General features: G+C 66.1%; 209 protein-coding genes and 4 pseudogenes (2 of these 213 running past the window's edge). 106 read left to right on the forward strand and 107 right to left on the reverse strand.

The annotated features are described in order from the left end of the window. From WHX56_RS21460 to WHX56_RS21495, 8 genes are all read left to right on the forward strand, one after another. A protein-coding gene (locus WHX56_RS21460) for a GntR family transcriptional regulator (RefSeq protein ID WP_129244870.1) crosses the window boundary here: on the forward strand, positions 1–35 show its final stretch. Its footprint begins 715 nt before the window's first position; 35 of the gene's 750 nt are visible here — the last part of the coding sequence; its start codon lies beyond the left edge, outside the window; it ends in the stop codon at positions 33–35. A gap of 87 nt (positions 36–122) precedes the next feature. Beyond that, on the forward strand, positions 123–1,694 hold the full coding sequence (locus WHX56_RS21465) for an ABC transporter substrate-binding protein (RefSeq protein ID WP_129244872.1): 1,572 nt from the start codon (positions 123–125) through the stop codon (positions 1,692–1,694). Positions 1,695–1,757: 63 nt separating this feature from the next. Next, positions 1,758–2,675: an ABC transporter permease gene (locus WHX56_RS21470; RefSeq protein ID WP_129244873.1), complete on the forward strand. Its 918-nt coding sequence runs from the start codon at positions 1,758–1,760 to the stop codon at positions 2,673–2,675. A gap of 1 nt (position 2,676) precedes the next feature. Continuing rightward, on the forward strand, positions 2,677–3,594 hold the full coding sequence (locus tag WHX56_RS21475; protein ID WP_287752615.1) for an ABC transporter permease: 918 nt from the start codon (positions 2,677–2,679) through the stop codon (positions 3,592–3,594). Positions 3,595–3,596: 2 nt separating this feature from the next. Then, positions 3,597–4,586, forward strand: a complete 990-nt coding sequence (locus tag WHX56_RS21480) for an ABC transporter ATP-binding protein (RefSeq protein WP_338878929.1) — start codon at positions 3,597–3,599, stop codon at positions 4,584–4,586. Beyond that, positions 4,583–5,569: an oligopeptide/dipeptide ABC transporter ATP-binding protein gene (locus WHX56_RS21485; RefSeq protein ID WP_338878930.1), complete on the forward strand. Its 987-nt coding sequence runs from the start codon at positions 4,583–4,585 to the stop codon at positions 5,567–5,569. The genes WHX56_RS21480 and WHX56_RS21485 overlap by 4 nt, the downstream gene beginning before the upstream one ends. Beyond that, positions 5,566–6,960: a M20 family metallopeptidase gene (locus WHX56_RS21490; protein ID WP_287752612.1), complete on the forward strand. Its 1,395-nt coding sequence runs from the start codon at positions 5,566–5,568 to the stop codon at positions 6,958–6,960. The genes WHX56_RS21485 and WHX56_RS21490 overlap by 4 nt, the downstream gene beginning before the upstream one ends. A gap of 173 nt (positions 6,961–7,133) precedes the next feature. Continuing rightward, on the forward strand, positions 7,134–8,108 hold the full coding sequence (locus tag WHX56_RS21495; protein WP_338878931.1) for a tripartite tricarboxylate transporter substrate-binding protein: 975 nt from the start codon (positions 7,134–7,136) through the stop codon (positions 8,106–8,108). Positions 8,109–8,145: 37 nt separating this feature from the next. On the opposite strand, the gene WHX56_RS21500 is transcribed toward WHX56_RS21495, so the two are convergent. Further along, positions 8,146–8,787: a TetR/AcrR family transcriptional regulator gene (locus tag WHX56_RS21500; RefSeq protein ID WP_338878932.1), complete on the reverse strand. Its 642-nt coding sequence runs from the start codon at positions 8,785–8,787 to the stop codon at positions 8,146–8,148. Between the two features lie 150 nt (positions 8,788–8,937). Here WHX56_RS21500 and WHX56_RS21505 point away from each other — a divergent pair, with 150 nt between their 5' ends. From WHX56_RS21505 to WHX56_RS21515, 3 genes are all read left to right on the forward strand, one after another. After that, on the forward strand, positions 8,938–9,132 hold the full coding sequence (locus WHX56_RS21505) for a hypothetical protein (RefSeq protein WP_338878933.1): 195 nt from the start codon (positions 8,938–8,940) through the stop codon (positions 9,130–9,132). Positions 9,133–9,239: 107 nt separating this feature from the next. After that, entirely contained in the window at positions 9,240–9,767 is a 528-nt protein-coding gene (locus WHX56_RS21510; protein ID WP_129244889.1) for a hypothetical protein, read from the forward strand. 241 nt (positions 9,768–10,008) lie between these two features. Next, positions 10,009–10,980 (forward strand): Bug family tripartite tricarboxylate transporter substrate binding protein, encoded by a 972-nt coding sequence (locus tag WHX56_RS21515; protein ID WP_129244891.1) that lies wholly within the window; start codon positions 10,009–10,011, stop codon positions 10,978–10,980. Between the two features lie 24 nt (positions 10,981–11,004). Here the strand turns inward: WHX56_RS21515 and WHX56_RS21520 are convergent, their stop codons facing one another. The 3 genes from WHX56_RS21520 to WHX56_RS21530 all read right to left on the reverse strand — a co-directional run bounded on the left by WHX56_RS21520 (position 11,005) and on the right by WHX56_RS21530 (position 12,165). Next, positions 11,005–11,319: a hypothetical protein gene (locus WHX56_RS21520; protein WP_338878934.1), complete on the reverse strand. Its 315-nt coding sequence runs from the start codon at positions 11,317–11,319 to the stop codon at positions 11,005–11,007. Further along, positions 11,309–11,815: a DUF523 domain-containing protein gene (locus WHX56_RS21525; RefSeq protein ID WP_338878935.1), complete on the reverse strand. Its 507-nt coding sequence runs from the start codon at positions 11,813–11,815 to the stop codon at positions 11,309–11,311. The genes WHX56_RS21520 and WHX56_RS21525 overlap by 11 nt, the downstream gene beginning before the upstream one ends. 83 nt (positions 11,816–11,898) lie before the next feature. Next, complete coding sequence (locus WHX56_RS21530) at positions 11,899–12,165, reverse strand: hypothetical protein (RefSeq protein WP_129244897.1); 267 nt, start codon at positions 12,163–12,165, stop codon at positions 11,899–11,901. Positions 12,166–12,259: 94 nt separating this feature from the next. Between WHX56_RS21530 and WHX56_RS21535 the strand changes: the two genes are divergently transcribed. Next, positions 12,260–13,063 (forward strand): helix-turn-helix transcriptional regulator, encoded by an 804-nt coding sequence (locus WHX56_RS21535; RefSeq protein ID WP_338878936.1) that lies wholly within the window; start codon positions 12,260–12,262, stop codon positions 13,061–13,063. A gap of 8 nt (positions 13,064–13,071) precedes the next feature. Here WHX56_RS21535 and WHX56_RS21540 read toward each other — a convergent pair whose 3' ends face one another. Next, positions 13,072–14,697: an NYN domain-containing protein gene (locus WHX56_RS21540; RefSeq protein WP_338878937.1), complete on the reverse strand. Its 1,626-nt coding sequence runs from the start codon at positions 14,695–14,697 to the stop codon at positions 13,072–13,074. 105 nt (positions 14,698–14,802) lie between these two features. Between WHX56_RS21540 and WHX56_RS21545 the strand changes: the two genes are divergently transcribed. The 3 genes from WHX56_RS21545 to WHX56_RS21555 all read left to right on the forward strand — a co-directional run bounded on the left by WHX56_RS21545 (position 14,803) and on the right by WHX56_RS21555 (position 17,388). Then, complete coding sequence (locus WHX56_RS21545) at positions 14,803–15,381, forward strand: GNAT family N-acetyltransferase (protein ID WP_338878938.1); 579 nt, start codon at positions 14,803–14,805, stop codon at positions 15,379–15,381. 160 nt (positions 15,382–15,541) lie between these two features. Then, positions 15,542–16,417, forward strand: coding sequence for a motility protein A (locus tag WHX56_RS21550; RefSeq protein ID WP_287753709.1), 876 nt, complete (start codon positions 15,542–15,544; stop codon positions 16,415–16,417). Next, entirely contained in the window at positions 16,414–17,388 is a 975-nt protein-coding gene (locus WHX56_RS21555) for an OmpA/MotB family protein (RefSeq protein ID WP_129246317.1), read from the forward strand. The genes WHX56_RS21550 and WHX56_RS21555 overlap by 4 nt, the downstream gene beginning before the upstream one ends. Positions 17,389–17,427: 39 nt before the next feature. Here the strand turns inward: WHX56_RS21555 and WHX56_RS21560 are convergent, their stop codons facing one another. After that, entirely contained in the window at positions 17,428–17,961 is a 534-nt protein-coding gene (locus WHX56_RS21560) for a DUF1697 domain-containing protein (RefSeq protein ID WP_338878939.1), read from the reverse strand. 169 nt (positions 17,962–18,130) lie between these two features. On the opposite strand from WHX56_RS21560, the gene WHX56_RS21565 reads away from it, so the two are divergent. Further along, positions 18,131–18,673: a helix-turn-helix domain-containing protein gene (locus WHX56_RS21565; RefSeq protein ID WP_287753707.1), complete on the forward strand. Its 543-nt coding sequence runs from the start codon at positions 18,131–18,133 to the stop codon at positions 18,671–18,673. Continuing rightward, positions 18,670–19,086: a VOC family protein gene (locus WHX56_RS21570; RefSeq protein ID WP_338878940.1), complete on the forward strand. Its 417-nt coding sequence runs from the start codon at positions 18,670–18,672 to the stop codon at positions 19,084–19,086. Before WHX56_RS21565 ends, WHX56_RS21570 begins: the two co-directional genes overlap by 4 nt. Before the next feature lie 20 nt (positions 19,087–19,106). Here WHX56_RS21570 and WHX56_RS21575 read toward each other — a convergent pair whose 3' ends face one another. The 6 genes from WHX56_RS21575 to WHX56_RS21600 all read right to left on the reverse strand — a co-directional run bounded on the left by WHX56_RS21575 (position 19,107) and on the right by WHX56_RS21600 (position 23,802). Continuing rightward, positions 19,107–19,991 carry a DMT family transporter gene (locus WHX56_RS21575; protein ID WP_338878941.1) on the reverse strand — a complete coding sequence of 295 codons (885 nt, stop codon included), beginning with the start codon at positions 19,989–19,991 and terminating at the stop codon, positions 19,107–19,109. Between the two features lie 16 nt (positions 19,992–20,007). Beyond that, entirely contained in the window at positions 20,008–20,934 is a 927-nt protein-coding gene (locus WHX56_RS21580) for a helix-turn-helix domain-containing GNAT family N-acetyltransferase (RefSeq protein WP_338878942.1), read from the reverse strand. 69 nt (positions 20,935–21,003) lie between these two features. After that, positions 21,004–21,453 (reverse strand): bleomycin resistance protein, encoded by a 450-nt coding sequence (locus WHX56_RS21585; protein ID WP_129246305.1) that lies wholly within the window; start codon positions 21,451–21,453, stop codon positions 21,004–21,006. Between the two features lie 69 nt (positions 21,454–21,522). Beyond that, a complete protein-coding gene (locus tag WHX56_RS21590) occupies positions 21,523–22,185 on the reverse strand; it encodes a glycosyltransferase (protein WP_129246303.1) in 663 nt (220 codons plus the stop codon). Next, the gene (locus WHX56_RS21595) at positions 22,157–22,786 is read right to left on the reverse strand and encodes a class I SAM-dependent methyltransferase (RefSeq protein WP_338878943.1); all 630 of its coding nucleotides are present in this window, start codon (positions 22,784–22,786) and stop codon (positions 22,157–22,159) included. The genes WHX56_RS21590 and WHX56_RS21595 overlap by 29 nt, the downstream gene beginning before the upstream one ends. Continuing rightward, the gene (locus WHX56_RS21600) at positions 22,774–23,802 is read right to left on the reverse strand and encodes an acyl-CoA dehydrogenase (RefSeq protein WP_338878944.1); all 1,029 of its coding nucleotides are present in this window, start codon (positions 23,800–23,802) and stop codon (positions 22,774–22,776) included. Before WHX56_RS21600 ends, WHX56_RS21595 begins: the two co-directional genes overlap by 13 nt. A gap of 238 nt (positions 23,803–24,040) precedes the next feature. Here WHX56_RS21600 and WHX56_RS21605 point away from each other — a divergent pair, with 238 nt between their 5' ends. From WHX56_RS21605 to WHX56_RS21625, 5 genes are all read left to right on the forward strand, one after another. Beyond that, entirely contained in the window at positions 24,041–24,310 is a 270-nt protein-coding gene (locus WHX56_RS21605) for a hypothetical protein (protein WP_338878945.1), read from the forward strand. Between the two features lie 103 nt (positions 24,311–24,413). Continuing rightward, positions 24,414–24,767, forward strand: coding sequence for a YciI family protein (locus WHX56_RS21610; RefSeq protein WP_338878946.1), 354 nt, complete (start codon positions 24,414–24,416; stop codon positions 24,765–24,767). Positions 24,768–24,911: 144 nt separating this feature from the next. Next, on the forward strand, positions 24,912–25,325 hold the full coding sequence (locus WHX56_RS21615) for a YciI family protein (RefSeq protein WP_129246293.1): 414 nt from the start codon (positions 24,912–24,914) through the stop codon (positions 25,323–25,325). Between the two features lie 60 nt (positions 25,326–25,385). Continuing rightward, the gene (locus tag WHX56_RS21620) at positions 25,386–25,793 is read left to right on the forward strand and encodes a VOC family protein (RefSeq protein WP_129246291.1); all 408 of its coding nucleotides are present in this window, start codon (positions 25,386–25,388) and stop codon (positions 25,791–25,793) included. Beyond that, positions 25,790–27,073 carry an RNA polymerase sigma factor gene (locus WHX56_RS21625; RefSeq protein ID WP_338878947.1) on the forward strand — a complete coding sequence of 428 codons (1,284 nt, stop codon included), beginning with the start codon at positions 25,790–25,792 and terminating at the stop codon, positions 27,071–27,073. The genes WHX56_RS21620 and WHX56_RS21625 overlap by 4 nt, the downstream gene beginning before the upstream one ends. 13 nt (positions 27,074–27,086) lie before the next feature. Here the strand turns inward: WHX56_RS21625 and WHX56_RS21630 are convergent, their stop codons facing one another. Beyond that, a complete protein-coding gene (locus WHX56_RS21630) occupies positions 27,087–27,671 on the reverse strand; it encodes a cysteine hydrolase family protein (RefSeq protein WP_338878948.1) in 585 nt (194 codons plus the stop codon). Between the two features lie 158 nt (positions 27,672–27,829). Between WHX56_RS21630 and WHX56_RS21635 the strand changes: the two genes are divergently transcribed. Together WHX56_RS21635 and WHX56_RS21640 are read left to right on the forward strand one after the other, a co-directional pair. Continuing rightward, on the forward strand, positions 27,830–28,654 hold the full coding sequence (locus tag WHX56_RS21635) for an AraC family transcriptional regulator (RefSeq protein ID WP_338881815.1): 825 nt from the start codon (positions 27,830–27,832) through the stop codon (positions 28,652–28,654). Positions 28,655–28,733: 79 nt separating this feature from the next. Continuing rightward, positions 28,734–29,693, forward strand: a complete 960-nt coding sequence (locus WHX56_RS21640) for a DMT family transporter (RefSeq protein ID WP_129246287.1) — start codon at positions 28,734–28,736, stop codon at positions 29,691–29,693. A gap of 172 nt (positions 29,694–29,865) precedes the next feature. Here WHX56_RS21640 and WHX56_RS21645 read toward each other — a convergent pair whose 3' ends face one another. Continuing rightward, positions 29,866–30,537, reverse strand: a complete 672-nt coding sequence (locus tag WHX56_RS21645) for an HAD family phosphatase (protein WP_338878950.1) — start codon at positions 30,535–30,537, stop codon at positions 29,866–29,868. 70 nt (positions 30,538–30,607) lie between these two features. Next, on the reverse strand, positions 30,608–31,786 hold the full coding sequence (locus tag WHX56_RS21650) for an MFS transporter (protein ID WP_338878951.1): 1,179 nt from the start codon (positions 31,784–31,786) through the stop codon (positions 30,608–30,610). Positions 31,787–31,892: 106 nt separating this feature from the next. Here WHX56_RS21650 and WHX56_RS21655 point away from each other — a divergent pair, with 106 nt between their 5' ends. Then, complete coding sequence (locus WHX56_RS21655; protein WP_338878952.1) at positions 31,893–32,804, forward strand: LysR family transcriptional regulator; 912 nt, start codon at positions 31,893–31,895, stop codon at positions 32,802–32,804. On the opposite strand, the gene WHX56_RS21660 is transcribed toward WHX56_RS21655, so the two are convergent. Then, complete coding sequence (locus WHX56_RS21660) at positions 32,801–33,580, reverse strand: DUF169 domain-containing protein (RefSeq protein WP_129246279.1); 780 nt, start codon at positions 33,578–33,580, stop codon at positions 32,801–32,803. The two genes, WHX56_RS21655 and WHX56_RS21660, sit on opposite strands and share 4 nt — an antisense overlap. 174 nt (positions 33,581–33,754) lie before the next feature. Here WHX56_RS21660 and WHX56_RS21665 point away from each other — a divergent pair, with 174 nt between their 5' ends. Beyond that, a complete protein-coding gene (locus WHX56_RS21665; protein ID WP_287753242.1) occupies positions 33,755–34,504 on the forward strand; it encodes an SDR family oxidoreductase in 750 nt (249 codons plus the stop codon). A 3-nt stretch (positions 34,505–34,507) separates the two neighbouring features. Here WHX56_RS21665 and WHX56_RS21670 read toward each other — a convergent pair whose 3' ends face one another. The 9 genes from WHX56_RS21670 to WHX56_RS21710 all read right to left on the reverse strand — a co-directional run bounded on the left by WHX56_RS21670 (position 34,508) and on the right by WHX56_RS21710 (position 44,725). Further along, a complete protein-coding gene (locus WHX56_RS21670) occupies positions 34,508–35,293 on the reverse strand; it encodes a DNA alkylation repair protein (protein WP_338878953.1) in 786 nt (261 codons plus the stop codon). Then, the gene (locus tag WHX56_RS21675; protein WP_338878954.1) at positions 35,290–35,820 is read right to left on the reverse strand and encodes a MarR family transcriptional regulator; all 531 of its coding nucleotides are present in this window, start codon (positions 35,818–35,820) and stop codon (positions 35,290–35,292) included. Before WHX56_RS21675 ends, WHX56_RS21670 begins: the two co-directional genes overlap by 4 nt. A 106-nt stretch (positions 35,821–35,926) precedes the next feature. Then, the gene (locus tag WHX56_RS21680) at positions 35,927–36,820 is read right to left on the reverse strand and encodes a hypothetical protein (protein ID WP_338878955.1); all 894 of its coding nucleotides are present in this window, start codon (positions 36,818–36,820) and stop codon (positions 35,927–35,929) included. After that, positions 36,817–38,685, reverse strand: a complete 1,869-nt coding sequence (locus WHX56_RS21685) for a hypothetical protein (protein WP_338878956.1) — start codon at positions 38,683–38,685, stop codon at positions 36,817–36,819. Before WHX56_RS21685 ends, WHX56_RS21680 begins: the two co-directional genes overlap by 4 nt. A 127-nt stretch (positions 38,686–38,812) precedes the next feature. Further along, complete coding sequence (locus WHX56_RS21690) at positions 38,813–40,744, reverse strand: TRAP transporter large permease (protein ID WP_338878957.1); 1,932 nt, start codon at positions 40,742–40,744, stop codon at positions 38,813–38,815. Further along, the gene (locus tag WHX56_RS21695; protein ID WP_129246266.1) at positions 40,741–41,364 is read right to left on the reverse strand and encodes a TRAP transporter small permease subunit; all 624 of its coding nucleotides are present in this window, start codon (positions 41,362–41,364) and stop codon (positions 40,741–40,743) included. The genes WHX56_RS21690 and WHX56_RS21695 overlap by 4 nt, the downstream gene beginning before the upstream one ends. A 133-nt stretch (positions 41,365–41,497) precedes the next feature. After that, positions 41,498–42,619, reverse strand: a complete 1,122-nt coding sequence (locus WHX56_RS21700) for a TRAP transporter substrate-binding protein (RefSeq protein WP_129246264.1) — start codon at positions 42,617–42,619, stop codon at positions 41,498–41,500. Positions 42,620–42,818: 199 nt separating this feature from the next. Further along, positions 42,819–43,466 carry a glutaminyl-peptide cyclotransferase gene (locus tag WHX56_RS21705; protein WP_338878958.1) on the reverse strand — a complete coding sequence of 216 codons (648 nt, stop codon included), beginning with the start codon at positions 43,464–43,466 and terminating at the stop codon, positions 42,819–42,821. A 29-nt stretch (positions 43,467–43,495) separates the two neighbouring features. Further along, positions 43,496–44,725, reverse strand: coding sequence for a helix-turn-helix domain-containing protein (locus tag WHX56_RS21710; RefSeq protein ID WP_338878959.1), 1,230 nt, complete (start codon positions 44,723–44,725; stop codon positions 43,496–43,498). Positions 44,726–44,949: 224 nt separating this feature from the next. Between WHX56_RS21710 and WHX56_RS21715 the strand changes: the two genes are divergently transcribed. The 8 genes from WHX56_RS21715 to WHX56_RS21750 all read left to right on the forward strand — a co-directional run bounded on the left by WHX56_RS21715 (position 44,950) and on the right by WHX56_RS21750 (position 53,491). Beyond that, entirely contained in the window at positions 44,950–45,723 is a 774-nt protein-coding gene (locus tag WHX56_RS21715) for a DUF3348 domain-containing protein (RefSeq protein WP_338878960.1), read from the forward strand. A 22-nt stretch (positions 45,724–45,745) separates the two neighbouring features. Beyond that, the gene (locus WHX56_RS21720; RefSeq protein WP_338878961.1) at positions 45,746–49,042 is read left to right on the forward strand and encodes a DUF802 domain-containing protein; all 3,297 of its coding nucleotides are present in this window, start codon (positions 45,746–45,748) and stop codon (positions 49,040–49,042) included. Further along, positions 49,039–49,689 (forward strand): OmpA family protein, encoded by a 651-nt coding sequence (locus WHX56_RS21725; protein WP_338878962.1) that lies wholly within the window; start codon positions 49,039–49,041, stop codon positions 49,687–49,689. The genes WHX56_RS21720 and WHX56_RS21725 overlap by 4 nt, the downstream gene beginning before the upstream one ends. Beyond that, on the forward strand, positions 49,679–50,323 hold the full coding sequence (locus WHX56_RS21730; RefSeq protein ID WP_338878963.1) for a DUF2894 domain-containing protein: 645 nt from the start codon (positions 49,679–49,681) through the stop codon (positions 50,321–50,323). The genes WHX56_RS21725 and WHX56_RS21730 overlap by 11 nt, the downstream gene beginning before the upstream one ends. A gap of 78 nt (positions 50,324–50,401) precedes the next feature. Next, the gene (locus WHX56_RS21735; RefSeq protein WP_043547892.1) at positions 50,402–50,647 is read left to right on the forward strand and encodes a ParD-like family protein; all 246 of its coding nucleotides are present in this window, start codon (positions 50,402–50,404) and stop codon (positions 50,645–50,647) included. Then, positions 50,648–51,439 (forward strand): type I methionyl aminopeptidase, encoded by a 792-nt coding sequence (gene map, locus WHX56_RS21740; protein WP_129246250.1) that lies wholly within the window; start codon positions 50,648–50,650, stop codon positions 51,437–51,439. A 107-nt stretch (positions 51,440–51,546) separates the two neighbouring features. Then, positions 51,547–52,782, forward strand: coding sequence for an MFS transporter (locus WHX56_RS21745; protein ID WP_338881816.1), 1,236 nt, complete (start codon positions 51,547–51,549; stop codon positions 52,780–52,782). Positions 52,783–52,867: 85 nt separating this feature from the next. Further along, on the forward strand, positions 52,868–53,491 hold the full coding sequence (locus tag WHX56_RS21750; RefSeq protein ID WP_338878964.1) for a glutathione S-transferase: 624 nt from the start codon (positions 52,868–52,870) through the stop codon (positions 53,489–53,491). Positions 53,492–53,500: 9 nt separating this feature from the next. Here WHX56_RS21750 and sodC read toward each other — a convergent pair whose 3' ends face one another. The 4 genes from sodC to WHX56_RS21770 all read right to left on the reverse strand — a co-directional run bounded on the left by sodC (position 53,501) and on the right by WHX56_RS21770 (position 58,001). Continuing rightward, positions 53,501–54,025 carry a superoxide dismutase family protein gene (gene sodC / locus WHX56_RS21755; protein WP_129242538.1) on the reverse strand — a complete coding sequence of 175 codons (525 nt, stop codon included), beginning with the start codon at positions 54,023–54,025 and terminating at the stop codon, positions 53,501–53,503. A gap of 165 nt (positions 54,026–54,190) precedes the next feature. Next, positions 54,191–55,519 (reverse strand): DUF445 domain-containing protein, encoded by a 1,329-nt coding sequence (locus WHX56_RS21760; RefSeq protein WP_165360247.1) that lies wholly within the window; start codon positions 55,517–55,519, stop codon positions 54,191–54,193. Between the two features lie 58 nt (positions 55,520–55,577). Beyond that, complete coding sequence (locus WHX56_RS21765) at positions 55,578–56,966, reverse strand: gluconate:H+ symporter (RefSeq protein ID WP_338878965.1); 1,389 nt, start codon at positions 56,964–56,966, stop codon at positions 55,578–55,580. 90 nt (positions 56,967–57,056) lie between these two features. Beyond that, a complete protein-coding gene (locus WHX56_RS21770) occupies positions 57,057–58,001 on the reverse strand; it encodes a LysR family transcriptional regulator (protein ID WP_338878966.1) in 945 nt (314 codons plus the stop codon). Positions 58,002–58,208: 207 nt separating this feature from the next. Between WHX56_RS21770 and WHX56_RS21775 the strand changes: the two genes are divergently transcribed. Genes WHX56_RS21775 through WHX56_RS21800 form a run of 6 tightly spaced genes read left to right on the forward strand, consistent with a single transcriptional unit; the run spans position 58,209 to position 66,175 of the window. After that, positions 58,209–60,332 carry a 3-hydroxyacyl-CoA dehydrogenase NAD-binding domain-containing protein gene (locus WHX56_RS21775; protein WP_338878967.1) on the forward strand — a complete coding sequence of 708 codons (2,124 nt, stop codon included), beginning with the start codon at positions 58,209–58,211 and terminating at the stop codon, positions 60,330–60,332. A gap of 25 nt (positions 60,333–60,357) precedes the next feature. Continuing rightward, positions 60,358–61,539: an acetyl-CoA C-acyltransferase gene (locus WHX56_RS21780; protein WP_129242534.1), complete on the forward strand. Its 1,182-nt coding sequence runs from the start codon at positions 60,358–60,360 to the stop codon at positions 61,537–61,539. Positions 61,540–61,548: 9 nt separating this feature from the next. Further along, positions 61,549–62,745 (forward strand): acyl-CoA dehydrogenase family protein, encoded by a 1,197-nt coding sequence (locus tag WHX56_RS21785; protein ID WP_338878968.1) that lies wholly within the window; start codon positions 61,549–61,551, stop codon positions 62,743–62,745. 9 nt (positions 62,746–62,754) lie between these two features. Further along, positions 62,755–63,891, forward strand: a complete 1,137-nt coding sequence (locus WHX56_RS21790; RefSeq protein ID WP_338878969.1) for an acyl-CoA dehydrogenase — start codon at positions 62,755–62,757, stop codon at positions 63,889–63,891. A gap of 4 nt (positions 63,892–63,895) precedes the next feature. Continuing rightward, on the forward strand, positions 63,896–65,134 hold the full coding sequence (locus WHX56_RS21795) for a CoA transferase (RefSeq protein ID WP_338878970.1): 1,239 nt from the start codon (positions 63,896–63,898) through the stop codon (positions 65,132–65,134). A 54-nt stretch (positions 65,135–65,188) separates the two neighbouring features. Beyond that, on the forward strand, positions 65,189–66,175 hold the full coding sequence (locus WHX56_RS21800) for a tripartite tricarboxylate transporter substrate binding protein (protein ID WP_129242530.1): 987 nt from the start codon (positions 65,189–65,191) through the stop codon (positions 66,173–66,175). 1 nt (position 66,176) lies between these two features. On the opposite strand, the gene WHX56_RS21805 is transcribed toward WHX56_RS21800, so the two are convergent. After that, positions 66,177–67,055: a LysR family transcriptional regulator gene (locus WHX56_RS21805; RefSeq protein WP_287753478.1), complete on the reverse strand. Its 879-nt coding sequence runs from the start codon at positions 67,053–67,055 to the stop codon at positions 66,177–66,179. 145 nt (positions 67,056–67,200) lie between these two features. Here WHX56_RS21805 and WHX56_RS21810 point away from each other — a divergent pair, with 145 nt between their 5' ends. After that, the gene (locus WHX56_RS21810; RefSeq protein ID WP_338878971.1) at positions 67,201–68,709 is read left to right on the forward strand and encodes an MFS transporter; all 1,509 of its coding nucleotides are present in this window, start codon (positions 67,201–67,203) and stop codon (positions 68,707–68,709) included. A 19-nt stretch (positions 68,710–68,728) separates the two neighbouring features. On the opposite strand, the gene WHX56_RS21815 is transcribed toward WHX56_RS21810, so the two are convergent. Then, the gene (locus WHX56_RS21815) at positions 68,729–70,012 is read right to left on the reverse strand and encodes a cystathionine gamma-synthase family protein (RefSeq protein ID WP_129242527.1); all 1,284 of its coding nucleotides are present in this window, start codon (positions 70,010–70,012) and stop codon (positions 68,729–68,731) included. A 191-nt stretch (positions 70,013–70,203) separates the two neighbouring features. Here WHX56_RS21815 and WHX56_RS21820 point away from each other — a divergent pair, with 191 nt between their 5' ends. Next, positions 70,204–70,683 (forward strand): Lrp/AsnC family transcriptional regulator, encoded by a 480-nt coding sequence (locus WHX56_RS21820; RefSeq protein ID WP_338878972.1) that lies wholly within the window; start codon positions 70,204–70,206, stop codon positions 70,681–70,683. Positions 70,684–70,696: 13 nt separating this feature from the next. Here the strand turns inward: WHX56_RS21820 and WHX56_RS21825 are convergent, their stop codons facing one another. The 3 genes from WHX56_RS21825 to fes all read right to left on the reverse strand — a co-directional run bounded on the left by WHX56_RS21825 (position 70,697) and on the right by fes (position 75,103). Continuing rightward, positions 70,697–71,710, reverse strand: coding sequence for a response regulator (locus tag WHX56_RS21825; protein WP_129242525.1), 1,014 nt, complete (start codon positions 71,708–71,710; stop codon positions 70,697–70,699). A 208-nt stretch (positions 71,711–71,918) separates the two neighbouring features. Continuing rightward, positions 71,919–73,400, reverse strand: coding sequence for an amidase (locus WHX56_RS21830; RefSeq protein WP_338878973.1), 1,482 nt, complete (start codon positions 73,398–73,400; stop codon positions 71,919–71,921). Positions 73,401–73,513: 113 nt separating this feature from the next. Continuing rightward, complete coding sequence (gene fes / locus WHX56_RS21835; protein WP_338878974.1) at positions 73,514–75,103, reverse strand: enterochelin esterase; 1,590 nt, start codon at positions 75,101–75,103, stop codon at positions 73,514–73,516. A 212-nt stretch (positions 75,104–75,315) separates the two neighbouring features. Here fes and WHX56_RS21840 point away from each other — a divergent pair, with 212 nt between their 5' ends. Next, positions 75,316–75,720 (forward strand): group III truncated hemoglobin, encoded by a 405-nt coding sequence (locus WHX56_RS21840; protein WP_129242522.1) that lies wholly within the window; start codon positions 75,316–75,318, stop codon positions 75,718–75,720. Here WHX56_RS21840 and WHX56_RS21845 read toward each other — a convergent pair whose 3' ends face one another. The 5 genes from WHX56_RS21845 to WHX56_RS21865 form a co-directional block, all read right to left on the reverse strand. Next, positions 75,721–77,991 carry an ATP-dependent DNA helicase gene (locus tag WHX56_RS21845; RefSeq protein WP_338878975.1) on the reverse strand — a complete coding sequence of 757 codons (2,271 nt, stop codon included), beginning with the start codon at positions 77,989–77,991 and terminating at the stop codon, positions 75,721–75,723. It lies immediately after the preceding gene. After that, positions 77,988–79,631, reverse strand: coding sequence for a VRR-NUC domain-containing protein (locus tag WHX56_RS21850; protein WP_338878976.1), 1,644 nt, complete (start codon positions 79,629–79,631; stop codon positions 77,988–77,990). The genes WHX56_RS21845 and WHX56_RS21850 overlap by 4 nt, the downstream gene beginning before the upstream one ends. Positions 79,632–79,774: 143 nt before the next feature. After that, complete coding sequence (locus WHX56_RS21855; protein ID WP_338878977.1) at positions 79,775–81,079, reverse strand: cytochrome c; 1,305 nt, start codon at positions 81,077–81,079, stop codon at positions 79,775–79,777. A gap of 12 nt (positions 81,080–81,091) precedes the next feature. Continuing rightward, entirely contained in the window at positions 81,092–82,867 is a 1,776-nt protein-coding gene (locus WHX56_RS21860) for a GMC family oxidoreductase (protein WP_338878978.1), read from the reverse strand. A gap of 3 nt (positions 82,868–82,870) precedes the next feature. Next, positions 82,871–83,584, reverse strand: coding sequence for a gluconate 2-dehydrogenase subunit 3 family protein (locus WHX56_RS21865; RefSeq protein WP_129242517.1), 714 nt, complete (start codon positions 83,582–83,584; stop codon positions 82,871–82,873). Positions 83,585–83,992: 408 nt separating this feature from the next. Here WHX56_RS21865 and argE point away from each other — a divergent pair, with 408 nt between their 5' ends. Together argE and WHX56_RS21875 are read left to right on the forward strand one after the other, a co-directional pair. Further along, entirely contained in the window at positions 83,993–85,219 is a 1,227-nt protein-coding gene (gene argE / locus WHX56_RS21870) for an acetylornithine deacetylase (RefSeq protein WP_338878979.1), read from the forward strand. Continuing rightward, positions 85,216–86,229 (forward strand): tripartite tricarboxylate transporter substrate binding protein, encoded by a 1,014-nt coding sequence (locus tag WHX56_RS21875; protein WP_338878980.1) that lies wholly within the window; start codon positions 85,216–85,218, stop codon positions 86,227–86,229. The genes argE and WHX56_RS21875 overlap by 4 nt, the downstream gene beginning before the upstream one ends. 43 nt (positions 86,230–86,272) lie before the next feature. Here the strand turns inward: WHX56_RS21875 and WHX56_RS21880 are convergent, their stop codons facing one another. Next, positions 86,273–87,037, reverse strand: a complete 765-nt coding sequence (locus tag WHX56_RS21880; protein WP_338878981.1) for an IclR family transcriptional regulator — start codon at positions 87,035–87,037, stop codon at positions 86,273–86,275. A 158-nt stretch (positions 87,038–87,195) separates the two neighbouring features. Between WHX56_RS21880 and WHX56_RS21885 the strand changes: the two genes are divergently transcribed. The 3 genes from WHX56_RS21885 to WHX56_RS21895 all read left to right on the forward strand — a co-directional run bounded on the left by WHX56_RS21885 (position 87,196) and on the right by WHX56_RS21895 (position 91,315). After that, positions 87,196–88,485, forward strand: coding sequence for an FAD-binding oxidoreductase (locus WHX56_RS21885; RefSeq protein WP_338878982.1), 1,290 nt, complete (start codon positions 87,196–87,198; stop codon positions 88,483–88,485). Between the two features lie 12 nt (positions 88,486–88,497). Then, complete coding sequence (locus WHX56_RS21890) at positions 88,498–89,490, forward strand: tripartite tricarboxylate transporter substrate binding protein (protein WP_338878983.1); 993 nt, start codon at positions 88,498–88,500, stop codon at positions 89,488–89,490. A 61-nt stretch (positions 89,491–89,551) separates the two neighbouring features. Beyond that, positions 89,552–91,315: a gamma-glutamyltransferase family protein gene (locus tag WHX56_RS21895; protein ID WP_338878984.1), complete on the forward strand. Its 1,764-nt coding sequence runs from the start codon at positions 89,552–89,554 to the stop codon at positions 91,313–91,315. Here the strand turns inward: WHX56_RS21895 and WHX56_RS21900 are convergent. Next, entirely contained in the window at positions 91,297–92,463 is a 1,167-nt protein-coding gene (locus tag WHX56_RS21900) for an alpha-hydroxy acid oxidase (RefSeq protein WP_338878985.1), read from the reverse strand. The two genes, WHX56_RS21895 and WHX56_RS21900, sit on opposite strands and share 19 nt — an antisense overlap. Before the next feature lie 7 nt (positions 92,464–92,470). Next, positions 92,471–93,352, reverse strand: coding sequence for a tripartite tricarboxylate transporter substrate binding protein (locus WHX56_RS21905; protein WP_338878986.1), 882 nt, complete (start codon positions 93,350–93,352; stop codon positions 92,471–92,473). 191 nt (positions 93,353–93,543) lie between these two features. On the opposite strand from WHX56_RS21905, the gene WHX56_RS21910 reads away from it, so the two are divergent. The 6 genes from WHX56_RS21910 (at position 93,544) to WHX56_RS21935 (ending at position 103,451) form a co-directional block, all read left to right on the forward strand. Beyond that, entirely contained in the window at positions 93,544–94,443 is a 900-nt protein-coding gene (locus WHX56_RS21910) for a LysR family transcriptional regulator (protein WP_338878987.1), read from the forward strand. 521 nt (positions 94,444–94,964) lie between these two features. Next, complete coding sequence (locus WHX56_RS21915) at positions 94,965–97,109, forward strand: hydantoinase/oxoprolinase family protein (protein ID WP_338878988.1); 2,145 nt, start codon at positions 94,965–94,967, stop codon at positions 97,107–97,109. A gap of 21 nt (positions 97,110–97,130) precedes the next feature. Continuing rightward, positions 97,131–99,455: a hydantoinase B/oxoprolinase family protein gene (locus WHX56_RS21920; protein WP_338878989.1), complete on the forward strand. Its 2,325-nt coding sequence runs from the start codon at positions 97,131–97,133 to the stop codon at positions 99,453–99,455. 31 nt (positions 99,456–99,486) lie between these two features. Further along, the gene (locus WHX56_RS21925; protein ID WP_129242507.1) at positions 99,487–99,993 is read left to right on the forward strand and encodes an acetone carboxylase subunit gamma; all 507 of its coding nucleotides are present in this window, start codon (positions 99,487–99,489) and stop codon (positions 99,991–99,993) included. A 261-nt stretch (positions 99,994–100,254) separates the two neighbouring features. After that, entirely contained in the window at positions 100,255–102,210 is a 1,956-nt protein-coding gene (locus WHX56_RS21930) for a sigma-54-dependent Fis family transcriptional regulator (protein ID WP_338878990.1), read from the forward strand. Positions 102,211–102,350: 140 nt separating this feature from the next. Then, positions 102,351–103,451 (forward strand): NAD(P)-dependent alcohol dehydrogenase, encoded by a 1,101-nt coding sequence (locus tag WHX56_RS21935; protein ID WP_338878991.1) that lies wholly within the window; start codon positions 102,351–102,353, stop codon positions 103,449–103,451. Here WHX56_RS21935 and WHX56_RS21940 read toward each other — a convergent pair. After that, positions 103,438–106,155 (reverse strand): cation-transporting P-type ATPase, encoded by a 2,718-nt coding sequence (locus WHX56_RS21940; protein ID WP_338878992.1) that lies wholly within the window; start codon positions 106,153–106,155, stop codon positions 103,438–103,440. The genes WHX56_RS21935 and WHX56_RS21940 overlap by 14 nt on opposite strands. Positions 106,156–106,308: 153 nt before the next feature. After that, positions 106,309–108,201: a hypothetical protein gene (locus WHX56_RS21945; protein WP_338878993.1), complete on the reverse strand. Its 1,893-nt coding sequence runs from the start codon at positions 108,199–108,201 to the stop codon at positions 106,309–106,311. A gap of 83 nt (positions 108,202–108,284) precedes the next feature. Between WHX56_RS21945 and WHX56_RS21950 the strand changes: the two genes are divergently transcribed. Then, the gene (locus WHX56_RS21950; RefSeq protein ID WP_422393668.1) at positions 108,285–108,512 is read left to right on the forward strand and encodes a MerR family DNA-binding protein; all 228 of its coding nucleotides are present in this window, start codon (positions 108,285–108,287) and stop codon (positions 108,510–108,512) included. A 24-nt stretch (positions 108,513–108,536) separates the two neighbouring features. On the opposite strand, the gene WHX56_RS21955 is transcribed toward WHX56_RS21950, so the two are convergent. Both WHX56_RS21955 and WHX56_RS21960 read right to left on the reverse strand, forming a co-directional pair. Then, positions 108,537–109,877, reverse strand: a complete 1,341-nt coding sequence (locus WHX56_RS21955; RefSeq protein ID WP_338878994.1) for a type II toxin-antitoxin system HipA family toxin — start codon at positions 109,875–109,877, stop codon at positions 108,537–108,539. Between the two features lies 1 nt (position 109,878). Continuing rightward, on the reverse strand, positions 109,879–110,142 hold the full coding sequence (locus WHX56_RS21960) for a helix-turn-helix domain-containing protein (protein ID WP_062680171.1): 264 nt from the start codon (positions 110,140–110,142) through the stop codon (positions 109,879–109,881). Positions 110,143–110,281: 139 nt separating this feature from the next. Here WHX56_RS21960 and WHX56_RS21965 point away from each other — a divergent pair, with 139 nt between their 5' ends. Then, on the forward strand, positions 110,282–110,632 hold the full coding sequence (locus tag WHX56_RS21965; RefSeq protein ID WP_129242500.1) for a nucleotide pyrophosphohydrolase: 351 nt from the start codon (positions 110,282–110,284) through the stop codon (positions 110,630–110,632). 24 nt (positions 110,633–110,656) lie between these two features. Next, positions 110,657–113,068 (forward strand): DNA/RNA helicase domain-containing protein, encoded by a 2,412-nt coding sequence (locus tag WHX56_RS21970; RefSeq protein WP_338878995.1) that lies wholly within the window; start codon positions 110,657–110,659, stop codon positions 113,066–113,068. 168 nt (positions 113,069–113,236) lie between these two features. Here WHX56_RS21970 and WHX56_RS21975 read toward each other — a convergent pair whose 3' ends face one another. From WHX56_RS21975 to WHX56_RS21990, 4 genes are read right to left on the reverse strand one after another with little or no spacing between them, the layout of a single operon-like run. Then, positions 113,237–114,211 (reverse strand): Bug family tripartite tricarboxylate transporter substrate binding protein, encoded by a 975-nt coding sequence (locus WHX56_RS21975; RefSeq protein WP_129242498.1) that lies wholly within the window; start codon positions 114,209–114,211, stop codon positions 113,237–113,239. 30 nt (positions 114,212–114,241) lie between these two features. Continuing rightward, positions 114,242–115,327 carry a MaoC family dehydratase gene (locus WHX56_RS21980; RefSeq protein ID WP_338878996.1) on the reverse strand — a complete coding sequence of 362 codons (1,086 nt, stop codon included), beginning with the start codon at positions 115,325–115,327 and terminating at the stop codon, positions 114,242–114,244. Between the two features lie 35 nt (positions 115,328–115,362). Continuing rightward, a complete protein-coding gene (locus tag WHX56_RS21985; RefSeq protein ID WP_129242496.1) occupies positions 115,363–116,601 on the reverse strand; it encodes a CoA transferase in 1,239 nt (412 codons plus the stop codon). Positions 116,602–116,645: 44 nt separating this feature from the next. Next, positions 116,646–117,863: a CaiB/BaiF CoA-transferase family protein gene (locus WHX56_RS21990; RefSeq protein WP_338881817.1), complete on the reverse strand. Its 1,218-nt coding sequence runs from the start codon at positions 117,861–117,863 to the stop codon at positions 116,646–116,648. 171 nt (positions 117,864–118,034) lie between these two features. Between WHX56_RS21990 and WHX56_RS21995 the strand changes: the two genes are divergently transcribed. Next, positions 118,035–118,943, forward strand: a complete 909-nt coding sequence (locus WHX56_RS21995) for a LysR family transcriptional regulator (protein ID WP_338878997.1) — start codon at positions 118,035–118,037, stop codon at positions 118,941–118,943. Between the two features lie 287 nt (positions 118,944–119,230). Further along, positions 119,231–119,323 (forward strand): annotated as a pseudogene (locus WHX56_RS22000) (hypothetical protein); the annotation flags it as partial. A gap of 82 nt (positions 119,324–119,405) precedes the next feature. On the opposite strand, the gene WHX56_RS22005 reads toward WHX56_RS22000, so the two are convergent. From WHX56_RS22005 to WHX56_RS22020, 4 genes are all read right to left on the reverse strand, one after another. Then, entirely contained in the window at positions 119,406–119,978 is a 573-nt protein-coding gene (locus tag WHX56_RS22005; protein WP_129242493.1) for a cysteine hydrolase family protein, read from the reverse strand. 74 nt (positions 119,979–120,052) lie between these two features. Beyond that, positions 120,053–120,820: an SDR family oxidoreductase gene (locus WHX56_RS22010; RefSeq protein WP_129242492.1), complete on the reverse strand. Its 768-nt coding sequence runs from the start codon at positions 120,818–120,820 to the stop codon at positions 120,053–120,055. After that, a complete protein-coding gene (locus tag WHX56_RS22015; RefSeq protein WP_338878998.1) occupies positions 120,817–121,824 on the reverse strand; it encodes a tripartite tricarboxylate transporter substrate binding protein in 1,008 nt (335 codons plus the stop codon). Before WHX56_RS22015 ends, WHX56_RS22010 begins: the two co-directional genes overlap by 4 nt. Before the next feature lie 30 nt (positions 121,825–121,854). Beyond that, entirely contained in the window at positions 121,855–122,712 is an 858-nt protein-coding gene (locus WHX56_RS22020; RefSeq protein ID WP_287756288.1) for an aspartate/glutamate racemase family protein, read from the reverse strand. Positions 122,713–122,872: 160 nt separating this feature from the next. On the opposite strand from WHX56_RS22020, the gene WHX56_RS22025 reads away from it, so the two are divergent. From WHX56_RS22025 to WHX56_RS22040, 4 genes are all read left to right on the forward strand, one after another. Then, positions 122,873–123,817, forward strand: a complete 945-nt coding sequence (locus WHX56_RS22025; RefSeq protein WP_338878999.1) for a LysR family transcriptional regulator — start codon at positions 122,873–122,875, stop codon at positions 123,815–123,817. A 182-nt stretch (positions 123,818–123,999) separates the two neighbouring features. Further along, positions 124,000–124,638 (forward strand): RNA polymerase sigma factor, encoded by a 639-nt coding sequence (locus WHX56_RS22030; RefSeq protein WP_338879000.1) that lies wholly within the window; start codon positions 124,000–124,002, stop codon positions 124,636–124,638. 5 nt (positions 124,639–124,643) lie between these two features. Continuing rightward, positions 124,644–125,660, forward strand: a complete 1,017-nt coding sequence (locus WHX56_RS22035) for a FecR family protein (protein ID WP_338879001.1) — start codon at positions 124,644–124,646, stop codon at positions 125,658–125,660. Positions 125,661–125,763: 103 nt separating this feature from the next. After that, a complete protein-coding gene (locus WHX56_RS22040; protein ID WP_338879002.1) occupies positions 125,764–128,184 on the forward strand; it encodes a TonB-dependent receptor in 2,421 nt (806 codons plus the stop codon). 209 nt (positions 128,185–128,393) lie between these two features. Here the strand turns inward: WHX56_RS22040 and WHX56_RS22045 are convergent, their stop codons facing one another. From WHX56_RS22045 to WHX56_RS22060, 4 genes are all read right to left on the reverse strand, one after another. Next, positions 128,394–129,377 carry a tripartite tricarboxylate transporter substrate binding protein gene (locus WHX56_RS22045; protein ID WP_338879003.1) on the reverse strand — a complete coding sequence of 328 codons (984 nt, stop codon included), beginning with the start codon at positions 129,375–129,377 and terminating at the stop codon, positions 128,394–128,396. A 212-nt stretch (positions 129,378–129,589) separates the two neighbouring features. Then, a complete protein-coding gene (locus WHX56_RS22050) occupies positions 129,590–130,309 on the reverse strand; it encodes an aspartate/glutamate racemase family protein (RefSeq protein WP_338879004.1) in 720 nt (239 codons plus the stop codon). A gap of 32 nt (positions 130,310–130,341) precedes the next feature. Next, complete coding sequence (locus WHX56_RS22055; RefSeq protein ID WP_338879005.1) at positions 130,342–131,301, reverse strand: tripartite tricarboxylate transporter substrate binding protein; 960 nt, start codon at positions 131,299–131,301, stop codon at positions 130,342–130,344. 86 nt (positions 131,302–131,387) lie between these two features. Further along, positions 131,388–132,161: a GntR family transcriptional regulator gene (locus tag WHX56_RS22060; protein ID WP_338879006.1), complete on the reverse strand. Its 774-nt coding sequence runs from the start codon at positions 132,159–132,161 to the stop codon at positions 131,388–131,390. 281 nt (positions 132,162–132,442) lie between these two features. Between WHX56_RS22060 and WHX56_RS22065 the strand changes: the two genes are divergently transcribed. Then, complete coding sequence (locus tag WHX56_RS22065; RefSeq protein ID WP_338879007.1) at positions 132,443–133,363, forward strand: hypothetical protein; 921 nt, start codon at positions 132,443–132,445, stop codon at positions 133,361–133,363. A 439-nt stretch (positions 133,364–133,802) separates the two neighbouring features. On the opposite strand, the gene WHX56_RS22070 is transcribed toward WHX56_RS22065, so the two are convergent. The 7 genes from WHX56_RS22070 to WHX56_RS22100 form a co-directional block, all read right to left on the reverse strand. Then, positions 133,803–134,594, reverse strand: coding sequence for a hypothetical protein (locus WHX56_RS22070; protein WP_338879008.1), 792 nt, complete (start codon positions 134,592–134,594; stop codon positions 133,803–133,805). A gap of 103 nt (positions 134,595–134,697) precedes the next feature. Further along, the gene (locus WHX56_RS22075; protein ID WP_338879009.1) at positions 134,698–136,671 is read right to left on the reverse strand and encodes a hypothetical protein; all 1,974 of its coding nucleotides are present in this window, start codon (positions 136,669–136,671) and stop codon (positions 134,698–134,700) included. Between the two features lie 18 nt (positions 136,672–136,689). Then, a complete protein-coding gene (locus WHX56_RS22080; RefSeq protein ID WP_338879010.1) occupies positions 136,690–138,117 on the reverse strand; it encodes a peptidoglycan-binding domain-containing protein in 1,428 nt (475 codons plus the stop codon). A gap of 11 nt (positions 138,118–138,128) precedes the next feature. Continuing rightward, positions 138,129–139,571 (reverse strand): ATP-binding protein, encoded by a 1,443-nt coding sequence (locus WHX56_RS22085; RefSeq protein ID WP_338879011.1) that lies wholly within the window; start codon positions 139,569–139,571, stop codon positions 138,129–138,131. 4 nt (positions 139,572–139,575) lie between these two features. Further along, complete coding sequence (locus WHX56_RS22090; protein ID WP_338879012.1) at positions 139,576–142,065, reverse strand: Hsp70 family protein; 2,490 nt, start codon at positions 142,063–142,065, stop codon at positions 139,576–139,578. Beyond that, complete coding sequence (locus WHX56_RS22095) at positions 142,062–142,433, reverse strand: hypothetical protein (protein WP_338879013.1); 372 nt, start codon at positions 142,431–142,433, stop codon at positions 142,062–142,064. Before WHX56_RS22095 ends, WHX56_RS22090 begins: the two co-directional genes overlap by 4 nt. A 16-nt stretch (positions 142,434–142,449) precedes the next feature. After that, positions 142,450–142,653: a helix-turn-helix domain-containing protein gene (locus tag WHX56_RS22100; RefSeq protein WP_338879014.1), complete on the reverse strand. Its 204-nt coding sequence runs from the start codon at positions 142,651–142,653 to the stop codon at positions 142,450–142,452. Positions 142,654–142,797: 144 nt separating this feature from the next. On the opposite strand from WHX56_RS22100, the gene WHX56_RS22105 reads away from it, so the two are divergent. Beyond that, on the forward strand, positions 142,798–143,175 hold the full coding sequence (locus WHX56_RS22105) for a hypothetical protein (RefSeq protein ID WP_338879015.1): 378 nt from the start codon (positions 142,798–142,800) through the stop codon (positions 143,173–143,175). A 99-nt stretch (positions 143,176–143,274) separates the two neighbouring features. Here the strand turns inward: WHX56_RS22105 and WHX56_RS22110 are convergent, their stop codons facing one another. The 3 genes from WHX56_RS22110 to guaB all read right to left on the reverse strand — a co-directional run bounded on the left by WHX56_RS22110 (position 143,275) and on the right by guaB (position 148,413). Further along, positions 143,275–144,645: a PIN domain-containing protein gene (locus tag WHX56_RS22110; protein ID WP_338879016.1), complete on the reverse strand. Its 1,371-nt coding sequence runs from the start codon at positions 144,643–144,645 to the stop codon at positions 143,275–143,277. Positions 144,646–145,242: 597 nt separating this feature from the next. Continuing rightward, positions 145,243–146,835 (reverse strand): glutamine-hydrolyzing GMP synthase, encoded by a 1,593-nt coding sequence (gene guaA / locus WHX56_RS22115; protein ID WP_338879017.1) that lies wholly within the window; start codon positions 146,833–146,835, stop codon positions 145,243–145,245. A 117-nt stretch (positions 146,836–146,952) separates the two neighbouring features. Next, a complete protein-coding gene (guaB, locus tag WHX56_RS22120) occupies positions 146,953–148,413 on the reverse strand; it encodes an IMP dehydrogenase (RefSeq protein ID WP_129242480.1) in 1,461 nt (486 codons plus the stop codon). Between the two features lie 206 nt (positions 148,414–148,619). Here guaB and WHX56_RS22125 point away from each other — a divergent pair, with 206 nt between their 5' ends. After that, positions 148,620–149,246, forward strand: a complete 627-nt coding sequence (locus WHX56_RS22125) for a DUF2239 family protein (RefSeq protein ID WP_422393669.1) — start codon at positions 148,620–148,622, stop codon at positions 149,244–149,246. Between the two features lie 22 nt (positions 149,247–149,268). Here WHX56_RS22125 and WHX56_RS22130 read toward each other — a convergent pair whose 3' ends face one another. Then, a complete protein-coding gene (locus tag WHX56_RS22130) occupies positions 149,269–149,865 on the reverse strand; it encodes a LysE family translocator (protein WP_338879019.1) in 597 nt (198 codons plus the stop codon). Between the two features lie 115 nt (positions 149,866–149,980). Here WHX56_RS22130 and WHX56_RS22135 point away from each other — a divergent pair, with 115 nt between their 5' ends. The 5 genes from WHX56_RS22135 to WHX56_RS22155 all read left to right on the forward strand — a co-directional run bounded on the left by WHX56_RS22135 (position 149,981) and on the right by WHX56_RS22155 (position 152,956). Continuing rightward, positions 149,981–150,931 (forward strand): GlxA family transcriptional regulator, encoded by a 951-nt coding sequence (locus tag WHX56_RS22135; protein WP_129242477.1) that lies wholly within the window; start codon positions 149,981–149,983, stop codon positions 150,929–150,931. A 60-nt stretch (positions 150,932–150,991) separates the two neighbouring features. Then, a complete protein-coding gene (locus WHX56_RS22140; protein WP_129242476.1) occupies positions 150,992–151,372 on the forward strand; it encodes a DCC1-like thiol-disulfide oxidoreductase family protein in 381 nt (126 codons plus the stop codon). 99 nt (positions 151,373–151,471) lie between these two features. After that, the gene (locus tag WHX56_RS22145) at positions 151,472–151,678 is read left to right on the forward strand and encodes a hypothetical protein (protein WP_338879020.1); all 207 of its coding nucleotides are present in this window, start codon (positions 151,472–151,474) and stop codon (positions 151,676–151,678) included. Between the two features lie 181 nt (positions 151,679–151,859). Further along, a complete protein-coding gene (locus WHX56_RS22150) occupies positions 151,860–152,354 on the forward strand; it encodes a hypothetical protein (protein WP_338879021.1) in 495 nt (164 codons plus the stop codon). 2 nt (positions 152,355–152,356) lie between these two features. Beyond that, positions 152,357–152,956 carry an OmpA family protein gene (locus tag WHX56_RS22155; RefSeq protein WP_338879023.1) on the forward strand — a complete coding sequence of 200 codons (600 nt, stop codon included), beginning with the start codon at positions 152,357–152,359 and terminating at the stop codon, positions 152,954–152,956. 31 nt (positions 152,957–152,987) lie between these two features. Here WHX56_RS22155 and WHX56_RS22160 read toward each other — a convergent pair whose 3' ends face one another. The 3 genes from WHX56_RS22160 to WHX56_RS22170 are packed head-to-tail and all read right to left on the reverse strand — an operon-like array spanning position 152,988 to position 155,512. Then, positions 152,988–153,488, reverse strand: a complete 501-nt coding sequence (locus tag WHX56_RS22160) for a RidA family protein (protein WP_129242473.1) — start codon at positions 153,486–153,488, stop codon at positions 152,988–152,990. Between the two features lie 9 nt (positions 153,489–153,497). Further along, positions 153,498–154,475, reverse strand: a complete 978-nt coding sequence (locus tag WHX56_RS22165; RefSeq protein ID WP_129242472.1) for a Bug family tripartite tricarboxylate transporter substrate binding protein — start codon at positions 154,473–154,475, stop codon at positions 153,498–153,500. Continuing rightward, entirely contained in the window at positions 154,472–155,512 is a 1,041-nt protein-coding gene (locus WHX56_RS22170) for a membrane dipeptidase (RefSeq protein WP_338879024.1), read from the reverse strand. The genes WHX56_RS22165 and WHX56_RS22170 overlap by 4 nt, the downstream gene beginning before the upstream one ends. A gap of 96 nt (positions 155,513–155,608) precedes the next feature. On the opposite strand from WHX56_RS22170, the gene WHX56_RS22175 reads away from it, so the two are divergent. From WHX56_RS22175 to WHX56_RS22235, 13 genes are all read left to right on the forward strand, one after another. Beyond that, positions 155,609–156,490 carry a LysR family transcriptional regulator gene (locus WHX56_RS22175; RefSeq protein ID WP_165360244.1) on the forward strand — a complete coding sequence of 294 codons (882 nt, stop codon included), beginning with the start codon at positions 155,609–155,611 and terminating at the stop codon, positions 156,488–156,490. A gap of 16 nt (positions 156,491–156,506) precedes the next feature. Next, complete coding sequence (locus WHX56_RS22180) at positions 156,507–156,716, forward strand: DUF7661 family protein (RefSeq protein WP_129242469.1); 210 nt, start codon at positions 156,507–156,509, stop codon at positions 156,714–156,716. 291 nt (positions 156,717–157,007) lie between these two features. Next, on the forward strand, positions 157,008–157,238 hold the full coding sequence (locus WHX56_RS22185; protein ID WP_129242468.1) for a hypothetical protein: 231 nt from the start codon (positions 157,008–157,010) through the stop codon (positions 157,236–157,238). A gap of 390 nt (positions 157,239–157,628) precedes the next feature. Further along, on the forward strand, positions 157,629–158,663 hold the full coding sequence (locus tag WHX56_RS22190; protein WP_129242467.1) for a hypothetical protein: 1,035 nt from the start codon (positions 157,629–157,631) through the stop codon (positions 158,661–158,663). Positions 158,664–159,053: 390 nt separating this feature from the next. Then, positions 159,054–160,031 (forward strand): LysR family transcriptional regulator, encoded by a 978-nt coding sequence (locus WHX56_RS22195; RefSeq protein ID WP_129242466.1) that lies wholly within the window; start codon positions 159,054–159,056, stop codon positions 160,029–160,031. Then, positions 160,028–161,491 carry a flavin-containing monooxygenase gene (locus tag WHX56_RS22200; RefSeq protein WP_129242465.1) on the forward strand — a complete coding sequence of 488 codons (1,464 nt, stop codon included), beginning with the start codon at positions 160,028–160,030 and terminating at the stop codon, positions 161,489–161,491. Before WHX56_RS22195 ends, WHX56_RS22200 begins: the two co-directional genes overlap by 4 nt. After that, positions 161,488–162,462 carry an ABC transporter permease gene (locus WHX56_RS22205; RefSeq protein WP_129242464.1) on the forward strand — a complete coding sequence of 325 codons (975 nt, stop codon included), beginning with the start codon at positions 161,488–161,490 and terminating at the stop codon, positions 162,460–162,462. The genes WHX56_RS22200 and WHX56_RS22205 overlap by 4 nt, the downstream gene beginning before the upstream one ends. Further along, positions 162,459–163,382 carry an ABC transporter permease gene (locus WHX56_RS22210; RefSeq protein WP_129242463.1) on the forward strand — a complete coding sequence of 308 codons (924 nt, stop codon included), beginning with the start codon at positions 162,459–162,461 and terminating at the stop codon, positions 163,380–163,382. Before WHX56_RS22205 ends, WHX56_RS22210 begins: the two co-directional genes overlap by 4 nt. After that, entirely contained in the window at positions 163,379–164,389 is a 1,011-nt protein-coding gene (locus tag WHX56_RS22215; RefSeq protein ID WP_129242462.1) for an ABC transporter ATP-binding protein, read from the forward strand. The genes WHX56_RS22210 and WHX56_RS22215 overlap by 4 nt, the downstream gene beginning before the upstream one ends. Then, positions 164,386–165,399: an oligopeptide/dipeptide ABC transporter ATP-binding protein gene (locus WHX56_RS22220; protein WP_338879026.1), complete on the forward strand. Its 1,014-nt coding sequence runs from the start codon at positions 164,386–164,388 to the stop codon at positions 165,397–165,399. The genes WHX56_RS22215 and WHX56_RS22220 overlap by 4 nt, the downstream gene beginning before the upstream one ends. 75 nt (positions 165,400–165,474) lie before the next feature. Then, on the forward strand, positions 165,475–167,046 hold the full coding sequence (locus tag WHX56_RS22225; RefSeq protein WP_338879027.1) for an ABC transporter substrate-binding protein: 1,572 nt from the start codon (positions 165,475–165,477) through the stop codon (positions 167,044–167,046). A 3-nt stretch (positions 167,047–167,049) separates the two neighbouring features. Next, the gene (locus tag WHX56_RS22230) at positions 167,050–168,348 is read left to right on the forward strand and encodes an acyl-CoA thioester hydrolase/BAAT C-terminal domain-containing protein (RefSeq protein ID WP_338879028.1); all 1,299 of its coding nucleotides are present in this window, start codon (positions 167,050–167,052) and stop codon (positions 168,346–168,348) included. A gap of 20 nt (positions 168,349–168,368) precedes the next feature. Continuing rightward, the gene (locus WHX56_RS22235) at positions 168,369–169,535 is read left to right on the forward strand and encodes a CMD domain protein (protein ID WP_338879029.1); all 1,167 of its coding nucleotides are present in this window, start codon (positions 168,369–168,371) and stop codon (positions 169,533–169,535) included. Positions 169,536–169,622: 87 nt separating this feature from the next. Here WHX56_RS22235 and WHX56_RS22240 read toward each other — a convergent pair whose 3' ends face one another. After that, the gene (locus WHX56_RS22240; protein WP_338879030.1) at positions 169,623–170,252 is read right to left on the reverse strand and encodes a LysE family translocator; all 630 of its coding nucleotides are present in this window, start codon (positions 170,250–170,252) and stop codon (positions 169,623–169,625) included. A gap of 34 nt (positions 170,253–170,286) precedes the next feature. Beyond that, on the reverse strand, positions 170,287–170,691 hold the full coding sequence (locus WHX56_RS22245) for a VOC family protein (RefSeq protein WP_338879031.1): 405 nt from the start codon (positions 170,689–170,691) through the stop codon (positions 170,287–170,289). 221 nt (positions 170,692–170,912) lie between these two features. On the opposite strand from WHX56_RS22245, the gene WHX56_RS22250 reads away from it, so the two are divergent. The 4 genes from WHX56_RS22250 (at position 170,913) to WHX56_RS22265 (ending at position 173,784) form a co-directional block, all read left to right on the forward strand. Then, the gene (locus tag WHX56_RS22250; RefSeq protein ID WP_338879032.1) at positions 170,913–171,776 is read left to right on the forward strand and encodes an SAM-dependent methyltransferase; all 864 of its coding nucleotides are present in this window, start codon (positions 170,913–170,915) and stop codon (positions 171,774–171,776) included. A 145-nt stretch (positions 171,777–171,921) separates the two neighbouring features. Next, positions 171,922–172,332 (forward strand): hypothetical protein, encoded by a 411-nt coding sequence (locus tag WHX56_RS22255; RefSeq protein WP_338879033.1) that lies wholly within the window; start codon positions 171,922–171,924, stop codon positions 172,330–172,332. After that, positions 172,333–172,527, forward strand: coding sequence for a helix-turn-helix transcriptional regulator (locus tag WHX56_RS22260; protein WP_088447690.1), 195 nt, complete (start codon positions 172,333–172,335; stop codon positions 172,525–172,527). It abuts the gene before it with no gap. A gap of 282 nt (positions 172,528–172,809) precedes the next feature. Continuing rightward, a complete protein-coding gene (locus WHX56_RS22265; RefSeq protein ID WP_338879034.1) occupies positions 172,810–173,784 on the forward strand; it encodes an IS110 family transposase in 975 nt (324 codons plus the stop codon). 108 nt (positions 173,785–173,892) lie between these two features. Here WHX56_RS22265 and WHX56_RS22270 read toward each other — a convergent pair. Next, positions 173,893–174,045 (reverse strand): annotated as a pseudogene (locus WHX56_RS22270) (transposase); the annotation flags it as partial. Positions 174,046–174,129: 84 nt separating this feature from the next. Between WHX56_RS22270 and WHX56_RS22275 the strand changes: the two are divergent. Beyond that, positions 174,130–174,522 (forward strand): annotated as a pseudogene (locus WHX56_RS22275) (transposase); the annotation flags it as partial. 247 nt (positions 174,523–174,769) lie between these two features. On the opposite strand, the gene WHX56_RS22280 reads toward WHX56_RS22275, so the two are convergent. The 3 genes from WHX56_RS22280 to WHX56_RS22290 form a co-directional block, all read right to left on the reverse strand. Beyond that, positions 174,770–175,942 (reverse strand): hypothetical protein, encoded by a 1,173-nt coding sequence (locus WHX56_RS22280; RefSeq protein ID WP_338879035.1) that lies wholly within the window; start codon positions 175,940–175,942, stop codon positions 174,770–174,772. 445 nt (positions 175,943–176,387) lie between these two features. Then, the gene (locus tag WHX56_RS22285) at positions 176,388–178,229 is read right to left on the reverse strand and encodes a Z1 domain-containing protein (RefSeq protein ID WP_338879036.1); all 1,842 of its coding nucleotides are present in this window, start codon (positions 178,227–178,229) and stop codon (positions 176,388–176,390) included. Positions 178,230–178,877: 648 nt separating this feature from the next. Continuing rightward, the gene (locus WHX56_RS22290; protein WP_338879037.1) at positions 178,878–179,069 is read right to left on the reverse strand and encodes a hypothetical protein; all 192 of its coding nucleotides are present in this window, start codon (positions 179,067–179,069) and stop codon (positions 178,878–178,880) included. 678 nt (positions 179,070–179,747) lie between these two features. On the opposite strand from WHX56_RS22290, the gene WHX56_RS22295 reads away from it, so the two are divergent. Both WHX56_RS22295 and WHX56_RS22300 read left to right on the forward strand, forming a co-directional pair. Then, positions 179,748–181,646 carry an IS110 family transposase gene (locus tag WHX56_RS22295; protein ID WP_338879038.1) on the forward strand — a complete coding sequence of 633 codons (1,899 nt, stop codon included), beginning with the start codon at positions 179,748–179,750 and terminating at the stop codon, positions 181,644–181,646. A 98-nt stretch (positions 181,647–181,744) separates the two neighbouring features. Beyond that, the gene (locus WHX56_RS22300; protein ID WP_338879039.1) at positions 181,745–182,671 is read left to right on the forward strand and encodes an alpha/beta hydrolase; all 927 of its coding nucleotides are present in this window, start codon (positions 181,745–181,747) and stop codon (positions 182,669–182,671) included. A gap of 42 nt (positions 182,672–182,713) precedes the next feature. Here the strand turns inward: WHX56_RS22300 and WHX56_RS22305 are convergent, their stop codons facing one another. The 4 genes from WHX56_RS22305 to WHX56_RS22320 all read right to left on the reverse strand — a co-directional run bounded on the left by WHX56_RS22305 (position 182,714) and on the right by WHX56_RS22320 (position 184,372). Next, positions 182,714–182,926 (reverse strand): hypothetical protein, encoded by a 213-nt coding sequence (locus WHX56_RS22305; RefSeq protein ID WP_174716201.1) that lies wholly within the window; start codon positions 182,924–182,926, stop codon positions 182,714–182,716. An 18-nt stretch (positions 182,927–182,944) separates the two neighbouring features. After that, positions 182,945–183,265, reverse strand: coding sequence for a hypothetical protein (locus WHX56_RS22310; protein WP_338879040.1), 321 nt, complete (start codon positions 183,263–183,265; stop codon positions 182,945–182,947). Beyond that, a complete protein-coding gene (locus WHX56_RS22315) occupies positions 183,258–183,776 on the reverse strand; it encodes an O-acetyl-ADP-ribose deacetylase (RefSeq protein ID WP_338879041.1) in 519 nt (172 codons plus the stop codon). Before WHX56_RS22315 ends, WHX56_RS22310 begins: the two co-directional genes overlap by 8 nt. 254 nt (positions 183,777–184,030) lie before the next feature. Continuing rightward, the gene (locus tag WHX56_RS22320; protein ID WP_062680327.1) at positions 184,031–184,372 is read right to left on the reverse strand and encodes a hypothetical protein; all 342 of its coding nucleotides are present in this window, start codon (positions 184,370–184,372) and stop codon (positions 184,031–184,033) included. A gap of 330 nt (positions 184,373–184,702) precedes the next feature. Here WHX56_RS22320 and WHX56_RS22325 point away from each other — a divergent pair, with 330 nt between their 5' ends. Continuing rightward, positions 184,703–185,890: a GGDEF domain-containing protein gene (locus WHX56_RS22325; RefSeq protein ID WP_338879042.1), complete on the forward strand. Its 1,188-nt coding sequence runs from the start codon at positions 184,703–184,705 to the stop codon at positions 185,888–185,890. Positions 185,891–185,957: 67 nt separating this feature from the next. On the opposite strand, the gene WHX56_RS22330 is transcribed toward WHX56_RS22325, so the two are convergent. After that, positions 185,958–186,839, reverse strand: a complete 882-nt coding sequence (locus WHX56_RS22330) for a prephenate dehydratase (protein WP_338879043.1) — start codon at positions 186,837–186,839, stop codon at positions 185,958–185,960. An 82-nt stretch (positions 186,840–186,921) separates the two neighbouring features. Further along, complete coding sequence (locus WHX56_RS22335) at positions 186,922–187,062, reverse strand: hypothetical protein (protein ID WP_338879044.1); 141 nt, start codon at positions 187,060–187,062, stop codon at positions 186,922–186,924. Positions 187,063–187,199: 137 nt separating this feature from the next. Between WHX56_RS22335 and WHX56_RS22340 the strand changes: the two genes are divergently transcribed. From WHX56_RS22340 to WHX56_RS22350, 3 genes are all read left to right on the forward strand, one after another. After that, complete coding sequence (locus tag WHX56_RS22340) at positions 187,200–187,658, forward strand: MaoC family dehydratase (RefSeq protein WP_338879045.1); 459 nt, start codon at positions 187,200–187,202, stop codon at positions 187,656–187,658. Positions 187,659–187,663: 5 nt separating this feature from the next. Beyond that, positions 187,664–188,260, forward strand: a complete 597-nt coding sequence (locus WHX56_RS22345) for a TetR/AcrR family transcriptional regulator (RefSeq protein WP_338879046.1) — start codon at positions 187,664–187,666, stop codon at positions 188,258–188,260. Between the two features lie 90 nt (positions 188,261–188,350). Continuing rightward, positions 188,351–188,698 carry a YciI family protein gene (locus WHX56_RS22350; protein WP_338879047.1) on the forward strand — a complete coding sequence of 116 codons (348 nt, stop codon included), beginning with the start codon at positions 188,351–188,353 and terminating at the stop codon, positions 188,696–188,698. Here the strand turns inward: WHX56_RS22350 and WHX56_RS22355 are convergent. Both WHX56_RS22355 and WHX56_RS22360 read right to left on the reverse strand, forming a co-directional pair. Continuing rightward, a complete protein-coding gene (locus WHX56_RS22355; protein WP_338881818.1) occupies positions 188,670–189,434 on the reverse strand; it encodes a hypothetical protein in 765 nt (254 codons plus the stop codon). The genes WHX56_RS22350 and WHX56_RS22355 overlap by 29 nt on opposite strands. A gap of 294 nt (positions 189,435–189,728) precedes the next feature. Further along, on the reverse strand, positions 189,729–191,336 hold the full coding sequence (locus WHX56_RS22360; RefSeq protein WP_338879048.1) for a restriction endonuclease: 1,608 nt from the start codon (positions 191,334–191,336) through the stop codon (positions 189,729–189,731). Positions 191,337–191,582: 246 nt separating this feature from the next. Here WHX56_RS22360 and WHX56_RS22365 point away from each other — a divergent pair, with 246 nt between their 5' ends. Then, positions 191,583–191,999, forward strand: a complete 417-nt coding sequence (locus WHX56_RS22365; RefSeq protein ID WP_338879049.1) for a hypothetical protein — start codon at positions 191,583–191,585, stop codon at positions 191,997–191,999. A gap of 126 nt (positions 192,000–192,125) precedes the next feature. Here WHX56_RS22365 and WHX56_RS22370 read toward each other — a convergent pair whose 3' ends face one another. Beyond that, positions 192,126–193,304 (reverse strand): GGDEF domain-containing protein, encoded by a 1,179-nt coding sequence (locus WHX56_RS22370; protein ID WP_338879050.1) that lies wholly within the window; start codon positions 193,302–193,304, stop codon positions 192,126–192,128. 239 nt (positions 193,305–193,543) lie between these two features. Here WHX56_RS22370 and WHX56_RS22375 point away from each other — a divergent pair, with 239 nt between their 5' ends. After that, a complete protein-coding gene (locus WHX56_RS22375) occupies positions 193,544–194,521 on the forward strand; it encodes a DNA/RNA non-specific endonuclease (RefSeq protein ID WP_338879052.1) in 978 nt (325 codons plus the stop codon). Positions 194,522–194,545: 24 nt separating this feature from the next. On the opposite strand, the gene WHX56_RS22380 is transcribed toward WHX56_RS22375, so the two are convergent. Next, positions 194,546–195,025, reverse strand: a complete 480-nt coding sequence (locus tag WHX56_RS22380; RefSeq protein ID WP_338879053.1) for a VOC family protein — start codon at positions 195,023–195,025, stop codon at positions 194,546–194,548. Positions 195,026–195,260: 235 nt separating this feature from the next. On the opposite strand from WHX56_RS22380, the gene WHX56_RS22385 reads away from it, so the two are divergent. The 4 genes from WHX56_RS22385 to WHX56_RS22400 all read left to right on the forward strand — a co-directional run bounded on the left by WHX56_RS22385 (position 195,261) and on the right by WHX56_RS22400 (position 198,942). After that, the gene (locus WHX56_RS22385; RefSeq protein WP_287752688.1) at positions 195,261–195,875 is read left to right on the forward strand and encodes a helix-turn-helix domain-containing protein; all 615 of its coding nucleotides are present in this window, start codon (positions 195,261–195,263) and stop codon (positions 195,873–195,875) included. Between the two features lie 75 nt (positions 195,876–195,950). Beyond that, complete coding sequence (locus tag WHX56_RS22390; protein ID WP_129242217.1) at positions 195,951–197,243, forward strand: MFS transporter; 1,293 nt, start codon at positions 195,951–195,953, stop codon at positions 197,241–197,243. 35 nt (positions 197,244–197,278) lie between these two features. Continuing rightward, positions 197,279–198,544, forward strand: a complete 1,266-nt coding sequence (locus WHX56_RS22395) for an FAD-binding oxidoreductase (RefSeq protein ID WP_338879054.1) — start codon at positions 197,279–197,281, stop codon at positions 198,542–198,544. An 83-nt stretch (positions 198,545–198,627) separates the two neighbouring features. Then, a complete protein-coding gene (locus WHX56_RS22400; RefSeq protein WP_422393670.1) occupies positions 198,628–198,942 on the forward strand; it encodes a cupin domain-containing protein in 315 nt (104 codons plus the stop codon). Between the two features lie 92 nt (positions 198,943–199,034). On the opposite strand, the gene WHX56_RS22405 is transcribed toward WHX56_RS22400, so the two are convergent. Genes WHX56_RS22405 through WHX56_RS22425 form a run of 5 tightly spaced genes read right to left on the reverse strand, consistent with a single transcriptional unit; the run spans position 199,035 to position 204,319 of the window. Next, the gene (locus tag WHX56_RS22405; protein ID WP_338879056.1) at positions 199,035–200,252 is read right to left on the reverse strand and encodes a CoA transferase; all 1,218 of its coding nucleotides are present in this window, start codon (positions 200,250–200,252) and stop codon (positions 199,035–199,037) included. Then, the gene (locus tag WHX56_RS22410; protein WP_338879057.1) at positions 200,249–201,100 is read right to left on the reverse strand and encodes an FAS1-like dehydratase domain-containing protein; all 852 of its coding nucleotides are present in this window, start codon (positions 201,098–201,100) and stop codon (positions 200,249–200,251) included. Before WHX56_RS22410 ends, WHX56_RS22405 begins: the two co-directional genes overlap by 4 nt. Further along, positions 201,097–202,536, reverse strand: coding sequence for an aldehyde dehydrogenase family protein (locus WHX56_RS22415; protein WP_338879058.1), 1,440 nt, complete (start codon positions 202,534–202,536; stop codon positions 201,097–201,099). Before WHX56_RS22415 ends, WHX56_RS22410 begins: the two co-directional genes overlap by 4 nt. Before the next feature lie 14 nt (positions 202,537–202,550). Next, positions 202,551–203,309, reverse strand: a complete 759-nt coding sequence (locus WHX56_RS22420; protein ID WP_338879059.1) for a glucose 1-dehydrogenase — start codon at positions 203,307–203,309, stop codon at positions 202,551–202,553. A gap of 23 nt (positions 203,310–203,332) precedes the next feature. Then, on the reverse strand, positions 203,333–204,319 hold the full coding sequence (locus WHX56_RS22425) for a tripartite tricarboxylate transporter substrate binding protein (RefSeq protein WP_338879060.1): 987 nt from the start codon (positions 204,317–204,319) through the stop codon (positions 203,333–203,335). A 124-nt stretch (positions 204,320–204,443) separates the two neighbouring features. On the opposite strand from WHX56_RS22425, the gene WHX56_RS22430 reads away from it, so the two are divergent. The 5 genes from WHX56_RS22430 to WHX56_RS22450 all read left to right on the forward strand — a co-directional run bounded on the left by WHX56_RS22430 (position 204,444) and on the right by WHX56_RS22450 (position 210,606). Then, the gene (locus tag WHX56_RS22430; protein ID WP_338879061.1) at positions 204,444–205,346 is read left to right on the forward strand and encodes a LysR family transcriptional regulator; all 903 of its coding nucleotides are present in this window, start codon (positions 204,444–204,446) and stop codon (positions 205,344–205,346) included. A gap of 318 nt (positions 205,347–205,664) precedes the next feature. Further along, a complete protein-coding gene (locus WHX56_RS22435) occupies positions 205,665–206,966 on the forward strand; it encodes a UDP-N-acetylglucosamine 1-carboxyvinyltransferase (protein ID WP_129242209.1) in 1,302 nt (433 codons plus the stop codon). Positions 206,967–207,038: 72 nt separating this feature from the next. Beyond that, positions 207,039–207,974 carry an SMP-30/gluconolactonase/LRE family protein gene (locus tag WHX56_RS22440; RefSeq protein WP_287752699.1) on the forward strand — a complete coding sequence of 312 codons (936 nt, stop codon included), beginning with the start codon at positions 207,039–207,041 and terminating at the stop codon, positions 207,972–207,974. 177 nt (positions 207,975–208,151) lie between these two features. Beyond that, positions 208,152–209,549 (forward strand): HdeD family acid-resistance protein, encoded by a 1,398-nt coding sequence (locus WHX56_RS22445; RefSeq protein ID WP_129242207.1) that lies wholly within the window; start codon positions 208,152–208,154, stop codon positions 209,547–209,549. Between the two features lie 16 nt (positions 209,550–209,565). Further along, positions 209,566–210,606 (forward strand): DUF4105 domain-containing protein, encoded by a 1,041-nt coding sequence (locus tag WHX56_RS22450; protein WP_338879062.1) that lies wholly within the window; start codon positions 209,566–209,568, stop codon positions 210,604–210,606. Here the strand turns inward: WHX56_RS22450 and WHX56_RS22455 are convergent. From WHX56_RS22455 to WHX56_RS22520, 14 genes and pseudogenes are all read right to left on the reverse strand, one after another. Then, positions 210,577–211,054, reverse strand: a pseudogene (locus tag WHX56_RS22455) (SDR family NAD(P)-dependent oxidoreductase); the annotation flags it as partial. The gene WHX56_RS22450 and the pseudogene WHX56_RS22455 overlap by 30 nt on opposite strands. Then, the gene (locus WHX56_RS22460; protein ID WP_208742407.1) at positions 211,055–212,920 is read right to left on the reverse strand and encodes a TRAP transporter large permease subunit; all 1,866 of its coding nucleotides are present in this window, start codon (positions 212,918–212,920) and stop codon (positions 211,055–211,057) included. A gap of 13 nt (positions 212,921–212,933) precedes the next feature. After that, entirely contained in the window at positions 212,934–213,944 is a 1,011-nt protein-coding gene (locus tag WHX56_RS22465) for a TRAP transporter substrate-binding protein (protein WP_129242203.1), read from the reverse strand. Between the two features lie 120 nt (positions 213,945–214,064). Next, positions 214,065–214,601 (reverse strand): type II 3-dehydroquinate dehydratase, encoded by a 537-nt coding sequence (locus WHX56_RS22470; protein ID WP_129242202.1) that lies wholly within the window; start codon positions 214,599–214,601, stop codon positions 214,065–214,067. A gap of 38 nt (positions 214,602–214,639) precedes the next feature. Beyond that, positions 214,640–215,395, reverse strand: a complete 756-nt coding sequence (locus tag WHX56_RS22475; RefSeq protein ID WP_338879063.1) for a 3-oxoacyl-ACP reductase family protein — start codon at positions 215,393–215,395, stop codon at positions 214,640–214,642. Between the two features lie 59 nt (positions 215,396–215,454). After that, positions 215,455–216,228: an SDR family oxidoreductase gene (locus WHX56_RS22480; protein ID WP_338879064.1), complete on the reverse strand. Its 774-nt coding sequence runs from the start codon at positions 216,226–216,228 to the stop codon at positions 215,455–215,457. 36 nt (positions 216,229–216,264) lie between these two features. Beyond that, positions 216,265–217,128 carry an alpha/beta fold hydrolase gene (locus tag WHX56_RS22485; protein WP_338879065.1) on the reverse strand — a complete coding sequence of 288 codons (864 nt, stop codon included), beginning with the start codon at positions 217,126–217,128 and terminating at the stop codon, positions 216,265–216,267. Further along, positions 217,125–218,354: a CaiB/BaiF CoA transferase family protein gene (locus WHX56_RS22490; protein WP_129242198.1), complete on the reverse strand. Its 1,230-nt coding sequence runs from the start codon at positions 218,352–218,354 to the stop codon at positions 217,125–217,127. Before WHX56_RS22490 ends, WHX56_RS22485 begins: the two co-directional genes overlap by 4 nt. Next, complete coding sequence (locus tag WHX56_RS22495) at positions 218,351–219,160, reverse strand: IclR family transcriptional regulator (RefSeq protein ID WP_165360223.1); 810 nt, start codon at positions 219,158–219,160, stop codon at positions 218,351–218,353. The genes WHX56_RS22490 and WHX56_RS22495 overlap by 4 nt, the downstream gene beginning before the upstream one ends. Beyond that, positions 219,157–220,305 (reverse strand): thiolase family protein, encoded by a 1,149-nt coding sequence (locus WHX56_RS22500; RefSeq protein ID WP_129242196.1) that lies wholly within the window; start codon positions 220,303–220,305, stop codon positions 219,157–219,159. Before WHX56_RS22500 ends, WHX56_RS22495 begins: the two co-directional genes overlap by 4 nt. Positions 220,306–220,315: 10 nt before the next feature. Beyond that, positions 220,316–220,744 carry a Zn-ribbon domain-containing OB-fold protein gene (locus WHX56_RS22505; RefSeq protein ID WP_129242195.1) on the reverse strand — a complete coding sequence of 143 codons (429 nt, stop codon included), beginning with the start codon at positions 220,742–220,744 and terminating at the stop codon, positions 220,316–220,318. 28 nt (positions 220,745–220,772) lie between these two features. Then, complete coding sequence (locus tag WHX56_RS22510) at positions 220,773–221,627, reverse strand: alpha/beta fold hydrolase (RefSeq protein WP_129242194.1); 855 nt, start codon at positions 221,625–221,627, stop codon at positions 220,773–220,775. Between the two features lie 234 nt (positions 221,628–221,861). After that, entirely contained in the window at positions 221,862–223,166 is a 1,305-nt protein-coding gene (locus WHX56_RS22515; protein WP_338879066.1) for an acyl-CoA thioester hydrolase/BAAT C-terminal domain-containing protein, read from the reverse strand. A gap of 9 nt (positions 223,167–223,175) precedes the next feature. Continuing rightward, a protein-coding gene (locus WHX56_RS22520) for a tripartite tricarboxylate transporter substrate binding protein (RefSeq protein WP_338879067.1) crosses the window boundary here: on the reverse strand, positions 223,176–223,967 show its 3' portion. Its footprint extends 195 nt past the window's final position; the window shows 792 of its 987 coding nt (coding positions 196–987); its start codon lies beyond the right edge, outside the window; the stop codon is at positions 223,176–223,178.

Below are 223,967 nucleotides of genomic sequence, written 5' to 3' on the forward strand. Positions count from 1 at the left end.
GCCATGCGCCCGCCGCGCCGCCCGATTCAGACTGACACCCCTTTCCCGCCCGACGGTTACGCCGCCCGACGGTTACGCAGTAGATACGCAGTACGTGCAGTGACTTCCACAGGAGCCTCGCCATGGCCGATTGCCGCGTCCCCCCCGTATCATCCCCGCCTTTCCTCCGCAGCTTCCCCCCGCTCAAGGCCCTGGCCGCCGCCATGCTGGCCTGCGCCGCGCTCGCGGCCCAGCCGGCCCTGGCCGGCAAGAAGGACGACACTCTGCGCATGGCGTACGACCAGGCGCCCGAAAGCGTGGACCCGTACTACAACAACGTGCGGATCGGCGTCATCATCGCCGCCAACGTCTGGGACACCCTGCTCTACCGCGATCCGGTCACCAACGAATACAAGGGGCAGCTCGCCAAGAGCTGGAAGCAGGTCGACGACAAGACCCTGGAATTCGAACTGCGCGAAGGCGTCAAATTCCACAATGGCGAAGAGTTCGACGCGGACTCGGTGGTGTACACGCTGAACTATGTGGCCGATCCGAAGAACAAGGCCGTGACGCAGCAGAACGTGGCCTGGATCGACAAGGTCGAGAAAATCGACAAGTACAAGGTGCGCCTGACCACCAAGGAGCCCTTCCCCGGCGCCAAGGAATACCTGTCCACCACCGCCGCCATCCATCCGGCCAAGTACTACCAGGAGGTCGGCCCCAAGGGCATGAACGCCAAGCCCGTGGGCTCGGGCCCGTACAAGGTGGTGGACTACCAGCCCGGCAAGTCCATCACGCTGGAACGCAACGCCGACTACTTCAAGGACTCGCCCAAGGCCCAGCCGAAGATCGGCAAGGTGGTCATCCGCTTCATCCCCGACCGCCAGACGCAGATGGCCGAAGTCATCTCGGGCGGCGAGGACCTGATCATGAGCGTGCCCAAGGACCAGGCCGAACAACTGGGCGCGATGCCGGCGCTGCAGATGGTCACGGGCGACACCATGCGCATCGTCTTCATGCAGATGAACATCCTGGAAGGCACGCCGGCGCCGCAGCTCAAGGACGAGCGCGTGCGCCGCGCCATCATCCACGCGATCGACCGCGAGTCCATGCTCAAGAACATCGTGGGCGAAGGCGGCGGCCTCATCAACACCATCTGCACGCCCTCGCAGGTGGGCTGCACCCAGGACGGCGCCCCGGTCTACAAGTACGATCCCGCGCTCGCCAAGAAACTGCTGGCCGAGGCCGGCTACCCGAACGGCTTCGACATCGACATCGTGGCCTACCGCGAACGCAACCAGACCGAAGCCATCATCAACTACCTGCAGGCGGTCGGCATCCGCGCCAAGCTGAACTTCCTGCAGTACGCGGCCATGCGCGACATGATCCGCGCCAACAAGGCCTCGCTCACGCACCAGACCTGGGGCTCCAACCTGGTCAACGACGTGTCCGCCTCCACGCCGGTGTACTTCGCCTTCGGCAACGACGACATCACCCGCGACCCGCAGGTGCGCGACCTGCTCAACAAGGGCGACCACACGATAGAAAGCGCGGCGCGCAACGCCGCCTACAAGCAGGCGCTGGACCAGATCGCGCAGAAGGCCTACGCGGTGCCGTTGTGGACGCTGCCGGCGTACTACGTCGCCACCAAGGACGTGAACTTCAAGCCCTACTCGGACGAGCTGGTGCGCTTCTGGGACATGAGCTGGAAGTAAGGCGCGGCCTGCGCCGGGCCGGCCGCGAGCCGGTCCGGCGGCGCGAAACGGAGAGGAAGTCCTATGCTTTACTTCACGATCAGGCGCCTGGGCCTGGCGGTGCTGGTGGCACTGACCGTCTCGATCCTGGCGTTCCTGCTGCTGCACCTGTCGGGCGATCCGGCGCTGGCGCTGGCCGGCGAAGGCGCGCGGCAGGCCGACATCGACATGATCCGCAAGACCTACGGCCTGGACCGGCCGCTGGCCGTGCAGTACGCCGACTGGCTCTGGCACATCCTGCAGGGCGATTTCGGCACCTCGGTGTATTTCAAGACCGAGGCCGGGCCGCTGATCCTCTCCAAGCTCAAGACCACGCTGCTGCTGGGCCTGGGCGCGCTGGGCTTCGCCCTCGCGATCTCCATTCCGCTGGGCGTGCTGGCCGCGCTGTACAAGGGCAGCCTGATCGACCGCGCCTGTCTGGCCATCGCGGTGCTGGGCCAGGCGCTGCCCAACTTCTTCTTCGCGCTGATCCTCATCATGCTGTTCTCGATCTCGCTGCGCCTGCTGCCGGTATCGGGCAGCGGTAGCTGGCAGCATTTCGTGATGCCTGCGATCGCGCTGGGCTACTACGTGGCCCCCGCCTTCATGCGGCTGATCCGCGCCGGCATGATCGAAGTCCTGGCCGCCGACTACATCCGCACCGCGCGGGCCAAGGGCCTGCCGGCACGCACCATCGTCTTCAAGCACGCGCTGCGCAACGCCATCGTGCCGGTGGTGGCGCTGGCGGCGGTGCAACTGGGCTACCTGCTGGGCGGCTCGGTCGTCATCGAAACCATTTTCGCGCTGGACGGCCTGGGCTACCTGGCCTACCAGAGCATCACCTACAAGGACTATCCCGTGATGCAGCTCATCGTGCTGCTGCTGTCGGTGCTGTACGTGCTCCTGACCCTTGCCTCCGATATCGCCAACGCGTGGCTCGATCCCCGCATCCGGGTGTCCTGACATGACCGCGCCCACCCTGACCCCGTCCGTGCCCGGCACGCCTCCGCAGGCGCCGCTGGAACTGTCCGCATCCGCCCTGCGCTGGCGCCGGCTGCGGCGCAACAAGGCGCTATTGGCCGGCGGCGGCATCCTGCTGGCCATCGTGCTCATCGCGCTGCTCGCGCCCTGGATCTCGCCGCACGACCCGTACTTCCAGGACCTGGCGTACCGCACCGCGCCGCCCGTCTGGTACGACAAGGGCACCTGGCTGCATCCGCTGGGCACCGACCAACTGGGCCGCGACTACCTGTCGCGCCTGTTCTACGGCGCCCGCATTTCGCTTTTGATCGGCATCAGCGTCGCGCTGATCTCCGGCCTGATCGGCACGGCCATGGGCATGGCGGCCGGCTACTTCGGCGGCAAGACCGACATGGCCGTGTCCTTCCTGATCACCACCCGCCTGTCCATGCCCGTGATCCTGGTGGCGCTGGCCACGGTGGCCATCGTGGGCGGTTCGCTCTGGGTCGTGATCCTGGTGCTGGGGCTGCTCAAGTGGGACCGCTACGCGGTCGTCATGCGCAGCGCCACCCAGCAGGTCCGTTCGCTGGAATACGTGGCCGCGGCGCAGGCGGCGGGCGCGTCCACCTGGCGCATCGTCTGGGGCGAAGTGCTGCCCAACGTGGTGCCGCAGTTGATCGTGATCGCCACGCTGGAAGCCGCCAGCGCCATCCTGCTGGAAGCCTCGCTGTCCTTCCTGGGCCTGGGCGTGCAGCCCCCGCTGCCGTCGTGGGGCCTGATGATCTCGGAAGCCAAGGCCTACATGTTCTTCTCGTTCTGGCTGATCGCCATTCCCGGGTCGGCGCTGGCCCTGCTGATCTTCGCCATCAACCTGGCGGGCGACGGGCTGCACCAGCTCCTGACGCCCGAAGAGAGGGCCTGACCATGACCGACAACGAAATCGTCCTGGACGTAGAAGGGCTGACCGTCGACATCGCCACGCCGCGCGGCGCCCTGCACGCGGTGCGCGACGTGTCCTTCCAGGTCAGGCGCGGCGAAACGCTGTGCCTGGTCGGGGAATCGGGCTGCGGCAAGTCCATGACCTCGCTGGCCATCATGGGCCTGCTGCCCAAGGCCGCGCAGCGCCGCACCCGCCGGCTGTCGGTGCTGGGCGAGGACCTGTCCGCCGCGCGCGGGCGGCGGATCAACGCCCTGCGCGGCAGCAAGATGGCCATGATCTTCCAGGAGCCCATGACGGCGCTGAACCCCGCCTACGCCATCGGCGAACAACTGACCGAACACTACATCCACCATTGCAAGGCCGGCGCGCGGCAGGCGCGGGACCGCGCGGTCGAACTGCTGGAGAAGGTCGGCATCGCCTCGGCGGGGCAGCGGCTGGCCCAGTATCCGCACCAGTTGTCGGGCGGACTGCGCCAGCGGGTGATGATCGCCATGGCGCTGATGTGCGGGCCCGAGCTGCTGATCGCCGACGAACCCAGCACCGCGCTGGACGTCACCATCCAGGCGCAGATCCTGCGGCTGCTGGCGGACTTGCAGGCCGAACTCGGCATCGCGATGGTGCTGATCACCCACGACCTGGGCGTGGTCGCGCGCATCGCGCGGCAGGTGGCCGTGATGTACGCCGGCCAGATCGTCGAGGAAGGGCCGGTGGCCGAGCTCTTCGCCTCGCCCCGCCATCCCTACACCGAGGGACTGCTGGGCTGTATCCCCGTGCCCGGCCGCACGCCGCCGGGCGAAGCGCTGGGCACCATCCCCGGCGTCGTGCCCGCGCTGGTGGGCGACCTGCAAGGCTGCGCCTTCTTCGACCGCTGCCCCCATGCGCAAGAACGCTGCCGCCAGACCGTGCCCGTGCACGGGGCCGAAACGGGGCAACGCTGGCGCTGCGTCCTCCACCCGGAAGGAGCCCTGGCATGAATTCATTGCCATTGCTGCAAGCCGATGCCGTCAGCCGGCAGTTCTCGATCCGGTCGGGCATGTTCCGCCCGCGCAGCACCCTGCATGCCGTCAATGGCGTGGACCTGGCGGTGGAGCGCGGCGCGGTGCTCGGCATCGTGGGCGAATCGGGCTGCGGAAAATCCACGCTGGCCCGCATGCTGCTGGGCCTGACGCCCCCGACCGAAGGCGCGGTGCGGCTGGACGGGCAGGACATCCGCGGCCTGGGCCGGCGCGCGCTGGCCCGCCGCGTGCAGCCGATCTTCCAGGACCCGTATTCCTCGCTGAACCCGCGGCGCTCCATCGCCTCCATCGTGTCGCTGCCGCTGGAGGTGCACGGCATCGACAACCCCGGCCAGCGCAAGGCCATCGAGATGCTCGAACGCGTGGGGCTGCCGCCGCGGCTGGCCCACAACACACCGGGCCAGTTGTCCGGCGGGCAGCGGCAGCGCGTGGCCATCGCGCGCGCGCTGGTGATGCATCCCGAGATCGTCATCTGCGACGAACCCACTTCCGCGCTGGACGTGTCGGTGCAGGCGCAGATCATGAACCTGCTGATGGACCTGCGGCGCGAGTTCAATCTCACCTACGTCTTCATCAGCCACAACCTGGCGGTGGTGGAGCACATCGCCACCCACGTGGCGGTGATGTACCTGGGCAGGGTCGTGGAATCCGCGTCCACGGCGCAGCTCTTCCACGATCCCCGCCATCCCTACACCCAGGCGCTGCTGGCCTCGGTGCTGACGCCCGAACCCGGCCTGGGGATCCCGGACATGGGGCTGGGACTGTCGTTCCCGGACCCGCTGCATCCGCCCTCCGGCTGCCCGTTCCACCCGCGCTGCCAGCACGCCATGCCGCTATGCAAGACGGAACGCCCGCCGCTGGCCCGGCGCGAACATGCCCTGGTGGCCTGCCACCTCTATCCCACCGCCCCCTCTTCCCCCAACGGAGCCCAGCCATCATGACCCGCGCACATGCCATCGCCCAGGCGGAACAGTGTTTCGATTCCGGCGCCTTCCGCGCCCTGCTGGCGCGCCGCCTGGCGATGCCCACCGAAAGCCAGAACCCCGAACGCGCCGCGGTACTGGCCGACTACCTGGAAAGCGAGATCCGGCCGGCCTTCGAAGCCCTGGGCTTCGCCTGCCGGACCTTGACGCATCCGAAGGCGCTGGCGCCGTTCCTGTACGCCGAACGCATCGAGGACCCGGCCCTGCCCACCGTGCTGGGCTACGGCCACGGCGACGTCATCCGCGGCCTGGAGCGGGAATGGAAGGAAGGCCTGTCGCCCTGGGCGCTGACCGAATCCGAAGGCCGCTGGTACGGCCGCGGCATCGCCGACAACAAGGGCCAGCACACCATCAATATGGAAGCCTTGCGGCTCGTGCTGGAAACGCGCGGCAAGCTGGGCTTCAACGCCAAGTACTTGATCGAGATGGGCGAGGAAACCGGCTCGATGGGCCTGCGCGAACTGTGCGAGGAACACCGGGACCTGCTCTCGGCCGACCTGCTCATCGCGTCCGACGGGCCGCGGCTGAGCGCGCAGCGGCCCACCGTGTTCCTGGGCGCGCGCGGCAGCCTGAACTTCGACCTCACCATCGACGCCCGCGCCGGCGGCCACCACTCGGGCAACTGGGGCGGCCTGATCTCCAATCCCGGCATCCAGTTGGCCCATGCCATTTCCACGCTGGTGTCGCCCACGGGCCAGATCCGCGTTCCCGAATGGGTGCCCGCCGAATTGCCGCCCGCGGTGCGGCGCGCCCTGGCCGACTGTCAGGTGGACGGCGGCGCCGACGGCCCCGAGATCGAACCCGGCTGGGGCGAGCCCGGGCTGTCGCCCGCCGAACGCGTGTTCGGCTGGTGCTCGTTCGAGGTCCTGGCCTACAAGACCGGCAATCCGGACACCCCCGTCAACGCCATTCCACCCAAGGCCTGGGCGCGCTGCCAGTTGCGCTTCGTGGTGGGCGTGGACCCCGACGAACTCATCCCCGCCCTGCGCCGCCACCTGGACCGCCAGGGCTTTCCCATGGTCAAGATCGCGCTGACGCGCGAAAGCATGTTCCGCGCCACGCGCATCGACCCGGAGGACGCCTGGGTGCGCTGGGCGGTGGCATCGCTGGAGCGCACCTCGGGCGCCAAGGCGGCCGTGCTGCCCAACCTGGGCGGGTCGCTGCCCAACGACATCTTCACGGACGTGCTGGGCCTGCGCACCATCTGGGTGCCGCACTCCTACCCCGGCTGCTCGCAGCACGCGCCGAACGAGCACCTGCCCCCGGACCTGCTGCGCCAGGCCCTGAGCCTGATGACCGGGCTGTACTGGGACCTGGGCGCGGGCGGCACGCCGGCGCTCGCCCGTTGAGCCAGGCGATGGATTGCGCGCCCCGGCCCGGCGAGGGCCGGGCTTTATCGCCTGCGGAAATAAACAAGCGCCGAATAAATCGTTGCCGAATGCAACCACGATCATTAGAGTCCAACGCCGTCATGCCGCGTCCGCATCCCGCCGGCGCGCCGCCACAACCTAGATCCCATTCCATGTCCCTTCGCTTCCAGCCTGCCCGCCGCCATACCCTGCTTGCCCTCGCACTCGCCATCGCCGGCATGGGCGCCGCCCACGCCGAGCAACGCGTGATCCGCATCGTCGTGCCCTACGGCACGGGCGCCGTCCAGGACACGATCGCGCGCGCCATCGGCGACGAACTGGGCCAGGCGCTCAACGCCTCCATCGTGGTGGAGAACCGCGCCGGCGCCGGCGGCACCGTGGGCACGGCCCAGGTCGCCCGCGCCAAGCCCGACGGCAACACCCTGGTCCTGGCGGCGGCCAGCCACCACATCGCGGGCTATCTGTACAAGAACCTGAGCTACGACCCCTACAAGGACTTCACCGGCGTGGCCTACCTGGGCAACACCGGCTACATCATCCTGGCGTCCGCCTCGCTGAACGCCAAGAACACCGCCGAATTCATCCAGGCCGTCCGCGCCAAGCCCGGCGCGTACGATTACGCTTCGGCGGGCAACGGCAGCGCCTCGCATTTGGGCATGGCGTCCTTCCTGACCGCCGCGGGCGCGCAGATGCAGCACATCCCCATGAAGTCCACGGGCGATGCCGTGACCGAACTGCTGGCCGGCCGCGTCCAGGCCGTGACCGCCGCCACCATCGGCGTGACGGCGTACCGCAACGACCCGCGCGTGACCTTCCTGGCCTACACCGGCAAGACCCGCTCGCGCTTTGCGCCCGACCTGCCCACCGCCGCCGAAAGCGGCCTGCCCGGCTATGCCTTCGATTCCTGGCTGGGCCTGCTGGCGCCGGCCGGCATCGCCGCCGCGGACCGCGACCAGATCAACGCCGCGGTCAACAAGGTGCTGGCCGACCCCAAGGTGCAGGCGCGACTGGCCTCGCTGGGCGTGGAAGCCGAAGCCAAGTCGGCCGCGCAATTCCAGGATCTGCTGAAAGCGGATTGGGAAGCGGCCGAGAAGGTGGTGGCGGCATCGGGCGCGCGGGTGGAGTAAGGCGGCCGACCGCTCCAAGGCAAAAAAAAGCCTCCGGCTAGGAGGCTGATCGGGGCGGCTGCCGTTTTCGCATGCCGTCGAGCAAGAGGTCCGTGATGAAGTCCGCCAGCGCCTCCCGCCGTTCGGCGTCCGGGGCCTGGCGGGTGAACCGCTCGATGATGCCCATCAGCGACTGGGCGAACCAATCGGCCCGGACTTCCGTCCTGAACAGGCCCGCCTGCTGCTCGGCGCGCACGTTGTCGGCGATCATCGCTACCAGTTCGTCCTTCAGCGCTTCCGCCGCGGCGACCTGGAAGAAGCCGATGCGCGTCAGGTTGGGATCTTCCTGCAGAATGCCCAGAAGGGCGCTCACGCCCTGCCGGATGCGGCCGGCAAGCTCGGCCCCGGCAAGCTCGGCCCCGGCCAGCCCGGCCGGCAGGCGGGCCTGGCCGATGGCGTGCCGCAAGCGCTGCGCGAACATGCCCACCAGTTCATCGTAGGCGGCTTGCTTGCTGGTGAAGTATTGATAAAAGACAGGCTGGGTGACGCCGGCCCGGGCGACAATGTCGCTGATCCGCGTATGCTGGAACCCGCGTTCCGCGAACTCCGCCGCGGCGACCTCCAAGAGCTGCAACCGGGTGCGTTCGCCTTTCGTAAGACGCTTGTCTTGCGATGAAGAAGGGGGTGGTACCGTAATCATCGCGAGAAAGTACTACCGTTCAACACTTTTAGCCACTCCTTCGGCAGGGATACCGCCCCGCCGTTGCCGCCCCCCGTGCCCTCCTCGCTTCCGGCTGCGTGCCCTGTACAAGACCATGCAACCCTACGCGCGCATTGCGCGGAATCGATGATGCCGCAGGGATCGCAGACCCATTTCCGGAACTGGTGCGTGGAAAAGGCGGGTTACGAAACTTACGAAACCTTGAACCGCGAACCCTCGGGTTTCGACGGCAAAGCGCAGGTCCGCTTGCGAGCCGCGGAGTCGCGCCCGTGCAACAGCGGGCAACTGCCGCTGGCGCCGCGCCGCCACCCTGAAACGGGTTGAAATCCCGGTAGCGCTTGAGACACCCTGTAGCGGCGGCGCGGCGGTAAAGTAAGGTTATCGCCCCGGTTCGCGCAACATGCCGGCCGGGGCGCACAAGGAGCAGAATCATGAAGCGGTTTTCGAGCCGGGCGGCGGTTGCGGCGCTGGCTCTGGCAATGGCCAGCGCGCCGGCGATGGCAGGCGGCGGGTATCGGTATGGGTACGGCCATGGCGGCGGTTATCACCACCACCACGGCGGTGGCAGTTCCACCGGCTGGTGGGTGGGCGGCGCGTTCGCGCTGGCTGCGGTCGGCCTGATGCTGGCGGCGGACTCCGGCCCGTCCTATGTGCAGACGGGCGTCTACGCGCCCGGCGTGGTCTACACCAGTCCGCCCGTCTATGCGGCTCCGGTCTACGACGCCCCGCTCTACGAAGCGCCTCCGGTCTACGCGCCGCCGCAGGCGCAGTACGCCCCGGTGCAGTACGAGCCCGCCCCGCGCGCCGACTCGGCCCAGGCCAGCGCCACCACGGACTGCCGGCGCTGGGCCATGAACCAGAGCGGCTACGACCCGGCCACCATCTCGCAATGGACCACGCAGGTGATGGTGGACACCTATAACCGCATGCTGGATTCGTGCATGACCAGCCGCAGGTAAGACCCCCCCGTACCCGCTGGCGCGGGCCCCCCAGGGGGCGGCGCTGGCGGACCGGCGGAGCCGGATCCGCGGCGCCCTGGATTGATCGAGAACAGAGGTTGATCGCGGGCGGTGCATTGTTTGCGGGTATACCCGGTTGTATCCTTCCCCCGGCGTGCACACACTGCACGCCGGCGCGCCGTGTTGGACGGCCGCCATCGCGCCCGGGCGGAAAATGCCGGGCATCAAGGGGAAATGAAGCATGTTGAATTTGAAGCGGATTGCCGGGCTTTGCGCGTTGGGCGCGGCCTGCGCGTTCTCCGGCGCCGTACAGGCCCAGGCCGACGCCAAGGCCATGACCATCGTGGTGCCCTATGGCGCCGGCGGCATCGTCGACAACACCGCCCGCGCTTTCGCCCAGAAGCTGGCGGCGGAGCTGGGCAGGCCCGTGGTGGTGGAGAACCGCGGCGGCGCGGGCGGCATGATAGGCATGAATGCCGTGGCCCGCGCCCACGACGAGAACACGCTGGGCTTCACCGCAGTCAGCCCCGTGACGCTGTCGCCGCACGTGATGAAGACCCTGTACGACCCGCTGAAGGACCTGGCTCCGGTCGCCGCCGTCATGTATTCGCCGGTCTATCTGGTGGGCGGTCCGAAGTTCACCGGCAAGACCTTCAAGGACATGCTGGCCCAGGCCAAGGCCGATCCCGACGGCCTGTCGCTGGCGACGGCCGGCGTCGGCTCGCTGGGCCACCTGATGCTGGAACAGATCAACGGCCAGGCCGGCGTGCGCATCGCGCACGTGCCGTACAAGGGCATGGCCCAGATGGTGCCCGACGCGCTGGGCGGCCAGTTCACGCTGATGCTGGTCAACGCGTCCGGCCCGATCAACGCGCTGATCGACGAAGGCAAGCTGGCGCTGCTGGCGGTGGGGTCGCCCGTCCGCCTGCCGGGCCGGCCGGACACGCCCACGCTGGCCGAACTGGGCTATCCCATGGCCAACATGACGTCTACCTTCGGCTTCTTCGCCCCCGGCGGCGCCAGCCCGGAATTCCGGGCCCGCATGAATGGCCTGATCAACAAGATCGCCGCCATGCCGGACGTCAGCAAGCCGCTGACCGACGCGCTGAACATCATGTCGCCCGGCACGGTGGAACAGTTCGCGGCCCAGGTGCAGAAGGAATACGCCGACAACGGCAAGATCGTGAAAGATGCCAATATCCGCGCCGAATAGGCCCCGCGGCGGCGGGACGGCGGATCAGCGCCGGCCCGCCCGCCAGGCGCACAGCAGGCCGGCGATCAGCAGCGCGCCCGCCGGCAGGACCCAGACGAAGCCCGCGTCCGTGTAGACCACCTGGTCGACGGGATCGTAGTGGCGTCCCAGCTCGTTGAAATCCCACTTCAGGTATTGCGCATACCAGGCATAGAAGCACAACGCGGACAGGCCCAGGCAGGCCGCGCACGCCGCGCGCAGGCGGGCGCCGCGTCCGGCCCGCGCCGCCGCTTTCCATGCCAGCGCCGCGCAGCCCGCCGCGCCCAGCAGCGCCAGCCAGGCCCCCTCGTCAGCCGCCATCGTCCGCCTCCAGGCCGGCCAGCCAGGCTTGCGCCTCGTGCCATTGCTTTTCGCTGAACACGCGCACGCCGGCGCGGCCCAGCAGTTCGGCCGTCACGCCCTGGCCGGGCAGCCTGCGGCCGGCGAAATGGCCGTCATACACGTAGCCGCTGCCGCAGGACGGGCTGCCTTCCTTCAGCACCGCGACGCGGATGGCGTGGCGGCTCGCGGCGGCCAGCGCCTCCCGGGCGCCTTGCACGAACGGCGCCGTCACGTCCTCTCCCGATACCGCCACGACGCGGGCGCGGCCGGCCAGCACCGCCGCCGCGCCGGCGCCCGGCTCGATCTCGGCGGGCGGCCGGGGAACCGGCAGGCCGCCGGCCATCTCCGGACAGACGGACACCACGCGCCCTTCCCGCAGCCAGCGCGCCAGCACCGCGTTGTCGTGCGACACGCCGCGCCCATCGTAGCGCACGGGATTGCCCAACAGACAGGAGCTGACCAAGACGTATTGCATGCGTAAGTCCGGCAGACAGGGCATTGCGCCGCGGGGGTCCGCCGCCATGGCCCGGTCCAAAGCCGGAATGATAGAGCACGGCGTCACTCGCCGTCCGCGCGCTGCGCCGCCAGCCAGGCCCGCAGCGCGGGATCGCGAACCTCCAGCACCTCGAACAGGCCCAGCGCGCGCAAGGCGGGCAAGGCCTCGCGGATGTCTCGCCGCGCCTCGGCCACGGCTTGCGCCGGAGCCCGCGGGTCGGCGCAGACGCGGGCGTTGGCCAGGAAGGCCCCCACCGTGCCCTTGCGCACCGCCACGCCATTGAAATCGCCCTGGTCCCTGCCGTCGGGCAGAACGTCCTGTGCTCGCATGATTGCTCCCGGTAGTCCGATATAGGGGTTACGATAGCCCCGCCACCCTGGCAAGTCTGCGTTGTTCAGGTCATTCGATACGGTATTTCGGCCAATGCCATCCCCTGCTCCCGCCCTGCCCCTGCTGGATCCCGGACTCGCCGGGTCGCGCGGCGGGCCCCGCCTGATCGCCGTCCGCCGCCATGACGGCGCGCTGCGGCAGACCGCCATGCACCGGCACGCGCGCGGCCAATTGCTGGGCGCGTATCGCGGCCTGCTGACCGTCTACGCCGGGGACCGGCAATGGGTGGTGCCTTCGAGCCAGGCCGTCTGGATGCCGCCCGGGCAGGCCCATGGACTGCGCTCTCACGGCCCCTACGCGGGCTACAGCGCCTACCTCAGCCCCGCCGCGTGCGCCGGCCTGCCGGCCGCGCCCTGCGTGCTCGAGGCCTCCGCCTTGCTGCTGGCGGCCGTCGAGCGCGCGTCGGCCTGGACGGACAGTGAGGGCGACGCGGCCGCCCCCGCGCGCCGGCGCATCGTGGAACTGATCCGGGACGAAATCCGCACCCTGCCGCAGGCCGGCGCGGCCTTGATCCTGCCCCTGGATCCCCGGCTGCAGCGGCTGGCGCTAGCGCTGTCGGACCGGCCGTCGGACACGCGCTCGCTGGAAGACTGGGCCGCCGCCGTCGGCATGGCGCCGCGCACGCTGGCCCGCCGCTACCTGGCGGAAACCGGGCTGACCGTGGGCGCGTGGCGGCAGCGCGCCCGCCTGATGCGGGCGCAGGAAATGCTGGCGGCCGGCGCCGCCGTGACCACCGTTGCGCTGGAACTGGGCTACGACAACGTCAGCGCCTTCATCGCCATGTTCAAGCGCGAACTGGGCACCACGCCGGGCCGCTACAGCGCCCCGGCGGGTTAGCCGCCCGCTCAGGATTCCGCGTCGGCCTTCTTCGTCCGGCGGGCGGGGGTCTTGCGGGCGGGCTTGGCGGGCGCGTCGGAGGCGGTCTTGGCCGGCGCCGGATCCGCCGCCGCGGCCGTCTTGGCGGCGGCCGTCTTGGTGGCGGTGCGGCTGCGGGCCGCGCCTCGCTTCGCGGCGGGCTTGTCGGCGGCGGACGAGCGGGCCTCCGGCTTGGCCGCGGCGGCCGCCACGCCGCCCTCGAACGGGTCGGCCGCCTTGGCCGGCGCCTTGCTGGAAGACTGACGGATTTCCACCACGGGTTCGGCAAACGTCCATTCGGCGATGTCCACCGCGGGCAGCGGCTGGCGCGCCTGCGGCAGCGGCTTGGGCATGGGCGGAAGCCGGGAAACCTGCACGGGCTTGGGCTCCTGCGCCCGCGCCAGGGCATCGGCCCGCATAGCCTCCAGGGCGGCGGCTTCCCGGGCGACCTCCCTGGCGGCTTCCGCGTCCCGCTCGTCCTGCGCGGCAGCGTCGGGCGCCGCCTGGGACACGGCGGGCGCTTGCGCGGGCGCTGGCTCGGCGGCGGGCGCGGCCGGCGGCGCCGCGGCGGCCTCTTCCGCCGCGCTCGACTCGGCAGGCTGGCTGCCCCTGCCCGCGCCGCCCGACTTGCGGCCGCCGCGCGTCTTGCGGGCGGACCGCGACCGGGATTCTTCCTGGACCGCGCCGGTTTCCGGCGCGTCGTCGGCCTCGGCCGCCGCCGGCTGGCGAGCCGGCGCGGGGCGGAATCCACCGTTGTTGCCGGCGGCGCGGTTCGCGGACGGCGCGCCGTCCGTGCTGTCGCGGTACACATAGGTGCCGGCGTTTTCTTCGCGCCCCACCTCCAGCAAGCCGCGCGACTGCGCTTCTTCCAGCAGGTTTCCGAATGCGCGGAAACCGTAATAGGATTCGTTGAAATCCGGCCGGCGGCGCTTGAGCGCATCCTTCAAGGCCGAAGCCCAGATCTTGCCGCTGTCGCCGCGTTCGGACACCAGCGCATCGAAGGTCTCGACCACCATCTCGACCGCCTGGGTCTTGCGCGCCTCCAGCTCTTCCTTGCGGCGGCGCTCTTCGTCCGGCGTGCGGCGCTGGGCGCCGCTGGCGCCGCGATTGTCGCGCCGGGCATCGGCGGCCCGCTGGCCTTCGCGCGCCAGGTCGTCGTAGAAAATGAATTCGTCGCAGTTGGCGATCAGCAGGTCCGAAGTGGACTGCTTCACGCCCACCCCGATCACCTTCTTGTTGTTCTCGCGCAGTTTGGACACCAGCGGCGAAAAGTCGGAATCGCCGCTGATGATCACGAACGTATTGACGTGGGACTTGGTGTAGCAGAAATCCAGCGCGTCCACGACCAGCCGGATATCGGCCGAATTCTTGCCCGACTGGCGCACGTGGGGAATCTCGATCAGCTCGAAATTGGCCTCGTGCATGGGGGCCTTGAATTCCTTGTAGCGTTCCCAGTCGCAATAGGCTTTCTTGACGACGATGCTGCCCTTGAGCAGCAGGCGTTCCAGCACGGGCCGGATGTCGAACTTGTGGAACTTGGTGTCGCGCACGCCCAGCGCCACGTTCTCGAAATCGCAGAAGAGCGCCATGCTGACGCTTTCGTTGGGGTTGTTCATGTTTTGTTCTCCAGTTCGGTGGCGGCGGCCGGGCGAGACGCCGCCATATGTCGCCCATGATATACATATCCGTCGATCCACCCAGGCGCCGCCGCCCCGCTCCCCTTGCCCGACGATCTTTTTCCCCCCGCGCTCGCCACCGACCGCCTCGTCCTCCCGCCCCTGTGCACCCAGGACGCCGAGGCCATCCAGCGCATTTTCCCGCAATGGGAAGTGGTGCGCTTCCTGGCCGACCAGGTGCCCTGGCCCTATCCCCCGGACGGGGCCCGCGCCTACCTCGAACAGGTGGCGATCCCCGCCATGCGCCGGGGCGCGCAGTGGCATTGGTCCATCCGCACCCGGGCGGAGCCGGACATCCTGATCGGCATCGTCAGCCTGATGGACGACGATCCCGCCAACAACCGCGGGTTCTGGCTGGACCCCGCCCATCGCGGCCGCGGCTACATGACCGAGGCCAGCGAAGCCGCCACCGCCTATTGGTTCGAGGTGCTGGGCAAGCCCGTGCTGCGCGCCCCCAAGGCCGTCGCCAACACCGCCTCGCGCAACATCTCCGTGCGCGGCGGCATGCGCCTGGTCGGGACGGAAGAGCGCGGCTACGTCAGCGGACGCCTGCCCACCGAGATCTGGGAGATCACCCGCGAGGAATGGATCGCCCGCCACCCGCGCAAGCCGGTCGCCGGCTGACCCGGCCCCGTTTTCCTCCCGCCCCGGGGCCCCAGCCAAGCCGGCGCTTACCGCCCTTTTCGCCCCGCTTTCCGGCCGATTGATCGGCGCCGGTCCTGGCTAGAATTCCCGAAAATCCGGCATTCCGCGCACGGAATGCCTTCGTTATCGGGCAAGATCCATGAATCCGTCTACCGTCATCGGCGCCGCCGTCGGCCTGCTCACCGTGGTCATCGTCGTGGCGCTGGCCGCCACCGACCCCGGCCTTTACCTCAACCTCCCGGGCCTGGCCATCGTGCTGGGCGGCACCTGCGCCGCCCTGTTCATCGCCTATCCCCTGTCCGAGGTGATACGCGTCTTCAAGCTGGTGCGCACCGTCTTCCGCAACGACCAGCACGACCAGCAGCGCGACATCGACGAACTGGTCGCCATGGCCCAGTTGTGGATGAACACCGACGTCCGCAAGGTCGAAGAAGAACTCAAGAAGGTCTCCAACCCCTTCCTGCGCACGGGCGTGCAGTTGATCATCGACAACACCCCGGAAGACCAGATCATCGAACTGCTGCAATGGCGCGTCGCGCGCCTGCGCGCCCGCGAACAGGCCGAAGCCCAGATGTTCCGCGTCATGGCCACCTTCGCGCCCGCCTTCGGCATGCTGGGCACCCTGGTCGGCCTGATCAACCTGATGTCGGTGCTGGGCGACGGCAGCATCCAGGTGATCGGGCAGCAACTGGCGATCGGCCTGATGACCACCTTCTACGGCATCCTGCTGGCCAACCTGGTCTGCAAGCCCATCGCCCTGAAGCTGGAACGCCGCACCGCAAGGCGCGTGGAGTCCATGAACATGGTGCTGCAAGGCATCGCCATGATGTGCGAGAAGCGCGGCCCCGCCGTCGTGCGCGAGACCCTGAATTCCTTCGTCATGCACGTCGAGGACGAAATCTACGACGGCGGCGCCGCCGCCAAGCCGAAGGCGCCCCCGGCCAAGACGGAAGGCCAGGTCAAGCCCGCCGTCCAGCCCGTCTCCATCGCCCGCCCCGCCGCCGCGCGCCAATGAGCCTGATTTCCCCCACCCTGGCAGAGCGGATCGAAAAGGCCCGCCAGGCCCAGTTGCGCGCCCAGAAAGCGGCCGCCGACGGCGGTTGGCGCCAGAGCAAGAGCGGCCGCCAGGACCGCTACGCCCGCTGGCACGTCGAGGAAACCGTCGAGCACGATTCCGAGAACTGGCTGCTGAGCTACCTGGACCTCATCACCCTGCTGCTGGCCCTGCTGGTCGTCCTGCTGGCGCTCACGCGCCTGCACGGCCAGGCCTTCGGCCACGGCGAACAGCCCGTGGAGCTGGTCGGCACCCTGGCCGCCAGCGGCCTGCCCGCCTATGACGGCGAATACTCGGAATTCGACGCCGTCGCCATTCCCGCCAGTTGGGCCGAACCGCCAGCCCCGGCAACGCCGCCCGCCGCCGCAGCAGCAGCCCCCGCGCAAGCCGCCCAGGACGGCGAGATCGTCGCCGAGGCCGCTCCTGCGCTGCGCGCGCCCTCCAAGGAATCGCTGGGCCTGGCCGACCTCGGCAACTCGGTGGACGTCATCATCAACGAACAGTCCGTCAGCTTCCGCATCAGCAACGAGCTTCTGTTCCCCTCGGGCCAGGCCACCCTCAGCCCCACCGGGCTGGACGTCATCAAGCGCCTGGCCGGCATCCTGAACAAGAACGACTACCAGGTCTCCGTCGAAGGCCACAGCGACCCGGTCCCCATCCAGACGCGCCAGTTCGCGTCCAATTGGGAACTGTCCAGCAGCCGCGCCACCAGCGTGCTGCGCGAACTGGTGCGCGACGGCATCGCCGCCCAGCGCCTGCGCGCCGTCGGCTACGCCGAGACGCGCCCGATCGAATCCAACGACACCCCCGCCGGCCGCGCCGCCAACCGGCGGGTGGAACTGATCATGGATATCACGGCGCCGCAGAAGGCGGCGCAGGCGCCCGCGGCCGGCGCCGGGAAACCCGCGGCGAAGGCGGCGGCCCGGTCCTGATCCGGCCAGCGCCGGACGCGCGTTCCGGCGCCCCGGGCCTCAGGCGGCCCCGCCCAACTCGACCAGCTTCGAAAGCGTATTGAAGTTGCGCGTCGTCGCGGGCACCTGGAGCTTGCGCTCGATGAAATTGTTATTGGCGCGCAGGTCGCTGTACTTGGTCGCGCACAGCACATAGGCCATGTCGCCGACGACGCTCACCCGGTCGGGCGCGTGCCCGAGCGCATGGAACGAGTCGACCAGACCGTCCGCGGGCCGGCCGGCCAGCAGCGTGAAATAGAGCTTGGCGGGGTCGGCGCCCTTGAACGGGTTGCCGTCCAGCGCCCGCCGGAAATACCGGACCGGGCGGGCCAGCACCTTGATGTCGCCGCCGAAATGGTCCGCGATGACGCCATGGACCAGCGCTTCGAGGGCGGACTGGGCCAGGTCCGTGGCGGCAAGGACATTGCCGCTCTGGATGTAGGTCCTGACATTGCCCAGGCCCGCCGCTTCCAGGGCGGCGCGCAGCGGCGCCATGAGCACCTTGTTCTTGCCGGTCGGCATCACGCCGCGCAGCAGGATGATCTTCGTTTGCATGGAGTCGGGCCGGCTGGGGCGGGCGGGTGGAACCAGCCTGGGATCTTACAGGCCGCGGCGAAAATCAGCGCCGATGGCGCCCGTTGGAACGGCCCCGGCCTCGATACCCCGCTGGGCACTTTGCGCTGTGTCGGTCCCGCGGCCTGGACTGCCGGGTGTATAAAAACCCATGACCTCTCGCAAAGCCCGCGGCGCCCGGCCGCTCCCATCGTCCTCCGCATCGCCCGGCGCCGGCCCGCTCCAGGCCCCTGGCTTGCTGCGCCGTCTGCTGCGCGCCAAGGACCGGATGGACGCCGCCTCGCACGAGGCCTGGCCCGTGGAACGCCTGGCCGCGGTCAGCGGCGTCTCCGAAGCCCATTTCGCCCGTTCGTTCAAGCAGGCCTTCGGCATCCCGCCGCATCGCTATCTGCTGACGCGCCGCATCGAGCAGGCCATCGGCCTGCTGCGGGATACCGGAATGAGCGTCACGGAAATCGCTTACGCCACGGGATGGGAAAGCCTGGGCACGTTCGGCCGGATCTTCCGCGACATCACGGGCCGCAGCCCCGGCGCCATGCGCCGGGAGGCGCAGGCCGCCGGCCATCAGTTCGGCCGGATCCCCGCCTGCGTTCTGAAGGCCGCGCAGCGCCCCGATCTCGACATCGCAGTTTTGGAGAAGCGCCGCCGCATGGCGGAAGGTACAGTCCCGCCATCAACCCAGGAGGTCTTATGAACCCAGGAATCAATGTGGTGGGCGCGTATGTCGACGATCAGGACGAGGCGCTGGCGTTCTATGTCGGGAAGCTCGGATTCCGCGTCCACACCGACGTGCGCAACGGGCCCTACCGGTGGCTTACGGTCCAGCATCCGGAGCAGCCCTCGTTCCAGCTCGGCCTGTTCACGCCCGGCCCGCCCATCCACGACGAGGCCACCGCCCGGACCCTGCTTGCCATGGTGGCAAAGGGCGCCATGCCGCCGCTGGTCCTTCATGTGCCCGATTGCCGGGACAGCCATGCCCGGCTGAAGGCCGCCGGCGTCGAATTCACCCAGGAGCCGATCGAGCGCTACGGCAGCGTGGACGCGGGATTCCGCGATCCGGCCGGCAATGGGTGGAAGATGATCCAGGCCCCGCGGGACACGGCCTGAACCCCGGGGAACGAGCCAGGCTACGGTTTCGCCTCGCGGCGGTCACGCATGCCGAACCAGACGCCCGACAGCACCAGGACGAAGGCGCCCGCGAGGCGCCAGGTCGGCGGATAGGAAGCGCCCAGCAGTTCGATGACCACCGCGGTGATGGGGGCCAGCGCCTGGAACGCCATCACGCGGCTGGCGTCGAGGCGGCCCAGCGCCCACAACAGGCAGAAATAGCCCGCGCCGCTGGAAAGCCCGATGAAGACGACGTTGGCCCACTGCACGGCCGACAGGCGGGGCGCCAGCGCCGCGCCGCTGGCCAGGCAGGTCCCCGCCAGGAACACGACGGAGACGAACATCGCGAAGGCGCTGACGTACAGCGCGGGGTATCGCTTGAGATAGGGGCGGTACAACAGGCTGCATGCGGCTCCGAGCGCCGTCGCCCCCAGCAGCGCGGCCCAGGCCCGGCCGTCGCGCATCCCGTCCGCGGGAGCCGCGGACGGCGCGAGCAACAGGAAAATGCCGATGACCGCGACGCCGGCGCCGGCCATTCGCGGCCAACTGAAGCGCTCGCGCCCGGTGCCGACGGCAAGGCACATCGTCAGTAGCGGCACCGTGGAGAACACCAGGGCGCACGTCGCGGCCGGCAACCGGGCAAGCGCGTAATTCATCAACAGCATCAGGACCGCGAACTGAAGAATGCCCAGGCCCGCCACCGCGAAAAGATCCCTGGCCGCGAATTGCACCGACCAGCGCCGCAGCACCGGCGGCGCGAGCAGCGCCAGCCCTATCGCGTAACGCAGGAAGGCGAGCGTTTCGGGCGTGGCATCGGCCGAGACGGTCCGGGTGGAGACCATGGCCGCGCCGACCAGCATGCCGGTGAGCGCGGCGGCGCAGAGCGCCTTGGCGGGATCGCGCATCGGCAGCCTGGTCCGCTCACGACAAATCGCGCGCCCAGACCTGTCCCACCAGGTCCTTGCCGAAACTGCGGTGCTTCTCTTCTTCGATCAACTGGAAGCCGGCCTTCTCGTAGATCCGGCGCGCCTCCACCAGCACGCTGTTGGTCCACAGCATCATGCGCGTGTAGCCCGCCTGTTTCGCGAACCGCAGGCATTCCTCCACCAGCCGGTGCCCGATGCCCAGTCCGCGCGCGCCGGCGTCGACGTACAGCAGGCGCAGCTTCGCCGTGGTCTCGTCCTGGCGCACGACGAAGACCGAGCCGACCATCTTGCCGTCCTTCTCGGCAATCCAGCAGCGTTCGCGGCCGCGGTCGAAATCGCGAATGAACTTGGCCACGATCTCGGCCACCAGCGCTTCGTATTCGGCGTTCCAGCCGTATTCCCGGGCGTACACCACCGCCTGGTTGGCCACGACCAGGCCCATGTCGCCGGGCACGGGGTCGCGCAGCACGTAGCCCGCGGGCGTCTTGTCGCCCAGGAGATTCTGGATGTCGTTCATGGCGTCGATCAGTTGCTGTTGCGCTGGCTCCGGAAGTTGCTTCAGGACGGCGATGATTTCGTTCCTGGAAGCGTCATCGAGAGGCGCGAACGCGGCGCGCCCCGCCTCGGTCAGTTCCAACTGGCCGACGCGGGCGTCCTCGGCGGACCGGGTCTTGGCGACCAGGCCCTTCTTCTCGAATCCCGAGACCACGCGGCTGACGTAGCCCGCGTCGAGGTTCAGTTCCCGGCAGAGGTCGGACGTGCTGAGGGCGGACCGGTGCGCCAGTTCATAGAGAATGCGCACTTCCGTGAGGGAAAACTCGCTGGCCAGCAGGTGCTCGTGCAGCACCCCGATGTGGCGCGTGTAGAAGCGGTTGAACCGCCGCACCGCCTCGGCGCGGTCGTGTAGCGTTTGATCCGACATGGCGGCTCCATATGCTTGCCTAAAGCATATTATTACTTGCTTTTAGCAAGTATTCAAGCGCACCCCGCCCTAAGCCACGTCCGCCGCGAACCTCAGCAAGTAGCCGTCCGGATCCTGCACCAGGAATTCCTTGCAGGCGGACCATCCCGAACCCACCCGGTAGCGTTTTTCCTCGATCGGACGGAATAGCGGCCAACCGGCGCCCTCCAGGGCCGCCACTATCGGCTCCACGCCCGGCACCTGCATCTGGAAATTGATGCCCCGCCCGAAAGGCCGTTCCAACGGGGCCGTTTCCCAGGCGCCGTTGAGTTCGCACAGCATGATCTGCAGCGGGCCGCGCTCGATATAGGCGAAACCGGCTTCCCGCCGGGCATAGGCGACTTCGAATCCCAGGAGGCCGCACCAGAAGGCCAGGCTGGCCTCCAGATCGGTGACATCCAGTTCGGGGACCAGGGGCGCGAAGCCCCCCGTGGGAGTCCTGCCCTCGGAGGCAGCGGCATTGCGTTCCTGCTGGTTCATTTGCACATCCTGTCATTGCGGGCATGGACGCGTCCGGCCCGTTGTCCTGTCGTTGCGCCCGCCGGGATACTACAGGACCTGGAACGTTCGCAGCGCCGTGGCGAAGCCCCCTTCGATGCGCGAGTAGGGCCGGGCGCTCGTCGTCACCCTCGGGCGCGCGCTCCAGGCGATGCTGCAGCCTTCGCGCTGCAGCCGGTCGACCAGCGCCTGGTCTTCGCTGCAGGCCAGCGCGCGGAATCCGCCGGCGCGGCGATACGCGGGCGCGGCGATCCCGAGGTTGGCGCCGTGGACGTGGCGATGCCCGTCCCGGTCCTGGTAGTGCATGGAAAATCCGCGCCGAGCCTTGTGGGCCTCCGTGCCATGGGCGGCCCAGCCCGACACGCCCACGGTGCCGCAGACCACGTCCGCCTTCAGCGAAAGCTGTTCCACCAGCCAGCGGGACGACACGCGCGTATCGGCATCGGTAAAGGCCAGCCAGCGCGCGCCGGCTTCCAGCAAATGCCGGGCGCCGGCCGCCCGCGCAATGCCGACATTGCGGGCGCGTATCGCCAGGCAGCGCACCGGCCATGCCGCCGCCAGCAGCGCCGTCCGGTCGCGGCACATATCCAGGACCACCACGATCTGCACCGGCTCGTCCCGCAGCAGCGGGTGCCGGGCCGCGGCCGTCGCGGACCTCAGGCAGGCGGCGATGTAGCGCTCTTCGTCATGGGCGGGTATGCAGATTCCGATCATCGTCCCATCCTTCGCGCGCCGTTTGCATGCGCCAACTGTCCAGCCTGAAGTCCCGTTCCCGGTGGCGGACGAGCCGCGTCATGCCAGGCAGGCTCCCGATCGCCTCGTGCAGCGCGTCCGTCGCAAGGCGGCGGTCGGAAAAATCCCGCCGCCAATGGCAGGCCACCAGCTCCGCGCCGGGACGCAGGCTGCGCCCCAGCAATCTCAGGAACCGCGCCATTTCGGCATCGTTCAGGTAGTAGCCGAATTCCGACAGCACGCCCAGGTCGAAGGCGCCCTCCGTATGCGCCGGCCATTGCGCGGGCAAGTCCCGCGTCAGCGCCTGCACGCCGTCCACCCCCTGCGCGGCGACGCGGCGCCTGCAGCGGCGGATGGCGGTGCTGGACAGGTCGACCGCGCAGACCCGGTCGCAGCGCTGCGCAAGACGCAGCGTCATGTCGCCTTCGCCGCAGCCCGGCTCGAAGGCGTGGGCGTAGCGCTCGCGGCTCAAGGCGGCCAGCAGGAGTTCGCGCTTGCGCCGTTCATACCAGTTGGAGCGCAGCGCCCAGGGGTCTTCGCGGGACCGGTAAAGCCGTTCGAAATGTTCCTCTACAGTGCCCATGGCGGCTCCGCAAGGCCGGCGACGATTGCGCCATGCGCGGCCTGATCGCGCTCGGCGTGGCTTTGCCGGATGAACAGGGGCAGGTCCGCCACGGCCTGGGCGAACGCCGCTTCATGGCACAGCGGGCCCGCGCCCAGCGCGCGCCCGGCCCGGCGCAGCACTTCCTCGGCCGCCGCCTCCGTCGCCAGTCTTGCCCTTGCCGTGGCCAGCGCGCAGCGGTCCTCCGGACGGGCATCGATCGCATCCGCGGCGTCGCGCAGCATGGCGCGCGCCTGGGCGACCGCGATATCGACGGCGCCCAGATGCGCCAGCCGGTGCGGATCGGATGGCGCCCCGGCGCGCAGACGCTGCGCGATGCGCGTGACTCCTCCGAACCAGCAGGCCGCGACCCCGGCGCCGCCGTGCAGGAAACCCGGCCTGTCCACGTACGCGTTCGGCGCTCCGACCGCGATTGCCGGCGTGCGGTCGAACCGCACATTCACCGTGGCGGCGGCGCCCATGCCCGCCGCTTTCCAGCCGGCGTCCACCAGCGTCACGCCGGCCTGCCGCAGGGACACGGCGGCCAGGCAAGGACGGCCCTCGCCATCCCAGCCGCTGACCAAGGCATGCGTCAGGCAGGCCGCGCCCGAGCACCAGGCCTTCACCCCATGCAGCGTCACGCCGCCGCCCGGCCGGGTGGCTATCGCCACGCGGTTCCGCGGCGGCTCGGCGCACCACACGCCCCAGCGGCTGCCGCGCGGAGCAAGCGGTGAAGCCCCCAGTTCGGCAAGGATCGCCAGGGCGTCGGTATGGCCTTCGAACACTTTGGCCAGCGCCAGATCGGCCGCGCCGACCCGGGCGAAGGCGCGCCAACGGTCCAGCGTGCCGCCGGACCCGGGCAAGGGCAGGCTATCGCACCCGGCATCCACCAAGGCGCGCAATTCGCGGCCCGGGTCGATCGGCCAGCTTGCGGCGGCCAGCAAGCCGTCCAGGCGGCTGGCCGAGGAACCGGGCAACGAAAAGATTCGTGAGGACATGCCGTCTGCGCGTCGGGAAGGAGGCCCGGTTCCAGCAAGCGGCGTACCCGGCCCGCGGCTGGCGGTCCGGCACGGCGATTGCTGGCCCCCTGGCGCCTCGGGAGCAATACCGCAACCCGGACTGGCCTTGGGAGACCGCCGATGACGCTTGCTCGTTCCGTTCATGCCGGGCCGCCGCGGCCCGGGAACCGTGCCCGGCCGGACGGGCGCCGGGCCTGAGCCCGGACAGGCCGCCGGCATGGACGCGCTATGGGAATTCCTGCAGTGGCCGGCAATGGCGGCATCGCTGGCTGCCGCCTGGCTGGTGGCCTCGCGCGGCATGGGCAAGCGGCATGCGGGCTTCTGGGTGTTCCTGTCGAGCAACGCGCTATGGATCGCCTGGGGCTGGCACGATGGCGCCTATGCGCTCATCGCGCTGCAACTGGGGCTGGCCGCCCTCAACGTGCGCGGCGTCATGAAAAACGACGCTTCGCACGCGGCCTCCTCGTCCGAGCCCGGGCGGGACTGAGGCCGGCCGCGGCGCCTCCCCGCGCCGCGATCCGGGATGGCCGGCAGGCGGCGATTGGCGGTAATCTGGCAGGCCCGAGCCGTCGTCCGCACAGGAAGATTCCATGTCGTATCTGCTTTTCATCGTCGAACCGGTGGGCCAGCGCGCCCAGCGCACACCCGAGGAAGGCCGCGAGGCCTATGCGCAAATGATGGACTACGCCGAAGGCCTGAAGTCGCGCGGGCTGCTGGCGCGCGCGGAATCGCTGAAGTCGGAGTCGGAAGCGGTGCGGCTGCGGGTCCGGGACGGCGAGCGTTCGCTGGTGGACGGCCCCTACGCCGAGGCCAAGGAGATGATCGGGGGATTCTTCCTGCTGACCTGCGAGACGCGCGAAGAAGCGTTGGCGCTGGCGGCGCAATGCCCTGCCGCCCGCTGGGCCACGGTGGAAGTCCGGGAACTGGGACCGTGCTTCCTGTAGGCGCCGCAGGCGCGGCCCTGCCCCGGCATCGGTACTTACCCTAGGTTCTCCATTTTCCTGTCGATCCGGCGCGGCGCGGTTCGTCGTGCCTGTACAAGCCCCGGAACCCGCGGGCTGTGTTTTCCGACCCAAGGAGACTGAGGAATGCGATTCATGATCCTCGTGCGGGCCACGCCCGACAGCGAAGCCGGCGTCATGCCGGAAGAAAGCATGCTCGCCGCGATGACGGCCTATCACGAAGCCCTGGCCAAGGCCGGCGTGCTGCTGGACGCCAATGGCCTGCGGCCTTCGTCCCAGGGCTGGCGCGTGCGCTACGACAACGGCCAGCGCTCGGTGGTGGACGGCCCCTTCGCCGATACCAAGGAATTGATCGCCGGCTACACCATGATCCAGGTGCGCTCGCGCGAAGAGGCCATGCAGTGGGCGCTGCGCTTTCCCGAACCCTTCATCGGCCAGCCCTGCTCGATCGAAGTGCGCCAACTGTACGAGCTGGACGATTTGGCGCCCAGCAAGGCAGTCGAACGGTTCCGGCAAATCATGCCGGGCAATGGCCGCTGACCGGCCGCCCTTCCCGCTCACTGGCGGCCGAGCGCCGCGACCCTTACGGAAACCCACGCCATGCCCAAGCAGATCTTCGTCAATCTTCCCATCGCCGACATGCAGAAATCCCAGGCCTTCTTCAAGCGCCTGGGATTCACCTTCAACCCGCAATTCACCAACGACCAGGGCGCGTGCATGGTCGTGAGCGACAGCATCTACGTCATGCTGCTGGTGAAGGACTACTTCCAGACCTTCACCGGCAAGCCGGTGGCCGACGCCGCCAAGACCACGGAGGTGCTGATCGCGCTGTCCTGCGACAGCCGCGCCGAGGTCGACGACCTGGTGGCGCGGGCGCTCGCCGCGGGCGGCGCCGCGCCGCGCCAGCCGCAGGACCATGGCTTCATGTACGCCCATGGCTTCGAAGACCTGGACGGCCACATCTGGGAACTGGTGTACATGGTTCCCGGCGAGGCGCCCGCCGCATGACGGCGCTGGCGGCCACGCATCGCGCCATCGAGGCGGTCTGGCGGATCGAGGCCGCCAGCGTCATCGCCGGCGTCGCGCGCCTGGTGCGCGACGTCGGGCTGGCCGAAGAACTGGCGCAGGATGCCCTGGTCGCCGCCCTGGAACGCTGGCCCGAGACCGGCGTGCCGGACAATCCGGGAGCGTGGCTGATGACCACCGCGAAGAACCGCGCCCGCGACCGCCTGCGGCTGGACGCGCTGCATGCGCGCAAGCACGCGCAGATCGGCCATGAACTGGCGGCCTTGCAGGCGGACGTGGAGCCCGATTTCGTCGACGCCCTGGACGCCGCCCGGCAGGACGATATCGGCGACGATCTGCTGCGCCTGATGTTCACCGCCTGCCACCCGCTGCTGTCCACCGAGGCGCGGGTGGCGCTGACGCTGCGCCTGCTGGGCGGGCTGTCCACGGTGGAGATCGCGCGCGCCTTCCTGGCGCCGGAATCCACCATCGCGCAGCGCATCGTGCGGGCCAAGCGCAGCCTCTCGGCGGCGCGCGTGCCCTTCGAGGTGCCGCGGGCCGAGGACCGGGCGCCGCGCCTGGCCTCCGTGCTGGAGGTCATCTACCTGATCTTCAACGAAGGCTATTCGGCCACGTCCGGCGACGACTGGACGCGTCCCGCGCTGTGCGACGAAGCCCTGCGGCTCGGCCGCGTCCTGGCCGGACTGGCACCCGCGGAAAGCGAAGTGCACGGCCTGGTGGCGCTGATGGAATTGCAGGCCTCGCGCCTGCATGCGCGCGCCGACGCGCAGGGCCGCCCCGTGCTGCTGATGGAACAGGACCGCGGCCGCTGGGATCCCCTCCTGATCCGACGCGGCCTGGCGGCGCTGGCGCGCTCGGACGCGCTGGGCGGCGCCCGCGGCCCCTACGCGCTGCAGGCCGCGCTGGCCGCCTGCCATGCCCGGGCACGCGCGCCCGAGGACACCGACTGGCCCCGCATCGTGGCGCTGTACGACGCGCTGGCGCAGGCCCAGCCCTCGCCCGTGGTCGAGCTGAACCGCGCCGTGGCGGTCGGCATGGCCTTCGGCCCGCAAGCCGGGCTGGACCTGGCCGACCGGCTGGCGCAGGAGCCGGCGCTGGCCAATTACCACTGGCTGCCCAGCGTGCGCGGCGACCTGCTGGCCAAGCTGGGACGCCAGGCCGAGGCCCGCGCCGAATTCGAGCGCGCGGCCGGCATGACGCGCAACGCGCGCGAACGGGAACTGCTGCTGGAGCGGGCCGCGGCGATGGGCCCGGAGACGTGAAACCCGGGGCGGCTCAGCCGCGCCCGGCGCCGGCGCGCATTGCGGCGGTCAATATCTGATCGGTATCGAGGACGCGCGCGTAATCCGCTTCCAGATTGGCCAGCGACAACACATGCACGTCCTCCGCCGGCCAGAGCCGGCCATTGCGGTCGCGCAGATCGAAGGTATAGGCGGCGTCGCCGGCCACCACGGCGCGGAAACCCAGGTTGCCGGCCGACCTCGCGGTGCTCTCGACGGAATTGTTGGTAATGACGCCCGCGATCAGCACATCCCGGATGTCCCGCTGCCGCAGCCAGCGTTCCAGCCCCGTCGCCGCGAAGGCGTCCGGCACGTTCTTCTCGACCACGTGTTCCCCGGGTTGCGGTTCGAAATCCTGCTGGAACTCCGCGCCACGCTGCCCCGGCCAGAAGACCGAGCCCGGAAACCTCGACATGTGCCGCACGTGCACGACAGGCCTGCCCGACCTGCGCCACGCTGCCAGCAAGCGCAGCATGTTGGACTCCGCCCCTGGATTGTTGCGCGCGCCCAGCCGGGGTTCGTTCATGCCTTTCTGCATGTCGATGAGGATCAGGGCGGTGGCTGTGGGCAGGATATCCATGGGCGGCGCGGACGGAAGGGGCGGCGCCGGCCGAACTGGCGCCCGGCCGGCCAAGATACTGCATTGGCGAGGCTTGTCAACGCCGGACGCGCGGACATGCTTAAATTCCCGTCATGCATCCCGCCCATGCCGTTGCCCCGGACTTCGCCGCGCCCGCCATGCCGGGCGTGCCGGCGGTGTTCGACCATCCCGGCGACCGCGCGGAATTCAGGCAGGCGGCGCATCTGCCCGGGGTCGAGCTGTACCGCGCCCACATCATCCGCCACGCCTTCGAGCCGCATACCCACGAAGCTTACGGCCTGGGCGCCATCGAGTCCGGCGTCGAGCGCTTCCGCTACCGCGGGTCGGACCACCTGGCGCCGCCGGGCTCGGTGGTGCTGATGAATCCCGACGAGCTGCACACCGGGCGCGCCGAAACCGAGGGCGGCTGGCGCTACCGCATGGCCTACCTGGACCCGGACGTGGTGCGGCGCGTGACCGGCGACAGCGGCTGGTGGTTCGACGCCGCGGTGGGCATCGACGCCGCCGGCGCGCAGCGCGTGACCGCCCTGCTCGATACCCTGTGGCAGGCGCGCGAGCCGCTGGCCTTCGACAGCGCCCTGTACGCGCTGCTGGCGGAATTCCGCCGCCATGCGCGCATGGACCGGCCCGTCCGCGCCGAAGGCGCGCCGCGCTTCGCGCCCGTGGTCGATTACCTGCGCGCGCACCTGTCGCGCCGGCTTACCCTGGACGAGCTCGCGGCCGTGGCCGGACTCAGCCCCTTCCATTTCCTGCGCCGCTTCCAGGCGCAGTACCACGCCACGCCGCAGCAGATGCTGATGGCGCTGCGGCTGTTCGAGGCCAAGCGCCGGCTGGCCGCGGGCGAACCGCCCGCCCAGGTGGCGCTGGCCGCGGGCCTGACCGACCAGGCCCACCTGACCCGCGCCTTCTCGCGCCGCTACGGCGTCACGCCCGCCCGCTACCAGAAGCAGGTCCATTCCTGATCCCCGGACCGCAAGCTGGTACAAGACGCGCCGGTTGCGCGCTGGCTACATTGGGGCCGGACTGACCTGGAGCAATCGTATGTGGGCTGGAACCCTTTACGCCCTGGCCGCCGGCCTGATGTGGGGGCTGGTGTTCGTGGGCCCCCTGCTGTTGCCGGAATATCCCGCGGCCCTGCAATCGGTGGCGCGCTATCTGGCGTTCGGCCTGATCGCCCTGCCGCTGGCCTGGCTGGACCGCCGCGCCCTGCGCCAGTTGAGCCGCGCCGACTGGATCGAAGCGCTGAAGCTCGCCGCCATCGGCAACCTGCTGTACTACCTGTGCCTGGCCAGCGCCATCCAGCGCGCGGGCGGCCCGCTGCCCACCATGCTGATCGGCACCCTGCCCGTGGTCATCGCCATCAGCGCCAACCTGCGCAACGCGCGGCGCGACGGCAAGCTGCCCTGGAAGCGGCTGGCGCCGTCGCTGGCGCTGATCGCGCTGGGCATCGCCTTCGTCAACCAGGTGGAGTTGCAGGCGCTGCGCCAGGACGCCGGCGCCGACCTGGAACGCTATGCCGTGGGCGCCCTGCTGGCGCTGGGCGCCGTGGCCTGCTGGACCTGGTATCCGCTGCGCAATGCGGACTGGCTGCGCGCGCACCCGGATCGCAGCCCGCGCACCTGGGCCACCGCCCAGGGCGTGGCCACCCTGCCGCTGGCGCTCGCGGGCTATGCCGCGCTGTGGGGAGGCATGGCCGCCGCCGGCAGCGCGTTTCCCATGCCGGCGGGCCCGCGGCCCGAGGTCTTCCTGGCCCTGATGGCCATCATCGGCCTGTTCGCGTCCTGGCTGGGCACGCTGTGCTGGAACGAGGCCAGCCAGCGCCTGCCCACCGCGCTGGCCGGACAGCTCATCGTGTTCGAAACGCTGGCGGCCCTGGCCTACGCCTTCATCCTGCGCGGCCAGATGCCGCAGCCCCTGACGCTCGCCGGCATCGCCTGCCTGATGATAGGCGTGCTGCGCGCCGTGCGCGTGAAGCCGGAGCCGCTATCTGCGGCCGCCTGAGTCTTCCCACGCCCGGCGAAATCCTGGCTACCGAGTTCCTTGAGCCCCTGGGCCTGACGCACCTGCAAAGCCAATATGACGCGGACATGACCCGCCAAGCACTGGGCAAGGAATTGGAATCCATCGAACCCTATGCCGCAATGGCATGACGCCCCGCGCGGGCTGCATTTTTCTACGACAGGATCTCCGGCAACCGCCGCAGGTCGTCGATGACTTCGGACGCGCCTTCGTCCAGCAGCCGCTGGCGCTGGTCCGGCCCGTTGTGCGATGCGCCCACGAAACCGATGGCGCGCATGCGCGCGGCGCGGGCGGCGCGCACGCCGGGCACGCTGTCTTCCACCACCACGCAATCCAGGATCGCCGCCCGCATCTGCCGGGCCGCGTACAGGAAAATGTCGGGCGCCGGCTTGCCGCGCGCCACCTGCGCCGTGCTGAAGACGTTGGGCGCGAACGCGTCCCACAGGTCGACCATCTTCAAGGCCGCTTCCAGCTTGGCGGGCAGGCTGCTGGAGGCCACGCAGACCTGCATCCCGCGCTCGCGCAGCGCCGCCACCGTCTCGGCCGCGCCGGGCAGCGCGCGCAGTTCCTGGCGGAACGTGGCTTCCAGCCTGTCGGCGTACTGCCGCGCGAATCCGTCCGGCAGGCTGCGCTCGCTTTCCTGTTGCAGCGTCCGCCACATGTCCGCGTCGGGAATGCCGGCGAAACGGTGCGCGGCCTCTTCGGGCGTGATGGCGATGCCGTGCGCGGCCAGGGCCCGCGACTGGGCGCGCGCCGCGATGATCTCGCTATCGATCAGGACGCCGTCGCAATCGAAGATGACCAGGCGAGGGGCAGGCGTATGCATAGGGACTCCACAATGGACGAACCGCCATGATATGCCCGCCGCGTGACAACGGCGCGGCCCGCCGCGCCGCCTACAGCCCGGCGCCCTTCAGGCGCCGCAGGCGCCATGCCAGCGCCACGCCGCCCAGCCCCGCCGCGGCCACGATGAGCGAGGCCGACGCCCACCCGTAGCGGTCGATCGCGCCGCCCACGGCCAGCGGCCCGATCACCTGCCCGAGATTGCTGCCCTGCATCACCAGCCCCACCGACGCCGCCGTCAGCCCGGGACGCGGCGCCAGCAGGGGCGCGGTGCCCAGCAGCGTGGCCGGTATCAGCCCGCCCACCGCCGAGAACAGCACGCACAGCAGAAAGGTGGGCATGGCGGGCAGCACGGACCGGAAGATCAGCAGCGCCACGGCGCCCATCGCCACGCTGGCGCAGGCGATGAGCGTGGACCGCCGCCAGCCGCGCGCCAGCAGCACGCCCGCGCCCAGGTTGCCGACCATGTTGGCCGCGCTGGCGATGGCGCTGTAGACGCCGGCCGTGGCCAGCGTGAGGCCCAGTTGCTCGGTCAGCAGGATAGGCAGGAAAGTGAACAGCGCGAAGAACATCAAGCTGTAAAGCATGAACGACAACGCCAGCAAGCCCGGCCCGGGCGCGCCCACGGTGTCCGCCGTATCCTGGCGCAGCCCGCGCCACGACAGGCGCGCCCCGGCCGGCGTGGCGGGCGCCAGCGCCGCCACGCTCACCAGCGCCACCGCCACCGCCGCGCCCGCGCACCACCAATAGGCGCGCCAGTCCCCGAAGGCCTGCGAAGCCAGCATGGCGATGGCCATGCCCGCGGGCATGTAGCAGCTCCACAGCGCGAACGCGAAGTCACGGTTGGAAGCCGACACCAAGCGTTGCAAGGCGGCCGGCCCCGCCACCGTAATCATCAGAAAGCCCAGGCCCTCGACCACGCGCGAAGCCAGGAGGATGCCGTAGCCCGGCGCCATGGCGCCCATGGCCGAACCCGCCGCCGTCGCCGCCAGCCCGGCCAGCAGCATGCGCCGCGCGCCAAAGCGCGTGATGACGCCGCCCGCCGCGATCCCGCCGAACATGCCCAGGACGGAGAACACGGCGGCCAGCGCCCCGATGGAGGCCAGGTCCAGCCCGAGGTCCTTGCGCAACAGCGGCGCGGCGATGATGAGCTTGCCCACCTGCAGCGCCGCCACCACGCCCGCCCCCACGATCGCCAGCACCGCCCCCCGGCGCGCTTCTTCCTTGCCCATGCTTGTCTCCCCTCTTCGGAACCCAGCCAGGATGCCAGCAGAAACCGATTCCGGTAAGTGATAACCTTCTGATTAAATTGATCGATTCTGTAGATCGGCCGGCAGAATGATAGACGCCCTCACCCTGGACCAGTTGCGCGTGTTCGCCGCCGTGGCCGACGCCGGCAGTTTCCGCGCGGCCGCGCGCCGCCTGTCGCGCGTGCAGTCGGCCGTCAGCCACGCCATCGCCAACATGGAGTCGCAACTGGGCGTGACGCTGTTCGACAGGAGCGGCCACCGGCCCGCGATGACGCCCCAGGGCGCAGCGCTGCTGGCCAACGCCCGCGACATCCTGCTGCGCGTGGACGCCCTGCGCGCCCGCGCCCAAGGGCTGGGCGAAGGCGTCGAACTCGAACTGTCCCTGGCCGTGGACACCTTGTTTCCGATCGCGGAAGTCGGCGCCGCCCTGAACGCCATGCGCGCCGTCTATCCCTCGGTCGCCGCCCGGGTTTCGGTGCTGCCCCTGGGCGGCCCGATCGAAGCCCTGCTGGCGCGCAGCCACACGCTGGGCATCATCGCGGGCGAACATTTCCGCCACCCGCGCATCGCCGTGCAGGCGCTATCGTCCGTGCAGATGGTGGCGGTGGTGGGCGCGGCGCACGCCCTGGCGCGGCACGTCGCCGCGGACGCGCCGCTGGGCCCGGCGGAACTCGCGGACCACGTGCAGATCGTGCAATCGGACCCTTCCGCGCTGACGGAAGGCCGCGACTTCGCGGTGCTGTCGCCGCAGACCTGCCGCGTCAACGGCCAGGACGCCAAGCACGCCCTGATCGTGGCGGGCGTCGGCTGGGGCCGCCTGCCGTTGTGGCAGGTGGAACACGACCTGGCCGAAGGCCGCCTGCTGCGCCTGCCGACCGGCAGCCTGGGACGCGGCAGCCAGGTGGCCACCGAGACCTATCTGGCGCACCGCATCGACCAGCCCCTGGGCCCGGCGGCCCGGGTCCTCGCGGCCGCGCTGCAAGCCGCGGACCCGGACTAGGCTCCCCGCTGCGCGTAGCTCACGCCCATGCCGGCCCGCACGTCGTTCTGGATGCCGTAGGGCGGTATGGGGTAGCGCAGCCCGTTGGCCGACAAGGCCTTCATGCCTTCGATGGCGATCGGCAGGTAGCGCGGCGGCAGGGCCATCAGCATTTCCTCGTCCGGCACGCCGCCGTAGCGGCGCTCGGCGAAACAGGGCAGCGACAGGCTGGGTTCGCCGGTGGCCAGCGCCCGGCCCCAGGAGTCCGCACAGGCGGTCTCGCCGACCACGCTCCAGTCGAAGCGCCGGTAGTTCTTCCATTGCAGGCCGTTGATCAGGATGATCATCTGGCCGGGCGTGGCGTAGACCAGGCAGATGTCGGGAGGATCCAGCCGGCCCGAGGCCAGGGGCGAAACCACCATGCCGCGGTACTTGCCCGCCGGCACGCAGGACAGCGCTTCCTGGCGGGCCCGCGCGTCCTCCGGCGTGGCGTGCCACACGCCCACGTAGTCCTTGCCGCTCTTCCAGGCCTCGTCCTGCGGCCCCAGGCCGATCACCGCGCGGCACTGCGCGCCGACCAGGTCGTCGCCGGTGATGCCCACCGTCCAGCCCAGCCGGGCCGCCATGCCCACGATCTGGTCGGTGGTGTGCGTGGCCTGCGGGCGCCGCAGGCCCTTGACCGCCGCCATGTCTTCTTCGCGCTCGTAGAGCTTCATGCCGATGACCGTGGTCTTCAGGCGCAGCAGCTTGTTCAGGTCATCGACCAGCGATGCCCAGTTCAGTGTCGTCTCTTCCATGCCCGTCCTTTGGACTGTCGTGCGCGGACTTTTCCGCATTGCCGCAGATTGATTGCGGTCAGCAACGACTATAACGAATCGCCCGCCGGGCCCCCGATTGCTCTATCGTGGGATGCGGCAACCCTGCAAGCGGCAAGGCCCGCAAGCAACTCCCCGGCTTCCAAGGAGCCCACCATGAACCGTTTCGAACAGAAGACCGTCCTGGTCACGGGCGGCACCAGCGGCATCGGCCTCGCCGCCGCCCAGGCCTTCGCCGCCGAAGGGGCCCGCGTCGTCGTCACCGGCCGCGACGCCGCGGTGCTGAAGCAGGTCCGCGCCAGCCTGGGCCCGCACGCCCTGGCCCTGCGCAACGACGCCGGCGCGCCCGGCGCGGCCGCCGCGCTGGCGGCCGAATTGCGCCAGGCCGGCATCCGCCTGGACGCCGTATTCATCAACGCCGGCGTAGCCCGGTTCGCTCCGCTGGCCGAAGCCACCGAGGCGCTCTGGGACCAGACTTTCTCGACCAACGTCAAAGGCGCGTACTTCCAATTGCAGGCGCTGGACCCGCTGCTCAATCCCGGCGCTTCCATCGTGCTGAACGGCTCGATCAACGCCCGCATCGGCATGCCGGCTTCCTCCATTTACGCCGCCAGCAAGGCCGCGCTGATCTCCCTGGCCAAGACCTTGTCGGCGGAACTGCTGCCGCGCGGAATACGCGTCAACGTCGTGAGCCCGGGCCCCGTCGCCACGCCGATCTACAGCAAGCTGGGACTGGACGCCGAAGCGCTGGAAAAGACCGCCGCCGGCATCCGCGCCCAGGTGCCGCTGGGCCGCTTCGGCACCCCGCAGGAAATCGCCTCGACCGTGCTGCACCTGGCCTCGCCCGAGTCCGCCTTCATCGTCGGCACGGAAATCATAGCGGACGGGGGCATGAGCCAGTTATAGGATTCAGGCCCCGATGGAACGCAGCGCGCGCTTGCAGATCCGTTCCGTCGCCTCGGCCGGATGGCCTTTCGACCAGCGCGCGCAGACGCCTCGCACCCAGTCCGGCCGGTCCTTGCTGGCGTCGTTCAGCCAGTTCGCCACCGAGTCCTGCACATAGGCGGCCGGATCGGCCCGCAGCGGTTCCAGCAGGGGCAGCGCCCTGCCGGGATCGGTTTTCAACGCCGCGATGTGCGCGCACCAGACCCCGCGCGGCCGCAAGGACTCGCTGGCGAAGCGCCGCACCCGTTCTGAGGGATCCCCGGTCCAGGGCAGCAGCAGTTCCACGGCGGCGTCCAGTTCGGCGGCCAGTTGCGGGCGCACTGCCAGCCAGGCCCATTCCCGCACGCCGAAGTGCGCGTCGTCGGCCAGCGGGCGGATAAGATCCAGGCGCTCGCGCAGCGTCGCGGCCGGCATGGCGCCCAACATGAAGCAGGCCCAGCCGCGCACGGTATCCGAACGGTGCGCCTTCAGCGTCTCGAAGCCGTCCGGCCCCAGCCGCTCTTCCAGGAGGCGCGCCGCCAGCGCCATGCGGCGGGAAATCCCCAGCGCCGCCTGCGCGCGCATCGCATTGACCGCGCCGTCGCCCGCGTCGGGCGCCACGGCCTGCATCAGCGCGGCAAAATCCACCGCCAGGCATTCGGTCAGCGTGGCGGCGGGCTCGCCCGCATTCAGCCGCGCCAGGCGTTCCGGGTCGACGTCCTTGACGCCCCGGCCGGACGGCTTCGAAGCCGCGGATCCCGCCTTGCTCATGATGCTAGCTCCTTTGACGCGGCGCGGCCCGCGTCCGTGCCCGACCAGATCCGCGCCAGCAATCCGCGCAGGCTCGCCGCGTCCCGCGGGCCCAGGTCCGCGAACAGCGAACCGATCCAGTCCGTATGTTCCTTGAGGAGCCTTGCGGCCATCGCCCTGCCCTTGGCGGTGAGCTTCACCTTGACCTTGCGCCGGTCTTCCTTGCCCGCCTTCCGAGACAGAAAGCCGTCGCGCTCCAATCCGTCCAGCAAGCCCGTGACCGTGGCGCGCGTGACGCCGGCACCTTCGGCCAGCTCGTGCGGCGCCATCCCGTCCGCCTGTTCGTGCAGCAGGAACAACAACACGAACTTGCCTTCGGACAGCCCATGCGGCGCCAGCCGCGCAGCGCAGTCCCGGTCGATGGCGGCGGCCAGCGACAGCAGTTGGAAACATAGGCCGATGCCGCCGGCCGAGGGCAGGCCCCGCTCGGCCGCGACGCTCAGCAGCGCGCGGTGCTTGGGTTCCAGCATGTGTTGCGCGTCCTGCATGGAAGGCGTTCCGGAAGTGATTCACCAGCACATAGTAAGGCGCCTAATCATTATTTCGCAAGTTGCCTGGGACCGCCATCCACGCCCGCGCCCGCCCCGCCGCCGGTCAGCCGGCCAGCGCGCCGTGGATGCGACTGGCGATGACCGGGTCTTCCAGGTATCCGTCGATGCCGTGCCGGTTGCTGCTGCGGTTATGGACGTCGGTCTTGTTTTCGATGGCCGGAACCACCCTGAAATTCCGCTGGTCCAGCGGATATAGCGCCACCACGTCATGCGGGTCCAGCGCGTTGAACCAACTGCCCACGCACGCCGGATGCCTGACGCCGCCCAGGCGCTCCCGTATCGCCTTGATCCCCAGCGGCGAACCCAGGGTGATCAGCGCCGGCACGCGCCAGCCCGCCTGGCTGCCGGTCTGACGCAGCAGCAGGTAGGCGACGATCGTTCCCAGGGAATGGGCGACCACCACCTTGTCCAGCGGCCGGTCGAAAGCCTCGCCGACGCCGCCGTTGATCGTGTTGCGGACATTGGTTTTGCGCAGGTACATGGACACGTCGCTCGTCAGCAGGGCGATCAGGGCGCCGCTGCCCGGCACACGCTGATCGATGGTCCGCAGCACGGCATGCACCCAGCGCCAGTTCTGAGGCCCGCGCTCGACCGCGATCGGTCCGGCGGCGGGCGGAAGATTGCGGCCGATCTCGTCCTCGCCTATCCGGCACGCAACGATGTATTCGTCCAGCAGGGCCAGCAGCAAGCCCGCGGCGCCCTCGTCTTCCTGGGCCCCGCGCACAATGATCTTCGCGGCGTCCTCTTCGGCGACGCCCTTGACCAGATCGCGCAGCGTGTCGCCGTAGAACGGAAAGCGGATCCGGTCCTCGGGGATGGGCATCGCCAGCCCGACCTTCGCGAGCCCCCTGCCCCAGGCGTCGATCCAGGCGCGCTTGAGCGCCTCCGAATCCTTGTCCTGTTGGGACCGCCCATGGATCAGCACAAGTTCTTTCATGCCCTGGGCGCCTGCATCTCGTATAGCTCGGCCGAACCGGTCGCGGGCTCCAGCCACGCCTCCAGCGCCCGCACACCGGCCGGTGTGTAGTGCGCCCACAGCTCGCCGGTATCGTGCTGGCGCAAAGCGCGAAGCTCATGCGGAAGCGCGCGTCCCAGCAAATCCATCAGAATCCATCCCGCCGAGAGCAGCGGTGTCGCGGGCATGAAATCGCTGGGCGCATAGGTCTCCCACAGCAGGTCGCGCGACAGGAACGCCAAATCGAACAGGCGCACGCCCAGGTTCTGGTACAGATAGTCCTGCAAGGCGCGGATGCGGCCGGTCTCGCCGATCTCCCGGTACGCATAGGCGGCATGAAGCGCCAAGACCGGGTCCAGGAAGCGGAGATTGCGCATGCGGTCGTCCAGGACGCCGGCGCTTGCCGGGTCGAGTTCAAGAACGCATTGTCTGGCGCCCTCGGCCACCGCCGCGCGCAGCCACCGGAGTTCGCGCAGGTCTTCCGCGTCGGCCCGCGCGTCCAGGGGATCGTAGCGCAGCGCAAACCCGCCCTGGGCATCGAACTCCAGGATGCCCGCGCATCCCTCGAAGACGGGCAACAGCATTCCGGAGCCGTCGCCGAACACCAGCAGGGCCTGCTCGGGCTTCGAAAGAAGGGGAAACTCCCAGGCCGTATAGGACTCGGTCGGACCGCCGGGCGCTGGCTGGTAGACGCCGGCGCGCCGCCCGATCCGGCCGCCGTATTCCCGGCACACCACCCGCCGGACGTCGCGGCCCCGCACGATGAAGCCGGGCTCGCGCAACTCCGGCGCTTCGGCGAGGGCGGAGCGGATCACGCTATTGAGCAGGCGGCTGGCCGTGTCCGACAGCGCCCGCGAGACCTGAAGCTCCAGGCCGGCGCTGTCGGCGGGGTGCCTGACCAGATAATCGACGAGGCCGCCGGAGGAAAGCGGCGGCGGCGTCGAAGGCGGCGTCGACGGTGGTATGGGCGGCGGCATTCCGTCCTCCGGTTGCCAGGCCTCGCTTTCAGGCCCGTCTCCATTGCCCAGCGGCCCGGGCCCTGGGCGCGGCGCGCGGGGCAGGCCGTGCGGCATGCTGAGATCGAAGCGGGCGACCCAAGCGTCCTCGCCGGAGGTGATGCGCGCATCCGGGTCCTGGTTGGTCAGGACATGCATGCCGCGCCTGAGCAGATCGTCCGGCACCAGTATCTTCAGCGCCTCTTTCAGCGGCCTGGGCCGGATGAAACCGTTGTCCACCAGCCGCGGCTCGCTTCCGCCCAGCACATTGCACAGCACTTCGGTATAGACCGCCTGGTACACCTCGTTCGCCCCGACCAGGGTGGGCAATTCCAGCGCGGGCGCGCCCCGGCGGGTCGCGTAGAAGACATCGACGGGCTGCACGGGGTCCTGCTGGTCGAAACTCGGGAAGATGCTGCCGCCATGGATCTTGCTCTGCGGCACGTCTTTTGCGATGGTCCGGCACGCGTCCGAGATGAGCACCACGTGCGGGATCCTGCCCTCCTCCGCCAGCCCGACGCTGACCGCCACGTTGACCGCGGCGTTGGGATTGCCCGGAGCGTCCGACAAGTGCCAGAATTCGTACAGGCCTTGCGCAGAGCCATGGCCCGAAAAATAGACGATCAACTGCTCCAGCGAGTCCAGGTCGATGAATCGCTGGATGGACCGGTAGATCTGGTCCACGGAAACCGGATCGTCTTCGCCGTCCGTGATCCGCGCGATGCGGTCCTCCGGGATCCCCTGTTCGCGCGCCCACTGCTCCATCCGGTCCACGGCGCTTTCGACCGCTTCCAGCCGGCCCGGATTACCCTGGGTGCGGCTGACGCCGATAAGAACGATTGCCCGGTCCATGCAGCCTCGCTTTGGCGCGGCGGCCGCGCCTTCGACTGTTGGCGGTTCCGGCAAGCCGAACCGTGGGCAAGCTTACGCCGCCGGGCGCAGCCCGCACAATGATGCATCCGGACTAGCGCCCATTCACCTACCGATACAGCACCGTCGGCAGCCACATCCCGATGCCCGGGAACACGTAGAGCAGGAAGATCGCGATCACCTGGATGCCCATGAACGGCATCATGCCCAGGAAGATCTCGTTCAGGGTGACGTGCGGCGGCGACACGCCCTTGAGATAGAAGGCCGACATCGCCACCGGCGGCGAGAGAAACGCCGTCTGCAGGTTCAGCGCCACCAGCAGGCCGAAGAACAGCGGGTCGATGCCGAAGGTATTGAGCAGCGGCACGAAAATGGGCATGAAGATCACGATGATCTCGGTCCATTCCAGGGGCCAGCCCAGCAGGAAGATGATGATCTGCGCCAGCAGCAGGAATTGCAGTTGGGACAGCCCCAGCGACAGCACCCATTCCTCGATGATGCGCTGCCCGCCCAGCAGCGCGAAGGCCGCCGAGAAGATCGACGAACCGACGAACAGCCAGCACACCATGGCGCTGGTCTTGGCCGTCAGGAAGACCGATTCGCGCAGCACCGGCAGGTTCAGGCGCCGGTACGCCAGCGCCAGCAGCGCGCCGCCCATGGCGCCCATCGCGGCGGCCTCGCTGGGCGTGGCCAGGCCGAAGGCGATCGAACCCAGCACCGCCGCGATCATCACGGCCAGCGGGAAGAACGACGACATCAGCATTCTGAAGATTTCCAGTCGCGCCCAGGTCAGCACCGCGTAGAACAGCAGCAAGATCGCCGCGCAGATGCCCGCGAAGATCCAGAAACCGGCGGGCGCGGCGGTGCCCTCGCCCGCTGGCGCAGCAGCATCGGCCGCATCCGGCGTGGCGCCGGCCGGCTCGGCGGGCGCCGCGCCCGGCGGCTCGGACAAGCCGCCCGCCGCCGGTTCATTCGAAGGCGGTTCGGCCAGCTCCCCGGACGGCGGTTCCGCCAGGCCCGAATCGAAATCCCCGCCCGATCCCAGCCGCAGTTCCGCGGGAATGTCGTACACCACTTCCGGCCGCGTCGTGGCCTGGTAGACCGTGGCCACCAGCAGCACCGTGACCGCCAGCGGCGCCAGCGCCATCCCCATGTAGCGCAGCAGGACGCCCAGCGGCACCTCGCGGTTGCGGCGCCCCTTGAACAAGGCGGCCACCATGCCGGACAGCGCGCGCACGTGGCCGCCCGCGGCCAGCGCCGCCGCCTCGGCGGACAGCGGCACGCCGCGTTCCTCCATGGGCAGCGGCGGCGCCATGGCGGGGCGCACCTTGGCCACGATGATCACGTAGATCATGTACAGCACCGCCAGCATGATCCCCGGAAACAGGGCGCCGGCATACAACTGCACCACGGATACGCCGGTCGTCGCGCCGTAGACGATCAGCATCACCGACGGCGGCAGCAGAATGCCCAGACAGCCCCCCGCCGTGATCGAGCCCGCCGTCAGCTTGACGCTGTATCCGGCCTTCAGCATGGCCGGCATGGCCAGCAATCCCATCAGCGTGACCACCGCCCCGACGATGCCCGTGGCGGTGGCGAAGATCGCGCAGGTCGCCAGCGTGGCCACCGCCAGCGCCCCCGGCAGGCGCGCCAGCGCCAGGTGCATGGACCGGAACAGCTTTTCGATCAGGTTGGCGCGCTCGACCAGATAGCCCATGAACACGAAGAGCGGGATCGAGATCAGCGAGTCGTTCGTCATCGTGGCGTACGTGCGCTGCACCATCAGGTCCAGCGTCTGCCCGATCGAGCGGCCCGGATCGGAACTCTGCATGTAGTACGCCAGGAACGTGAACAGCACCCCCATGCCCATCAGCGTGAATGCCGTCGGAAAGCCCAGCATGATCGCCACGACGATCAGCGCCAGCATCAGCAGCCCGATGTGTCCGGTGGTGAGGTGGTCCCAGGGCGTCAGGAACACGATCATCAGGATGACCAGGCCAATGCACGACAGGCCGAACCACAGTGCCTTGTGGATTTTCATTGGCGAGGCTCCCCGGGCGTGACGTAGCGGTCCAGACGGGCGATGTCCTCGTCCTTCACATGCACCATTTCCTTGAGCTTGTCGACGTCCACTTCCTCGACGTCCTCTTCGCGCGAAGGCCACGCGCCGCGCCGCAGGCACAGCAGGCAGCGCATCGCTTCGGCCACGCCCTGCACCAGCAGGACCGCGCCCGCGATCGGGATGAAAGCCTTGAAGGGATAGATCGGCGGCCCGTCGGCCATCAGCGACGAGTGCTCGCGGATGGCGATGGAATAGCCGGCGTAGTACCAGCCCGCCCAGACCAGCGCGATCACGCCGGGAAAGAAAAACACGATGTACAGCGTCAGGTCCAGCCCCGCCTGCACGCGCGGCGGCAGGAAGCCGTACAGGATGTCCCCGCGCACGTGGCCGTTCTTGGCCAGGGTATACGCGCCGGCCATCATGAACAGGATGCCGTAGTACATCATCTGCAGGTCGAACGCCCACGCGCTGGGCTGGTTAAGCAGATAGCGCGCGGCCACCTCCCAGCACACGTGCACGGTCAGAATGACGATCAACCAGGCGAAGGCCTGCCCGACGAAGGTGGAGAAGCGGTCTATGAAACGTACGATTCGGATCATCCGGCTTCCTGGTCAAGGCGCATGGCGCCCCCGCCGCGCGCCGGTACGGCGCGCGCGGCGCGGGATGCGGGTGGGTCGGTCCGTCGGTGCCGCCCCCGTGAGGGGGCCCGCGCAAGCGGGTACGGGGTGGGCCTCAGGCCTTGCTGCTGCGCGAGAAATAATGGTTGTAGGCCATGCGGAAGTTGACCGAGGTATCCCCGTGCCAGCGCCCCACCCGTTCGGCGAACGCCCGCTGCGAGTCCAGCACCTTCTTGAACAGGGGATTTTCGGCCGAGCGCTTGGCGATCATCTCGTCCCAGATCTTCAACTGCTGTTGCAGGATGGCGTCCGGCGTCTTGTAGAACTTGACGTTGTGTTCCTTCTGCAGCTTGATGTAGTCCTGCGAATAGCGGTTCGCCGCCTTCCAGGACATGTCGGCGCTGGAGGCCTGCGCGGCATAGCTCAGGATGTGCTTCAGGTGTTCGGGCAGGGCGTCGTACTTCGCCTTGTTGAACATGATCTCGAATTGCTCCGCGCTCTGGTGGAAGCTCTGCAGCATGCAGATCTTGGAGACGTCCTGAAAGCCCAGCGCCAGGTCCGAGGAAGCATTGTTGAATTCGGCGCCGTCCAGCAGGCCGCGGTCCAGCGCCGGCACGATCTCGCCGCCGGGCAGCGCGTTCACGGCCGCGCCCATGGCGGTGTACATGTCGATGGCCAGCCCCACCGTGCGGAACTTGAGGCCCTTGACCTCGTCCATCTTCGTGATCGGGCGCTTGAACCAGCCGAAGGGCTGGGTCGGCATCGGCCCGTACATCAGCGACACCACGTTCACGCCCATGGCTTTCTGGATCTCGATCAGCAGATCCTTGCCGCCGCCGTATTCGTGCCAGGCCAGCAGCATGTTCGCGTCCATGCCGAAAGACGGCCCGGACCCCCACAAGGCCACGGCCGTGTTCTTGCCGTACCAGTAGGCCACCACGCCATGCCCGCCGTCCAGCGTGCCGGCGGACACGGCGTCGAGCAGGTCGAACGCCTTGACCACCGCGCCCGCGGGCAGCACCTCGATCTTCAACTGGCCGCCGGCCATGTCGTTGACCTTCTGGGCGTAGTCGCGGGCGAACTCGTGGAAGATGTCGTTGGCGGGCCAGGTGCTCTGGAAGCGCAGGGAAACCGGAGCGTTCTGCGCCCGGCCGACTGCCGGGAATCCCAGGGCGGCGGCGCCGGCGACCGCAGCGCCGGAGATGAATTTGCGGCGAGGTTTTGTAACGTGTTGCATGGCTTGTTGTCTCCTGAAAGGACTACATGGACCAGCTTGTAGTTACTTCTCCTGCGTGGACGCGGGATGGCGACGCCTGCTGCGCGTTCCCGGAACCGGGCTGCGGATGATGCGGAACTTGTGTGCTGATTAAACCTTTCTGACTAATCGCTGACAATCAGCTTTTTGTCAGGAATTACCCTAGACGGGGTATTAGGCCTTAAGCAGCAGGCGCGGCGCCCGGCCGTTGCACTGCCCTCACCTTGCCGCTGTCGCCGCCGCCGCAGAAGAATCGCCCCGCGCCGTCGGACTCCAGGCCGGAAACGCCGATGCCGGCGGGCATCTCCACGCTTTGCAGCACGTCGCCCGTGCGCGCATCCACCTGGCGCAGCTCGCTCGCGCCGTTTTCCCAGGTGCCGTGCCATAGCTCCCCGTCCACCCACGTCACTCCCGTGACATAGCGGTCGGACTCGATAGTGCGCAGCACGCGGCCGGTTTCGGGATCCACCTGATGGATCTTGCGATCGCGGTACGCGCCCACCCATAGGCTGCCCTCGGCCCAGGCCAGGCCTGAGTCCTCGCCGGCGCCCGGCGCGGGGATGGTGGACAGCACTTGCCCGCTGGCGGGGTCGATCTTCTGGATGCGCCCATCGGCGATCTGGTAGAGATGCTTGCCGTCGAAGGCCGTGCCGGCGTTGGCGGCCACGTCGATCGCGCGCGGCGTGGCGCCGCTGTCGGGATCCAGGGCCAGCAGCTTCTGCCCCACGGCGATCCACACCTGGCGGCCGTCGTAGGTAACGCCATGCACGGCGTCCACGCCCGGGAAAGGGCCGTATTCACGGATGATTTGAGCTTGGGATCGTTTCATGTCGGTGTCCTCCAAAAGGAGTCACCATGCTAGCGGCCCGCCAGCGCGGCCGGGAGTAACAAGGTTGTCGTGAATCCGGGCATGGGCGGCGTCATCCAGCGCCGGGCGCGCCCCTGCCCGCAGGACTGCACCTTGCCCGCCGCGGCCAGCGCGTCGAGCGCGCGCTGGACCGTGCGCTGGCTCGCGTTCAGCGCAAGCGCCAGGGCCGAACTCGACCACGCCTCGCCGTCGGCCAGGAACGCCAGGATCGCGCCGTGCTCCCGGTCGGCGTCTTCCGTGGGGCGGGCCAGCACCACGACTTCCCGGCCCTCCCGCGGCTGCAACGCGAAGCCGTTGCGCGTGGCGGCGATGCCGGCCACCGGGCGCAGGGCGGCGCGCAGCCTTCCGATTTCGACGCGCAAACGCGCGCGGTGCGTTTCGTCGAAGTACGCGGTGCGGAAAGCCTGGACGATCAACGTTTCGCGGGGCGCGGCCCGCGGCCAGGCTTCGGCCAGCGCGCGCGCCAGCGCGAACAGCACCGGGCGGCTCGCCAGCGGCGCCACGGCGCCCGCCTCGCGCACGGCATGGCGGCAGGCATCCACGACCAGCGTGTCCGACCCCAGCAACGCCTCCACCTCGTCCAGCAGCAAGGGGCGCTGCGCGCCCCGTCCGATCAGGCGGGCGGCGGGCGTGGAGAGGACCAGGGACGCGCTTTCGACTTCGGCCATCAAGGCGGGAATGCCGGCGTGGCGGGCGGCAAGCTCGGCCTGGGCCAGCGCGGCGCGCGCGGGCTGCATCCGCAGGCGCCGCAAGGCGATGCCGGCCGCGATCAATTCGTGGATGGCCCGCGACGCGGGCGCAAGGGCTGCCGCATTCAGCCCGGCCAGCGCGCGCTCGGCATCGTCCAGGCGGCCGATCAGGAGCTGGCGGCGGGCCTGCAAATGGCGGGCGTGGATGGCGTTCTCGGGGTCGCCGTGCGAGTCCAGCGCCGCGCGCGCGGCCTCCAGCGCCTTTTCGGGCCAGGCCAGCTCGCGCGACACCAGCGCGATCTCGGCCTCGGCCACCACGCAGCGGGCGCGGGACACCGCGTCTTTCGGATCGAAGCCGCGGGCGGCGCTGCGCAACAGGGTTTTCGCGCGCCGGAAGTCGCCCAACTGCGCCATGGCGATGCCGCGCAGCGCCAGCGCGGACGCGTCGCCGCGCAAGGCGATGCGGTTCAGCGCGCCCAGGGGGTCGCCGGCCGCCAACGCGCGCGCGGCCGAGGCGATCAGAAAGTCCATGGGCGTCCCGCCACGTCCGCAGCTCCCCGTTGGGTGACAGGCCCCAATCTACCATCAAGCCGGCCCGCGCCGCGCGGGCCCGGCGGCATGGACCCGGCGTCACAATATTGCATCCACCCGGTAATGTGCCCCCGTTTTTCCGGGCGCCCGCCCCGTCCCGTCCGCCCGGACGCCCGTCCCCCGCCGCCCACCGTGTAAACTCCCCCCTTTTTGACTCTGGTGGTATGTTGCAAGCCCCACAGCGCACAGGTTTAAGCGGCCCGACGCTCATTCGCTTGCTGACTCGCCTGACGGATGTCGATGTTCCGGAATCCAGGCAATCGCTCTCGGACCATCTGAGCCAATGGCTCGGCTGGACGGACGCGATCGCGCTGTCCGCGGCGCTGAATACCAGCCCGCCGGTGATCGCCCCTGGCGCGCGCATGTTCAGCAGCGCCGAGGAACGCGAATGCGAGCGGGTCCGGACGACGCTGGCCGACGCCATCGCCAGCGATACCGCCGCCACGGCCGCCAGGCGGCCCGTGCCGGGGCAGGCGCCGGCGAAGAAGCTGGCGGCCCTGGCCGAAGCCGAGGCCGACTACGCGAATTTCCGCCAGCGATATCTGTCGTTGCAGCACACGATGGAAACCAGCGTGGGCAACCTGCGCAGCCGGCTGCGCGGCATGGTCGCGGCCAGGAACGGCGAGTGGACGCGGCTGGCGGTGGTGGACGCCATCATGGACCGCGCCCTGCTGCCCAGGGAACGGGCCCTGCTGGGCGCGATCCCCAAGCTGCTCCAGGCCCATTTCGACCGCCTGCGCCTGGCGGAAACGGCGGCGCCGGCCGAGGCCGAGGCCCAGGCCGGGACCGAAGGCGCCGAAACGCCTGCCGAGGCGCCGGCGGCGCCGGGCGCATGGCTGGACACGTTCCGCAAGGATATGCGGAGCGTCCTGCTGGCCGAACTGGATGTTCGTTTACAACCGGTGGAAGGGCTGCTTGCCGCCCTTCGCACCCGCTAGGTCTGTTCACATTAAGGACACTATGTCCAAATACCTGATCAATCTCGTTGTTTTCCTGGCCGGTCTGGCCGTCGTGGGCTGGATCGGCATCGGCTACGCGGGCACCAACCCGCTGGCCCTGGCCGTGACCCTGCTCATCGCCGCCTGCTACCTCACGGGCGCGTTCGAACTGTGGCGCTACCAGCAGGCGACTTCGTCGCTGGCCCGCGCCCTCTCCGGCCTGTCCGAGGCGCCGGGCAACCTGGGCAGTTGGCTGGACCAACTGCCCCCCAGCCTGCGCAATGCGGCGCGCCTGCGCATCGAAGGCGAGCGCGCGGGGCTGCCCGGGCCGGCGCTCACGCCGTATCTCGTGGGCCTGCTGGTGCTGCTGGGCATGCTGGGCACCTTCCTGGGCATGGTCGTCACGCTGCGCGGCACCGGCCTGGCGCTGGAAAGCGCCACCGACCTGGCCGCCATCCGCGCGTCGCTGGCCGCGCCGGTCAAGGGCCTGGGGTTCGCGTTCGGCACGTCGATCGCCGGCGTGGCCGCTTCCGCGATGCTGGGGCTGCTGGCGGCCCTGTGCCGGCGCGACCGGGTCCGGGCGGCGCAATGGCTGGACGCCAAGGCGGCGACGACCCTGCGCGTGTATTCCCAGGGCTATCAGCGCGAAGAATCCTTCAAGCTGCTCCAGCGGCAGGCCGAAGTCATGCAGCGCCAGGCCGAGACCATGCCCGCGCTGGTCGACAAGCTACAGACAATGGTGGACGGCATGGCCCGCCAGAACCAGTCGCTGAACGAGCGGCAACTGGCCAGCCAGGACGCGTTCCAGGACAAGGCCGAGGCGGCCTACGCCCGCCTGGCGTCCGTCATGGAGCAATCCATGAAGGACGGCGTGGCGCAGAGCGCGCGCTCCGCCGGCGAGGCCCTGCAACCCGTGGTGGAAGCGACGATGGCGGGCCTGTCGCGCGAAACGGCGTCCTTGCAGGACACCGTGACCCAGGCCGTGCAGCGGCAGTTGGACGGCCTGACGGCCGGCCTCCAGGCCTCGACCGCGAACGTGGCCGACATCTGGAACCAGGCCCTGGCCGGACAGCAGCGCGCGAGCGAGGCGCTGGCGCAGGACCTGCGCGCGTCGCTGGACCGGTTTGCCCAGACCTTCGAACAACGCTCGGCCGCCCTGCTTGACAGCGTTTCCTCCCGCCTGGAAACCTCGTCGGGCACCCTGTCGGACGCGTGGACCCATGCGCTGGCCCGCCAGGAGCAGGCCAGCGAAAAGCTGGCCGGCGACAATCTGCAGGCGCTGACGGCCGCGGCCGCGAGCTTCGAACAGCATTCCGCATCGCTGCTGCGCACCCTGAACCAATCCCACACCGCGCTGCAATCGGAACTCGCCTCGCGCGACCAGCAGCGCCTGGCGGCATGGACCGAAACGCTGGGCGCCATGGGCGCGACGCTGCGCCAGGAATGGCAACAGGCGGGCGCCCAGGCCGCCGACCGCCAGCAAGGCATCGCCGAGACGCTGGCGCGGACGGTGCGCGACATCACCTCGCAGGCGGCCGTCCAGGCCAGCCTGCTGGAAGGCGTGTCGGCCCGCATGGAAGCCGCGGCCAACGGCGTGTCGCAGCAATGGGAAAGCGCCCTCTCCCGCCAGGAAGCCGCGAGCGCCAGGCTGGCCGGCGACAACCAGCAGGCGCTGGCGGCGGCGGCCGCCACCTTCGAGCAGCATTCCGCATCGCTGTTGCGCGCGCTGGACCAGTCGCACGCGGACCTGCAGGCCACGCTGGCCTCGCGCGACGAGGAACGGCTGGCCGCCTGGAGCGGCACGCTGGGCGCCATGACCGCCGCGCTCGGCCGGCAGTGGGAACAGGCCGGCGAGCATACCGTGGCCCGCCAGCAGGAAATCACCGAGTCGCTGGCCCAGGCCGTGCGCGACGTCGCCACCCGGACGGAGGCGCAGGCCGCGCTGCTGGAAAACGTTTCCAACCGCCTGGAAACGGCGGCCGGCAGCGTCACCCAGGCCTGGACCGACGCGCAGTCCCGCCAGGAGCAGGTCGGCGATCAATTGGCCAGCAGCAACCGGCAGGCCCTGGAAGCCGCCGCGGCGGCCTTCGAGCGGCACTCGGCGGCCCTGTTGGGCACGCTGAACCAGTCGCACGCGCAATTGCAGGAGACGCTGGCCTCGCGCGACCAGGAACGCCTGTCCGCCTGGACCGGCACGCTGTCCGCGATGGCCGCCCAGCTCGGCCAGGAATGGGAACAGGCCGGCACGCAGGCCGCCGTCCGCCAACTGGAAATCAGCGACACGCTGTCCCAGACCGCCCGCGACCTTACCGCGCAGGCACAGGCGCAAGCCAGCCTGCTGGAAAGCGTGTCCAACCGCCTGGAAACGGCGGCCGGCAATGTCACCCAGGCCTGGACCGACGCGCAGTCCCGCCAGGAACAGGTCGGCGCGAAGCTGGCCAGCGACAACCAGCAGGCCCTGGAAGCCGCCGCGGCGGCCTTCGAGCGGCACTCGGCGGCCCTGTTGGGCACGCTGGGCCAGTCGCACGCGCAATTGCAGGAGGCGCTGGCCTCGCAGGACCGGGAACGCCTGTCCGCCTGGACCGGCAGGCTCGGCGAGATGGCCGACGCCTTGCGCGCCGAATGGGAGCAGGCGGGCGCCAGCACCGCCAGCCAGCAGCAGCAGATCTGCGACACGCTGGCGCTGACCGCGCAGGACATCGCGTCGCAGACGCAGGCCCACGCCAGCGAGACCATCGCCGAAATCGGCCGCCTGGTGCAGGCCGCGTCCGAAGCGCCGCGCGCCGCCGCCGAAGTCATCGGCGAACTGCGCCAGAAGCTGTCCGACAGCATGGCGCGCGACAACGACATGCTGGAAGAGCGCAGCCGCCTGCTGGAAACACTGGGCACCCTGCTGGACGCCGTCAACCACACCGCCGCCGAACAGCGCTCGGCCGTGGACGCGCTGGTCGAGTCGTCGGCCGGCCTGCTGGACCGCGTGGGCGCCCAGTTCACCGGCCTGGTCGAAAGCGAGGCCGGCAGGCTGGCCGACGTGGCCGCGCAGGTCACCGGCAGCGCCGTCGAAGTCGCCAGCCTGGGCGAATCCTTCGGCGCGGCCGTGCAGTCGTTCGGCGAATCCAACGACAAGCTGGTGGCGCACCTGCAGCGCATCGAGGCGGCGCTGGACAAGTCCATCGCGCGCGGCGACGAGCAACTGGCCTACTACGTGGCGCAGGCCCGTGAGGTCGTGGACCTGAGCATGATGTCGCAGAAGCAGATCGTCGAAAACCTGCAGCAGTTGGCCAGCCAGCATGCGGCGGCCGGAGCGGAAAGCGCATGAGCGAGGACATCGACGGCGGCGTGGAGCCGACAGCGCCGGCCTGGGCCGTCTTCGGCGACCTGATGTCGGTGCTGCTGGGCGCCTTCGTCCTGATCCTGGTCAGCGTCGTCGCCGTGCAGTTGCAGTTGTCGAACCAACTGGAAGAAGAGGTCAAGCAGCGCCAGGCCGAAACGCAGCGCCGCGAAACGCTGGAGCAGGCGCTGGCCGGCCCGCTGGCCGCGGGCCGCGTGACGCTGGTCGACGGCCGCATCGGCATCAGCGGCAGCGTGCTGTTCGCCCTGAACTCCGACCAATTGCAGCCCGAGGGCCGCGAGGTCCTGAAGATGCTGATCGAACCGCTGGCGGCCTACCTGAAGACGCACGACGAAATCCTGATGGTCAGCGGCTTTACCGACGACCAGCAGGTGCGGGAAGGCAACCGCCGCTTCGCGGACAACTGGGACCTCTCGGCGCAGCGCGCCCTGACCGTCACGCGCGCGCTGATCGACGAGGGCGTGCCGGCTTCGTCCGTGTTCGCCGCCGCCTTCGGGTCCGAACAGCCGGTGGCCTCGAACGCCGACGAGGAAGGCCGCGCCAAGAACCGCCGGGTGGAAATCACCCCCGTCCCCGGGCCATCCAGCAAAGCGGGGCAGCCCCGTGAGCAGTGACGGGACCCGCGGGGACGTCCTCGACGTCCGGGCCTTGCTGGAGGCCTGGCGCGAAAGCGGCGCCGACCGCGCGGCGCCGGCGCGCTTCCGGCTCATGGATGCGATGGAACGCCGCGCGGCGGCCCATGGCGGCGAAGCGCGGCGGCTGCTGGACGGCAGGCTGGCCGCGCTAATCCAGGCCTACGAGGCCGATCTGGAGGGCGCGTCCCGGCTGGACGCCCCCGAGCCCGAGGCCGCCCCCCGCGAACGCGGACCGCTCGGGCAGTTGGCCGACCGTCTCGCCGGCCCCGTATCGGCGGACCGCGACGGCCCCGACCTGGCGGAACTGCGCGCCGCCTATCCCGAACTGGCGATGCTGGAGTATTTCCTCGGGGTGTGGTCGCGGGTCAGCGCCGACCGCCAGGTCCGGCAGTCCCAGGAACAGGTGCACAAGAACGCCGGCCCGCTCAATTCCAACCAGCTCGTGCACCGGACGCTTTCGCTGATGCGCGGACTGTCGCCCGGCTACCTGCAGCAGTTCCTGTCCTATACGGACGCGCTGATGTGGATGGAACAGATGGCCGCCGCCGCCGCCCCGCCGCCCAAGGACGCGCCACGCGCCGGCGCCAAGAAGACCGCGCGCAAGGCCCGCTAGGCGCCGCAGGCCGATTTGCGCGCCGCCCCCGTGCCGCAGTAAGATACGTTCCATATACAAACCATATATGGATCAACCATGGGCATCGTCAAGATTTCCGAGCAGATGCATGAGAACCTTCGCGTCGCCAGCGGGGCGCTCAGCCGCTCCATCAATTCCCAGGCCGAACACTGGATGCGCATCGGCATGCTGTCCGAACTCTATCCCGAACTGCGCCACGCGGATATCTGCCAGATGCTGATCCGCATCGAGCAGGCCGAGGGTTTCGCCATCGCCTCGCTGTCCCAGGGCCTGCCGCAGGCCGCCCAGCAGGAGGCCGCATAAATGGCGCGCAAGGTTTCCATCAAGTCCGCCGCCGACATCGACATGGCCCGCAAGGCCGGCGCCCTGGCCGCGGAAGTGCTGCACATGATCGCCGAGCACGTTCGTCCCGGCGTCACCACCGACGAACTGGACCGCATCTGCCACGACTACATCGTGAACGTGCAGAAGGCGATACCGGCCAACGTGGGGTACCACGGTTTTCCGAAGACGATCTGCGCGTCCGCCAACCACGTGATCTGCCACGGCATCCCGTCGGCCAAGGTGCTGAAGAACGGCGACATCCTGAACATCGACGTGGCCGTCATCAAGGACGGCTGGTTCGGCGACACCAGCCGCATGTACTACGTGGGCCAGCCCAGCCCGCTGGCGCGCCGCCTGGTCGAAACCACCTACGAGGCGACGCGCGCCGGGATCATGGCCGTGAAGCCGGGCGCGACGCTGGGCGACGTGGGGCATGCGATCCAGACCGTGGCGCACCGCGAGCACTTCAGCATCGTGCGCGAGTACTGCGGCCACGGCATCGGGCAGATCTACCATGACGAGCCGCAGGTCCTGCACTACGGCCGCCCGGGCGAGGGCCTGGTGCTGCAGCCGGGCATGATGTTCACGATCGAACCGATGATCAACGCGGGCAAGCCCCAGACCAAGCAATTGCCCGACGGCTGGACCGTGGTCACCAAGGACCGTTCGCTGTCGGCGCAGTGGGAACACATGGTGGTCGTGACCGACACCGGCTACGAGGTGCTGACGCCCTGGCCGGACGGCTTCGGCAGCTATCCTCCCATCCCCTGACGGACCCGTTCCCGCCCACGGCAAGGAACGGAGTGCAAGCGCGCAAGGGCACGGCCATGATCGTGCCCTTGCCGTTTCCGCGGCGCGATCCCGCGCGCCTCCGCCCCATGCCCGCCCTGCCCTCCGCGTTCCGCCGCCTGGCCGCGTCCAACCTGGCCGCCCAACTCTCCGAACAGATGGCGCTGGCCGCCGCGCCCCTGGTGGCGGTGCTGGCGCTGGGCGCCAGCGCGGCGCAGACCGGCTATCTGCAGACCGCCCAGACCCTGCCCTTCCTGCTGCTCTCGCTGCCCGCGGGCGTGCTGGCCGACCGCGTGTCGCGCCAGGCGTTGATGACCGCCGCCGAATCCGTGCGCGCGGCCAGCCTGCTGGGCCTGCTCGCGCTGCTGTGGTCGGGCGGGCTGGGCCTGGGCTGGCTGGCCGTGCTGGGCTTCCTGGGCGCGGTGGGCACGGTCGCCTACAACGTGGCGGCGCCCGCGCTGGTGCCCAGGCTGGTCGCGCCGGGCGAACTGGCCAGCGCCAACCGCTGGCTGGAGCTGGCGCGCAGCGCGGCGTTCTCGGCCGGCCCCGCGGCGGGCGGCGCCCTGGTCGGCTGGACGGGCGCGTCGGCCGCGTATGCGCTGGCCGCGGCGCTGTCGCTGCTGGCGGCGCTGCTGCTTGCCGGCCTGCCGCGGGAAGCGCCCGCACCGCGGCCGCGGCGGCGCATGCTGAGCGAATTGCGCGAAGGCGCCGCCTTCGTCGCAGCGCATCCGATGCTGCGCCCCGTACTGGTCACCGCCGTCTTCTTCAACACCGCCTGGTTCGTGCTGCAGGCGGTCTACGTGGCCTACGCCATCGAACGGCTGGGCCTGTCGGCCGCCGGCGTCGGCGCCACGCTGGGCGTGTACGGCGGCGGCATGGTGGCGGGCGCGCTGCTCGCGCCGTGGCTGGCCCGGCGGCTGTCCTTCGGCGCCATGATCGGGGCGGGCCCGCTGGCCGCGCTGGCCGCCAGCGTCCTCCTGCTGGCCACGCTGGCGCATCCGTCGGGCGCCTGGGCCGCGGCCGGGTTCTTCCTGTTCGGCGCGGGGCCGATCCTGTGGACCATCACGACCACCACGCTGCGCCAGGCGGTCACGCCCAACGCCCTGCTGGGCCGGGTCTCCGCGGTGATCGTCACCGCCACCTTCGGCGCCCGTCCCGTCGGCGCGCTGATCGGCGCCGCCCTGGCCGCCCGGGCCGGGATCGAGGCCTGCCTGTGGGTATCCACGGCGGGCTTCGCCGTGCAGTTCGCGGTGCTGTTCAGTTCGCCCGTGCTGCGGCTGCGCAGCCAGCCGGAAGCCGGCGCGGCCGGATCTGTTGCGGGTTGAGCGCCGGCCATCTGTATCTGGCGGCGCCGGCCGCGGCCCGCTAGACTGCCCCGGTCATCCAACCGAAGCGCCGGGCGCGCGCAGCATGCTGAAAATACTGGGAAAGGCTTCGTCCATCAATGTGCGCAAGGTGCTGTGGACCTGCGCCGAACTGCGCCTGCCGTTCGAGCGCGAAGACTGGGGCACGGGCTTTCGGCCCACCTCCGATCCGGGCTTCCTGGCCTTGAACCCCAACGCCATGGTGCCCGTCATCCAGGACGGCGATTTCGTGCTGTGGGAATCCAACAGCATCATCCGCTACCTGGCCTCGCAGTATGGCGGCCTGCCCTTGTACCCGGCCGAACCCAGGCTGCGCGCCGGCGTGGACCAATGGATGGACTGGCAGGCCACCGACCTGAACCGCTCCTGGTCCTACGCCTTCATGGCGCTGGCGCGGCAGTCCGCCGCGCACCGGGACGCCGACGCCATCGAAGCGTCGCGCCAGGCGTGGGCGCACTGCATGGGGATTCTGGAACAGCGCCTGGCGCGGACCGGGGCCTATGTCGCGGGCGGGGAATTCTCCCTGGCGGACATACCCGTGGGCCTGTCGGTGAACCGCTGGTTCCTCACGCCCTTCGACAAGCCCCGGCTGCCGGCCGTCGCGGCCTACTACGACCGGCTGGCCGAACGCGAGGGCTACCGGCTGCACGGCCGCAACGGCACGGCCTGACGCGCGCGGCTACTTCACCACGCCGCAGACCAGGCGCCCGCCTCCGCCGCCCAGGGGCTTCGGGGTATCGCTGTAGTTGTCGCCGCCCACGTGCACCATCAGCGCATGCCCTTTCACGTCGGCCAGTTTCAGGTGCGGCGCCACGACCGCCTTCTTGGCGGAGCCGTCCGCGCCGACCACGATGAAGGGCAGGTCGCCCTGGTGGCCGTCGGTCGCCAGGGGGCCCTTGTGGGCCTTGGTGCCCTTGGGATCCAGGTGTCCGCCGGCCGCGCCGCCGGGCGCCATCTGGTCGTTCACCATGCCCGGGCCGCAGGATCCTTTTTCGTGCACGTGGAAGCCGTGTTCACCGGGAGGCAGGCCCTTCAGGTTCGGCGTGAACTGGAGCCCGCCCTTGGTGTCCTTGAGGGAGATAGTGCCGGCGCTCTTGCCCACGCCATCGGCGCTCAGGAACGACATCGAGACGTTTTCCGCGGACGCGGCGGCGGAAGCGCCCGCCAGCGCAAGCGCCGTGACCAGCAACGAGATTTTCTTCATGGAGTGCCTCCAAGATTCGTGCCCGCGGGCCGCGGGCGCCCGGTATGGCATGGCCGGCCCGTTGCCGCCCATGCCGCCGAAAACAATAGCATTCGGCTCTGGCCGTCCGCCAGCAATCTTCATTCCTGATACAAACGCGCGGCGCCGGCCGGCAGGCCGGCCCGGTCAGCCGCGGAACAGCAGCACCAGCGCATGCAGCGCCACGCCGATCAGGCCGCCGACCAGGGTGCCGTTGAAGCGGATGTATTGCAGGTCGCGCCCCACGCTCAGTTCCAGTTCGTCGACCAGATGGCGTTCGTCCCAGTTCTTGACCGTGCGCGAAATGTGCTCGGTGACGCCGCTGCGCAACCGGCCGGTCAGTCGGCGGGCGGCGCCCAGGACGTGGCTGTTGATGGCCTCGCGCAGGCCGGGGTCCTCGCCCAGCTTGCGGCCCAGCGCCAGCAAGGCGCTTTCCAGATGGCGCGCCAGCGCCGAGTCTTCGTTCGACAAGTCGCGCCGCAGGGCCGCGTGGATGTCGTCCCACAGCCCTTGCACGTACTCCTGCACCTTGGGATGGTCGATGGCGCGCTGCTTCAGGGCCTCGACCTGCTCGGACAGGGCGGGATCGTCCCGCAGGCGCCGGATGTAGTCCAGCACCCAGGCCTCGTAGTCGCGCCGGACGGGATGGCCGGGCTCGGACAGCACGTCGCGCAGTTCTTCCACCAGCGCCCGGGCCAGCCGGTCCGCCAGGTTGTCGGCGATGCCGTCCACCGACTTCACCACGTCCACGGCGGCGATGATGCGCGGCCATTCCTTCTTGGCGAACTTCACCAGCAGGCCCGAGGCGCGCGCCTTCACCTCTTCCTGGCCCAGGTAGCCGCCCAGCCTTTCCAGGGCGGCGTCCAGCAGTTCCTGGTGCCGCCCGTCCCGGGTCAGCAGGCCCAGCACCTCGCCCGCGGTGTCCGCTGCGTCCCAGCGGCGCAGGGTCTTCACCACGAACTCCTGGATCACGCCGCGCACCGCCCGGTCGTCCAGCAGGTCCAGCGTCTGCAGGGCCACGTTGCGGGCGCCGTCGCTCAAGGCGCGCGCCTGGCGGGGACGCGCCAGCCAGCGGGAAAGTCGCGCGGCGGGATCGAACACGCGCAGCTTCTCCATCAGCGTGTCCGGGTCCAGGAAATGGTCGCGCACGAACACGGCCAGGTTGTCGCCGATGCGGTCCTTGTTGCTGGGAATGATGGCGGTGTGCGGAATGGGCAGGCCCATCGGGCGGCGGAACAGGGCCACCACCGCGAACCAGTCCGCCAGCGCGCCCACCGTGGCCGCCTCGCAGAACGCCCGCACCCAGGCCCAGGCGCCCTGCCCGCCCATGGCATGGCTGGCGATGAAGCCGCCGATCATGGCCGCCAGCAAGGCCAGCGCCGCGATCTTCATGCGCCGCAACTGTTCGCGGCGCGCGTCGGATGCCAGGGCGGAGCGCGTCGCGTGCGCGGCGGCGGGACGGGGCGTGTCTGTCATGGGGTCTCCGGCTCGGGATGGACCCAGCATAACAATACCGGCCCGCGGCCGCGGCGCCTCAGCCCAGGGGCGGCAGCAGGTCGAACAGCAGGACCATCGCGAGGCCCGCCACGGAAACGATGGACTGCACCACCGAGATCGTCTTGGTGGCTTCGCCCATGGTCATGCCGAAGGACTCCTTCACCATCCAGAAGCCCGCGTGATTGGCGTAATTGAAGAACAGCGAGCCGCAGCCGATCGACAGCGCCAGCAGCGGCAGGTTCAGGCCCGGGTCGGCGCCCGCCAGCGGCGCCAGCAGGCCCGCGGCGCCCACGATGCCGACGGTGGCCGAACCGGTGGAGACCGACAGCAGCATGGCGATCAGCCAGCCCAGCACCAGCGGCGGCAAGGCGAACTGATGGGTGAGCTGCACGATGGCGTCGCCCACCTTGGCGCTCGTCAGCACCTGCTGGAACGCGCCGCCGCCGGCGATGATGAGCATGATGCCGGCGATGGGCTTGAGGCTCTTGCCCAGGGCATCGCGCAGCTTCTCGGCGTCGCCGCCGCGCAGGTACACGAGGGTGACGGCCGCGAACAGCACGCCCAGCAGCATCGCCACCAGCGGGTCGCCCAGGAAGGCGGCGGCCCGCAGCGCGGCGGAATCCTTGGGCAGCAGCATCTCGGCCAGCGCATGCACCAGCATCAGCAGCGCGGGCAGCAGGGCCGCCAGGACGCCCAGGCCCACGCTGGGCTCGCCGCGGCCGTCGGCCTGCTGGCGCGTCGTGGTGAACTGCTCGAGCAAGGCCTCGTCGGGGCGGGTCGCCATGCGCGGCGCGATGAAGGCGCCATACAGCGGGCCGCCGAAGACCATGGCCGGCAGCGCCGCGATGAAACCGTAGATCATGGTCGGGCCGACCGTGGTCTTCAGGGTGGCGATCGCCGTCAGCGGGCCGGGGTGCGGCGGCACCATGCCGTGCATCGCCGCCAGCGCGGCAATCACCGGAACGCCCACGTACACGTAGGCCGACCCCTTGAAGCGTTCCTGGCTTTCGAGCTTGCGCGCCACGCTGAAGATCAGCGGCAGCATCACCACCAGGCCCACCTCGAAGAACATGGGAATGCCGATGACGAAGGCCACCAGGGTCATGGCCCACGGAATCATGCGCGCGGAAGTGTGCCGCAGGATGGCGTTGGCCAGGCGTTCGGTGGTGCCGGAATCCGCCAGGATCTTGCCCAGCATGGCGCCCAGCGCGATCACCACGCCGACCGCGCCGAGCGTCTTGCCCGCGCCATTGGTCAGGTTCTTGACGATGGCCACGGGCTCCATGCCCGTGGCGAAACCGACGCCGATGGAAACGATCAGCAGCGCCAGCAGCGGATGCATGCGGATGCGGGAGACGATGAGCGCCACCAGCACGAGGACGCTCGCCAAGGCGGTGAGCAGCAATTGGATGTCGAACGAAGACATAGTCTGGCCTGGAAAAAACGGGCGAGGCGTCGCCGGGGGCCGGCCGCCGGGAGGAAGACGGATTTTATTCCCGCGAAGCTGAACGCCGAGTCAGGAAACGCGCGCCTGCCCTGCCGCCGGCATGAGCCCCGGCTTGCCCTCGTGGTCGGCCTGCGCGCGTTCGAGGATGAATTCGATGATCATGGAGATGGCCCGCGGGTGATGCCGGTTCGGCATGTACAGCATGTACATGCCGCGCCCGAAGATGCTGAGCCGCCATTGCGTCAGCGCGGCCAGCAGGTCGCCGCGCGCCAGGTCCTCGTGCACCACGTAGTCCGGCAGAATGCCCACGCCCAGCCCGGCGCGGATGGCGTCGCGCAGGAAGGCGTAGTTGCGCGAGATCACGGTGGGCTCCAGCACCACGTGCTGGCGGGGCTGGCCGCTGTAGTAGGCGGACAGGCGCAGCGGGCGACCGATGACGGCGGCGCTGACGATGGGGCTGCGCGCCAGGTCTTCCGGGCGCTGGGGCAGGCCGCGGGCGGCGGCATAGGCCCGCGACGCGCAGGCCACGTAGCGGACCTGGCCCAGTTCGCGCGCGACCAGGTTCTGCGGCGGCTCGGACATGATGCGCACCGCGATGTCCACCTCGTCGCGCAGCAGGTCGTCGACGCTGTTCTCGAACAGCACGTCCAGCACGATGTCCGGATAGGCCTGCTTGAATTCCAGCAGCCAGGGCGCCATCACGAACAGGCCGTAGCCGCTGGGCACGCTGAGGCGGACCTTGCCCTGGGGCGTCTTGCCCAGCGTTTCGACCGATTCGCGGGCGGCCGCGAGTTCGTCCTGGATACTGCGGCCGTGGCGATACAGCTTCAGTCCTATTTCGGTGGGTTCGACGCGCCGCGTTGTGCGCCGCACCAACTGCATGCCGACCGAACGTTCAAGCTGGGCCAGGTGATAGCTGACGTTGGCCCGCGTCATCTTCAGGCGGCGCGCCGCCTCGCTCAGATTGCCCGCGTCCAGGATCTCGACCAGCAAGGTCAGGGATTTGGTGTCCATGCCGCGTCTCCTTCGTGCGCTTGCCAGCAGGCATTGTCAAATTTTCTTATACGTAGTGTCAATTATAGATGCCATTGTCAAGACATATTTACTAAGAAAGAATAAGGCCACAAAAAAAGGCGGGCCGCCCCTGGCCTGCCAGACGACGCCCTCGCGGCCCCTTCCCCGGGGCCCGCCCGCGGCGGCGCCCGAACGGAGACACTGTCCATGACAGACCGCGCAAGCACCGGCGCCGCCCGCGCGCGCCGCTATGAAGACATTCTTGTGGTCACCATCGACCATCCGCCGGTCAACGCCCTGAGCGCGGCCGTGCGCGCCGACCTGGCCGCGGCCGTCCGCGACGCGCAGGCCGACCCGCAAGTCCGCGCCATCGTCCTGGCGGGCGCCGGCAGGAACTTCATCGCGGGCGCCGACATCCGCGAATTCGGCAAGCCGCCGCAGCCGCCCGCCCTGCCCGACGTCTGCAACCAGATCGAAGCCAGCGCCAAACCCGTGGTGGCCGTGCTGCACGGCGCCGCGCTGGGCGGCGGACTGGAAGTGGCGCTGGCCGCCCATTACCGCATCGCGCTGCCCGGCGCCCGGCTGGGGCTGCCCGAAGTGACCCTGGGCCTCCTGCCCGGCGCAGGCGGCACGCAGCGCGCCCCGCGCCTCATGGGCGCGCCGGCGGCGCTGGACCTGATGCTGTCCGGCAAGCACCTGTCCGCCGACGAGGCCTTGAAAGCCGGGCTGGTGGACGCGCTGGCCGGCGAAAGCGATGCGCTCGATGCCGGCCTGGCGTACGCCCGGCAGTTGCTGGCCATGCGCGCCGGCCCGCGCCGCACGCGCGATGCCGGCGCCGCGCTGGCGGACCGGCCGGCCGCGCTGGCCGCGGTGGACGCCGCCGCCGACCGCGTGGCCAAGACGGCGCGCGGGCTCTTCTCGCCCGCCCGGATCGTCGAGGCCGTGCGCGCGGCCATCGAGCTTCCCTTCGACGAGGGCCTGCGCGCCGAGCGCGCCCTGTTCCTGCAATGCCTGGACAGCCCGCAGCGGGCCGGACTGGTGCACGCCTTCTTCGCCGAGCGCGAAACGTCGAAGATCCCCGGACTGGAACAGGCCCGGCCGCGCCGCGTGGAACGGGTCGGCATCGTGGGCGGCGGCACCATGGGCGCCGGCATCGCGGTATCGGTGCTGGACGCCGGACTGCCGGTGGTGATGGTGGAACAGGACGACGCCGCCCTGGAACGCGGGCGCGCCCGGGTCGCCCAGGTCTACGACCTGCTGGCCGGCAAGGGGCGGATCAGCGCGGACGAACGCGCCGCGCGCCTGGCGCGCTTCACCGGCGCGACCGGCTACGACGCGCTGGCCGACGCCGACCTGATCGTCGAGGCCGTGTACGAAGACATGGACGCCAAGCTCGCCGTCTTCGCGCAACTGGACCGGGTGGCCAAGCCGGGCGCGGTGCTGGCCACCAACACCTCGTACCTGGACGTGGACCGCATCGCGGCCGCCACGCGCGGTCCCGCCGACGTGCTGGGCCTGCATTTCTTCTCGCCCGCCAACGTCATGAAACTGCTGGAAGTGGTGGTGGGCAGCCATACCGCGCCGGACACGGCCGCCACCGGCTTCGAATTCGCGCGCCGGCTGCGCAAGATCCCGGTGCGCGCCGGCGTGTGCGACGGTTTCATCGGCAACCGCATCCTGGCCACGTACCGGCAGGCCGCGGACATGATGATGGAAGACGGCGCCTCGCCCTACGACATCGACGCCGCGGTGCGCGCCTTCGGCTACCCGATGGGGCCCTACCAGATGATGGACCTCGCGGGCGGCGACATCGGCTGGGCCACGCGCAAGCGCCGCGCCCCCACCCGCGATCCCGCGCTGCGCTACGTGCAGATCGCCGACCGCCTGTGCGAACGCGGCTGGTTCGGCCAGAAGACCGGGCGCGGCTACTACCTCTATCCCGACGGCGCGCGCCAGGGCCAGCCGGATCCCGAGGTGCTCGCCATCGTCGACGCCGAACGCGCGCGCGCCGGGGTGAGCCCGCGCGCCTTTACGCAGGAGGAGATCCAGCGCCGCTACCTGGCCGCCATGATCAATGAAGCCGCCAACGTGCTGCGCGAAGGCGTCGCGCTGCGCCCGTCCGACATCGACGTGGTGGCGGTGTCCGGCTACGGCTTTCCGCGCCACCGCGGCGGGCCGCTGCACTACGCCGACAGCGTCGGCCTGCCCGGCATCCTGGCCGATCTGCGCGAGTACGCCAAGGAAGACCCGGCGTTCTGGTCGCCTTCGCCGCTGCTCGTCGAACTGGCCGATGCCGGCCGCGATTTCGCCAGCCTGAACCGGGCTGCCTGATTCCCCTCTTTCCATAGGTCTCTCCATGCGCGAAGCCGTTATCGTCTCCACCGCCCGCACGCCCATCACCAAGGCCGGGCGCGGCGAATTCAACCTGATCGCCGGCCCCACGCTGGCGGCGCACGCCGTGCGCGCGGCGGTCGAACGCGCCGGCGTGGATCCGGCGCTGATCGAGGACGCCATCATCGGCTGCGGCTACCCCGAGGGCGCCACCGGCCGCAACATCGGTCGCCAGGCCGTGGTCCGCGCCGGCCTGCCGGCCAGCGTGGGCGGCGCGACCGTCAACCGCTACTGCGCGTCGGGGCTGCAGGCCATCGCCACGGCCGCCAGCCGCATCGTGATGGACGGCGCGCCCGCCATGATCGCGGGCGGCGTGGAATGCGTCTCGCAGATCCGCACCCGCGACGATGGCGTCAGCGGCATGGACCCCTGGATCGTGGCCAACAAGCCCGAGCTCTACCTGCCCATGATAGAAACCGCCGACATCGTCGCGGCGCGCTACGGCATCGGCCGCGAAGACCAGGACCGCTTTGCCGCGCAAAGCCAGGCGCGCGCCGAGGCCGCGCAGGCGGCCGGCCGCTACCGCGAAGAAATCATCGCCGTCACCACCACCATGTCCGTCACGGACCGCGCCACCGGCGCCGTCAGCGAACGCGAAGTGACGGTGGACCGGGACACCTGCAACCGCCCGGGCACCACCTACGAGGCCCTGGCCGCGCTGGCGCCGGTGCGCGGGGCCGGCCAGTTCGTCACGGCGGGCAATGCCTCGCAGTTGTCGGACGGCGCCGCGGCCTGCGTGCTGATGGAAGCCGCGGAAGCGCAACGCGCCGGCATCCAGCCGCTGGGCGCGTTCCGCGGCCTGGCCATCGCGGGCTGCGAGCCCGACGAAATGGGCATCGGACCGGTCTACGCCGTGCCCAAGCTGCTGGCCCGCCACGGCCTGTCCGTGCAGGACATCGACCTCTGGGAACTGAACGAAGCCTTCGCCTCGCAGGCCCTGTACTGCCAGCAGAAGCTGGGCATCCCGATGGACCGCCTGAACGTGGACGGCGGCGCCATCGCGCTCGGCCATCCCTTCGGCGTCACCGGCGCCCGGCTGGCCGGCCACGTGCTGATCGAAGGCCGCCGCCGCGGCGCGCGCTACGCCGTCGTCACGATGTGCGTGGGCGGCGGCATGGGCGCCGCCGGACTGTTTGAAATCTATTGAGGGATCCCCATGGACCTGGAATTCACCCCCGAAGAAAACGCCTTCCGCGACGAAGTGCGGGCCTTCCTGGCCGAGCACCTGCCCGAACGCCTGTCGGCCAAGGTCGCCGGCGGCAAGCTGCTGGCGCGCGCCGACATGGTCGAATGGCACGCCATCCTGAACCGCCGGGGCTGGCTGGCCAGCCACTGGCCCGTGGAATACGGCGGCACCGGCTGGAGCACCGTCGAGAAATACATCTTCGACGAGGAATGCGCGCTGGCCGCCGCGCCGCGCATCGTTCCGTTCGGCCTGAGCATGCTGGGGCCCGTGCTGATCAAGTACGGCACCGAGGCGCAGCGGCGCCATTGGCTGCCCCGCATCCTGGACGGCACCGACTGGTGGTGCCAGGGCTATTCCGAGCCGGGCGCCGGGTCGGACCTCGCCTCCGTCAAGACCACGGCCGTGCGCGACGGCGACAGCTACGTCGTCAACGGCCAGAAGACCTGGACCACGCTGGGCCAGTACGCCAACATGATCTTCTGCCTGGTGCGCACCTCGCACGAAGGCCGCCGCCAGGAAGGCATCAGCTTCCTGCTGATCGACATGCGGAGCCCCGGCGTGGAGGTCCGCCCCATCATCACGCTGGACGGCGAACACGAGGTCAACGAAGTGTTTTTCTCGGACGTGCGGGTGCCGGCCGGCAACCTGGTGGGCGAGGAGAACCGCGGCTGGACCTGCGCCAAGTACCTGCTGACCTACGAACGCACCAACATCGCGGGCGTGGGCCAATCGGCCGCCGCGCTCGCGCGCCTGCGGGCGGTGGCGGCTCGCCAGCGCAGGAACGGCCGCCCGCTGGCCGAAGACCCCGACTTCGCCGCCCGCCTGGCGCGCGTCGAGATCGAACTGGCCAATATGCGCACCACCAATCTGCGCGTGGTGGCCGCGGTGGCGGGCGGCGGCGCGCCGGGCGCGGAAAGCTCCATGCTGAAAATACGCGGCACGCAGATACGGCAGGAGATCAGCGCGCTGAACCGCCGCGCCATGGGCCCCTACGCCCGGCCCTTCGTGCCCGAGGCGCTGCACGACGGCTACGGCGGCCGGCCGATAGGCCCCGAAGGCTCCGAGAGCGCCGCGGCGCAGTACTTCAATCAACGCAAGCTGTCGATCTTCGGCGGCTCCAACGAAATCCAGAAGAACATCATCTCGAAGATGATTCTCGGGCTGTGAGGGCTGGCCATGAATTTTGAACACACCGAAGACCGCCGCATGCTCTCGGATATGCTGCGCCGCTTTGTCGCCGAGCAGTACGACTTCGCCACGCGCGACCGCCACGCCCGGTCCGAGCGGGGCTACAGCATCGAACTCTGGCGCCGCTACGCCGAACTGGGCGCCATCGGCGCACTGTTCGCCGAGGCCGACGGCGGCCTGGGCGGCACCGGGTTCGACATCTCCGTCGTCTTCGAGGCGCTGGGCCGCGGCCTGGCCGTCGAACCCGTCCTGGACGCCCTCATGGTCGGCAGCGCCATCGCCGCGGCCGGCACGCCGGCCCAGCGCGAAACGCTCGACGGCCTGATCGCCGGCGCCCTCACCGCCTCGCTGGCCCATGCCGAGCCCGGCTCCGGCTATGAGCTGTCACAGGTCGGCGCCCGCGCCGAATGGCGGCCCGGCGGCTGGGTGCTCAACGGCGCCAAGGCCGTCGTCACCGCCGGCGAGCACGCGGACCTGTTCCTGGTTTCGGCCCGCAACGCGGGCGCGCCGGACGACGAGGCCGGCATCAGCCTGTTCCTGGTCGGCGCGAACACGCCCGGCCTGACCGTGCGCGGCTATGGGCTGATCGACGGCGGCCGCGCCGCGGAACTCGAATTCGACGGCCTCGCGCTGCCCCCGGAAGCGCTGCTGGGCGAAGCCGGCGCGGGCTACCCGGTGCTCGAACGCGCCATCGGCCGCGGCGTCCTGGCCTTGTGCGCGGAAGCCGTGGGCGCCATGGATTGCGCCCGCGACGCCACCCTGGAATACCTGCGCACGCGCCGCCAGTTCGGCGTGCCCATCGGCAGCTTCCAGGCGCTGCAGCACCGCATGGCGGACGTGCTGCTGGAAATCGAGCAGGCGCGCTCGGCCGTGATCAACGCCGCGGCGGCCCTGGACCACCCCGACCGCGCCACGCGCGAGCGCGCGCTGTCCGCCGCCAAGTACACCATCGGCCGCACCGGCACGCTGGTGGCCGAAGAAAGCATCCAGTTGCACGGCGGCATCGGCATGACCTGGGAACTGCCGCTGGCGCACTACGCCAAGCGCCTGGTCATGATCGATCACCAGCTCGGCGACGAAAGCCATCACCTGGCCCGTTTCATTGCCCTGGCCCCTCAGGAGTAACGCCATGGACACCGGTATCCCGCCCCCCGACAGCCTGGACCTGCCCCTGGAAGGCATCCGGGTCCTGGACCTTTCCCGCGTGTTCGCCGGCCCGCTGTGCGGCCAGGTGCTGGCCGACTTCGGCGCCGAAGTCGTCAAGGTCGAGCACCCGGTGCGCGGCGACGACACCCGCGACTGGGGCATGCGCATCGGCAAGACCGAAACCACCTACTACAACAGCATGAACCGCAACAAGCGGTCCATCACCCTGGACCTGCAGTCCACGGAAGGCGTGGAGATCGTCTACCGCCTGCTGCCGCGGTTCGACGTGGTGATCCACAATTTCAAGAGCGGCGGCGCCGAAAAACTGGGCCTGGGCTACGCCCGGCTCAAGGCCTTGAAGCCCGACCTGGTCTATTGCGCCATCGGCGGCTACGACAGTTCGGGTCCCGAAGCGGCGCGCCCCGGCTACGACCTGGTCATCCAGGGCGAAACCGGCCTGATGGCGATCAACGGCGAAGCGCAACAGCCGCCGCTGAAGTTCGGCGTCGCCGCGGTGGACATGATGACCGGCATGTACGCCGCGCAGGCCGTGCTGGCGGCGCTGCTGCGGCGCGAACGCACCGGCCGCGGGCGCCTGATCGAAATGGCGCTGTACGACTGCGGCATCATGGTCACCAGCTACTACGGCCTGGACGCCTTGCTGCTGGGCCACGACCCCCAACGCTTCGGCAACGCCCATCCTTCGATCGTTCCCTATGGCATGTTCGAAGCCGCCGACGGCCCGCTGATCATCGCGGTGGGCACCAACGCGCAGTTCGACAAGTTCTGCCGGCAGGTGATCCTGCGGCCCGACATCGTCGAAGACCCCCGCTATGCCACCAATGTCGAGCGGGCGAAGAACCGCCTGGGCCTGCTGCCCATGGTGACCGCGCTGATCCGCGAATTTCCCCGCGACCTGCTGCTGCAGCGCCTGGCCGACGCCGGCATTCCCTGCGGCAAGGTCCTGGGCCTGCACGAAGCCCTGACCAGCCAGCGCACCCGCCAAAGCGGCCTGACGCGGGAAATGCCCCACCCGGTGACGGGCAGCACCCACATCTATGCGCCGCCGTACCGCCTGGACGGGCAGCGCCTGCCCATCCGCCATGCGCCGCCCACCCTGGGCGAAGGCACGCGCGACGTGCTGCAACGCTTGCTGCAGATGACCGATACACAACTAGAGGCATTGCAGGCGCAAGGCGTCCTGACATTGCCCGGGCATTGAGCCTGGCGCCATCGCCCACTTTGAACCCGCCGCAGCCATCAGGAGACAAACCACATGCAACGACCCACCACCCGCCGCGCCTGCCTGGGGCTGGCGCTGACGGCGGCCCTGTGCGCCGCGCTGCCCCAGCAGGCCGGCGCGCAGAACGCCTTTCCCTCCAAGCCCATCACGCTGATCGTGCCCTTCCCGGCCGGCGGCTCCACCGACCGCCACCTGCGCATCGTGGCGCAGGACGCCTCCAAATACCTGGGCCAGCCCGTCATCGTGGAAAACCGGCCGGGCGCCGGCGGCACGCTGGGTCCGGCCACCATGGCCAAGACCGCCAGGCCCGACGGCTACACGATCAGCCTGTACACGCTGGCGATGCTGCGCATGCCCTACATGCAGAAAAGCAGTTGGGACCCGATCAACGATTTCACGTTCATCCTGGGGCTGTCCGGCTACACCTTCGGCTTCACGGTGCGCGCCGATTCGCCCTACAAGACCTTCAATGAATACATCGAAGCGGCGCGCAAGGCGCCCGGCACCATCGACTACGGCTCCACCGGCGTGGGTTCCTCGCCCCACCTGCTGATCGAGGAAATCGCCATCAACGCCAAGGTCAAGCTGAACCACGTGCCGTTCAAGGGCAATGCCGACATGCAGCAGGCGCTGCTGGGCGGCCACGTCATGGCGCAAAGCGACGCCACCGGCTGGGACCAGTTCGTGGACGCCGGCAAAATGCGCCTGCTGGTGACCTTCGGCGAAAAGCGCACCACCCGCTGGCCCGACGTGCCCACCGCCCAGGAGCTGGGCTACAAGGTCGTGTCCACCTCGCCCTACGGCCTGGCCGGCCCCAAGGGCATGGACCCGGCCGTGGTCAAGACGCTGCACGACGCCTTCAAGAAGGCGCTGTTCGACCCCGCCAGCATGGAAGTCATGAAACAGCTCAACCAGGAACCCGCCTACCGCGACAGCCAGGACTACAAGGCCTGGGCCCAGGCCACCTACGTCAAGGAAAAGGGGCTGATCGAGTACCTGGGATTGATGGCGAAGGATTGATTCAGGGCGCCCCCAGCCGCAGCAGTTCCCCCATGCGCCGCTGGATCCAGAGCTCGGTTTCGCTCAGGCTGCGGCCCCGCAGCCACAAAGAGCGCACCGACAGCATCGGCAGGGACAGGTCGGCGCAAGGCACGCCGACGAGCGCGTTGCTGTAACCCTCGTATTCCGCGATGTTCAGCGGCAGGATGGCCCAGCCGACGCCGTTGGCGGCCATGGCGGCGATGTTGTAGCTGCTGTCGGCCCGCCACACCGTGGGGCTCAGCACAGCCTGGTCCACGCCGTCCATCTGCATCAGCAGTTGGCGGTGCCGGGCCAGGTCGTTGCGCCCGACCTCGGGCAGCGCGGCCAGGGGATGCCCCGGCGCCACGAAGATGCCCTGGGCCACGTCGCCCAGATAGCGGTGCGCGTAGGCCGGGCCGGGATCGCCCCGGTCGAAGTGGAAGGCCACGCTGGCGCGCCCCTGCTCCACATAGTCCGCCACTTCCGTCGCGGTGCCGTTCAACTGGGTCAGTTCCAGCGCCGGGCAGCGTTCCGCCAGTTCCTTGACCATCGCGTCCAGCACCAGGTAGGGCAAGGCCTCGTCCAGGGCGATGGACAGCCTCGCCTCCCGCCCGCCCGCGAAGGACAAGGCGCGCTGCTCCAGCGCGCCGGCCTGCCGCAGCAGTTCCCGCGCCTCTTGCAGCATCACCTCGCCGGCCGGGGTCAGCGTGGCGTTGCGGCGCGCGCGGTCGAACAGTTCCACGCCCAGGTCCGCCTCCAGCAGCCCCACCGACGTGCTGACCGCGGATTGCGCGCGGCCCAGGCGCCGCGCCGCGGCCGAGAATGACCCCGCCTCCGCCGCGGCGGCGAATTGGCGAAGCTGCTCCAGCGTCCATTGCATGATGGCCTCCGGCAAATCATCTATTTAATAGATGGATTCCAACTTTTCTCAGGAAATTTCAAGATGGATAATAGCGCCCCTGGAACCGAGGGCCTTTCCGGCCCGTCGCCCGCGCGGCGCGTTCCAGTCATTCAGGAGCAGAACCATGCAGCGGACCGAACCGAACGCTGTCGCCACGGCCGCGCCGGGCCGCTGGCTGGTGCTGACCATCGTGTCCAGCGCCTTGTTGTTGATCGTGGTCGACATGACCGTCCTCTACACCGCCTTGCCCCGCCTGACGCATGAATTGAACGTCACCGCGTCGGCCAAGCTGTGGATCGTGAACGTCTACGCGCTGGTCGTATCCGGCCTGCTGCTGGGGATGGGCACCCTGGGCGACCGCCTGGGCCACAAACGCCTGTTCATGGCGGGCCTGGCGGTATTCGGCGCGGCCTCGCTGGCCGCCGCCTATTCGCCCGGCGCGCCCGCGCTGATCGCGGCGCGCGCGCTGCTGGCGGTGGGCGCCGCCATGATGATGCCCGCCACCCTGTCGATCCTGCGGCTGACTTTCGCCGACGAACGCGAGCGCGCGATCGCCATCGGCGTCTGGGCGTCGGTGGCCTCGGGCGGCGCGGCCGTCGGGCCCGTCGTGGGCGGCGTGCTGCTGGAGCATTTCTGGTGGGGCTCGGTGTTCCTCATCAACGTGCCCATCGTGCTGCTGGCCCTGCCGCTAGCGTGGCGCCACATCCCGGCCAGCCGTCCGGACGCGTCCCGTCCCTGGGACCTGCCGGGCTCCTTGCAAGTGATGGCGGGCCTGATTCTCTGCGCCTACGCGCTGAAGGAACTGGGCAAGCCCGCGCCCTCGTGGACGCATGCCGGCCTGGCCTGCGCGGCAGGCGCGTCCCTGCTTGCGGTCTTCGTCCGCCGGCAGCGCGCGCGGCCCTATCCGCTGATCGACTTCGCCATCTTCCGCAACCGCGCCTTCAGCTCGGCCGTGGCGGCGGCGCTGTTCGCGGCGGCGGCCCTGCTGGGAATGGAACTGGTGTTCAGCCAGCGGCTGCAACTGGTCATGGGCAAATCGCCGCTGGAAGCCGCGCTCTTCATCCTGCCGCTGTCGCTGGCCGCCTTCGTCTCGGGCCCGCTCGCGGGCTGGCTGCTGGGGCGCGTCGACAGCGCGCGCATGCTGTTCCTGTCCCTGCTGGTCTCGGGCATCGGCATGGCCGGCTACCTGCTGAGCTACGACGCGTCGATCGCGCCGCAGATGGCCAGCCTGTGCATACTGGGCGCGGGCATCGGCGCCACCATGACGGCGGCCTCCAGCACCATCATGCAAAGCGCCACGCCGGAGCGCGCCGGCATGGCGGCCTCGATCGAAGAGGTCTCGTACGAGCTGGGCGGAGCGCTGGGCGTCACGCTGATGGGCTCCATCCTGTCGGGCGTGTACGCGCGCTCGCTGGCGGTGCCCGACGGCCTGTCCGGCGCCGCCGCCCGCGACAGCCTGGACCAGGCGCTCATCGTCGCCGAAGGCGTGCCGGCGGACCTGGGCGAAACGCTGGCCCGCCTGGCCAGGACCGCGTTCGACACCGGCTACGCGGCCGTCCTCGCCACCGCCACCGCGCTGCTGCTGGCCACGGCGGCGTTCGTGCTGTTCAACCGCCGGCGGATGAAGGCCTGAGGCGCAAGCCTTCCGCCGGTCAGCCGTTGCGGAAGGCGTGGTCCATGTCCGCGATCAGGTCTTCCTCGTGTTCCAGCCCGATGGACACCCGGATCAGCCCTTCGGACACGCCGGCCGCATCGCGCTCGGCCGCCGGCACGCCGGAATGCGTGGTGGACGCGGGATGGCAGATCAGGGATTCAGTGCCCCCCAGGCTCACCGCCGACCGGAACAGGTGCAGCGCGTTGATGAAGCGGAACGCCTCGGCCCGCCCCCCTTCCAGCACGAACGCGAAGGTGGAGCCCGGCCCCGTGCACTGGCGCTTGTAGACCTCCTGGTAGGCCCGGTCGGCGATCAGTTCGGGGTGATATATCCGCACCTTTTCGTGCGGATTGCCCGACAGCCATTGCGCCACCTTGGTCGCGGTGCGTGCCGCCTGCTTCATGCGCAGCACCACGGTTTCCATCGAACGCGTGATCATCCAGCAGGAATGCGGGTCCAACTGCGAGCCGAACGCGCTGCGGATGGCGCGCACCTTCTTGATCAGTTCCTTGCTGCCCGTGACGGCGCCCGCCACCAGGTCGCTATGGCCGCCCACGTACTTCGTGAGCGAATACACGCACAGGTCCACGCCGTGTTCGACGGGCTTCTGGAAGATCGGCCCCAGCAGCGTGTTGTCGCACACCGAAATCGGGCGGTAGCCGTGCCGCGCCTCGAACGCGTCCAGCTCGTTCTTCATGGCTTCGAAGTCGATCAGCGCGTTGGTCGGATTGGCGGGCGTTTCCACATAGAAGAGGCGGACCGGCCCCTGGGCCGCCGCGGCCTCCAGCGCCGCGCGCATGCTGTCGGCCGACAGGCCGTCGCGGATGGCGTGCGAACCGATGCCCCACTCCGGGAAGATCTTGGAGATCAGGGTCTCGGTGCCGCCGTACAGGGGCACCGACTGCACCAGTTGGTCGCCCGGGCGCAGGAACGCCAGGAATACCGCGCTGATCGCCGACATGCCGCTGGAAGTCACCGCGGCGTCCTGCGAGCCGTCCAGCAGCGCCAGGCGGTCTTCCACGATTTCCAGGTTGGGATGGTTGAAGCGGCTGTACACCAGCCCCGCCGACTCGCCCTGCGGCAGGGGCTTGCGGCCCGACACCAGGTCGAAGAAGGCCGCCCCGTCCTCGGCCGAGCGGAAGGCGAAGGTGGAGGTCAGGAATACCGGCGGCTTGACGGCGCCCTCCGACAGAAAGGGGTCGAACCCGTAGGACATCATCTGCGTTTCCGCGTGCAGCGGGCGGCCGAAGATGTCTTTCTTGTGATAGCTGGAGTAACTCATGGTCTGCCTCTCTCTCGGTTTGCGGGCCCCCGGCAGGGACTGCCGGAGCGGGCGCGTCACGCATGCGAAAACAATAGCGCCGGCGGCCTGGGGATGCATGGCAGTATGGCGTCACGCCGCGGCAATATTCTTTCCATTTACATTGCCGGAAAGCGATAATGGAAAACAATATTTCCTACGTCTGCCATTCCATGAAAGATACTGCCTCGTCACATCAACTTGACGCGATCGATTGGAAAATCATGAAAATCCTTCAAGAAGATGGGCGGCTCAGCAACGCCGAGCTGGCCGAGCGCGTGTCGCTGTCCGCCTCGCCCTGCTGGAAACGCCTGAAGCGCCTGGAATCGTCCGGCGTGATCCGGGGCTACCAGGCCATCCTGGACCGCCGCGCGCTGGGCATGGGCGTGGTGGCCTTCGTCAGCATCTCGCTGGAGAACCACACGGAAAAGACCTGCCGCGCCTTCGAGGCCGGCGTGCTCGCCATGCCCGAGGTCCTGGCCTGCCACAACACCACCGGCCAGCACGATTACCTGCTGCACATCGTGGCGCGCGACTTCGACGCTTATTCGGAATTCGTGCGCAACCGCCTGCGCCCCCTGCCGGGCGTGAAGGAATTGCTCAGCACACTGTCGATGCACGAGGTCAAGTCCTCGACCAAGCTGCACCTGTAGGGCCGCCCGGCGGCTATATCGTGCCGGGCACCACGCGGTTGCGGCCCTGGCGCTTGGCTTGATAGAGGCCGCGGTCGGCCGCCTGGATCAGCTCGGTGCACGGCTGCTCGCCGCGCGGCACCGCCGTGGCGGCGCCGATGCTGACCGTCAGCCAGGGGCCCGAGCCCGCGTCCCGCTGCGGAATCTGCATGGCCGCGACGGCGCGCCGCAGTTTTTCGGCGGCCAGCCGCGCGCCGCCGGCCGGCGTGCCCGGCAGCACCAGCGCGAACTCTTCCCCGCCGAAACGGGCCGCCAGGTCGCTGGACCGGTCGCAACTGGCGAAGATGGTATTGGCCACGCGCTTGAGCGCCTCGTCGCCCGCGATGTGGCCGTAGGTATCGTTGTAGGACTTGAAATAGTCCACGTCGATCATCAGCATGCTGATCTCGCGGCCGTCGCGGCGCGCGCGCAGCCATTCCGCATTGAGGTATTCGTCGAAATAGCGCCGGTTGCCCAGGCCCGTCAGCCCGTCGGAATTCGTCAGCCGGCGCAATTCCATGTTGCTTTCCAGCAATTGCTGCTGGCTCTGGCGCAAGGCCTGGTAGGCCTCGTCGCGCTGCACCAGCGCCAGATACGAGCGCGAGTGGTAGCGGATGCGCGCCACCAGTTCGATGGAATCGGGCAGCTTCACCAGGTAATCGTTGGCGCCCGCCCCGAAGGCGGCGCTCTTGCTCGCCGGATCTTCCTTGGTGGACAGCACGATGATGGGAATGTCGCGCGTCACGGGATGGCTGCGGTATTCCTGCACCAGGCTCAGCCCGTCCACGCCCGGCAGCGCCAGGTCCTGCAGAATGACGGTGGGCCGGGTCTGGATCGCCATGGCCAGCGCCTTGTCGGGGCCCGAGCAATAGTGGAAATCGATATTGCCCTCCGAGGCCAGCGCCCGCCTGACGGCCTCGCCCACTATCACCTGGTCGTCGACCAGCAACACCATCGCCGCGTGCGAATGCAGGCTCGCCGAGGCCGAACTCTCTATGGAAGGGTACATGGTCAGTCCTTCGTTTCCGGCGAGGTGTCGAATTCCTCGTGCCGGAAAACCTTTGTGCAGGGTCAATTCGCCGATAGGGCCGAAACATTCTGGAACAAAGTAGAGCCGTCCCCCAGAGTATTACGAAATGTGGAGTTCGTCGGTAATTATTGCAAAGCCATGGGCTATCAGCCACGAAAAACGCCGCAATCGTGCCGAAACCCGCCGGCTACGCGGCCGGCCGCCACAGGGCTGCGGGCGGACGGTGCTCCACCCAATCGCGCGCCTGCCCATAGGCGTGCGCCAGCCGCAGCACGGCCAGGTCGCCCCGGGGCGGGCCGATCAATTGCATGCCCATGGGCAGCCCGGCGGCATTGAAACCCACCGGCACGCTGATCACCGGGCAGCCGGCCAGCGTCCAGGGCGTCACCGTCTCCATCCAGCGGTGGTAGGTGTCCATGGGGCGCCCGGCGATCTGCCTGGGCCAATCCAGCTTCGCATCGAACGGGAATACCTGCGCCGACGGCACCGCCAGGTAGTCCACCTCGCCGAACATGCGCAGCACCGCCTGGTACCACGCGCTGCGCTCCTCGGTGGCCTGGTACACCTGCCGCGCCGTCATGCCGTCCAGCCCTTCCACTTCCCAGATCAGCGCCGGCTTGACCAGCTTGCGCGTCTCGGGGTTCTGGACCAGGGCATGGAACTGTCCGCCCACCATCAGGTGGCGGTGCGCCAGCCAGATCCGCCACAGGCGGTCGCCGGCGAACGGCACCCGGTAGTCCACCGCCTCGCAGCCCACCGCCGCCAGGTCGCCCAGGGCCCGTTCGCACAGGTCCAGGATGCCCGGCTCCATGGGCAGGTAGCCGTTCCAGTCGCCCAGCCAGCCCACGCGCTTGCCGCGCAGGTCGGCGTCCAGCGGCCCGGCGAACTGCGCCGGGTCGTCCGACAGCGACAGCGGCACGCGCGGGTCGTGGCCGGCCATCACCGACAACAGCAGCGCCACGTCGCGCGGAGTGCGCCCCATCGGGCCTTCGTACGACAGTTGCTTGAGGAATACCTCGGGCGCCGGTCCGAAAGGCACGCGGCCGGCCGACGGCCGCATGCCGTAGACGTTGCAGAACGCGGCCGGATTGCGCAGCGAACCGCCGAAATCGCTGCCGTCGGCCACCGGCAGCATGCGGGCCGCCAGCGCGGCGGCCGCGCCGCCGCTGCTGCCGCCCGCGGTCTTGGAAGGATCGTAGGGGTTGCCGGTGGTGCCGTACACCGGGTTGTAGGTATGCGACCCCAGGCCGAACTCCGGCACGTTGCTGCGGCCGATGAAAACGGCGCCGGACGCCCGCAGGCGCTCGATCATGATCGAATCGTGCTGCGTCACCTGGTCTTTGTAGACGAGCGAGCCCATGGACGTGACCATGCCCCGCACCGCCGTCAGGTCCTTGGGCGCCTGCGGCATGCCGTGAAGCCAGCCCAGCCACTGCCCCGCGTCCAGTTGGGCGTCGCGTTCGGCGGCCTCGCGCATCAGTTCGTCGCCGTCGCGCCGGGCGACGATGGCGTTGAGCTTGGGATTGACCCGGTCGATGTGCGCCAGGTAGGCCGCCATCACTTCGCGGCAGGACACGCGGCGCTGGCGGATCGCTTCCGACAGCGCGTGCGCCGGCATCGCCACGATATCGTCCAGGCCGGGGACCGGGGCCTCGGTGGCAGGGTTCATGCATGTCTCCTTGTCGCGCCGCGGAATCCGCCGGCGCGGGTATTGTGTTGGGCGCGCCGGCGGAAATCCGGGCGCGCGCAAACAATACTACGCGACGCGCCGTCCCTTCGCGGCTAGCGGGCCGCCTGCCTGGCGCCGATCAGGTCGATCAGGCCGTCGGACAGCGTGCCGCGCCAGCTCAGGTAATCGTGGCCGCCCTCCACCTCCTGGTGGGTGACCCGGTAACCCTTGGCGGTGAGCACGTCGCGCAAGCGCCGGTTGCTGTCGAGGATCCCCGGCTGGCCGCCCCGGCCCATTTCGAAGCGCCCCGCCACCAGGTAGAAGCGCACCGGCAGCTTGCGCGCCGCCGCGAACTGCCGCGCCAGCCACTGGTCCTCTTCGCCCGGCTGCCCCCACCAGTACGAGCCGGACTGGCTCAGCACGTTGCCGAACACCTCGGGATGGCGCAAGGCGGCGTAGGACGAGGCCAGGCCACCGTAGCTGGAGCCGCCGACGACCGTGCGCGCGGCCGGCGCGGCGATGCCTTGTTCCCGGGCCCACGGCATCAGCTCGCGCGCCAGGAAGTCGGCGAAGTCCGGATTCGGCGGCAGCTCCGCGGATCGCGAATCCGCGGTCGGGTTCGAGATCAGCACCGCCGCCGTGGGCGGAATGACGCCCTCGGCGATCATGTTGTCCAGGATCGTCGGCGTGGGCACGCGGCTGAGATACGGCCCCGCGTCGAACAGCACCAGCACGTGGTTGCCGGGCGCGTCCGGCCGCCAGCCGGCGGGGCGGTACAGGTGGATATCGCGCGTGTTGCCCAGGATCCTGCTGCGCAGGGACTTGGCCTCCACCGTGCCGGCCGGGACGCCGGGGCGCGGCGCCACCCAGGGCTGCGGCGGCGCGCCGGCCAGTTCCAGCACCGAGGAATACTGGAACGCGTCCACGCCGCGCTCGGGGTAGGCCTTGGGGTTCAGCGGATCGGCCTGCGCGGTGGCCAGGATCGCGCGGCGCCGCGCGGTGTCGGAAGCAGGCAGCTCCGGCACGTCCGGCGCCAGCTTGTACGACAGGCGCGCCGAGCGCGCCAGCACGAAACTCCGGTACCAGACGTCCGAGGTTCCCAGCCGCGCCAGCGGCGCGTGGTCGGACGAGGGGCCGCCGAACAGCCGCACGTTGCGCTGCGCGCCGCGCCACAGGAAGGTCACCCGGTCATGCGCGGCGTCGACGGGCTCGATCAGCGGCGCGCCCGAGGCCGCGATCTCGCGCCAGAAGGCATCGGTGCCGCCGCCCTGCTCCAGCGCGCGCGCCAGCGCCGCGAGCCGCGGACTGTCGATGGCGGGCGCGGGCTCGGGCGCGCGCTGCGCCGACAGCGGCACGCGCTCGGACACCGCCCAGCGGTACGCGCCCCGCCCCTGCGCCCGCAGCGTGTAGCGGCCATCGTCCGGCGCCACCAGCATCAGGCCGCCGGCGGGCCGCTCGGCGTCGCTCAGGCGGCGCACGTGCCTGCCCGACGCATCCAGCAGGTCCAGCGTCACGCCGCTGTCGGCCGCCCACTCCCCGGCCAGGAATTCGCCCTTTTGCAGAGTCAGCGCGGTATCCGCCGGCGCCTGCGGCGACACCCGCCCTTCCGCGCTCTGCGCCAGGGCGGCCCCCGATGCCGCGCCAGCCAGGGCCAGCGCCAGCCATCCGGCGCGCCACCGATGGGTATTGCGTTGCTGCGTCACTTGCCTGCTCTCCTGCTCGCGTGTCGACGGATCCGCCCCGCGCGACTGCCTCGCGGTCCGCCCTCACATTAATGGGAATCAATATCATTATCCACTGAAACCCGGCCCGCCGCGGGCGCGCAGGCCCCGCCGCCGCGTTTGCGCCAGATCAAACCGCGCCGGCCCCGGCCCGCCCTATCATGCGCGGATTCCCCCCTAGCCAGGAGACGCCCATGGCCGCTGCCGACCTCTGCACCGAAGCCGAAATCCAGGAACTGGTGCATGCCTTCTACGGCAAGGCGCGCGCCGACGCGGCGCTCGGCCCCGTCTTCGACAGCCAGGTGCACGACTGGGACGAGCATCTGAGGACGCTGTCCGACTTCTGGTCCGCCGTGCTGCTGGGCACCCGCCGCTTTTCCGGCATGCCCATGCCCAAGCACGTGGCCATGCCCAACCTGAGCGCCGAACTGTTCGAGCGCTGGCTGGCGCTGTGGCGCGAAACCACCGACGCCCTGCCCAACCGCGCCCTGGCGGACGCTGCCCAGGAAATGGCCCAGCGCATGGCGCGCAGCCTCTGGTATGGCTACCAGCTCAGCCGCGACCCGAGCCAGCCCCTGACGGACCTGCGCCCCGCCTGATCACTCCACCCGCCACCAGCCGGGCAACAGGCCGCGGACCTTCGCGCGCCGGTAGCGGTCGTCGATCAGGTGGACCGTGCCGACGTCCTGCTCGGTGCGTATCACCCGGCCGGCCGCCTGCACCACCTTCTGCATGCCCGGGTACAGATAGGTGTAGTCGTAGCCGTTCTCTTCGCCATAGCGCCGGTCCATGGCGCGCTTGATGCGTTCGTTCACCGCGTTCACCTGCGGCAGCCCCAGCGTGGCGATGAAGGCGCCGATCAGGCGCTTGCCCGGCAGGTCCACGCCTTCCGAGAACGCGCCGCCCAGGACGGCGAACCCCACGCCCCGCCCGGTCTCGGAAAACCGCGCCAGGAACGCGGCGCGGCCGGCCTCGTCCATGCCGGGGGTCTGCATCCATACCGGCACGTCCGGATGGCACTCCCGCATCAGGTCCGACACCCGGCGCAGGTAGTCGAAGCTGCTGAGGAACCCCAGGTAGTTGCCCGGCCGCTCGGCGTACTGCCGCGCGATCAGGTCCACGATGGGCGCAAGCGAGCGCTCGCGGTCGCGAAAGCGCGTGGATACGTTGCCCACCACCCGCACGGCCAGTTGCTCCGCCTGGAACGGCGCGGCCACGTCGATCCACGCGGCCTGCGCGGGCAGGCCCAGCGTGTCGCGATAGAACTGCTGCGGGCTGAAGGTGCCGGAGAACAGCACCGTGGCGTGCGCGGCCGCGTAGCGCCCCGCCAGGTGCGGGGCGGGAATCACGTTGCGCACGCACAGCGTCGACGGCGGCGTCTTGGCGCCGGCCGCGCCCGGAGCGTCCAGGGTCACGTCGAACAGCGCGTGCGAACCGAACTGCTCGGCCAGGCGCATGAAGTGCAGCGCCTCGAAGTAGAAGCCCAGCACCGGATCGTCCTGCGCCAGGGGCGACAGGCCCATGTGGTCGGTGATCGCCGCCACCGCCTTCTGCACTGCCGCCAGCACGCCCGCCGGGGCCTCGTCGTAGGCCTGGTAGGCCTCCGCCTGCTTTTTGTTCAAGGCGTTCCATGAACGGTTCAGGCCGTCCAGCGCCTTTTTCAGCGGCTTGGGCGCGGCGTAGCGCGCGGCCGACAGCGCGGCCTGGCCGAGTTCGCCCGTGTACATGCGGCGCGCCCGGTCCACCAGGTTGTGCGCCTCGTCCACCAGCACCGCGACCTTCCACTGGTGGGCCTGGGCCAGCGCGTACAGCATGGCGGTGGAGTCGTAGTAGTAGTTGTAGTCGCCCACCACCACATCGCTCCACCGCGCCATTTCCTGCGACAGGTAATAGGGGCACACCTGGTGCTCGTCGGCCGTGCGGCGCAGCGCCGCCGCGTCCAGGCGGACGTGCGCCAGCGCGGCTTCGCGGGCCCGCGGCAGGCGGTCGTAGAAGCCCTGGGCCAGCGGGCAGGATTCGCCGTGGCAGTCCTTGTCGGGGTGCACGCAGGCCTTGTCGCGCGCCTGCATATCCAGCACCCGCAGGCGCGGGGCCGCCGGCTGCGCGTTGACGGTTTCCAGCGCTTCCAGCGCCAGGGCGCGGCCCGGCCCCTTGGCGGCCAGGAAGAAAATCTTGTCCAGGCCCGAACCCGGGCAGGCCTTCAGCAAGGGAAAGAGAGTGCCCAGCGTCTTGCCGATGCCGGTGGGCGCCTGCGCCATCAGGCAGCCGCCGTCGCGGGCCGTCCGGTACGCGGCCACGGCCAGCTCGCGCTGCCCGCCGCGGAACGCCCCGTACGGGAACGCCAGCGCCTCCAGCGCCGCGTCGCGCGCCTGCCGGTGGGCCAGCTCGGTCCTGGCCCACGCCAGGAAGCGGCCGCACTGCTCCTGGAAGAACGCCGCCAGCGCCGCCGCGTCGTGCGTTTCCGTCAGCACCGTTTCTTCTTCCGTGACCACGTTGAAGTACACCAGCGCCACGCGCAATTGCGCCAGCCCCCGCTCCTGGCACAGCAGATGGCCGTAGACCCGCGCCTGCGCCCAGTGCGCCGCGCGGTGGTTGTCGCGCACGCCGTCCAGCCGGCCGCGATAGGTCTTGACCTCTTCGAGCTGGTTGGCCGCGGGGTCGTAGCCGTCGGCGCGCCCGCGCACCCGCAGGTTCTCGTAGTCGCCCGACAGCGGCACCTCGGTCTCGTAGGCGGGGCCGCGCCGGCCCGCCACGAGGGCATGCCCCGCCATGCCTTCCAGCCCGCTGGGCGCCGGCGTGAAGCGCGAATCCAGGTCGCCGGCGCGGGCCGTGAACTCGCACAGCGCCCGGACCGCCACTGAATAGCTCATACCGGATCCTCCCGCCAGCTCACGTGGCAGACGCTGACCGGCATGCCGTGCGCCACGCAGTATTCCAGCCAGCGGATCTGGTTGTCCTGCAGCTTGTCGCCCGGCCCCTTCACCTCGATCAGTTCGTAGCGCCGCTCGCCCGGCCAGAAGCGGACGAGGTCGGGCAGCCCCGAACGGTTGGTCTTGACGTCGCGCAGCAGCCGCAGGAAGAACAGCTTCAGGTGCGCGGCGGGCAGGCAGTCCAGCGCCTGCGCCAGCAGCGGTTCGGACAGCGCCCCCCAGAACACGAACGGCGACTGCACGCCGCGCTTGTCGGCATAGCGCGCCAGGATGGTGTCGCGGTAGCCGGGCGTATCGAGCTGCGCCAGGCATTCGGCGAAATGCGCCTCGCGCCGCGAATGGAAATCGGGCGCGTCCAGGTCCGCCGGCCCGCGCTGGAACGGATGGAAGAACGCGCCGGGCACGGGCGCGAACACCGCCGGCCAGCACAGCAGGCCGAACAGCGAATTGATGAGCGCGTTTTCCACATAGTGCACCGGCGCGTCGTCGCGGTGCAGGTGGTCGCGCGCCACGAATTCCACCGGCGCGGGCTGCGCGGGACGCGGCAGGGCCAGGTCCTGGCGCGCCACCGCGGGCGGCCGCCGGCGCGCCGGGGCGCCCTGCCCCGCGCCGCGCAGCAGGCGCGGCATCATGCGCGCCAGCCGCTGGCTTTCCTCTTCGCTTTCGGGCTCGGCCTGCGCCTGCGCCGCCAGCGCCAGCGCGTCGCCGAACCGCGCCATGCGTTCATACACCCGGATGCGCCGGTGGCGCGCGCCCGGATAGGCGCACAGCGCGTACACCCGCTGCGCGGCCTCCCAGTCCTGGGCCCGTTCGCAGGCCTGGCCGATGCGCAGCAGCATCTTGCCGCGCCGCTTCTCCAGCCAGGCGTTGTCGCTGGCGCAGGCGTCCACCGCCGGCAGCAGCGCCTCCACGCCCGCCCCGTCTTCCAGGGCCTGGCGGCATGCGTGCAGCGCGAGGTAGCGGTCGACGTCGGCGCGCGCCTGGAACGCGCGCGACGCCGCGTCGAACGGCACAGTCTCGTACTGGAACACGCCCAGGTCCGCCAGCACGAATTCCGACCAGTCCTGGCGCAGATTGCCGAAGAACATGAGGCGGAACCGTTCGCACAGGTCCGCCGCCATGACGCGCCAGACGGGCTCGCCGGCCCGCGGGTGCCAGGCGGCATAGGATTGCGGCTGGGGGTGCAGCGGCCGCAGCGCTTCCAGCAGGTCCGCCTTGCGGGCGCCGGGCTTGACCGGCGCGCCGGGGAACAGCGCGGCAAGTTCGGCCTTGGTATGCAGGCCGAAAAGTTCGTCCAGCGTCATGGGCGCGCCGGCGTCCAGCCAGCCCAGCGCCTCCAGCGGCGCGGCGGCTTCACGGGTGCCGGGGATCTCTTCGTAGGCCAGCCGGGTGGCGCGGAACCAGGGCCCGCGCCGCATCAGCATGCGCACCATCAGCGCCCGCGACGCCTGCGGCAAGGCCTGGAAATCCGCCAGGAAACGGAGTTCGGCGGCATCCAGCAGGTCGGCGTAGCGTTCGGCCACCCACGCCAGCGCGCGCTCGAAATTGTGCAGGTAGTAATAGCGGTACGGAGGAAACATCGGCGCTGCCGGATAGCTGGGTATTTATCCAGTAATCATAGCAGGCCGGCGGCCGGCCTTGCCGGAAAGCCCGAGAGCTTTCCGACAAGGCGCGGCCGGCGAGGCGCGGCCGGCGAGGCGTCACGCCGCGGGCCTTGGGCGCCTCAGCGCGCCGGCTGCGGCGCGGCCCCGACGTCCTTGCGCACCTTGGCCACGTCGGCGGCGCTGACCGACGCCCCCTGGTTGCCCCAACTGGACCGCACGAAGGTCACCACGTCGGCGACTTCCTTGTCGGTCATGCGCCAGTCGAAGCCCGGCATCGCGTACGCGGTCGGCGCCGCCGAAGTCCCCGGCATCTGCGCGCCTTTCAGCACGATGTGGATCAGGGACGCCGGATCCGCCGAGTTCACCGTGGAGCTGAGCGCCAGTTGCGGGAACGTTTCCGTATAGCCCTTGCCCGTGCTGCGGTGGCAGGCCGCGCAGTTGTTGAGGAAGGCCATCGCGCCGTCGCTCTTGTCCTTGCCGGTGCGCAGGGCCTGCGCCACGGACTCGTCGTAGGCGAGCGGCTTCGCGTCCTTGTTCACCGGAGGCAGGCTCTTCAGGTACGCCGCGATGGCGTTGACGTCGGCGTCGGACAAATGCTGCGTGCTGTCGCCGACCACCTGCGCCATGCCGCCGAAGGCCGCCGAATGGCCGTTGCGGCCGGACTTCAGGAACGCCGCGATGTCCTCCTGGCTCCAACTGCCCAGGCCGTCGGCCATGTCGCCCCGCAGGTTCTTGGCGAGCCAGCCTTCGACCACGCCGCCCGACAGGAAGGCCGAGCCGTCCGCCTCGGTCAGCGCCTTTTCCTGCAAGGCGAAGCCGCGCGGCGTATGGCAGGTGCTGCAATGGCCCAGGCCTTCCACCAGGTACTGGCCGCGCAGCAGCGCTTCGCGGTCGGCGCCCTTGAGGTCGCTGGCCGCGGGCCCGCTCACGGCGTCCGGCGCGAACATCCAGCGCCACACGCCCAGGGGCCAGCGCATCGACAGCGGCCAACTGATGTCGGTGTCCTTGTTGGCCTGCTTCACCGGCTCGACGCCATGCATGAAGTAGGCGTACAGGGCCTTCACGTCGTCGGGCGCGACCTTGGCGTAGGCCGTGTACGGCATGGCCGGATACAGCGAATGCCCGTCCTTGGACACGCCGTGGCGCACCGCCCGGTCGAAGTCCTCGTAGGTGTAGTCGCCGATGCCGGTTTCCTTGTCCGGCGTGATATTGGTGGAATAGATCGTGCCCAGCGGCGACTCGATGCCCAGGCCGCCCGCGAACGGCTTGCCGCCCTTCGCGGTATGGCAGGCGATACAGTCGCCGGCGCGCGACAGGTACTCGCCCTGCTTGATCAACTGCGCATCGGCCGGAGTGCCGTCGGCCGCCCACGCGGATCCCGCGACCAGCGCGGAGAGCGCCGCAACAATGGTCTGCTTAATCATTGTTCCGTCTCCTTACGCCTGGACCAGCGGGCCGGGGTTCTTCAGGTACTGGTCGCGGATCGCCTGCGCGGCCCAGAAAGCCAGGGCGCCCACCAGTCCCGTCGGGTTGTAGCCCATGTTCTGCGGGAACACACAGGCCCCCATCACGAACACGTTGGACACGTCCCAGCTCTGCAGGTACTTGTTGACCACGCTTTCCTTCGGGTTGGACCCCATGATGGCGCCGCCCGTGTTGTGCGTGCTCTGGTAGACCCGCGTGTCGTAGCGCGCGCCCTTCTTGCGCACCGCGACGAAGTGCTTCTCGGGCTTCATGGCCTTCGCCACCTCGTCCATGCGCTTGCCCATGTAGCCCAGCATGTCGAACTCGTTGTCGTGCCAGTCGAAGGTCATGCGCAGCAGCGGCTGGCCGAAGCTGTCCTTGTAGGTCGGGTCCAGCGACAGGTAGGCGTCGCGGTACGACATCACCGAACCGGAAATGCCGATGGTCATGTAGCGCTGGTACGCGTCCTGCACGCCCGCCTTCCATGCCGTGCCCCAGGTCGGGGTGCCCGGCGTGGTGGGCGTCATCTTGATGGGACGCCCGCCGTAGCGCACGTGGCGGATGCTGGCCCCGCCCAGGAAGCCCAGCGGGCCGTGGTCGAACTGGTCGCCGTTCAGGTCGTCCATGCCGACGCCGCCCGCGCCCGTGCCCACGAAGGGATTGAGCTGCGTGCCCTTGGGCAGCAGCGCGTTCACCGCGCCGTTCATCTGGTAGGCGTAGTTCTTGCCGACCGTGCCTTCGTTGGTCTTGGGATCGTAGGGCTTGCCGATGCCCGACAGCAGCAGCAGGCGCACGTTGTGCATCTGGTAGGCCGACAGGATCACCAGGTCGGCGGGCTGCTCGACTTCGCGGCCCTGCGCGTCGATGTAGGTGACGCCCACGGCCTTCTTGCCGGTCGAATCCAGATTGACACGGATCACGTGCGATTGCGTGCGCAATTCGAAGTTGGGCTTCTTCAGCAGCACCGGCAGGATGGTCGTCTGCGGCGACGCCTTCGAATACATGTAGCAACCGTAGTTCTCGCAGAACCCGCAGAAATTACAGGGCCCCAGGCGCACGCCGTACGGATTGGTGTAGGGGCCGGACGCGTTGGCCGCGGGCGCCGGATACGGATGGAAGCCGACCTCGCGGGCGGCCTTGTCGAACAACTGCGCGCCATAGGTGGTGGTCAGGGGCGGCAGCGGGAATTCCTTGCTGCGCTTGCCTTCCAGCGGGTTGCCGCCTTCGACGATCTTGCCGTTCAGGTTGCCGGCCTTGCCCGACGTGCCGCACACGTATTCGAACTTGGTGAAGTACGGCTCCAGTTCGTCGTAGGTCACGCCGAAATCCTGGATGGTCATGCCTTCGGGGATGAAGCTCTTGCCGTAGCGCGTCTCGTAGCGCGTGCGCAGTTCCAGCTCTTCGGGCAGCACCCGGTAGTGCATGCCGTTCCAGTGGAAGCCCGCCCCGCCCACGCCCGTGCCCAGCAGGAACGAACCGTTCTGGCGGTACGGCACGGCCACGTCGTCCACGCCGTGGCGGATGGTCACGGTTTCCTTGGACAGGTCCTGGAACAGCTTGCCGCGCACGGAGTACGCCAGTTCGTCGATCACCTTCGGGTACTCGGCGTCCTTGGGCGTGTCCTGCATGCCGCCGCGCTCCAGCGCCAGCACGTGCAGGCCGGCTTCGGTCAGTTCCTGGCCCAGGATCGCGCCAGTCCAGCCGAACCCGACCAGCACCGCGTCAACTTTCTCTTTCTTGATCGCCATGGCTCAGCCCTTTTCCCCAGAGATCGAAACGGGACCGTAGGGGTACTTCACGTTGGGCTGGTCCACCCAGTCCATGTAGTCGGCGCGAGCCCCCGGAAAGCCCACCATCTTCCAGCCCACCATGTTCTTGTTGCCGCCGTACATCGGATCGGCGAAGAACCCTTCCTTGGTGTTCGACAGCAGGAAGCTGAAGAACGTCCTGGACGGAACGGTCTCGAACTCGATCTTGCCGCCCTGCAGGTCCTTCAGGATCTGCTCCTGCAGCGGCTTGTCCAGTTCGGCGTAGACCTTGCCGTGCGTTTTCACGCACCAGGCGTCGCAGGCCTGGATGCCGTTGCGGTAGACCTCGCGCGGATTCTGGTTGAGCTGGTAGCCCAGTTCCGGCACCACGTCGGGATGGAACGGCCCCTGCATGTACCAGAGCTTGCCGTGGCCGAACGGCGTTTCCATCTGGCGGTCGATGAATTCCGGCACGCCGGCTTCGATGGCGCCGGGGCCGTAGTCGTCGGCGGGAATCAAGTGATCGACGGCCGCGACGATGAAGGCCCATTCGGCCTTGGTGAAATAGGTGGGTTCATAGGGCTTGGCCGCGCGCGCGGCGGCGCTCTCCGGCCCGTTGGTACAGCCGGTGGCCATTGCGCCCACCGCCAACGTCGACGCCGGCACGATGGCCAACGCCTGCAGGAACCGCCTGCGCGGCTTTGCGTCTTCTGTCATAGACATCTCCGTGAATACTCCAAGTTGTCCTAGCGACTGCGAACATGAACCTGGAAACACGAACCGCCGAGCTAGTGACAACACGCTCTTCGCTTACAGAAAATCGACCGTTCCTGTGAATAGGGACACAAGAAAAGGTGGGGACATTATGCGCTCTTTCGAGCATCTGATATGCACGATGGACCGTATCAGTTCGATTTTCTTGACATGAAAATGTCTTTTGCTTTAAGGACTACGTAAGACGCCTGAAAACGCGGGCTTTTCTGACAAGGCCATGAACGGTTGCATCGCATTCCATTGCGCGCCGACGCGCGCCGCGCACTGCCCAACGCATTAACAACGCTAATAGGACTTCCTGTTTATTTAATTGGTCCTGCCCTGCCCCGGACACTACAGTGTCATCGATCCATGGGGAGGGAACACGTGTCGCCGCACCAACAACCCACACGCCGGACGCTGGACATCCTGGCAACCTTGATCGCCTTTCCGACCGTCAGCCGGGACTCCAACCTGGGCCTGATCGAATGGGTGCGCGACTGCCTGCGCGGGCACGGCATCGGCGCCCGCCTCAGCTACGACGACTCCGGCGCCAAGGCGAACCTGTTCGCCACCATCGGGCCGGACCTGCCCGGCGGCATCGTGCTGTCGGGGCACACCGACGTCGTGCCCGTCGACGGGCAGGACTGGAGCAGCGACCCTTTCAAGGCCCGCATCGCGGACGGGCGCCTCTACGGCCGCGGCGCCTGCGACATGAAGGGCTTTCTCGCGGCCGTGCTCGCCTGCGTCGACCGCCTTGCGGCGGCGGAACTGCGACGTCCGGTCCACCTGGCCTTCACCTACGACGAAGAGGTCGGCTGCAAAGGCGTCAGGACCCTGCTGGCCGACCTGCAAGCCGCGCGGATCTCGCCCGCGGCCTGTATCGTGGGCGAGCCCACCGACATGCAGGTCGTGACCGCGCACAAAGGCAGCCGCAATTACCGCTGCTGCGTCCGCGGCAAGGAAGCCCACGCGTCGCGCACCCAGGACGGCGTCAACGCCATCGAATATGCCGCGCGCCTCATCGGCCGCATCCAGGACCTCGCCGACGAGTACGCCCTGGCGCCCCGCGAGGACAGCGCGTTCGACACCCCTTACGACACGCTTCAGACCGCCCTCGTCAACGGCGGCCTGGCGCGCAACATCGTGCCGCGCGACTGCGAATTCATCTTCGGCTACCGCTATCTGCCCGACAGCGATCCCGACCGCATCGTGGGCAGCGTCCAGGACTACGCCCGCGACCACGTGCTGCCGCGCATGCGGCGGAAATTCGCCGCGGCCGACATCCTGTTCGAAAAGCAGTCCGACAACCCCGCCTTGCGCCCGGGGCCCAACGCCGCCATCGCCCGCTTCGTCATGGGCCTGTCCGGCGCGGGCCATGCCGGCCCCCACGTGAGCTACATGACCGAAGGCGGGCTGTACCAGCAGGCGGGCGTCGCCTCCGTCATCTGCGGGCCGGGCAGCATCGAACAGGCGCACCGGCCGGACGAATACGTGGAGCTGAGCCAGCTCGCCCGCTGCGAAGCCATGGTCGCCGGACTTTGCGAGCATGCCGCCGAATTCCAGACCGATACGGAAACGACAGGAGAAGCCCGATGACCCCTCGCGCGACACGCGCTTTGCGCCACATGGCGGCCGCCCTCATGGCCGCGCTGGCGGTCCCCCTGTGCGCGCCCGGCGCGCATGCGCAGGCGCCCGCGCCGCTGAAGGACTATCCGCGGCAGGCCATTACGCTGATCTCGCCCTTTCCGCCCGGCGGCGGCAACGACGGGGTCGCCCGGTTGCTGGCAAACGAACTCGGCCGCATCACCGGCCAGTCCGTGGTGGTCGAAAACCGGTCCGGCGCGGGAGGCAATATGGGAACCGCCGCCGTCGCCCGCGCCAAGCCCGACGGCTATACCCTGGTGCTTTCGCAGAACAGCGTCATGGCGGTGAATCCCGCCATCTACAAGAACACGGGCTTCGACGCGCTGAAGGACTTCGCCCCGGTATCGCAGATCACCTCGGCCCCGCTCGCGCTGGTGGTCAGGAGCGAAAGCCCCTACCGCACGCTGGCCGACTACCTGAACGACGCCAAGGCGCGGCCCGGCGCCGTCACCTACGCCACGCCCGGCAACGGCACGCTGTCCCACCTTACCGGCGTCCTGCTGGCGCGCCAAAAGGACCTGTCGCTCGTGCACGTGCCGTACCGGGGCGCCGCCCCGGCCGTCAACGACCTGCTGGGCGGCACCGTGGACATGCTGATCACCTCGCCGCCCTCCGTGGAGTCGCTGGTCACCGGCGGCAAGCTGCGCGTGCTCGGCGTCACGCACGAAAGCCGCATCGGCGCGTTCGAAACGGCGCCCACCCTGGCGGGCCAGGGCATTGAGAACGTGTCCATCGAAGGCTGGTACGGCGTCTTCGCCCCCGCCGGCACGCCGCCCGAACGCGTGGACTACCTGGCCTCGGCGATCGGCCAGGCGGCGCGCACGCCCGCCGTCCTCGACAAGATCCGCCAGGACGGCGCCGAAGTGGTGGCGAGCGAACCCGACGCATTCGCCCGCAAACTGCGGGACGAAACCACCTACTGGGCGGGCGTGGTCAAGAGCGCGAAGCTCGCGGTCGACTAAGGCCGCGCGGGGCGTTGCCGCGGCGAATCCGGCGGGTTCAACATCATGAATGCTTGCTGATCGCCCTGGCCGCCCGTATCACCAGCGGGCCCAGTTCACCGCGCGCGCGCTCCAGCGACCAGCGGGGCTTCGGCACCGAGATGTTCAGCGCGCCCATGGGCATCCCCTTGTCGTCATGGACCACCGCCGCCACGTTCAGATCCGCCGCGTAGAACTCTTCGTCCGCATAGGCGTACTGGTCCCGCCGGGCTTCGTCGATGAATGCGCGCAGCGTGGCGATATCTGTGGTGCTGCGCGGCGTGTGCTTGATGCGTGCAACGCTGCGCAGCTTGCGGTCCAGTTCGGCGGGGGGCAGCAGCGCCCACAATGCGCGTCCCGAGGCGGACGCCACGCACGGAATGCGCGTGCCTGCGGGCATGTACTCGGGAATGTGCCGAGCTGGCGCCACGCGCATCACGAAAACCATATTGTCCTGGTCGTCGGGCACGCCCAGGTTGACGATTTCGCCGCATTCCTGGTTGACCTGATGCAGCACCGCGTGCGCGTGCTGGAACAAGGGCTGCCGGTATAGATAGCTGTAGCCCAGCCCAACGGCCTTGACCGTCACGCTGTAGCGCTTGGTGCGCGGATCCTTGTACAGATAGCCGCCCTGCTCCAGCGTGTAGGCCACGCGCTGCGCCGAGCCCATGGTGATGCCGTTCTCACGCGCGATTTCCTGCAGCGTCAGCGAGGCATGGGCGCGGAAGGACTCCAGCACGGCCAGGCCTTTTTCCAGCGACTGGATCATCAAGGGGGAAGGTTCGGCCATCTGGACTCCGGGCAAAAGAATAGGCATGGCGATCGCGGCCCCAGGCAAACCCTAGGTGTTCGGCTCCGGGCACGCGAGGTATAAAAACGCCAGAGATATCTCTATCCGTATTCTATTATCGAATAGCGATAACATCATATAAAGGATGGGCGGCGCAAGTGCCGATATCGCCGGATCTGACGCATTCCCTCCCGCCACCCGCCTCGGTCGACGTGGCCATCGTCGGCGCCGGCATCATAGGCGTAAGCACCGCGTATGCGCTGGCCCGCGCCGGCGTGCGCGTCGCGGTATTCGAAAAAGGCGCGGTGGCCTGCGAGCAGTCCTCGCGCAACTGGGGGTGGGTGCGCACCCTGGGGCGGGACTTGCCCGAAGTCCCGCTGGCGCTGCGCGCGAACCGGCTATGGGGCGAGATCCAGGACAAGGTCGATGTGGGCTTTCGCCGCAGCGGCATCCTGTACCTGCAGGAGTCCGACGCCGACGCGGCCGGGCACCAGGCATGGATCGACGGCGCGCGCGCCTATGGCATCGATGCCCGCCTGCTAGGCAGTCGCGAGGCCCGCGGCATGCTGCCGCAAACCGCGCGCGGCTGGACCGGCGCCCTGTACAGCGCCAGCGACGGCGTGGCCGAACCGCAGTTGGCCGCTCCCGCCATCGCGGCGCTGGCGCGCGCCGCGGGCGCGCAGATTCTGGAAGGTTGCGCGGTGCGCGGCGTGGAACTCTCGGCCGGCCGCGTTTCCGCCGTGGTCACCGAGCACGGACGCGTCGCCGCCCAGGCCGTGCTGGTCGCCGCGGGCGCGTGGTCGCGGCTGTTCTGCGGCAACCTGGGCGCCGATTTCCCGCAACTGAAAGTCCGGGGCTCCGTGTTGCGCACCTCGCCCGTCGATGCCGGCCCCATGGCCGCCGTCAACGGCAGGAACTTCACCTGCCGCAAGCGCGCCGACGGCGGCTACACGGTGTCCCAGTTCGGCGCGTCGATGGCCGACGTCGTGCCGGACAGTTTCCGGCTCATGCGCCTTTTTCTCCGGTCCTGGATGGCCAACCGCGATTTCGTGCGGCTGCGTTTCGGCAAGCGCTTCTTTGAAGAGCTGGGGATTCCTCGCCATTTCCCCATGGACCGCGCCTCGCCCTTCGAGCGGCATCGCGTGCTGGATCCCCGTCCATCGGCGCGCGGCATCGAACAGGCCTGGCGCCGGCTGGTGCACGCGTTTCCCGCGTTCCGCGATGCGCGCATCCAGCAGTCCTGGGCGGGCTATATCGACGTGACCCCGGACGCGATGCCGGTGATGGACGCCGTGCCGCGCCTGCCCGGCCTGTACCTGGCTTCGGGCTTTTCCGGGCATGGTTTCGGTATCGGTCCCGCCGCCGGCGAAGCCATGGCGCAGTTGATCCAGGGCCAGGCTCCCGCCATCGATCTGCACCCCTTCCGCTACGGCCGCTACGGTTCCTAGGAGGTTCCCCTCATGCCCACCCTTCAACTCGCCCGCCGCGCCGTCGCAATGGCGGGCCTGGCTGCCCTGGCCGCGCTGGCCCAGCCCTCCGCCGCGCGCGCCGACGCCTGGCCGGACAAGCCCATCCGCATGCTCGTCGGCTATCCCCCGGGCGGCGGCACCGACACCGTGGCGCGCGTGCTGGCGCAGCAATTGGGCAAACAACTGAAGCAGCCCGTCGTCGTGGAAAACCGCGCCGGCGCCAGCGGCACCATCGCCACCCAGCAGGTCGTCCGGTCCGAACCCGACGGCTACACAGTGCTGTTCGCCACGGCATCGCCCTTGACCGGCGCGCCGCTGACGGTCAAGGGCCTGGCCTACGATCCGATGAACGACCTGATCCCCGTTTCGCGTATCGGCGGCGGCCCCTTCATCCTCGTCGCCCACCCCGCGTTTCCGCCGAACACGCTGCCGGAACTGGTCGCCTACGCGCGCGCCCATCCAGGCGAAGTCAACTACGCATCGCCCGGCGTCATGACCGCCAACTACTTCTTCTCCGAGCAACTGAACATGGATGCCGGCATCAAGACCGTGCACGTGCCCTACAAAGGCAGCGCCGCCTTGCTGAACGACGTCATGGCCGGACAGGTGCAATACACGCTGGACACCCCGGGCACCACCCTGCCCCTCATCAAGTCCGGCAAACTCAAGGCGCTGGCGATTTTCAGCGACAAGCGCCTGGACCGCGCGCCCGACATCCCCACCGCCAAGGAAGGCGGATTCCCCAACATGGTGGGCGGCTCGTGGTACGGCCTGCTGCTGCCCAAGGGCACCCCGCCCGACATCGTGGACGCGCTGTACAAGGCCACCAAGGTCGCCCTGTCCGGCGAAGAGGTGCGCCATGCGATGGAAGAGCGCGACGTGATCATCGAAGGCAGCACCCCGGAACAGTTCCGCACCTACCTGCACGCCGAATTCAGGCGCTGGCAAGGCGTAACGCAGAAACTGGGCATCCAGCCGCAGTGACCCGCCCGCACAGCCCCCATGCGCCGCGCGCGAACGCGCGCCCCCTATGCCGGAGACCTTCATGACCGCCACACCCTATGCGCCCGACCTGACCACGGGCAGCGCCCCAATTTCCATGCGCCCCACGCTCGCCGGCCTGAACCACATGATCTCGGCCGGCCACTACCTGGCGACGCAGGCGGGCATGGACATCCTGCAGGCCGGCGGCAACGCGGTCGACGCGGGCGTGGCGGCGGGCATTGCGCTGGGCGTCGTGCAAAGCGACATCGTGAACTTCGGCGGCGTCGCGCCCATCCTGGTCTACCAGGCAAGCACCGGGCGCGTCTCCAGCATATCCGGCCTGGGCCACTGGCCCCGGGCTGCGCGGCTGGAAACGTTCCTGGAAAAGCACGGCGGCACCATACCGGCGGGCGTGCTGCGCACCGTCATCCCGGCCGCGCCCGACGCCTGGATCACCGCCCTGGAACGCTTCGGCACCCTCAGCTTCGGCGAAGTCGCCGCCGGCGCGATACGCCTGGCCCGCGAAGGCTTCGTCATGTACCCGCTGATGGCCGAGGTCCTGGCCGAAAACGAAAAGAACTATGCCCGCTGGCCTTCCAGCGCGGCCATCTACCTGCCCGGCGGCAAGCCGCCCCCCGCCGGATCCATCTTCCGCCAGACCGACCTGGCCGCCAGCATCCAGTACATGGCCGACGAGGAACGCCTGCACCGGGGCCAGGGCCGCGCAGCCGGCCTGGCCGCCGCCCGCCGCGCCTTCTACGAAGGCGACATCGCGTCGGCCATCGTCAAGTACCACAAAGAAGAAGGCGGCCTGGTCACCCGCGACGACCTGCGCAATTTTTCCGTCGAAGTCGACCCCGCCCTGTCGACCGACTTCCGCGGCACCCAGGTCCATAGCTGCGGCTTCTGGTGCCAGGGGCCGTCGCTCCTGCAAATGCTGAACATCCTGGAGCCGCGCGACCTGCGCACCCTGGGCCACAACACTGCGCCCTACGTGCACCTGCTGACCGAAACCATCAAACTGGCCTTCGCCGACCGCGAAGTGCACTATGGCGACCCGCGCCACATCGACGTGCCGCAAACGGCGCTGCTGTCCAAGGACTATGCGCGCGCCCGCCTGGCCCTGATCGACCCGGATCGCGCCGGCCCCGACATGCCGCCCGCCGGCCGCCTGCCCGATGCGCGCGGCATCGACCTGCGCGCGGCCGGCCCGGACGACATGGCCCGCACCGATCCCCGGCTGGACACCTCCTACGTCGCGGTGGTCGACAAGGAAGGCAACGCCTTCTCCGCGACGCCCAGCGACGGCTCGTACAACGTGCCCGTCATACCCGGCACCGGCATCTGCGCCTCCGGGCGCGGCAGCCAGTCCTGGGCCGAAGCCGGCCACCCCTGCGCCATCGGCCCGGGCCGCCGCCCGCGGCTGACGCCGAACCCGTCCCTGGCCATTCGCCCCGGACAGTACGTCATGCCCTTCGGCACACCCGGCGGCGACGTCCAGTGCCAGGCCATGCTGCAAACCTTCCTCAACATCGAAGTCTTCGGCATGGAAGTGCAGCAGGCCATCGAAGCGCCCCGCTTCGCCAGCTTCAGCTTCCCGTCCTCGTTCGAGCCGCACAACGCCATGCCCGGCCGGCTGATGATCGAAGACCTGATCGCCCGCGACGTCGGCGACCGGCTGGCGGCCATGGGACACACCGTCAAATGGTGGCAAGACCGCAGTTGGCGCGCCGGCGCCATGTGCGCGGTGAAGCACGACCTCGCGACCGGCATCCGCCACGGCGGCGCGGATCCGCGCCGGCCGGCTTATGCGATGGGGTGGTGAAATGGAGCATGCGGCTGGGCGAGGGCCGCCGCCTTGCGGATGCCGCAAGCGGAATCCAGCCCCAGCAGGATCATGTTCCGTTCATAGTCCTCGGCAAGCAGGCGAATGACGTCCAGGACGCCTTTCCCGCCGCCGCTCGCCAAGCCATAGAGCGCCGGGCGGCCGACAAATACGGCGCGGGCGCCCAGCGCCTGGGCGCGGACGATGTCGGCGCCGCCGCGCACGCCGCTGTCCAGGAACACCGGCATGCGATCGCCGACGCGGTCGACGATGCCTGGCAAAGCGCTGATCGACGAAGGCGCCGCGTCCAGTTGCCGGCCGCCGTGATTGGACACGATGATGCCGTCCGCACCGTGGCTTGCCGCCAACGCGGCATCCTCGGCATGCAGCACTCCCTTCAACAACAACGGACCGTCCCACAGGCCGCGCAGCCAGCGCAGGCTGTCCCATGTCAGGGACCTGTCCATACTTCTCGCCAGCAGCGACGCCTGGACCTCCAGCGGCAAGGCATCGGCGGGCCGTTCCGCCAGATTCACGAACCGCGGCAGGCCGCCCCTGAGCATCCGCAGCGCCCAGCCCGGACGCCGCGCCACGTCCCAGGCCAGCCGGGGCGTCATCCGGAACGGGATCCTGAAGCCGTTGCGCCCGTCGCGCCAGCGATTGCCCCCGACCGGCACGTCCACCGTCAGGACCAGCGCACGATAACCCGCCCCGCGCGCGCGGCGCAGCATCTGCTCCGCCAACCGCCGGTCCTGCATCACATACAACTGCAGCCACTGTTCGCCTCCGCCCGCCTGCGCCCGCACGTCCTCGGCGCGCTGGTTCGATGCCGTGGACAGGACGAACGGCACGCCGCTCTCCGCGGCGGCGGCAGCCAGCATGGCGTCGCCCCCGGGGCGAATCACGCCGTTCAACCCGGTCGGCGCCAGCGCGAACGGCAAGCGCCAGGTCGACCCGAACACGTCCACCGAGGTATCGACGCGGCGGGTATCCCGCAGCACCCTCGGCATCAGCCTGATCCGCTCGAAGTCGGCCCGATTGGCGCCCAGGCACGTTTCGTATTCCGCCCCGCCGTCGATGAACTCGTATACAAACCTGGGCAGGGCCTTCCTGGCCCTGAGCCGGTAATCGTCAATCGTGATCGGCACGAGGCACCTACTGCAGGGAAATGCCGCGGTCGCGGATGATCTTGCCCCAGCGCTCGTTCTCCTGAGCCACGAAACGCGCCATCTCGTCGGGTGAACTGAACCAGGGCTCGACCGCGATGTTCGCGAAGAAATCGATCACCGCCTTCGATGCCAGCGCCGCGCCCAGCGCCCGGTTCAACGAGTCCACGACATCGCGGGGCGTCCCCGCGGGAACCAGCATTCCCTGCCAGGCGAAAGCCTCGAAGCCGGTCAGGCCCTGCTCATGCAACGTTGGAATGTCCGGAAAGTGCTTCATGCGTTCGGGGCTGGCCACGCCCAAGACCTTGAGCCGCCCCGTCTTCATTTGCGGAACGACCGTCGACGCGTCCATCAGCGCGAACGACACCGCGCCCGCCATCAAGTCCGTCACCGCGGGCGCGCCTCCCCGGTAGGCCACGTGCGTCATCTTCAAGCCGGTCCGTTCGCGGAACAGCTCGGCGGCCAGATGCTGCGGAGAGCCCACGCCGGAGCTGGCGAAATTGGCGCTATCGGGGTTGGCTTCGGCCCAGCGAAGAAACTCGTCCAGATTGTTCGCGGGCACCTTGCTCGACACCACCAGCAGTATCGGATAACGCGCGTACAACCCCGCCGGCGCGAAGTCCTTCGCGCTGTCGTAGGGCAGATTGGCGAAAAGATGCGGATTGGCCGCCAGCGTCGCGAAATCGCCCGTGAAAACCATGGCCCCCTGCGCCTTGGCATTGGCCACGTACGCAGCCGCGATGTTCGTGGCCCCGCCCGGCTTGTTGCTGACAAAAAAACCGCGGCCCATCTGCGCCCCGACACTTTCCGCGAGCTTGCGCGCAATGGCGTCCGAGCCGCCGCCCACCGGATAGGGATGCACCCATTCCACGGGTCTTTCACCCCCTTGCGCCAGACAGGCGGCCGCGCTCCCGCTGCCAGCCAACGCGAACAGGACTTTCAAGAATTGGCGCTTCCGCATGTCGCTTCTCTCCCGGTGAGGTCATATCGGATGGCCAGAGTGTGAAGCCCGGCGGCATTCCTGAGAATTGTTATTTCAGGCCTAAGTCATTACATTTCGGTATGGCCTACAACCTGCAAGAACTGCGCGCATTCCTCGCCGTCATCGAAGACGGATCGCTGGGCAAGGCCGCCGACAAACTCGGCCTCACGCAGCCCGCGCTGAGCCGGATCGTCAAGCGCCTGGAAGCCTCCGTCGGCGAACCGCTGTTCGAGCGCCACACCGGCGGCATGCGCCTGACGGCCTATGGCAAGGCGCTGGCCCCGCACGCGCAATTGCTTTGCCGCGAAGAGAAAATCGCCCGCGACGAAATCAACCGCATGCGCGGCCTGGCCGTGGGCGCGTTGCGCCTGGGCGTCACCGCGGGCGCGTCCGCGCTCTTCATCCCCAAGGCGCTGGGCGCGTTCCTGGAACGCTGGCCCGGCATCGCCGTCGACGTCGTGGAAGGCATCTGGGATGAACTGGCGACCCGCCTGGAGGCCTACCAGGTCGATCTGGTGATCGCCCCTGAGGCCCCGGAAACCGCGCGCATCGCCGCCGCCAGGGACTGTGCCTGGCACGAAAGCATGAATGTGATCGTCGGCGCCGACCATCCGCTGCACAGCGGATCGCCCATCGCCATGCAAGCCTTGCTGGCGGAGCGCTGGTGCTTCGTGCCCGAACGCACCGAGCCCCGCAACCGGCTGGTGTCCCTCTTTAGGAAGCAAGGCCTGGCACCGCCCGCGATCGCAGTGTCCAGCCCCTCGATTCCCCTCATCAAGAGCCTGGTCACGCATTCCGGTTTCGTCAGTTGGCTGACCCGGCCCATGTACGGAGCTGAATTGAAGGCCGGCCTGATCCGCGAACTCCAGGTGGAAGGCCTGGGCCACGAGCGCCGGTTCGCCGCCTATCACCGGCGCGAAGGCATCCTGCCGGCGCCGGCCTTGCGCTTCCTGGATGAAATCCGGCGGCAGGCGGGATAGCGCCGGGGCCAGCTCGCCCCGGCGGACGCGATCTCGCCGCCTCGCTGCAGCACGTCGATCAGAATGAGCTGGCCGTCGTAGAACTGCTGGTTCCGGCCCAGGAGCTTGCCTTCCACCGTCTCGGTCGGAACGACCTCGCACTCGCTTAGCGGACATGAGTAGGTCTTGCCCGACGGGAAGTGGCAAGTCAGCGTCAGTTCACGGCTTTGGGGCCGGCGCGAAATCGTCCAGTCACGGATCTGCCGGGTCTTGTCCCCCGCCCTTCATCGCGCGCTCGCCGGACGGCCCGCCGCTCCCCGGACAGGCCGTGAAAACGTTCGAAATCCGTACGTCCGGCTCGGTTTCGGACGCCCGCTCTCCTCTCTACTCGCGTCCGCCGCGGCCCGCCGCGCAGGCGCCCTCCCTCGCACAGCCTGGTTCCGGCACATCGCGCCGGGGCGCGCCTGCGGCTGGCATCCATTTTGCTTGGATATCCGCACGCGCCGCGTCAAGCGCGCGGGACAACAACGAGGAGACTCTTCATGTCATTGCAATCCCCAGCCCAGGTGATGGGCATCGATGCCGGCGGCACGATGACCGACACTTTCTTCGTCCGCAAGGACGGCCGCTTTGTGGTCGGCAAGGCGCAAAGCAACCCGGCCGACGAATCCCTTGCCATCTTCAACTCTTCGCAAGACGCGCTCGCGCATTGGGACCGCGATGTCGATGACGTCTTCCCGGAGTTGCTGACCTGCGTGTACTCCGGCACCGCGATGCTCAACCGGGTGGTGCAGCGCAAGGGGCTGGAGGTCGGCCTGATCGTCAACAAGGGGTTCGAGCACGTGCATTCGATGGGCCGCGCCATCCAGAGCTACCTCGGCTACGCGCTGGAGGAACGCATCCACCTCAACACCCATCGCTATGACGAGCCGCTGGTGCCGCTGTCGCGCACGCGCGGCGTGACCGAACGCACCGACGTGCAGGGCGAAATCGTCATCCCGCTGCGCGAGGCCGAGGTTCGCCAGGCCGTGCGCGACCTGGTGGCGGCCGGCAGCAAGGCCCTGGTGATCGTGCTGCTGCAATCCCACAAGAACGGCGCCAGCGAGCGCCAGGCCCGGGACATCGCATTGGACGAGCTGGCCACGCTGGGCAGCGACGTGCCCGTCTTCGCTTCGGTGGACTACTACCCGCAGCGCAAGGAAAGCCACAGGATGAATACCACCATCCTGGAGGCATACGCCGCCGAACCCTCGCGCCAGACCTTGCGCAAGGTCAGCGACCGCTTCAAGAAGCACGGGGCGAAGTTCGATCTGCGCGTCATGGCCACGCACGGCGGCACGATAAGCTGGAAGGCCAAGGAACTGGCCCGCACCATCGTGTCCGGGCCGATCGGCGGCGTCATCGGCTCGCGGCTGCTCGGCCAGGCGCTGGGCTACGAGAACATCGCGTGTTCCGACATCGGCGGAACCTCGTTCGACATGGCGCTGATCACCAAGGGCAATTTCACCATCGTGGCCGACCCGGACATGGCCCGGCTGGTGCTGTCGCTGCCGCTCGTCGCCATGGATTCCGTAGGCGCGGGCGCCGGCAGCTTCGTGCGGCTCGATCCCTACAGCGGGGCCATCAAGCTCGGCCCGGACAGCGCCGGCTACCGCGTCGGCACCTGCTGGCCGGAAAGCGGCCTGGACACCGTCTCGGTATCGGACTGCCACGTGGTGCTGGGCTACCTCAATCCCGACAACTTCCTCGGCGGCGCCATCAAGCTGGACGTCGCCCGCGCCCGCGAGAGCATCAAGCAGCAGCTCGCGGATCCGCTGGGCCTGACGGTCGAGGACGCGGCCGCCGGCGTGATCGAACTGCTGGACCTGCAACTGCGTGAATACCTGCGCTCCAACGTGAGCGCCAAGGGCTACAACCCGACCGACTTCGTGTGCTTCAGCTATGGCGGCGCGGGACCGGTGCATACCTACGGCTACACCGAAGGGCTGGGCTTCAAGGACGTCATCGTGCCGGCCTGGGCGGCCGGGTTCTCGGCCTTCGGCTGCGCCTGCGCCGACTTCGAATACCGCTACGACAAAAGCGTGGACCTGGCCCTGCCCCAGGTCGCGGCGCAGGCCGACAAGGTCCAGGCCGTGGCGACCTTGCAGCAGGCCTGGAACGAACTGGCCGAGAAGGTGATCGAGGAATTCCGCATCAACGGCTTCAAGCCCGAGGACGTGATCCTGCGGCCCGGGTACCGGATGCAGTACATGGGGCAGTTGAACGACCTGGAAATCGATTCCCCCAGCGCCGGCGCCGGCAGCGCCGACGACTGGGACAGGATCGTGGGCGCGTTCGAAGACACCTATGGCCGCGTCTATGCCAGTTCCGCCCGCTCGCCCGAACTGGGCTTCTCGGTCACCGGCGCCATCATGCGCGGCATGGTGGTCACCCAGAAGCCGGTCCTGCCCGAGGACCCCGAGGCCGGCCCCACCCCGCCGGCCGAGGCCAAGCTGGGCACCCGCAAGCTGTACCGCCGCGGGCAGTGGCACGTAGCCACGCTGTGGCACATGGAAGCGCTCAAGCCGGGCAACCGGATCAAGGGGCCCGCCATCGTCGAGTCCGACGCGACCACCTTCGTGGTGCCGCAGGGCTTTTCGGCAAGCATCGACAAGCATCGCCTGTTCCACCTGCAGGAAACCAAGTAATCGGACTCCCGGAGAGACAACATGAACACGATATCAAGAATGGAAACCGGTGCCTCGGGCCTGCTGGGCACGGGCGAAACGCTCAAGCAATTCCGCGATGCCATCCTGGCCCGCACCAAGGATAGCGGCCACTACAACGGCCTGGCCCGGCTGGACCTGCGGGAGAGCGAGCCCATCCGCTACGAGAAAATGTTCTCCAAGCTGCGCGGCGGCCTGGTGCATGCGCGCGAGACCGCCAAGCGCATCGCCGCCAGCCCCATCGTCGAGCAGGAAGGCGAACTCTGCTTCACGCTGTACAACGCCGCCGGCGACTGCGTGCTGACCTCCACCGGCATCATCATCCACGTGGGCACCATGGGCGCGGCGATCAAATACATGATCGAGAACGACTGGGAAACCAACCCCGGCATCAATCCGGGCGACATGTTCACCAACAATGACTGCGCCATCGGCAACGTGCATCCCTGCGACATCGCCACCATCGTGCCGATCTTCGCGCAGGGCAAGCTGGTGGGCTGGGTCGGCGGCGTCACGCACGTGATCGACACCGGCGCGGTGACGCCCGGCTCCATGTCCACGGGCCAGACGCAACGCTTCGGCGACGGCTACATGATCACCTGCCGCAAGACCGGCATCAACGACGTGCCGCTCAAGGACTGGCTGCATGAAAGCCAGCGCGCCGTGCGCACGCCCAAGTACTGGATCCTGGACGAGAAGACCCGCATCGCCGGCTGCCACATGGTGCGCAGCCTGATCGAAGAGGTCATCGCCGAGGAAGGGCTGGAGGCCTACGAGAAGTTCGCCTATGAAGTCATCGAGGAAGGCCGCCGCGGGCTGCAGATGCGGATCAAGGCGCTGACCCTGCCGGGCAAGTACCGCAAGGTGGCGTTCGTCGACGTGCCCTACAAGCACGAGGACGTGCAGACCTCGAACGCCTTCGCCAAGCTCGATTCCATCATGCATTCGCCGGTGGAGATGGAGATCCGCAAGGACGGCACCTGGCGGCTGGACTTCGAAGGCTCCAGCCGCTGGGGCTGGCACAGCTACAACGCGCACCAGGTGGCGTTCACCAGCGGCATCTGGGTGATGATGACGCAGACGCTCGTGCCCACCCAGCGCATCAACGACGGCGCCTACTACGGCACGGAGTTCCGACTGCCCAAGGGCGCCTGGATGAACCCCGACGACCGGCGCACCGGCCACGCCTACGCATGGCATTTCCTGGTGTCCGGATGGAGCGCACTGTGGCGCGGCCTGGGGCAGGCGTATTTCAGCCGCGGCTACCTGGAGGAAGTCAACGCCGGCAACGCCAATACCTCCAACTGGCTGCAAGGCGGCGGCATCAACCAGGACGGCGAGATCCATGCCGTCAACAGCTTCGAGGCCAGCTCCTGCGGCACCGGCGCGGGCGCCATCAAGGACGGCCTGAACCACGCCGCCGCCATCTGGAACCCCGAAGGCGACATGGGCGACATGGAAATCTGGGAGATGGCCGAGCCCCTGCTCTACCTGGGCCGCAACGCCAAGTCCAACTCCGGCGGCTACGGCAAGTATCGGGGCGGCTGCGGCTTCGAGACGCTGCGCATGGTCTGGAAGGCGCAGGACTGGACCATGTTCTTCATGGGCAACGGCTACATGAACAGCGACTGGGGCCTGATGGGCGGCTATCCGGCGGCCACCGGCTACCGCTTCGAGGCCCATCATACCGGCCTGAAGGACCGCATCGCCCGCGGCGAAAGCCTGCCGCTGGGCGCCGACACCAATCCGGAGGCGCCCGACTACGAGCAGCACCTGGCGCCCGGCGCCCGCGTCAAGCGGGACCAGCAGTGCATGACGACGGAGGACTGCTACGAGAACTACGACCTCTATCTCAACTACCTGCGCGGCGGCCCCGGCTTCGGAGACCCCCTGGACCGCGAGCTCGACGCCATCGCCGACGACCTGAACAACGAACTGCTGCTGCCCAAGTACGCGCTGGAGGTCTACGGCGCCGTGGTGGCCCAGGACGGCGCCGGCCGCTGGCAGGTCGACGCCAAGGCCTCGGCCGGCAAGCGCCTGGACATCCGCAAGCGCAGGCTGGAACGGGCGGTTCCCGTGCGCGACTGGATGCGGTCCGAGCGCGAACGCATCCTGGCCAAGACCGCCTCGACCCAGGTGCAGCACATGTACGCCACGAGTTTCGGCTTGTCCAAGAAATTCGAGCAGCAGTTCCGGGACTTCTGGAGCCTGCCGGCCGACTGGACCCTGACCGAGGAAGAGCTCGACGTGCCCACCTACGGGTCCAAGTTCCGCATGGACCTTTCGAAAATGCCCGATGTGAAGACCATCGTGCTGGTGGACGAGTGAGCCGGCGGCTTGCGAAAACAAGGAGACGACAATGACGACTTACACGCAGGAACAGGTGGACCACCTGGTTGACGGCCGGCTGGACTGGGACACGACCATCCGCATGCTGTCCATGCCGAAGGACGGCGAGCGCTTCGAGATGTACCTGAAGACGCTGCAGAAGAAGCTCGACTGGAACGACCGCATCGTCCTGCCGCTCGCGCCGCACCTGTACATCGTGCAGCGCGCGCACGACAAGCACTGGGTGACGAAATGCGATTGCGGCCATGAATTCGGCGATTACCGGCAGAACTGGAAGCTCGCCGCGCACGTCTACGTACGCGAGGACGCCCAGGCCATGAGCGAGGTCTATCCCAAGCTCATGGCGCCGGATACCCAATGGCAGGTATACCGCGAGTATTACTGCCCCCAGTGCGGCACCCTGCACGACGTCGAGGCTCCCACGCCCTGGTATCCGGTAATCCATGATTTCGAGCCGGATATCGATACCTTCTACAAGGAATGGGTCAACCTGCCCTTGCCCGAGCGCGCGGCATAGCGGGCGGCCCGCGGCGCGAACCGGACCGGGATGGGCGCGGCCGTCCCGGTCCGGGTTGCTCCGGATTGACGCCTGGCGCTCATGCCGTCTAATGAACGCGGCTGGCCAGGCATTAGGCCCGCCCCGACCCAGGGCCAGCGGCAGCGCGCGCCCTGCGTACAGCCGGCAGGATAGCCGGCCCATGCATCGCATCTTGGAGACTAGGCGATGGAGCCAAGCTACCGGGAACGGTTTTCAGATCCCGCCGCCGAGCGCGCAGTCATGCAAGCCTGGGAATCGGTCTTGTCCGGCACGATCGCCGGGCCGCCGGGAACCGCGCTGCGCGCGCTGATCGAAGGGTCCTGGCAACGCTGCCTCCAGGCCGACGTGAACCCCCGCGCCTCGCGCGGGCCCGAACCCTTGTCCGAGGACGAGCTGTTCCTCCATCGCGAGCGCCAGCGCGATCTGCTCGGCGCCAGCCAGCCCGTGCTCGCCCAGGCCTGTGAAACCCTGGCCGAACTGGGAACCTTGATCGCGCTGTCCGACACGAGAAGCGTCATCCTCAACGCCGTGGGCGACCCCACCGCGCTGGAGGCCGGACAGGCCATCCATCTCATGCCCGGCGTGGACTGGAGCGAAGCGTACTGCGGCACCAATGCCATCGGCACGGCCCTGATCACCGGGCAGGCCGTGCAAGTGCATTCCACCGAGCATTTCTGCGAAGGCATCAAGGGCTGGACCTGTTCGGCCGCCGTCATCCGGCATCCGCTGGACGGCGACGTGGTGGGCGTGCTCGACGTCTCGGGCCTGTCGCGCACCTACAGCCGCCAGCACCTGGCCATCGCCATGACCTCGGCCAGGCACATCGAAAGCCGCTTGCGCACGGCCGAAATGGAGCGCCGCTACCAATTGCTGGACGCCGCCCTGGCGCGGTTCGTGGCGGCGGGCGCCGACGTGGGCGTCATCCTGCTCGACCACCGCGGCTGTCCGATAAAGGCGAACGCCCAGGCGCAACGCGCGCTGGACGACGCCGGCGCGGGCATCAACCTGCCCAGGTTGCAACGCATCGCCGGGCTCGCCCTGGGCCCGCACTCCCCCGGCGTCCCAGGCCCCGCGCTGCCGGCCTGGCTGCGGCCCGAATGGGTGGAGTCCGTGCTCTCGGGCGCGGAACGGCTGGGCTCCCTGCTGATCCTACCCCGGCATCCGCCGGCCCCTTGCGCGCCGCGGGCCGCGCCGGCCGCGCCGGCCGCGCCCGCGCCCGATCCCTTCAACACCGTAATCACGGCCGACGCCGCCGTGGGCGAACTGGTGGAACAGGCGCGCCGCCTGAGGGGCTCCCCGGTCCCCGTCCTGCTGCTGGGGGAAACGGGCGTGGGCAAGGAGCTCTTTGCCCGCGGCCTGCACAGCCACGGCCCCTTCATGGCGCTCAATTGCGGCGGCCTGTCGCGCGAACTCCTGGCCAGCGAACTCTTCGGTTACGCCGACGGCGCGTTCACGGGCGCGCGCAAGGGAGGGATGCGGGGCAAGATCGAAGCGGCCGAGGGCGGCACGCTGTTCCTCGACGAGATCGGCGAAATGCCGCTGGACATGCAGTCCTACCTGCTGCGCGTGCTCGAAGAGCGCGAGGTGTATCGCCTGGGCGAGAACGTGGCGCGCCGCGTCAACTTCCGCCTCATCGCCGCGACCCACCGCGACCTGCAGGCAGAGATCAAGGCGGGGCGCTTCCGCATGGACCTCTATTACCGCATCGCCGTCGTGCACCTGCATATCCCCGCCCTGCGCGCGCGCAAGGGCGACGTGGCCTTGCTGGCACAGGCCTTCGCCCTGCGCTTCCAGCAGGAACACGGCAAGGAGGCCGCCGGCATGGCACCCGACGCGCTGGCCGCGCTGGAGGCCTACCCCTGGCCCGGCAACATCCGCGAACTGCGCAACGTCATCGAAAGCGCCGTGCTCCTGTCTTCCGGCGGGCCGCTCTCGCGGGCCATGCTGCCGCCGGAAGTGGGCCAGGCGCCCGCGCCGACCCTGGCCGCGCCGGGCCCCATCACCCTCGTCCAGGGGGAAGAAGACCTGATCCGGCGCAGCATCGTCGCCAGCGGCGGCAACCTGACCCAGTCCGCCCGCAGCCTGCACATCGCGAAGAGCACGCTGTATGCAAAGATGAAGCGCTACGGCATGTCGCGCGAGGACGCGCTGGGTTTCGGGCCCGAACGGCCGGGAATCGACCCCCGGGACGCCTGAGGCGCCCGCGCCGGGCGCGTCCGCCCGGAAACCCATCGCCATGTGCGCGGCAATTGACATGGCGCAAACAATGTCGTCCAGGAATGTAGTTGGAAGCGGTACGCTAAGCCCATACCCGACACGCACTTCAGGAGATTGCCATGCCCGCCATGATGAAAGCCGCTGTCTTTATCGAACCCGGCCGCATCGAGATCGCCGACAAGCCGATTCCGGACGTCGGTCCCAACGACGCCCTCATCCGCATCACCACCACCACCATCTGCGGCACCGATATCCATATCCTGAAGGGCGAATATCCCGTCGCGCCCGGGCTGACCATCGGCCATGAGCCCGTCGGCATCATCGAGAAACTGGGCAGCGCGGTGGCCGGCTACCAGGAAGGCCAACGCGTCATCGCCGGCGCGATCTGCCCCAACTTCAACTCGTATGCCGCCCAGGACGGCGTCGCGTCGCAGGACGGCAGCTATCTCGCCGCGATGGGACTCTGCGGCTGCCACGGCTACCAGGCCACGGCCGGCTGGCGGTTCGGCAACAAGATCGACGGCACCCAGGCGGAATACGTGCTCGTGCCGGACGCGCAAGCCAACCTGGCGCCGGTGCCCGACGGCCTCACGGACGAGCAGGTGCTGATGTGCCCGGACATCATGTCCACGGGCTTCAAGGGCGCGGAAAACGCCAACATCCGCATCGGCGACGTGGTGGCGGTGTTCGCCCAGGGCCCCATCGGCCTGTGCGCCACGGCCGGAGCCCGGCTGCTAGGCGCGTCCACCATCATCGCCATCGATGGAAACGCCCACCGGCTGGACGTCGCGCGGGCGCTGGGCGCCGACGTGACGCTGAACTTCCGCGACTGCGACGTGGTTGAAGAAATCCTGCGCCTGACCGGCGGACGCGGCGTCGATTCGTCCATCGAAGCCCTGGGGCTGCAAAGCACCTTCGAGTCCGCCCTGCGCGTCCTCAAGCCCGGCGGCACCCTGTCCAGCCTGGGCGTCTACTCCGAAGACCTGAAGATTCCCCTGAGCGCGTTCGCGGCGGGCCTGGGCGACCACAAGATCAACACGGCGCTGTGCCCGGGAGGCAAGGAACGCATGCGCCGCCTGATGAACGTGATCCAGTCCGGCCGCGTGGACCTGGGCGTGATGGTCACCCACCAGTACAAGCTCGACAACATCGTCGAAGCCTACGACCTGTTCTCGCACCAACGCGACAACGTGCTCAAGGTGGCCGTCAAACCCGCCTGACGCGCCAGCGGCGCATCAGGTATTTTTCGATTTCGGCGCCGGCGAACACCAGCAGGCCGGCGCCGAGCACGTCCAGCCATTCGCGCCAGCCCAGCGGCACCGAGCCAAACACGGCGTGCATGAACGGCGTGTACGTGTAGGCTAGTTGCAGTGCAACGCAGGCGGCAATGGCGATCCACACGTATCGGTTTCCGAACAGGCCTTCGCGGTTGAGCACCGAGTCGTAGATGTGGCGGCTGTTGATCAGGTAGAACATTTCCGCCGCCACCACCGCGTTGACCGCCATGGTCCGGGCGCGGTCCACCGACATGCCATTGGAAAGTTCCCACAGGAACAGGCCCAGCGCGCCGGCCATCATCAACACCGAGACCACCAGCACGCGCTGCACGAAAAGCAGCGACAGCAGCGGCTCGCCCGGCGGCCGCGGACGCTGGCTCATGATGCCGGGCTCCGCCGGCTCGAAGGCCAGCGCCAGGCCCAAGGTGCTGGAGGTCACCAGGTTGATCCACAGCACCTGCGCCGGCGTGAGCGGCAAGGTGAGCTGGAACAGGATGGCCGCGATCACCAGCAGGCCTTCGCCGCCGTTCGTGGGCAGCATGAAGAGCACGAACTTCTTCAGGTTGTCGTAGACCGCGCGGCCTTCGCGCACCGCCGCCGCGATCGTGGCGAAGTTGTCGTCGGCCAGCACCACGTCGGCGGCTTCCTTGGCGGCCTCGGTGCCCTTCAGGCCCATCGCCACGCCGACGTCGGCGCGCTTGAGCGCCGGCGCATCGTTCACGCCGTCGCCCGTCATGGAGACCACCTGGCCCAGCGCCTGCATCGCCTGCACCAGGCGCAGCTTGTGCTCGGGGCTGGCGCGCGCGTAGATGTCGACGCCCATCACCGTCTCGCGCAGCGTCGCGTCGTCCATCAGCGCCACTTCGGCGCCCGTAATGGCGGGCTTGCCCACGCCGATGTCCAATTGGGCGCCGATGGCGCGCGCGGTCTCGGCATGGTCGCCGGTGATCATCTTGACCTGGATGCCCGCCCGGTGGCATTCCGCCACGGCCGCGATGGCTTCGGCGCGCGGCGGGTCCATCATGCCCACCAGCGCCAGCAGCATGAAGCCGTCTTCCACATCGCCGAAACCCAAGGCCCTGGTCCGGGGAGCCGCGCGCTTGCAGGCCAGCCCCAGCACGCGCAGCCCCTTGGCGGCCGTGTCGGTGGCCATGCGGCGCCAATAGTCCACGTCCAGCGCCTGGGGCAGGCCGTCACGATCGGCCTGCGAGTCGCACATGTCCAGCACCCGCTCGGGAGCCCCCTTCACGAAGATCCACGGAGCGCCCAGCCCTGCCTCGTGGTAGGTCGCCATGAAGCGGTGCTCGGACTCGAACGGGATGGAATCGCGGCGGGGCCATTCCTGCTGGCCCGCAGCCTGCGTCAGGCCGGCCTTGACCCCAAGCACCAGCAGCGCGCCCTCGGTGGGATCGCCCGCGACCCGCCAGACGCCGCCTTCCTCGCGCAGCGCGGCATCGTTGCACAGCACGCCGGCGCGGATGGCCAGCTCCAGCGAGGGATGGATGGCGGGATCGACGGCGCGGCCGTCGATGCTGCACTCGCCCGACGGTTCATAGCCCACGCCGCCGACGTCCGTCACCGCGCTCGCGCACACCACGCGCTGCACCGTCATTTCATTGCGGGTGAGCGTGCCCGTCTTGTCGGAGCAGATGACCGTCACCGAACCCAGGGCCTCGACCGCCGGCAGCCGCCGCACGACGGCCTGGCGCCGCGCCATGCGCTGCACGCCCAGCGCCAGCGTGACGGTCATGATGGCCGGCAGCCCCTCCGGGATGGCGGACGCCGCCAGCGCCACCACCATCATGAACATTTCCGCCGGCGCGTGGCCCAGCCACCACGTGCCCGCGACGAACAGCAGCCCCGACAGCGCCAAAATGGCCACCGCCAACACGCGGCCGAAATGATCCACCTGGCGCAGCAGCGGCGTGGTCATGTTGCCGATGCCGGAGAGCAATTGATTGATGCGGCCCAGCTCGGTATGCGCCGCGGTGGCCACCACCACCCCGCGCGCCTGCCCGTGCACCACCACGGTGCCCGAATACGCCATGCACTGGCGATCGCCCAACGGCGCATCCGCCGCCACGGGCGCGATCTGCTTTTCCACCGGCAGCGATTCCCCCGTGAGCGCCGCCTCTTCGACACGCAGTTCCTTGGCCTCGACCAGCCGCAGATCGGCGGGCACGCGGTCCCCGGAAGCCAGCAGGACCTGGTCGCCCAGCACCAGGCCGGCCGCGTCGATTTCGCTGCGGCTCCCGTCGCGCACCACCAGGGCGTGCGGCGAAAGCATGCCCCGGATGGCGTCCATGGCGCTTTCCGCCTTGCCTTCCTGGATGAAGCCGATGATGGCGTTGACGACCACCGCCGCCATCAGCACGCCCGTGTCGATCCAGTGCCCAAGCAGCGCGGTAATGACGGCCGACCCCATCATCACGTAGAGCAGGATATTGTGGAATTGCCGCAGGAAACGCCCGAACGCGCTCTGGCGCCGCGCCTCGACCAGCCGGTTCGGCCCGTAACGGGCCAGCCTGTCCTGGGTCTCGTCCGCGGTCAATCCCGCTGGACGGGTTTGTAGTGCTTCTTCCACGGCCATCGCGGGCCGCGCATGCCAATCTTCTTGTTCGGACAACGAGCGATCGGAGGAAGTCATCGATGGAATATGCCTTCGTAACGTGCAGGACTCATTCGCGACAGGGTCGGTCCCTTCGAGTCTATCAGCATATGGGGTCTGCGGCGGTCCCCCGCCTCGCCGCCCGCAGGCGAAAGCTCCCTATTGCGCGCACGCACCCGGCGGCCGATATCGTCAAGAATAGTGATGGACCGTCGTCCCGGGAAAAGTCCACACAGCGCTTTCCTTATGTTCCTTCAACAACTCTCCATAGCACTCGACGTCCTTGAACGGGATCGTGCGGCCCTCCAGCTCGAAGTGGAGCTCGCGCTCCTCCAGCAGCATGCGGGTCCGGGAAATACTGGGCGGATCGTTCATGTAGGCGATAAATGCATCCACGGTGATCGGGCCGTCCAGGCGCGGATCGTGGACGAAGGTGCGCCGCCGGGATGCCAAGGGCCGCATGGAGAGCTTCTTGCGGGCGAAGAAGGCGTAGAACATGTTCTCGTCGATGACGTAAAAGTCCTCGTTGAATCTCACCCGCCCCAGCTTTGCGGACGTCAGGATCACCCTCATCACCCTGGACGGCACCCATTCCGGCGAAAGTCCAAGCCGGTCGCGGACGTGGGCCAAATGACTCTCGAAGTAGTCACACGTCTTCCGATGTTGTTGGGCCGCGTCCCGGCCAAGCTCAGCCTCCAGTTCCACGTAGCTGCGGAAATCGCTGGTCTGGAACCGGCCCTTGCATTCGCACAGGAACAAGACGTCCTCTTCCAACACGAAGGCCACATCGCAATCCCGGTTCTTATGCTTGACCTTTCTCGCGACGATGCCCGCATTCGCCAGTACCCGGCGAGTCAGTTTCTCGAAGCCCGGCCCGATGAACTGCAGCTCATGGTTCGGCTCGTCCTTCCTGCTTCTTATGCTTTTCAGGAGAGACTCCAGCGAAAAAGCCGGCTCGATCAGCATGGCCGCCGTGGGAACCAAGACCAGTTCGCCATTGAAGGGAATCAATGGCGAATCAAGAATGTCCTTCGAGGACGCATTGAAGATGAAGCGGCACAGAATCTGCTCGGCAGATTTCACCGGGATTCCCGCCGCGACAAACTCGGCCAGGAAAAAATCGGCTGTCTTGTGCAGCAGCAACGTTGCCGGCTGCCCAATCAAGGGATGCGATTCAATATGCTTCTTCGCAATCTCCTTGACTACCGTATAGGCGCGAATCCATTCGCACAGCCTGGCTCCCCGGACTTCCTCCCGCAGGTCTTCCGAGTAGAACTGCTGGGTCGTCATGTAGGCGGACTTCACCTCGTCGTTCGACCTGAACCCATCGATAGGCAATTTCCGGGTGGAGCCGATGACTGCCGGATGGGTCATCGGATTGAAGGACTCCCCTTGCCTGACCCCGCGAAGACGGCTGAGCGACACCCTGAACGCAGACAGCAATTCGGACCCGCTGGCATCGAAGACTACAGCGTTCTCATGCCGCGTTCCCCTCGCTTGCCCATGTTCCCAGATCGACCGTCGTTCGTGGAAGATCGCCCATTCTCCACTCAGAGGAAGATGCAGGCATGCCGCGTCGAATTTCGTACTGTCATAGTGCACGCTCATCCTCTCCCCCGCTTCCAGGAACGACCTCAGCGTGAGGGAGAAGTAGGACATGGCGTAGTCCACCGAGGCGCCGAAGTCCAAGGGATTCTTGTAATGGCCCTCGTCCAAGAACTCCACCACGATCGAGGTGTTGAAATGCTCGTAGGTCGGCAACCCGCAGGTGGATCTGAGCTGTTGCTCGTGCACCAGCATCGTGTGATAGAGCTCGTCGGACCTGGAATCGAATCTTGCGCCGATGGCGGCGATACGGTCGGTAAATGAACGATCCAGCGCCACGAAAATATCGGCATCGTCCAGGAGTTCCCGCACGTCCCGAACCTCGTCCCGCTTCCGAAGCAGGCCTGTGATGTCCGGATCGGCATAAAGGCGATGCAGTTTCACCTCCCGCAAGACCGCCGCCAGTTCCTCCGCTGGCGCGGATGGCAGCTCCAAGGCCGCCATCACTTTTTCCTTGATCTTCTCCCGCGTCCTTTTCATCTCTGTGTCCTGGTCGCAAGTCTCGCAAAGCGCCAGCATCCGCACTTGCGGAATCGAGGCTGGCCCTCTGCTCACGCGGAAGAATACCGTACCTTCCGGGCGACAAGCTCACAGCGAAGCCATGGCGCAAGCTGTCGTCGACATGGCGCGCCAATCTGGACGACCGGATCAAACGCCTGACGCGGCTGCGCGACGAACTCGACAACTGCATAGGCTGCGGGGGCCTGTCGCTCACAGACTGCCCGCTGCGCAAACCCATGGACAGACTGAGGGAAGAAGGCCCGGGGGCACGGATTCTGGAGCGGCCGTAGCGAAGATCGGTCCCTCTCCCCTGCCTACGGCGCCATCGCGCCGAGCGCCTTCGCGGCCTGCTCAAGCCCGCCCAGGATGGCATCGGCGACACGCGGCGAGAAATCTCTCGGCAGCGCAGCTTGAACTTCCGCAATCGCCGCCGGTGTACGGGCGAGAAGTTCATCAATAATCGGTTCCGCCGTCGCGGCGTAGCCGATTCTCTGTGCGGTACTGTTGAAGTGCCTGCGCTGGATGCTGTGCATCTCGTAGTGGCGGTTCTTGCCTAGCAAGGCCATCGCGGACTTGATCCCATACGGCGACCACTGGCTGGGACCGTCGCCCAGCACCGGATAGACCGACATCACGTCATACAGCGGGCTCAACTGAAAACGACCGCGCGGCCGAAGCTGGATGCTGAAGTTCTTGGCATGGCCATCGGGCGCTCGCAGCAGCCAGAACAGCACCTGCGCCGCCATCAACGTCTTCATGTCGCCCTCGGCGTTCACCGACTGCCGCAGCGTGGCGAACAAGGCCTTGAGCCCGGGGCCGCCCTCGTTCTCATACTTGCGCAGCGGCGAGCAGCCTTCAACCTGGCAGAAATCTTCCTGCGGAAGACGCATAAGCCACTGGCCGTTGGGCGCGACGCGCCGATCGAAGCGCTCCACCACCAGCACGCGCTGCCGGCCGAAGGTTGCGATATCGGCGTCGGCCACGGCCAACCCATAGGCCTTCAGCAGCCGCAGGCACAGCCATTCGTTGTCGACGGAAGTGCTGAAGTCCGCCCGGCGCCCGCCCATCAGCCCGAGCGGAAGCTTGAAGATGTGGCTCGTCGGCGTAGCGCCCTGCGGTACGAGCCACTGCCCGCCCCACCAAAGGAAAGCCGTCTTCTCCTGCGCGCCGGCCAGCGAAATGCGGAAATCCGCGTCCGGGTCCCGCCCCGCCGCGAAGGCCAGCGGCGAAACGGTTTCGATCAAGTGCCGCTCGATGTCCTCCTCGGACAACGGAACGCCCTCAATACGGTCGAAGCCCTCCGGCTCCTCGTCCTGTCCCAGCAACTGCACGGCGCCCACGCAATCGCGTCCGATCGCAGCCAGCAGATCGAACGGTTCTATCGATCCCGTCTTGAATCGCTCGGCCGCGCGTCTGCGGATGGCATCGCTGTCCGGAAGCAGGTTGTCGAAATAATTGGCGACCTTCTCGCCCCTGAGCGGCAGGTTCTGCAGGTTGAACGGCAACGACAACGAGAGTGGCCGGCCGATGTCGGCACCGACCCAATTCGCGTCATATTGCAGCTCCATCTCTCCACGAGCGGGAATCGTCCAGCGACCGACGCGGACGCCGTTGGTCCAGATAGATAGGCTGCGGCTGTGCGATCGACGCCCCATGTCACCAATCCGCGGTCGGCTCGGCGGACACCGCGGCGCTGCCCCGGGTCCCGATGGCCAGCTCTAGGCCCAGCGCTGCGCACCATGCGAGGAGTTGCTCCACGCTCAGCTCGTGGGCATTGAGCTCCAAATGAGAGACCCGCGACTGGCTCAGGCCGATACGGGCAGCCAGCGCCGATTGGGTCAGCCCCTGGGCCTTGCGCGTGGCCTGGAGTACCGCGGCTAGCTGGACGGCGGTGATCAGGGTATGGGAGGTGGGCGTCATGGCGGATACCCGGAATTCAGTTAAATGAAAAATATCTGATATACAGATAATTGTCAAATATCTGGAAAACAACTATCCTTCTAGCAACAGGTCCTAACAGATCCACATAACCGGCAGCATTATTCCCCGCTGAAAATCCATGGCCGATACGCTCCAATCCCTCAGTCAGCAACAACGCGAGTTCGCAAAGGCACGCGATTGGGAGCAGTTCCATTCGCCCAAGAACCTGGCATCAGCACTAATCGTGGAAGCGGGAGAACTACTCGAACACTTCCAGTGGATGACGGAAGAGCAAAGCCGAATGCTCCCGCCCGAAAAACTAGAGGCTGTAGGCAGCGAGATCGCGGATGTACTCCTCTACCTTATCCAACTGAGCAACATGCTTGGCCTCGACCCTGTGAAAGCGGCGCAGGCCAAGATCCACATCAACGCCCAAAAGTATCCTGTCAGCCGCGCCAAAGGTAGCAGCAAGAAATACGACCAGCTTTGAGTTTGTTGGAACACAGGTGCAGCAGTGATCATTTACCAAGCCAGCAAGACGGAGTTTCTTCATCACACGCTCCGTGATGACATCGAAGACATCGTGCTCCGCCACGTCCGCCATGCTGGCGTCGCCGGTGGGGGTGAAAGTGAAGTGCGCTCCTGGCGAAGCTCGTTGTTTGAGATGGCCAAAGTGCTACAGGACGAGGAAATCCCGGACGACGCAGGCATCGCGATCGAGTACCAGTTACCCAGCAGTTCTCAGCGCATCGATTTCATGATCACGGGAGAAGACGAAACGGGATCCCCCAAGGTCGTGATTATCGAGTTGAAACAGTGGTCAAGCTCTCGATATAGCAGCAAGGACGGGATCGTCTGGGCACGACGCGGCGGACGCAACGCCGAGATCGAAGGCCCCCATCCCTCCTATCAGGCATGGTCGTATGCCGCGCGGCTCGAAGATCTCAATGCCGCCGTGCACGAACAAGGCATTCGCCTGCAACCCTGCGCCTACCTGCACAACCATCCCCGCGACGGGCAGATCGACCATCCGCATTACGAACCGCATATCCAGCGAGCGCCTCTCTTTCTCAAGAGCGACAAGGAAAAGCTGAGCCGCTTCATCAGCAAACACGTGCGACGCGGCGATCGTTTGAAATCCCTCTACGCCATCGAGCACGGCCGCATCCAGCCATCAAAAAGCCTGGTGGATTACGTAGCCAGCCTGATGCAAGGCAAGAGCGAATTTGTGCTGATTGATCAGCAAAAAGTCGTTTACGAGTCTATCTTGCAGATCGAAGCCCGGTCGGAGGAGAAGAAGCAGGTCGTCATCGTGCAAGGCGGACCAGGCACCGGAAAGTCAGTGCTCGCCATTAACTTGCTAGCGGCGTTGATCGGCCGGCAACGCAACGCACGCTACGTAACCAAGAACCGCGCCCCCCGAGAAGTCTTTCAAGCCAAACTGACGGGCACCTTCACCAAGACCCGGATCGGCAACCTCTTCAGCGGTTCGGGCGCCTTCACGAAGGACGAGTCCGACACCTATGACATCCTGTTGGTGGACGAAGCACATCGGCTCAACGAAAAGAGCGGCCTTTACCGCAATGAGGGGGAGAACCAGGTCCTGGAGATCATTCGGTCCGCGCGGTGTACCGTCTTCTTCACGGACGACGATCAACGAGTCACGATCTTCGATATTGGCCACACCGAAGAACTGAGGCGGCACGCCAGGAGGCTGGGCGCAGAAATCACGGAACTTGCGCTGACGTCGCAATTCCGATGCAACGGCTCTGAGGGCTATCTTGCTTGGTTGGAGAATACACTGGGAATTCGGCCGACCGCCAATCAAATGCTCGATCCGTCCGAGTACGATTTCCGGGTATTTGATAATCCCGCCGAAATGCACGATCTCATTGCCGCAAAGAACCAGGCAAATAATCGATCCCGCGTTGTTGCCGGCTATTGCTGGCCTTGGCCAAGCAAGAACAACCCCGAAGCGTGGGACATCCGACTCCCGCAATTCGATTATCAGAAGCGCTGGAACCTTAGTACAGACGGCAGTCTCTGGATCGTCAAACCCGGCTCCGTACAAGAGGTGGGCTGCATTCACACCTGCCAGGGTTTGGAACTGGACTATGTTGGCGTGATTATTGGAAACGACCTGGCCTTTCGCAATGGCCAGATTGTGACCGACCCCACCCAACGCGCCTCCTCGGACCAATCGGTCCGAGGTCTCAAGAAGATGGTGCGAGAAGATCCCGAACGCGCTCGGGAACTCGGTGACCTCATCATCAAGAATACCTACCGTACGCTGATGACTCGCGGCATGAAAGGCTGCTACGTCTATTGCACCGACAAGGCACTCGCCGATTATCTGCGCAGCCGACTGAGCACGACCCTAGAGCCAACCTCCGTGGTCTCCCTGGAGGACTCCAACGTCGTACCCTTAAGGCAGATCACGGAGCCTAAGCGCCAGAACAGCATGGCTGCGCTGCCGCTCATCGACATCAAAATGGCGGCTGGCGCGTTCTCAGACATCCAAGCACTCGAAGAGGCCGCCAACCAATGGCTCGAACCGCCTGATTGGGTCACTCCCCAGCCAGGTCTCTTCGTGGCTCAAGTCGTAGGCGAATCCATGAGCCGGCGTATTCCGAACGGATCATGGTGCCTGTTCCGCGCGAATCCCAGCGGCACCCGCCAAGGCAAAGTCGTGATCGTCCAACACCGGAGCATCGACGATCCTGAAACAGGCGGAAAATACACCATCAAGGTCTACTCCAGCGAGAAGACGATCAACCCGGACGGCAGTTGGCAGCACGAGCAGATCGTGCTGCATCCGGACTCGCTGCAACCCGGCTACGAGCCGATAGTGATCCATCGGGAAGCCGCTGGCGATGATTTCATGATCGTAGCGGAACTGCTGACCGTTCTCGATAACGAGGCCTGACCACTCGTCATAGGTACAGGCCAGACCATAGACTCAGACTACATTTTCAAGTTCGGTCCAGCGGGCTTGCGCCGGACCACGCGACCATCGCCGGCACCGAACCCGCGCGGCAGCAAGGCGGTCGAAGCGGCTGCGTGCGGGTTCGGTTCGCGGGCCAGGCCCGGCGAGTCAGTCGGCTTGGATGAGAGCGGTCCGGATCAGTTCTTGCAGGCGGCTGCGCTCGGCCTCGATGACTTTCGTCATGTCGGAGGGTGAGGAGGCCTCGACAGGCTCTATACCCAGCGTCAGGTACTTTTCCTTGATCGAGGGCGACGACACGGCAGCGTGGATCCCCTTGTTCAGAGACTCCAGGACAGGTTCAGGGGTTCCCACTGGCGCCAACAGGCCGATCCAAGCATAGAGGTCGAAGCCGGGGAGTCCAGCCGACTCGGCCAAAGGCGGCACCTCACGCAACGAGCTGCTTCGCTTCAAGGAAGAAATTCCGTACGCACGGATCTTGCCGGACTTCAACTGAGGTAGCACCGAGGTCACCGAGTCGAACATGAAATCGACACGCCCCGCCATCACGTCGACGAGTGCGCCGCTACTGCCCTTATATGGAATGTGTGAAACCTTCGCACCGATCTGCGAGATGAACAACTCGGAGGTCAAATGTCCGATCGAGCCATTGCCGGAAGAGGCGAAGCTGTACTTGTCGGGGTTGGCCTTAAGCAGCGCGACCAACTCTCGTGCATCTTTTGCCGGAAAGGACGCGGCGGTGACCAGCACATAGGGCACCGTCGCGATGATGCCCGCTGGCGCAAAACTCTGGGTGTCGTAGTTGGTCTTGAACAGCAGCGGATTGATGGTAACCGAGCCTGTCGATCCTGCCAGGAGGGTATAGCCGTCGGGCGCGGATCGAGCCACTGTCTCACTACCGATCGCGCCGCCCGCGCCAGGCCGGTTGTCGATGATGAATGCCTGCTTCATGCTGTCGTTCAAACGCTCGGCCACCGCTCGCGCGGCCGCATCGGTGGCCTGGCCCGCGGTCCACGGAACCACGACGCGCACCGGCTTGGACGGGTAGGCTTCCTGGGCCGACACGCAAGTCATTGCTGCAAGTCCCATCGTGGCGGCTGCAATCGAGTAGCGGGAAAAACGCATGGTTGTCTCCTATTGGATAATGAAATCGTTTTATCTGCCAGCGAGGCTGCCGGCAGGCACGGCAACGGTGTAATCCAGGTCCAGCACGACAGCCGGGTGATACTGCTTGCCATCGGCACCGCGCAGGACATCCACATCCGCGGGCGCCACGTTCTTTAAGCCGAGCAGGCGCAGCCGTAGCGCACCCACATCCTGGCGTTGGGGCAACGTCAGCCGTTCCATCACTTCGGAACAGGCGTACAAGGTGTCTCCCGCGACTGTGGGCGCCACATGCCTCCCGCCGTTGATTGCCAGCACGGAAAGGACGTTTTCGAGCCCGTCGTGCGACAGCGCGCGGCACACGGAGATTACGTGCCCCCCATATACCAGCCGCCGGGCGGTGGCCGAGTCACGCATATGGATCGCGTCAAAGTGAACGCGCGCGTTGTTCTGGTAGAGCCGAGTGGCCGACATGTGATCGGCCTCCTCTATCGTCATACCGCAGGGATGGTCGATACGCTGACCGGCGATGAAGTCACCCCACAGCCGCCGTGAACCGCTCGCCCTGCACCAAGTTTCCAGAGCGTCTGCGGTACGTATCGACGGCGCCGCGACCAACTGGCCGGGCGCAACGGCCAAAGGCAGTTTCGGCACCAGGGCTACTGGCGCAGGCGCGTCGGCGTCGCGCTTGCGGACCATCACCCAGCGTACCCAACTCAATACGCATGCCCCATGCTGATTGCGGCAGACCGAGAGCACATACACAACCCCGCTTGGGCTGCTCGCATTCTCCTTCACGCCAATGACGGTGCTCTCGGCGCTAAGCGTATCGCCCGCATAGACCGGGGCGAGAAACCGCACATCCGCATAGCCCAGATTGGCCACCGCGTTCAACGAGATGTCGGGAACGGTCTTGCCGAAGGCGATGTTGAACACCAGCAGATCGTCCAGCGGGCGTCCCGCATAGCCGAGCTGGCGTGCGGCCATCTCGGACGAGTGGCAGAGGACGCGCGTACCGGTCAGCGCGGTGTACACGGCGCTGTCGCCATCGGTCACGGTTCGCGGCGTAGCGTGGCGGAATACCTGCCCGGGCTGGAAGTCCTCGAAACAGTTGCCGTAGCGAAGGGGGGTTTCCATAGAGATCTCCAGTCATGCCGGGCCGGTCAAGCCCCTCAGCCGGCCATAAGGGGGTCTTGTGCGGGGCCCGCGACGATGCCCAGGGCGAGCAAGCGGCCGATCGCCGCATCGCCCAACCCCAGCACGTCGGCCAATACCTCGTCGGTGTGCTGGCCCAACATCGGAGCAGGAACGACGGGCGGGTGCGGGACTCCCATCAGGCGCACAGCGCCACCCGCGGCCAGGTGACGCCCGACCCCTGCCGTATGCACAGTCTGAAAAACCGGATTGGCACTTCCCAGCCGGGGATCCTGGGCGACCGCCTGCCGAACCGTGCGATAGGTTCCCCAACAGACTTTCTGCTCGGTGAAGCGCTGCCCGATGGTCTCCAGGCTGCGCGCCGCACACCACGGGACGATCTCGGCCGCGATGGCCTCCCGTGCAGCGTAACGGTCGCCTTCGTCATCGAGGTTCAGGCCCGTCGCCGCTTCGATGCGCCGCACTGCCTCCTGCAATCCGCAGGCCGCCACCAAGGCCTTCCATTGCCCTAGCGATATGGCAGCCACGTAAAGACGCCGGCCGTCCCGCGCGCCGAAATCCTTGCCGAACGCGCCGTACAGGAAATTGCCCAGCGCAGGCCGATCAACGTGCAATAGCTCCGCCTCTGCCAGGTAGCCCAAGTGCGACATCGTGGCAAACGCCACGTCTGACAACGCCAGCCGCATCTGCGCGCCGGTTCCGGTGACGGCGCGGCCTTGCACCGCGGCCGAAATGGCGAAGGCGGCCTGATAGGCGCATGCGATGTCCCACGCGGGCAGCACGCTGTTCACCGGCGCCTGCTCAGACCCGTTACCCGTCATGGCGGGCAAGCCCGTGGCACAGTTGACGGTGTAGTCGACGGCAGTGCTCCCGTCTGCATGGCCCTCGATGGTGCAAGTGATGACGTCGGCGCGCTGGCGCGCCAACGCGTCGTGCGACAACCAGGGCACGCCGATATTGGTAAGCAATACACCGCCTTGCTCGCCCGGAGCGCTCACTAGCGCTTGCACCAGTTCCCTGCCTTCGGGCCGACGGATATCCACCGCGACCGATCGCTTGCCCTTGTTCAGCCCCGTCCAATAGAGGCTGCGGCCCTCGGGCATGCGTGGCAGACGGCCGTAGTCGATGCCGCCGCCTATCATGTCGATCCGCACGACGTCCGCCCCGTACTGGGCAAGCGTCATCCCCGCCAGCGGCGCTGCGATGAATGCGGAACTCTCGATAACGCGGACACCGCGCAAGAAGGGTTGGCTCATGATGGGTTCTCTCACAATCGCAACCAAGCGTCGCGGCAGCAGGGCTAGATGACACGCGCTGCGCGCGCGGCCTGAAGATCCTCGGGCGACAAACCCAACAGCCGGCGATAAACCGCCTCGTTGTCGGCGCCGAGCGCCCTGCCCGCATGGCGGAACGTCGGTGGCGTCTCGGACAAGCGGGGCAACGGCGCAGGCAGCGTCAGCGCTCCCACGCGCGGATCTTCAATCTGCATCAGGTTCCCCCGCACTTCGAACTGCTCGTCCTCGAAGATCTCCTTGATGGAATAGATCTGCGCGCAAGGTACTCCGCCGGCTTGCGTTTTCGCCAGGACATCTTGCAGCGACCGTTCATTCATCCACGCGGCGACCAATCCGTTGATGTGATCGCGGTGGGCAACGCGCACTACGCTGGTTGGATAGTCCGCCGCGAGTCGAGGTTGCTCCATTACGCCGGCAAGGCGCTCGAACATCTTGTCGTTGGTGCACGCAAGCGCCACCCACTGGCCACTGCCAGTCCTGTAGTGGCTATGTGGAACCACGTTGACGGTATCGGCCCCCATTCGTTGACGCACCGTGCCGTACTTGGCGTAGGCCGGCGCCATCTCGTCCAGCAGGCGGAAGACCGATTCGTACAAGCCCAGATCGATGAACTGGCCACGTCCGTTCCGCTCGCGGGCGCGCAGCGCGGTCAGCACTCCGATGGCACCCCACATACCCGACACATAGTCGGCCATCGACGTCGAACCCGGCACCACCGGCGGGCCATCCGCCTCGCCCGACAACCACGACAGGCCCGAAAACGCATGCGCAATGCGCGCGAAACCGGGTTCGCCGCGCTTGGGGCCGGTCTGGCCATAGGCGCTGATCCGAAGCATCACCAGTCCCGGATTGATCTGGCGCAGCTCCTCGAAGCCCAGCCCCCATTTCTCCAGCGTCCCGGGCCGGAAGTTCTCCAGCACGACGTCTGACTTCGTCACCAGCGCACGGAACATCTCGGCGCCTTCCGGCCGACGCAGGTCCAGCGTAATCGCTTCCTTGTTGCGGGCTTCGCTAAGCCAAACCAGGCTGTCGCCGCACTCAGTGGGCGTACCGAACTTGCGCAACGAATCGCCTGAGTCCGGCTGCTCGACCTTTATCACCTCGGCACCGAAGTCGGCCAGTATCGTGCCGCAGAACGGAGCGGCAACAAAGGTGGCAATGTCGAGTACGCGTATGCCTTGCAGCGCGGGGATGGACGGATCTTGGCTTGTTTCGAATGACATGGGAATTCGCGCAATACGGTGGAAGAAACGCCTTGCCGTCGCGAACATGCTGCCGCGTCGGATGACAGATCGGAACTCTAATCATCTTCGGCCAGCCAAACAAACCAATTTATCTTTCAGATTATGCAGTTTGGCCGCACAATCGCCGAACGCATCCGCAGCGAGGTACCCATGGAAAAGCCACTGCCTCAAGTCAACCTGAAACTCATCCAGACCTTCATGCTGGTCGCCCGGCATAGCAGCTTCAGGCTGGCGGCCGAGCAGTCGTTTCGCTCGCAGTCTGCAATCAGCGCCCAGATCCGCCAGTTGGAAGACCAGTTGGGCGTGCCGCTGTTCATACGCACTACTCGCAGTGTCCGGCTGACGCCCGAAGGCGAGGAGCTGATGGAGCGCAGCCGGCGCGCCATGCATGAGGTCGAGTCGGGCCTGCGCGCCATCGCGGAACGCGCAGATGCCCGGCGCGGCCGAGTCGATCTAAGCTGTTCGCCAACCATCGCCGGCGGACGCCTGGCCCCCATTCTCGCGGCCTTCGACAAAGCGTTCCCCAAGGTGGAAGTGTCGGTGCGGGAACTAACCTTCCAGGCAATGTACGAGAGCATCCGCAGGCACGAGGTGGATTTCGGCATCGGTCCTTGCGTGCCGTCCGGCGAGTTCGATTTCGAGGTCGTACTCGAAGATCCACTGTATGCTCTGGTGCCCGTCGCGCTTGCCGGAGGACGGAAGCAGACGATAGGCCTGAACGCGCTTGCCCGCATGCCCCTGTTGATGCTGAATTATGCGACCGCCCTGCGCGGCTCTCTGGAGGACGCAATGACTCAACGCGGGCTGACCTGGCGAACACGCTACGAGTTCGGCCAGGCCCACACGCTGATCGCAACGGCCGCCGCCGGCCTGGGCGCTGCCATCTTGCCCTGTGTCGCACTGCCCTCTCATCTGCCTGACGAACTGCGCCAGCTACGCATCGTCAATCCCCCGATGGGGCGGCAGATTGCCATCATCACATCGCGGGGCCACAAGCTGTCGCCGGCCTCACAGAAACTTGTTCAACTGGTTCGAGATCGGTTCAGCGGGCACGATTGACGCCCCTGGCTCCAACACAAAGCGCGCCTACGAAGAGACCATTTCAGTAGTCTGCCAGCGGATAGCAGCGTGAACCCGTCTGGTCTGGCGCGACGTACTTGTCCAGACAAGCGTCATTTTCCTTCAGGAAGCCCTTGTCAATCGCGCCTTTGCAAGCTAGCTCCGCCTCACGCCGGATCTCTGCCTGTACGGCTCAGAATCGGTAGTGCTCGGGGACGTCCGCTTTGACCGGCCGTCAGCAATTGCGTATCGGAAGTCGGCGACGACCTGCTCCGCGGGCGCATGCCGTGCATCCCGTAACGGCCCTGGAGATCGAATATTCGCTCGCCTACCGCTTCATCGAAGCCGAAATCCTCCCGACGGCGCCTGAGCTTGGCATCGGAATCATGCCCAATCGCGTCCTGGCCGACGGGCTGCTCACGGGAGAGCCGCCGCAGGGTCCGCGGCGGCGACTCGGGCCCCTCAGCCGAAATCCGCGCTGCCGGCCACCGTGCAGAACCGTCCCAGGCTCTGCATCGAATTGGCGTGTTCCTGCGCGCTGTGCGCAGCGCAGCAGTCTTCCAGCACCACCATCTGGTAATCCCGGTCGTGGCCGTCGCGCACGGTGGCCTGGACCACCGCCTGGGTGGATACGCCCGAGCAGAAGATGCGCTCGATCTTCTGTGCGCGCAGCGCGGCCTCCAGGCCGGTAGCGTAGAACGGACTGACGCGGTGCTTGACCACCTGGATGTCGCCGGGCTCCACGCCCAGCGCGGGGTGGATCTCGGTGCCCGGGGTGCCGAGCCGGAACAGGCCGGCCTTGGGCGCGCCGGAGAACACCTGCGAACCTTCCGGGCATTCCGGATAGCCTTCGGAGAAGCCCACCCGCACGAAGCCGACTTTCATGCCTGCCTTGCGCGCCCGCGCGATGGCGGCGGCGGTGCGCTCCAGTATGCCGCGCGCGCGCACCTGCTCGCCCAGCGGGCTCTTGCCGTTGGGGCCTTCCTCATGCACCAAGTCGTTCTGCATGTCCAGCACCAGATAGATCGATCGCATTGCCTGAAACCTCCTTCAATGAATGAATGATATGAACCCGTGCATCCAGAGCGGCCGGGCGGACAATATCGACGTCAGTCGCACCACATCCCGCCGTTGACGTCGAGCACCTCGCCAGTGATGAAACCCGCCTCGCGGCCCGCCAGGAACAGGACGGCGTTGACCACGTCGTCCATCGCGCCCATGCGTCCAACCGGGATGGCCGCGCGCAGCGGCTCGGGAAAGGCCGTGGTCATGCGCGTGGCGATCGGCCCCGGCGCCACCGCGTTGACGGTGATGCCGGCCGAGGCTAGCTCCTTGGCCAGGAACGCGGTCATCGCATGGACACCGGCCTTGGACACGCCATAGGCGATGTTGCCCGCCACGCGCTGCTCGTCGGGATGAAGCCAGGGCCGAGCGTTGCCGCCGTTCTTGCCGACGATGGAACCCAGGTTGACGATACGCCCGTACCCCGCCCGCCGCATGGCGGCGATGGCGGCCTGGCAGCACAGGAAACTGCCTTTCAGATTGATGGACTGCACGCGGTCCCACTCCGCTTCGTCCAGATCCGCCGCGGCGCCGAATGACACCACCCCCGCGGCGTTGACCAGCACGTCCAGCCGGCCGTGCCGCCGCAGAGTCTCAGCGAACACGTCCCGCACCGAATCACGGCTGGCCACGTCCAGCGCCAACCAGTCCACGTCCGCGGCTGGCGGGAGGGTGTCGGGCCGGCGCGCATCGGCTGCCACCACCCGCGCGCCCAGCCCGGCCAGCGCGCCGGCCACGGCCCCCCCGATGCCCCCCGCGCCCCCGGTCACCAGCGCCACTTGGCCGGCGAAACCGTCCCGCGGCTTGGCGCTCATTCGATGGGCTCCACGGACGTCTTGACGATCTTGCTCCAGCGCGACGTCTCGTCGACCAGAAAGGCACCGAACTCCTTAGGCCCCGAGCCCAGTACCTGCACCCCCATCTTGGCGAAATTCTCCTGCGCCGCAGGCGTCTGCAGGGAGGCGCGGATGCCCGCGTCGAGTTTGGCCACGCGCTCGGCCGGCACGCGCGAACCCGTCATCACGCCCCACCACACCGATACGCGGTAGTCGGGATAGCCCTGTTCGGCGAAGGTCGGTACATCGGGTAGCGCAGCCGAGCGCTGCTCGTCGGCCACTGCCAAGGCGCGGACCTTACCCGCCTGGATCAGCGGCAACGCGGTGATCTGGTTGATGATGATGGCCGAGATGCGGCCCGAGATCAGGTCGCCCATTACCGCCGCGCCGCCGCGGTACGGCACGTGCACGATGTCGATGCCGGCCATGGACTTGAACATTTCGCCGGCCAGGTGCTCGGAGGTGCCATTGCCGCCGGAACCGAAATTCAGCATACCCGGCTGCTTCCTGGCCAGCGCCACGAAGTCGCGCAGCGTCTTGGCAGGCAGGTCGTTGTTGATGATCATCACGCTGGGCACCTTGCCTACCAGCGTGATCGGGCGCAAGTCGCGCGCGGGGTCGAACGGCAGGCGCTTGTACAGGCTGACGTTGACCGCCGTGGCGGGCGAGGCCAGAAGCAGTGTATAGCCGTCGGGCGCGGCCTTGGCGACGAAATCCGAGCCGATGTTGCTGCCCGCGCCGGGCTTATTCTCAACCACTACTGACTGGCCCAATTGGCCGCCCAGCCCCTGGGCGACGATGCGCCCGACCGTATCCACCCCGCCGCCGGGCGCGTACGGCACCACTAACGACAGAGGATGGTCGGGATAGTCTGCGGCCGCGGCGGCCGCTGGCCCCCATGCCAGGCCACCGGCCAGCAGCGCCAGGACGCCTATCGTGGTGGTGCGCCAAGCCCCCGAGTGCTGTATGAATCGCGTTGCCATATTGTCTCCTTGTGAATTCGTGGCGAGCCTCTAGGGCTGCGGCGCGGCCGGGTACACAGGCCCGTAGTGCGCGCGTAGTTCATCCAACTGCGCGGCCGGCGGCATGGCGTACATGGCGCGGCGCGAGGTCCACACGCCGCCCATGGAGCGCCGCATGCGCACGGCTGCCTCGCCCATCTTCAGCAGCGTGGTCACCCCATTCAGGATGGGGATGCCGGGCGCGGCCTCGTGCACGCCGTGGCGAGCCAGCAGCGTCATCAGCACACCGACGGCGGGAATGATGACCTCGGCGCCATCCCCGGCATGGGCCCGTGCGGCGGCCAGGAATTGGTCTACCAGCGCGCGCCCGGCCTGTTCGTCCGAAAAGCCCAAATCCAGGTCCACCAGACGGTTCACCGTCAACATACGTACGCCGGCCAGGCGGCTTGCCAGGCCGTATTTATTGACGTTCTCGACGATGCGCGGCGCGTGCTTGGCATTGCCCGTCACCAGCGCAAAATTTCCGCCCATCATGCACGCGACGTGCGACGAGGTTTCGCACAGGCCCAGCACCGGCATGGCGGCGATCTCGCGTGCCTCGCGCAGGCCCGGGTCGCCGATGTTGCCGATCAGGAAGGCGTCGAAGCCCTCGCGTGTGGCGCGCTCCACATTGGACAGCACCTCCTGGGCCTCAATGAATTCCAGGTAGCGGTATTGATCGCCGATGCCGCCGCGCGCCTCGATGCCGTGCACTTCGATCACGGTGTCGGGATCCTTGGCCCCCTCCAGCACGTCGTGCAGCGCCGCGTTGTAGGCTGGCCAAGCGTCGGGCCGTGTCAAGCTTTGGTACCAGATCTTCATCGCGCCTTCGCGGGATGCGGGGCGCGCGGCGATGTCATGGTGGCTCACTGCCGTCTCCTTTGTCATTTTGTGGCGCGCAGCGCCGGTTTCGAATGCCGGGAGTGTAGGCAGGGGGGCGCCGGGGATAAAGCAGGCGACGAAAAAAACACTATGAACCTAAAGTTAACAATGATTGCTAAAATAGGGAATTCATTTCCGTATTGATGCCATGCAGTCATCTTCCGAGCACCTGCATCACATCTCCACCTTCGTGCGGGTGGCTGAGGCGCGCGGCTTCACAGCGGCGGCGCGCCGGCTGGGTATTTCCACCGCAGCGGTCAGCAAGAGCGTGGCGCGGCTGGAGAATCGGCTGGGCGTCAAGCTGTTCAATCGCACCACGCGCAGCATTTCGCTGACCGACGACGGCGAGATGTTCTACCGCCGCTGCCGCGACATTCTTTCCGACCTGGAATCGGCCGAGGCCGCGGTGACGCGCGCCAGCGTGTCGCCGCGCGGCAAGCTGCGCGTGCATTCGCCCATCGGGCTGGGCCGGCATATCGTCATGCCCTCGCTGTCGGCGCTGACGCAGCGCTATCCGGACCTGACCATCGACGTCGACCTGAGCGACCGCACGCCCGACCTTGCCGAGGAAGGCATCGACGCCGCGCTGCGTGTGGGCGCGCCTGCCGACTCTCGCCTGATCGCCCGGCCGCTGGCGCGCAGCACCTTCGTTACCTGCGCCAGCCCGGCCTACCTGGCCGCGCGCGGCGCGCCGCGTACGCCCGCCGACCTGGACGACCACAACTGCCTGGCCTACGTAGTGCCGCAGACCGGCCGCTATCACGAATGGGAGTTCATGCACGAAGGCCGGCGCTGCGTATACACACCGGCTGGCACGCTGAATGTGAACAATGCCGAGGCCCTGCTGGACGCGGTGATCGACGGCGCGGGCATTGCCCGCGTGGCTAGCTTCGTGGCCGCGCCGGCCGTTCTGGACGGCCGCCTGCAACTGGTGCTGGCCGACTGCGTGGCGCCCGGACCGGTCATCCACCTGGTCTACCTGCAGAACCGCCATCTGTCGCCGCGCGTACGCGTGTTCGCCGACATGATGGCCCAGGTCATTCCGACCGAACCGCCTTGGGAGACGGTGCTGGGGCTGGCACCGGTTGGCTAAACCGGCGAACTCGGACGACCTTTTGCACGGATGTGGCGCGCACGCCGCATTCCGCCCCGATCGGGGCCCGAGGGTAAACGATTGCTTGCATGGCCCGCGGCAAAAAAATAATAATGGGAATCATTCTTGAATATGACCCCTAATTACGCTCCGCTGGCCGGGGCGGCGTTTTTCTTGCCTCCATGTCAGCGCCCTCCCCGATCCATCCCGCCAAACGGACGGCCACTGCCTCGGCAGTGCGCGAATTCGTCGACGACCTGCTCAGCCACTACCGGGACTTGTACCGGCACCTGAGCTACCAGTTGCGCAATCCGGACGACGCCGCCGACATTGCCCAGACCAGTTTCGAGCGCGCCTACGCCAGCGGCCTGGACGACGCCGGCAAGAACGGCCCCGGCGTGGAGTCGTCGCGCGGGCTGCTCTTTCGCATTGCCCACAACCTTTGCATCGACGAGGCGCGCCGCCGCAAGGTCGCCCGGACCTGGCTGGCCGAACACGCCCCGCTCGAAGCGGACCGGACTGCGCCCTCGGCCGAGCAGATCGTGTCGTATCGGCAGATGGCCGAGCGGGTGGCCGCGGTGCTGGCGTCCCTGCCCCCGCGGCGGATGCAAGTATTCCTACTGTATCGGGCCTATGGCCATAGCCGCGCAGAAATCGCGCAACAGTTGGGCATCACGGAAGCGGCGGTCGCCAAGCACCTGGTGCGCGGCACGCTGGATTGCTCCCGCGCCCTGCGCAACCTGCACCTGGATTCTGGCTCCGACGTCGCCAGCGACCGCCCGCAAACCAATTACGATCCGGCCACGGACGACGGCAACTGACCATCATGCAGCAAGTACCCGACGAGGGACTCATCGAGCAGGCGCTCAGCCTGATCGCCACATCGGAAATCGCGACTGAACGCGCCGCCCGCCAGGCCGCCTCGCGGTTGGCGGCCTGGCGCGCCCGTACGCCCCAGCACGAAACGGCCTACCTCGAAGCCCTCCGGCGCTGGAAGCTGCTGGCCGTGGTCGCGCCGGAAATGCGCGAGCATTTTCCCCAGGACATCCCGCTGGCCGCCAGCCGCGGAATGTCCCGCCGGACGCTGCTGGGCTTGGGCGTGGCGGGCGCCTGTACCGCATTGCTCGGCACGGGCTGGTACTGGCGCCAGCCCCTGTACCGGGCGTCCTATGAAACCGGCTCCGGCCAACTCTCGCAGGCCCAGGTGCCCGACCGCGCCGACGGCGGCGGCCTGGGGACGCGGATCGACCTCAGCGCCCAGACCCGGCTGGCCGTCAGCCTGTACCGGCACGAACGCGTGGTGGAACTGAGCCACGGCGAAGCGCTGTTTACCGTGGCGCCCGACGCCAGCCGCCCGTTCCGGGTCCGGACCCGGGGCGGCGAGGTCGAGGTCGTGGGCACGGTGTTCACCGTCAGCGACCGGGGCGGCGCCGTGTCGCTGGCCGTCGAGGAAGGCCACGTCCGCTTCCATCCCGCGCCGCGCGATGCCCGCTGGTACACGCTGGCGCGCGGCGGACCTTCCCTGGATTTGCGGGCCAACACCGCCGTCACCTGGCGCGACGGCGAGGTCGAGCCTGTCCGGCGCATCGACCCGGAAAGCGTGGCGGCGTGGCGCAACGGTTGGCTGTGGTTCGACAACCAGCGCCTGGACGAAGCGCTGCCGGCGATCAATGCCTTCCGCACCCGGCCCCTGACCGCGGCCAGCCCGGCCGTCAACGCCCTGCGCCTGACGGGCCGTTTTCGGAGCGCCGACGCCGACAGCGCCTCGCGTGTGCTCGAAGCCATCCTGCCGCTGCGCGCCGAGACGCGCGCCGACGGCGACGTCGTCTTGCGCCTGCGCTGAAATTTTTTTCGCCGGAGGTGTATCCGTTTCGGCGCCTCATCCGTCTTCTGTCTCGATAGGCCGCCCATTGGGGGCGACGATTTTCCCGATAGACGGAGTTGAAATGCACCAATCCGGTATTCGCCGGTCCGCGCTGGTCCTGGCGCTGGCGGGCGCGCTCGGCCTGCCGCTGGCCGCCACGCCCACGAGCGCCCAGGCCCAGGCCCAGTCCGAACGGCTCTACAGCATCGACCTGCCCGCGCAGCCCCTGAACACGGCGCTGACGGCGCTGTCGCGCCAGACCAATACCCCCATCATGGCGGGCGGTTCGCGCGTCGCGGCGCACAGCGCGCCGGCGGTCTCCGGCCGCATGACGGTCCAGGAAGCCTTGACGCGGCTGCTGGCGGGGTCCGGGCTGTCCAGCGCCGCCGCGCCTGGCGGAGGCTTCGCGGTGACCGCGCCGGACCAGAGCCCCGCCGTGACCACGCTGGCGCCGGTGCTGGTGACGGGCCGGCAGCAATTGCCCGACCCCTACGCGGGCGGCCAGGTCGCCCGCGGCGGCCGGGTAGGCCTGCTGGGCGAACGCGACGTGATGGACACGCCGTTCAATATGGCCAGCTACACCTCGGAACTGATCCAGAACCAACAGGCCAACTCCATCGCCGACGTGTTGGCCAACGACGCGTCGGTGCGAACGGTCAACGAGGGCCAGGGTTCGGTTGCCGGCACGGGCGACGAATTCCAGATCCGCGGCTTCCCGGTGCGCAACCAGGACGTGTCCTTCAACGGGTTGTACGGCATGCTGCCGCTGCGCACGATCGCGATGGATGGCGTGGAGCGGGTCGAGGTGCTCAAGGGCCCCACCGCCCTCTTGAACGGCATGAGCCCCCGGGGCAGCGTCGGCGGCGGCATCAACGTCGTGCCCAAGCGCGCCGGCGACGAGCCCCTGACCCGCCTGACCGCCACCTATCAATCCGATTCCCGCTTCGGCGGCATGGTCGACATCGGCCGGCGGTTCGGCGAGAACAACGAATTCGGCATCCGCTTCAACGGCTCGTACCGCGACGGCGACACGGCCGTCCAGAATCAATCCAATCAGATGGGAACGGCCATCGTCGGGTTGGACTACCGCGGCGACAGGCTGCGCGTCTCGCTGGACGCCGGACACCAGACCAACAACATCGACGCGCCGGGCGATTCGGGCGTGCTGATCTTCGGCGACCACCTGCCGGTGCCGCGCGCGCCCGACGCCTCCAAGGGCTATTCGCCCGACTGGGGCTATTCCAAGTCGCGCGACAACTACGGCGTATTGCGAGCCGAGTACGACATCACCCCCCAACTGACCGTATTCGGCGGCGTGGGCTACCGGCGCAGCAACAACCGCTACCTGTACGCGGACCCCATCGTGGTCGGCGAGAACGGCGAACTGCTGATGCGTCCGTACTATTGGCCCAGTTGGGAGCAGAACGTCTCCAGCGTATGGGGCGCGCGCGGCAACTTCAATACGGGCTCCGTCAAACACGAAGTGAGCCTGAGCTATTCGACCTTCGAACAGCGCGCCGGCTACTACGACTACTACATCTACGGCCTGTCGCCGTCCAATCTGTACGACCCCGCCGACATCCCCAAGCCGTCCACCGACGGACTGTCGAGTTCGCCGCCGCGCACCTCGCTCCTGAAGCTTCCGACAATCGCGCTGGCCGACACCCTGTCCTTCGCCGATGACCGGGTCCAGCTCACCGCGGGCGTGCGCTATCAGACAGTGAAGTCGACGAACTACAGCTACACCACGGGCCAGGAGACCTCCAACTACGACAAGTCGGCCGTGACCCCGGCGTTCGGCCTGGTGGTCAAGCCGTGGAGCGACGTTTCCCTGTACGCAAACTACATCGAAGGCCTGACCGCCGGCCCCATCGCTCCGGCCGGAACCGCCAATGCGGGCGAGATCTTCGCGCCCATCAAGACCAAGCAGATCGAGGCCGGCGTGAAGGTCGATTTCGGTTCGGTCACGACCACCCTCGGCCTGTTCCAGATCAAGCAACCTTCCGGACTGGCCACGGTCAGCGGCGGCGTGACGCGCTATGACATGGGCGGCGAACAACGCAACCGCGGCGTCGAACTGAACGCTTTCGGCGAGCTTGCCCGGGGCGTGCGCCTGCTGGGCGGCATCACGTATATCCAGCCGACGATGACCCGCACTGCCTCCCCCGACACCGAAGGCAACAGCGCCGTCGGAGTGCCGCGCTGGATGGCCAATATCGGCATGGAATGGGACCCGTCGTTCGCACCGGGACTGACGCTGACCGCCCGCGCGCTGTCGACCAGTTGGCAATACCAGAATCTGGAAAACACTCGCCGCATACCGGGCTGGACTCGCTGGGACGTGGGCATGCGCTACGCTACCCGCGCCTTCGACCATCCCGTCACGCTGCGCGCGACTGTCAACAATGTCTTCGGCAAAGACTACTGGTCGTCGGCATCCGAAGGGTACCTGCGCCTGGGTTCGCCGCGGTCGGTGATGCTGTCGGCGTCGGTGGACTTCTGAGCATGCACGGCAGGCCGGCGACCTCGCGCATCGAGATGCGTCCCAGGTCCTGACGGCCTAGGGGCACAACACCTCATCGAGTCAGGACGTCCAGGAACCGTCCATGAGGACTACCTGGACGTCCTGCTTCTGCTCGCCTTGCCAATCTTGGACTACCGTGCCGCCAGCTCGTTTGCAGAACGGTCAACGGCCTTCAGACGTTGTTCTATCTACTGTTCCTTCAACCCCAACGACTTCATCAGCGGGGCGAACAGTTTCTTCTCGTCCTCCACGCGCGCGGCATAGTCGGCCGCGCGCAGCGGTAGCGCCTCGGCGCCGGCGTCCAGGAAGCGCGCCTGGATCTCCGGCCGTGCAAGCACCTTGTTGATTTCGCCATTCATGCGTTCGACCACATCATCGCGGGTGCCGGCCGCGGCATACACGCCGAACAGGCTGTCCGCGAAAACGCCGTCGATGCCGACCTCGGAAAAGGTGCGTATGTCGGGCGCCACGGCAGCCCGCTGCCGGCTCGCCACCGCCAGCACCTTCAGCTTGCCCGCTTGCACCATGGGAAAGACCGTGGCCGGTCCGAACGCAAAGTCGATCTGACCCGCGGCCAGGTCTTGTATCGCCGGCGCCACGCCGCGATACGGCGCATGGGTAGCCTGCATGCCGGTCGCCTGCTTGAGCAGCTCGCCAGCCAGATGCGGCGTCGTGCCGTTGCCGGCCGACCCGTAGTTGAGCGGATTGGGCTGTTTGCGCGCGTATTCGACGAACGCTTCGAGCGTATCGACGCCCAGCGAAGACCGGACGAACAGGAACAACTGGCTGTTGGCCAGCAAGGCGACCGGTCGCAGGTCCCGCTGCGGATCGAACGGCATGCTGGTGAACATAACCGGGTTGACCGATACGGTCGTCGATGGATTGAGCAGGAAGGTATGGTTGTCTGCGCCATTGCGCACGACCTCGGCACCCGCCACGTTGCCGCCCGCGCCACCTCGATTTTCCACGATGACCGTCTGCTTCAAGGCCTCGGCCAAATGCGGCTGCACCGTGCGCGCCAGCACGTCGACCAGCCCGCCAGGGGCCAGCCCCACGACCAGGCGCACCGGCTTGGCCGGCCAGGCCTGGGATGGCGTTTGCGCATGGCTGCCCGTCGCCCAGCCAGTCAGCGCCAGCATCATCATGGCCAGGCAATGTCTACGCAGCGGCATGCGAATCTCCTTATAGGGCGCCACCGCGCGATACTGCGTACGGTGCGTCAGGTGCCGCACCACGGTGTATGCGCCTTGATGCCTCATCGCGGCGGCAGCCCTGCATATGCCGCTCATTCTTCACAAAACTTTAAGCATAAAGAATCCCGGATAACCCTAGTGTGTCGGAGGCGACAAGCGCAGCCTAGTGAGACCGCTTTGGTCCCTGCCGGTCAGGCGCCTAGCAGGCGCCCGTATCCGGGCACAGCCTTGGCCCCGCTACCCGCGAGACGTACCGCGTCCCAGAACCCGGCGGGCGAACTGGACACGACGGGCACGCCCAGGCGACGCTCGACTTCCGGGATGGCGTCCAGGGTCAGCAGACCGCCGCAGGACAGCAAGATTCCATCGCTGTCCGGCGCCGCCTCGATGGCGCGCACGCAAAGGTCGACCAGCGTGTCCGTGTCCACGCGGGCCATGGCGTCCACGCCCGTGATGCCCAGGCTGCGGCACGCGGCAGGGGTAAGGCCCTCCTCGGCAAGGAACGCGGCCAGGCGCTCGTTCACATCATCGATGTAGGCCGTCGCCAGCGCGACACGCGCCACGCCCAGGGAGCGCAGTCCATTGATCACCGCCGTGCTCATGGTCGTGCACGGCAGGCCGGTGGCCTCATGCATAGCCGCAGTCAACGCCCTGTTGAAGGCCGCGCCCCGGTAGAAGCTGAGCGAGGTGCCCATCAACGAGATCACCTCGGCCCCCTGCTCCTTCAAGCGACGCGTATGGTCCACGACCGATTCGATCACCGCGTCATAACCCGCCGGCGTCACCGAGCCCAGTCCCAATCCGCTGGCGATGAAAGGCAGGCCGGGATAAAGGCGCGCCCCGTCCGCCGGCACCAGGCCGGCGGCGGGCGGCACGATCATGCCGATGATGGGCATGCTTGAGTCTTGCATGAAAACGTCTCCTTCTGATGGATATCGAGAATTCAAGGGGCGAACGTCAACTTGGCGCGCGAGATCAGGTCGACCCAGCGCTGCTCCTGCGCCGGCAGCCAGGCGGCGAGCGCGTCCGCAGGCTGATAGCGCACCAGCGAACCTTGCGCGATGAACGCCTCCTGCAACTTGGGCTCGGCCAATACCTTCGGCAAGGCCTGCGCCACTTTTTCAAGCGCGGCGGCCGGCGTCTTGGCCGGAGCCAGCAGAAATATCGCGGGCGTGGCATCGAAACCGGGCAGCGTCTCCGCCACCGTGGGCACCTCGGGCAAGCCCGGGAACCGGCTGGCGCCCAGGACCGCCAGGATGCGGATGCGCCCCGCGTCGGCCTGCGGAATCACCGCGGGCAGGCTGGAGATGGCGGCCGACACCTGATCCGACGCGACCGCCTGGACTGCCGGGCTGCCCCCCTTGTAGGGCACGTGCACCAAGTCCACGTTCGCCATCGCCTTGATCAGTTCCCCGCCCAAATGGTGCATCGATCCGACACCCACCGACGCGTAGGTATAGCGGCCGGGCTCCTTCCGAGCCATCGCCAACAGGTCCGACAGCGTGCCCGCCGGACTGGACGCCGGCACCGCCAGCGCCAACCCCGCGTCGCCCACCATGGCGACGGGCGTGAAGCTGGAGCTCATCCGGTAATTCACTTTCGGGTAGATGTGCGGCGCGAGCAGCAGCGAGGTGTCCGCCAGCAGCAAGGTCGCGCCGTCCGGCTCCGCCCGCGCCACCACGTCGGCGGCAATCGTACCGCCCGCCCCGGCGCGGTTCTCGACCACCACGGGCCGGTCGATGGCCTGCGCCAGCCCCTGAGCCACGAGGCGCGCCAGCGTATCCACGCCCCCGCCCGGCGAAAACCCCACGACGATCTTGACCGGCGTCGTCTGCGCCTGCGTAGCCGGGCTCGTCACGGCAATGAACACGGCGGCCGCAAGGCCTGCAACACGATGGAACATGGCTTGTCTCCTGTTTTTTTTCGATGGCGTAAAAGCGCCAGGCAGCACTGCGCCCCCGGCCTGCGCCGGCAAACGCGTTGCACGGTTCAGTTGATGGGGTTGGAATGCCTGCCCACGACGCGCGGGCCGTATAGCCAGGCCAGCGTGGCCGCCGGCGCGGCCTGCTCCGCGGCGCGCATGCTTCCCACCGCCGCGAACAGCCCCTGCGGAAAACGCTCGGCGAATTCGCGGAACTGCTGCCCACCCTCGACGATGTGGCGAGTGGCGGCCCGCGAAGCCGCCCCCTCATCGCCATCCAGCACCGCCTCCAGAATGCCGGCATGTTCCCGCCACGAGCACGCGAGACGCCCCGGTTGATCGAAGTGGCGAAGCCGATACGGATGTGTGCGCTTGCGGATCGCCATGATCTGCTGAATCAGGTAGTCGTTTCCGCTAGCGCGATAAAGGACGTCGTGGAACGCCAGGTTCGCGGCGGCGTAGCCGCCTGGGCGCTGCGCGGCGAGGTCCGGCTCGGCATCGCGATGCGCTGCCAGCAGGTCCCGGCGCCCCGACTGGGTAATCCGTTGGCTCGCAAGCCCCGCGCACAGGCCTTCCAGATATGCCAGGGTCTCGAACATATTGGCCAGTTCGCCAGGCTCAAGCGCTGCCACGAATATGCCGACACGAGGCTTGATGTGCACGAACCCCTGGGCGGAAAGCTGCAGCAAGGCATCCCGCACGGGCGTGCGCGAAACACCGCAGCGCTGCGCCAGCAAGGTCTCGTCCAGCGCCAGGCCAGGGGGCAGTTCTGCATTGACGATCTGATCCTCCAGCGTCTGCCGTATCCGGTCGGCCGCCGTGGCGGGGTAAGGCTTCTGCATGACGATTCCCTAGCTGGCAACAGTGGAATGATTATCGTCAGGGGAATCTGATATATCAACGCGCCTGCCGGGCGGCTGTCGCCTTTTTCGCCATGGCTTTGCGCTTGCAAGGGGACCCGATACCCTCGAAACTGAGTGTCCGCACGGTCTCGGGCGATCGCGATTATTCCGAAACGCCTCCCGGCGTGTATCCAAAGCGTGTAGCAGACTCTTCTTCTAATGCTTCGTCGCCAAACCGGAGGTGGAAAATGGGAAGGGATATTGGTTCTCGGGCTGCCCGTATGCTGACTTTCGCTGCCACACTGGGATTTTCCAACCTGCTGGGTCTTCCGGCAGCGCATGCGAAGGATTGCGCTGGGGCTGAACTCAGGAATGTCGGAGGCGTGGCGCGCGCATGGAAGCTGGCGGATGGAGGTGTCGCCGCCTACTCCAAAATGAATATCAACATCGACGGCTACGCGCGGGCCTACCACCCCCAAAACGCAAGTGCTGGCGCCCTGCTGCACTTGTGCAACGCCCGACGGCCCTATGCGCCCGATGGCACCTCGTACAACGCTTCAAAAGACAATCCGACTTGCACGGGGCGCTTCATGGACGACTACGCTCGCATCGGCGCGGCCGGTTGGAAGGACACCTCCGTCGGAGTCATCAGGTGGTTTGGCGTTTTGGGGCGAGACCAAGTCCAGCTCAATGGCGTGAATATCAAGTCGGTCGTCCCCGTCCTCCAGAAAGACGGCTCCGGCTTCTACGTGTCGCCCACCGCGCTTGCGGATAACGCCATCGCCGACGCAGCGGACCAATCAAGATACCTCAATCCGCTGCGCGTGCCCGCCGCCGTCGTTCCGGATTCAGTCATGGCCCAGGGCGTGAAAATGGGAAGCTTCGGCGTTGCCTACAACAAAGACACGCGTATTGCGGTGCCGTTTGTGGTTGGCGACGCCGGGCCGGCAATAGGCGAAGGCAGCATCGCGTTGGCGAGACTCGCGGCAGGCCTGGCCATCAAGGACCCCATCCAGCACAGCGAACGGTACAAAGGCCAGGTCGACGCCAAAAACGTGCTCTGGATCTACTTCAAAGACACGCCGGCTCCGTATGACAGCACCAAGGAGGTCTCTACCGTCCAGAACGCGAAGGACGCCTTCCAGGCATGGGGTGGCGAGGCGCGCCTGGCGCTCTGTGTGCAGCAGGTGCCGCGGAACTAGAAGGTGGGCGCTATTGGACAGCCGCCGTAAGGCGGTTCCGCCATTTCCCGCGCAGCCACGTTGGATTCTCGACGGAGCCGCTAGTGCTGCTACGCGCAGCCGATGCGGCGATGAAGTCAAACGTTTGGAACATTGCTGCGTTGCAGGGGAGTCCGACTTAGGCTCACTGCTTGGCAAACGCTTCGTAGGCCAAGACCGCGCGCTGCATATATGGCCAGCGCTTCTTCATGCGAACCTTCGCATCTTTGCAGCCTGCGGGGCCTAAATCAGCGTAGGCGTTCAGTTCCTTTTTTATTCGGGACTCCCCGCTAGACGCTCCTTTGGCTCTCTCGAAGGCACATTTCGCCAAGACTGGAGAAGAATTCCAAATGCGCGCTACGACGAAGGCTTCTGCCACCTGATGCCCCCCCTGTAGTACAACAAGACGATAGGCTGAGGCTCACTCATTGTTCGCAAAGTCGCGCATTATGCGGAACTGAACGTCTTCGTGGCGCAAAGCCTCACGCATCCCGTGGCGGTAGACCTGCCAGTCCTTGGGAGTCAGTTCTAGTGCAGGCCTCAGGTGCTTCTGGCAATAGTCGTCGCCAGCATAGTTCGTATGCTTGGTGTCCTGGAACTCGGCGCCTGACAAGTCGCTCTGTATCTCGGTGAGCGGCTTGGTGCAGTGGCCACCGGCCGCATAAAGCTTGTCGAAGTTAACTCCCTTGAGACGAAAGAACTCGTTCTTGTGTTCAGCCGGAACGACGTCGGGGTGGTTCGCCTCAATGTAGGCCATGAGGCGAGCCAAGCCGCCGGAGTCCTGGTGCATCACGCCAACTCCTCCTTTGGAGTAGCTCATCAGGTGCTTACCGTCCCCAGTGCTTTCAACAGGGCCCCAGTTTTTGCCTGCGGGGTCCCTCGGCAGATTCGACGTGGGCGAAACACCCCATTCGGCGACCGACAAAGCGAGCGGGATGGGGGAAAGATTGGCGACTGCAATTGGGTCCGCCGGGTTGGCCTGATAAGCCTCGACCAGCGACTTGATGAAATCAGCCTGGAGAACCTCCCCGCTACTATTGTCGTCCGCTGTAGGACTCCATTTACCTTGGGCAAGAAAGGCTCTCATTGCTTCCTCGGCGGGGCCGAGAAACGGCGCCGCAGCGGACTCAGCTACGACCAAACTCGGAAGCGCTGCTAACGCCAAGCACCCAGCGACGCTACGAAGCCGCCCCTCAATACGGGATACATTCATCGCAGCTCTCCTCATTAGTGGCGGAGCGCTCTTCCGCCTGGCTACGCCAGCTTTTCCTTGTTGCCACCGCACAGGCTTGATAGAAACCCCATTCTCGACCTCCTCAGCCATTACTGAACATGAACAGGATCAATCCAATCGAAATTGCGATATGCAAATAGTCGAATGGGCGGAGCGGCCCCTTGCCCAAGAATCTGTAACCAACGCCCGTAGAGATCACTCGATATCGTGCAATCGGAAAAATGGGAATGCCAAAAAACACGAAGTAATAGGTCGCCATGCGCGACCCATCCGGCTTCGGGTCGGTTCCTCCATAAATCGTGGTACCGATCCCGTTGATTGTTCGCAGTGAGGGCGCCTTCTTGATCGGCTCAAGGCCTCCCAGGCTATCGTGATTCCCCCGAACGACGATCAGGTTCTCGTTCAGTTTCTTCCGAAGCTCCGTATCTGAAGCGATCTCCAATGCTTTTTGCAGAAGGAATATGCAAGGCACCCACTTAGAAGTCTGATTCCCAAAAGCAATGGCGCATTGCATGATACCCACCGCGAGAATATTCTGAGCTTCACGATACATCGGGGAGTTCGTCTTGATCTGCGCGGCTCTCAAGAGGGACATGCCTTCAGTCAGTAATCTTTCGCCGTCGTTGTTTGCCGTACTTGGACTGCGATCAATACTCTTAAGCACTCCCTCAACAAGATTTCGGATTGGTTCAATTGCAGCCGATTCGTTTCGACGCTGTTGAATGTCAGCAAGGGCTTCTGCATCTTCCCCAACCTTCTCAGAGACGTCCGGCACCTCGGCAAAGATTTCCTGCACCAAACTTGTGAGCCGCTGGGCCTCCTTCAACATGTCGTGCTTATTGAACAGATCGATGGCAAGGCTACGAATCTCGTAGGCCAAGTCGCGGCTCGCTTCGTGGTCGATGCCGCGCGCCTTCGAACTCAGCTGTATAGGCTGCGCGATCTTGTCCCAATTGCGCGCGACAGCATCGAGCTTGTCCACATAGGGTTTGACGGCGGCTTCGCCGGAGCCAGCATGGTCTCTGGTCGTCTTGATGAGCTTATGAACGTTCTCAGCTTCCTTTTGCAGAACACCTTGAGTTTCTACTTCGTAGCTGTCCACAAGGTCGTCGATCAGCCCTGGCGCATGATCCTCACCGCCGGAGGTCACGCCATCTACGGTTTCGGTCATCACTTGGATGAGCGTCATCGGCGGTAGCCTGTCGAGCGCATCCTTGATGGCAATTCGGTAATATCGCTTGCGTTCCGTCAGTTCGGCTTCGATCTGGTCGAGCGCGCGGACTTCTGGAAAGCCGGACACGGCGCGATCCTCATTGATATCGCGGAGCACCTCTTCCGGGTTCAACTCTTCCACGAGGTACGCGGTGTCCATGATGAACCCAGCCAAGTCGTCCACATCGTGCTTGCCATCCACGGCCTCGAACGCTGCGGCCAGCAGATTCAGGTGGGCGAGCGTCGGCAGACCCGATTCATCTCGAATGGCCATCGGGTCGTTGAGTAGGTTTTCGACCAATTGGCCCGCCTTGCGTGGCGAGACGCCGGGAAGCCATGCGATCTCCGCACCCAAGCGGGTACGCGGATTCGTTAGGTCGGAGCGCGCCTTCTGGCAAACGTCGTGATCCAGTTCGAGCGACTTCTCTTCTGCCAAGTCGACGATGCGCTTGCGGTTGTCGCGAGTGGTCACGCCCAAGACAGCAAACGCCGACTGATGCAGCACGGTCGTGGTGAGACGGGGTTCCGGTTTGACCGGGTCCGGTGGTGGCGCAACCCGCTGCGGGGCTGCCGGTTGAGGTTGCACGCCGAGCATCGCCAGAAGCTGAGGGTCTTTCAGGGCCTCAAGAGCCTGAATAAGCGCCTCTCGCGGGACGGACAGCTTCTTGCCGCTGTGCAACTCATGGCTGTATTGCGCGAGTTGACTTTTCGACGACAGGTGATCGGACAGCGCGAGCGAAACGGCATATTCGCTGTTCGTGCCTGGGACAACATGACAGCTCCTACAAGCGATCAATGCGCCGGATTTCGCGGAACCACATTTGAAGCAGATTGCCATTGCCATTCCTGTCTCGTTTGCTCACTACTGGAAGGCTGAGACACACTTGTCGCCAGCTTTCCGAAACCCTTGAATACACACCCAACCCGAACCATAGACGTCTAGCGTTGCGTTCTGAGGCATTTGGACGGGCAGACATTGATTGCCGGACTTATAGTAGCCACGCTGGCATACCCAACCAGACCCGTAGACATCGAGCGTTGCATACCGTGGCATCTGGACGGTTAGGCACTCATTGCCGGATTTATAGTACCCGCGCTGGCACACCCAACCAGACCCATAGACGTCTATCGTTGCGTACCGTGGCATCTGGACAGGTTGACACTCATTGCCGGCTCTGTTGAAGCCGCGATTGCAATCCCATCCGTTACCGAGATAGTTCAAATGGGCATTCTGTGGAATACCGCCTCTATTTGGACTCGTTGATTCCTGACGCGATGAGGTGCGTGCGGGCGGCGTATATGTGGGAGGTGCAACCGCAACCGAAGATGCAGGTGTTTGTGCTTCTTGCCGCCCGGCTTGACTACTCGCCGTCAGGAGTTGAAGTAGGGCAGCCGTGGCATTGCCATCTGCCACCAAGCCGTTATCCAGCTGGAACGCCAATATCGCCGAACGGGTTCGTCGCCCCATTAAACCGTCAGCGATGCCAGCTTCGTAGCCGAGTTCATTGAGCTTGCGCTGGATCGCCTGCACAGTCGCACCCGGTGCAGGACGTTCCGGCGCTGGCGCTGGTGTCGAAAGTGAGCCAATGGACGCACGAGCAAATCTGCTTCGGCCTTCGGACTGAAACAGACTGCGGTACGGCTCGATTTCCCGCCTCGCACCTTCCAGCGCACCACTACGATAACGGAAGTTCCCGCAGCGGCTGTTGTAGTCGGCCACCATCGCGTTGAAGCGATCGACGTCGTAGTCGCTGTAGGTGTTGAGTGCGGACTTCGCGGCATCCATGCGGATGTCTTCCGCCAAGCAGTACCGAATTTGCTCATTTGAGAACACGAGATTCCGCCCGACGGGCGGCTTTGACTCGGTCGGACGCGAAGGCGCTTGTGGTTGCAGTGGTGCCGGCGCTGGTGCTGGCGGTACATAGCTAGGCGCGGCGCTCCGCGCGGGCGGGAAGTAGGCGGGAACCGGAGAAGTCTTGGTGGTCTTGTTGGACTGGCCGATCAGCCAGAACACACCGATGATCGCGACGATGCCCAACACCCACTTGCCACCAGACGAGCCGCCAGAGGAAGGCTGCGCAGGTTCTTGATAAGTTTTGCGCTGTTGGCTCGTTGGCGGCCGCGGTTGGGTGGGCTGCGAAGCCGCATGCCCGGCGCTCAGCGCGGCGGCAGCAGGCTCTTTCTTGGGGGAAGGCGGTGTTGGCGTCGTGTCCACGTCGGACACGAGCGAAGAGAGGCCAGCAAAACCTTTGCCTTCTCCCTTCTTCGGTTCACCTTCTCCCCCCGTCACTACCATCCCCCTTAAATGAATCCGATGCGCCGTTTGGTCTCACCACCCTCGCGCTCCCGTGCCGGTGACGACTTCAATGCGGCCAATAGGCTGTTCTGATCCAGTTTTTCCTTGCCGGATCGCGCGGCCAACCGCGCGCCTTCGCGCACCATAAAGGAGACGTCGGACAGCGGTCTGCCCGCCAGTTCCTTCGCCAGCGGCGTGGCATCCACGTCTGATTCCTTCGGCAAGGAGGACAGCAGCTTGTCCAGCAACGACTGCACTTCAACCTCGCTGGCGAAATCCACTTTGATGACCTGATCGAAGCGCCCACGGCGCTGGATGGCCGGGTCGATCATGTCGATACGGTTGGTCATGGCGATGATCAGCACATCGCTCTTAACCGCCTCCGGAATGCGGCGCAGGAACTCGGCCACTTCCTCGACACGGTGGTGACCTGATCCCATCTCGCGGTCAGCAAGGAAAGCCTCCATCTCGTCAATCACCAGAACAGATGGCGCGTTCTCCATCGCCTTGTCGAACACCTGCGCAACCTTCTTGCTGGTCTCGTGGATGTAGGGACTGGCGACGCTGGAAGCGTCGATCTGGAAACTCGGCCAGCCAAGGAAGTCCACCAGCCGGTCGACCGCGAAGGTTTTGCCACAACCGGGAGGGCCATGCAGGATCACCGCCGATGGGAACGCTATGCCGAGCGCCTTGTAGCGGTCGCGGTGCAGGATGATGTCGACGATGTGTTCGTTGAAGAAGGCAGCCAGTTCGGGACGTCCGGCGAGTTCGAAGGCCTTGTTGGGTTCCGGCACGGCGCGTTTGAGTTGATCCACCTGCTCGGCGACGGGCGTGACTTCCGTCTTTTCGGCAGGGGACGCAGGCTTGCGCTCCAGCGGGATGATTTCCGCGACTTCGAAGCCCGCCGCCTGCACGACATCCTTCAAATGTCCCGCGCCAAGCCAGCTCATGGACTGACGCAACCGACGAAAGGATGTGGCCGGAATGTTCGTGCCGCCCGTCAGCCAGTAGCCGAGCACGACATCATCGCCGGTGCTGGAACTGATGCTGTAAGTCGGCAGCAGCCGGGTGATCTTCTCGACATATAGCGCGTCTTGCAGCGGCGACTCCGCATCGATGTCGCGCGTTGCCTTCAACGCCAACGCAAAGGACAGGGCCTCCGATTTATTGTCGGGAGACTTTCCCTCGCCGACCGGGCAGAGCGCCTGGCTTGGCGCGCTGGAGATTAACCGAAGCTGGCGGTCGCCAAACTGCGCGGTGTCCAAGGTTCCGTTTTCAATCAGCCCCGCATCCAGCCAATGCTGTGCCAGCGTATCCAACACGACGAGCGCACGACCGCCACCCATCGTTTCGTAGATCTGCCAGTCCACACCCTCGAACAGCGCAGCACGAACTTTCGCACCGTCTGGCAGCTTGAATCCTATGGGAAGCCATGCGTCGAGGGCCATGAAATCAACTCCGAACGATATTGGCACCGGCCATCATGTCATCGTCGCCCGCAGAGCCGACTTGGATCGAGAAGAGTCGGCCAACCACTGTGCGCAACTTGTCGATGTCGTTGGCCTTAATGGCCTCGGTTCCGACCGCCACAAGCTGTTCATGTTCTCTGGCATCAGAAAAAAGATAGCTCGCTTGGGCCAGACGCTTGAAGTGGTCGATCACGAACCAATCCTGACGCCACAAGATCATGAAGTTGCGGCTGCGCAGATCGTCCAGGTGGGACTCGAAGTCGCTGCTGTTGTTTTCAAGCGCGCGCTGTGCCGTCTTGGCCAAGTTGTCGAACGACGACGCCTCGGTGGGGCGAGCGTGCTGGCGTACGACCTTCTCGAAGAAATCGACCGCCCTATCCAGTTCGAGTTGGCGGATGTCCTTCAGGTGCTCTTTGCGGGTCAACGCGAGCAGGCGCTTGGCCTCCTGCACGTTGTCCATTGCCTGTTTCGCTGTTTCCGGATCAGCTTCGCCCGACTCAATAGTGCTGGCGTGCTCCAGTTTTTCGCGGGCCTGCTCCAAGCGCGGGTCGTCCACTTTGGATGCCATTTCTTCGAGGCGCTCCATCGTGTGCTCCGACTGCTCCTGAATATTTCTTGCCTGATTGGAGTAGTCGAGCTTGCCTTCTTGGCTGGAGTAGAAGTTGCGACCGCTTTCGAATGAACCGCTGATGGAGGGAACTGAAACCTCCAACTTGATGTTGCCAGAGTCGAGCACTTCGAACTCGCAGACCATCTCCGCGCCTGCGGCGATGACGCCATCGTCGAAGTCCGTGCCCTTGATCTCGAACATGCCAATGAAACGGTTATCGTTGATGGCGTCGGAAATTTCACCTTCCCACAGTTTGAACTTGATCGAACCGGCGCTGCCGGCCTTGAGCGACTCGCCCGCCTTGAACGATTTCTTGCCCTTTTTAGGCAACTGGTCACCTTCACGCACGAGGTAGTCCAGTACCAAGCGCCCGCCAACCTTGTCGCGAGCTTCCACGCCGATGGAGTGGGACGCGGGAATGGCGTCGATACTGGCGGCGGTGCGGGCGATGACGATTTTGTCTTCGCCCAGAGCAATGGAAGCGCCGTTCGCGTCGAACACGAACACCTTGAAGATGTTGTCGCCGGGTTTGGTCAGGCTGAGTTCGACGCTCGCGCCGTCCTTCAGTGCGACACGCCCCGACGACCAGCCTGTGTCAAGGCTGTCGATCTGGAACTCGATGCCAGCGGGCGCACGCGATAATTTGGCGACGATCTTGGCCTTGTGCTCCGGCGTGCGAGCGATGTAGTTGAATGAAAGGTCGAGCGCGCCACCGGTGCTGAGTGCCCCACGGGAACTCTTGCGCCCACGGCTCTGCGACGCCCAATCGATGGACTCGGCAAACACTGCCGCACCTTCGGCAACGGCGGTCATCGGGTTCACGTCGGTGGACGGCGCGATGCCAAGCTCGAATGCCACCTTATCACGCAGGTTTTTATACTGTGCAGGCCCGCCTACAAAGACAATCCGCTCCACGTCGTGTGAACTCAGACCAGCCTTTTCGATGCTCTCGCGGGTGGCCTGAATGGACTCGTCCACCTTGGCGGCAATCAAATCGTCATAAAGGCTCCGGGTGATCGGAATGTCGAGGTAGATTTCTTCACCAGCTTGATCACGTACACCAAGCTCATTCTCAGCAAGGCTAATGACGGACTCTTCACTCTGCGATAGTGCAATCTTCGCCTTCTCAGCCGCCCAGGTCGCAATGGTGCGCAAGGATTTGTACTGGGAATTGGAGGCCAAATCTTCTGGCAAATCGAAGTTTTCGAGCAGCCACGGTTTGACGACATTGTCGAACAGAATGCGGTCGAAGTCGCGCCCACCGCACATAGCAATGCCACCATGAGCAAGCAGATTCACGCGGCCACCGATACTCTCGGCAATGGCCACATCCAGCGTGCCACCGCCAATGTCGTACACGACAAAAATGCCGTCGTTCTTGCGCTGGCGCATGACACTCATCACCGCAGCAACCGGCTCTTGCATCAACGCAACCCGCCCGAGCCCGGCTGCATCGGCGGCAGCCATCGTGGCGTCCTTCTGCATTTGGTTGAACGCGGCCGGAACGGTGATGACGGTGCCGGTGTCACCATCGGTGCGAAGTTCTTCCGGCAAATAACCAAAGAGTGCGCGCAGTACCTCCGCAGAACATTCCTCCGGGGTCATGATTAGATTGACGGCGGGCAACTTTACGGGAGTGCTCGTGCCCATGAGTCGCTTGAACAGCGTGGCAGCATTCTCCGGACTACGTGCAGCATTGTTATAAGCGCGTGAGCCTAAGTACTTGTTGCCCCGACGATCAATAAAAATTGCGGACGGCGTGACGTCGTGCTGCTCAGGGCTTTTATAAAGCCGGATATTTTCTCCATCCCACGAAGCGATGGCACTATTAGTCGTGCCCAGATCGATGCCTACGTATTTCATGCTTTCACCTTCCTGAGCATTACCGTGCCTTCTTTACGCAAGCCATTCGGCCCCATAATGATTGGTTCCAGCATCTGATCGACGAGTAGCGTGTCGTCTGGGCCGAAGTCACCCAAGTTCAAGGCAGAAGCCGCCATCCCTGCGTCGTAGAGCTGCCCCTCGACGTTGACCAGCTTCAGACCGTTCGAGTCCAGGCTGTCCTCGACCTTCTTCTGGAAGTAGCGGATCTGGTTGATGTAGCGACCTGACTCGCCTGCGTCGAGCTTGCCGACCACTTTTCCGAACAGGCGCGAAAAGCGCCAGCTCTCGACAGCGATGTCGATCAGCGATTGCTCCATCCGTTCAGCGCCTTCGGTCTGCTGAGTCATCAAGCCCTCCTGTGAGTTACGTCTTATCGGCTTTGCCGCCTTCTTGCTGCCGTTGAATCCATTGTTTGATCTCAGCCCTGGAGAATCGCCACGTTCCGCCAACTTTGAACGCGGGAATCTGCTTGGCCGCCGCCAGCCTGTATATCGTTCGTTCCGTAACTTTCAGGAGCTCTGCTACCTGCTTGATGGTAAGGAACTCGTCGTCGTTGCTTGTAGGCATGGCGGCGCCTGCTCTGCTGTGTGTCAAATTAGTTCATAATAGTACAAAATTTTCAAGGATGCGCTCCTTGCATATTGTTCAATAAGAGAAAAATTCAGGAGATTCAGAGAAACTTGAACGGCCGCTACCAAACGGAGAGCCGACATGGGCAAGAAGAGCACTGAAGACGCGATTGCAGATAGCCGAGCCGGTCGCGTAATGCGCGTTGGCTCCGTGGCCGAGCTGTTGGTCGAGCTGAACGCGGACGATGTGCTGGCCGAGGCCACAGCCGCCGGTGGCTATCCACTATCACCGGCACAGCGCGAATGGGTTGATGTCCCGGCAGTCGGCCGCGAATTGTTGGTCGAGGACTTGCAAAGCGCGGAAGCCATACATGCGTATCTGGCCCACGCTGAGGCCACTGGTGACGTGGCCTATATTGAGCACCCCGTGAAATCGCGGCCCACGCGAAGATCAGATACGGGATTGAATAGCAAAAAGCGGCCACCTGGCTGCCGCCGTAGTTACTGCCGGGCTGGGTAAGACGGTAAGAATAACAATCTTCATATTATTCTTACCTGTTCCGCCGGACTACGCTTGGGGCAAAGACCGGCCCCGCCAGGAGACGCCAAAAGGAAGCGATCAACCCAACTGCACATCAAGCTGTTCTTTCAAGAATTGCTCAGTTACGGGCTCGGTGTCTCGCCAAGCATACGTGAACCGCACAGGCCATACCTTCTCCACAGATTGAATCAGGTTCTTCGCAGAATACCGGATGCGAATGCGGCCGACAGGATTATCCGCGTATACCACAGGCACAGACAACGCCACTAAAACTTCCTCCTTATGTATCTGATGCCGGAAATCGGCGCAAACGCCCTCAAGGCGCGGACTAGACACGTTGGAACTGTCGAACTGCCAATGGAAGTCGCGGGGCAGTATATTGGGAGGATTGTCCATACCTCTAAAGCGATGAATATCTGAAAGCGGTGTGTTGTAACTTTTGCTCAGATCGCCAAAATCCATCAGATAACGCATTCGAGGAGGCCGTGGCAGTTCAAATTTGTACTCTTGCAAGAATCGGGTCAAGCCATCCGGGCTAACCAAACGAATGCTTCCTTCCGCGAAGATTTCCACCACAAGAGATTCCGCGCTTTCCGACCCAAGGTTCTGGAACGTCAGATTCAGCGGAAAAACGCTATTTTCAAGATTGAGGACGTTCGGATGGCGTTCCAATTTATCTCGAACCGTAGCCACCCATTTAGCACGTTCACGCTCATACGTTTCTCGATCGGCTTCGCGGGTGACCGTTATACGGCCGGCTATTCGTGATGCTTCGTCCGGGTGCCGAGCAGTCAACGCTCGCATGGCTCGCATCAGAAATTGCGCAGATAGCGATGTGTAGCGGACGAGATTTCCCTCGATACGCTTAACACTCTCGCCTGCATGTAATACCTGCACAACGACGTCAGGCTTCCGCTGCCTAATGGTCATGAGTTCTTCTCTAAGGCTTGCAATCTCCTTGTCCTTAGCATCGCGCTCCGGTGCCAGACGCCACGAATCGGGAAGTAACACAACGGACAATCCCTGCCGTCGTGCGGTGAGCATTGGCAAGCTATCGTGGGTAAGCAAGGAAAGGCCTCCCACAAGGGTGTCGCAAGCCAAAGCCTCCCCGACAATTCTACCGTCCGCTGTACTGGTGTCCCAAGAATCGCGTTTAGATTGATCGCCGGACAGAGCAGGCGCCAAGCGATACGTGACGCGTGGGCTCTTCTCACGAACTTGTAGCTCTTCGCTCTCTCCCACAATGAGCGGACGACACAGTTGCAATACCCGGCGGGATCGTTGCGCGCGTCGTTCGTTTCCGCCATTCTTGTGATTGTCCAGCTCCCTCAAAACCTCAGAAAGCACGATGAGTTCGATATCAGCGGCTTCCGTCAAGTCCAACCACGGCAAATCTTCGGCCGGTTTGAATTGAAGGAAGAAGTTGGTATCTGGTGCGTAGCGTTGCATAGGACTATTTCGGGAACACGCCAGGAGGTCCTGAGCGACTTATCGACGCGATGATGTATGAATATACGACACAATCAAACCATTGATCTTGACCAATTCTACCGCCTCGGCTCAAGCATTCTTTCGCGCGTCCAGATAACAAGATCAAATATTTCAATGCGCAAACTATCGCTTATTTAGACACATTCGCGCTCCTCTGACTGAAAGCGACCACGAGGCTGACCATTGCGCTGGCTTGTCGGAATGCTGAAGAACAGCCAAGCGTGTTCACACCATACTAATTCTTGATCGCGTTTCTTGGACAGACTTCCGCTAGAACGCTGCTGCTTGACTATCGCAAAATCTGGCAACCATAAAGTTATTTTCTAACGGCGTTCTATGCAAGCCCTCGAAGATTGAAGCGACCTGGACCGCAAGTTCAATAGGGACAATCCGATATTCAATGGAACTCATGTTAAAGATCTTCCAGCACATAAAGGGACTAGCGGTATTCACAGATTCGTTCTTCCCCGTGGTGCAGTCGAATTCGGAGTCAAGGGCCCAACAAAAAAAGGCGCCGAAGCGCCTTTTCCGTTCACCGCGTGACAACCAAGGGAATCACTCCCACTCAATCGTCGCAGGCGGCTTGCTCGAAACGTCGTACACCACCCGGTTGATCCCCCGCACCTCATTGATAATCCGCGAAGAAACCCGAGCCAGCAGCGGATGCGGCAACGGCGCCCAATCCGCCGTCATGAAATCAAACGTCTGCACCGCACGCAAGGCCACGACATATTCATACGTCCGCCCATCCCCCATCACACCCACCGACTTCACCGGCAGGAAAACCGCAAACGCTTGCGACGTCAGCTCATACCAGGTCAAGCCACTAGCTTCATCCTTGGTATTACGCAGCTCTTCAATGAAGATCGCATCCGCGCGGCGCAGCAGTTCGGCGTATTCGTGCTTCACTTCGCCCAGGATGCGCACGCCCAGGCCGGGGCCGGGGAACGGGTGGCGGTAGACCATCTGCGGCGGCAGGCCCAGGGCCACGCCGAGTTCGCGGACTTCGTCCTTGAACAGTTCGCGCAGGGGCTCCAGCAGTTGCAGGTTCAGCGTGTCCGGCAGGCCGCCCACGTTGTGGTGCGACTTGATGGAGGTGGCCTTGCCCGTCTTGGCGCCGGCCGATTCGATGACGTCGGGGTAGATGGTGCCCTGGGCCAGCCACTTGGCGCTCTTTTGCTTGCCGGCCTGTTCCTGGAACACTTCGACGAATTCGCGGCCGATGATCTTGCGCTTGGCTTCGGGATCGGCCACGCCGGACAGCTTGCCCATGAACTGGGCGGTGGCGTCGACGTGGATGATCTTCACGCCCATGTTTTCGGCGAAGGTCTGCATGACCTGCTTGCCTTCGTCCAGGCGCAAGAGGCCGTGGTCGACGAAGACGCAGGTGAGCTGGTCGCCGATGGCCTTGTGGATCAGCGCGGCGGCAACCGACGAGTCCACGCCGCCGGACAGGCCGAGGATGACTTCGTCGGCGCCGACCTGTTCGCGGATGCGGGCGACGGCTTCGGCCACGTAGTCGGGCATGTTCCAGTCGCCTTCGCAGCCGCAGATCTCGTTCACGAAGCGGGCCAGCATGGCCTTGCCCTGGACGGTGTGCGTGACTTCGGGGTGGAACTGGACGGCGTAGAAGTTGCGGTCTTCGTCGGCCATGCCGGCGATCGGGCAGGACGGCGTGGAGGCCATGAGCTTGAAGCCCGGGGGCAGTTCGGTGACCTTGTCGCCGTGGCTCATCCAGACCTTGAGCATGCCGTGGCCTTCCGGCGTGGCGAAGTCTTCCAGGCCTTCCAGCAGCTTGGTGTGGCCGTGGGCGCGGACTTCGGCGTAGCCGAATTCGCGGTGGTCGGAGAAGCTGACCACGCCGCCCAATTGCTGCGCCATGGACTGCATGCCGTAGCAGATGCCCAGCACGGGCACGCCCAGTTCGAATACGGCGTGCGGCACGCGCATGGAACCTTCTTCGTAGGCGGAAGCGTGGCTGCCCGACAGGATGATGCCCTTCAGGCCTTGCGCCATCTGTTCACGCACGAAGGCGTCGTCGACGTCGCCCGGATGCACTTCGGAATAGACGCCGGCTTCGCGGACGCGGCGGGCGATCAGTTGGGTGACTTGCGAACCGTAGTCGAGAATGAGGATGCGCTGGTGCATGGAGACTCTACCGGTAATGAATGAAATCGCAGTAAATAAAACCGCACCGGCAGAACCGCTGGTTCATTTGCGGTTCTGCCGGTGCGTGATGCATGACATTGTAGTTGACTGTACGGATCAGTCGGCGCGGTAGTTGGGCGCTTCCTTGGTGATCTGTACGTCGTGCACGTGGGACTCGCGCACGCCCGCAGAGGTGATTTCCACGAATTCGGCCTTGGTGCGCATGTCGTCGATGGTGGCGGCGCCACAGTAGCCCATCGAGGCGCGGATGCCGCCGACCAGTTGGTAAATGATGGCCAGCACGCTGCCCTTGTAGGGGACGCGGCCTTCGATGCCTTCGGGGACCAGTTTGTCGGCGTTGTTGGACGGGTCCTGGAAGTAGCGGTCGGCCGAGCCGTCGGTCATGGCACCCAGGCTGCCCATGCCGCGGTACGACTTGTACGAACGCCCCTGGAACAGCACGACTTCGCCCGGCGCTTCTTCGGTGCCGGCGAACATGCCGCCCATCATGCAGGCGAACGCGCCGGCGGCCAGCGCCTTGGCGACGTCGCCCGAATAGCGGATGCCGCCGTCGGCGATCAGCGGCACGCCCGTGCCTTCCAGCGCCTTGGCGACTTCGGAGATGGCATGGATCTGCGGCACGCCCACGCCGGCCACGATGCGGGTGGTGCAGATGGAGCCGGGGCCGATGCCAACCTTCACGCCGTCGGCGCCGTACTCGACCAGCGCACGCGCGGCGGCGGCGGTGGCGATGTTGCCGCCGATGACTTCGACCTTGGGATAGTTCTGCTTGACCCAGCGCACGCCTTCCAGCACGCCCTTGGAGTGGCCGTGGGCGGTGTCGACGATCAGCACGTCAACGCCCGCGGCAACCAGCTTCTCGACGCGTTCTTCGGTGCCGGCGCCCACGCCCACCGCGGCGCCCACGCGCAGTTGGCCCTGGCCGTCCTTGCTGGCCATGGGGTGCTCGGTGTTCTTGACGATGTCCTTGACCGTGGCCAGGCCGCGCAGTTCGAAGCCGTCGTTCACGATCAGCACGCGCTCCAGGCGGTGCTTGTGCATCAGGGCCTGCGCCTCGTCCAGCGTGGCGCCTTCCTTCATGGTGACCAGGCGTTCCTGCGGCGTCATGATGTTGCGCAGGGGCTGGTCCAGGTTTTCTTCGAAGCGCAGGTCGCGGTTGGTGACGATGCCGACCAGCTTGCGCCCTTCCACCACCGGCAGGCCCGAGATGCCATGCTGGCGCTGCAACGCGATGGCGTCGCGCACTTTCATCTGGGGGGTGACGGTGACCGGGTCGATCACGATGCCGAATTCGTGGCGCTTGACGCGGGCCACTTCACGGGCCTGGGCGTCGGCGGACAGATTCTTGTGAATGATCCCGATGCCGCCCTCTTGCGCCATGGCGATGGCCAGGCGCGATTCGGTGACGGTGTCCATGGCGGCGGACACGAGCGGGATGTTCAGATTGATATTGCGAGTAAGGCGCGTAGCCAGGGAAGTGTCGCGAGGCAGGACCTCGGAATACGCAGGCACCAGCAACACATCGTCGAAGGTGAGCGCTTTTTGTACGAGACGCATGGGTAACTCCGGGCGCAAAGCAAGATTATACGCCGCCTGTGTGTTTTGCCTAGGTGTTCACCCTAGGTACGCGGGGATATTTCTGCGGCGTTGGGCGCCTGGAACAGCGTCTGTTTATTTTTACCCGGACATATTGACTCCAATTTTTACCCGGATCATAATTCGCTCATCAATTTTTCCCGGATAAAAACATGACCGACATCCCCATGCCCCGCCCCGCCGATCCGCATACCGCTTTCGCGGGCCACTGCATGCTTGCCGCCGGCGCGCTGGCCGACGTAGCGCTGGCCGTCAAACGAGCGATGGCCGTCGGCGACGACGCCGCCATCCTGGTGTTCGACGACCTGTCGGGCAAGCAGGTGGACCTGGACCTGAGCGGCGACGACGCCAGCATCGCCGAACGTCATCGCCCGCGCGCCGAGGCCGCGCCGCCCGAGCCCGCAACCGGCGCCGACGCCGCCGACGAAGCACAGCCGCGCGGCCGGGGCCGGCCCAGGCTGGGCGTGGTGGCGCGTGAAGTGACGCTTCTACCCCGCCACTGGGACTGGCTGGGCGCGCAGCCCGGCGGCGCGTCGGTGGCGCTGCGCAAGCTGGTGGAACAGGCGCGCCGCGACAACGAGGCGCGGGACCGGCGGCGCGACCGCCAGGAAGCCGCCTACCGCTTCATGTCCAGCATGGCGGGCAACCTGCCCGGCTTCGAGGAAGCGACTCGGGCGCTCTATGCGGAAGACCGGGAGCGTTTCGCCCGGCACGTCGCGGACTGGCCGCAGGACGTGCGCGGCTACGCCACGGGCCTGGCGTGGGCCTCGCCCTCCGACGAGGCCGCAAACTGAGGGCGCTGGCGCGACACCGGGCTCAGCGCAGCATGGGCCACAGCGTCAGCGCCAGCAGCGCGCCCATGCCGATATTGAAGCCCTTCAGACGTCCGGGCCGCGCAAGAAACCCCCGCAGCCCCACGCCGAAGCCCGCCCACACGGACACGGCGGGCAGGTTCACCAGCGCGAATACGGCGCACATCCAGGCAAGCGACACCCAGGGCGCGGCGGCATCCATATAGACCGCCACGGCCGCCAGCGCCACGATCCAGGCCTTGGGGTTGACCCATTGGAACAAGGCCGACTCCATGAAACTGAGGGGCCGGGCCGATGCGGCCGGGTCCGAGGCGATCGAGCGCGACAGCGCGATGCGCCACGCGAGGTACAGCAGATAGGCCGCGCCGATGATCTTCAGCCCCAGGGACAGGGCCGGCCAGGCTTCGAACAGCGCGCCCAGTCCCAGCCCCACGCCCAGCAGCAGCGATGTGAAACCGACCGTGATGCCCAGCACCTGGGGCAGCGTCCTGGCAAAGCCGAAGTTGGCGCCGGAGGTCATCAACATGACGTTGCTGGGGCCGGGCGAGATGGAAGTCACCAAGGCGAACGTAGCCAAAGCGAGCAGGTTTTCGACGGACAAGATGCGGCTCCCGGCGCGCGGCGCGCCCTGTTCCCGATGAAAGACAGCCGCATTGTGGGCCGGCGCCGGCGTTATTAATATTGGCGCTATTGACATCTTCGATAGCGTTCTTGCCATGAAAATGCAGATCCTCGCCCTGGACGGCGTGTTCGATACCGGCTTGTCCGCCATCCTGGACGTGTTCGCGACGGCCAACGAGCTGGCGCCCATGCTGCCGGCCCGCATTCCGCCGTTCGAGACACGCATCGTGGGCATGCGCCGCAAGGTGCGCACGTCCCAGGGGTTCGGCGTGCCGGTCTCGGGCGATCCCGATCCGGCCGACCCGGACTGGATCGTAATTCCCGCCATCGGCTACAAGATGCCCGAGACGCTGCTGCCGGCGCTGTCGCGCCCCGACGTGCGCGACAGCGGCAGGATGCTGCGGGAACGCGCGCCCGCCGGCAACACCGCCGCCGCCTGCATCGGCACCTTCGTGCTGGCGGAATCGGGCCTGCTGGACGGCCAGAAGGCCACCACCACCTGGTGGCTGGCGCCGCTGTTCCGGCAGCGCTACCCGGCGGTGGAACTGGAGGACAGCCGCATGCTGGTCCGCTCGTCGGCGTTCCTGACGGCCGGCGCGGCGCTGAGCCACATGGACATGGCGCTGTGGCTGGTGCGCCAGGCCAGCCCCGAACTCGCCTCGCTGGTGGCGCGCTATCTGATCGTGGACCAGCGGCCCGCGCAATCCGCCTACGCGCTGTCCGACCATCTGGCGCATGCCGATCCGCTGGTCCAGGCGTTCGAGCGCTGGGCGCGGGAACACCTCGCGCAAGGGTTCTCGCTGGATGCGGCCGCGCAGGACCTGGGCGCCAGCAAGCGCACGCTGGCGCGCCGCACGCAGCAGGTGCTGGGCAAGAGCCCGCTGTCGTTCTTCCAGGATCTGCGGGTCGAACGCGCGGCCCATCTGCTGAAGACCAGCAGCCTGTCGCTGGAACAGATCGCCGCGCAGGTCGGGTACGCAGACGGCGTCACCCTGCGCAACCTGCTGCGGCGGCGCCTGGGACACGGCGTGCGCCAATTGCGCTGATGCGCTTTAATCGGAACTGGCGGGCGCCTTTCGCGCACCGCGCATTCCACACGGTGCATCATGGCCATCGCGAAGAACTTCCTGCTCTACGACGGAGACTGCCCCTTCTGCTCGAACTACGTGCAGATGCTGCAATTGCAAAAGGCCGTGGGCCCGGTCGACCTGCTGAACATGCGCGACCATCCCGACCTGGCGGTGGCCTACAAGGCGCAGGGATACGACCTGAACCAGGGCATGCTGCTGCACCTGAACGGACAGGATTTTTTCGGCGCGGACTGCATCAACCGGCTGGCGCTGATCAGCACCGGCAACGACCTGTTCAACAGCGTCAACGCCGCCATCTTCCGCAATCCCTGCCTGTCGACCGCCCTGTACCCCTTCATGCGCACGGGCAGGAGCCTGGCGCTGACCTTGCTGGGCAAGAAGAAAATGCAGGTGTAGCACCGCGTCCTTCCCGGCCCGCCTTGCTTGAGAAACGCGGGCGGCGGGCGTAACGTGGGAATGGCGGCATAAGCCGCGGCACCTGGATAGGTACGCATCATGACGTCCCACACCCCCCACCACCCCAACCCGGCCCATGCCGCGCCCGATTCCGGCACGCCGGCGCCCCCGCGCGCCGAAAAGGAACGGGTAAAGTCGGACCAGCAGCATGAGCAGGCCCGGCGCAAGGCGCTGGTCGAATCGCGGCACAAGGAAAACGTCCATAGCGTCGCCGCGCCGCGCTACCACGGACACCGCGGCGGATGAGCGCCCGGCGCATGGTTTCCCCCTGCTGGCGGCGTCGCCAGATTCCGTAACGTCTTGGAAAAATATCGAACTGCAATAAGTCCCCGAAAAGCGGACCATCTCGCGTTGGACGCCGGACCAGGCCGAAAGCACTGGTCCGCGTCCCGATATATCGCCCTGTATGGTCTTTGCACAATAAAGGATGCTTATCGTGACTTCGATCGGAAAGACCGCTGCCGCCTGCGCCCTTGGCGCCTGCCTGGCGCTTGCCGCCGCCGGACAGGCCGCCTTTGCCCAGGCCGACGCCCCCACGCCCTTGGCGACCGGCATGATCGACACCGGCAGCGCCGAGGGCCAGGTGATCGAAGCGGTGCGCAATGGCGACATCCTGTCCATCAAGATACGGTTCAAGCCCATCGTGCCGGGCAAGACGGAGATGGTCTACACGTCGATCTCGAAGAACGACTACGAGAACAGTTTCTACGTCGTCGCCGGCAACAAGAAATACCTGCTGCTGAAAGACAGCAACGACAAGCCGCTGACCAATCCCAAACTGGTCATCCGGACCTCGAAAGAGGCCCCCATCGCCGGCTCCTGGCAGGGCAAGTTCCCCGCGCCGCCCAAAGACATCGCCGAAGTCTCCCTGACGATCCCGGGCGTCGAAACCTTCGACGCCATCAAGATTTCCGACCGCTGACCATGGCCGGCCACCCGGGCGCGTCGACGCTGCTGGCCGCGACTTTGCTGGCCGCCGCCAGCGGCTCTTTTGCGCAAGAACCGCCCTACAAGGCCGAGATCCTGGATCTCCGGGCGACGGTCCTGGACCTGAAGGGCTTTCCTTCCGACACCGGCGGCGGCGTGTCCGACCTGACCGCCCGGGTGGACGGGCTGGCGGCCCGCCACGAAGGGCTGTCGGTGCGGCAGGACAAGAATGCCGTGACCGTGTCGATGCTGGGCGACGTGCTGTTCGACTTCGACAAGGCCGCCATCCTGCCCGCCGCCGAGCCGACGCTGAACGACATCGCCGGCCTCATCCAGTCCGGCTCCGCCGGCACCGTCGCCATCGAGGGGCACACCGACTCGAAGGGGTCGGCGTCCTACAACAAGGAACTGTCGCTGCGGCGCGCCAAGGCGGTGGCGCAATGGCTGGCGGGCCACGGCGTGGACCCGGCGCGGCTGTCCACGAAAGGCCTGGGCGATGCCAGGCCGGTCCAGCCGAACAAGCTGGCCAACGGCGCGGACAATCCGCAGGGCCGCGCCCAGAACCGGCGCGTGGAATTCGTGCTGCCCAAACGCTGAGCGCGGCGCGCGCCGTCGGGCCTGGACGGCCTCAGCGGGCCGCCCCCGGCGGTTCATCCGCCGCGGCCAGCGCGACGTCCATGTCGATCAGCACCGGCGCGTCGCGCGGCAGTTCCCGCACGCCGATGACCGAACGCGGATGCTGTCCGGCCGCGCCGAACACGGCGGCAAGCAGTTCCGATCCGGCATCCGCGATGGCGGATAGCCGCGTGCTCTTGCGCTGGCCCACCTGGAAGAAATAGTTGACGCGCAATATCTGCGTCACGTCATCCAGGCCGCCCCGCGCGCTGTGCGCCACCCAGGACAGGGCGTGCAGCACGCACAGGCGCACGGCCTCGCGCGCCTGTGCTTCCGATACCTGCTCGCCCACCGCGCCCAGCACGAACAGGCGGTCCGGACCGAGCTTCGGGATCTGGCCGGCCACGTGCACCGTGTCGCCGTGGCGCAGCGCCGGCAAATAGGCGTAATGCGTCGGCATGGGCGCGGGCAGCGCCAGCCCCAGCGCCTTCAGGCGCGATTCCGCGTCGGCCATGATCGTCCTCTAGAGTTTGCCGGGCAGGAAATCGACCTGCTTGGCAAGGGTGGCCCAGCGCGTGCTCTCGCTGGCGACGAAACCGGCGAACGCCTCGGCCGAACCGCCCTTGGTGCTTACCCCCTGCTCCTTCAATCGCGTCGCCACTTCCGGCGATTGCAGCGCCTGGTTGAACGCTTCGTTGAGCTTTTTGATGACTGGCGCCGGCGTGCCGGCGGGCGCGACGATGCCCTGCCAGGACGTGATGTCCAGGTCTGCCAGGCCGACCTCCTTGTAGCTGGGGATATCGGGCGCGGACTCGATCCGGACGGGCGACGTGACCGCCAGGGCGCGCAGCTTCCCCGCCTGCACGTGCGGCAGCAGCGTGATCACGGGGTCCAGGATCAGGCTGATGTGCCCGCCCAGCAGATCGTTGATGGCGGGCGCGCTGCCCTTGTAGGGGATATGGGCCATGCGGATGCCCGCCCGCTGCTTGAAGAGTTCGCCCGCCAGGAAAGTGGAGCTGGACGCGGATCCGAACGTCAGCGCGTCCGGCTTGCCACGGGCATAGGCGATGAAGTCCTTCATCGTCTTGGCGGGCACCGAGTGGCCGGTCGCGATGATGTAAGGCTGGTCGGCCAGCAGGATCACGGGCGCGAAATCGCGCGCGGCGGAATACGGCAGGCTGGCGTACTGCAATTCGTTGATCGACATGATGGGCAGGTTCGCCATCAGCAGCGTGTAGCCGTCCGCCGGCGCCCTGGCGACGTATTCGGCCCCGATGATGCCGCTGGCGCCAGGCTTGTTCACCACGAGTACCGGCTGCTTGATTTCCTGGCCCAGCTTTTGCGCCACGGTGCGCACGACCAGGTCAGCCACGCCTCCCGGCGGGAACGGCACGACGATCTGGAGGCTCTTGCTGGGAAATTCCTGCGCGCTGGCGTGCCCGTTCCATAGGGCGCCCATGGCCAGGGCGGCGGACGCGAAAAGGCGGACGGTTTTCTTCATGTAGGTGCTCCGGGGTTGCGGCCCATGGTGAATGACGAATCGCCCGGCGCAGCCGCCGGGCCAAAGCTCTGGTCGAAAAAGCGCATCCAGTTCTCGCCCATGATCAGCGCCGCTTCGCGCGGCGAGAACCCCTGGGCGCGCAGCCCTTGCTCGATGTTGCCGAAGTCCCGGCTGTCCTGGAACCACCCGGGCTGAGGCGGAAACCCCGGCTGCGCCGCGGACCCCTCGCCGTAGTCCACGCCCTTGGTGTAACGGCCCGTGCGCATCCACTGGACCACCGAATCCGGCTGGTCCTGGCACAGGTCCGACCCCAGGCCCAGATGCTCGACGCCAATGAGTTCGGCGGTGCGCGCCACCATGGCACAGAAGTCGTCCAGGGTGCAGGCCGATTTGTTTTTCAGATGGTGGGGATAGAGCGAAAAGCCGAACATGCCGCCCGCGGACGCCAGCGCCTTCAGCACCGTGTCCGATTTGTTGCGCAGCGCCGGGGCCCATGAATGCGGATTGGCATGGCTGATGGTGATGGGGCGCGCGGACAAGTCGATTGCCTCCAGCGTGGAGCGTTCCCCCGAATGGCTCATGTCGATGACCAACCCGACCCGGTTCATCTCCTTGATCACTTCCCGTCCCATGCGGGTGATGCCGCTGTCGACCGACTCGTAACAGCCCGAGGCCAGCAGGGACTGGTTGTTGTAGCTCAACTGCATGAAGCGCACGCCCAGGGTGTGCACCACCTCGACCAGGCCGATGTCGTCCTCGATGGACGACGGATTCTGCAGGCCGAAGAGAATGGCCGTGCGGCCATCCTGGCGCGCCCGCCTGACGTCGTCGCCGCTGCGCGCGTGCACGATCAGCTCCGGATAGCGCTCGAACCAGGTGTTCCAGCGTTCGATATTGAGGATGGTCTCGCGCAGGTTCTCGTGATAGGCGATGGTGACGTGGACCGCGTCCACGCCCCCTTCGCGCAACTGGCGGAATATTTTTTCGGACCAGTTGCTGTACTGCAGACCGTCCACGCGTAAGGCGCTTGCGCTCATTGCTGCTTCCTTGAATGGGATGAGCGCTACTGTAGATATCCGGCCAGAATTCAGTCAAACTAAAATTATTGTCATCTATTCAATATTTTCTTAATCGTGAAGCTCGAACATTTACGCATGTTCCTGGCCGTCGTCGACGCGGGAGAACTGGCCCAGGCGGGGGACCGCGTCGGCCGCACGCCCGCGGCGCTTTCCATGACCTTGAAACAACTGGAGTCCGAACTGGGCGGGCCGCTATTCGAAGGCGAACGGAAGATCCGGCTCTCTCCCCTGGGCCTCTACGTCCGCGCCCAGGCGCAGCGCGCCATCGCCGAGTTCGACACGGCCGTGGCCCACATGGTGCGCTACGCCAGCGGCGCCCTGGGCACGGCCAAGGTGGCCGCCGTGCCTTCCGCGGCCACGCGGCTGTTGCCACGGGTCATCGGCCTGATGCGCCGGCAGTACCCGCAGGTCAGGGTGGACCTGCGAGATATCGACTCCGCCGCGGTGGGCAAGGCGGTGGCCGCCGGAGAGGTCGACTTCGGCGTTGCCACGCTGCCGGCGCCCCTGCCCGGCATCGTGACCGAACCCTTGTTCGAAGACCGTTTCGTGCTGGTGTGCCCGGCCGGCCACAGCTTGACGGAACTTGGACGCGACGCGCGCTGGAGCGATATCGATGCCGCGGAGTTCATCGCGAACGGCTTGTGCGCCCGGTTCGATTCCCCCGAAGTGAGGGCATTGGTCGAGGCGTCGCTGCTGACGGTACGCAACACCACTTCCCTGCTGACCTTTGTTGAACAGGGCTTTGGCGTCACCATCCTGCCTGCGCTGGCGGTCACGGCCAGCGCAAAATTGGCGGTTATGCCCCTGGCCGACCAAAGCGCCGTCCGCAGCCTGGAAGTGCTGACTCGCGGCGGCGAAACCCTCAGCCCGGCCTCGCAAGCGCTGCTGGGGCTCACGCGCAGCGTGGCCGCCGAGCTGGCATTGACCTGGTCATGACTTTTTCAGGACGCCCATGAAATTCGACATCTACGGCAGATTTCAACTGGACATCCACCGCGAAGGCGGGGCGTGGGCGGCGTACCGTCCTGTTGCGGGAAAACGCGTCCCCGCTTCGGACCTGGCCATTCCCCCGGAAGTGTCCGCCGACGAGCTGGCGGAATACCTGGACGACATCTATCACGAGCTGGCCGGCCCCGGCGACCGGATTTCGCGCATCGGGTAGCGCAAGCGCCCTATTCTTCTTCACCGTAGCCGAAAGGCCACCGGCGCTTGTTCGGCTCGGGCGCGGGTTGCTGACTGTGCATGACGGGCTCCTGAGTATCGATGGCCGAATACTACCGGCATCCGTCGAATCGAACTGCAAAGGTTCGCAAAGGTCGCGGCAATCGTGCCGAAGCAGCCCCATCCGTGTTTCTAACACAAGGCGGCCCCAGCCCGCATCGGGGCTAGAACGTATGCCATTTCAGGGGCTGGCGCGTAGGATTGGAACGAAGCGCTGCATGGGGAGAACATCATGTCTGGTTCCAACTGGATATGTGGCACCGAGCCGCCGCATCGTCAGGGGTTCTACGAAACCGAATTCAATACGGGAGAAACCGAAGTCACGATGTATTCCGTATTGGGTTGGATGCCGCCCGCGCACCGGGGGTACGTCGTCAGATGGCGTTGGCTTGAACCCGCGGTGGAGCAGGCGGAGATCGAACGGTATCTGTATTACCGGCGCGAAGGGCGGGGCCATTCGTGAGTGGGATGCACGCGCTCGATCCATTTCAGCCGACGCTTGATGGCAATGCGAGCTGTGGCCCCCGGCTCCGATGCCTGGATAAACCCCATTAAAGCGAACTACGGCGAAAGAGCTAGAGTCCGAATCCACACCACCTCCTAGAATCGAAAATAGAAAAATTCAATTCGATTCGCGGGAGGGTTCATGAGTTACAAATCAGCAATTAAGCTCACGTCCATGATCGTGGGTTTCGGAACAATCACAGCTTGCACCCATCCGCCCCCAAACCTTCAAACCAGACTGGTAGACACATGGGGAAAGCGACTATACCCGACCACGAATATGGATGCCGTATACCCTCCTCGGGGAGGCATTTTTCCTGGTGACGTAGTCGCTCTTTGCAGCGGTCCAGTGGAAAACCCCGCCGTTCCGCAACAGCCGAGCAAAGAAAAGCCGCAAGCCATTTCCAGCGCAGAAGGGGCGGCTGGCGGCCGGCTGCGATTCGATCCAGTGATAATGGGTAGATTTTCGACCTTCAATGAATTTATCTACGAAGATCTTCGCGACCGGCCACACTTCAAACAGTCCGCACCATCGCCCAACAACAGAATGTCAATCAGTTTCGGCAGTCGGGAGATAGCGCTCCCGACCGTCGCGTTCCCGACATCGTCATTCGTGAGTCAGTCGAACATCGACGTGGGGCTGACTGGTACCGTCGATGCCGTAAAAGGAGGGGTTGGGGCAAGCCGCAGCAATACAGCGTACTACATACTCTCCATTCCCAATGCTGGTTTGCTAGCCCTGCCTTACCCACTCGCCCGAGCAGCAATTTCCCAATCGCTCGCAAAGGATCCCCAAAATGCGAAGATGATTGAAGACTCGTTCAAAGCACTCAAGGGCCAGGATTGGAACTGCGAGCTCGGTCTATTCGCCGTATGGAAGGTCTATTACGCCAGAGAAATGGTGTACTCGTATGGCGAGACTCTTGCACAAGCGTTCTCAGCGCAAGCGCAGGTTTTCATTCCAGAAGGAACCCGCAGTTCGGCCACGAATGAACAAATAAAGTCTGCCGTACCCAAGCCCGCCACCGCTGACGGAAAACAGGCATCAACTACGTCGGACGATCCAATGACTGGAATCATCACAGCGGTTTCGACCAGCCGCTCGGCAAGTGCAAATGCCGCCATGAGCTCATCCGATCTTGGTGTTCAGGGCGGGCGCGTAGCCGTATCAAACGCGTACGATCAGGGCGTTGCTTTCAGATATAAGTATGAGGAACCACTTGCCATCGCAGTCTCGTACATAAAACTCAATGTAGGAAAAAATGATCGCATAAGCTCGCTCGAAATAACTCCCCCGACAGGCAATTCCACCAGCACCCTTAAACACGAAATGGACGTTAACGGAGACATCCTCGACCAGGATATCTTCAAAAAGTCGCCATGAAATTCAGCATTTCCAAAAATCTTGAGCGGCCCGACACGGGCATCCACCGGAACATTCTTGAACCTCCGCTGAGACCGAGAAAGCCAAAGATCATCCAAAGCGGGGCGCACCTTGAAGCAATCCGCGTCACTGGGCAGGAAACTGCCTGAGCGCCCCCTTTGTGAGGCGACACCCGCCAACCTCCGTCTCCGTGCCGCAGGGTGTCCGCCCTGGCCCAGAACAGGGTCCCATGGCAAGAAGGCGGCGGGCAGGCCCTAAGCCCTTGAAATAACTCACAGTTATGAAATTCCCTAAGGAAAACCCCATTAGGGAATTTGCTTATGCGCTTTAATTATTTGCAAAGTGCATACTGGACGCGCAAGAATTCGTCCTTGGCATAAATCAAGACAGATGGAACTTCGTCAACTCGAGGCCTTCGCGGCCGTCATGTCCACGGGCAGCGTCACCGCTGCCGGACGGCTGCTCGGACGCTCGCAGCCGGCGATCAGCCGGTTGCTGCAGGAACTGGAGGCCGAGATCGGCTATCCCCTGTTCGCGCGCAGCGGCCCCCGCGTGACGCCCACCGAGCAGGGCTTCCTGCTGTATGACGACGTCGAACGGGCGCTGACCGGCCTGCAGCAGATCCGCGGCCGGGCCGACGAGATTGCCCGCGGCCAGGCCCAGCCGCTGCTGATGGCCGCCACTTCCGCCCTGGCGGCGGGGCTGGTGCCGGACGCGCTCAAGCGCATCGAATCCCGCCTGGGCACGGCCCGCGTGCAATTGCGCAGCGCGTCGCCGGAACAGGTGGTGCACGCAGTGCTGTCGGGCTCCGCCCAGTTGGGCGCGACCAGCCTGCCGCTGGAACACCGCGGCCTGACGGTGCACTGGATCGGGCAGGCGCCCTGTGTGGCCGCGCTGCCGGAAGACGATCCGGTGGCGCAGCAAGCCGTGGTGCCGGTGTCGGCCCTGGCCGGCCGCCGCCTGATCACCATGGCCAACCCCTTCCGGCTGCGGCGCCGGCTGGATGCCGCGCTGGCGCCCAACGGCCAGTTGCCCGGCACCCTGGAAACCAATTCGTCCATCAACGCCCTGGCCGCCGTGCGCGCCGGACTGGGCGTGTCGGTGCTGGAACCGATCACCGCCTACGGCGCGCCCATGCCGGGCGTGGCGATCCGTCCCATCGACCTGGACATCCCCTTTTTCTTCGGGGTCATCACCCCGCAGGCGCAAACGCTGACGCCGGCCTGCCAGGCCATGGCGGACGCGCTGGCGCAAGCCGCCGCGGACCTGCTGCCCGGCTTTGCGCTGCACGACGCCTGCGAGCATTCGGCGCTATTGCAGTCGATCTACGGTGACGACGCCCCTCTTACGGAATCCCCCGCATTATGAATCTGCCCGTAGCCACCCCGCCGCAAGGTCTCGCCGCGCTGGAAGCGCGCCTGCGGCAAGACCTGTCGTGGCTGGAAATCCCCGCCAAGAACTGGGTGACGCCCCGCTACGTCGACGGCCGGCAGGTGCTGGACGTGGCCATCGTCGGCGGCGGCATGGCCGGCCTGGCGGCGGCGGCGTCGCTCAAGCACCTGGGCGTCGATGCGCCCATCTTCGACCAGGCCCCCGAAGGCTATGAAGGCCCCTGGGCCACCACGGCCCGGATGGAAACGCTGCGTTCGCCCAAGCAGTTGACCGGCCCCGCGCTGGGCCTGCCCGCGCTGACCTTCCGCGCCTGGTTCGAGGCCCAGTTCGGGTCCGAAGCCTGGGACGCGCTGGACAAGATCCCGCGCCTTCAATGGATGGATTACCTGCGCTGGTACCGCCGCGTGCTGGAGCTGGACGTGCGCAACGAACACCGCATCCGCGCCGTGCTGCCGCGCGCCGACAAGCTGGTGCAGCTCGACATCGAATCCCCCGCCGGGCGCAGCACGGTGCTGGCGCGCCGCGTGGTGCTGGCCACCGGCCGCGACGGCCTGGGCGGCGCCTATGTGCCCGACTTCGCGAAGAAGCTGCCGCGCGACCGCTGGGCGCATTCGTCCGACGTCATGGACTACGCCACGCTCGCCGGCAAGCGCGTGGGCGTGGTGGGCGCGGGCGCGTCCGCCATGGACAGCGCGGCCACCGCGCTGGAAGCGGGCGCCGCCAGCGTGGACCTGCTGATCCGCCGCAACGACATCCCCCGCGTCAACAAGGGCAAGGGCGCGGGCAACCCCGGACTGACCCACGGCCACCTGGCCCTGCCCGACGAATGGAAGTGGAAGATCCGCCACTACATCAACGCCGCCCAGGTGCCGCCGCCGCGCGGCAGCACGCTGCGCGTCTCGCGCCACCCCAACGCCCGCTTCAACCTGGGCGCAGGCGTCCAGGACCTGGCGCTGGTGGAAGACGAAATCCGCGTCACCACGCCCAAGGGCGTGTTCGCGCTGGACTTCCTGATCTTCTCCACGGGCTTCCGGATCGACTGGACGGCGCGGCCGGAATTCGCCGCGCTGGCGCCGCATGTGCGCGCCTGGGGCGACCGCTACGTGCCGCCCGCCGGCGAAGAGGACCAGGAACTGCATGACTCGCCCGACCTGGGCACCGTCTTCGAATTGCAGGAAAAAACCCCGGGCGCCTGTCCCGGCCTGGACCGCGTGCATTGCTTCTCGTATCCGGCGGCGCTGACGCAGGGCACGATCTCGGGCGACATCCCGGCCATCAGCGAAGGCGCCAAGCGCCTCGCGCAGGGCATCGCCGGCCTGTTCTACCGCGAGGACGTGGCCGCGCACTACGCCAATATGGAAGCGTTCTCGGAACCGGAAGTGTTCGGCGACGAATGGGTTCCAGCTCCGGCCCCCCAGGCGGAGACCGCGCAATGACGGGCTGGTTGCTGCGCCGCGTGGCGCAAGCCGCGGTGGTCGTCTTCCTGATGACGCTGATCGTCTTCGTGGGCCTGCACGCCATCGGCAATCCGGTGGACATCCTGATCGGCCAGGACGTGGACCAGGTGGACCGCGCCCGCATCATCGCCGAACTGGGCCTGGACAAGCCGCTGTGGGAACAGTACCTGGCGTTCCTGAACGGCGCCCTGCACGGCAACCTGGGCAACAGCTTCGTCTACAACATCCCCGCCGTCGAACTGGTGATCCAGCGCCTGCCCGCCACCTTCGAGCTGGCCATCACCGCCATGCTGATGGCGGTGATCGTCGGCCTGCCGCTGGGCCTCCTGGCCGGCCTGTACCCGGAAAGCCGCTGGTCCAAGATGATCATGGCGGGCAGCATCGTGGGCTTCTCGCTGCCCACGTTCTGGATCGCCCTGATGCTGATCATGACCTTCAGCGTGTCGCTGGGCTGGTTGCCGGCCAGCGGCCGCGGGCAGACGGTGGAGTTCCTGGGCTTCCAGTGGTCGTGGCTGACGGCCGACGGCTGGCGCCACCTGATCCTGCCGGCCTTCAACCTGTCGCTGTTCAAGATTTCGCTGGTCATCCGCCTGACGCGCGCCGGCGTGCGCGACGTGCTGCCGCTGGATTTCGTGAAGTTCGCGCGCGCCAAGGGCCTGTCGCCTTTCCGCGTGGTCTGCGTGCACGTGCTGCGCAACACCATGATCCCGCTGGTGACGGTGCTGGGCCTGGAACTGGGCTCCACCATCGCGTTCGCCGTCGTCACCGAGAGCATCTTCGCCTGGCCCGGCGCCGGCAAGCTGATCCTGGACAGCCTGAACGCGCTGGACCGCCCCGTGATCGTCGCCTACCTGATCGTGGTGGTGTTCCTGTTCGTGACTCTGAACCTGATCGTGGACATTCTTTATAAAGTGCTGGACCCGCGGGTGCGGCTGGAGGCCTCGGCATGAGCGCCGTATCGACACCAAACCCGACGCCTAGCCCCGCCCTGCGCCGCGAATCGCCCTGGCGCCGCAACCTGGCCGAGTTTCTCTCGTCCAAGACCGCGGTGGTGGGCCTGGCCGTGTCCGTGCTGCTGATCCTGGCCGCCGCGCTGGCGCCCTGGATAGCGCCGCAGAACCCGTACGACCTGCTGCAGATCGACGTGCTGGACGCCCGCCTGCCGCCGGGCACCATGAACGGGCTGGACACCTTCCACTACTGGCTGGGCACCGACGGCCAGGGCCGCGACCTGCTGTCGGGCATCCTGTACGGCCTGCGCATCAGCCTGGTGGTGGGCGTGGGTTCGGCGGTCATCGCCGGCATCGTCGGCACCCTGCTGGGGCTGCTCGCCGCCTACGCCGGCGGCAAGGTCGACGCGCTGATCATGCGCCTGGTGGACCTGATCCTGTCCTTCCCGTCGATACTCGTGGCCATGATGATCCTGGCCTACCTGGGCAAGGGCGTGGGCAACGTGGTGCTGACGCTGGTGATCCTGGAATGGGCCTACTACGCCCGCACCGCGCGCGGCCAGGCCCTGGTGGAACGCCGCCGCGAATACGTGGAAGCGGCGCGCTGCCTGGACATCCCCAACTGGCGGATCATGCTCAAGCACATTCTGCCCAACTGCCTGCCGCCGCTGATCGTCATCGGCACGCTGCAGATCGCCCGCGCCATCACGCTCGAAGCCACGCTGAGCTTCCTGGGCCTGGGCGTGCCCGTGACCGAACCGTCGCTGGGGCTGTTGATCTCCAACGGCTTCCAGACCATGCTGTCCGGCGAATACTGGATCAGTTTCTACCCCGGCATCGCGCTGCTCGTCACCATCGTGGCGATCAACCTGGTGGGCGACCGCCTGCGCGACGTGCTGAACCCGAGGACCCACAAATGACCGCCGCCCACGCCTCTTCCGGCGCGCCGGCCACGCTGGAGGTGCGCAACCTGCGCACCCACTTCTTCACCCGCGCGGGCGTGCTGCCCGCCGTGGACGATGTTTCCTTCACGCTCGAGCGCGGCAAGATCCTGGGCCTGGTCGGCGAGTCCGGCTCGGGCAAGTCCGTCACGGGCTTCTCCATCATGGGCCTGGTGGACGCGCCGGGCCGCGTCGTGGGCGGCGAAGTGCTGTTCCAGGGCCGCGACCTGACCAAGCTGTCGCCGCGCGAACTGAGGAAGCTCCAGGGCAACCGCATCGCCATGATCTTCCAGGACCCGATGATGACGCTGAACCCCGTGCTTCGGGTGGACGCGCAAATGATCGAGACCGTGCGCGCGCACAACAAGATGAGCGTGGCCCAGGCCCGCGCCTTGTCGCGCGACACCCTGGGCATGATGGGCATTCCCAGCCCCGAAGAACGCCTGCTGGCGTATCCGCACCAGTTGTCCGGCGGCATGCGCCAGCGCGTGGCCATCGCGATCGCCATGCTGCACCGCCCCGACCTGATCATCGCGGACGAACCGACGACCGCCCTGGACGTCACCATCCAGGCGCAGATCCTGTCGGAAGTGCAGAAGCTCGCGCAGCAGCACGGCACCAGCCTGATCTGGATCACCCACGACCTGTCGGTGGTGGCCGGGCTGGCCGACGACGTGGCCGTCATGTACGCCGGCCGCATCGTCGAGCACGGCACCGTCGACGACGTGCTGGACCGCCCGCAGCATCCCTACACCGTGGGCCTGATCGACAGCCTGCCCAGCAACAACCGGCGCGGCCAGCGCCTGCGCCAGATTCCCGGCATGACGCCCAACCTGCTCAACCTGCCCGCCGGCTGTGCCTTCGCGGCGCGCTGCCCGCGCGCCACCGCCGCCTGCAACCGGCAACCCGACATCACCGACGCCCTGCCCGGACACCTGGTGCGCTGCTTCCATCCCACGATCCAGACCAGCGAGGTGACGGCATGAACGCGCCCGCCACTACCCCGCTGATCGACCTGAGCCGGGTCAGCAAGCGCTTCGGCGAACGCCCCGTGGGCCGGATCGGCCATGCGATGCAGCGCCTGGGCCTGTCCAAGCCGCCCGCCGTCACCCGCGCCGTCGACGACGTGGACCTGGTGGTCAACCCCGGCGAAGTGGTCGGCCTGGTCGGCGAGTCCGGCTGCGGCAAGTCCACGCTGGGCCGCATCGCGGCGGGCCTGCTCACGCCCTCCGGCGGCCAGATCCGCATCAACGGCGTGCGCCCGGCCGACATGACCGCCGCCCAGGCCCACGCCGCGCGCCTGCAAGTGCAGATGATTTTCCAGGACCCCTACGCCAGCCTCAACCCGCGCCTGCGCGTGGACGAGATCGTGGGCGAAGCGGCCCGCATCCACGGCCTGGTCGGCAATGGCGACTTCGACGACTACGTCAGCGCCCAGATGGAACGCGCCGGCCTGGACCCGGCGCTGCGCCAGCGCTATCCGCACCAGTTCAGCGGCGGCCAGCGCCAGCGCATCGGCATCGCCCGCGCGCTGGCGGTGCAGCCGTCCATGCTGGTGTGCGACGAAGCCGTGGCCGCGCTGGACGTCTCCATCCAGGCGCAGATCCTGAACCTATTCATGGACCTGCGCGAAGACCTGGGGCTGACCTATCTTTTCATCAGCCACGATCTGGGCGTGGTCGAGCACCTGTCCGACCGCGTCGTGATCATGTACCTGGGCCGCGTCGTGGAAACGGCCACGGTGGAAGAAGTGTTCCGCCGCCCCAACCACCCGTACACGCAGGCCCTGCTGGCCGAGATCCCCAGCCTGAAGTCGCGCCACAAGACCTTTACCGCGATCAAGGGCGAGATCCCCAGCCCGCTGAACCCGCCCGGCGGCTGCCATTTCCATCCGCGATGTCCGCATGCGATGCCGCGCTGCAAGACCGAGGTTCCCACGCTGAAGGGAATCGCCATCAACCACCTGAGCGCCTGTCACCTGAACGACATGGCCTGAACGCATCCGTCGCGGCGCCCGCGCCGCGGTTTTCCGAATTAACCGCTCGTTCCCCCTATACCAAGGACCCCGAACATGAAACGCCTGATTCTCACCACCCTGACCGCCGCCATCCTGGGCGCCTCCGCCGCCGCCAGCGCGGACGACCTGTCCATCGGCTTCGCCGACCCGCTGTCGTCGCTGGACCCGCAGTTGAACAACCACGCCGGCGACCGCTCGGTGGCCCTGCACTTCTGGGACCTGGCGATCGAGAACAAGTGGAACAAGCTCCAGCCCGGCCTGGTCGCCAGTTGGAAGCCGCTGGACGACAAGACCTGGGAATTCAAGCTGCGCGAAGGCGTCAAGTGGCAGGACGGCACGCCGTTCACCGCCGACGACCTGATCTATTCCTACACCCGCGCGCGCGCCGTGCCGGGCAGCGTGGCCACCTATGCCGGCTACCTGCGCACCATCGACACGATGACCGCCAAGGACCCGCTGACCCTGATCATCAAGACCAAGGCCCCCAACCCCGACCTGCCGCTGAACCTGGCCTCCGTGCACGTGGTCAGCAAGCACGTCGGTGAAAAGTCGACCACGGAAGACTACAACTCGGGCAAGGCCATGATCGGCACCGGCCCCTACAAGTTCGTGTCCTACACCCCCGGCGACCGCGTCATCATGGAACGCAACGACGCCTACTGGGGCGACAAGCAGATCTGGGACAAGGTCAACTACCGCTACATCAACAACGCCGCCGCCCGCACCGCCGCGCTCCTGGCCGGCGACGTGGACGTGATCGACAAGGTGTCGGTGTCCGACCTGGCCAAGCTGCAAAAGGCGTCCAATATCTCGGTCTATCCGTACGACGGCCTGCGCGTCATGATCCTGCAGCCCAGCTTCAACCCCGCGCCCAACCAGTACATCACCGACAACAACGGCAAGCCGCTGGACAAGAACCCGCTGCTGGACGTGCGCGTGCGCCAGGCGCTGAACCTGGCCATCAACCGCAAGGCCATCGCCGACCGCATCCTGCAAGGCGCCGCCACCGAAGCCAACCAGTGGATGCCCAAGGGCACCTTCGGCTACAACCCCGACGTCAAGGACATCCCCAACGACGTCGCCCAGGCCAAGAAGCTGCTGGCCGAAGCCGGTGTCCCCGACGGCTTCAAGCTCACCATGCACGTTCCCAACGACCGCTACCCCCAGGGCCCGGAAACCGCCCAGGCGGTGGCCCAGTTCTGGACCCGCATCGGCGTGAAGACCCAGGTGGAAGTGGTGCCGTGGGCCGTGTATTCGGGCCGCGCCAACAAGAACGAATTCGCCGTCAGCATGCTGGCCTGGGGCAACGGCACCGGCGAAGCCAGCTACGCGCTGGTCAACATCCTGGCCACCGCCGACGCCAAGAAGGGCCTGGGCGCCTCGAACTGGGGCCGCTACACCAACCCCAAGGTCGACGTCGCGCTGGAACAGTCCACCTCGGAATTCGACGTGGCCAAGCGTGAGGCCATCCTGCGCGACTCGGTCAAGATCGTGTCCGACGACGTCGGCATCATCCCGCTCTACCACTACAAGAACATCTGGGCCGCCAAGAAGGGCCTGAAGGTCACCCCCATGACCAGCGACCGCACGGCCGCCATGATGGTGACCAAGGACTCGGGCAAGTAAGCCATGGCGCTCGTCCTTTCCATCACCCCCGCAGACGCGCTGATCGACGTGGCGCGCCACATCCGCGTCGAGCAGGCCCAGCCCGGCCAGACGGTGGAGATCACCGCCCTGACCCGCCGCAAGGGCGTGCTCTGGCAAAGCCAGGCCGCCTTCGTGGCGGACGCCAACGGCACCGTCGACCTGACGCGGGACGCCCCCGCGTCCGGCGACTACGCCGGCGTGGCCCCCATGGGCCTGATCTGGTCGCAGTCCCCCGTCGATTCGCCCAGCCGCGAGCAGTTCAACCAGCCGGTCGCCGAGCCCCTGGTCACCGACGTGGTCGCGCGCGCCGGCGGCGCCCAGGCCCAGGCCAGCTTCGTCCAGCGCCTGGCCGCTGAAGGCGTCACCCGCCAGGACGTGCGCGAGGAAGGCCTGGTCGGCACGCTGTACCTGCCGCCCGGCGCCGGCCCGGGCATGCATCCCGCCGTCATGATCCTGAACGGCTCGGGCGGCGGCATCAACGAACCGCGCGCCGCGCTCTACGCCTCGCGCGGCTACGCCGCCTTCGCGCTGGCGTACTTCAAGGCGCCCGGCCTGTCCGACTACATCTCCAACACCCCGCTGGAGTACTTCCAGACCGGCCTGCGCTGGCTGCGCAAGAAGGTGCAACCCAAGCACGACTTCGTCGCCATCAGCGGCCAGTCGCGCGGCGGCGAACTGGTGCTGCTCCTGGGCGCCACCTTCCCCGAGGAAGTCTCCGCCGTCGTCGCCTACGTGCCCGGCGCCGTGGTCCACAGCGGCCAGAACGCCTGCGATCCCAAGATCGGCCGCGAAGGCCCCACGTGGCTGCTGGGCGGCAAGCCCATCCCCCACGTCTGGGAAAACAACCGCACCGCCACCTGGGCCCCCTTCGACGAAGGCCCCGCGCCGCACCGCCACGAGAAGGCCATCCTCACCGCGCTGCAAGACCCCGACGCCGTGGCCCGCGCGCGCATCAAGGTGGAAGACATCAAGGGCCCCGTCATCCTGCTGTCCGGCACCGACGACGGCTCCTGGCCGTCCAGCCTGTACTCGAAGATGGTGCAGGACAAGCTGGCCGAGGTGAAGCACCCCTACCCGGTCCAATGGCTGGACTACGAGAACGGCGGGCACTCCATCCTGTTCCCGTACGTGCCCACCACCCAGCACGTCTACGCCCACCCCGTATCCGGCAAGATCAGCACCAGCGGCGGCACCCCGCGCGACAACGCCCGCGCCGACCAGGAATCCTGGGAAGGCGTGCTGAAGTTCCTGGACGCCGCCGTCCGCGCCCGCGCCGCCTGAGAGAAACAAGGAGATCCCGCATGGCTGAACCCATCGTCTACAACGTGACGGATGACCTGGTCGATCGCCTGATCGCCCTCGCGCCCGGCACCAAGACCTACGAAGCGCGCCACCAGCGCGAGAAAGTCGCCGCCGCCACCCAAGGCAGCTACGACGCCCTCTTCGACCCCGCCCTGCCCGGCCTGTCGCTGGCCGAGCGCCTGCTGGTCGCGCTGTACGCCGCCCGCATCACCCCGTCGCCCGTCCTGGCCGCGCACTACCGCGCCCGCCTGACCGACGCCGGCGCCACACCCGCCGACATCGCCGTCGCCGAATCCGGCAAGCCCGCCGACACCTCCAGCCCGCGCCTGGCCGCCATCCTCGAATACACGCGCAAGCTGATCGAGAAACCCGTCGAAGGCGACGAAGCCGCGCTCAAGACCCTGCCCGCCGCCGGCGTCTCCACGCCCGCCGTGGTCATCCTGTCGCAGCTCATCGCCTTCCTGTCCTACCAGGTCCGCCTGGTCGCCGGCCTGGAAGCCATGAAGGCCCTGGAAACCAAGCCTGCCGCCGCCGGCACCCCGCCCGCGCCCTTCCCGGCCAACACCGCCGCCACCGCGCCCGGTGCCGTCATCAAGGCCCACGGCTTCACCAACGAAAGCCTGGAATGGAAGGCCTGGCTCGAAGTCGTCAACGTCGACACCGCCACGCCCGAACAGGTTGCCGTCCTGGAAGAAAGCCACCCCAAGGCCAAGGTCTCGGACTACTACCTGTTCCTGGTCCACCAGCCCGAAATCCTGCGCCAGCGCTCCACGGCCTTCAACGCCATCATGTACGCGCCCGGCGGCCTGTCCCGCGCCGAACGCGAACTGGGCGCCACCGTCGTGTCCCGCGTCAACGGCTGCGTCTACTGCGCGTCCGTGCACGCCCAGCGCTTCGAACAACTGGCCAAGCGCAACGACGTCATCGCCCAGGTGTTCGAAGATCCCGCCACCGCCGGCACCACCGCCCGCGAACTGGCCATCGGCAAGTTCTCCATCCAGATCACCGACGCCCCCGCGACGGTGAACGCCGACAGCATCCAGGCCCTGAAGGACGTGGGCTTGAATGAAGGCGAAGTGCTGGACCTGCTGCACTCGGACGCGATCTTTGCGTGGGCGAATCGCCTGATGCTGAACCTGGGCGAGCCGGTGTTCCCGGCTGCCTGATCCAGCGGCGTCCGGCCGCTTGCGTGCCGGACGCTTTGCCTGAAGCTCGTCATCGCCGACACTGGCCGGCGATGACGAGCCCCCCTATCAACGCTGCCAGGTCAGCAGCTTGACGCCCGCAACGCCAAACACCACGGCCACCGTCCCTTCGATCCAGCGCCGCAGCCTCGCGTACAGCGCAATCATCGGCGCGGTCGAAAAGGCGACGGCATAGCCGCCGAACACCATGACGCCAAGCAACGCGCAACCGCCGATGATCGCGGGCAAGGTGCCGTCCGACGCGCTCTCCCCCAGCCCCAGCGACATGATCGCCATCCAGGCCAGAATCGCCTTCGGATTTCCGATGTGCATGAGCACGCCCTGGCGGTATAGCACCCGGTAGCGCGGTGTCGAACGGCCCGACTCCACCTTCGCGAAGCCGGCGCCCGGCCTCAGCGCCGATCGGCCGCTGCGGAACGCCAGATAGAGCAGATAGACGCCCCCCACCATCTTGATGATGAAAAGCGCCTGGGCGGAAGCCGCCAGCACGGCGGAAATCCCAGTCGCCGCCAGGGTCGCCCAGAACAACGAGCCCGTAATGACGCCCGCCGCGAGCGCCAAGGCCGGCACACGGCCGTCGCGCATCGCCGTTGCCATGATCGCCATGTTGCTGGGGCCGGGACTGGCGGTGGCAATCAGATAAGTGCCGTACACAAGAGCAAGCTGACTCACGAGCATTTGCGTTTCTCCAGGGATGTCGGGCCTCTCCGCCTTATAGCGGGAGGTCCCCACGATGAACGATATGGACCTTGTTCCCGTCAGGATCGCGCAGATACGCGCCAAAGTAGCCGTCGCCATAATGAGGACGCATCCCCGGCGCCCCTTCATCGATCCCACCCTGCGCCAGCCCGCCCGCATGGGCCGTGCTCACCGCTACCTGCGTAGGAGCCAGAAATGCGACCATGCTGCCATTACCCACCGTCGCCGGCTCGCCATCGTAGGGCATGTAGACATAGAAGCGCGGCAGCAGCGCCTGGCCGGTCACCCAGCAAAGCGCCAAGGGCCCGCCATCCGGCGTGACAACGCGACGCTTCAACCCGAGCGGAAGCAGCACCGCGTCATAAAAGCGGGACGCGCGTTCAAGATCACGCGTCCCGACAGTGATGTGGCTGAACATTTGACGACTCTCCCTGCGCCTGCCCTGGCGGTCAGGCGCTTTCAGAAATGCATGACATGCTCCAATCGCATCGGGCATGTTACTCGCCTGCCAAATCATGCGGATCACAAGAAGAGGCACAGTCCGCGCCCGTTCCGCCAGGGCCGGCCGCGTTTTCGTTAAACTGACGCTTTCCGCCTTCTTATGCGCCCCGCCCATCGCGGGGCGCATTGCCTTACCCCATGTCCGACAAAACCCACGACATCCGCCCCGGCCAGTCGATCGAACTGCTCAAGGCCCTGCACATCCTGACCCGCGACGGCAAGATGAACCAGGACAGCCGCAGGAAATTGAAGCAGGTCTACCACCTGTTCCAGTTCATCGAGCCGCTGCTCAAAGACGTCCAACAACAACGCGGCGCCGTCACCCTCGCCGACCACGGCGCGGGCAAGTCATACCTGGGCTTCATCCTCTACGACCTGTTCTTCAAGGAACAGCCCGAAGCGCTGAAGAACGGCTCCCACATCTACGGCATCGAAACCCGCGAAGAACTGGTGAAGTCGTCGGAAGAACTCGCCAAACGGCTGGGGTTTGGCGGCATGTCGTTCCTGAATCTGTCCGTGGCCGATTCCATCACGTCGGACAAGCTGCCCGCCACGATCGACGTGGTCACGGCGCTCCACGCCTGCAACACCGCGACCGACGACGCGATCCACTTCGCCTTGGAGAAAAAGGCCAAGTACATCGTCGTCGTGCCTTGCTGCCAGGCGGAAGTGGCTTCCGTGCTGCGCAAGAACAAGGCCAAGGCGCTGGCGGATCCGCTGGCTGAGATCTGGCGGCATCCGCTGCATACGCGGGAGTTTGGGAGCCAGATCACGAATGTGCTGCGCTGTCTGCAACTGGAAGCGCACGGCTATCAGGTCAGCGTGACCGAGCTAGTGGGTTGGGAGCATTCGATGAAGAATGAACTCATCATTGCGCAGTACAAGGATTTGCCGCGCAGGAAGCCCGCTGAGCGGTTGACGGAGATGCTGGATAGGATTGGGCTGCAGGAATTGAAGGATCGGTTTTTCCTGCCTCAGGATTCTGTGGCTACCTCCAAGTAGCCGGGAACAGCGTCCCGATCGCGGTGCACGCCGACGTGCCACGGTGTTCAGACCGAGCAATCCACGACATATAAAGAATACATGACTTATTGACAAGTAAACTTGACATTATTAAAGTCAGGTTTTCTTTACATAGGTCATTGCCATGCCCACTCACGTTGCCTCCGCCCGTGCGATTTCCCCTGGCCGCAGCTACGCCGTCCGCACCGTTGCCTTCATGAGCGCTTACGTGCTGGTCCACGCTGCCGCCATTGCGGGCCTCTTCGATAGCATCCTGGGCAAACCGGCAGGATGGGCCGTCGCAGCGCTGGCGGCGCTGCTCGTCGCCGGCCAGATATGGGCCACGCTACGGCTCATCGCGCAAAGCGATGAATACGTGCGCGTGATCGTTGCCAAGTGCTTCATCCTGGCCGCTGGCGCCACCATGGCGCTCTGGACCGCATGGGGGTTTGGTGAAACCTATGCGGCCGCTCCCCATATTCCCGGGTGGCTCTTCTACCCCATATTCTGGGGAATCTACGCGCTGGTATCTCCCTTCGTCCGCACGAGCAATTGAATGAAAAACAGATTGCGAGTCCTGCGGACCGAAGCGGGTTGGACACAGGCGGAACTGGCGGAGCGGCTGGGCGTCTCGCGCCAGGCCGTTAACGCGGTGGAAACTGAGAAGCATGATCCGTCTTTGGATCTGGCGTTTCGGATCAGTGCGCTGTTCAAGAGGCGTGTTGAGGATATTTTTGAGAATCCTCATTAGGAGCAGCAAAATAGATACCGACTACAAATTCGCTAGTTAGATGCTGCGAGCTTGTAGTCTGACACCTTGTATCTTGGTCCCCGTGGTGATTAGCTATCACCACAGCGGATTCGAGCAGCTTGTTCTGACACCCAAAGCTTGGACTTTGCTCGAAAGATTAAGCCTCGAATCCGCACCTCTGAGCCGGCTGGACACTGGACGGTAGCCTAGGGCATTGGACCCTGCATGTACAAGGCAAGTGGGCGCAGCGGGCTTCTTTGGAATCGGCAAGGGAGCTAAGTCATGTTTTTTCTAGGAATCGACGTCTCCAAAGCGAAACTGGATTGCGCGCTGCTGGGCAGTGAAGGAGACAAACGCAAGACCAAGGTCGTCCCCAACTCGGTAGCCGGCATCCAGACGCTGCTGCAATGGTGCGCCAAGCAAGGCGCCCAGCCGCAGCAGTTACACGCCGTACTCGAACCGACGGGGCAGTATCACGAACAGGCCGCCACCGCGCTGCATGACGCTTCGGTCAGTGTCTCCGTGGTGAATCCAGCCCAGGTGCGCGACTTCGCGGGTGCGTTGGCGGTGCGCTCCAAGACCGACGGGATCGACAGCTACGTGCTGGCCCGCTACGGTCAGGCGCTCAAGCCGGCGCTATGGCACCCCGCGCCCCTGCACGCGCGGCAGTTGCGTGCCTTGCTGGCGCGGCGCAACGCGCTGAGCAAAGACTTGTTGCGTGAGCTCAACCGGCAGGAGAAAACGCAGTTCAGTGATCCGCCGGTCCTGGTCGAAGGTTCCATCGCCAAGGCCATTGCGTTCCTGCGCGAAGAGATCAAGCGCCTGGAGCGGGCCATCGATGACCACATCGACCGCCATCCCGACTTGAAGGAAGACCGGGAGTTGCTCACCAGCATCCCGGCCATCGGCCCGCAGGCCAGCAGCGCGATCCTGTCGATCATGCATAGCAAACGCATCGAGTCTGCCGAGGCCTTGGCGGCCTATCTGGGGCTGGTTCCCGTGCAGCGTCAGTCGGGCACCAGCCTCAATGGCCGTGCGCACCTGTCAAAGGCCGGTCCTGCTCGGGTGCGTGCCACGTTCTACATGGCTGCCATCGTCGGCATTCGTCGCAATCCCCATATCCGCGCGCTCTACGAGCGACTGCTGCTGGCGGGCAAAAGCAGAATGGCCGCGCTGGGCGCGGCCATGAGAAAGCTGGTGCATCTATGCTTCGGCGTGCTTAAAACCCGATCACGATACCGACCCGACTACGTCTGATCGCTTGACGGCCAAGACGGTATCTATTTCGAGGCCGACGGCGCCCCCGGATAGCGCGCAGCGTCCGCGCCTCCCCCTGGCGAATTTGTAGTCTGACACCGTTTTTCGGCTCACGCCGAAATCGGCGTATTTCTTCTTCCACGTGTAGAAAGTCGCCTCGGACACACCGAGTTGCCGACATACATCGACCACCAGTGTGCCGCTATCTGCCAGTCGCAGCGCATAGGCGATCTTCTCTTCGGTAAATCTCGACCGTTTCATGGCTTCTCCTCGCCCCGCTCGGGGCGCTGAGAAGCAACCTTACCTCTAGTTTTGACCTGTACGGATATTCCGGGGGCACGTCACCTGAAAGCGGACCGGGATTTGCTCACCAGCATCCCTGCCATTGGACCGCAAGCAGCAAACGCGATTCTATCGATCATGCACAACAGGCGAATCAACTCCGCAGAGGGCCTAGCGGCCTATCTGGGTCTGGTTCCCGTGCAGCGGCAATCCGGAACCAGCCTCAATTGTCGACCTTGTTTGTCCAAGGCCGGGCCCCCAAGAGTAAGGGCAACCTTGTACATGGCAGCGATTGTGGCCACGCGCTACAACCCCCATGTCCAAACCCTCTACACCCGACTTCTAGGCGCCGGCAAAAGCAAGATGTCCGCAATCGGCGCTGCAATGAGAAAGCTCGCTCATCTATGCTTTGGCGTACTCAAAACGCGTTCACCCTATCGCCCGGATTACGCCTAATCTCTTGACCGACAAGACGGTATCTTTTTCTGCCGTTCATACAGCCGACCCACAGTCCGATGGATCGGACTGCCACCCACAACGATTGATGCTCGCTGCGCTGCTCACAGGCCGTTCTAGGCCCCGGGAGAAAACCTGATGTGTTTATTGCACATGGACCCGATGCTCTCAAAGAGCGGAGCCAACACTAAATCCGGGTTGATTCACACAACGCTGGTAGGAATATTTCAAGCCTCTGAACTTCAATTTATTTCTTGAAATCTATGATGTGCTCAGCACGCATGCGGCTTGCCAGGCTATTCCCCGCCACTGCAGGAATTGGCATATAGCGCCGATGATCGGGTATTTCCCGCTCAGTTTCCGTCTGGATAGAGAAACCAGCCAACGCACCAGCCCGTTTCAAAAACTCGCTATTTTTTATATAAGTCCCTCGAATCGTCGAATTTCCTATGACATACGTTCCGAGCGCCCCTTTTTTTAGGACACGATGCGCTTCTTTGGTTTGCTTTACCAGATCCGTAAAATAACGGTGAAGCATATTTATTGTGCGAGCATCCAGGCTTTTTAGGCCAAGCTCTGACAGGAGCGCTAGAAATTTATCATCATGCTTGTCATTTAAAGAACGCTCCGCTCCTATTGACGTGCTACGAATCTCTCGCAACTCACTTAGTCTATAGCCTAACCAAACCAATGACATGCGATGGCCACGCATATAATCTATCGCATTTAAATATGGGGGGGACGTAACAATGCAATCAATGCTATTACTCTCTATTTCTCTCAAATCTCTGGCATCTCCTATGAAAGTTGTTACCCTACCCATTAACGATGACGCACCCAACACACTCAGAACATGACGCAGAGAAGATGTCATCGCCTCAAAAATGTCAAAATCATTCTCCCTAATTGTTTTGTGCGGACGACTATGAGCAGTATCTCTCGCCAGAGAAGCTTTAGGCTCTTTTGTAACAATAAGACGAGACAACGCCACCTTAATCACATCAAGTGTTTCATTCGACACATCAATCGGCTTTGCGACCAAATGCATTGCTAGTTTTCTTAACTGCTCCTTCTGCTTTGGAGCGTACCAAAAGTCAACAAACTGTGTGGTTTCGGTATCGCTGTCGATCCAAGGTAACGAAACCTTAAAGCGCTTATCGGTACAGCGTTGAAGCACAGCTTGTAGTCCCGCTATAGCTTCGTCGGCATCTACTGCAGATGCTCCGACACGTGAAATCAGTTCCGCAAGCGGATCCAGATCAAATCCGATAGCACATATACCGCTACGTACTGCCTGTTGCAGCACCATGCCGGACCCAGCCATGGGATCTAAAACCGTTTGCCCCGGTTGAAGCGCACTTATTTTTTCAAGAGCGATTTCCGGGGCCATTCGAGCAGGGAACGGGTGTATGTGTTTCATGTGAGGGGTAGTCCCTTAAGCATATCGATGAGGCTGCTCCGCGAAATTTTTCTGTTCAAAACGCCGTTTCGGCCTTTTATATTATACATCTCATTGCGTCGCCGACGGATTGACACACTTTCTTGAGACTCTTGGCTAGCGTCTAGAATATTTTTCAACTCTGCATAATTTATCGCAGCAATACCATCACGCCCACATACAAAGGCAGCAATGCACTCACCATACTTGTCGACGAGGTTTTTTAGTCTTTCTTGATGCGATATATGAAAATTGAAGCCCCACGGGCTTGTTCGACTGGTGGAATATTTTATGTAAAACGGCAAAGTTCCATTCAGTAAATAAAATCCAGGGGCATCGCCATACAGACAATCGATGGTGGCCCCTTGGGCAGCGTGATCAATTATCTGATGCAGGACGCACCCATAGTATCTCGACGCATCTGAAATCATTTTCTATTTTGAATGAATTTTATGGAATTTCCGTTTATTTTATAAAATACACGAGCTTTTCCATGCTTATTATAGAATATTTTCAAGTGATGCCGGGCTGCCGGGCGCTCACTTCTTGAAAATTCATTATTTGCAAACAATCCTTTTTTGCGTCGGATATTTCGAATTTCATCATCAGCATAGGCGCTGGATGCCGTACCGAATATGCTAGCTTGGTGAAAAGAAATACTAGCCGCCTGTGAAGCAGATAAGTCATGTTTCAGGAACTCGTACAAATAGGTTGGAAACTCACTGTCTGAAAAAGATTCACGCAGAGCTTCCAACATCTGCATATCTGATCGCCCTGATCGATTCATTAGAGCGTCGTGAGTCTCCCTGCCGAACTCGAACAAGCCAAATGACATCTCACCGCCCTCAAAGTCAACAGTTGATTTATCAATAGAATTCGCAGATGTTGGCGTAGTTTTATGGTCTGAAAGCCAGACAGGTGCGCCCGCTTTGCTTCGCATCGCGTGAATCGCTAGCTTATGGAACGCAAAACACTTACTCCAATTTTTTAGAAGCTCTGCAGGAAGCCATAGTTGGAAATAGGTTTTGTATTCCTCGCGAGACCCAAACATTCGAGCTCTTTGAATATATGTATCTTGCGCAAATTTTCCTACCACCGAACGCGTAAAATACATGGATAATAAATTATCAAAAGTTACACCCCGAGATATTATATTGCCACCGGCCCCGAAAGAGAAAAGACTAGTTGGCTTGGCAATATCGGAAACCTTACCACTTTGGCCTTTGGAGTTTATTTCTACAATAGTATTTCTATCAATATTTCTGAGCACAAACTCCACGATCGGCTCCGGCTGTCCACGACAATAGCCTTTGGCGATTTTTTCTAGTTTTTTGATGATTCGCTTAAAGCCAGAATGCGAGGACGTGGACAGCGTAGTTATTGTACTCTGTATAACATCAATATCGGCTTTGTGTTCGTCTCGTTTACCGCTGGTGTGAACCAGCATAGTAAAATTCTGCTCATGGCCACGTTTGTGCTGCTCTGCAACTCCACATAGAAAATGCAAGATCGCATTTTCTAATTCCACTCGCTCCGAGCCTTCATCAATTTTGAAAGTATGCAGGCGATAATTGACTACCCCGTCAGTCGGAAAAAAGAAGTCCTGACCAACATAGAGCGGATGAGGCAAAAAATCTACCCATAATTCGCTGTCGTTTTGGAATGTATTATTGAGATTAAGTCGAGCCGGCGTGGCTGTAACGCCTATATATTGGCCGCTTTCTCCGAGCAGCTTGTGAATTAGATGATTTATTTTTGTTTTTTCATCTTTATTAATCTTTGCGTTAGGCGACGCAAAGTCTGCCTCATCATCTATAACGACAATATCCTTTCGTCCGCACAGAAGATCAATAAGCTTTTCTAAATCCCTCGCATTTTTCTTTGAAAAGATAACCCATCTCTTTTTCCCTAAATCTTTGGATTCTTTCGGTAATTCGCTAAATTGTTTGGGGGACGGACTAAGCCCAGAAGCACGAAATCGGGAGAGACTTTGCTCTAAGAGGTCCACACTGTCGGTAAGAAGGTTCACAATAATGCCAACGCCTTCGTCGAGCAACCTTGCATTCAGCGCAATCATCATTTCCGTTTTTCCACTTTGTGGTTCTCCGAATATGACAAATGATCTTCCATTGCTCGCCTTGAAATTGGCGATTGTTTTTTCAACAGTGTCCTCGATGGAACGTGTGTCAATCTTCTTATCAGTGAGCGCTGCGAGTCGTCGCTGATATTGATCATTTCCAACCTTACCGACTATGCTGCCCCAATGCATCGCTTCTCTCCAGTTTTGGAATTACACGTTAAAATTGCAGGTTAAGTTATATCTTGTTAATTTCGACCAAAGAAAGTCTAGGTATCCGACCTACAGCCTATTCGCAGCCTATACGTGAAAATTCAGAACAACGATTTTCTTATTTAGCTCCAATTAGATTTCATCTTCCTCAAAAGCGGAGCGTTAACTGGTTTTGAATATAGTTCAATGAGGAAGTGAGAATTTCAAATATCTGAACGAAGCGGAACCAGAATCCACATCAAATAACCATAACCATGCCGTAGAACCTTAGCTTTTTACGCCCATCGGATTCTTATAAAATTCGCAAATTGAAGAAATGGATGTCGAGTATCAGCTTGCGTTCTTAGAATATTCCTACATATTTCCGCGATCGATTAAAGAGCAGGTGACAATGAGATTCCTGTTGCTATCGTCCTGAAGTATTTTTATATAACTCAGTCAGCCCTCCTGATTTATTCCCTTTCTCTTCAGCTTCAGGCGTATCTGCCATTATCGATGCGACTGCATTGCTATTCATAGCCGATTTGAACCACTCATTGACATGGCCGTTCAAGATTGACCTAGAGCACTGTGGGTCAACGAAGAAAATTGATCTCGCACTTGTTGCGCGATCACGCCCTCATAGATTCACGCCGCAAATAGCTTGATGAAATCCTCGTCAGGAGCCACTTCGGGGCCTTGCTGACGAATTTCTTCGGAAAGGCCTCTGAGTTTTTCCATCACGCCATGCTCTGCTCCAATTTGCATGCGAGCCGTCGCCCGCGCAGATTCATAACCTAAAGACGAATCGAACTTCCCAGAAAAAATGATCACGAACAAGTGAGTTGGTGACAAATATCTACAGATATTACCCGAACTTTACTTTTGTGGCAGATCATGGATCAGGCACCAGAGCAATACCCCGGGAAAGGCGTCGAGAATAGGCTTTGTCGTCTACCAACGCGCCGCTCAGTATCGGACTCGGCAAGCGAGCCCCGAAGCCCCTCTAACCTATCGATAGGAGAGAGAGTCTGCTCGGGCAGACACCGCCGCCCAGTCCCGGGCTTCGCTTGGCATTGCAGATCGCTCCAAATCTCGTGTGCGTTAAGAGACGATCGATGCCAAAGCTAGCGGCCATCGACTATGGCGACCGAGATGATTGCGAGCGCACCGCGCCGACCATTCGAAATGCAGTCCACGCACACGAAGTGAAATTGCAGCAAGACGGCAGAAGGACGCGTAAAGCAAGGTGTCAGACTACAATTTCGCAGTATCTAGCCAGCGAATTTGCAGTCTGACACTTTGTATCTTGGTCCCCGTGGTGATTAGCTATCACCACAGCGGATTCGAGCAGCTTGTTCTGACACCCAAAGCTTGGACTTTGCTCGAAAGATTAAGCCTCGAATCCGCACCTCTGAGCCGGCTGGACACTGGACGGTAGCCTAGGGCATTGGACCCTGCATGTACAAGGCAAGTGGGCGCAGCGGGCTTCTTTGGAATCGGCAAGGGAGCTAAGTCATGTTTTTTCTAGGAATCGACGTCTCCAAAGCGAAACTGGATTGCGCGCTGCTGGGCAGTGAAGGAGACAAACGCAAGACCAAGGTCGTCCCCAACTCGGTAGCCGGCATCCAGACGCTGCTGCAATGGTGCGCCAAGCAAGGCGCCCAGCCGCAGCAGTTACACGCCGTACTCGAACCGACGGGGCAGTATCACGAACAGGCCGCCACCGCGCTGCATGACGCTTCGGTCAGTGTCTCCGTGGTGAATCCAGCCCAGGTGCGCGACTTCGCGGGTGCGCTGGCGGTGCGCTCCAAGACCGACGGGATCGACAGCTACGTGCTGGCCCGTTACGGTCAGGCGCTCAAGCCGGCGCTATGGCACCCCGCGCCCCTGCATGCGCGGCAGTTGCGTGCCTTGCTGGCGCGGCGCAACGCGCTGAGCAAAGACTTGTTGCGTGAGCTCAACCGGCAGGAGAAAACGCAGTTCAGTGATCTGCCCGTCCTGGTCGAAGGTTCCATCGCCAAGGCCATTGCGTTCCTGCGCGAAGAGATCAAGCGCCTGGAGCGGGCCATCGATGACCACATCGACCGCCATCCCGATTTGAAGGAAGACCGGGAGTTGCTCACCAGCATCCCGGCCATCGGCCCGCAGGCCAGCAACGCGATCCTGTCGATCATGCATAGCAAACGCATCGAGTCTGCCGAGGCCTTGGCGGCCTATCTGGGGCTGGTTCCCGTGCAGCGTCAGTCGGGCACCAGCCTCAATGGCCGTGCGCACCTGTCAAAGGCCGGTCCTGCTCGGGTGCGTGCCACGTTCTACATGGCTGCCATCGTCGGCATTCGTCGCAATCCCCATATCCGCGCGCTCTACGAGCGACTGCTGCTGGCGGGCTGGGGTGGCCGTCAGGATGAGCGGGCGGCGCGCAAGTGGAATGAGCTTGCCGCGGACCAGGGCCATCGCAGAGCGTTGTTCAATCAGGCAGCTCAACTGCAGCGGGAGGCCGGACCGCAGGGCGACATGCCGGCCGCCGCGCTATCGCTCTATCGGCGGGCGGCGGAACTGGGGCTGCCGCAGGGCGCGGCGGTCCTTGCGGAGTTTTATCGGGACGACCGCGGCGCGCGGGATCTGCCCGAGGCCTGGCGCTGGCTGGGCCAGGCGGCCGATGACGGCTATGCGCCGGCGCTCTATGACCTGGATAACTGGTGCAATGCGCGCCCGGAATGGGGCGGCTGCGAGGCCAAGGCGATCCATGCCCTTACCGATGCGGCCAAGCTGGGCTACCCGCCCGCGCAGGGGCGGTTGGGGTTGCGGTATCTGGACTTTGCCGTCCAGCAGATACGCTGGACGCCCAAGCTATGGCTGAAGCTGAATGCGCGCTATCCGGACGATCCGGCCTTGCTGAAGGACCGCGAGGCCGGCGCGGTGGGTGACGCTGGCGGCAGCCAACGGCGACGTGCTGGCGCTCTACAACATTGGAATCATATTGCAGCGAGAAGCGGCAAAAGGCGCGTCCGGCAAGTTCGCGTACGAGCCAACGACCATGGCCGCGGTGCGCGCCTGCTTTGCCGCTGCGGCGCAGCGCGGCATGGGCGCGGCCATGCTGGCGATGGTGGAGACCTACGAGGCCGAGGACGCGCGCGAGCAGTACACCCGCCAGGAACGCGAGGAACTCATGCACTATTGGGTTCGTCAGGCGGACGCGGCGGGAATGCTGGACCGCCAACGGATCGGTCCGACGTGGTCGGGCTGGAATTACGCGCATCCCAGGCGGCCGATAGCGCCGCCGTCGGACGAGGCGCTGCGCCGCGGCATGGCGCCGGCGGCGGCATGCGCGCTGAAGCCGCGAGCCGAAGCCGACGGCGCCCCCGGATAGCGCGCAGCGCCCGCGTCCCCTCCCCTGGCGAATTTGTAGTCTGACACTGTTTTTCGGCTGAAACCAAATATCTTCGCCAGCAACCGCGACTAGGCCTCACAATATTCCGGGCGGATCCGATCCCCGATATTGGAGTGCCGACATGAAAAGTCGCCTTGCAATGGCAGTAGCGCTATTGACTGGAGTGCTGTGCGTCACAAATGCCGCAGCACAGCCTACATTCCCGAGCAGCTTCAAGAGCCAGACTGTCACCATGGCGGACGGCGCGAAGATTTTCGTCCGCTCCGCAGGGACCGGCCCGGCCGTGGTGCTCATCCATGGGTTCGGCGACACGGGCGACATGTGGGCGCCGCTCGCGAAAGAGCTCGCGAAGTCGCACCTGGTGATCGTGCCGGACCTGCGCGGCATGGGGAAATCGTCCAAAGCCGCCAGTGGCTACGACAAGAAATCGCAGGCTGTCGACATACGCACGGTCGTGACGGCGCTAAAGCAGGACAAGACCGCCGTCGTCGGCCACGACATAGGCACGATGGTGGCCTATGCGTATGCGGCGAGCTACCCCGACAAAGTCGACAAACTCGTGGTGATGGACGCGCCCGTGCCCGGTATCGCGCCGTGGGATGAGATCATTCTGTGGCCCGCGCTGTGGCACTTCAATGCCGGAGGCCCCGATTTTGAGCGGCTGGTCGCCGGCAGGGAGCGCATTTATCTCGACCGTTTCTGGAACGAGTTCGCGGGCACGCCTTCGAAGATCGATGAAGCGACGCGACGCCACTACACCAAGCTCTATTCCCAGCCGGGCGCGATGCGCGCCGCCTTCGCGCAGTTCAACACCATCGCCAAGAGCGATGTCGCCGACAACATCGCGTTCTCCAAGACCAAGCTTGCCATGCCGGTCCTCGCCATCGGCGGAGAGAAATCCTTTGGCGACAACATGGCGGTCGTCATGCGCAATGCGGCGACCAACGTGCGCGGAGAAGTCGTGCCGGGAGCCGGGCACTGGCTGATGGAAGAAAGCACCGGTGCTACGGTCGGGTTAATCGGAGGATTCCTGGCATCTTCGCAGTAGGCTGCCTAGAACCTCACGAGCGAGAAAGGCTCCATCTGCGGATCAGTTGCCAGAGCTACGGCGCAACCGATCGGCCGAATTCTTGTTCAGGCGCTTTGCTTCGGCTTCCGCGTAGTCTTCCTCGCCCTGCTCGTACTTGCCTTCATACATGCAGCTGCTGCGGTTCCATCCGCACTCGCCACCCAACGAACAACCCGAAGTCAGCGCGGTGAGAAACAGGACGATGCTGCAACGGCCTAAGGTTTGAATCGACATATCGCTCCCTGGTGATTGCTAGGTAGTGTACGGGATGGAGATGGCGAGTTCGGGCGGGGTCGTAGTCTGATACCTTTTCTCCAGCAGGTCTTCCAAGGACATCATCGTCAGAGCCAGCGGCAAGATCGGCAACAGCACCGCGACAGCAAGGCGCAGGATGGCATCCTTGGTCATGGGCGCGATACGCATGGTTCGGATGACGTCGAAACTGTTGCCGAGATCCGCAAGCGCAATGATGGCGTCGAAGCTGTCCAGGTCGAAGGCCAGGAAGGCCTGCGACAGATTCCAGCAGACTATGGTTGCGCCTTGAAGGCCGCATCCCTCCAATGAGTCATGCAAACGGCCTACGCAATAGGCGCTCATACTGATGAAGGTCTTCCGGTGAAAAACAGCAGAAGACCACCTCTTGAACAGACGAGTCGCCTGACAAGCTAGCACGCGCGCTTTCAACAGCGATCTCCGCCGCCAATTCGACGGGATAGCCGTATATGCCAGTGCTGATGCTTGGGAACGCAATCGTAGCGATCGCCCTTTCTTCCGCAAGCTCAATGCAGCGTCGATAGCAGCTGGACAGTAATTCCGGCTCCCCGTTATCTCCGCCCCTCCACACTGGGCCTACCGTGTGAATGATGTACTGAGCGGAGAGACGATAGGCTTTGGTGACCTTGGCGTCGCCAGTCTTGCAACCGCCAAGCAGCCGACATTCGTGCACGAGGTCCGGGCCCGCGGCGCGATGTATAGCGCCATCGACGCCACCACCGCCCAGCAGTGAGGAGTTTGCAGCGTTGACGATAGCGTCCACCTGAAGCGTGGTGATATCTGCACGGATTGCACGTAGGCTGGTGGGCATGCTTTTGCTCCCGGGAAACGGGTATCTTCGCTCTAGGTAGCGGGCTCCGTCAGTTCGATTTTATTTCTGTTGGGAGCGCAGCAATAGATCGAAAGGCTTTCGCCTTCCGCGCTGTATCGCAGCATGGCCTTGTCGGCGGCAATTTCGGGAGCTTGTAGATGTTCCAGGATGGCAGAAATAAAAATAGTGTCAGACTACAATTTAACTAGCCAAATTTTCGTCCGACGCCTCCCCCCAAGAGCGACCTACGCCCCTCAATCCCCATCCAAATGAAACTTATGAATCAAGCGATGCGCGACCGGGGCGAGGATCAGGCCTAGGGTGCCGACGAACAGCAGTCCGACCAGCAGGCTGTAGAACGAGAAGAATATTTTCCCGCCCATTGAGGCAGGCACGATGAATGGCCCGATACCGCCGATGATGAGCGCGGTGTTGAGCATGGCGTCATGCCAACTGATATCTTCAAACCACAGATGGGCGACGATGCCCACACAGGCAACCATGCCGATGACCGCTATCGCCCAGAAGAGATGCCACAGCATCCGGAAAACGAAGCGCCTTGTGGATAGCAGCGGGTGCCCTTTCGGTTCGTACATGCGAAGACCCTCCCTGATGGCCAACGCGGGATTATGCCTACATAAAGGGCGCAAGGTTCATCGTTGGGGTGTCACCGGGGGTTTATATGCGCTTTCGTATTGACCGAATCGCTATTTCGAGGCGAAACGCCAAGATACTCGCTGCGCAACTTGCAGGCTATCCAGCCGATGCGCTCGTCGTCGGGTACTTCGCGGGCATCGCTTGACAATGCTTGACTGTTGAGTCGTGGCGATACATTGCGACACACTGTAATCTTTTCCCACGAATACCAAGTTTCCCTTGTTCTATGTACTCGTCTGTCGATGCCTGCAACCCTGCTTGAATGGTCTGTGCCCGCCGCGATCCTGTTGTGCGGCGTGGGGCTCTGCGCCGCGCGGCTGGTAGGCTTCAACACCCTGCGCTGGGGCGGCGCCCTGGCTTGCCTGGGCACAGGCTACGCCATCATGCTTGTTCAAGCCGATGCGCTGTCCCCTTACAAACAAGTCGTCGAGGACGCTTTCATTCTAGGCGGCGTCATTTTGGCGTGTCGCGCACTGCAGCGCCGCAGCCGCAGGCAGACTCCTCCGTACATCGATATTGCGGTCCTGCTGGCCTCGACGGCGATGGTCATCGTCTCGGTCGTCCTGTTTGGCAGCGCAAAACTGGAGACGTTCTTCGTTCAGGCCTGTTGCGCGCTGGTACTCTGGCGGACCACGCTCTCCTTTGCCAGGCAAGCGGCAACGACGTCGGATAAGGTACTCACGGCGGCGTTTCTCTTCATCGCGCTGGTGTTGACGGGCCAATGCGTTTTGTATCTTGCCGCTCCGACACCCGCTCTCGCCACGGGGGAGTGGAGAATGTCGGTGTGGGGGACTCTGATCCAATACACCGGCCTATTGGGTAGCATTGTCCTGACCTTCGCGGTCTTCATCGCGACGAGCTACGACGCCATAGAGAAATACCGCCATCAAGCCCATACCGATGCGCTGACGGGGTTGCTGAACCGACAGGGTCTAGATAACTTTCTCGCCTCCGTTGCGAAGCGCCCCTTGCCGGATGCGGCAACGCCGACCGCGCTTATCGTGGCCGATATCGACAATTTCAAACGCATTAACGATGTCTTCGGCCACCCGTTCGGCGACAGGGTGCTGGCGCGGTTTGGCGCCCTGCTCCGGCCTGTGACAGGCATCCACATTTGCGCTGCGCGGCTGGGAGGAGAAGAGTTCCTTTTAATGCTGCCGGCGGCAAATCTCGCGCACGCTGCCGCAATCGCCGAGGAGATCCGCGCGAATTTTGTCGCGCAGGGCTGGGGGCAGCACGCTCCCAATTCGCGTTTCACCGCCAGTATGGGCGTGACCCTGGTACAGTCGGAGGAACCTTTCGCCAGCGCATTGAAGCGAGCGGACGACTTGCTCTATACAGCCAAGCAACGCGGCCGGAACTGCACGGTTGCGGATGAAGCACCGGCCGGCATCGCGCATGGCCCAGCCGCGTTTGGCGATAAGGTGAGCAGCCACGCGCATTGTGCTGAGACATAGAATCCGGCTTTTCTCCCATGCCTCCTGGCTCCGCCCCTTTTCGCCCCGCCCAAGTAGGCGACGCCGCCTATCTGGACGGCTTGCTGTATCTAGGATAAGACCCCAACACCCGGAACTCGCTGTTCTTCTCAAGAAATTCCGTCAGTTTCCCTTGCTTGGCATGTCCTGCGACTTCGATCAGATAGCGATGCGTGTCCAGGGTTTTCTTGCTGGGCCGTTCATATACGGTAAGCACTTGCACGCCTGCCCCGGTGAGCGCGGCCAACGAGGCGCCGAATTTGTCGTCGGAAGTGTCGAGGAGCAAGGAGGTCTTGTCGTTGCCGGTGGGCGCGGGCATGTCGCGGCCCAGGACCCACCAGCGGGTGACGTTGTGGGGGCCTTCTTCGATACCGTCCACCAGCGACACCAGGGAGTAGACGCTGGCGCCGACTTTGGGGCCGAAGGAGGCTTTGTCCAGGGTCAGGCTATTGGCGACGGTCTGGGCGGCGGCGCCGCCACTGGCGGCGTCGGTGCGGCGGACGTTGGGCATTTCGCGATCTACCCAGGGTTTGACTTCTTCGAAGGCGACGGGGTGGGCAAGGACTTCTTTGATGTCTTCACGCTTGGTGCCGGGCCTGGCCAGCAGGCTGTAGCCGAGCATCTTGGGATATTCGGCGACGATGGTGACGTTGGGCAGGTCGAGGACGGCGTCCAGGTACGGCGTGACGCCGACCACGGAAGTAGTGACAGGGACGCAGGCGCGTTCGACTTTGCCGTCGGTGTAGCTTTTGAAGAGTTCGTCCCGGGTGAGCGGCACCAGGTCCTTGTCGCCGTAGAGGTCGAGGCAGGCCTGGTGGGTCCAGGAGCCGGCGGGGCCCAGGTAGGCGATGGAACCGGCGGCGGCAGCGGGACTGGCGGAGAGGTTGAAGGTCAGCAGGCCTAAGACGGTGAGCGATGTAAGGGCTTTCATGTTCCGTTCCTGAAGGTCGTGGGCAGGTCCGGGAACATGATACCGAGAACGCCAGGAACGTAGGCCCCCATCCAGAGCCGCCTCAAGGATGCAGCTTAAGCCCCTTCACCGCCTTGTCGACCGCGTTTTTCGGCCCACGCACCGCGATACCGGCGACCTCGCCGATCTTCTTTGCGAACAGCGGGTCATCGTTCTTCCGGATATCGATTCGAACCAAAGGCATGTCGGCGCTCCTTGCGTTTCGTGGGAGAGGAAAAAGCGGCTTGCGTGCAGCTTAGATTACACCAATAATCTATTCTGAAAAAGCGGCTTGCAGGCGCATCAAGTTTCCCTCTCCCTCTTGTTGAAAGGACGCGGCACATGGAACACCCCGGAACCTCAAAGAAGCTGTTCCTCGACGATCTCGCCGTCGGCGACACGTTCACCAGCGCGACGCATCCGCTGGACGCGGACCAGGTCCGCCGTTTTGCCGCCGAGTTCGACCCCCAGCCCTTTCATCTGGATGAAGCGGCGGCGCGGGCCTCGCTGTTCCAGGGGCTGGCCGCCAGCGGCTGGCACACTGTGGCCATCACGATGCGGCTGTTGGTCGATAGCCTGCCGCTGGCCGACGGCGTAATAGGCGCGGGCGCCGAAATTAGCTGGGCGCGGCCGACGCGGCCGGGCGACCGGCTCAGTGTCAAGAGCACAATCCTGAGCATCACGCCGTCCCGCAGCAAACCGGATCGCGGCATCGTCGTGGTGGAGAGCATTACCTCGAACCAGAATGGCGATGAAGTGCAGAAGCTGACCAGCAAGATCGTCAGCTTTAGAAGGAGGTAGGCAGCATGGGCCGTTCATCCCAGGAAAAAGCGGGCGAGAATCGCCAGCGCATTTTGGATGCCGCCGCGCGCTTGTTCCGCACGCACGGCATCGATGGCGTGTCGATCGCGGACGTGATGCGCGACTGCGGTTTGACCGTGGGAGGCTTCTACAAGCATTTCACGTCCAAGGACGATCTCGCCGCGCAAGCGGTCTCGGGGGTGTTCGATCAGGCTACGGCTTCGTGGCAAAAGGTTTTCGACGGGGCCGATGAACGCGAGCAAAGCCGGGTCGGCACGTTGGTGCCCCAGTATCTGGGCAACCGGCGCGCCGAACGCCGCTGCCCTTTGCTGGCATTCGCGCCGCACGCGGCTCAAGGCCCCGCGGATAGCGACGCGGCGCTCGCCTACACAGCCGGCGCCGGCAGACTGTTCAATCAGTTCCTCGAGGATACGCGCGCCCGGGGCGGCGACGATGCGCAGGCCATGGTGTTGTTCGCTGCGATGGTGGGTTACCGCGTGCTGGAACAAGCCGCTGGCAAGACAGACTGGATGCGCGCGCTCGAGGCCGCGGTCAACGAGAAAGCGGCGTCATTCGATTCGGCCGCGCCGCCAGATCGGTAAACTCGTCCCAGGCGCCCCTGGGCTTTCTCCGCTTCCGTACATTGATATCGCAAGCACGCCCGAATCGCGTCAACGTCAAGGAGACGATCCATGCCAAAGTTTGTGACGATCGGATATGGAGACCAAGAGGGTTATGACCGCACCCCCGCGGCCATCCGAAACGCAGCCCATGCGCATGACGCAAAACTGCAAAATGACGGAGTATTGATGGGTATTGCGGGCAAACCAGTACAAGTGCGCAACCACGACGCGGTACGGGTCGAAACGACGAACGGACCATTCATGAAGTCGCCGTTGCCGATAGCGGGTTTTGCCATTATCGAAGCGGCGGATATGGCCGAGGCGATAGATATGGTGTCGCGAACGCCCTGCGCTGTCGCGCATGGCGTCGTTGAGGTTTGGCCGCTATTCACAAATGCCGATGGCTGCAAACCATAGCCTGCCCGGTAAGTTCGCCAATTAACGCGGCCAGCCCCTCGGCGCTCCCTTGATCCAGCCATTCTGTCCGAACCATGCGAAAGCCCATCGCCAGGCTGAATTGCCAATCCAGTTCCAGGATCCGGTAATCGCGGCCATTTTCCGCGCAATGCCATTGCGCGGCGGGATCCTCGTAGGCTGCGCCGATGAAGTCGACATGCGAATCGAACGGCGGCATGGATTCCAGCAGCGCGTCTGAACCCGGCAGGCTGGGCTCGGAGAGGTTCTCCCCTACCGCCACGTTCGGCTCCGGGCCGTCGTAGGCCAGCAGCATCAGCGGAAAATGCTTGGGGTTCGCGTCGTAGCTGGCTCGGGTGTCGTCGGTCAGATAGGGGCGTGCCGCCGGGCCCAGGCAGTATTGCGGGCTGTTCCAGTCGCTGCCCTCATTGTCGGCATACAGGTCCCCTGGCGTGATGCCATGTTCGGCCAGCAGCGCCAGGGCTTCATCCATAGTGTCGTTGTGGCGTATCGGTATGTCCGCCGGCAGATACCCCGCCCGCACGTACATGGCGATCACGTCTCCCGTCGTGCGCAGGCCTTCTTGGTACTGGTGCGACCCTTCGTTCAGGCTGGCCAGGCCGAAGCTCAGGTTCAACAGGGCGCGATACGGAATGCCGTCGCCGCGCGGTTCAAGCACGTATCCACCTTCCAGCAGCCTGGCTTGCAGCGCACGCCAATCGGGCGGCGGCAAGTGCATATCGCGCGGACATAGGAATTGGTGGTGTTCGGACATTAACGGGGCTCGCTCTGCTGAGGTGGTTGGGGCCGGCCGGGCCGCGTAGGCAGTTTCCGTTCAAATACGGCTTCAAACTACACATTCAGCCATCCTAAATTGTAGTTTGACGTCTTATTTCTCAGGTTTCTATTCCGGAACCGCCACTTCGGTTGAAACTGCAGATAACAGCAGCGGAGCCTTCCACAGCGCTAATCCGGCTTATCGGTCGAAGTGACCCTTCGGCATAGTGTGGCTCCCTCCGATCCCACTTAAGAACTAAGTCATGATCTTGGCTTCAACCCCGGCATGCTCTCTCAGCAAATACAACAATCCCCCGCCATCAATCAGTTCAATCGGCTTATCCTGCGAGAACTTATAAGCATCAACACCGTACCCACTAGTACAAACTAGAATCCCCTTACTCGCCCCTTCGTTCATCATCGTTCCATACAAGTCTCGAACCGCGCTTACTCCAACCGTGTCGCGATAGCGCTTTGCTTGAATAACGACCTTACCGCCAAGGATAGGCCGTGTATCAAACGCAATGGCATCTACTCCTCCATCCCGTGAAGCTCTCGTTAGCTTTGTATCCAGGCCCATGCTGCTGAACAAATTGGATACCAACACTTCGAAGTCGCCGGGCGTCAGATCCAGCAGATTTGGCCGGGACTCCAGCTCGTTCAGCAAATTCCCCTGTTCGATAAAGCGCTTATCGACCATGTTGAATTCGACAATCGGTTTGATAGCCTGCAACTCATCAGGTCTGTTGGAAACCTGAGCGCCCAAGTTGCGCAAGCATGCGATCTTGTCGACACGGTCCAGACGTAGCGCCTGGAACTCGGATTTTTCGGCTCTTACCGATACGACCGGGACACGGATCTCACGTCCACTCGAAGGATCTGTCGTATCGACTATGCCGTTGAACGTAACGAGAGCCAGGGCATCGGCTTGGTCAGCTTCAAACAACTCATGCAAGGTTCGAAGCGATATTGCAGCCACGATGTCTTGATAGAGACGTTTGATATCGACAGGCTTCCGGGCTTTTGCGTCGATCTGATCTCGAGTCTTGACGTATCGATACTCCAGGTCAGTAGGAATCACACAAACCTGAGGCAGCTCGTACTCCACGACAAGTTCCTTCGCTACCTCGTTGTAGGCAATGCGAAATTTCTGTGAGAAGCCTTCTTCTGGATACTCAGACCGGATGAGCACCATCTCGTTATATGCAACGACTGCGTCAGCCTCGTTGGCCAAGTACGTCGCTTGGAACTCGTCAACCTCGGCATTGCGACGCGCCACCTCGGCGTCGTACTGGGCCTTCCTTTGTTGGTACTGATCCTGGAAAAGAGCGATCTGTGCCTGCTTCTCTTCCTCGTGCAGACGAAAGACCTCGAGGCTTTGCTGATTCTGGATCTTCGCTTTCTCTAACGCCGCCTGATGCCTTTTGCCTGCGCCCGGAATCAACCGTCTCATTCCCGAAGGTTTGGGAACCTGAATCAGTGCGGGAGGATCGCTCGGACGAAGCTCTGGTGCGATTTCGAAGGGTTCAAATGCTTCAAAATGCCGCAAGCTATCGAAGTCGATCGCATCATCGTGGCGGAGCGTGTGCGCAAGAATGTCTTGCAACTCCTCGATTTTCTCGTTCAATTCTGCATTGAGATCATCGACTTCAGTTTGGCGATCCAGAAGATATTGCGCCTTGAGCGCCTTCTCGGCCTCGCGATTTTCGCGCGCTCGCTGCGTCGCACGCCTTCGGCGGTCTCGTTCGCTCTGCCTGGCATATGCCAACTGCGTTCTGGCTGCTCGTTGGCGCTCTCGCTCGGACGCCGCCGCCGCTCTAGCCGCAGCCTTAATGAATGCCCCGAAACCACTACGGCGTGCCATGCTGTCCTCACTTGCTAAAGGCGATACTGAATTGCCCAGTTCAAAGCGATCGCGAACACACAGATTCGTGACGAATACGAACAAATATTACCTGAACTTTACTTGAGAGATTCGCTAAGGACGAGTTGTCCGAAATAGCGGTGCCGGCCCCCAATCATCGGCAAAGAGCGGAAGAAGACTTTTCTGCTTGGGCGGCTTAACGAAAAACTGCGGGCGGTATGTCCGCCTGCCGCTAAACTCCCCCGCATGCGCAACCGCCCCGACCCGTTCGCCCCGCCCAGGAAGCAGCCCTCCCCGCGCCCGAACTCGCTCATCTGGATTCTTGAGCCTCTGGAGCGGGATGCCGCCTACACGCACCGAAAAATGTTCGGCTGCGATGCCGCCTACCTGGACGAATCGCTGTACCTGGTCGTCGCCGACCGTGACGATCCCTGGAACGGCGTATTGGTATGCACCTCGAAGGAGCGGCACGCGGCGCTGCTGTCCGAGATTCCCAATCTGCTGCCCCATCCCGTGCTGGGAAAATGGCTGTATCTGCCTCAGGGCGATGAAGCCTTCGAGCCCACTGCGGAAAAGCTCGCCGCGCTTGCGCTGGCGCGCGACCCGCGTGTGGGCGTAATACCCAGGCCGAAATCGCCGCGCCGCAAGACCTGGCGGCCCTAGGGGTTGTCCAGCGCCGGGCCGCGCCAGCAGGCTGTAGCCCAGCAGCTAGGAATACCCGGCGACGATGGTCACCTGGGGCAGGTCGAGCGCGGCGTCCAGGTAAGGCGTCACGCCCACCACGGACGGTCAGCCCGCCGCCACCCGCAGGGCCGCCGCGCCCGCGGCGACCAGCCGGTTGCCGCCCAGCGCCTTGGCGCGGTAGAGCGCCCGGTCCGCGGCCGCCAGCGCCTCGGCCAGCGGCGGCGCGTCCTGTTCGTATTGCGCCAGCCCGATGCTGACGGTGGCGGCGATCCCGATGTCGTCGACCCGATTGGATATCGTCTCGGCAAAGCGCCGCACGATGGATTCGCCCAGCGCCGGGGCGCGGTGGGCGGCGTCGCCCGACAGCAGCGCGGCGAATTCCTCCCCGCCGATGCGGGCCAGGATCGCGTCTTCCCCCAGCATGCCGCGGGCCGTTTCCGCGAAGGATTGCAGCACCTGGTCGCCCTTCTGGTGGCCGTAGCGGTCGTTGACGGCCTTGAACTGGTCGAGGTCGAACGCCAGCACGGCCACCGGCACCCGCCCTTTGCCGTCTTCGATGAGGCGCGCGCCCTGCTCGAAGAACCAGCGGCGGTTGCCCAGCCGGGTCAGGTAGTCCGTCTGGGATTCCCGGACGAGTTCGCCGTGGGTTTCCTCGCGGACGAGCTTGATCAGGGTCATGGGCAGCAGGATGGAATACAGCACGCCCTCGTACATGGTGAGGGTGCTGGCGGCCAGTTGCACGCCGGGCCCGTGCCTGGCCACCCACCAGGGCAGGATGAACGCCCGGGCGATATAGATCAGCGCGTGGATACCCGTAACCGCGGCGGCGATGCGCAGCGGCTTCAGCGCTTTCAACGCGTCGCAACGCAGCAGTTGCCAGGTCGTCGCCGCGCTCACGAGCGCGATGGGAAACGCGCTGACGTACTTCCAGAGGAAGTCTTCCCCTTCCGCGCCCGCCGCCGCCCACACCAGCGCCATGGCGATGAGCAGCGCGAACGACGCAGCGCGGTAGCGCTTGCCGCGCAATGAGGCGGCGCCGTTCATGACCAGCAGGTAGCCGCCGAGGACGATGAGATTGGCGGCGGCGGAGCCGAGCCCGCCGGGCGCCTGGCCGCGGAACAGCGCCGCCGTGCAGCCCAGCGCCAGCGTGGCGAACCCCGCCGCCAGGATCCGCAGCGACCCGCTGCGCTTGGGATGGGCCCGATGCTCCCAGAACGTCAGGCCCGCCGTGGCGAGCAGCGTTCCGATGATGATGAAGTAAAGGGTGAGGAGATCGACGTACATCGGGAACGTAGGGTATGGCGCCGGCGCGTCGCGGCGGCCAGCCGGAATTTTACGTTGGAAACCCCGCGGAAAGACGTAACCGACCCCCGGAGATCCCCCAGCCGAACGGCGTTTGGCCAGGCCTGGCAAGGCTTGGACGCCGGCCGGCCTGGCGCGCGTGCGTGGCAAATTTGCCACTCATCTACAATCCTTGGCCATGCCGGCCGTGGACGCGGCCGGGCGGTAGCTCACAGGTAGTAATGACGCGCGCGAAGAAATCCCCCGCCAAGAAAAGAAGTTCCCCCAGCAGATCCCCGGCCCGGGCCAGCGCCCGTTCCGGCGGCCGTTTCCCCCGGTTCCTGAAAGCCCTGCTGTTCTCGTCCCTGGCGAGTTTCGGCGCCGCCACTTATGTGTTGAATCCACAATGGCGGATCCCGGCGCCGGTGCAGGAGGCGCTGGGCCACCTGGGATGGCCGCAGCCCCGGCCCCAGGCGCGGGAACCTGCGCGGGAACCGACGCGTCCGCGCGAACAGGCGCCCCCCGCGGCGGTGCCGACCGCGGCGCCCGCCGGCGCGCCCGCCCAAACGATGTTCGCGGAATGCCGGCAGTTCTTTCCGCACTCGCGCCCGCCGGAGGTGCCGGGCAGCCAGAAGCTGCGCGAGGTGTGCTTTTCCGCCTTCGCCATCCTGCACAACGGCCAGACGAAAACGCCGGTTTTCGTGGCGGAACGCCTGAACCGCCAGATGCTGACTCAGGCCCAGGGGCTGCGCCGGACGGACAAGTTCTACGCCGAAGCGCGGCTGCCGCGCGCGGAACGGGCCGAACTGGACGATTACCGGGGATCGGGCTTTTCGCGCGGGCACATGGCACCGGCCGGGGACATGTCCACGCCCGAGGCGATGGCGCAGAGCTTTTCGCTGGCCAACATGGTGCCGCAGGACCAGATCCACAACGGCGGCGCGTGGAGCAGCATCGAGCAGGACACCCGCAAGTACGTCATGCGCGCCGCCGGCGACGTGTACGTCTTCACGGGCCCGGTCTATGCCGACAAGCCGAAGACCATCGGCGCCGGCGTGGCCGTGCCCAGCTATGTTTACAAGGTCGTGTACGACGCTACCTCGGGCCGCTCCTGGGTGCACTGGCAGGCGAACGCCGCCAGCACCAAGGCCGGGCCGCCGATCAGCTATGAAGAGTTCGTGCGGCGCACGGGATTGAAACTGCTGCCGGCCGGAGGTTGAAACCCGGCGCAAAAAACTAGCGCGTTACCCGCGCCGCGCCGCCTCGATCGTCGCGATGTCGATCTTCCCCATGGTCATCATCGCCTCGAAGGCGCGCTTGGCCGCCGCGGGATCCGGATCGGAGATCGCTTCGATCAGCACCCGCGGCGTGATCTGCCAGGACAGGCCCCACTTGTCCCGGCACCAGCCGCACTCGCTCTCCTGCCCGCCGTTGCCGACGATGGCGTTCCACAGGCGGTCGGTCTCGGCCTGGTCTTCGGTGGACACCTGAAAGGAAAAGGCTTCGCTGTGCTTGAACGCGGTGCCGCCGTTCAAGCCCACGCAGGGAATGCCGATCACGGTGAACTCCACCGTCAGCACGTCCCCCTGCTTGCCCGAGGGGTAGTCGCCAGGCGCGCGCAATATCTTGCCCACCGCGCTGTCCGGAAACGTCAGGGCGTAGAACTGCGCGGCGTCCAGGGCGTCGCGGTCGTACCAGAGGCAAATCGTATTCTTGCTGGCCATCCTGGTTCTCCTGTCGATGACGAGTCGGCGCCGCGGCGCCCGGCCGGCGGGCGCACGCGGCGTTGAGGGATACCGGTAAGGGGAGAATAGCCCCAGGCTCCGCGCACGCGGGTTACGAAGCTTTGGGAAATGCGGCCGGAGCCTCCGTCTAGGGGTATTCCCGATCCCATATTGTGGCGAAAGTGAAATCTGCTTAATATTTTTGAAGTGAGAGTGAAATACAAACCAGGTTTTCATGAAAATCGATAAGCCCGAAGACAGCCCGGCCGCCGCCGACGAACACGACAAGGCGCTGGGCGAGCGCCTGCGCGCCGCGCGCCTTTCGCAAGGCCTGAAGCTGAAGGACGTGGCCGAACGCACCGAGATGTCCATCGCGCTGATCAGCCAGGTCGAGCGCGGCATCAGCTCTCCTTCCATGCGCAGCCTGCGGGCGATCTGCCACGCCCTGGGCGTCGACGGAGCCAGCCTGCTGGCCCCCGCCCCCAGCGGTCCGGCCAACGACGACCAGAACGAATTCACGGTCCGGATGTCCGCGCGCAAGCCGCTGAAGCTGGGCAACAACGGCGTGACCAAGTACCGCATCACGCCCAGTAGCTGCGCCGCGCTGGAAGGCTTCCTGATGGAGCTGGAACCGGGCGCCGCCTCGGACCCCGGCTTCCTGGTGCAGGCCAGCGACAAGATCGGCTACGTGCTCACCGGCAAGCTCCAGATCTTCGTCGACGACAAATCCTTTCTGCTGGAAGCCGGCGACAGCTACGGTTTTTCCGGCAGCCACCCCTACCGGTGGCAGAACGGTTGGGACCAGAAGACCGTCTTCCTGGTCGTCAACAGCACCCATTTCTACGTCTGACCCCCTCTTCATTTCTTCACCCGCGTTCCAGCACATGACAGGCCGGCAAACGGCCCTGCAAGGGAAAACACCGCAATGAATTCGTCTTCAGCATCGATCGGCGTGCGCCCGGCGCGCGTCCCCGCGCGCAAAGGCAAGCTGCGCGACATCGTGGCCGCCAACATCGGCGCCTTCTTCGAGTGGTACGACCTGCTGGTCTACGCGCTGTTCGCGCTGCCGATCTCGCGGCTGTTCTTCCCGTCCGACGATCCGCAGACCGCGCTGCTGTTCAGCTTCCTCACCTTCGCCAGTTCCTACCTGATCCGCCCGGTGGGCGCCGTGCTGCTGGGCATCTACGCCGACAAGAAAGGGCGCAAGGCCGCCCTGTCGCTGACCGCCACGCTGATGCTGATCGGCACCGCGCTGATGGCGCTCATCCCCACCTACGCCACCATCGGCGCCCTGGCGCCGGTGGCCCTGGTGGCCGGCCGCCTGCTGCAGGGCTTTTCCGCCGGCGGCGAGTTCGGCACGGCGAACTCCTACCTGACGGAACAGAATCCCAAGCTGAAGGCGTTCCTGGCCAGCCTGCAGTTCTCGACCACCGGCCTGGCCCTGGTCGTGTCCGCGCTGTTCGCCTACTTCATCAACCATTACCTGACCGAAGCGCAGATCGATAGCTGGGGCTGGCGCCTGCCCTTCGTCTTCGGCTGCCTGATCGGCCCGGTCGCCCTCTACATTCGTTTCAAGATCAATGAAACGCCCGAGTTCGACGGCGAAAAGGCGCAGCGCGCCGCGCCCCTGCGCGAGACCTTCCGCCTGCACAAGCGCTACCTGCTTCTGGGCGCGCTGATCGTGGCCGCCGGCAACGTGGCCAGCTACCTCAACATCTACATGCCGACCTTCGCGATCAACAACCTCGGCATCTCGAAGGACGACGCGTTCGTCGCGTCGATCTGCAGCGGCCTGGTGTGCACCTTCCTGCCCATGCTGGGCGGGCTGGCCGCCGACCGCTACGGCGCGGTCAAGACCATGGCCAGCGCGCTGGTGCTGGGGCTGATCATCATCGTGCCCAGTTTCAAGGTGCTGACGGGCACGCCGTCGTTCGGGTCGCTGGTGCTGTTCCAGTGCCTGATGTCGCTGGTGTTCTACAGCTTCTATTTCGCGCCGGTCGGCTCGCTCCTGGCGCAATTGTTCCCCACCTCGTGCCGCACCACCGGCGTGTCGATCGCCTACGTTGCCTCGCAGACCTTCTTCGGCGGCATCACCCCGGTGGTCGTGGGCTTCCTGGTGACGCGCACCGGCACGATCATGTCGCCCGCCTACTACCTGATCGCGATCGGGCTCGTCGCCATCGTGGCGCTGGCCAGCGTGCGCGCCAAGGTCCGCTGAACTTCCGCCAACCCCTTTCGAACGCATTCCGGCTCATGGACACCCGCATTCCCTCCCAAGTCGACGTCGCCGTCATCGGCGGCGGCATCATCGGCATCAGCACCGCCCTGGCCCTGGCACGCGCGGGCCTGCGCGTCGCCGTCTTCGAAAAAGGCGCCATCGCCGGAGAACAGTCCTCGCGCAACTGGGGCTGGATCCGCTCGGTGGGGCGCGATCACCGCGAACTGCCGCTGGCGCTGCGCGCCAACGCCCTGTGGCGCGAATTGCAGCAGCAGGCCGACGTGGGCTACCGGCAGCGCGGCCTCGCCTACCTGGGCGGCAGCCCCGCCGACATGCAGGGCCATGCCAAATGGCTGGAATCCGCGCGTCCCTACTCGGTGCCCGCCCGGCTGGTGGACGCGGCGGACCTGCCCGCCCTGCTCGGCGCGCAGAGCGCGCGCAACTGGGCCGGGGCGCTCTACAACCCCGAGGACGGCGTGGCCGAACCGCAACTGGCCACGGCGGCGATCGCCGGGCTGGCGCGGGCGGCGGGCTGCCAGATATTCGAAGGCTGCGCCGTGCGCGGCCTGGACCTGGCGGCGGGCAAGGTCCGCGGCGTCGTCACCGAACGCGGCACAGTCGGAGCGGAGGCCGCGGTGCTGGCGGGCGGCGCCTGGTCGCGGCTGTTCTGCGGCAATAGCGGCGTGTCGTTCCCGCAGCTCAAGGTGCATGCGTCGGTGCTGCGCACCACGCCGCTGGAGACCGGCATGGACCTGGCCATCAACGGCGGCGATTTCACCTGCCGCAAGCGCGCCGACGGCGGCTATACGGTCTCGCAGTTGGGGGCTTCCACGGCCGACCTGACGCCCGACAGCATCCGGCTGATGCGCCAGTTCCTGCCGGCCTGGATGGCCGAGCGCAAGTACCTGAAGCTGCGCGTGGGCCGGCGCTTCCTCGACGAACTGAGGATGCCGCGGCGTTTCGCGCTGGACGCGCCCACGCCGTTCGAACAACACCGCATCCTCGACCCGCAACCCGGCATGGCGGCCATTTCGGTTGCCCTGGAAAAGCTCAAGGCGGCCTTCCCCGCCTTCGCGCCGGCCCGCGTGGCCGCCGCCTGGGCCGGCATGATCGACGTCACGCCCGACGCCCTGCCCGTGATGTCCGCGGTCGACGCGGTGCCGGGGTTCTTCCTGGCTTCCGGATTCTCGGGCCACGGTTTCGGCATCGGCCCCGCCGCCGGCGAATTGATGAGCGAACTGGTCCAGGGCAAGACGCCCACCGTGGACCCCGCGGCCTTCCGGCTGTCGCGTTTCGCGTAGCCCCCCCATTTTTGCCCTAGCTCCATGGAGAGAACGCAGTGCCTGACAACAACGCGCGACTGATCCGCTTCAACGGCGGCCCGATGGTCGATCCCGTTCCCGGCAAACCCAAGCAGCCGCTCACCGGCGACGCCTCCTTCCTCAGCGTCAAGGCCTTCGACCACGCGCAGGCGCGCGCCGGCGTGTGGGAAAGCACCGCGGGCACGTTCCAGGCCAACAACGCCGGGTATATCGAGTTCGGCTACATCGTCGAAGGCAGTTGCCGCCTGGTCGATCCGGACGGCACCGTGCACGCGCTGGCCGTGGGCGATGCGTTCGTCATGCCCGAGGGATACACGGGCCGCTGGGAAGTGGATCAGGCCGTCAAGAAGATCTATTTCATCAGCGTGACGCAATAGCGGTTAACGGCAAGGCCGGGCCATGCGCGCAGCGGATCGACGCGCCCGTGGCCTGCGCACAGCCGCTCCGGACGGCGACCGCCACGCCGCTGTCAGGACGGTTCTGCCGCCGGGCAGCCGTGAGCAGCGCCCTCCTCTATCAGCCGTTCGATCGCATCGTCGCCATACCCGATCTCCACCAGGATCTCCTCGGTATGCTGGCCCAGCCTTGGCGCCGGCAGCCAATCCTTGCGCATGCCGGCAGACATGCTATTGGCGGGCTGGATCTCCAGAATGGTGCCTTCCGTGGGATGCTCCCGCTCCTGGAACAATCCCGCGTCCCGCAGGTGCGGATCATCGAACAGCATCTCCAGGGTGTTGTATGGCGCCGCAGGCACGTCGGCCACGCGGAAAATCTCCATCCATTCGGTGGTAGACCGGCGCGCAATGGCCTCGCCGCGTATCCGGAAATACTCGCGCACATGCTTGAAGCGCGCCGCCACCGACCGGAAACGCGGGTCCGATTTCAACTCTGGCATGCCAATCGCATCGAACAGCGCGTGGGCCTGTCCGTCCGTGTTGGCCGAGATGCAGATGTACCCGTCCAGCGTGCGGATGGGCCGGTTATCCGAGTCCAGCACCCGCGGGTCGCCCGTCTCGCCCAGCGGCGGCACGAAGCTGCGTTGGTACATATGCTCGGTCATCACCTGGGTCACCATATTTTCGTACATCGGAACCTCGATTCGCTGCCCTTCCCCGGTGCGCGCCTTGTGATAAAGCGCCATGGCGATCAGTTGAACAGCGATCAGGCCCGCCGTTCTGTCGGCCAGGACATAAGGCACATAGGCCGGCGCGCCCGTCATTCTGCGGTTCAGATCGGCCACGCCGCTGACGCCCTGGATGATGGAGTCGTACGCTGGCATGTCACGGTAACGGCCTTGCTGGCCAAAGCCGAACATCCCGCAGTAGATGATGTCGGGTTTGATGCGGCGAACCGTGTCGTAATCGAGGCCGAGGCGACTCATGGAAGCCGGCCGCACATTCCACAGCAGCACGTCGGCGCTCTCGATCAGTTTTCCAAGCGCCGCATGCCCGGCCGGCCGTTTCAGGTCCAGGCAGATGGCGCGCTTGTTGCGGTTCAGGTGCAGGTACTTGGGCGACATCCCAGGATTGCGGCCCTTTCCCGCCAAATAGCGCCCGATGTCGCCCGCCGGCCCTTCCACTTTGATGACATCCGCACCGTGATCAGCAAGGATCTGCGTGGCCAGCGGACCCACAACCACCGATGTCAGATCGACGATCCGCACGCCCTCCAGACAGCCACCGCTCATGCCGGCACCTCCGTTACCTGGACCTCGACGGCGATCTCGCCACTGTCGTCGCGCGCCAGCAACCAGCGCTGTTCGCCGCGGCTGACGGCATGCAGGCTGATCGCCCGACCGGCGAAGAGCGGCTTACAGTTGCGCGAGGCCGACGCGCCCAGTCGCCATCCCAGCCGCGCGGCATAGTCCCAGAGCAGAAGCAGCGTCAGCCCGCCGTTGACCACCAGGCCCGGGTAATGCTCGGTGCCCGTGGCATAGTCGCGGTCGTAATGGATGCGGTGAGCATTGAACGTGATAGCCGAGTAGCGGAACAACATGACTGGATCCGGCGACAGCGTAATCACCGGGGCCAGGGCCCGCTCTGGCGGCGGCGCGGGGCGCCCGGCGGCAGGCTGACTTGCCGCGTCCGGTGCTTCGCGGTAGACGATGTCCTGCTCTTCGATGACAGCCACTCCCTCCGAACCGCTGATTTCGTGGCGCACCGTGACAAAGCACATCTGCCCGGAACGGCCGGTCTTGGGTGTGATGGCAATGACCTCCGACGATTTTCCGACGGCGTCGCCGATGCGCAAGGGCCGCAAGAACTGCACGCGGCGGCCGGCGAACATACGGCGCGGCAGCGGCACGGGCGGCAGGAAATCGCCCTTGACCGGATGCCCGTCCGCGCCGATCTGCCGCTGCGGGACGGTTTCGCCGAACAGCATCGGATACCAGTGGGCTGGCAAGATCTGTCCGGTCCGGGTGTCGGTATCGCAATCGAGCAGCGCGGCCATGCGCGCGGCCAGCACGGCCGGCACATCGGCTTGCCGAGTCTCTCGCCTACCGATCCAGGCCTGCAAGGCGCTCAGGTCGGTCATGACGACACCCGCATGACGACAGTCTTGATCTGGGTGTAGTGATGCAGGGCTTCGGCCCCCTTCTCGCGCCCATAGCCCGAATTCTTGAAGCCGCCGAAAGGCGCGTCGACGCCGCCGCCATGGTAGTTGTTTACATAGACCTGGCCGGCTTCGAGCGCGCCTGCCATGCGCAGCGCTCGGTTGACGTCGCGCGTCCAGACGGCCGCCGCGAGCCCGTATTCGGTACCGTTGGCGATCTCGACCGCCTCGGCTTCGTCGTCAAAGGCAATCACGCTGAGCACCGGCCCGAATATCTCTTCGCGCGCCACGCGCATATCCGGCCTCACCTCGATCAGCACGGTGGGCGCAATGAACCACCCCTTGGGGCCGGCGCCTTCCGGCCGGCCACCGCCGCAGGCGATACGGGCGCCTTCGTCGCGCGCGATATCCAGATAAGACAGGACGCGCCCGTACTGGTCGCGCGTGGTCAGCGGCCCCATCGTGGCGCCGTAGCGCGTATCGCCGACCTTCTCCTGAGCGGCCAATTCCGCCAGTCCGGCGACGAAGCGGTCATGGATGCCCCGCTGGACCAGCAAACGGGATCCTGCCGAGCAGATCTGTCCGGCGTTGCCCATGATGGCGCCATAGGCGGCGGGAATCGCGGCCTCCAGATCGGCATCGTCGAACACCACATTGGCCGACTTTCCGCCTAGTTCCAGGCTCAGGGGAATGATGCGCTCCGCCGCCATGGCGCCGACCTGCCTGCCGCCGCGCACTGAACCGGTAAACGTCACCTTGCGCACCAGCGGATGCGCCACCAGCGCCGCGCCGGCCTCGGCCCCGAAACCCGGCACCACGTTCAACACGCCCGGAGGCAGGCCGGCCTCGCTGGCGATACGCGCCAGTTCCAGGCAGGAGAACGGCGTCTCCTCCGAGGGCTTGACCACGGTCGTGTTGCCCGCGATCAAGGCAGGGGCAATGCCGCGCGACGCCTGCTGCAACGGCGAATTCCAAGGGACGATATTGCCGCAGACGCCGTAGGGTTCGCGCACGGTATAGGTGTGCGAACCGGGATCGCCGACCAGCGTTTCCCCACCCAAGGAATGTGCCAGGTCCGCGTAGTAGTCGAAGTAGCGGGCTGTAACGACGACGTCATTGCGCGAACGCGCCAGGGCCTTGCCGGTCTCGCGCGCCTGCAGCGCCGCCAGCGACTCTGTCTCCGCGCGAATCGCGGCCGCCACTTGCCGCATGATTTCGGCACGGCGAGTCACGCCCAGCGCCCTCCAGGACGGGAACGCCGCCTGCGAGTCGCGCACGGCCGCGTCGATATCGGCCGCGGAGCCCCGGGCCACCGAAGTCAGATTTTCTTCGGTTGCGGGATCGGTCTTGTCGAAATACCGGCCGTCGGATGGCGCCCGCCACTGGCCATGAATAAAGTGTTGGTATTGCTGCTTCATCTTTGTCTCGCCTCTCAGTTCATCGTCATGCCGCCGTCGACCGTGATGTTCTGCCCGGTCATCATGCCCGCGCGGGGACTCAGCAGGTAGGAAACGGCGCCCGCCACATCGCCGGGCTGCAGGTCGCGGTGCAAGGCCCGCGCCTCGCGCGCGCCGGCGCGCTGGGCCTCGCGCTGCCCCGCCTCGCTCATGACTCCGTCGCTCAATGTGAAGCCCGGAGAAACAGTGTTGACCCGGATGCCGGACTCGCCCAGTTCGCGCGCCAGCACGCGGGTCATGGCAAGCACCGCGCCCTTGCTGGCCACGTACTGCAACAGCAGGGGGTTGCCCTTGGCAACGGAGGCCGAGGCAATGTTGACGATGGCCCCTGTTCCTGCCTTGCGCATCGCCGGCGACACCAGACGGCAGCAATGCCATACGCCCTCTACATTGACCTCGAACACGCGCCGCCACTCTTCCGGGCTGATCTCCTCGAACGGCTTTTTCTTCAAGGAGGTATAGATGCCGGCGTTGTTCACCAGGCCATCGATGCGGCCGTGAATGGAGAGTGCCAGATCGACCATGGACTGGACCTGCGCCGGATCGCTGACATCGACGTCGCACCCATGCGCCTTGCTGCCCAAGGAGCGCGCCGCCTCCGCCGCGCCCCGCAGGTCGGCGATCAGAACATCGAAACCATCCTCGATCAACTGGCTGGCAATAGCCTTGCCGATGCCCTGGGCCGCTCCGGTCACCACCGCCAGGCGCGGGCCCTGTTGCGTACTGCTTTGCATTGTCTTCCTTCCTCTCTCTATGTTTAGTTCAGCGTGGCACCCGAGTCCTGCGCGATGCGGCCCCAGCGCTCCTTTTCCGTCACCACGAACCGGGCGAAGTCCTCCGGCGAGCTGATGACCGGTTCAGCCCCGATCGCGTTGAGTTTTTCCCTGATCTCGGGCGTATGGAACTTGGCGTTCAGAGCCTGTTCGATCTGCTTGACCAGCGGGGCCGGCATACCCTTTGGCGCCCACAGGCCGTACCAATTCGTCAGCGCATATGACGGCAACGCGGCCTCTTTCATCGTCGGCACGTCTGGCAGCATGGAAGACCGCTCGGGCGTCGTCACGGCAAGCGCCTTGAGTTTCCCGGCCTTGACGTAGGCAAGCGATGACGTCATGGAGTCGAACATCATTTGCACCTGCCCGCCCATCAAGTCGGTCAGGGCCGGCGCGCTTCCCTTGTAGGGCACGTGCAGGATGTCCACGCCCGCCTCCTTCTTGAACAGCTCGGCGGCCAGATGCGGAGCGCCGCCATTGCCGGCCGAGGCGAACGCCACTTTGCCGGGATGGTCCTTGATGTACTGGATCAGCTCGGGCACATTGTTCACCGGCAGGGAAACGGGCACCAGCAGGGCCAAGGGCACCTGAACCAGTTGCGTCACGGGGGTAAAACTGTCGATGACGTCGAAGCTCACCTGCTTGAAGATCGCGGGATAGATAACGTGGGCCGAAGCATTGACCAGCAGCGTCGCGCCGTCCGGACGAGCGCGCGCAACCATGTCGGCCCCGACCATTCCCCCCGCGCCGGATTTGTTCTCGACCACCACCGATACGCCCAGCGAGCGGCCCAGTTCGTCGGCCGCCAGGCGTGCGGCGATATCCGTCGGACCGCCGGGCGGGTAGGGAACGATCATGCGCACCGGATTGGCCGGGTACTGGCCGGCCCAGGCCGCCGACGCGGCGAAGAAGAGGATGCCCGCGCAGGCTCTGCGAAGGCGGCGCATGTCGGCATTGAAGTATTGGCTCATGTTGTCTCCTGACCCATTTCATCGTTGGAATGGAAAAGGAGTGTAGGCAGCGCTACTGCCTGAGTAAAATGCATTCGATTCGCCTTTTTATGCATTTCATACATAAATTTAGCAAGAGGCTCCTGTGCACAATTTCGACATCCTGGGGCTTGAGGCTTTTGTCGCCATCGCGGACCTGGGCAGCTTTACGCGCGCCGCCGAATACCTCCATATCTCGCAGACCGCGCTCAGCCGGCGCCTGTCCAAGCTCGAAGCCGCCGTTGGCGGCATGTTGATCGCGCGCAGCACGCGCAGCCTGCAGCTCACCCAACCGGGAACCCTCTTCCTGCCCCGCGCCCGCAGGCTGGTGCGGGAACTCTCGGCCGCCATGCAGGAATTGAAGGACAGCACCATGCATGGCTATGGGCAGGTCGTTTTCGGCTGCCTGCCCACAATCACCGCCAACCTGCTGTCGCCGGTGATCGCGGAATATGGGCGCGCCTTCCCGCGCAACCGGCTCCAGATCCTGGACCGTTCGGCCACCGAGATCCGCGAGGCCGTGCAACGCGGCGACGCGGAGTTCGGGATATCCGTATTGCCCAAGGATACGGACGGCCTGATCCGCCATCCTCTCTTTGCCGACCCCATGGTTCTGGCTTGCCCCGTCCAGCATGCTTTCGCGCGCCGCAAAACGGTGTCATGGAGCGAACTGAGCAACCAGAGCCTGATCGGCATAGGCGCGCTGAGCGGGCTGCGCGTGCAGATCGAAATGGTGGCCAAGCAGCATGCCTTCGATATCCGGCACGCCTATGAGGTACAGCACCTGGCTACTGCGGTGGGCCTGGCGGCGGGCGGCGCGGGAATTGCCGTGTTGCCTCGGGGCGCGTGTTCGGGCCTGGGCGCCAGCGGGCTGAAGCTAATACCATTGGTCAAACCACGCGTCGAACGCATCATCGAGGTCTTCGTGCGCGAAGGACACACCCTCTCCCCGGCCGCAAAGCCGCTGTTCCAATTGCTCAAGCAGCGGCTGGCCGTCCCCGCGGCGTGACCTGCCCCCCCCTCCATGCATACCATCGCCATCGTCGCCTTCGAGGACATCAGCCTTTTCACCTGTCCTGGGGTGGCGATTTCGCGAGACGCTTTCCACAGGTCAGGCTGGACCGCAAGTCCCTGTATCTGGACGACGGCGAGGTCCTCACGTCGACCAGCAGCACGCCAGGTGTATTCCCCAGCCCGCCGGCGCTGGCCGGCCGCGCACGTCGCAAAAGCTCGCCCTCTGACACGATTGGAAATTCCTCCGGAATTGGGGGCAGCACGCCGACGCTACAATTCCCGCCACCGCTTTCCAACCGCAGCGTCCTTCTTCATGTCCAACCTCATCGTCCACGGCGGCACGCCCCTGCGCGGCCGCGTCATTCCTTCGGCCAACAAGAACGCGGTGCTGCCCGTGCTGTGCGCCACCCTGTTGACCGACCAGCCGCTGCGCCTGCATGGCGTGCCGGACATCACCGACGTCCGCAAGATCCTGGACATCTTCCGCACCCTGGGCAGCGACGTCCGGCTGGACGAGGCCACGCGCACGCTGGACCTGCACCACCGCGACACGGCGTTCGACGCCGCGGAACACCGGCTGCCCGAGGAAATGCGCTCGTCGATCATGCTGGTGCCGCCGCTGCTGGCGCGCTTCGGCGTGGCGCGGCTGGAAGACAACGTCAAGGGCTGCACGCTGGGCGTGCGCGAGATCGACCCGCACGTGGACATCTTCCGCTCGTTCGGCGGCGAGGTGGAACGCGCCAGCGGTTCGCTGCTGGTGCGCAGCAGCGGCCCGTTGAAGCCGACCCACCACTGGCTGGACTACGCCTCGGTGACCACGACCGAGAACTTCGTGCTGTGCGCCGCCGCCGCGCAGGGTGAATCCACCCTGACCAACGCCGCCTCCGAACCGCACGTGCAGGAGTTCTGCCGCTTCATGGCGATGATGGGCGCCGATATCGACGGCATCGGCACCTCGCGCCTGACGGTGCGCGGCGGCGCCCGGCTGCGGGGCGGCGAATTCACTTTCGAAGAAGACTTCCACGAAATCACCACCTTCCTCGCGCTGGGCGCGATCACGGGCGGCGACGTGGTGGTGCGCAACAGCACCCCGGGCAACTTTCCGCTGATCGACCGCACGTTCGCCAAGTTCGGCGTGCAGATCGTGCATGAAAACGGCTGGTCCCGCGCGCTGCGACAGGGGCCGCTGAAGGTGCAGACGCCCTTCACCAGCAACGTGCTGACCAAGGTCGAGGCGGCGCCGTGGCCGTACTTCCCGGTGGACCTGCTGCCGATCTTCATCGCGCTGGGCGTGTGCGCGCAGGGCAACGCCATGTTCTGGAACAAGGTCTACGACGGCGCGCTGGGCTGGACCGGCGAGCTGTCGAAGTTCGGCGCGCACGTCTTTTCGTCGGACCCCCACCGGGTCATCACCTTCGGCGGCACGCCGCTGACGCCGGCGGTGGTGGAAAGCCCCTACATCATCCGGGTCGCGATCGCGCTCTTCATGATCGCCAGCAGCATCGACGGCCGCTCGGAAATCCGCAACGCCACCCCGATCCGCCGCGCGCACCCGCGCTTCGTCGAAAACCTGCGCAGCCTCGGCGTGCAGGTCGAATGGACCAGCGAGGAATAGTCCAGCCGGCCGGCGCGGGCCTATACTTTCCAGACCCGCACGCTCCGTTGCGCGAAACGGGAGGAGGTCTCCATGTGGCAGCCCAGCGAGAGCTATCCGGATCCGGCCATCGAGGTGCTCGATCCCCGTTTCCTGAAATACCGCATCGGCAACGCGGCGGTCGAGCGCCTGGCGACGGGCGCCCGCTACGGGGAAGGGCCTGTCTGGTTCGGCGACGGCAGATATCTGCTGTGGAGCGACATCCCGAACAACCGCATCATGCGATGGGACGAGGAAAGCGGCGCCGTGTCCGTCTACCGCGGCCACTCGGGCCACGCCAACGGCAACACGCGGGACCGCCACGGCCGCCTGTTGACCTGCGAACACGGCGGGCGCCGGGTGGTGCGCACGGAATACGACGGAACCTTGACGGTGCTGGCCGACCGGTACGAGGGACGGCGGCTGAACTCGCCCAACGACATCGTCGTGAAAAGCGACCATTCGATCTGGTTCACGGATCCCGTCTTCGGCATTCTCAACAATTACGAGGGATACAAGTCGGAGCCCGAACTGCCGACCCACGTGTACCGGCTCGACCCGGGCACCGGCCGACTGGAGGTGGTCGCCTCGGACATCCTGAATCCGAACGGGCTGTGCTTTTCGCCCGACGAAAGCCTACTGTACATCGCCGAAAACGGCTGCCAGCCCAACCGCATCCGGGTCTACGAAGTCCGGGACGGCCGGACGCTGGCGCAGGCGCGCACTTTCGTGGACGCGGGCGAACAGGGCATACCCGACGGCATGCGCTGCGACACGGACGGCAATGTCTGGGCCGGCTGGGGGCCGGGCCCGGCGCTGAACGGGGTGATGGTGTTCGCGCCGGACGGCGTGCCGATAGGCCGCATCGCCCTGCCCGACCGCTGCGCCAACCTGTGCTTCGGCGGCGCCCGGCGCAACCGGCTCTTCATGGCGGCCGGCCAATGCCTCTACGCGCTGTACGTGGACGCGGCGGGCGCCGCGCGCCCCTGAGGGCCGGCCCGCGGTGCGGCGAAACATTCCTTAACGCGATGGGCAGGATATCCCATTGACGGGAGTTGTCCCGGCCCTTATTTTCGACCGAGCGGGTCCCCGCCATGACGCGGCAGCCGCAAGCAGGAAAATCCACCGCATCCCCTCCCCGGATACGCGAAAGGAGCGCCGAGAACGATGGGTCATCTGGTCTTATTGCTGCTTGGCGTCGACTATCTGCGCAAGCGCGCCCGCGCCCTGGCGGTCGCCGGCTGGCTGTTCCTGGTCGCCGGCATCGCGGTTTTCGTCGACGCGCTGGACAACGCCATTTATTTCCCGCTGAACTTCTTCGCCGCGCTCTTCGTGATCGAGGGCCTGGCGACGCTGGCCATCGCCAAGTCGGGAGTGGGAGGACAACGGGTGCTGCGCTATGCCAAGGGAATCATGGTGCTGGCCGCGGGCGTCCTGGTCCTGGCCGGCCACCACCACGGGCACTTCGTGCTGTCCATGATTTTCGGCCTGCTGTTCCTGGTCGACGGGCTGATGCAATGCTCCGCCGCGTATGTCGTGCGCTATGAACGCTGGCGCTACGTGTTCGCCTCCGGCGTGGCCGAGATACTGCTGGCGATCTTCTTTTTCCAGCCCTACCCCACCCATTACGTGGGCACCGTGCCGTACTGCCTGGGACTGTTCCTGGCGTTCTCGGGGTTGAAGCTGCTGGCGCTGGCGCACCGGGTCCGCCGCCTGGACTCCAACCCCGCCCTGGACGCCAACCCGCATCCGGACTTCATGCCGACCCGCGCCGGCGCCTCGGCGCAAACGGTATTCGACGGGCCGCCGCTGGCATCCGAGCGCGCGCTGACGGTCCACGTCTGGACGCCGTCCGGTTCGGCCAAGACGGAGACGCGCAATTATCCGGTGGTGGACCGCTACATCGCGGCCGTCGACGTCAACGGCGTGGTGTCCACCGGCCACGCCGCGATGGAATCGCCCGAGGGCGTGTACATCAGCCTGTATCCGGCGCAAGAGATCGACCATTCCCCCGAACAGTTCGGCACGCTGTTGCGCGCCACGGCCGACAATAACGTGCCCGGCGTGTTCCAGCCCGATTACCCGACCGAGTCCCGGGCCTGGTGCCCGTCCACGATGCAGGTGCGCATCCGCAATTACGACGCGGCCAAACTACAGGCATTCTGGGACGGCTACCGCCAAAACACGACCTACAACCTCACCCACCGCAACTGCTCCAGTTCCGTGTCCAACGGCCTGGAAGCGGCGCTGGACGGCGTAGTGGGCCGCCTGCACGGCCCCGGGGCCGGATGGCGGGTGCTGCTGCGCCTGCTGCTGACGCCGGAACTCTGGGTGGCGGCGCAGATCCGCAAGCGCGCCCTGACCATGGCCTGGACCCCGGGCCTGACGCTGGACTATGCGCGCGCGCTCAGCATGCTGGCCGACCCGCGCCCCTTCGGCTGGTGGAAGATGTCGCAGGCGGCCGTCCGCCAGATTTCCCAGTTGCGCGCCGGCTGGCGCAGCCAGGACCGCGAGGCCGCCGCCCGCAACGCGCGCGGCGAATCCTCGCAAGCGGAAGCCCGGTGATGGCCGCGGCAGCGCCATGATCCTGCAGGCCGCGATCGGATTGGCCGTGCTGGCCGGGGCGGGCTGGGGCGCGCTCGCCTTCTGGTTCCAGCCCCCGCTGGGACGGCGCGCGCGCGCCGTCCCGCCCGCGGCCTGGCTGGCGCTGGCGGCCGCGGCGCTGGCCGGCCTGGCGCGCGGCAGTTTCCTCCTTGCCGGACTGTTCGGCGTCCTGCTGCTGGCCCTGCTGGCCTGGTGGCGGCTGAGCGTGCGCCCGTCCAACGAACGCCAGTGGATGCCCGAGGTCGCCCGCCAGACCCACGGTTCGGTGGATGGCGGCATCGTCACCCTGCACAACGTCCGCAACTTCGACTGGCGCTCGCGCACCGACTACGGAGAACGCTGGGAGACCCGCGTCTACGACCTGTCGCGCCTGGCTTCGGTGGACCTGGCGCTGTCCTATTGGGGCCGGCCCGCGATCGCCCACGCCATGGTGTCGTTCGGCTTCGACGACGGGCAGTACCTGGTGTTCTCGGTCGAGATCCGCCGCAAGCTGAACGACACGTTCTCGGAGATCGGCGGATTCTTCCGGCAATACGAACTGGCGGTGCTGGCCTCTACCGAGGAAGACAGCCTGCGCGTGCGCACCAACGTGCGCGGCGAGGACGGCTACCTGTACCGGGTGCGCATGCCAGAAGGCGCGGCCCGCGAGCTGCTGCTGTCGTACGTGGCCACGGCCAACCGGCTGGTGCGCAAGCCCCGCTTCTACAATTCGCTGACGGCCAACTGCGCCACCATCGTGTACCGCCTGGCCGACCAGGTCGTGCCCGGGCTGCCGATGGACTACCGGCTGCTGTTGTCGGGCTACCTGCCCGAATACCTCTACAGCCTGGGCGCGCTTCAAGGCGCGGACAACCCGCAGGCGTACCGGCGCGCCGGCAACTACACCGAACGGGCCCGCGCGACCCGGGACGCCTCCCAGTACTCCCGCAACATCCGTCTTGGCGTGCCGGGCGTGACGGCAAGGCCGCCGGATGGAACGGCGGGCTTGCTACGTCAGGTTCAGCCCCCCATCCGATAGCAGGATTTCCCCGGTCAGGTAGTCAGAACCCACCAGCAATGAAACGGCCTGGGCGATATCCTCGGGACTGGCCGCCCGGCGCATCGGCGAGCGCTCTTTCCAAAGCTGCTGCACCTGCGTCCAGTCCGCCGTAAGCGGCGTATCGACCAGGCCCGGCGCGACGGCGTTCACGCGGATGTCCGGGGCCAGGGAAAGCGCAAGCAGGCGGGTAACGTGGTTCAACGCCGCCTTGGTCGCGGCGTAAGGAATGGATGCGCCCTTGGGCCGGACGCCGGCGTGCGAACTGACGTTGACGACGCAGCCGGGCCTGCCGCGCGCCGCGGCATCGCGCAGCGCGGACCAGCTTCACCCGGTCCGCGTCGTCGGCCAGATCGGCCTACACGTAGGCGGCCGACCCCAGCTCGGCGGCCAGCGCCCGCCCCGCCTCGACCGAGCTGCGCGAATGCATTCAGAGAAAGCCGATCGAGAACCAGGGGAACACCGCCACCACGATCAACCCCAGCAGCAGCGCGCCCATGTAGCCCCAGATGTGCCGCATGCCTTCGTCGGGCGTGATCCGGCTGATCGCGCACGCGGAGTAATAGCCCACGCCGAACGGCGGCGCGAACAGGCCCAGGCCCATCGAAAGAACGACCACCATGGCGTAGTGGATTTCGTTGACGCCCATGGTCTGCGCGATCGGGAACATCAAGGGCCCGAACAGCACGATGGCGGGAATGCCTTCGAGCAGGCTGCCCAGCACAATGAACGCCAGGATCGAAACGGCCAGGAACATCCCTCGTCCGCCGGGCAGGTCGGCCATGAACGCGGCCAGGCTCTGCGAGAAGCCCGATTGCGTCAGGGCCCAGGCCATGCCCGTGGCCGCGCCGATGATCAGCAGGATCGCCCCGGAGAGCGACGCGGTGTCCACCAGCATCTTTTTCAGGCGCCGCCATTCGAACTGGCGGTAGATGAAGATGCCGGCCAGCACTGAATAGACGATGCCGATGGTCGACACTTCGGTCGCCGTGGCCACGCCTTCGATCACCGCGGCGCGGATCACGAAGGGCAAGGCGATGGCCGGCAAGGCGATCACCAGGGTGCGCAGGATGTGGCGGCCGGTCGCGCGCTCGATGTTCGAGAGGTCTTCGCCACGATGGCGCCACCAGACGACCAGGCACAGCATCGCGCCCAGCACCACGGCCGGCATCAGCCCGCCGGTGAAGAGCGCCGCGATCGACACGCCGGTCACCGAGCCGATCGTGATCAGCACCAGGCTGGGCGGCACCGTTTCCGTCTGCGCGCCCGTGGCCGACAGCAGCGCGACCAGGTCGCCCCGGTTCGCCCCGCGCTTTTCCATTTCCGGAAACAGCACCGGCGCGATGGCCGCCATGTCGGCCGCTTTCGACCCCGAGATGCCCGACACCAGGTACATCGCCCCGATCAGCACGTACGACAAGCCGCCCCGGACGTGCCCCAGCAAGCTGGCCAGGAAACCGACCATGGCCCGGGCCATGCCCGTCATCTCGATCAGCAGGCCCAGGAACACGAACAAGGGAACGGCAAGCAGGATCAGGTGCGACATCCCCTCGTCCATGCGCCCCACGACCACCATCAAGGGCATGGTGGTCGTGAGCGCCAGGTAGCCGAAGGTGGCCAGGCCGAAGCAGAACGCGATGGGCACGCCCATCAGCACGGTCAGCCCGACCACGCCCACGAAGAAGATAAGCAGGTTGATGTTGCCCAGGCCCATGAGCATCGGCTGCAGCAGGTACATGACGACGCACAAGGCCGTCACGCCCGCGACGGCCGCGAGCACCATGCGCACATTGCCATGGGTCAGGAGGCGCAGCACGGCCACCACCGCCATCAGCACCACCCCGACCGGAAGCGCCGCCGCGCGCCAGGAGTTCATGATTTCCAGCGCGGACGTCGTGATGAACGACTCCTCGACCGCATACTCGTACGAAGGAGCGACGATCAGCACCAGGAACGCCAGCGAAGCGGCGATCGCCACCACGTCGAACAGCGCGCGCCAGCCGGGCGTGGCGGCATTGACCAGGGCGGTCATGCGCATGTGCTCGCCGCGGCGGAACGCCACCACGGCCCCGAGCATGGCCAACCAGAGGAACAGGATAGACGCCAGTTCGTCCGACCAGACCAACGGATGATGCAGGACATAGCGCGACACCACGCCCGCGAACAGGACGGCGATTTCCGCGATGACCAGCAATGCGACCGGGATTTCAACCAATGCGCCGATCGCCCGGTCCACCCATCCCAGGAACCGTCGTCCGGCGGTGTCAGCCGCCTGACCCGGCGGTTGGATATGCATAGGGGCGCTCATTTCAGCTCAGCGCTCCCGCGTACTTTTCCAGGATGCTCCAAGCCTCGGGACCGAACTTCTGCTTCCAGTCGGCGTAGTACCCCGAAGCCGCCAGCTTCTGGCGGAACGCGTCGATTTCGATGTCGTTGAACTTCAGGCCCTTGGCGCCCAGGCTGTCGCGCAGGCTCAGTTCCTGCTTGGCCATGTCGGCGCGCTGGTCCAGCGCCGATTGGTCGAAGTGCTTGGAAACGACCGCCTGCAAGTCCGCCGGCAGGCGGCCCCAGGCGCGGCGGTTGCCCAGCACCCAGTACGCGTCCCACATATGGTTGGTCAGGGCGCAGTATTGCTGCACCTCGAACAGGCGGTTGGTTTCGATGATGACCAGCGGGTTTTCCTGCCCGTTGACCACCTTCGTCTGCAACGACGTGTACAGCTCGGAGAAGTTGATGGCGGTGGGGCTGGCGCCAAAGCCCTTGAACAACGACACCCACATCGGGCTGGCCGGCACCCGGATCTTGAAGCCGTCGAAGTCGCCCGGCGTCAGGATCGGCTTTTCGCTGCTGGTGACCTGGCGGTAGCCGCTGGTCCATACCTTGGGCATGGTGATCAGGCCGGACTTCTCGATCTGCTTGCGCAGGTAGCCGCCCAACTCGCCGTCCATGGCGCTCAGCGCCGTGTTCGTGTCCTTGAACGCAAACCCCACGCCCGGCAACGCGCAATGCGCGACCAGCGGCGCGACGAGCTGGGTGGAATACATAAAGAACTCCAGCGCGCCCGAGCGCAACTGGCCCAGCATGTCGGGGCCGGCGCCCAACTGGTTGTTCGGGAACAGGCGGATCTCGACGCGCCCGCCGGTCTCTTCCTTGATGCGTTCCGCCGCTTCCAGCGTGCGCACGTTGCACGGGTGCGAGGCCGGTGTGTCGCTGGCGATCTTGAATATGAATTCAGCCGCGCGCGCATAGCGCGGCAGCAGGGCCGAACCGGCCAGTGCCGCGGCACCGGCGATGATCTGACGACGGGTAAAGGTCTGCATGAGAGTGTCTCCTAGTTCTTCCTTCTCCGGCCCGCGGGCGATAGGGCCGCGGGACCGTGGGAAGCGTCATTGATGTGTACCGGCGCTGGCCCCAGGCGACGCCGGACCGTTTGCTTCGGCTCAGGACTCGGCCTGCGCGCCCAGAAAATCCGCATCGTCCAGGCTCAGGGTCAGCGCCACCAGCGCGCCGATGTAGCTGTACTGCCGCATTCCCATGCACAGGCCGGTGGCCGTGTGCGTAAAGCTGGAATTGATGCTGCCTCCGCCCAGTCCGCGGGCGGCGCCCGCGGACGCGGAGATGTTGGAAAAATGGACTTCCATCACGGGGCGGCCGGTATCCTCGAGCGCATGGCGCACGCCCTCGCCTACCGTCGTCAGGCCGGCCGGGTTGATGATGTAGCCGTCGACGCGGTCGGCCGAGGCATGGATGAATTCGAGAATGTCGCCCTGGTGGTTGGAGGAAAAGCTCTCCACTTCCACGCCCAGTTGCTTGCCGAAATCGGCGACATACGCCTTCAGTTCATCCAGCGAGCCGATCTTGCCGTATACCTTCTTGCTGCGCGCGCCCAGGTTGGACATGTTCGGGCCGTCTATCACCGCGATACGGTGGCGGCGGCCGCCTTCGCGGGCGAAGCTTGCTTGGAATGCGTTGGTCATTGTTGTCTCCTTTGCGGGAATCCGGGATGGCGCGCCGGTCAGTTGAACCGCAGGCCGGCGTCCACGTTGAGCGTCTGGCCGGTGATGTACTTGCTCGCGTCGGAAGCCAGGAACATCGTGGCGCCGATCATGTCGCTGACGTCGCCCTTGCGCTTGAGCGCCTGCGCGGACAGGATCGCGTCCCATTGTTCGGGCTTGATGGTGTCGCGCGGCACTTCCGTGACGATGCCGTGGGGGCTGATCGCGTTGACGTTGATGCCGTCGTCGCCCAGTTCCGTGGCCAGGGCGCGCGTCAGCGCCACCACCGCGCCCTTGGAGGCCACGTAGTGCGCGTAGTTCGCCCGGCCGGTCACCACCACGCTGGAAGAGATGTTGATGATCTTGCCGTAGCCCTTGGCGCGCATGGGCTTGGCCACGGCCTGGGCGCAGAAAAAGACGCCGCGGGCGTTCACCGCCATCACGCGGTCCCATTCATCGCCGTCGATTTCCTCGAACGGCTTCATCTTCAGCGTCGAGAAAATGGCGGCGTTGTTGATCAGCACGTCCACGCTGCCGAAGGCGGCCAGCGTCTGCGCCACCAGCGCATCGGCGCTGGCCTTGTCCGCCACGTCCACCTGCACGGCCAGCGCCCGTCCGCCGGCCGCCTTGATTTCCGCTTCCACGTTCTGCGCGGCCGCGATGTTCAGGTCGGCGACGACGACGGCGGCGCCCGCTTTCGAGAACTCGTGCGCGTAAGCGCGCCCGATGCCCTGGCCCGCGCCGGTGATGACGACGACTTTGTTGTTGAATTCCATGAGGTTTCCTTACTTGACTGTGCGATGTTTGATAGAAAATTCGGTGCGCGGCGCGCGCCTCAGCGCGGCATGCGCAAGGCGGTCATGCCGCCGTCCAGATTCAGGATCGTGCCGGTCGTGGAACGCGCCGACGGGCGCGCAAGGTACACCACCGCCTCCGCCACTTCACGCGGATCCACCATCCTGCCGGTGGGCTGGCGCGCCTCGAACTGCGCGCGCTTGGCTGCCGGGTCGGGCGCCTGGGCGGCCAACTGCGACATGAACGGGGTATCGACCGTGCCCGGCGCTATGGCATTGACGCGTATGCCTTCGCTGACGAAATCCGCCGCCATCGCCAGGGTCATCGACTGGATGGCGCCTTTGCTGGCCGAGTACAGGGCGCGCTGCGGCAGGCCATTGACCGCGGTGCAGGACGACATATTCACGATGCAGGCGGCTGGCGCGCGGCGCAGGTAGGGCAGCGCGGCGCGGGTCGAACGCATCTGGCCCATGACATTGATGTCCAGGATGCGGTGCCAATCGGCGTCGGACCCGTCCTCGATGGTGCCCACGAAGCTCACCCCGGCGTTGTTGACCAGGATATCGATCCGGCCTTGCTGTTCTCCAAAAGCGTGCACCGCCGCATTCAGCGCCTGCTGATCGCGCACATCGGCGATCAGCGCCTGCGCGCCCGCGGGCACGCCCTCGGCCGTCATGTCCACCGAAGCGACAACGCAGCCCCGCTCAAGCAGCACCTGCACCACGGCCTGCCCGATGCCCGCGGCGCCGCCGGTCACCACGGCCACCAGGCCTTCCATTTCCGAGCCGCGGGCGGCATTCAAGTTTTCTGTCATAGCGATTCTCTGTTTCTCGTTCCTGGCGGCCCCGGCTCAGCGCGGCGCCTCGTTCCCGCCGCAACGGCTCCAATGCGCCGCCAGCAGCCGCGCCAGCGCCTCGGGCGCCGTCAGCGGCAACATATGTCCGTGTCCGGCTATCGTTTCAACCCTTGCGGCCTCGCCCGCGCCCGGCAGGCCTTGGCCAGCCCGCAGCGCGTCGCAGATGGCCTGGAGCGCCGGCGGTGGCGTGGACAGATCCAGCGCGCCAGCCACGCACAGGGTCGGAGGCAGGGCCGCCGCCAGATCCGCGTATCCGCCGAACGACGCCAGCGCCCGCCACGCCGCGGCGAATCCCGCGGGCGCCATGGCGTGCAAGGCAGAACGGGCGTAGGCGATGGCATCGGCGTTGCCGGCCGATCCGTCCGGCCCGAACCAGCGCGCCAGCGTCGGCGCCACTACCGCGTCCATACCGCCGTCGAGCGCGGCCTGGCCCCGCTCGACGAATACCGGCATGCCTGTCGTCGGCGTCGCCACCAGCGTCAGGGAAGCCACCTTGCCCGGCGCGCTTGCCGCCGCGCAGGCGGCGACCGCGCCGCCCATCGAGTGCCCCAGGACATGCACCGGGCCTGGCGCGAGGTCCAATGCCCGCAAGGCGTCGGCCACGCAATCGGCGAAGGTGAAGTTCGTGGCCCCCGCCGCCGCGCCGTGCCCGAGCTGGTCATAGGAAATGAGCCGCCACCCTTTGGGCAGGGCGCGCCAGAGCGCGGCGAAGGCGCGCCCGTCCAGGCCCAGCGAATGCAGCATCAGCGCCGTGCCGGCGCTGGCATCGCCGCATTCGTGCCAACGGTCCGGCGCGAATGCGGCGGCCGCGGGCCCCTCGCCCCGGTTCAGGACTGGTACGGCAGTCTGCGCGTTCATTGCGCCGCGCCCACCCTGCCCGCCAGCACCTGGCGCGCGCGCAAGGCGCCGACCGCGTCGGCCGGCAAGTCCAGCCACGCCGACAGCACGGCCTCGGCATCGGCGCCCAGGCGCGGCGGATACGTCGCCTCCACGCAGCCGGAACCCGTGAATTTGATCGGGTTGCCCACCACTTCGATCTCGTGCTGCTCCGAAGCCAGCGGCAGCACCATGCCGCGCCCGGACTGCCGCGCGTCTTCCAGCGCCTCGGGCACGGTCTTGATCAGCGCCACCGGCACGCCGCAGGCATTGAGCGGTTCGATCCAGTCGGCCGCGGCGCGCTTGAGGAAAGCGGCCTCGAGCAAGGGCCACAGCGCCAGCCGGTTCTCCAGGCGCGCCGCGCCGCTGGCGAAACTGGGGTCTTCCGCCAGCTCGGGGCATTCCAGCGCCTGGCACAGTCCGCGCCACATGCGTTCCGTATTGGCCGTCACCACCAGCTCGCGGCCGTCGCCGCCCACGAAGGAGCGATACGTCGGGATCGAGTCGTGACGCGCGCCCTGCGGCTGCGGCACGACGCCGGCCACCAGCGCGTAGGTACTCTGGTAGGACAGCATGGCAAGCTGGCAGTCGAGCATGGAGACATCGATGGCGCGTCCCTGCCCTTCGCGTTCGCGGTCGGCCAGGGCCGCGTTGATGGCGATGGCGCAATACATGCCGGCCACCATGTCGCCCGCCGGGATGCCCAGGCGCACGGCCGGGCGGCCCGGTTCGCCGGTCAGGCTCATCACGCCGGACAGGGCCTGCACGATCATGTCGTAGGCGGGCCGGTCGCGCCACGGGCCGGTCTGCCCGAATCCGCTGACCGAGGCCCAGATCAACTTTGGGTGCTGGGCGCGCAGCGCGTCGATATCCAGGCCGATGCGCTGGGCGACGCCCGGGCGGTAGTTCTCCACCACCACGTCGGCGCGCGCGATCATGCGCTTGACCAGGGCCAGGCCTTCCGCCTGCTTCATGTCGACGGCGATGCTGCGCTTGTTGCGGTTGATGCCCAGGTAGTACGCGCTGTCCTCGTCCACGAAGTGCGGCGGGATGGCGCGGCTGGAATCGCCGTCCGGCGCTTCCACCTTGACGACCTCCGCGCCCAGGTCGGCCAGGATCTGCGTGCAGAACGGGCCCGACAGAAACGTCGTGAGGTCCAGAATCCGGTAGCCGGCCAACGGCTCGGCAACCTTGTTTGCTTCTTTCATACGTTGGAACTTCCCAGATCGCGCGACAACGCTTGCGCGCGCGATACGATTTCACGTCCGATCGCTTCGATGCTGGCGTGCGGCATCCTGCTTTTCGGAGAAGTCAGACAAATGCACCCGATCACCCCGCCCGGACCGAACACCGGCGCCGCGATGCCGCGCGCGTCAGGCAGCTTTTCGCTTTCGCTGACCGCGTAGCCCCGCGCGCGCACTTGCGCGAGCTCGTCCTGCAGGACCGAAAGCGCGGGCGGCGTCGCGCCCGTGCCGGGGGACGCCCCTTCTTCGGAAAGGATCGCCTCGATCTCCCCGGGCGGCAGGTACGCCAGCACCGCCTTGCCGGAAGCGCCCCACACCAGGGACAGCGGCCGATGCAGGTCGATCTGGTACTTGAGCTTTTGCTGGCCGTCGGCGCGCGCGGCAAAACTCAGCGCGCGCTCGGTGGGCACATACAGGCCGAACAGAACGGTCTCGTCGAAGGCGTTGGCGATGGCCTGGATGAAAGGCTGCGCCAGCGCCGGCGTGGACACGGAATCCAGCACCCGGGCCGCCACGCGATAGAACTGCGGGCCGATGGAGTATTGGTGGCCGACGGCCGAGGCCTCGACGAAACCGTCCTGCTTGAGCAACTGGAGCAAGCGATGCGCCGTGGACGGCGCCACGCCCATCTGCTCGGCGATCTGCTTGACCGTTACGCTGGAGCCCGCGTCGGCCAGCACGGTCAACAGGCGCAAGGCCCGGCTGACCGTCCCGGTGGACGACGCGGCCTCCGGGGCCGCCTGATCCGGCACCGCGCCAGCGCGCTTCATTGGGCGACCTGCTCGAACAGATGCACGGTGCATGCGCCATGATCCAGGCCGGCGATGCCGCCGCCCGTCACGTGGCTCAGCCCCACGCGGGCGTTTTCGACCTGGCGCGCGCCTGCCTGGCCCGTCAATTGCCAGTACATTTCCACCGCCTGAGCGACGCCGCTGGCACCCACTGGATGTCCCTTGGACAGCAGCCCGCCGCTGGGATTGACGACCACTTCGCCGCCGTAGGTGCTCTTGCCGTCAAGCAGGTAGCCCGCCGACTCGCCCGGCTGGCACAGGCCCAGCGCTTCGTAGTACACCAGCTCGGCAATGGTGAAGGCGTCGTGCAGTTCGATCACATCGACATCCTTCGGACCGATGCCCGCCATTTCGTAGGCGTCGCGCGCCGAATCGAACGTGATCTCGGGACGCAGCATGTCGCGATAGCCCAGCGTCACCGAACCCGAATGCAGGATCGACGCGGCAATGCGCACCGCCGGGCGTCCCAGGCGACGGCGCACGGCGTCCGACACCAGCAGCACGGCGGCCGCGCCATCGCCCGTGGGGCAGCATTGCATCAGCGTCAGCGGATCGCAGATGGGACGCGAGTTCAGCACCTCTTCAGCCGTAACGGCGCTGCGGAACTGAGCATAGGGATTGCGGGCGCCATGGCGGCGCGCCTTCACGCTGACTTCGGCCAGCACCTCCGGGCCCACCCCGCGTTCGTGCAGATAGCGGCGCGCGCGCATGGCGTACATCGCCGGCATCACCATGCCCTGGCGCACTTCCGGATCTTCGGCCACCAGCGGCAGCGTGCCGCCGCCGAACTGCGTGAGCTTGTCCACGCCGATCACGAGAATCACGTCGTGGCGGCCCGCGGCGATGTCTTTGTATGCCAGGTGCAGGGCCGTGGCCCCGCCCGAGCAGGCGTTGTCCACGTTGCTGACCGGCACCGAACTGATGCCCAATTCCTTGACGATGCGCTGGCCGGTCAACATGCCGCCGAACGCGTGCCCGCACACGACGGCGTCCACTTCGCCGGGCGCCACGCCCGCGTCGCGCAGCGCATTGAGCACGGCGGGCAGCGCCAGGCCCGAATAGCTCGACTCCCGGTATTTGCCCATCGGGATCATGGCCGCGCCTACGATGAATGCTTCGCTCATGGTTTCTTCCTTATCGGGCGGCGACGGGCGCGACGAACCAGCTTTCGCCGTCGGTACGCAGTTCTACGGGCAGGTCGCAGCGCAGTTCCTCGGCCTGGGCGTGGACGGCGGCCAGGACGCGCACGCCGTTTTCCAGGTCGACATAGCCGATGGTGTACGGCACCTGACGGCTCGAGGACACGTGCACGGTCGAATACGAATACAGCGTGCCCAGTGGGCCGAAGCTCACCGGCTCCATGTCGCGCGCCCCTGTTTCAATGCAGACCTCGCGGCGCGGAAACGCCAGGCTGCCCGACGAGCGCGACCGGCTGCCGCGCAGCATCACGACGCCATCGCGCACTTCGAAATCCGGTTCGCCCGTTGCGGCCATGTCCTTGAACGGCAGCGCGTCGGCGGTGAAGCCCGCGCCGCCTGTCTGGCCGATGTTTTCAGCTTGCATGCTTGTAGATCCTTCTGCTTTCGGAATATCAGGAGTTGGGCGCGAGGGGCCGCGCGGCGCCTTCGCCGGGGACGCGGGCGCTTGCGCGCCAGAAGCGCAGCAGCTCGGCGGCGAAACGGGCCGGATCTTCGACGGGCGGCGTATGGCCGGCCCGCTCGAAGGTCACATGGCGGCTGCCTGCGACCCGGTCGGCGATGTACTGCATGTCCTCGGGCCGCTTGGCCCGGTCACCCTGGCCGCTGCACAACAGTACCGGCATGTCCAGCCCGGGCAGCAGCGGCTCATAGCCGGGCCGGGAAAACACGCCATGCACCGCATCGGCCACGCTGCGCGGCAGGGCCGCGAAATGCGCGCGCCACCGGGCCCGCGCCTGCGCGTCGCCCTGCTGCATGAAGTGTTCGCTGAACATGGTGGCCATCAAGGTGTCGACCAGCCTGGCCGGCCCCTGCTCGCGCAAGGCCGCTTCCAGGGCATCGAAGCGCTCGGGCTGCCGCTCGGCATGCGCGGTGCAGCAGGACAGCGTCAGCGTGCGCAGCAAGTCCGGCCGCAATGCCGCCATCTGCAGGGCCACATAGCCGCCCATGGAACTGCCCACTACGTGCGCCGGCCCGCCGACACGCGCCTCGATCAGGGCGATGGTGTCCTGGGCCAGGCGCAGCATGGACGCCGGCTGCGCGCCCGCGCTGCTTGCGCCCTGCCCGCGGTGGTCGACCGCCAGCACGGCGTAGTCGCCGCCCAGGCGAGGCACCACCGCGTCGAACATGTCCGCGCCGAAGAACAGGGAATGCAGCATGACCACCGGTTGCGCGTCCGCTTGCCGCGCAGGCCAGCTTGCATAGCTGAGTTGCGCGCCATCGTTCGTCAGGAAGGTCGATCTTTGCATTGCTGCCTCATCCGGCGCGCCGCGTGCAGGATCGCCGCGGCGCTTTCTATTATTTCCAAGATTCCGTTTAACGGAATCATATTCCTTTTAATGGAACAGACGAAATTCTATGCCCGCGCAATGTCAGTGGACATAAGTAGAAACCCTAGGTTTTGCCTGGAACGCAGCGCGGCTCCCATTTCGCGCGGCCAAAAAAAAGCCGGCTCGAAAGCCGGCGATCTTTTCCCCGAAAGCCTATCCCCGCCGATCTCCGCCGGCCGTCCGGCCCAGGAAATCCAGCACCGCCAGATAGGACCCCTCGTTGCCCGCCGCATTCGCGGCAGGCGTTCCACCCGCGTCCAGCAGCAAGCCCGACATGGCGTGCGGTTTGCTGATCAGGGTGGCGGGCAGATAGGGATAGTGCACGTGGTGCCCCGCCCCCATGCAGACGTGGTGGAACGTCGGCAGACCGTACGCCATGCGCTGCCGCACGACGATCTCGGAGTACGCCGTGCTGGGCCAGAAGCCGTCGTCGGACGCGCTGACCAGCATGATGGGGCCGGGATAGCGTTCGACCGGGATGCGGGCGCGCTCGAAGGCGGCGCTGTCGCGGGTGGCGCTGAGGAAGGCATGGGTCTGGCGGTACGGCGGATCGGAGGCGTAGGCGGCATCCCAGTCGGCGCTGGCGTTGTCCTGCCACAGGTGCGGCAGCGGTTCGCCGGCCTTGGTCCAGACCTGGGCGTCGCGGCCGGTGCCGGGCGCGCCGGCGCTGACGACGCCGTGCATGACCGGCGACGGCACGTAGGCGACCACGGCGCTGACCAGCTCGGGATAATGCGCCGCCACCAGCAGCGAGGTCTCGCCTCCGCGGCTGATGCCGGACAGCGCCACGAAGCCATCGCGCGGCGCCAGCTCGGCGCGCGCCCAGCGCAGGGCCTGCTCGAAGTATTCCAGCGGCATGTCGTTCAGGTACTTGGGCCGGCCGTCGTAGTTGAAGATGGCCAGCGCCAGGCACTGGTAGCCGCGGGCCGCGAAGAGCGCCGCGCGCGGCGCGTTGACGCCGCCGGACGATCCGTTCATGTAGATCACCAGCGGATGCGGACCGGGGCCGGCGGGCGTGTAGAGTTCGCCGGACACGGTCATGCCGCCGACCTGCTCGCGCACGGCGCGGTGGGTCACGCCTTCGGCCAGGAATTCCTGCACCAGGCGCGCGGTGGCGGTATGGCGGCCGTCGCTGGCCTCAATGTCGATGACCAGCGCTTCCGTGCGATCGGGCGGGAACACCACGCGGTCCATGTCGCAGCAGGCCATGGACCAGACGATGCCCATGGCCGACGGCTCGGCGTAGCTGCCAGACACCGGGCAATCGCGCGACAGGTCCAGGCTGCCGTCGTGGCCGGCCGCGAACACGGCCTGCGAGCGCCATTGCGCGCCGCACATCCGCATGCTGGCCGTCACGGTGATGAACGCGTAGGCGGGGAATCCGTCGATGCGGATATCGCGCGCCACGTCCACCAGGGCGCGCTCGGGGGTAATGGCGATGCGGGGCTGTTCGGTCACGGCGGCTCCTTAGCTCTTCAGGTCGGTCCTGGGCACGCCATTGGCCTTGATGACCTGGGCCCACATGGCGGATTCCTCGGCGATGACCCGGTCCAGGTCGGCCGACGAGGTGAACTCCACGGTCACGCCCTGGTCCGCGAACTGCTGCATCAGGCCGGGATCGCGCGTGCCTTCGCGCACGGCGTTCTCCAGCGTCTTGACCACCGGGGCCGGCATGGCGGCCGGACCCGAAATCATCATGCGGGTGTAGAGTTCGAAGCCGTCCACGCCGGCTTCCTTCATAGTGGGCACGTCAGGCAGGCTGGACAGACGCTTGTCGGACGTCACGGCCAGCACCTGCAGCTTGCCCGATTTGATGTTGGGCAGCGCCGAGGTCGGGAAATCGAAGGTGCTTTGGACCGTGCCGGCCATGAGGTCCAGCAGCGCGGGGCCGCTGCCCTTGTAGGGCACGTCCTGGAACTGCGTCCCGGTCTTGGACTGGAAATGCAGCAGGGCCAGGTGATTGATGACGCCGCGCCCCGCGTGCGCGCACGTAATGTCGCCGGGCTTCTTCTTGGCCAGGGCGATGAATTCCTGCACGTTCTTCACGCCCAGCGTGGGACTCACGATCAACAGCATGGGCGACTTGCCCATCGACCCCAACTGCTTGAAATCCGACTGCTGGTAAGGCAGGTTGTTGTAGAGCAAGGGGTTCAGGATCATGCCGTTGGTGCCCGCGAAGCCCAGCGTGTAGCCGTCCGGCTCGGCGCGCGCCACCGCCACGGTGGCGATGATGGCCTGGCCACCGGGGCGGTTCTCCAC

The sequence above is a fragment of the Achromobacter veterisilvae genome, assembly GCF_037619525.1.
GTDB classification, from domain to species: Bacteria; Pseudomonadota; Gammaproteobacteria; order Burkholderiales; family Burkholderiaceae_B; genus Achromobacter; species Achromobacter veterisilvae.

What these genes read in the sequence shown, in the direction of transcription:
- WHX56_RS21465 (WP_129244872.1), top strand. Translation starts at nt 123, where the DNA reads ATGGCCGATTGCCGCGTCCCCCCCGTATCATCCCCGCCTTTCCTCCGC.
- WHX56_RS21470 (WP_129244873.1), top strand. Translation starts at nt 1,758, where the DNA reads ATGCTTTACTTCACGATCAGGCGCCTGGGCCTGGCGGTGCTGGTGGCA.
- WHX56_RS21475 (WP_287752615.1), top strand. Translation starts at nt 2,677, where the DNA reads ATGACCGCGCCCACCCTGACCCCGTCCGTGCCCGGCACGCCTCCGCAG.
- WHX56_RS21480 (WP_338878929.1), top strand. Translation starts at nt 3,597, where the DNA reads ATGACCGACAACGAAATCGTCCTGGACGTAGAAGGGCTGACCGTCGAC.
- WHX56_RS21485 (WP_338878930.1), top strand. Translation starts at nt 4,583, where the DNA reads ATGAATTCATTGCCATTGCTGCAAGCCGATGCCGTCAGCCGGCAGTTC.
- WHX56_RS21490 (WP_287752612.1), top strand. Translation starts at nt 5,566, where the DNA reads ATGACCCGCGCACATGCCATCGCCCAGGCGGAACAGTGTTTCGATTCC.
- WHX56_RS21495 (WP_338878931.1), top strand. Translation starts at nt 7,134, where the DNA reads ATGTCCCTTCGCTTCCAGCCTGCCCGCCGCCATACCCTGCTTGCCCTC.
- WHX56_RS21500 (WP_338878932.1), bottom strand. Translation starts at nt 8,787, where the DNA reads ATGATTACGGTACCACCCCCTTCTTCATCGCAAGACAAGCGTCTTACG.
- WHX56_RS21505 (WP_338878933.1), top strand. Translation starts at nt 8,938, where the DNA reads ATGCCGCAGGGATCGCAGACCCATTTCCGGAACTGGTGCGTGGAAAAG.
- WHX56_RS21510 (WP_129244889.1), top strand. Translation starts at nt 9,240, where the DNA reads ATGAAGCGGTTTTCGAGCCGGGCGGCGGTTGCGGCGCTGGCTCTGGCA.
- WHX56_RS21515 (WP_129244891.1), top strand. Translation starts at nt 10,009, where the DNA reads ATGTTGAATTTGAAGCGGATTGCCGGGCTTTGCGCGTTGGGCGCGGCC.
- WHX56_RS21520 (WP_338878934.1), bottom strand. Translation starts at nt 11,319, where the DNA reads ATGGCGGCTGACGAGGGGGCCTGGCTGGCGCTGCTGGGCGCGGCGGGC.
- WHX56_RS21525 (WP_338878935.1), bottom strand. Translation starts at nt 11,815, where the DNA reads ATGCAATACGTCTTGGTCAGCTCCTGTCTGTTGGGCAATCCCGTGCGC.
- WHX56_RS21530 (WP_129244897.1), bottom strand. Translation starts at nt 12,165, where the DNA reads ATGCGAGCACAGGACGTTCTGCCCGACGGCAGGGACCAGGGCGATTTC.
- WHX56_RS21535 (WP_338878936.1), top strand. Translation starts at nt 12,260, where the DNA reads ATGCCATCCCCTGCTCCCGCCCTGCCCCTGCTGGATCCCGGACTCGCC.
- WHX56_RS21540 (WP_338878937.1), bottom strand. Translation starts at nt 14,697, where the DNA reads ATGAACAACCCCAACGAAAGCGTCAGCATGGCGCTCTTCTGCGATTTC.
- WHX56_RS21550 (WP_287753709.1), top strand. Translation starts at nt 15,542, where the DNA reads ATGAATCCGTCTACCGTCATCGGCGCCGCCGTCGGCCTGCTCACCGTG.
- WHX56_RS21555 (WP_129246317.1), top strand. Translation starts at nt 16,414, where the DNA reads ATGAGCCTGATTTCCCCCACCCTGGCAGAGCGGATCGAAAAGGCCCGC.
- WHX56_RS21560 (WP_338878939.1), bottom strand. Translation starts at nt 17,961, where the DNA reads ATGCAAACGAAGATCATCCTGCTGCGCGGCGTGATGCCGACCGGCAAG.
- WHX56_RS21565 (WP_287753707.1), top strand. Translation starts at nt 18,131, where the DNA reads ATGACCTCTCGCAAAGCCCGCGGCGCCCGGCCGCTCCCATCGTCCTCC.
- WHX56_RS21570 (WP_338878940.1), top strand. Translation starts at nt 18,670, where the DNA reads ATGAACCCAGGAATCAATGTGGTGGGCGCGTATGTCGACGATCAGGAC.
- WHX56_RS21575 (WP_338878941.1), bottom strand. Translation starts at nt 19,991, where the DNA reads ATGCGCGATCCCGCCAAGGCGCTCTGCGCCGCCGCGCTCACCGGCATG.
- WHX56_RS21580 (WP_338878942.1), bottom strand. Translation starts at nt 20,934, where the DNA reads ATGTCGGATCAAACGCTACACGACCGCGCCGAGGCGGTGCGGCGGTTC.
- WHX56_RS21585 (WP_129246305.1), bottom strand. Translation starts at nt 21,453, where the DNA reads ATGAACCAGCAGGAACGCAATGCCGCTGCCTCCGAGGGCAGGACTCCC.
- WHX56_RS21590 (WP_129246303.1), bottom strand. Translation starts at nt 22,185, where the DNA reads ATGATCGGAATCTGCATACCCGCCCATGACGAAGAGCGCTACATCGCC.
- WHX56_RS21595 (WP_338878943.1), bottom strand. Translation starts at nt 22,786, where the DNA reads ATGGGCACTGTAGAGGAACATTTCGAACGGCTTTACCGGTCCCGCGAA.
- WHX56_RS21600 (WP_338878944.1), bottom strand. Translation starts at nt 23,802, where the DNA reads ATGTCCTCACGAATCTTTTCGTTGCCCGGTTCCTCGGCCAGCCGCCTG.
- WHX56_RS21605 (WP_338878945.1), top strand. Translation starts at nt 24,041, where the DNA reads ATGGACGCGCTATGGGAATTCCTGCAGTGGCCGGCAATGGCGGCATCG.
- WHX56_RS21610 (WP_338878946.1), top strand. Translation starts at nt 24,414, where the DNA reads ATGTCGTATCTGCTTTTCATCGTCGAACCGGTGGGCCAGCGCGCCCAG.
- WHX56_RS21615 (WP_129246293.1), top strand. Translation starts at nt 24,912, where the DNA reads ATGCGATTCATGATCCTCGTGCGGGCCACGCCCGACAGCGAAGCCGGC.
- WHX56_RS21620 (WP_129246291.1), top strand. Translation starts at nt 25,386, where the DNA reads ATGCCCAAGCAGATCTTCGTCAATCTTCCCATCGCCGACATGCAGAAA.
- WHX56_RS21625 (WP_338878947.1), top strand. Translation starts at nt 25,790, where the DNA reads ATGACGGCGCTGGCGGCCACGCATCGCGCCATCGAGGCGGTCTGGCGG.
- WHX56_RS21630 (WP_338878948.1), bottom strand. Translation starts at nt 27,671, where the DNA reads ATGGATATCCTGCCCACAGCCACCGCCCTGATCCTCATCGACATGCAG.
- WHX56_RS21635 (WP_338881815.1), top strand. Translation starts at nt 27,830, where the DNA reads ATGCCGGGCGTGCCGGCGGTGTTCGACCATCCCGGCGACCGCGCGGAA.
- WHX56_RS21640 (WP_129246287.1), top strand. Translation starts at nt 28,734, where the DNA reads ATGTGGGCTGGAACCCTTTACGCCCTGGCCGCCGGCCTGATGTGGGGG.
- WHX56_RS21645 (WP_338878950.1), bottom strand. Translation starts at nt 30,537, where the DNA reads ATGCATACGCCTGCCCCTCGCCTGGTCATCTTCGATTGCGACGGCGTC.
- WHX56_RS21650 (WP_338878951.1), bottom strand. Translation starts at nt 31,786, where the DNA reads ATGGGCAAGGAAGAAGCGCGCCGGGGGGCGGTGCTGGCGATCGTGGGG.
- WHX56_RS21655 (WP_338878952.1), top strand. Translation starts at nt 31,893, where the DNA reads ATGATAGACGCCCTCACCCTGGACCAGTTGCGCGTGTTCGCCGCCGTG.
- WHX56_RS21660 (WP_129246279.1), bottom strand. Translation starts at nt 33,580, where the DNA reads ATGGAAGAGACGACACTGAACTGGGCATCGCTGGTCGATGACCTGAAC.
- WHX56_RS21665 (WP_287753242.1), top strand. Translation starts at nt 33,755, where the DNA reads ATGAACCGTTTCGAACAGAAGACCGTCCTGGTCACGGGCGGCACCAGC.
- WHX56_RS21670 (WP_338878953.1), bottom strand. Translation starts at nt 35,293, where the DNA reads ATGAGCAAGGCGGGATCCGCGGCTTCGAAGCCGTCCGGCCGGGGCGTC.
- WHX56_RS21675 (WP_338878954.1), bottom strand. Translation starts at nt 35,820, where the DNA reads ATGCAGGACGCGCAACACATGCTGGAACCCAAGCACCGCGCGCTGCTG.
- WHX56_RS21680 (WP_338878955.1), bottom strand. Translation starts at nt 36,820, where the DNA reads ATGAAAGAACTTGTGCTGATCCATGGGCGGTCCCAACAGGACAAGGAT.
- WHX56_RS21685 (WP_338878956.1), bottom strand. Translation starts at nt 38,685, where the DNA reads ATGGACCGGGCAATCGTTCTTATCGGCGTCAGCCGCACCCAGGGTAAT.
- WHX56_RS21690 (WP_338878957.1), bottom strand. Translation starts at nt 40,744, where the DNA reads ATGAAAATCCACAAGGCACTGTGGTTCGGCCTGTCGTGCATTGGCCTG.
- WHX56_RS21695 (WP_129246266.1), bottom strand. Translation starts at nt 41,364, where the DNA reads ATGATCCGAATCGTACGTTTCATAGACCGCTTCTCCACCTTCGTCGGG.
- WHX56_RS21700 (WP_129246264.1), bottom strand. Translation starts at nt 42,619, where the DNA reads ATGCAACACGTTACAAAACCTCGCCGCAAATTCATCTCCGGCGCTGCG.
- WHX56_RS21705 (WP_338878958.1), bottom strand. Translation starts at nt 43,466, where the DNA reads ATGAAACGATCCCAAGCTCAAATCATCCGTGAATACGGCCCTTTCCCG.
- WHX56_RS21710 (WP_338878959.1), bottom strand. Translation starts at nt 44,725, where the DNA reads ATGGACTTTCTGATCGCCTCGGCCGCGCGCGCGTTGGCGGCCGGCGAC.
- WHX56_RS21715 (WP_338878960.1), top strand. Translation starts at nt 44,950, where the DNA reads ATGTTGCAAGCCCCACAGCGCACAGGTTTAAGCGGCCCGACGCTCATT.
- WHX56_RS21720 (WP_338878961.1), top strand. Translation starts at nt 45,746, where the DNA reads ATGTCCAAATACCTGATCAATCTCGTTGTTTTCCTGGCCGGTCTGGCC.
- WHX56_RS21725 (WP_338878962.1), top strand. Translation starts at nt 49,039, where the DNA reads ATGAGCGAGGACATCGACGGCGGCGTGGAGCCGACAGCGCCGGCCTGG.
- WHX56_RS21735 (WP_043547892.1), top strand. Translation starts at nt 50,402, where the DNA reads ATGGGCATCGTCAAGATTTCCGAGCAGATGCATGAGAACCTTCGCGTC.
- map (WP_129246250.1), top strand. Translation starts at nt 50,648, where the DNA reads ATGGCGCGCAAGGTTTCCATCAAGTCCGCCGCCGACATCGACATGGCC.
- WHX56_RS21745 (WP_338881816.1), top strand. Translation starts at nt 51,547, where the DNA reads ATGCCCGCCCTGCCCTCCGCGTTCCGCCGCCTGGCCGCGTCCAACCTG.
- WHX56_RS21750 (WP_338878964.1), top strand. Translation starts at nt 52,868, where the DNA reads ATGCTGAAAATACTGGGAAAGGCTTCGTCCATCAATGTGCGCAAGGTG.
- sodC (WP_129242538.1), bottom strand. Translation starts at nt 54,025, where the DNA reads ATGAAGAAAATCTCGTTGCTGGTCACGGCGCTTGCGCTGGCGGGCGCT.
- WHX56_RS21760 (WP_165360247.1), bottom strand. Translation starts at nt 55,519, where the DNA reads ATGACAGACACGCCCCGTCCCGCCGCCGCGCACGCGACGCGCTCCGCC.
- WHX56_RS21765 (WP_338878965.1), bottom strand. Translation starts at nt 56,966, where the DNA reads ATGTCTTCGTTCGACATCCAATTGCTGCTCACCGCCTTGGCGAGCGTC.
- WHX56_RS21770 (WP_338878966.1), bottom strand. Translation starts at nt 58,001, where the DNA reads ATGGACACCAAATCCCTGACCTTGCTGGTCGAGATCCTGGACGCGGGC.
- WHX56_RS21775 (WP_338878967.1), top strand. Translation starts at nt 58,209, where the DNA reads ATGACAGACCGCGCAAGCACCGGCGCCGCCCGCGCGCGCCGCTATGAA.
- WHX56_RS21780 (WP_129242534.1), top strand. Translation starts at nt 60,358, where the DNA reads ATGCGCGAAGCCGTTATCGTCTCCACCGCCCGCACGCCCATCACCAAG.
- WHX56_RS21785 (WP_338878968.1), top strand. Translation starts at nt 61,549, where the DNA reads ATGGACCTGGAATTCACCCCCGAAGAAAACGCCTTCCGCGACGAAGTG.
- WHX56_RS21790 (WP_338878969.1), top strand. Translation starts at nt 62,755, where the DNA reads ATGAATTTTGAACACACCGAAGACCGCCGCATGCTCTCGGATATGCTG.
- WHX56_RS21795 (WP_338878970.1), top strand. Translation starts at nt 63,896, where the DNA reads ATGGACACCGGTATCCCGCCCCCCGACAGCCTGGACCTGCCCCTGGAA.
- WHX56_RS21800 (WP_129242530.1), top strand. Translation starts at nt 65,189, where the DNA reads ATGCAACGACCCACCACCCGCCGCGCCTGCCTGGGGCTGGCGCTGACG.
- WHX56_RS21805 (WP_287753478.1), bottom strand. Translation starts at nt 67,055, where the DNA reads ATGCAATGGACGCTGGAGCAGCTTCGCCAATTCGCCGCCGCGGCGGAG.
- WHX56_RS21810 (WP_338878971.1), top strand. Translation starts at nt 67,201, where the DNA reads ATGCAGCGGACCGAACCGAACGCTGTCGCCACGGCCGCGCCGGGCCGC.
- WHX56_RS21815 (WP_129242527.1), bottom strand. Translation starts at nt 70,012, where the DNA reads ATGAGTTACTCCAGCTATCACAAGAAAGACATCTTCGGCCGCCCGCTG.
- WHX56_RS21820 (WP_338878972.1), top strand. Translation starts at nt 70,204, where the DNA reads ATGAAAGATACTGCCTCGTCACATCAACTTGACGCGATCGATTGGAAA.
- WHX56_RS21825 (WP_129242525.1), bottom strand. Translation starts at nt 71,710, where the DNA reads ATGTACCCTTCCATAGAGAGTTCGGCCTCGGCGAGCCTGCATTCGCAC.
- WHX56_RS21830 (WP_338878973.1), bottom strand. Translation starts at nt 73,400, where the DNA reads ATGAACCCTGCCACCGAGGCCCCGGTCCCCGGCCTGGACGATATCGTG.
- WHX56_RS21840 (WP_129242522.1), top strand. Translation starts at nt 75,316, where the DNA reads ATGGCCGCTGCCGACCTCTGCACCGAAGCCGAAATCCAGGAACTGGTG.
- WHX56_RS21845 (WP_338878975.1), bottom strand. Translation starts at nt 77,991, where the DNA reads ATGAGCTATTCAGTGGCGGTCCGGGCGCTGTGCGAGTTCACGGCCCGC.
- WHX56_RS21850 (WP_338878976.1), bottom strand. Translation starts at nt 79,631, where the DNA reads ATGTTTCCTCCGTACCGCTATTACTACCTGCACAATTTCGAGCGCGCG.
- WHX56_RS21855 (WP_338878977.1), bottom strand. Translation starts at nt 81,079, where the DNA reads ATGATTAAGCAGACCATTGTTGCGGCGCTCTCCGCGCTGGTCGCGGGA.
- WHX56_RS21860 (WP_338878978.1), bottom strand. Translation starts at nt 82,867, where the DNA reads ATGGCGATCAAGAAAGAGAAAGTTGACGCGGTGCTGGTCGGGTTCGGC.
- WHX56_RS21865 (WP_129242517.1), bottom strand. Translation starts at nt 83,584, where the DNA reads ATGACAGAAGACGCAAAGCCGCGCAGGCGGTTCCTGCAGGCGTTGGCC.
- argE (WP_338878979.1), top strand. Translation starts at nt 83,993, where the DNA reads ATGGGGAGGGAACACGTGTCGCCGCACCAACAACCCACACGCCGGACG.
- WHX56_RS21875 (WP_338878980.1), top strand. Translation starts at nt 85,216, where the DNA reads ATGACCCCTCGCGCGACACGCGCTTTGCGCCACATGGCGGCCGCCCTC.
- WHX56_RS21880 (WP_338878981.1), bottom strand. Translation starts at nt 87,037, where the DNA reads ATGGCCGAACCTTCCCCCTTGATGATCCAGTCGCTGGAAAAAGGCCTG.
- WHX56_RS21890 (WP_338878983.1), top strand. Translation starts at nt 88,498, where the DNA reads ATGCCCACCCTTCAACTCGCCCGCCGCGCCGTCGCAATGGCGGGCCTG.
- WHX56_RS21895 (WP_338878984.1), top strand. Translation starts at nt 89,552, where the DNA reads ATGACCGCCACACCCTATGCGCCCGACCTGACCACGGGCAGCGCCCCA.
- WHX56_RS21910 (WP_338878987.1), top strand. Translation starts at nt 93,544, where the DNA reads ATGGCCTACAACCTGCAAGAACTGCGCGCATTCCTCGCCGTCATCGAA.
- WHX56_RS21915 (WP_338878988.1), top strand. Translation starts at nt 94,965, where the DNA reads ATGTCATTGCAATCCCCAGCCCAGGTGATGGGCATCGATGCCGGCGGC.
- WHX56_RS21920 (WP_338878989.1), top strand. Translation starts at nt 97,131, where the DNA reads ATGAACACGATATCAAGAATGGAAACCGGTGCCTCGGGCCTGCTGGGC.
- WHX56_RS21925 (WP_129242507.1), top strand. Translation starts at nt 99,487, where the DNA reads ATGACGACTTACACGCAGGAACAGGTGGACCACCTGGTTGACGGCCGG.
- WHX56_RS21930 (WP_338878990.1), top strand. Translation starts at nt 100,255, where the DNA reads ATGCAAGCCTGGGAATCGGTCTTGTCCGGCACGATCGCCGGGCCGCCG.
- WHX56_RS21935 (WP_338878991.1), top strand. Translation starts at nt 102,351, where the DNA reads ATGCCCGCCATGATGAAAGCCGCTGTCTTTATCGAACCCGGCCGCATC.
- WHX56_RS21940 (WP_338878992.1), bottom strand. Translation starts at nt 106,155, where the DNA reads ATGACTTCCTCCGATCGCTCGTTGTCCGAACAAGAAGATTGGCATGCG.
- WHX56_RS21945 (WP_338878993.1), bottom strand. Translation starts at nt 108,201, where the DNA reads ATGAAAAGGACGCGGGAGAAGATCAAGGAAAAAGTGATGGCGGCCTTG.
- WHX56_RS21955 (WP_338878994.1), bottom strand. Translation starts at nt 109,877, where the DNA reads ATGGGGCGTCGATCGCACAGCCGCAGCCTATCTATCTGGACCAACGGC.
- WHX56_RS21960 (WP_062680171.1), bottom strand. Translation starts at nt 110,142, where the DNA reads ATGACGCCCACCTCCCATACCCTGATCACCGCCGTCCAGCTAGCCGCG.
- WHX56_RS21965 (WP_129242500.1), top strand. Translation starts at nt 110,282, where the DNA reads ATGGCCGATACGCTCCAATCCCTCAGTCAGCAACAACGCGAGTTCGCA.
- WHX56_RS21975 (WP_129242498.1), bottom strand. Translation starts at nt 114,211, where the DNA reads ATGCGTTTTTCCCGCTACTCGATTGCAGCCGCCACGATGGGACTTGCA.
- WHX56_RS21980 (WP_338878996.1), bottom strand. Translation starts at nt 115,327, where the DNA reads ATGGAAACCCCCCTTCGCTACGGCAACTGTTTCGAGGACTTCCAGCCC.
- WHX56_RS21985 (WP_129242496.1), bottom strand. Translation starts at nt 116,601, where the DNA reads ATGAGCCAACCCTTCTTGCGCGGTGTCCGCGTTATCGAGAGTTCCGCA.
- WHX56_RS21990 (WP_338881817.1), bottom strand. Translation starts at nt 117,863, where the DNA reads ATGTCATTCGAAACAAGCCAAGATCCGTCCATCCCCGCGCTGCAAGGC.
- WHX56_RS21995 (WP_338878997.1), top strand. Translation starts at nt 118,035, where the DNA reads ATGGAAAAGCCACTGCCTCAAGTCAACCTGAAACTCATCCAGACCTTC.
- WHX56_RS22005 (WP_129242493.1), bottom strand. Translation starts at nt 119,978, where the DNA reads ATGCGATCGATCTATCTGGTGCTGGACATGCAGAACGACTTGGTGCAT.
- WHX56_RS22010 (WP_129242492.1), bottom strand. Translation starts at nt 120,820, where the DNA reads ATGAGCGCCAAGCCGCGGGACGGTTTCGCCGGCCAAGTGGCGCTGGTG.
- WHX56_RS22015 (WP_338878998.1), bottom strand. Translation starts at nt 121,824, where the DNA reads ATGGCAACGCGATTCATACAGCACTCGGGGGCTTGGCGCACCACCACG.
- WHX56_RS22025 (WP_338878999.1), top strand. Translation starts at nt 122,873, where the DNA reads ATGCAGTCATCTTCCGAGCACCTGCATCACATCTCCACCTTCGTGCGG.
- WHX56_RS22030 (WP_338879000.1), top strand. Translation starts at nt 124,000, where the DNA reads ATGTCAGCGCCCTCCCCGATCCATCCCGCCAAACGGACGGCCACTGCC.
- WHX56_RS22035 (WP_338879001.1), top strand. Translation starts at nt 124,644, where the DNA reads ATGCAGCAAGTACCCGACGAGGGACTCATCGAGCAGGCGCTCAGCCTG.
- WHX56_RS22040 (WP_338879002.1), top strand. Translation starts at nt 125,764, where the DNA reads ATGCACCAATCCGGTATTCGCCGGTCCGCGCTGGTCCTGGCGCTGGCG.
- WHX56_RS22045 (WP_338879003.1), bottom strand. Translation starts at nt 129,377, where the DNA reads ATGCCGCTGCGTAGACATTGCCTGGCCATGATGATGCTGGCGCTGACT.
- WHX56_RS22050 (WP_338879004.1), bottom strand. Translation starts at nt 130,309, where the DNA reads ATGCAAGACTCAAGCATGCCCATCATCGGCATGATCGTGCCGCCCGCC.
- WHX56_RS22055 (WP_338879005.1), bottom strand. Translation starts at nt 131,301, where the DNA reads ATGTTCCATCGTGTTGCAGGCCTTGCGGCCGCCGTGTTCATTGCCGTG.
- WHX56_RS22060 (WP_338879006.1), bottom strand. Translation starts at nt 132,161, where the DNA reads ATGCAGAAGCCTTACCCCGCCACGGCGGCCGACCGGATACGGCAGACG.
- WHX56_RS22065 (WP_338879007.1), top strand. Translation starts at nt 132,443, where the DNA reads ATGCTGACTTTCGCTGCCACACTGGGATTTTCCAACCTGCTGGGTCTT.
- WHX56_RS22070 (WP_338879008.1), bottom strand. Translation starts at nt 134,594, where the DNA reads ATGAATGTATCCCGTATTGAGGGGCGGCTTCGTAGCGTCGCTGGGTGC.
- WHX56_RS22075 (WP_338879009.1), bottom strand. Translation starts at nt 136,671, where the DNA reads ATGGCAATGGCAATCTGCTTCAAATGTGGTTCCGCGAAATCCGGCGCA.
- WHX56_RS22085 (WP_338879011.1), bottom strand. Translation starts at nt 139,571, where the DNA reads ATGGCCCTCGACGCATGGCTTCCCATAGGATTCAAGCTGCCAGACGGT.
- WHX56_RS22090 (WP_338879012.1), bottom strand. Translation starts at nt 142,065, where the DNA reads ATGAAATACGTAGGCATCGATCTGGGCACGACTAATAGTGCCATCGCT.
- WHX56_RS22095 (WP_338879013.1), bottom strand. Translation starts at nt 142,433, where the DNA reads ATGACTCAGCAGACCGAAGGCGCTGAACGGATGGAGCAATCGCTGATC.
- WHX56_RS22100 (WP_338879014.1), bottom strand. Translation starts at nt 142,653, where the DNA reads ATGCCTACAAGCAACGACGACGAGTTCCTTACCATCAAGCAGGTAGCA.
- WHX56_RS22105 (WP_338879015.1), top strand. Translation starts at nt 142,798, where the DNA reads ATGGGCAAGAAGAGCACTGAAGACGCGATTGCAGATAGCCGAGCCGGT.
- WHX56_RS22110 (WP_338879016.1), bottom strand. Translation starts at nt 144,645, where the DNA reads ATGCAACGCTACGCACCAGATACCAACTTCTTCCTTCAATTCAAACCG.
- guaA (WP_338879017.1), bottom strand. Translation starts at nt 146,835, where the DNA reads ATGCACCAGCGCATCCTCATTCTCGACTACGGTTCGCAAGTCACCCAA.
- guaB (WP_129242480.1), bottom strand. Translation starts at nt 148,413, where the DNA reads ATGCGTCTCGTACAAAAAGCGCTCACCTTCGACGATGTGTTGCTGGTG.
- WHX56_RS22125 (WP_422393669.1), top strand. Translation starts at nt 148,620, where the DNA reads ATGCCCCGCCCCGCCGATCCGCATACCGCTTTCGCGGGCCACTGCATG.
- WHX56_RS22135 (WP_129242477.1), top strand. Translation starts at nt 149,981, where the DNA reads ATGAAAATGCAGATCCTCGCCCTGGACGGCGTGTTCGATACCGGCTTG.
- WHX56_RS22140 (WP_129242476.1), top strand. Translation starts at nt 150,992, where the DNA reads ATGGCCATCGCGAAGAACTTCCTGCTCTACGACGGAGACTGCCCCTTC.
- WHX56_RS22145 (WP_338879020.1), top strand. Translation starts at nt 151,472, where the DNA reads ATGACGTCCCACACCCCCCACCACCCCAACCCGGCCCATGCCGCGCCC.
- WHX56_RS22150 (WP_338879021.1), top strand. Translation starts at nt 151,860, where the DNA reads ATGCTTATCGTGACTTCGATCGGAAAGACCGCTGCCGCCTGCGCCCTT.
- WHX56_RS22155 (WP_338879023.1), top strand. Translation starts at nt 152,357, where the DNA reads ATGGCCGGCCACCCGGGCGCGTCGACGCTGCTGGCCGCGACTTTGCTG.
- WHX56_RS22160 (WP_129242473.1), bottom strand. Translation starts at nt 153,488, where the DNA reads ATGGCCGACGCGGAATCGCGCCTGAAGGCGCTGGGGCTGGCGCTGCCC.
- WHX56_RS22165 (WP_129242472.1), bottom strand. Translation starts at nt 154,475, where the DNA reads ATGAAGAAAACCGTCCGCCTTTTCGCGTCCGCCGCCCTGGCCATGGGC.
- WHX56_RS22170 (WP_338879024.1), bottom strand. Translation starts at nt 155,512, where the DNA reads ATGAGCGCAAGCGCCTTACGCGTGGACGGTCTGCAGTACAGCAACTGG.
- WHX56_RS22180 (WP_129242469.1), top strand. Translation starts at nt 156,507, where the DNA reads ATGAAATTCGACATCTACGGCAGATTTCAACTGGACATCCACCGCGAA.
- WHX56_RS22185 (WP_129242468.1), top strand. Translation starts at nt 157,008, where the DNA reads ATGTCTGGTTCCAACTGGATATGTGGCACCGAGCCGCCGCATCGTCAG.
- WHX56_RS22195 (WP_129242466.1), top strand. Translation starts at nt 159,054, where the DNA reads ATGGAACTTCGTCAACTCGAGGCCTTCGCGGCCGTCATGTCCACGGGC.
- WHX56_RS22200 (WP_129242465.1), top strand. Translation starts at nt 160,028, where the DNA reads ATGAATCTGCCCGTAGCCACCCCGCCGCAAGGTCTCGCCGCGCTGGAA.
- WHX56_RS22205 (WP_129242464.1), top strand. Translation starts at nt 161,488, where the DNA reads ATGACGGGCTGGTTGCTGCGCCGCGTGGCGCAAGCCGCGGTGGTCGTC.
- WHX56_RS22210 (WP_129242463.1), top strand. Translation starts at nt 162,459, where the DNA reads ATGAGCGCCGTATCGACACCAAACCCGACGCCTAGCCCCGCCCTGCGC.
- WHX56_RS22215 (WP_129242462.1), top strand. Translation starts at nt 163,379, where the DNA reads ATGACCGCCGCCCACGCCTCTTCCGGCGCGCCGGCCACGCTGGAGGTG.
- WHX56_RS22220 (WP_338879026.1), top strand. Translation starts at nt 164,386, where the DNA reads ATGAACGCGCCCGCCACTACCCCGCTGATCGACCTGAGCCGGGTCAGC.
- WHX56_RS22225 (WP_338879027.1), top strand. Translation starts at nt 165,475, where the DNA reads ATGAAACGCCTGATTCTCACCACCCTGACCGCCGCCATCCTGGGCGCC.
- WHX56_RS22230 (WP_338879028.1), top strand. Translation starts at nt 167,050, where the DNA reads ATGGCGCTCGTCCTTTCCATCACCCCCGCAGACGCGCTGATCGACGTG.
- WHX56_RS22235 (WP_338879029.1), top strand. Translation starts at nt 168,369, where the DNA reads ATGGCTGAACCCATCGTCTACAACGTGACGGATGACCTGGTCGATCGC.
- WHX56_RS22240 (WP_338879030.1), bottom strand. Translation starts at nt 170,252, where the DNA reads ATGCTCGTGAGTCAGCTTGCTCTTGTGTACGGCACTTATCTGATTGCC.
- WHX56_RS22245 (WP_338879031.1), bottom strand. Translation starts at nt 170,691, where the DNA reads ATGTTCAGCCACATCACTGTCGGGACGCGTGATCTTGAACGCGCGTCC.
- WHX56_RS22250 (WP_338879032.1), top strand. Translation starts at nt 170,913, where the DNA reads ATGTCCGACAAAACCCACGACATCCGCCCCGGCCAGTCGATCGAACTG.
- WHX56_RS22255 (WP_338879033.1), top strand. Translation starts at nt 171,922, where the DNA reads ATGCCCACTCACGTTGCCTCCGCCCGTGCGATTTCCCCTGGCCGCAGC.
- WHX56_RS22260 (WP_088447690.1), top strand. Translation starts at nt 172,333, where the DNA reads ATGAAAAACAGATTGCGAGTCCTGCGGACCGAAGCGGGTTGGACACAG.
- WHX56_RS22265 (WP_338879034.1), top strand. Translation starts at nt 172,810, where the DNA reads ATGTTTTTTCTAGGAATCGACGTCTCCAAAGCGAAACTGGATTGCGCG.
- WHX56_RS22280 (WP_338879035.1), bottom strand. Translation starts at nt 175,942, where the DNA reads ATGAAACACATACACCCGTTCCCTGCTCGAATGGCCCCGGAAATCGCT.
- WHX56_RS22285 (WP_338879036.1), bottom strand. Translation starts at nt 178,229, where the DNA reads ATGCATTGGGGCAGCATAGTCGGTAAGGTTGGAAATGATCAATATCAG.
- WHX56_RS22295 (WP_338879038.1), top strand. Translation starts at nt 179,748, where the DNA reads ATGTTTTTTCTAGGAATCGACGTCTCCAAAGCGAAACTGGATTGCGCG.
- WHX56_RS22300 (WP_338879039.1), top strand. Translation starts at nt 181,745, where the DNA reads ATGAAAAGTCGCCTTGCAATGGCAGTAGCGCTATTGACTGGAGTGCTG.
- WHX56_RS22305 (WP_174716201.1), bottom strand. Translation starts at nt 182,926, where the DNA reads ATGTCGATTCAAACCTTAGGCCGTTGCAGCATCGTCCTGTTTCTCACC.
- WHX56_RS22315 (WP_338879041.1), bottom strand. Translation starts at nt 183,776, where the DNA reads ATGCCCACCAGCCTACGTGCAATCCGTGCAGATATCACCACGCTTCAG.
- WHX56_RS22320 (WP_062680327.1), bottom strand. Translation starts at nt 184,372, where the DNA reads ATGTACGAACCGAAAGGGCACCCGCTGCTATCCACAAGGCGCTTCGTT.
- WHX56_RS22330 (WP_338879043.1), bottom strand. Translation starts at nt 186,839, where the DNA reads ATGAAAGCCCTTACATCGCTCACCGTCTTAGGCCTGCTGACCTTCAAC.
- WHX56_RS22335 (WP_338879044.1), bottom strand. Translation starts at nt 187,062, where the DNA reads ATGCCTTTGGTTCGAATCGATATCCGGAAGAACGATGACCCGCTGTTC.
- WHX56_RS22340 (WP_338879045.1), top strand. Translation starts at nt 187,200, where the DNA reads ATGGAACACCCCGGAACCTCAAAGAAGCTGTTCCTCGACGATCTCGCC.
- WHX56_RS22345 (WP_338879046.1), top strand. Translation starts at nt 187,664, where the DNA reads ATGGGCCGTTCATCCCAGGAAAAAGCGGGCGAGAATCGCCAGCGCATT.
- WHX56_RS22350 (WP_338879047.1), top strand. Translation starts at nt 188,351, where the DNA reads ATGCCAAAGTTTGTGACGATCGGATATGGAGACCAAGAGGGTTATGAC.
- WHX56_RS22355 (WP_338881818.1), bottom strand. Translation starts at nt 189,434, where the DNA reads ATGCACTTGCCGCCGCCCGATTGGCGTGCGCTGCAAGCCAGGCTGCTG.
- WHX56_RS22360 (WP_338879048.1), bottom strand. Translation starts at nt 191,336, where the DNA reads ATGGCACGCCGTAGTGGTTTCGGGGCATTCATTAAGGCTGCGGCTAGA.
- WHX56_RS22365 (WP_338879049.1), top strand. Translation starts at nt 191,583, where the DNA reads ATGCGCAACCGCCCCGACCCGTTCGCCCCGCCCAGGAAGCAGCCCTCC.
- WHX56_RS22370 (WP_338879050.1), bottom strand. Translation starts at nt 193,304, where the DNA reads ATGTACGTCGATCTCCTCACCCTTTACTTCATCATCATCGGAACGCTG.
- WHX56_RS22375 (WP_338879052.1), top strand. Translation starts at nt 193,544, where the DNA reads ATGACGCGCGCGAAGAAATCCCCCGCCAAGAAAAGAAGTTCCCCCAGC.
- WHX56_RS22380 (WP_338879053.1), bottom strand. Translation starts at nt 195,025, where the DNA reads ATGGCCAGCAAGAATACGATTTGCCTCTGGTACGACCGCGACGCCCTG.
- WHX56_RS22385 (WP_287752688.1), top strand. Translation starts at nt 195,261, where the DNA reads ATGAAAATCGATAAGCCCGAAGACAGCCCGGCCGCCGCCGACGAACAC.
- WHX56_RS22390 (WP_129242217.1), top strand. Translation starts at nt 195,951, where the DNA reads ATGAATTCGTCTTCAGCATCGATCGGCGTGCGCCCGGCGCGCGTCCCC.
- WHX56_RS22395 (WP_338879054.1), top strand. Translation starts at nt 197,279, where the DNA reads ATGGACACCCGCATTCCCTCCCAAGTCGACGTCGCCGTCATCGGCGGC.
- WHX56_RS22400 (WP_422393670.1), top strand. Translation starts at nt 198,628, where the DNA reads ATGGTCGATCCCGTTCCCGGCAAACCCAAGCAGCCGCTCACCGGCGAC.
- WHX56_RS22405 (WP_338879056.1), bottom strand. Translation starts at nt 200,252, where the DNA reads ATGAGCGGTGGCTGTCTGGAGGGCGTGCGGATCGTCGATCTGACATCG.
- WHX56_RS22410 (WP_338879057.1), bottom strand. Translation starts at nt 201,100, where the DNA reads ATGACCGACCTGAGCGCCTTGCAGGCCTGGATCGGTAGGCGAGAGACT.
- WHX56_RS22415 (WP_338879058.1), bottom strand. Translation starts at nt 202,536, where the DNA reads ATGAAGCAGCAATACCAACACTTTATTCATGGCCAGTGGCGGGCGCCA.
- WHX56_RS22420 (WP_338879059.1), bottom strand. Translation starts at nt 203,309, where the DNA reads ATGCAAAGCAGTACGCAACAGGGCCCGCGCCTGGCGGTGGTGACCGGA.
- WHX56_RS22425 (WP_338879060.1), bottom strand. Translation starts at nt 204,319, where the DNA reads ATGAGCCAATACTTCAATGCCGACATGCGCCGCCTTCGCAGAGCCTGC.
- WHX56_RS22435 (WP_129242209.1), top strand. Translation starts at nt 205,665, where the DNA reads ATGTCCAACCTCATCGTCCACGGCGGCACGCCCCTGCGCGGCCGCGTC.
- WHX56_RS22440 (WP_287752699.1), top strand. Translation starts at nt 207,039, where the DNA reads ATGTGGCAGCCCAGCGAGAGCTATCCGGATCCGGCCATCGAGGTGCTC.
- WHX56_RS22445 (WP_129242207.1), top strand. Translation starts at nt 208,152, where the DNA reads ATGGGTCATCTGGTCTTATTGCTGCTTGGCGTCGACTATCTGCGCAAG.
- WHX56_RS22450 (WP_338879062.1), top strand. Translation starts at nt 209,566, where the DNA reads ATGATCCTGCAGGCCGCGATCGGATTGGCCGTGCTGGCCGGGGCGGGC.
- WHX56_RS22460 (WP_208742407.1), bottom strand. Translation starts at nt 212,920, where the DNA reads ATGCATATCCAACCGCCGGGTCAGGCGGCTGACACCGCCGGACGACGG.
- WHX56_RS22465 (WP_129242203.1), bottom strand. Translation starts at nt 213,944, where the DNA reads ATGCAGACCTTTACCCGTCGTCAGATCATCGCCGGTGCCGCGGCACTG.
- WHX56_RS22470 (WP_129242202.1), bottom strand. Translation starts at nt 214,601, where the DNA reads ATGACCAACGCATTCCAAGCAAGCTTCGCCCGCGAAGGCGGCCGCCGC.
- WHX56_RS22475 (WP_338879063.1), bottom strand. Translation starts at nt 215,395, where the DNA reads ATGGAATTCAACAACAAAGTCGTCGTCATCACCGGCGCGGGCCAGGGC.
- WHX56_RS22480 (WP_338879064.1), bottom strand. Translation starts at nt 216,228, where the DNA reads ATGACAGAAAACTTGAATGCCGCCCGCGGCTCGGAAATGGAAGGCCTG.
- WHX56_RS22485 (WP_338879065.1), bottom strand. Translation starts at nt 217,128, where the DNA reads ATGAACGCGCAGACTGCCGTACCAGTCCTGAACCGGGGCGAGGGGCCC.
- WHX56_RS22490 (WP_129242198.1), bottom strand. Translation starts at nt 218,354, where the DNA reads ATGAAAGAAGCAAACAAGGTTGCCGAGCCGTTGGCCGGCTACCGGATT.
- WHX56_RS22495 (WP_165360223.1), bottom strand. Translation starts at nt 219,160, where the DNA reads ATGAAGCGCGCTGGCGCGGTGCCGGATCAGGCGGCCCCGGAGGCCGCG.
- WHX56_RS22500 (WP_129242196.1), bottom strand. Translation starts at nt 220,305, where the DNA reads ATGAGCGAAGCATTCATCGTAGGCGCGGCCATGATCCCGATGGGCAAA.
- WHX56_RS22505 (WP_129242195.1), bottom strand. Translation starts at nt 220,744, where the DNA reads ATGCAAGCTGAAAACATCGGCCAGACAGGCGGCGCGGGCTTCACCGCC.
- WHX56_RS22510 (WP_129242194.1), bottom strand. Translation starts at nt 221,627, where the DNA reads ATGCAAAGATCGACCTTCCTGACGAACGATGGCGCGCAACTCAGCTAT.